The following is a 223,327-nucleotide window of genomic DNA, read 5'->3' on the forward strand; positions in this document are numbered from 1 at the left end:
GCCATCACCACCACCCAGATCGCCGGCCTCACCTCCACCCAGGTCAGCGGCCTCACCACCACCCAGGTCGCCGCGCTCACCACCACCCAGGTCGAGGGCCTCACCTCCACGCAGCTCCGTGGCCTCACCACCAACCAGATGGCGTCGCTGACCACCACACAGATCGGCGCGCTGAACACGACGCAGATCGGCGGGCTGGGCACCACCCAGATCCGCGGGATGGAGACCACCGACCTCGCGGCGCTGACCACCACCCAGGTGGGCGCGCTGACGACGACCCAGCTGGGCGCGCTCACCTCCGCGCAGGTAACGGGGCTCACCACCACCAGCCTCGGCGCGCTGGCGACGACCCAGGTGGTGGGCTTCGGCACCAGCCAGATCCGCGGCCTCACCACCACCCAGGTCACGGCCCTGACCAGCACGTCCATCACCGCGCTGACCACGACCCAGATGCTCGGCTTCACCACCACGCAGCTGGCGGCCCTGACCACGACCCAGATCGCGGGGCTGGAGACGACGGACATCGCCGCCCTGACCAACGCTCAGGTCAGCGGCTTCACCACCACGCAGATCGGCGCGATGACCACCGGCCAGTACAACGCGCTGTTCATGTAGCCAGCGGGATCAGGGCACGATCCGTCCAACCGGACGGATCGCCCCCTCAGGTGCCGCAGAAGGTCGCGAGGACCCGTTCCTCCGCCCTCGGCGGCAGCTGGAACCGCTCCGCCCCGGGCTGGTCCTCATAGGGGCTGGCCAGGACAGCGAGCAGTTCCTCGAAGGGGCGAAGATCCTCGCGCTCCACAGCCGCCACGATCACCGCCTCCATCTGATGGTTGCGCGGGATGAAAGCGGGGTTGGCGCGGTGCATGGCGGCACGGCGCGCCTCGGGCGATTGCGGGTCCGCGTCCAGCCGCGCCCGCCAGCGCGCCAGCCAGGCGTCGAGCGGCGCGGGGTCGGCGAACAGCGCGCGCAGCGCCCCGTCATCACCCAGCGCGCGGAAGGCCAGGGTGAAATCCGCCCCCGCCTCGGCCATCAGGGTGAGAAAATCCTGGGCGAGATCGGCATCGCCCTCCTGCACCGAGGACAACCCGATCTTCCGCGCCAGCCCGCCGAGATAGGCCGCCTGGAAGGCCGGGCCGAAGCCCGTCAGCGCCTGCTTCGCCACCCCCAGCGCCGGCTCCTCCTCCGGCGCCAGCAGCGGCAACAGCGTCTCCGCCAGGCGGGTCAGGTTCCACTGCGCGATGCGCGGCTGGTTGCCATAGGCGTAGCGGGCGCCGTGATCGATGGAGCTGAACACCGCGCCGGGATCATAGGCATCCATGAAGGCGCAGGGGCCGTAGTCGATCGTCTCCCCCGCCACGCTCATATTGTCGGTGTTCATCACGCCATGGATGAACCCCACCAGCAGCCACTGCGCCACCAGCGCCGCCTGCCGCGCCACCACGCCGTCCAGGAAGGCGCGATACGGATTCTCGTCAGTCGCTGCCTCGGGATAGTGCCGCGCAATGGCATGGTCGGCGAGGATGCGGATCCCCTCGATGTCGCCCCGCGCCGCGAAATACTGGAAGGTGCCGACGCGGATGTGGCTGGACGCCACGCGCGTCACGATCGCGCCGGGCAGCGCCGTCTCCCGGAACACATCCTCCCCCGTCGTCACCGCCGCCAGCGCGCGCGTGGTCGGGATGCCGAGCGCATGCATCGCCTCGCTCACCAGGTATTCCCGCAGCACCGGCCCCAGCGCCGCCCGCCCATCGCCGCGGCGGGAGAAGGGCGTCGGCCCCGATCCCTTCAGCTGGATGTCGCGGCGGCGCCCATCCGGCCCCACCACCTCCCCCAGCAGGATCGCGCGCCCATCGCCGAGCTGCGGCGTGAAATGCCCGAACTGGTGGCCCGCATAGGCGGCCGCGAGCGGCGCCGCGCCGTCGGGCACCGCATTCCCCGCCAGCACCGCCACGCCGGCCTCCGATTCCAGCGCGGCGGGGTCCAGCCCCAGTTCCCGCGCCAAGGCGTGGTTCACCCTGATGAGGCGCGGTGCCGCCACCGGCGTCGGGTCCAGCCGCGCATGGAAACGCGCAGGCAGGCGGGCATAGCTGTTGTCGAAGGTGAAGGCGGGGGTCGTGCTCATCCCCGCCACATCGTCCCCCGCGTGCCCCGCGACAAGCCCGCCCGGCTTCCACCCGCGCCGGCCAGGGTCGAGTATGGCGCATGCCCCGCGCCCCCTACCCCCATGCCGCGCTCCGCCGGCTGCTGCACCCCGCCTCCATCGCCATCATCGGCGCCTCCCCGCGGCAAGGCTCCTTCGGCCTGCGCACGCTCCGCAACCTCCGCGGCTTCGGCGGCGCCATCCACCCGGTGAACCCCCGCTACGATTCGATCGAGGGCACCCCCTGCTTCCCCGCCCTCGCCGCCCTGCCATCGGTCCCGGATTGCGCCATCGTCGCGCTGGGTCGCGACCAGGCGGAGGCCACCATCGCGGATTGCATCGCGGCCGGTGTCGGCGGCGTCATCCTCTACGCCTCCGGCTATGCGGAGACGCGCAAGCCCGACCTCATCGCGCAGCAGGCGCGCCTGGCGGCGATGGTGGAGGGCACCGGCACCCGCCTCCTCGGCCCCAACTGCCTGGGCGCCACCAACTACGCCATCGGCGCGCGGATGATGTTCGGCCGCATGCCCGAACCGCGCGTGCCAGGAACCCAAGGCGGGGACGCGGCCGCCATCGGCATCGTCACCCAATCCGGCTCCGTCAGCATGGCGCTCGCCCAGGCGATGGAGCGCGGCGTCACCGTCAGCCACGCCATCCCCGTCGGCAACGCCGCCGATGTCGGCATCGCCGACCTCATCGCCTACCTCGCGGAAGACGAGACCTGCCGCGCCATCGCCGCCGTCTTCGAAGGCGTCGAGCACCCGCGCCAGCTCGCCGAGGCCGCCGCCATCGCCGCCCGCGCCGGCAAGCCCCTCGTCATCCACAAGATGGCCGCGAGCGAGGCGGGGGCGGAGGCCGCGCTCTCCCACACCGGGGCGCTGGCCGGCAACCACGCCGCCTATCGCGCGATCCTCGAGGCCGAGGGCGCGGTGATGGTCGACAGCCTCGACGCCGTCATGGAGACCGCGCGCTTCCTCGCCAAGGCCGGCTCTCCGCGCGGGCGCGGCGCCGGAATCGTCCTCGCCTCCGGCGGCTTCGGCGTCGCGGCGGCGGATGCGGCGGCGGCGCAGGGCGTTCCCCTCCCCCAGCCCGAGGGCACCACCGCCGACATACTCCGCGCCCATGTCCCCGAATTCGGCGCCGCGCGGAATCCCTGCGACGTCACCGCCATGGCGCTGAACGATGGCACCGCCTTCGAGGCCTCGGCCGGGGCCTTCCTGGCCGATCCCGCCTATGCCTGCCTGATGGTCATCTACCCCTATGCCGATGCCTTCGGCGCCACGCGCTTCGAATCCTGGCGCCGCCTCGCCGCCCGCCACGGCAAGCCCATCTGCTGCTACTGGGCGAGCGAATGGCTGGAGGGCGAGGGCGTGCTGCGGCTGGAGGCCGAGCCCGGCATCGCCACCTTCCGCACCCTGCCGCGCCTCTTCGCCGCCATCGCCGCCTGGCTGAAGCGCGACGCGGCGCTTTCCCAGCCCGCCACCATCGCCCCCACCCCAGCCCCGATCCGCGACGCCACCGCCGCCGCGCTCCGCGCATCCCCGGACCGCGTGGTGGCGGAGCGTGCGGCCAAGGCCCTTCTGGCCCCCTACGGCATCCCCGTGGTGCCCGAGCGCCTGGTCCGCACCGCCGCCGAGGCCGCCGCCGCCGCCCGCGACGTCGGCTTCCCCGTCGCGCTGAAGGCCGAAAGCCCCGACATCCCCCACAAGACGGAAGCCGGCGTCATCCGCCTGAACCTCACCGACACCGCCCAGGTCGAGGCCGCCTTCGACGCCGTCATGCACAAGGCCCTCGCCGTCACCACCGCCGACCGCATCGCCGGCATGCTCGTCCAGCCCATGCTGCCCCGCGGGCTGGAGATGCTGATGGGTGCGCGCATCGACCCGACCTTCGGTCCCCTCGTCGCCTTCGGCTTCGGCGGCGTGATGGCGGAGCTGCTGCGCGACACCGCGCTCCTCCCCGCCCCCTTCACCCCAGCCGCGGCCGACTCAGCGCTGCGCCGCCTCAGGGGCGCCGCCCTCCTCGACGGCTTCCGCGGCGCCCCCGCCACCGACGTGACGGCATTGGCGAACATCCTCTCGGACTTCTCCCGCTTCGTCGCCGACCATGCCGATACGATCGAGGAGATCGACGTGAATCCCCTGATCTGCACGGGCGGATCCATCACCGCCGTCGATGCGCTGATCGTCCGGCGCGCCTGACCGTCACGCGGCCGGGACCGCCGGGCGCGCCTCATCCGCCGGCGGCTTTTCTTCCGCCGCCTGCAGGGTGATCGTGATGACCGCGCCCTGCGCATCGTTGCGCGCCTCAATGCTGCCGCCCATCGACCGCACCAGGCCGTAGCAGATGGACAGGCCGAGCCCCGTGCCGCGGTCCGGCCCCTTGGTGGTGACGAAGGGCTCGAACAGCTGCCCCATCACCGCTGCCGGGATGCCGCCGCCGGTATCGGCCACCACCAGCCGCACCATCGCCCCCGCCTCCCCGCCCGCCACCGGCTCGGCGGCAATCCTGATGCGTCGCGCCACGCCCGCCGGCAGCGCGGCCAGCGCGTCGCGCGCGTTCAGCAGCAGGTTGGACAGCACCTGTTCGAGCAGGATCGCCTGTGCCCGCACCACCGGCGGTGGATCGCCCAACGCCACCTCGACGCAGACCGAGGCATTGCGAAGCGTGAAGCGCATGAGTTCCAGCGCCCCCGCCACCGCATCGGCCAGCTTCACCGGGCCCAGCACCTCATCCGCTTCGGCACCCCGCGCGAAGCGCCGCAGCCGGTCGATCAGCGAGGCCGTGCGCTGCGACTGCTCCACGATGGTGTCGAGCCGCCGGTCAGCCTCCGCCCCATCCTGCCGCGCCAGCGCCACCTGCGCGATGTCCGCGGCCAGGGAGATGGCTTGCAGCGGCTGCTTCAGCTCATGCGCCAACCCGGCCGCCATCTCCCCCAGGGAGGCCAGCCTGGCCGCCGACAGGGACTGCGCCCGCGCCTCCCGCATCGCGGTGATATCCAGGGTGTATCCCACGATTTCGACCATACCGTCCGGCCGTTTGCCCAGGACCCGGACCAGCGACTGCATCCAGCGCCACGTCCCATCGGGCTGCAACATGCGCCATTCATAGCTGCCTTGCCCGTCACGCAGCATCTGCGGCAGAAGCTCCCTCAGCTTGGGGTCCCCAGGCTTGGAGTAGGCGCTCATATCGTCCAGCGAGACCAGCTTGGCCGCCGGCCATCCCGTCACCGCCTCAAAGTCCCCGCCGCGATACAGCAGACGCAGCGCACCGCCCGCGTCCACCTCGCGCAGGAAGATAACGGCCGGAAGCCCGCCGAGCAGGCGTTCGATCCCCGCCCGCCCGGTGCTGGCCGCCGCGGCCTCCCCCTCCGCCCGCAATTGCTGCATGCGTTCGATGGCGACCGACAGCGCCATGAAGGGCACCGCGGTGCTCAAGACGACAATCGCCAGCACGGTGAGGATGTCGATGGTGAAGGGCGCCTCCAGGCCCAGCTGCACCAGGCGCAGCACCGGCAGCAGCGCGATGCCGCCGATCACCAGGCTCAGCGTTTTCGCGCTGGGCAGCGACAATTCCCCCGCGACCCGCCACAGCTCCCGCGCCGTCGACGCCAGCAGGACCAGGATGACTGGCCACAGCAGCAGCTGCCGGACCAGGCGATCGTGGAGGAACCACGGCAGCGTGCAGGCCAGCAGCCAGACCACAGCCGGCAGTATCGCGAACCAGACCGGCGTCGGGGCGCCACGCAAGCGTCGCGCGCCCAGCCAGAGCAGGCCGAGCGCCAGCACCTGCGCCCCATTTGCGCCGACCACCGCGACCAACTCGGGCACGGTCCCGCCGCGCGTGGCCTGGAGGAAGCAGGCCAACGCCTGCGCCGCGGAACAACCCAGCCAGGCCCGCCGGCAGGGCAGGTCATGCTCGCGCCGCAGCGTGACATCCGCCAGCACGGTCGCCAGCGCGCCGACCACCGCACTCACCAGAAGGGCCGTGGGGATATCGAGGGTGGGGATCATGCCGCCGAACCTGGGGCCGACGCGCTGCCATGGGAAGCGAGGCGACACCCCGAATCACCGCAATCCCCACAAGTGGCCAAGTCTTCACAATCGCGTGTGAGACGACATCGGCCGGCGACGGGGAAGCGGCCGCGGCCAGTCCTTGCGGAAGACCAGCCCCGGCGCCGCGCTTACATCCCCGCCGCCGCCAGCCCGATCAGCGCCGCCCCCGCGACGCCGAGCATGGTGAAGGTCAGCCCCATGCCCAAGGACCGCCACGTCATCACCTCCGGCTCGCGGGAGATGCCGAAGGCGTGCAGCGCGCGTCCCGCCAGCAGCACCACCCCCAGCACATGCAGCGCCCAGCCCGGCAGGCCATTCGCCTCGCACAGTGCCATCAGCACCAGCGCCAGCGGCGCGTATTCCGCGAAGTTCCCATGCGCCCGCACCGCGCGTTCCACCAGGCGATGCGGCGTGCCCAGCGCCACCCGGTAGGCGTGCCGCTGCTTCACCACCCGCAGCGACAGATAGACGAACCCGAAGGCGATCAGCCCCGCATAGAAGGCCGTGACCGGCAGCATCACGATGTCTCCCTGATATCGGCCCGCTGGCCGCCCGTCATGCGCAGCAGCGCCTCGGCCGTCGTCTCGAACACATGCAGGGGCGAACCCGCCGCGGCCCAGACCCTGTCCAGCGCGAACAGATCATCATCCACCAGCACCACCGGCGGCGACAGATGCGCGATGGGCGCGACGCCGCCGATGGCGAAGCCGGTCACGTCCCGCACCCATCCCCCATCCGCGCGTTTCACGTGAAACCCTGTCGCGGCGGCCACCTTGCCCATGTCCACGCGATTGGCGCCGGATGCGATCACCAGCATCGCCCGCGACCCCGCCCCTTCCCCTGGCCGGAAGATGATGGATTTCGCGATCTGCGCGACATCGCAGCCCACCGCGGCGGCCGCATCCGCCGCACTCCGCGTGCCCTCCGGAAAGGCCTGGATCGTGTCGGCATGCCCCGCCGCCGCCAGCGCCGCCCTCACCCGTTCGACCGATCCGCCCGACATCGCCCCCCCATCCGCTTTGACGCGGGCCACCACCGACCTCGCCACGCCGGCCCGGGACCGCCATATACGCGCCTGCCCGATCCACGGAACCCGATGCGCGAACCCCTCGCCCTCTACATCCACTGGCCCTTCTGCGCCGCCAAGTGCCCTTATTGCGACTTCAACAGCCATGTCCGCGACCGCATCGACCAGGCCGGCTTCGCCGCCGCCCTCCGCCAGGAACTGAAGCGGGAGGCCGATCGCGCCGGCCGCCGCCCGCTGGCCAGCATCTTCTTCGGCGGCGGCACGCCGAGCCTCATGGCCCCCTCCACCGCCGCCGCCCTGATCGAGGACGCGACCCGCCTCTTCGACCCCCTGCCGGACATCGAGATCACGCTGGAGGCCAACCCCACCAGCGTGGAGCTGGCAAAACTGCGGGATTTCCGCGCCGCCGGCATCAACCGCGCCTCCCTCGGCGTGCAGGCCCTGGACCCCGCCGCGCTGGCCTTCCTCGGCCGCAAGCATGACACGCGGGAGGCCATTGCCGCCCTGGAAGCCGCGCGCGAAACCTTCCCGCGCCTCAGCTTTGACCTGATCTATGCCCGCCCCGGCCAGCAGGAAGCCGCCTGGCGCGCGGAGCTCCGCCAAGCCCTTGCCCTGGCCGCCGACCATCTCTCGCTCTACCAGCTCACCATCGAACCCGGCACGCAATTCGCCACCCTGTTCGGCCGCGGCGCCTTCACCCTGCCGGAGGGCGAGGAGGCCGAGCGCCTCTATACCGCCACCGCGGAGGAAGCCGCCGGTTTCGGCCTTCGCGCCTATGAGATCTCCAACTACGCGAAGCCCGGCGCGGAAAGCCGCCACAACCTCGCCTATTGGCGATACGGCGACTACCTCGGCATCGGCGCCGGCGCGCATCAACGCCTGTCCTTCCCCGATGGCACGCTGCGCGCCGCACGCCGCCATCGCGCGCCGGAGGAATGGCTGGCGCGGGTGCGGCGCGACGGCCATGCGGTGGTGGAGGAGGAAGCACTCAGCCCCCGCGACCGCGCCCGCGAAGCGCTTCTCATGGGGCTCCGCCTGCATGAGGGGATCGACCCCGCCCGCATCGAATCCCGCAGCACCCTGCCCTTCGACGATTGCGTGGATCGCCGCGCGCTGGACGGGCTGGCGGAGGAGGGGCTGCTCGAATGGCGGGCAGATGGACGCCTGGCCGCGACGGCGGATGGGTTGTTGAGGCTGGACGCGCTGCTGCCGGTGTTGTTGCGTTAGCGGATGCGATCATCGACGCGACAATCGGCCCGCAGGGGGGCTCCGCCCCCCTGCACCAACGGTCAACGCGGGGGGGCTCTGCCCCCCCGCCCCCCCCGCCAGGGTCCAGCGGGACCCTGGACCGCGGGATTGTTCATTGATGATGGTCCAGGGGGGTCTCCCCCCTGGCATGGGGGGTGCGGGGGGAACAGCGTTCCCCCCGCCTCATCCTAAACCCCCATGCGGACCGCCTTCCTCGGCGCCTACGGCTACGGCAACCTCGGCGACGAGCTCTGCCTGATCGAGGCCCTGCAATCCTTCCCCACCGCCGACGCCCACGCCTTCTCCGTCAACCCCGGCTGGACGCTCCGCTGTGTCCCCGGCCTCGCCGGCTGCTTCCCGGACGGGGAGGCGATGCTGGCCCTGAACCCCGCCCGCATCGTCTTCGGCGGCGGCATGTTCGGCGTGGTCGATGCCTTCCGCTACTGGATGCCCTTCCTGGCCCGCGCGATGCAGGCCGGGGCGGCCATCCACTTCCACAACCTCGGCGTCGCCTGGCTGCTGAAGGACCGAAGCTGGCTCGACGCCACCGCCCACCAGGTCTTCGCCAACCTCGCCAGCCTCTCGGTGCGCGATCCGCTCTCCGCCGAACGCCTGGCGGAAGCGGGGCTGGCCCGCCTGCCGCGCCTGACCTTCTTCCCCGAAACCGGCATCGCCCCCGATCCCGACCTGGCCGAGGCGCTGCTCGGGCCGCGCCGGCCAGGCGCACCGACGCTGCTCGGCCTCTCCATCATCCCCTCCCCCACCATGCGCGCCTGCCTGACGCATGACGCGCCGCGGGTGCGCGCGGTGCTGGCGGAATTCGCCGGCCACGCCGTGGTTCCCATCGTCAGCACCGTCCATATCGACAGCGTGGAGGAGGATGACCTGACCGGCGCCGCCGACTTCATCCGCGAATTCCTGCCAGACGCCCCCATCGCCGCGCCGCTGCTGCTGGACCGGAGCCATTGGCAGGCGGAGATGACGCCGCGGCGCCTGAAGGGGCTGATCGCGCGCTGCGACGTGCTGGTGACGCAACGCAAGCACAACGCCATCCACGCCATCGGCGCGGGGGTGCGCGTCATCGGCCTGCACCCGCTGATCGACAACAGCCTGCGCCGCACCTTCGTGACGCTGGCGAACGACCTGCCGCCAGGGTCGCGTTGCGTGGGGCTGGATGAGGTTCCACCGCCGGAGCCGGCAAGCGAATGAGGGCACTGCCGATACCGGGAAGGCTACGCCTTCCCCACCCCCAAAACCCGGGTTCCAAGGGCCCGCTGGCCCTTGGCGGAGGGTCGAAGGGGGGCGGAGCCCCCTTGCATCGCCGGCTGGCGCAACGCCCCCCCCACGCCGTCTGGAAGTCACCATGACCCAGACCCTCCTGATCGCTGAACGGCCATTCAGGGAACTCCGCTCCCGCGCCATCCTCCTCCCCTTGCCCAAGGCGATCGGGGCGGACAGGCCGGTCCTCGTCGCCACCCAGGCCATCCGCACGCCCCCCGCCTTCACCCCCGTGCCGCCGAAGCCGGATGTGGTCGCGCTCGGCGTCACCCGCGTGATCCTGGCCGGCGTGTTCGAGGATCGCCCCACCCTCAACCGCGCCCTCGCCCTCGCCGCCCGCGCCGTCGCCGCCGGCGCCACGCTGGAGGCGCGCGGCCTCACGCTGGAACGCTCCGCCGCCAGGCGCGACCCGCCCCGGGGGGTGGAGGTGCTGGACCACGCCACGGTGATCGAGGCACGGGACCATCACACCGCCAACACCCTGCTGGTCTGGCGCGTCGCGGCACCGCTGCGCGTCAATTTCTACGCGGAGCGGGAGGGGCCCGCCGACCCCGCGCTGCTGGAGGGCCTGCCCCCCGGCCCGCTGCTCGGCCTGTCCCTGCTCGGCGCGCCGGAGATGCGCGCCACCTGGCGAGCGCGGCTGCCGGAACTGGCGGCCTGGCTGGCGCCGATGCGCGACTGGCCCATCCTGCCCCTGCCCGCCAATGCGGCGGAGGGTGAGGGCGACGACTATGCCGGCAGCATCGCCTTCGCCCAGGCCCTGCTGCCCAATTCCCCCATCCTGCTGCCCCAGCTGGCCGATCCCGTGGAACGGCGACGGCAACTCACCGCCGGCCGGATGCGGGCGCTGGCCGGCCGTTGCGGCGCGGTGATCACCAACCAGGACCTGGTGGCGGCGATCGCCGCCACGGCCGGGGTGCCCGTGGCGGGGATGGTGCTGGGGCGGGACCGGCGGATCGTCGCCTGCATGACCACGCTGGCGAACCAGATGGTCCCGGGCAGCCTGCTGATCTATCCGCCACACCCGGTCTGAGGGGCGTGAATCCGCTGGCACCCTGCCGCTTGTTGCTGGTATGTTCTGACCATCGCCGGCGAAGCCACGCCGCCCGACCACCCCGCGAAAACGGTGCTAAATTCACTAAAACGGGTAAATCGGCTTAGGACTACAGCGGCTTTATTCCGCATCGCGGGACAGTTCGAGTGCCCTGGCATAGACCTGCTTGCGCGGCAGCCCCGTCGCCGCCGCCACCATCGCCGCGGCATCCCGCAGGCTCTGCCCCGCCATGGCGGCGCGAAGCTGGGTGTCGAGGTCCTCGGCCCCCGTCGTCTCCTCCGGCGCCGGCCCGACCACCAGGCAGATCTCGCCGCGTGCCTCCGCGGTCGCGTAGTGGGCGGCGAGGTCGGCCAGCGTGCCGCGCCGCACCTCCTCGAACCGTTTCGTGAGTTCGCGGGCCACGGCGGCGGGGCGGTCGGGGCCGAGCCCCTCGGCCAGCGCGGCCAGCGCCTCGGCCAGCCGATGCGGGGCTTCGTGCAGCACGATGGTGGCGGAAAGCCCGGCGCGCTCCGCCGCCCGGTGCCGGGCGATGGCGGCGGCACGGGGGCCGTCCTTCACGGGCAGGAAGCCCAGGAACACGAATGGGTGTGGCGGCAGGCCGGACAGCGTCAGCGCCACCACCGCCGCGTTGGGCCCGGGAACCGCCGTGACCGGCACGCCCGCCTCGATCGCCGCCCGCACCAGCCGGTAGCCGGGGTCGGAGACCAGCGGCGTGCCGGCGTCGGAGGCCAGGGCCAACTTCTCCCCCCGCGCGATCCTGTCCAGGATTCGGGGAATCATCTCCGCTTCGTTGTAGTCATGCAGTGGCACCAAGGCCGCGGAGACGCCATAACGCTGCAACAGATGGCCTGTTACCCTCGTGTCCTCGCAGAGCACGGCGTCCACCCCGCCCAGCACCGCGAGAGCCCGGGGCGACAGGTCGCCAAGATTGCCGATCGGCGTCGCCACCAGGGAAAGCCCGTCCGGTGCTTCCCGGGCGGCCTCCCGGTTCGTCGCCCGCTCTGGAGGGTCACCGCTTGCCACTTCGTTCCGCCCCTCAGCCGCAAGACCGCCCCGAGGCGGGTGCCCCGGCACCCCGCCGCCTCTTGGGCAGCATCGCCGTCGTCGCCCTTCTGGGCATGGCGGCCTGCGCGCCGCAACCCCCGCGCCCGGCCTTCATCGGCATCGCCCCCCCGATCGGCGGCGCGCCCGTGGTGGCCGCGCCCGTCGGGCCGCAGCGCGCGGCCATGCTGCTGCCGCTGACGGGCCCGCAGGCGCCGCTCGGCCAGGCCATGCTGAATGCCGGCACGATGGCCCTGTTCGATGAGGCGCCGCAGGGCGTGGAGATCGCGCCGCGCGACACCGGCGGCACGCCCCAGGGCGCCGCCGCCGCCGCCCGCGCCGCCATCGCGGACGGCGCCCGCATCATCATCGGCCCGCTGACGAGTGCAGAGGCCGCCGCCGTCGCGGAACCCGCCCGCGCCGCGGGGGTGCCGGTGCTGGCCTTCACCAATGACGCGCAGCGCGCCGGCGGCGGCACCTGGGTGCTCGGCATCACGCCGCAGCAGCAGGTCCGCCGCGTGGTGGCGGCCGCCGCGCAGCAGGGGGCGCAGCGCTTCGCCCTCGGCGCGCCGGACAATGAATTCGGCCGGTCCCTGGCCTCGGCGCTGCGCGGCGCGGTCGCCGAACTCGGCCTGCCCGCGCCCAGCATCGCGCTGCACCCCGCCGCGGCGGAACCGGGCATGGCCGCCTCCGGCGCCCGCGTCTCCGCCGCCCGGGCGGATGCGGTGCTGATCGGGGAGGCCGGCGAACGCGCCCGCCGCTTCGCCGCCACCTGGGTGGCCGAAGCCGGGGAGACGCCGCCCCGCCTGCTCGGCACCTCGCTCTGGCTGCAGGATGGCGCGGTCCGCAACGAACCAGCCCTGGCTGGCGCCTGGTTCGCGGGGCCGGACGGCCGGACCCGCGCGCGGTTCGAGGCCCGCTACCGCGACGCCTTCCGCGAAACGCCGCCCCGCGTCGCCGCCACCGCCTATGACGCGGCGGCGATCGCGGTCCGCGCGTTGCGCCAGGGTGCGTCGCCGGCGCAGGTGACGGCGGTGGAGGGTTTCGCCGGCGCCGATGGCCCGGTGCGGCTGCTGCCGGAAGGCCAGACGCTGCGGGGCCTCGCCCTCTATGCCGTCTCGGCCGGCGCGGATCCGGTGCAGGTCGAACCCGCGCCGCTGCCCGGCGCCCCGGGCAGCTGACGCCGGCCGCCATGCCGCTTTCCACGGGCCGCGTGCTGGCTGCCGCCGGGCTGATCGGCGGCGTGCCGGCCACCGCCCTCGGCTTGCTGATGGCGACCGGATCACTGGCCCCGCTGCCCGGCATGGCGGCGCTCGGGGCGACGGCGGCGGCCTCCCTCATCCTCACCCGCATCTGGCTCGGCAACCTCCGCCAACTGTCGGAGGCGCTCCGCCAGGCGGCGGATGACCATGGCCAGGTGCCGGCGCTGGAAGGCCCGCTGCTGCTGCCCTCCATCGCCGAGATCGGGGAGACGGCGCGCCGCCTGGCCCGCGCCCTCGGCACCCAGGCGGAGCAGCTGGCCCGGCTGCGGCAGGCGGATGCCGCCATCATCGAACGCCTGCCGGACCCGCTGGTCGTGCTGGATGAGGGGGGGCAGCCCCTGCGGGCCAATGGCGCGGCGCGGACGCTGTTCGGCGCGGCCCAGGGCGGCGACCTCTCGGCCCTGCTCCGCCACCCCGCGCTGGCGGAAGCCGTGGCGGCCGCCCGGGCCGATGGCGTGCCCCGCCGGGCCGATATCGCCCTGCCCGTGCCGGTGGCGCGGGAATTGACGGTGCATGCGGTGCCGCTGGAGCCCCCGCTTTCCGATGGCGGGCGCCTGCTGCTGCTGCTGTCGGACCGCACGCGGGACCGGGCGGTGGAACGGATGCGCGCCGATTTCGTCGCCAATGCCAGCCACGAACTCCGCACGCCGCTGGCCAGTGTCATCGGCTTCATCGATACGCTGCGCGGCCCGGCGAAGGATGACCCGGAGGCGCAGGCCCGCTTCCTCGGCATCATGGCGGACCAGGCGGACCGCATGCGGCGCCTGATCGACGACCTGCTCGGCCTGTCGCGGATCGAGATCACGGAACACCAGCCGCCGACCGGCCGGGTGGACCTGGCCGCGCTGGCGGCGGCGGAGGCGGAGGCGATGGGCCCGATCCTGGCCCAGCGGGGTGCGACGGTGGCGCTGGCGCTGGCGCCCGGCACGGTGGCGGCGCCGGCCGATGCCGGCCAGATCGGCCAGGTGCTGCGGAACCTGCTGGAGAATGCGGCGCGCTATGGGCGGGAGGGCGGGACCATCCGCCTGTCCGTCGCGCCGGCGGAGACCGGCGCCACCCGCTGGCCAGGCCGGGCCGGCGTGGTGCTGTCCGTGGCGGATGAGGGCCCGGGCATCGCCCGGCACCACATCCCGCGCCTGACGGAGCGCTTCTACCGCGTCGATCGCGGCCGCGGGCGCAGCATCGGCGGCACGGGTCTTGGCCTCGCCATCGTCAAGCACATCGTCAACCGCCATCGTGGCGTGCTGCTGATCGAGAGCGAGGAAGGGGTCGGGTCCACCTTCCGGGTCTGGCTGCCGGCCGAAAACTAGAGGGATAGCGGTTCGGATGGGACCATCCGAACCACGTCCTGGACCGGAGCCGAGGAGTTGTAGAGGAGGGTCAGCGTTCAGGCGAACGCTGATCGTACTCCGGCGTCGCCTGAACCATGAGTGGCGCCGAAGCGGGGCCTCGGCGTCGGATGGGCCATCTGGCTGCGGCCCGGCCGGGCGCGACCGCCCGGCCTGGGTCCGTGCTACAAGACGAAGTCGCTTTCGCTCAGCCTGCCGTTGCCGTTCACGATGATCTCGATATCGGCGGTGCCATTGCCGTCGAAGTCGAGCTGGACGGTCTTGAAGCCGCTGCCATTGGTGTAGCGGACCTCGGCGTCACCACTCGGCGTGAAGGCCGCGGTGCCCTTGAACGAGCCGCCGTTTGTGATGGTGCTGAAGTCGATCTTGTCGACGCCGCGCTGGAAATCGCGGATGACGTCCGCGTCACCAACGCGCGATTCGCCTGTGGTCAAATAGTAGAAGACGTCAGCGCCGGCGCCGCCGAACAGCACATCCTCGCCGCCACCACCATGCAGCGAATCCGCACCATTGCCACCGAAGATCGTATCGGCGCCGTCGGACGCGTTGGCGGTGCGACTGAAAATGTCGCTGCCGGTGATGACATCGTCGCCATAGACCTTGTCGCTGCCAACGCCGCCCTGCACGGCGTCGCCGTTGTCGCCACCATGCAACACGTCGTTGTCCGCGCCGCCAGTCATGCTGTCCGCGCCGACGCCACCATAGAGCAGGTCGCTGCCGGCACCGCCGTCCATCCCGTCGTTGCCAGCATCGCCGCGCATCGTGTCATTGCCGGCTTCGCCCTCCATGCGGTCGTCGCCGTCGCCACCATCTACGCGGTCATTGTCTGCACCTGCGGAGATCGTATCCGCGCCGGCGCCACCGAACAGCTGGTCATTGCCCGCGCCGCCGGACAGGCGGTCATGGCCGTCTTCGCCGAACAGACGGTCATTGCCTGCACCGCCGTTGAGGACGTCCAACCCGCCCCCGCCACGCAGGGCGTCATCGCCGTCATCGCCGTTCAGCACATCATTGCCGAGGCCGCCGAACAGCTGATCGTTGCCCGAACCGCCGCTCAGAACATCGTCACCGTCGAGACCGAAGATGCGCTCGTCGCCCAGCGTACCGACAATCGTGTTGGCGCCAGCGGTGCCAACCATCCGCCAACTTCCTGACATCGAAACGATCCCTGTTCGTCAATTGCTGCTTCTCGCAATAACTCACTTGTGTACCAAACGTAAACTTTGTTCTTCGTCGTCGAGATTGATGCGCAGCACGGTGTGTGGCGCAGAACACAGGCGCCCCTGATCAACGGGTCGGTTGGCAAGGCTGGACAGACGATCGCGCACAACATGCCGTCACGCTCGACAAACCCACGCTTGCGCCGTCGCCAGAAGCCAGCCCAACACCACCCCGGCGTTAGGGCCTGTGGACCCTTGAATGCAGGGACGCTCGGCGGTGCCTTTCCGCGTCTGACGGAGCGCTTCTACTGCGTGGATCGAGGCCGCGGCCGCAACATCGGTGGCACCGGCCTCGGCCTCGCCATCGTCAAGCACATCGTGAACCGCCACCGCGGCGTGCTGCTGATCGAGAGCGAGGAAGGAGTGGGCTCCACCTTCCGGGTCTGGCTGCCGGCCGAAAGCTAGAGGGATATCGGTTCGGATCGGATCATCCGAACTCATGTCCTGGCCCGGAGCCAGGGAATTCCAGGGCGCGCGCCGCGTTCAGGCGAACGCTGATCCTGCTCTGGCGCCGACGGGACCATGGGTGGCGCCGAAGCGAGGCCTCGGCGCCGTATGGGCCATCTGGCTTAGACCCGGCCGGGCGCGAAGGCCCGGCCGGGATTGGTTCTACAGCAGGAAGTCGCCCGCGCTCAGGCTGCGGTTGCCGTTCACGATGATCTCGATATCGGCGGTGCCATTGCCGTCGAAGTCGAGCTGGACGGTCTTGAAGCCGCTGCCATTGGTGTAGCGGACCTCGGCGTCACCACTCGGCGTGAAGGCTGCGGTGCCCTTGAACGTGCCGCCGTCTGTGATGAAGCTGAAGTCGATCTTGTCGACGCCGCGCTCGAAGTCGCGGATGACGTCCGCGTCACCAACGGACGATTCGCCTGTGATCGCATAGTAGAAGACGTCAGCGCCGGCGCCGCCGAACAGCACATCCTTGCCGCCACCACCATGCAGCGAATCCGCACCATTGCCACCGAAGATCGTATCGGTGCCGTCGGACGCGTTGGCGAGGTTACTGAAAACGTCGCTGCCGGAGATGACATCGTCGCCATCGTCGCCATAGACCTTGTCGCTGCCAACGCCGCCCTGCATGACGTCGCCGTTGTCGCCACCATGCAACACGTCGTTGTCCGCGGCGCCAGTCATGGTGTCCGCGCCGACGCCACCATAGAGCAGGTCGCTGCCGCCACCGCCGTGCATCAAGTCGTTGCCCGCATCGCCGCGCATCGTGTCGTTGCCGGCTTCGCCCTCCATGCGGTCGTTGCCGTCGCCACCATCTGCGCGGTCATTGTCTGCACCTGAGGAGATCGTATCCGCGCCGGCGCCACCGAACAGCTGGTCATTGCCCGCGCCGCCGAACAGGAGGTCATTGCCGTCTTCGCCGAACAGACGGTCATTGCCTGCACCGCCGTTGAGGACGTCGAACCCGTCCCCGCCACGCAGGACGTCATCGCCGTCATCGCCGTTCAGCACATCGTTGCCGAGGCCACCGAACAGCTGATCGTTGCCCGAACCGCCGCTCAGGAAGTCGTCACCGCCGAGACCGAAAATGCGTTCGTCGCCCAGCGCACCGACAATCGTGTTGGCGCCAGCGGTGCCAACGATCCGCAAACTTCCTGACATCGCAACAATCCTTAATGGTTAATGGTCGCTTAACGAAATAACCTGCTTTCGCACCAAACGTAAACTTTGTTCTTCGCTGTCGAGATTGATACGCAGCACGGTGTGTGGCGCAGGACACAGGCGTCCCTGATCAACGGGTCGGTTGGCAATGCTGGACAGGCGATCGCGCGCAGTATGCCGTCACGCTCGACAAACGCGCGCTTGCGCAGTCGCCAGAAGCCGGCCCAACGCCATCCCTGCGTTAGGGCCTGTGGGCACTTGAATGCAGGCGCACTCAGCGGTGTCTTTCCGCGTCTGACGGAGCGCCTCTGCCGCGTTGATCGCGACCGCGGCCGGACGATCGGCGGCACCGGCCTCGGCCTCGTCAAGCATATCGTCAACCGCCCCCGCGGCGTGCTGCTGGTCGAGAACGAGGAAGGGCTCGGGTCCAGCTTCCGGGTCTGGCTGCCGGCGGAGGCATCCGCTGGAAACCAACAAGGAGATCCCGGCGCTGCCGCCGGGCTTCCCCCATCGGTTCGGAGAGGCCGCCGCGATGCGGCGGCCCGCCGTGTCAGACGGAGAAGATGAAGTCGGAAAGCGTCAGCCGCATCCCGCCATTGACGCGGACCTCGAAGTCCACATCCCCGTTGCCCGTCACGTCCACCTGATAGGTCAGGAAGCCGGCGCCGACGTCGAAGCGGACCTGCGGCGTGCCGGGGGAGGTGAAGGCCGCCTCATCGATCAGCGCCAGCCCGAAGGTGAAGTCGGCGATGTGGATCTTGTCCACGCCGCGCTGGAAGTCGCGGATCGTGTCGACGTTGCCGGGCGCCGAATCGGCAATGCCATCGAAGTAGAACACATCCGCGCCGGCACCGCCCAAGAGCTGGTCCGCGCCGTCATCGCCCTGGAGGGTATCGGCACCCGCATCGCCGAACAGCGTGTCGGCGCCGCCCACGCCCGTGACGGTGGCGTTGCCGTCGCCGACGACGAGGTCATTGCCAGCACCACCATACAGCTTGTCGGAGCCGCCCTCGCCGCGAACCGTGTCGTTGCCGGCATCGCCATAGGCCGTGTCGTTGTTCGCGCCGCCGAGGACGCTGTCGAAGCCGTCGCCACCGTAGAGGAGGTCGTTGCCGGAGCCGGCGTTCAGCAGGTCGTTGCCGCCACCGCCGCGAAGCGTGTCTAGGCCCGCGGCGCCCGTGAGGAAGTCATTGCCGTCCTCGCCGTCCATGCGGTCATTGCCATCACCGCCGTTGATGGAGTCGGCGCCGGTGCCGCCGAACATGGCGTCGTTGCCATCGTCGCCGGCCATGGCGTCATTGCCGTCACCGCCGAATAGGCGGTCATCGCCGCCTTCACCGGCAATCACGTCGTCGCCGGCCTCGCCGCGAATGGAGTCGTTGCCGAGGCCGCCGAGCAGGAAGTCGATGCCAAGGCCGCCGAAGATCTGGTCGCTGCCGGCGCCGCCCTGGATGAAGTCGTCGCCGTCGAAGCCGAAGATCTGCTGGGCGAAGCTTGCGCCGCTGAGGGTGTTGGCGCCAGCGGTGCCAATGAGGCGCGGAAGAGTGGCCATGGTTGCGGTTTCCGTTTGTTGCGCTGATGGGCAACCGTATCAAGCGCGCCGACACTTCGCAAATTTTCATTTAATGGCGGCGCTTTTCGCAAAAATCATCCGCATCATTGCGAACAAACATCCGTATCATCCCCCCACTTCGATCCCTGGCGGCGAGCGTGAGGGGCACGCCGCCCCCGGGCGCTGACAAATCCGCTGGACATTTTTGCATACAATAGCCAATACCGATCACGTCGGCTCACGCTTGCGTGATCAACGGCACTGAACCCTTCGCCGCCGGGGCGTTACCGCCTCAGGCCCTTCCAGGTCCGCCTCCCCGTCCACGGAGTTTCGCGTGATCCCTCATCAGCCCCCGCTTCAGCCCCTCTTCCAGTCCTTCTTCCTGGGCGGGTTCGAATGCTCGACCCACCGCAACATGTCCCGCCGGCGGCTCGACATGATCGCCGCCACCCGCCACGACCTGCTGGCGCGGGAGGATTACGCGCAGCTGGCCGAGCATGGCATCCGCGCGGCGCGGGACGGGGTGCGCTGGCATTTGGTCGAGACCTCCCCGGGCCATTACGACTGGTCCGCGGTCCTGCCGCTGATCCGCGCGGCCGAGCAGGCGGGCACGCAGGTGATCTGGGACCTCTGCCACTACGGCTGGCCGGATGACCTCGACGTCTTCTCCCCCGCCTTCGTCGATCGCTTCGCCCGCTACGCCGCCGCCTTCGCCCGGCTGCACCGGGAGGAGACGGGCCGCGCCCCCTTCGTCTGCCCGGTGAACGAGATCAGCTTCCTGGCCTTCGCCGGCGGCGACATGGCGCGCTGTTCCCCGCATGAGACCGGGCGCGGCATGGATTTGAAGCGCAACCTGGCCCGCGCCGCCATCGCCGGCACAAGGGCGGTGCGGGATGCGACGCCGGGCGCGCGCTTCGCCGCCGTCGACCCCGTCATCAACATCGTGCCGCGGGAGGATGCGGAGGCCGAGGAGGTCGCGCGCCACAATGCCAGCCAGTGGCAGTCCTGGGACATGCTATGCGGGCGGGAGGAACCGGGGCTCGGCGGGTCGGAGGACATCCTGGATGTCGTCGGCGTGAACTACTACTGGAACAACCAGTGGCTGCATCACGCGGAACCGCTGAGCGTCTTCGACAGCGCCCGCTTCCGCCCCTTCCGGGACCTGCTGGCCGATACCGCCCGCCGCTACGCGCCGCGCGGCATCTTCGTGGCGGAGACGAGCATCGAGGGCGCGCCCCGCGCCCCCTGGCTGCGCTACGTGGCGGAGGAGACGATGGCGGCCCGCCAGGCCGGGCTGCCGGTGCATGGCGTCTGCCTGTATCCCGTCATCTCCCACATGGGATGGGATGAGGATCGCTACTGCCCGAACGGGCTGTTCGAGCTGACGCCCCGCCATGGACGGCGGGAGGTGCACCGCCCGCTGGCGGCGGAGCTGGCCCGGTTGCAGGCGACGTTCCGGGAGCAGGGGGTGGAGGCCGCGCGCAGCGCGGTCGGCTGATCCGCCGGCAGGGCGATTCCAGGCCGGAATCGCCCCCCTTCGCACTTTCATCGCTTTCTGGTCGAAGCGCGGCCTTGACCCCGGGCCGCGACGTGGCATGTCCCGCGCACCATGGATCTTCCCAGCCCTTCCCTGCCCGTCCCGACCGCCACCGGCGGGCGTCGCCGCGTGGCGGTGGTGCTGTTCAACCTCGGCGGCCCCGACGCGCCGGAGAGCATCCGCCCCTTCCTGGTGAACCTTTTCACCGATCCCGCCATCCTGCGCGTGCCGGGCTTCGTGCGCCCCTGGCTGGGCCGCATCATCGCCTGGCGGCGGACCAAGCCGGCCACCGAGAACTACGCCATCCTCGGCGGCAAGTCGCCCTTGCGCGAACTGACGGAGGAGCAGGCGGCGGCGCTGGAGGTGCTGCTGACCGACCGGGACGGCACGACCGAGACCAAGTGCTTCGTCGCCATGCGCTACTGGCATCCGATGAGCGACGAGACCGCCCGGGCCGTGAAGGAATGGGCGCCGGACGAGGTGCTGCTGCTGCCTCTCTATCCCCAGTTCTCCACCACGACCACGGGCAGCAGCGCCATCGACTGGGCGCGGGCCGCGGCGCGCGCGAAGCTCGACGTGCCGACCACCACGCTCTGCTGCTTCCACTCCCACCCCGGCTTCGCCAAGGCCACCGCGGCGCTGGTGCGCGGCGCCTGGGACAAGGCGCGGGCGGATCTGGACCCCGCCATTCCGCTCCGCGTGCTGTTCAGCGCCCATGGGCTGCCGGAGAGCATCGTGAAGTCGGGCGACCCCTACCAGTGGCAGGTGGAACAGACCGTCGCCTCCGTGATGGCGCATCTGGACCTGCCGGACCTCGACCACGTCGTCTGCTTCCAGTCCCGCGTCACGCCGCAGAAATGGATCGGCCCCTCGACCGAGGATGAGCTGGAACGGGCGGGGCATGACAAGGTGGCGGTGCTGGTGGTGCCGATCGCCTTCACCTCCGAGCATTCGGAGACGCTGGTCGAGCTGGATGTGGAGTACCGGGAGGAGGCCGAGAAGCTCGGCGTCCCCGGCTACTACCGGGCGCCGGCGCAGAATTCGGACCCCGCCTTCATCGCTGCCCTGGCGGATCTGGTCGGACATGCCAGGGGCAGCGGGCGGAACCTGTGTTCCTTCGCCGGCCCCCGGCAATGCCCGAAGCAGCATGGCGATTGCCCCCATGCGACGCTGATCGCTGCGATGCAGCGCGCCCGGGAACGCGCATGACCCGCCCGGGCCCGGGCCTGGCGAAGCGCCCGGCCGCCGTGCTGTTCGATTGCGACGGCGTGCTGGCGGATACCGAGGCGATGCACAACCGCATCATGGCCGAGGAGATCAGCGCGCTGGGCTGGGAGATGACAGCCGAGCAGTGCGAGCGGCATTTCATGGGCCTGTCCTGGGAAGCGATCGTGCCCCGGGTTCAGCAGCGGCTGGGGCCGGATTCGGTGCCGGCGGACTTCATCCAGGGCGTGGTGCGCCGGGTGCTGCACGAACTGCATTCGGAAGTCGTGCCGGTGCCGGGCGTGCTGGCGGCACTGCAGACCATCATCGCCGCGGGGATCCCGGTGGCGGTGGCCAGCAACTCCTCCCGCCCCGAACTCAACACCAAGCTGGCGGGGCTCGGCCTGGCGGAGACCTTCCGCGGCCGGTCCTTCACCTACAACGACGTGCCGAACCCGAAGCCGGCGCCGGACATGTATCGCGCCGCCGCCGCCGCCTGCGGGGTGGACCCGCATGATTGCGTGGTGGTGGAGGACAGCGTGACGGGCGCGCGGGCCGGCCGGGCCGCGGGCTGCCGGGTGCTGGGCTTCGCGCACCCCACGCCGGCCGCCGCCCTGCAGGCCGTGGGGGCCGAGACCTTCACCAGGATGGCGGAACTGCCCGGGCTGCTGGGGCTGGAGCCGGCAGGGTAGGCCTGATGGGGCAGGGCTGACGCCGTCTGCCGAGGGCTGATAGCCTTCGCGCGGGGAGGATCGGCACATGCGGTTCATGAGATTCATCGGCGCGGCGCTGCTGGCGCTGGCAGCCGGCACGGCGGCGGCGCAGGATTTTCCCGCGCGTCCCATCACGCTGATCGTGGGATATCCCCCGGGCGGCAACACGGATCTGATGGCGCGGGCATTGCAGCCGGAACTGTCCCGCGCGCTCGGCCAGACGGTAGTGGTGCAGAATCGCGGCGGCGCGGCGGGCACGATCGGCGCGGCGGAAGCGGCACGGGCCCGGCCGGATGGGCTGACGCTGCTGTTCAGCCCCAACAACCCCATCACGGCCCAGCCCCACCAGGTGGCGCTGAGCTACGGCATGGACAGCTTCCGCTTTCTCTGCCTGGTCTATGACAACCCGCAGGTCGTCGTGCTGGGCCGGCAGGCACCCTTCACGGACCTGGCCGGCATGGTCGCCTTCGGGCGACGGGAGAAGGAGGCGCTGATCTTCGGCTCCCCGGGCCAGGGCAGCACCCAGCACATCCTGACCGCCGCCCTGCTGAAGGCGAACGGGATCGAGGGGCTGCACGTGCCCTTCACCGGCGCCGGGCCGATGGCGCAGGCGGCACTCGGCGGGCAGATCCACATGTTCATCGAAAGCGGCTCCATCCCCGCCGCCACCGGCCTGCCCGTGCTGGGCGTGCTGGCGCGGGAGAGGCTGGCAGGGCTGCCTGGGGTGCCGACGCTGGCGGAGCTCGGCCAGCCCCTGGAAGGCAGCTCCCATGGCGGCATCCTGGCACCGGCCGGCATCCCGGATGCGGCGGCGGCGGTGCTGGAACGCGCCTGCGCCAGCGCGGTGGGGGCCGAGAGCTTCCGGACGGCGGCGGAGCGGCTGAACGCCATCCCGCTGCACCTCAACGGCGCCGCCTTCCGCGAGCGCTTCGCGGCCGAAAGCGCGATGAACGCCACCGTGCTGCGCGACCTGGGCCTGGCGCGAGAGGGAACCCGATGACGATCGACCTGCTGGCGCCAGCCTATCCCTGGATCAAGTCGCTGCACGTCATCTCGGTCATCGCCTGGATGGCGGGGCTGTTCTACCTGCCGCGGCTGTTCATCTACCACATGCAGGTGGCGCCGGAGGATGTGCGATCCCAGACCTTCAAGGTGATGGAGCGCCGGCTGCTCAAGGCCATCATGAATCCGGCGATGATCGCCACCTGGGTGTTCGGCCTTCTGCTGGTGCTGACGCCGGGGGTGGTCGATTGGACAGCCGGGTGGTGGCACCTGAAATTCGCCTCCGTCCTGGCGATGACCTGGTTCCACATGGATCTGGGGCGCGCACGCCGGGCCTTCGAGCGTGACGAGCGGCCGCGAACGGAACGCGGCTGGCGGATGCTGAACGAAGTGCCAACCGTCCTCATGATCATCATCGTGTTCATGGTGATCGCGAAGCCGTTCTGAGTCGCCGCAGCCTCACGTCAGGATTGCCTGCTCACGATCTATTGTATACGAATTAGGCTCCTGCAGGGGGAGGGGCCTTCATGGCGGCGGAGACCGAGTGGGCGCCAGCGGAGGGCGCGCTGCGGGAAACCTGGCGGCTGGCCCGAGGCTGGTATGGCGACGCGCCGCTGGTGGCCTGGGGGCTGACGGCCGCGGCGGTGGCGCTGACGCTGACGCTGCTGCAGATCGCGCTGTCCTACGCCTTCAGCGACTGGCAGCGGAACGCCTTCGACGCGCTGGATCAGCGCGATGCCGCGGCCTTCCAGGGGCAGCTCGGCTGGTTCGTGGCGCTGACGGGGCTCAGCATGGCCGTCGCGGTCGGGCGGCTCTGCGCACGGCAGGTGCTGGGCTTCCTGTGGCGGCGCTGGCTGGTGCTGAAGCTGCAGGGCGCGATGCTGATCAACCACCGGCACTACCGGATGGAGATGGGGGAGGGGGGCGTCGACAATCCCGACCAGCGGATCGGCGAGAACACCCGCTGGGCTACCATCATGACGGTGGACCTGGCGCTGGGGCTGCTGCACAGCGTGGCGCTCTTCGCCTGCTTCGCCGGGCTGCTCTGGCACCTGTCCGGCACGCTGGCGGTGACGATCGGCGGCACCACGATCGGCGTGCCGGGCAGCATGCTCCTCGCCGCAGCGCTCTATTCGGGGCTCGGCGCGCTGGTGGTGTGGCGGGTCGGGCGGGCGATGCCGCGCATCCACCTCGACCGCAACCAGGCGGAAGCCGACCACCGCTTCGCGCTGCTGCGCATCCGGGAACATGCGGAGGGGATCGCGCTGATCCGCGGCGCGGCGGATGAGGAACGCGGCCTGGCCCGTGCCTATGGCCGGGTGGAGGGCGCGATGCTGCGGCTGCTGCGGAGCGAGCGGCAGCTGATGTGGCTGGGTGCGGGCTACATGGCGGTGGCGGGGGTGCTGCCGCTGCTGCTGGGCGCGCCCCGCTTCTTCGCCGGCGCCATCACGCTCGGCGTGCTGATGCAGATGACTCAGGCCTTCGTGGAGGTGACGCGGGCGCTGTCCTGGTTCGTGGAGAACTGGCCGCGGCTGGCCGATTGGCGCGGCCATGTGGTGCGGGTGGTGGAACTGGAACGCGCCTGCGAGGCCGCCGATGGCGCGGCCGGGCAGCCTGGCATCGCCATCGCGCCGGGACCGGCGCTGAGACTCTCCGGCCTCAACCTGGGCACCGCCGGCGGCCGCGCTTTGGTGCTGGACGCCGAGATCACCCTGCGGCCGGGGGAGCGCGTGCTGGTGACCGGGGAGAGCGGCAGCGGGAAATCGACGCTGTTCCGCGCCATCGCCGGCATCTGGCCCTGGGGCCAGGGCCGCATCGCGGTGCCGGATCGCACCGCGACGCTGTTCATGCCGCAGCGCCCCTATTTGCCGCTCGGCAGCCTCCACGCCGCGCTGGCCTATCCGGCCGCGCCGGACACCTTCGGCCAGGCGGACGCTGCGGCGGCGCTGCGCCGCTGCCGGCTGGGAGCGCTGGTGCCGCAGCTCGACCAGGTGGCGCGCTGGGACAGGGTGCTCTCGCTCGGCGAACAGCAGCGCCTGGCCTTCGCACGGCTGCTGCTGCACCGCCCGCGCTGGGTGTTCATGGACGAGGCGACCTCCGCACTCGACGAGGCGAACCAAGCCGCCATGTTCGCGCTGTTCGAGGCGGAGCTGGCCGGCGCGGCGCTGCTGTCGATCGGCCACCGGCCGGGGCTCGACCGTTATCACGATCGCGTGCTGGCGCTGCGGCCAGGCCCCGATGGGGCGCGGCTGGAGCCGGTGGCGGCGGCGGCGAGCCTATGGCCCGTCGAAGCCTTCCGGCGGGGCGGGGCGTGGGATGGCATCTCAGCGGCGGGCCGAAACCCCTTGAATGTGCGGCGTCGCCTTCCATCTGCTGGTTGACGGGGGCGGTTCACCTCCTTAGGGTCGAATCGCCTTCCGGCAATCGGTCGTGCGTTGCCCCCTTCTTCCTGGCGGTTCCCCGGTTCGGGTTCCAGGCGGTCGGTGCGGCGCTGCCGGTCCCTCCCTCCCCAAGCTCCCTGGTCACCGCGACAAAGCCCGAGAACGGGGCGCGCGGCGGGCAAAGGGCACGGTGATGTCGGCCTCGCGGCCACGCTGCCTGCCTGCTCCGCCTCTGCCAGGGGTCGCCTGATCTCCCTTACCGCGGGACGCGTCCGCCCATGCATCTTTCCGAACTGAAGGCCAAGTCACCGGCCGATCTGCTTGGCTTCGCCGAGTCGCTCCAGATCGAGAACGCCTCATCCCTGCGCAAGCAGGACATGATGTTCGCGATCCTGAAGACGCTGGCGGAGAACGAGCAGGCCATCTACGGCGATGGCACGCTGGAGATCCTGCCCGACGGCTTCGGGTTCCTCCGCAGCCCCCAGGCGAACTTCCTGCCGGGGCCGGACGACATCTACGTCTCCCCCGCCCAGGTCCGGCGCTTCGGCCTGCGGACCGGCGATACGGTGGAAGGCCAGATCCGCGCGCCGAAGGATGGGGAGCGGTACTTCGCCCTCCTCAAGGTCGATACGATCAACTTCGAGCCGCCTGAGGCGCTGCGGCACCGCATCAACTTCGACAATCTGACGCCTCTCTACCCGACGCGGCGCCTGAAGATGGAAAACCCGGACGCCGAGGCGGTGGCGAAGGGGCCGACCAAGGACTACACGCACCGCGTCATCGACCTGGTGGCGCCCATCGGCATGGGCCAGCGCGCGCTGATCGTGGCACCACCGCGCACCGGCAAGACGGTGATGCTGCAGAACATCGCCAAATCCATCACCGCCAACCACCCCGACGTCTTCCTCATCGTGCTGCTGATCGATGAGCGGCCGGAGGAAGTGACGGACATGGCCCGCACCGTGCGGGGGGAGGTCGTGGCCTCCACCTTCGACGAGCCGGCGACGCGCCACGTGCAGGTGACGGAGATGGTGCTGGAGAAGGCGAAGCGCCTGGTGGAGCACAAGCGGGATGTCGTCATCCTGCTGGACTCCATCACGCGCCTGGGCCGCGCCTACAACTCCGTTGTGCCGTCCTCCGGCAAGGTGCTGACGGGCGGCGTCGACGCCAACGCCCTGCAGCGGCCGAAACGCTTCTTCGGCGCGGCGCGCAACATCGAGGAAGGCGGTTCGCTGACCATCATCGCCACCGCGCTGATCGATACCGGCAGCCGCATGGACGAGGTGATCTTCGAAGAGTTCAAGGGCACCGGCAACAGCGAGCTCATCCTCGACCGCAAGCTGTCGGACAAGCGGACCTTCCCGGCGATCGACATCACGAAGTCCGGCACCCGCAAGGAAGAACTGCTGGTGGACCGCGGCACACTCTCGAAGATGTGGGTGCTGCGCCGGATCCTGAACCCGATGGGCACGCAGGATTCCATGGAGTTCCTGCTGGACAAGCTGAAGTACAGCAAGACCAACCAGGACTTCTTCGACGCGATGAATACCTGAGGGATCGCAGGCGACGCGGGCTTCCACCCCGTCGCCCCGCCCGCTACCGCGGCAGCGATTGCAGCATGCGCAGGGCCCGCCGCGCCTGGCGGGCCGCGGCATCCTCATCCACCGATTCCAGCGCCCGCAGCGCGTGACCGATGGGCCGCAGGGCGGCGGCGGGACGCGGACCGCCGGCCTCCACGGCGACCAGCACCGCATCGCGTGCAGCCTCCAGCGCCGCAGCCGCCATCAGGGCGCGGCGCATGGGGCGGTTCACGCCCTCGGCCTCGATATCATTGGCGCAGCGCGGGCAGAGCACGGCCACGGCGAAGCGGAGCTGTTCCTCCGCCCGGGTCACCGGGCTGGCGCCGGCAGCGGCCGGGCCTGGCAGCAGGCAGAGCAGGAGCGCGGCCATGCCTGCCGCAAGCCTGCCGGATCGACGCCGCATCCCATTCTCTCCCGCAGGCCAGCCAGGGAGCCGCCGGGCCTGCCGCATGCGGGATGCGGCGGGACCCGGCATGGCGCAATATGCCCGCTGAAGGACACCGAGACACCCATGGACACCATCGCGATTCCCGACACGGCCCGGACAGAGACCCCCGCCGCACGGGTGCTGCGCGCCGCCACCTTCGCCGCCCGCGTGCACGCCACGCATAAGCGAAAGGGCGCATCCGCCGAACCCTATGTGAACCATGTGCTGGAGGTTGCGGCCATCCTGGCCGCGCATGGCGCGCCGGAAGAAGCGATCCTGGCCGGCTTGCTGCACGATACGGTCGAGGACAGCGACAAGGACCCCGAGCCGATCACGCATGAACGCCTGGTGATGGAGTTCGGCGAAGTGGTCGCGGGCGTCGTCGCCGAGGCAACGGATGACAAGACGCTGCCGAAGGAAGTCCGGAAGGCGCTGCAGGTGAAGCACGCCTCGAAGAAGACCGATGCGGCCAAGATGCTGAAGCTGGCGGACAAGATCTCGAATCTCCGCGCCATCGCGGCCAGCCCGCCGGCGGGGTGGGACCATGCCAGGCGGCTGGAATACATCGGCTGGGCCGGGCGGGTGGCGGCCGGGCTGCGGGGGGTGAACCCGGCCCTGGACGCGCTGTTCGATGCGACCTACCGGGACGCCGTGGCAAGGCTGGCCCAGGAAGCGTGAGAGCAGGCATGCGTGTGAGTGAATTTCCCGGCGTCTTCGCCGTCGAACAGGCGACGCTGACGGCGGTGCCGGCGCCGAAGCTGATCTTCGATGGACCCTTCGTGGTGCGCCGCTACCTCGGCGGCACCGGCCGGGCCAATGCAGCCTGCCCGATGGACCCGCGGCCCGATGCGGACCTTGCCACGCGCATCGAGCGGATCGAGGCCTTCTACGCCCGGATGGGCCAGGTCTGCCGCTTCCGCTCCACGCCGCTCGACCCCGAGGGGATGGTGCCGATGCTGGAGGCGCGGGGCTACCGGCGCCATGACGAGAGCCAGGTGATTGCGGGGCCGCTGGCCGGTTTCGCGAAGTCCGATCCCGCGGTCGAGATCCTGTCCGGGCCGGAGGATCGCTGGATGGCGGTGGTAGCGACGGCCGAGCACCAGTCGCCCGCACGGCGGGCAGAGAAGGCAGGCATGGCCGATCTGCTGGCCGTGCCGGCGGCCTGGGTGCTGTTGCATGAGGATGGCGTACCGGCCGCGACGGCCTTCGTGACGGCCGATGGTCCCTTGGCCGGCCTGTTCGACCTCTCGGTCCGTCCGGAGTTCCGGCGCCGCGGCCTCGGCCAACGGGTGATGGCGGCCGCCGGCGCCTGGGCTGCCGCGCAGGGCGCCAGTTGGGCCTATGCCCAGGTCGCCTGCACGAACAAGGCGTCACTCACGCTCAATGCCGGCCTCGGCCTGATCGAGCGCTACCGCTACGTCTATTTCCTGAAGAACTGACGGCGGGGTCCGGGGGCCGCCACGGCCCCCGGCGGGGGTACGGGGGCAGCGCCCCCGTGCATCCCCTTCACGGCAGCAGAACGGTACTGCCCGTCGTCTTCCGCGCTTCCAGCGCCCGATGCGCATCCGCCGCATCCTTCAGCGCGAAGCTCTGGTTCACCCGGATCTTCACCGCGCCCTTGGCGACGACGTCGAACAGCGCCGCCGCATGCGCTTCCAGGTCTTCACGCTTGGACGTGTAGGTCGCGAGTGTGGGGCGCGTCAGGTAGAGCGAGCCCTTGGCCGCGAGGATGCCGATATCGGTGGTCACGGGGCCGGAGGCGTTGCCGTAGGACACCATCATCCCGTAGGGCGCCAGGCAGTCGAGCGAGGTCGTGAAGGTATCGCGGCCGACGCTGTCGAAGACGACGGGCAGCATGGCGCCGCCGGTGATCTCCTTCACCTTGGCGGGCAGGCCTTCGATCCCGACCACCACATGGTCCGCGCCATGGGCCTTGGAGAGTTCGGCCTTCTCTTCCGTGCTGACGCAGCCGATGACGGTGGCGCCGAGATGCTTGGCCCATTGCGTCATGATGAGGCCGACGCCGCCGGCGGCCGCATGGACCAGGATGGTCTGGCCGGGCTGCACCTTGTAGGTGCGGGTCAGCAGGAAGCCCGCGGTCATGCCCTGAAGCATCATGGCGGCGGCCTGGTCGAAGCCGATCGCCTCCGGCACCTTCACGAGGCGGTCGGCCTTGATGGTGCGGGCCTCCGCATAGGCGCCGATCGGGGCGGTGGCGTAGGCCACGCGGTCGCCCGGGGCGACGTTGGTGACGCCCTCGCCGACGGCCTCGACGATGCCGGAGGCTTCCATGCCGATGGTCGCCGGCAGGGCGGGCGCCTTGTAGAGGCCCGTGCGGAAATAGACGTCGATGTAGTTCAGGCCGACGGCCTTGTGGCGGACCAGCGCTTCACCGGCCTTGGGCGCGGGGAGGGGAACTTCCTCCCAGACCATCTTCTCGGGGCCGCCATATTCGTGGACGCGGATGGCATGGTTCATCGGGGGGTGGTCCCTGGAGATGAGGGGAAGAGCTCGGCCTGGGGGCCTTGGGGGGTGGCGGTCGCGCGCCGCTCCAGATCGAGCAGCACGCGCTTGGTGGAGGCCCCGTCACCGCCGGAGTAGCCGCCGAGCCTTCCGGCCGCGGCAACCACGCGATGACAGGGGATGACGATCGGTATCGGGTTGGCGCCATTCGCCTGTCCGACGGCGCGGGCGGAAGAACCAAGTGACTGGGCGAGGTCACCATAGGACCGTGTCTCGCCGGGGGGAATGGCGCGCAGCGCGTCCCAGACCCGACGCTGGAAGGCGGAACCGAAGGGCGCGAGGGGAAGGTCGAAGGCCGTGCGCTTGCCGTCGAAATAGTCCTGCAGCTGGGCGACGGCTTCGACCAGCAGGGGTGTGCGGTCCTGGTCGCGGCCGCGGCCCCAGTCTAGGGCCACGATAGCGCCGTCCTCCTCCGAGAAGGTCACATCGCCAACGGGGGTCAGGCAGGAGAGTTGGGGCATTGCATCCGTCCAGGGCGCGCCATGCGCCACATTCCCGGGTCCCTCGTCAAGCGGGGGTGGGGTCGCTACATCGGTCGAGCCGCCGCCCTTGCCGGGAGTTTGCCTGTGACCGATGCGCCTGTCGCCGCCGCGATGCCGGAGGCCGATCCGCCGCCCTATTTCACTGCCCACGTCTTCATCTGCTGCAACCGCCGGCCGGACGGCCACAAGCGCGGTTCCTGCGCGGCCCAGGGCAGCGAGGCGCTGCGCGACTACATGAAGGTGCGGGCCAAGGAGCTTGGCCTGAAGGGTGTGCGGGTCAACCAGGCCGGCTGCCTCGACCGCTGCGAGTTCGGACCGACGCTGGTGATCTACCCCGAGGGCATCTGGTACGCCCCGAAGACGCGGGAGGATGTGGACGAGATCCTGACGGCGCATCTGCGACAGGGCGGCCGGGTGCGCCGCCTGATGCTGACGGAACATGACGTCGCGCCGAAGGGCTGACACGCCCGTCCTGTTTCACGTGAAACACCCGCCCAGGCCGGACCGGTGCTGACGGATACCATCTTTGCGCGGGCCTCGGGCGCGGGCCAGGCGGCCGTGGCGGTATTGCGGCTCTCCGGCCCGGGGACGGCGGCAGCGGTCGCCCGGCTCGGCGGGACATTGCCGGCGGCGCGCCGGGCAAGCCTTCGCCGCCTGCACGACCCCGATACTGCGGAAGTGCTCGACCAGGCCCTGGTCCTCTGGTTTCCCGGCCCCGGCAGCTACACCGGGGAGGATGCGGCGGAGTTGCATCTGCATGGCGGGAATGCGGTGGTGACAGCAGTGTCGGACGCCTTGTCGCGGCTCGGCTGCCGGCCGGCCGAGCCTGGCGAATTCACGCGGCGCGCTTTCCTGCACGGGCGCATGGACCTGACCCAGGCGGAGGCGATCGCCGACCTCATCGCCGCGGAAACCACGGCGCAGCGGCGCCAGGCACTCCGGCAGGCCGATGGCGCGCTGGCCAGGCTTTATGGCGGCTGGACGGAGCGCCTGACACGCATCCTGGCGCAGCAGGAAGCCGCCATCGAGTTCGAGATGGATGACCTGCCAACCGATGTCGCCGATCGGGCGAGGGAGGCGGCCGCCGCGCTGGCCCGGGAGATCAGCGCCCATCTGGATGACGGGCGGCGCGGGGAAAGGCTGCGGGAGGGCCTGTCCATCGCCATCCTCGGCGCGCCCAACGCCGGCAAGTCATCCCTGCTGAACGCGCTGGCGGGCCGGGATGCGGCCATCGTCTCCCCGATCGCAGGGACGACGCGGGACATCGTGGAATGCCGGATGGTCCTGGGCGGCGTGCCGGCGGTGATCGCCGATACGGCGGGGCTGCGCGCCAGCACCGATGCCATCGAGCAGGAAGGCGTCAGGCGTGCCCTGCGACGGGCGGAGGAAGCCGATATCCTCATCACTGCCTTTGCCGCTGATACAACGCCGGATGCGGAAACCCTGGCGCAGTTCCGGCAGGCGCCCGGCGCGATCATCGTCGCCACGAAATGCGACCTCGCGGCACCGCCAGCCCTCGACGCGCCAGGCCGCGTGATCCCGACCAGTGCGCGGACAGGGGAGGGGCTGGACGCGCTGCGCCAGGCTCTCACGCGGGAGGCGGCGCGTCATGCAGGGCTCGGCGATGCCCCCGCCTTGACGCGGTCACGCCACCGCTCGGCCCTGGCGGAGGCGGTGGAGCAGTTGGGTCTGGCCCGGGCCGCACCCCTGCCGGAACTGGCGGCGGAGGGCTACCGAGCAGCACTGCTGGCGTTGGGCCGCGTGACCGGGCGGGTGGATGTGGAACGGATTCTCGATTCCATCTTCCGCGACTTCTGCATCGGCAAGTAGTGGCCCTATACCCCGCCGCATGATGGCGACAACGACCTATGACGTGGTGGTGGTGGGTGGTGGGCATGCCGGCTGCGAGGCCGCGGCCGCCGCCGCCCGCTGCGGCGCCCGCACCCTTCTGCTCACCCACCGGATCGAGACCGTGGGCGAGATGTCCTGCAACCCCGCCATCGGGGGCATCGGGAAGGGCCATTTGGTGCGGGAGATCGATGCGCTGGATGGGCTGATCGCCCGCGCGGCCGATGCAGCCGCCATCCACGCCAAGGTGCTGAACCGCAGCAAGGGCCCGGCCGTGCGCGGCCCGCGCATCCAGGCGGACCGCAAGCTCTACCGCGCCGCCATGCAGAACCTCCTCGCCGCGATCCCGGGGCTCACGCTGCTGGGCGAGGCCGCCGAGGATCTGGAGCTGGACGGGGCAGGCGCCGTCGCCGCCATCATCACCGCCAGCGGCACCCGCATCCGCTGCGGCGCCGTCGTCATCACGACCGGCACCTTCCTGCGCGGCGAGATCCATCTGGGCGAGCAGCGCTTCCCGGCAGGCCGCGTCGGGGAGGCGCCCTCCATCGGCCTCGCCCGGACGCTGGACCGCCTCGGCCTGCCCCTCGCGCGCCTGAAGACCGGCACGCCGCCGCGGCTCGATGGCCGAACGATCGACTGGGAGGCCCTGGAGCCCCAGCCCGGCGATGACCCGCCGGAGCCGATGTCCTGGCTGACGGACCGGATCACGAACCCGCAGGTGATGTGCCGCATCACCTGGACCGGCGCCGCCACCCATGCGGTGATCCGGGAGAATCTGCATCGCTCCGCCGTCTATTCCGGCCAGATCCAGGGCGTCGGCCCGCGCTACTGCCCTTCCATCGAGGACAAGATCGTCCGCTTCGCGGACCGGGAGCGCCACCAGATCTTCCTGGAGCCGGAGGGGCTGGATGACGACACCGTCTATCCCAACGGCATCTCCACCAGCCTGCCGGAAAGCGTCCAGGCGGCGATCATCGCCTCCATCCCCGGGCTGGAACACGCCCGCATCCTCCGCCCCGGCTACGCGATCGAATACGACCATGTCGACCCGCGCGCCCTGCACCGGACGCTTGAGGTCCGAACCACGCCAGGCCTGTTCCTGGCGGGCCAGATCAACGGCACGACGGGGTATGAGGAGGCGGCGGCACAGGGGCTGATGGCCGGCCTGAACGCCGCCCGACGGGCCGAGGGCGTGGCCCCCGACCGGGTTCTCGGGCGGGGAGAAGCGTATATCGGTGTGCTGGTGGATGACCTGGTGACGCAGGGCGTCACCGAGCCCTACCGGATGCTGACCGCACGTTCGGAGCACCGCCTCAGCCTGCGCGCCGACAATGCCGGGCTGCGCCTGACGGATCGCGGCATCGCCTGGGGCTGTGTCGGCGCCGAACGTGCCGCGCGCCATGCCACCTTCGCCGCCGATGTCGCCGCCGCCCTGGCCCGCGCGGCGGAGGATCTCGCCACCCCCTACGCCCTGGCCGCCGCCGGCATTCCGATCCGCCAGGATGGCCGCCGCCGCACGGTGCTGGAGGTCCTGGCCCTGCCGGACATCACCGCCGCCATGGCCGCCAGCGCCTTCCCCTGGCTCGCCGCCCTGCCGCCCGCCATTGCCATCCAGGTGGAGGCCGAGGCCTTCTACGCCCCCTACCTCCGCAAGCAGGAGGCAGAGCGCCGCCTGCTGGCGCGTGAGGATCGGCTGACCATTCCGGATGGCATCGACTTCAAGGCTATCCCGGGTCTCTCGACGGAGATGCAGCAGCGGTTGCTGCGCGCGCGGCCGGACAGCCTCGGCAGTGCCGGTCGCGTTCCGGGCGTGACGCCTGCCGCCATCGCCGCCCTCGCGGTCCATCTTCGACGGATGGCCGCCCAGGCGGTATAGGGGTGTTTCACGTGAAACAGCCGCCCCCGCCGACCCTGTCGCGCCTTCCCGACTGCGCGCCGCCCGATGCGGCGCAGCAGGCGATGCTCGACGCCTACCTCGACCTGCTGATCCGCTGGAACAGCCGCATCAATCTGGTAGCGGATGCGCCAGCCGAGACGCTGCGCCAGCGCCATATCCGGGATTGCCTGCAACTCGCCGCCCTGGTTCCGCCAGGCGATGGCCCGATGGCCGACCTTGGCGCCGGTGCCGGCCTGCCCGGGCTGGTGCTCGCCATCGCCACCGGCCGGCCGACGCATCTGGTGGAATCGGATCGGCGCAAGGCCGCCTTCCTGACGGAAGCGGCGGCGCGACTCGACCTGAAGCGCGTAAAGGTCCATCCGACCCGTATCGAGGACGCCATCCTGCCGCCGCTCGACCTCATCACCGCGCGTGCCCTGGCGCCGCTGGACCGCCTGCTGCCCCATGCCGCGAGGCTGCTGGCGCCGGGTGGCATCGCCATCTTCCCCAAGGGCCGCACGGCGGACCTTGAACTCGCCGCGACGCGGCCGGCATGGACCTGCCAGGTGGAACGCTTCGCCAGCCAGACCGACCCCGAGGCCACCATCTTCCGCCTGAGCGATATCCGACATGCCAGCCCGGAAGCCTGACCACCGCCCCCGCATCCTGGCCTTCGCCAACCAGAAGGGCGGCGTCGGCAAGACGACGACGGCGATCAACCTCGCCAGCGTCCTCGCCACCGACCACAAGGTGGCGCTGCTGGATCTCGATCCCCAGGGGAATGCCTCGACCGGCCTCGGCATCGGCCGCCAGGATCGGTCCGCCGGCACCTATGCCCTGCTGGTCGAAGGGCGTCCGCTCGGCGAATTACTGCGGCCGACCCCGGTGCGGAACCTGACCATCCTGCCGGCCGACCCCGACCTCGCCGGTGCCGAGATCGAACTCGTGGGGCTGGAGGCGCGGGAGCGCCGCCTCGCGCAGTGCTTCGCCGAGGCGGCGGAGACGCTCGCCACCTACGACTACATCTTCCTGGACTGCCCGCCCTCCCTCGGCCTCATCACCCTCAACGCCCTGGTCGCGGCGGATGGCGTGCTGGTGCCGCTGCAGACGGAATTCTTCGCGCTGGAAGGCATCAGCCAGATCACGCGGACCATCGACCGCGTCCGCCGCGCGCTCAACAGCCGGCTGACGCTGGAGGGTATCGTGCTGACCATGGCGGACCGCCGCAACAACCTCTCGGAACTCGTCGCCAGCGATGTCCGCGGTTTCTTCAAGGACAAGGTGTTCGAGACGGTGATCCCCCGCAATGTCCGCGTCAGCGAGGCCCCTTCCCATGGCCTGCCCGTCCTGCTCTACGATTTCCGCTCCCCCGGCGCGCAGGCCTACGTCAAGCTCGGCGCGGAATTCCTGAAGCGGGAGCGGGCGCGGAGCCGTCCATGAGCAGCACGACACGCAAGCCGACCTCCCGCCTGGGCCGCGGCCTCTCGGCCCTCATCCCCGATGCGCCGATGCCCGCGCCCGGCGAGGCCCTGCGCCAGGTCCCGATCGAGGCGCTGGAGCCAGGCCCCTTCCAGCCCCGCGGCGTGATGGACAGCACCAGCCTGGAGGAACTCGCCACCTCCATCCGGGAACACGGCATCCTCCAGCCGATCCTCGTCCGCCCCAAGCCCAACCATCCCGGCGCCTATGAGATCGTGGGCGGCGAACGCCGCTGGCGTGCGGCGCAGGTGGCACAGCTGCACGAAGTCCCTGTCGTCATCCGCGACCTCGGTGACCGCGAAGCCATGGCCGCCGGGCTGGTGGAGAATTTGCAGCGCCAGGATCTGAACGCGGTTGAGGAGGCAGAGGGCTACAAGCGGCTGGTCGAGGAATTCGGCCTGACGCAGGAAAGCCTCGGCCAATCCGTCGGCAAAAGCCGCAGCCACGTCGCCAATACGCTCCGCCTGCTCGGCCTGCCGCAGCAGGTGCGGGACCTCGTGCGCCAGGGCAGCCTTTCCGCCGGCCATGCCCGCGCGCTGATCGGCGCGCCGGACCCGGTGAAGCTCGCCGCCCAGGTCGTGGTGCGCGGCCTGAATGTCCGCCAGACCGAGGCCCTGGTCGCCGCCCGGCCGCGCCCGCTGGGCCCGCGGGAGAAGGCGGAGGACCGGGAGACGCGCGCGCTGGAGCGGGATCTCACGGAAAAGCTCGGCCTGCAGGTGCTCGTGAAACACCAGGGCAAGGGGGGCGAGGTGACGATCCGCTACAAGGACCTCGACCAGCTCGACGGCATCGTCCGCCTGCTGTCGGGCGGCTGATCCCCTCCGCCGGGCCTCAGCGCCGGTTGAAGCCGGCGGCTTGGCGAGCGATGGCCGCGATCGCGGCGCGGGCGATGGCCAGGTCCGATTCGCGAAAGGCCGTCGTCTTGGTGCGCTTTTCCGCTTCCAGCAGGGCCGCGCCCTGCGCTTCCAGCGCCGCCACCGGCCAGTTGCGCAGCGCCCGGTCGAAGGCAGGCTTGTGACGGAAGAAGACCGGCGGCCGCAGCACGCCGGAATCGCCGCCCGCCACCGCGGCCTCGTGCAGCCGCTGCATGTGCCGCAGCGTGGCGCGCACCACCATCACGGGGTTGGCGCCTTCCGCGAAGGCCGCGTCCAACGCCCGGTCGGCCGCCACGGCATCGCCACCGGTCGCCGCCATCAGGGCCTCGTCCAGATCCATCGCCGCGCCCTCCGCCACACAGGCCATGGCCGCTTCCTCATCGACCTTGCCGCCCTGGCCGACATAGAGCGCCAGCACCTCCACCGCCCGGCGGAGCATCATCCGGTCCTCCCCCAGCCGCCCCGAGAGCCAGGTGACGGCAGCAGGTTCCGCCTGCACGCCCTGCTCCCGCAGCAGCCGGGCGATGGTGCCGGACAGCGCCTCGTCCCTCTCGCGGTAGCAGGGGATGGCGGCGACATCCGGCGCGGCCTCGGCCAGGACCCGCAGCTTGGACCGGGCGGTCAACTCGCCCGCCTCCATCACCACCAGCGCCTCGCCACGGGTCGCCAGCATGTCCTTCAGCGCGTTCGCATGGGCATCCGTCGCGTCCCGCAGGCGGACCACCCTGCGCCCGCCCGTCATCGCCAGCGCGGCGGCCTCACCAGCCAGCACGCCAGCCCGGGCCGCTTCCTCCCGCGTCAGGTCAGCCAGGCGGAAAGGGTCGTCCATGGCGCCGCCGAGCACGCTGCGTACCAGCGACTCGGCCCTTTCCCGCACCAGCCCCGCATCCTCGCCGAACAGCAGCACGGCGCGCATCCCGCCGGGATCGGCCAGCACCGCCTGCGCGCGCCGCGCATCGATCTTCGCCATGCGCCGATCAGCCGGGCATCAGCGGGAGCCCGGCGGCAGCCCCAGCACGCCCGGCGATGCCGGGTCGGACAGCCCCGGCGGCAGGGCGTCACCGGGCGACGCCGGCGGGATGACCGGCATGCTGACCGCCTCCCCGACATGACCTTCCGCACGCCGGCGGAATTCCGCGGCGATGCGCGTCACGATCTGGTCCGCCAGCGTCGCCGCCAGGCGCTGCTCGGCAGCCTCCCGGCTGCTGTCGGCGGCGAAGAATTGGTTGGCCGGGATGTTGTAGGCCTCGATCGACCGTTCCTGGCCGGACATGATGCCTTCGGGCGGCGGGCCCAGGCGCACCAGCACCCAATTCGCCGTCGCGATGTAGCGTACCCGGGTCGCCGCGCCGTCAATCTGCACGCCAACACCCTCGGCCGCCACGCCAGGGCCGACGCGCAGTTCATAGGCTGGCTGCCGCGCGCCACCGATGCCAGTGCCCAGCCGCAGGAGCAGGCCGCGCCGCATCAGCTGGCCGAAGCGCTCACCGATCGGCGCCACCCGGATGGAGAGCAGCTGCTCCCGCACCGAGGGTTCACCCGCCGCGACCGCCGCCGCGCCATTGCTGCCATAGAGCGGCCGGAACCCGCACCCCGCGAGCAGCCCCGCCGCGCCCAGCAGGACGCCACGCCGCGCGAGAAGGGCGGCGTCCTCAGACAACGAAGTTGACGACCCGTCCGGGGACATGGATGCGCTTCCTGACCGGCTTGCCAGCAAAGGCACGCTGCACGTTCTCCTCCGCCTCGGCCAGGGCGAAAATCTCCGCCTCGGAGGCACCGGCCGCGACCTCGATCGTCGCGCGGAGCTTGCCCAGGACCTGCACCGCCAGCGTCACCGTCTCCGCCTTCAGCAGCGCGGGGTCGGCGTCAGGCCAGGGCATCTGCGCCACCAGGCTGTCGCTGCCCGGGTCCAGGAGGCTGAACAATTCCTCCGCCAGATGGGGCATCATGGGCGCGGAGAGGCGTGCCAGCATTTCCAGCGCCTCACGCCGCGCGGCACCCATGCCCTCGGCGCTCGCATGGGCTTCCGCCTCTCCGATCGCGTTGGCGAATTCATGGATACGGGCGACCGCGACGTTGAAGGCGAAGCTCTCCAGCGCCTCCGTCACGGCGGCGATGGTCCGATGCGTGGCCTGGCGCAGCTTGCGGGCGGCCCCCGTGGCCCCCCCTGGCGCCTCCCCCCCCGGCGTGCCGGCAGGCGGCAGGGCGGCCAGGGTGTTGGAGGCAAGCGCGTTGCTGGCCAGGCGGTACAGGCGCTGGGTGAAGCGGAAGGCGCCGGCGACGCCGGATTCCGTCCATTCCATGTCCCGCTCCGGCGGGTTGTCCGCCAGGATGAACCAGCGCGCCGTATCGGCCCCGTATTTCGCGATGATCGCGCCGGGGTCGATGGTGTTGCGCTTGGACTTGGACATCGCCTCGATGCGGCCGATGGTCACGGCCTCATTCGTGCCCTTCACCGTCGCCGTGCGGCTGCCATCGGCGGCGGTGCCGAATTCCACCTCCTCCGGATACAGCCAGCGGCCATCGGCGCCCTTGTAGCTTTCGTGCTGGACCATCCCCTGGGTGAAGAGCCCGGCGAAGGGCTCCGCCACGCCCAGATGCCCCGTGGCCTGCATCGCCCGGGTGAAGAAGCGGCTGTAGAGCAGGTGCAGGATCGCGTGCTCGATGCCGCCGATATACTGGTCCACCGGCAGCCAGGCATTGACCGCCTCCCGCGTCACCGGCGCTTCCGCACCCGGGCTGCAGAAGCGGGCAAAATACCAGGAGCTGTCGACGAAGGTGTCGCAGGTATCGGTCTCCCGCCGCGCCGCCTTGCCGCAGGACGGGCAGTTGACGTGCTTCCAGCTGGGGTGGTGGTCCAGCGGGTTGCCGGGCTTCGAGAAATCGACGTCATCCGGCAGCACGACCGGAAGCTGGTCCTGCGGTACGGGCTGCGCGCCGCAATCGTCGCAATGGATGACCGGGATCGGGCAGCCCCAGTAGCGCTGGCGGGAGACACCCCAATCCCGCAGCCGCCAGTTCACCACGCCATTCCCGGTGCCGAGGCCTTCCAGCCGCTCGATCACCGCCCGCTTGGCCGCCGGCACCGCCAGCCCGTCCAGGAAGTCCGAATTGTAGATGGTGCCGTCATCGGTATAGGCGATGTCGCCGACCGCGAAGCTGGCGGCATCGCCGCCGGCCGGGAGCACCACGGGGGTGACGGAGAGCGCGTATTTCCGGGCGAAATCCAGGTCCCGCTGGTCATGCGCCGGGCAGCCGAAGATGGCGCCGGTGCCGTATTCCATCAGCACGAAATTCGCGATCCAGACCGGGTATTCGCGGCCGTTGAAGGGGTGCTTCACGCGGAAGCCGCTGTCGAAGCCGCGCTTTTCCGCCTGCTCGATCGCCGCTTCGCTGGTGCCCATGCGCCGGCATTCCGCGACGAACTCGGCCGCGGCCGGATTGGCTGCCGCGGCAGCCGCCGCCAGCGGATGTTCCGCCGCGACGGCCAGGAAGGACATGCCGAACAGCGTGTCCGGGCGCGTCGTGAAGACCTCGACCTCCTCGGTCCCCTCCACCGGCGCCGCCAGCTTGAAGCGGACGCGCGCGCCCTCACTGCGGCCGATCCAGTTGGACTGCATCAGCTTCACGCGCTCGGGCCAGCGATCAAGGCCGCCCAGCGCCTCCAGCAGGTCCGGCGCGTATTTCGTGATGCTCAGGAACCACTGGCTGAGCTTCTTCTTCTCGACCAGCGCGCCGGACCGCCAGCCGCGGCCGTCGATCACCTGTTCATTGGCCAGGACGGTATTGTCCACCGGGTCCCAGTTCACCCAGCTTTCCTTGCGCTCGACCAGCCCGGCCTTCCAGAAGTCGAGAAACAGCTTCTGCTGCTGGCCGTAATAGGCGACGTCGCAGGTCGCAAATTCGCGGGACCAGTCCAGCGACAGGCCCATGCGCTTCAGCTCGGCGCGCATGTTGGCGATGTTGGCGTAGGTCCACTGGCCCGGATGGATGCCACGCTCCCGCGCCGCATTCTCCGCCGGCAGGCCGAAGGCGTCCCACCCCATGGGGTGCATCACCAGGTGCCCGCGGGCGCGCTTGTAGCGCGCCACCACGTCGCCCAGCGTGTAGTTCCGCACGTGCCCCATATGGATCTTGCCCGACGGGTACGGGAACATCTCCAGCACGTAGTATTTGCGGGCATCCGCGGGCGGCACGTCGGGCACGGCGAAGACGCCGCGCGAATCCCATTCCGCCTGCCAGCGGGGCTCGGCGGCCGCGAAATCATGGCGCGCGGGGGGTGGCGGGGTGATGTCGTTCATCGTGTTGCGCTGCGTCGGTCTGCTGGGAGCCGCAGGCATAGAACCCCCGCGCCCCGCTGGAAAGGGCGCGGGGCCGGGAAGAGCTGAAGGGAAGGCCAGGGCACCCAGGCCCCGGCCGTTCAGCGGGAGGCGGCGGTCGCCTGGGAACGCAATTCGCGCGCCCGGTTCAGCACCTGGTCCTCAAGCTCGGACGCCGTGCCGGCGGAGACGGGCACATCCACCCAGGCATTGCCGCGCAGTTCCTGGCGGAAGATCGCGATCCGCACGCCGTCGGACCGCAGCTGCCGGCCGAGGATATAGGCCGTGGCGCGGAAGCGTTCGCCGGTGGTGCCGGGGGGCGAATACCAATCGGTGATCAGCACGCCGCCGAAGGGGTCGGCCGAGGCGAGCGGCATGAAGGACAGCGTGTCCAGCGAGGCGCGCCAGAGATAGGCGTTGACGCCGATGCCGCTCTGTTCGCTGGCCCCGCCGCCGCGCTGGCCGCCGCTGTTGCGGTCATTCCCGAAAAGCAGGATGCCGTCCTCACCTGTCAGCCGGCCGCGAACGCGGGATCGCTTGCTGTCGTCATTGTATTCGTCGAGGCCGGGCACGCGCATGTTCTCGGACAGGGTGGAACACCCCGCGAGGACGCTGGCGACGAGGCCGATCGACAAGACTTTCCTGAGCCGCCGCATGATTCCCATCCCGAGCGATCGGGGGCGCCAGGGCGCCCCGGCCTGCTTCCTAGCCGCTTTGTCGCCGGAGGAAAACTGGCCTCCCGGTGCCGGGCTGAAAACGGCACCTGCGTGAAACACTGTGTAAAACAAGATAGGGCGGCGGGTTTCCCCGCCGCCCCCTTTGTCCGGGCCGTCAGCCCTTCCGATCCACGAGGGATCAGAAGGTCAGGCGGGTGCCGATGACGAACACGTCGATGTTGCGGTTCGCACCACCGGGGCCGTTGGAGCCCGCGACGCCACCGGCAATGTTCTTGTCCACGATGTTGGAGTAGTTCGCGAACAGGTCCATGCCGGGCGCCAGGGTGTAGGAGGTGCCGAGGCCCCACACGGTCTGGGTACGGTCGGCGGCGGTGCCGCCGTTGTCACGCTCGGCCTTGGCGTAGAACGCGCCGACCGCGATCGCGCCGGTCACGTAGGTCGCGCCCAGGCCCCAGGTGGTGGAGCCGTCACGGCCAGCGGCCAACGGCGTGCGGGTCGTGCCGCCGTACTTGCCCCAGCGATACATGCCACCGACGGTCAGGCCGAAACCGGTCACATTGAGGCCGGCCTGGTATTCGGTCACGTCCTGGAGGGCGGCGTTGTTCGCCTGCGCGTCGGCGCGGTGGGCGGCGAGGCCCGCCGTCACGCCGATGTTGCCGAAGCTGCCGCGGTAGCGGATGGCGCCCGACAGCTCGTTGCGGATGCTGTCGTTCGGGTTGCGCTGCAGGGTCTGCGTGGCAGCCGTCAGGCCGGACGAGACCGTCCGGTATTCCTCGCCCTCGCGGCCGTTCGGCGCGAAGCTGACGCCGAAGTCGAAGCCGAAGAACTGCGGCGACATGTAGATGATCTTGGTGGCGTCGCTGCCGTCGTTGATGTCGTTCACGAGGTAGCGGTTGCCGTCCGCGGCCAGGGCCACGAACTCGTCCCACTGGCCGGACATGCCGAGCTGGGCGACGGCGCCGGGCAGGGAGACGGCCATCTGGGAGGCCGCGCTGTCCTGGTCGCCGAACTGCAGGGTGCCGAGGGTCGGGGAGGAGATGAAGCCCCAGGCCTCGTCCGTGTCCACGCCCGTGCCGGCAGTCGTCGCGGCCTGCGGGATGAAGTTGTCGATCTGCAGCTCGACCTGCGCGCCGTAGCTGAGGCCGTTCGCGGCCTTGCCGGCGACGATGACGACGATCTCGGCGTCCGTCTTGAAGTCGATCTTGTCGCGGTTGACCGTGCGGGCCGCGCCGGCCGTGCCGGCGGCGACGGTCACGGCGTTGCGGTCGGCGGTGTCATCGACATAGCCGCCGGCGAACTCGAAGTAGCCGCCAACGCGAACCGTCGGGGCCGTCTGCGCCTGGGCAACGTTGCCCAGCAGCGCAGCGCCGACCACTGCGGTGGTGCCCAGCAGAATCTTGCGCATAGTTAAACCTCCTCCTGCACCGGGTGGCCCCCGGCATGCGACGACCCGCCTGCCCCCCTCGGCAGGACGCCGCCCCCAGGATAAAACCCCGGATGGCAGTCAGGCCCGGGCCGACTATGGTCCGGCGCCATCCCGGTCGGCAACGGGCCAGCAACCAAGCTCGCGACTTCCGTGAGACAGTGTGGCGGCGGAGCCACAGCATGTTGCGCGACATTTCGCGGCGCGTGAGCAGCCCCCGGCGCCAGGAGACACCGCCACGGCCCGCTTCCGCGCAGCAATCAGCCGCGCAGCGCGCCGATCGCCGCCAGCCCGGCCACCCGCGCCCGCGCCAGCCGCCCGGCCGTGTGCCGCCCGATGCCCCCCAGCGCAACCGCCGGCACTGGCAGCCGCGACGCCAGCGCCGCCCAGCGCAACGGCCCCAGCGCCGGCGCGCCGGGATGGCTTTCGGTCGGGAAGGCGGGGGAGACGAAGCCGAGATCGGGCCACAGCCGCCGCGCCCGCGCCAGCGCTGGCCTCCCATGCACGGCCACCGACAGCAGCGCCCAGGGCGCGCCCGCGCGCCGCGCCAGCAGGAAGGGCAGCAGCCCCCGCGCCCCCGCCCGGTCCGGCAAATGCAGCCCGGCATGCGCCCGCAATGCCGCCCGGCCATCGCCGCCCACCAGCAGCACGAGGCCCCGCGACCGCGCCAGCCGCGCCAGGCCCCGCAGCACGCCGCGCTTCGCCCCCCGCGCCAGCACGCCCTGCCCGCGCGGCAACCGTGCTGCCGCGGCCCGGGGATCCGGCAGCCGGACAGGGTCCGACAGCAGCCACATCCGCGGCAGGCGCCTGCCCCGCGCGATCGGCGGCTTGAGGCGCCGCGACCAGACCTCTAGCGTCCGCGCCATGTCCGACCCCCTGAACGACCCCGCCCCGATCGCCGCCAACCTGGCGCGGGTGCGCGACAGCATCGCGGAAGCCTGCCTGCGCGCCAACCGCGATCCGGCCTCCGTCACCCTTATCGCCGTCTCCAAGACCAACCCGCAGGCGGCGGTGCTGGCCGCGCTGGCGGCCACGCAGACCGTGTTCGGAGAGAACCGGGTGCAGGAGGCGCAGCAGAAATTTCCGTCATTGCGCGCCGATCACCCCGCGCTCCGCCTCCACCTCATCGGCGCGTTGCAGACCAACAAGGCACGGGATGCCGTGCGCGTCGCCGATGTGATCGAGAGCCTGGACCGACCGAAACTCGCCGCCGCGCTGGCCGAGGCCATGGCGAAGGAAGGCCGCCGCCCCGGTCTTCTGGTGCAGGTCAATATCGGCGACGAACCGCAGAAGGCCGGGATCCCGACCGCGGAGGCCGATGCCTTCATCCGCGCCTGCCTCGACGACCACGGCCTGCCGGTGGAGGGGCTGATGTGCATCCCGCCGGTGGAAGGCGACCCCCGCCCGCATTTCGCCGCGATGCGGGAGATGGCGGCGCGCCACGGCCTCAAGACCCTGTCCATGGGCATGTCCGGCGACTACCAGGCGGCGATCGCGGAAGGCGCCACCCATGTCCGCATCGGCACCGCCATCTTCGGCGCGCGATGATCATAGTGTCGTTTCGCTGTCTTCCAGCCAGGCGGCGCGTGATTTTTGGTCTTCAAATTGTTCCTGGCGCGTGTGACCCTCGTTGCGGAGCCTACGCAATCGGGGGACAGCGTGTCGGGTCGTCGCAGCATCGGTTCGGCCGCGTCCCTGATGGCCTGCGCACCCCGACCGAGCCCGACGATCATGCCCATGCCCGCCTGGGATGGCGATTGGTTGGAATCGACCAGCGCCAGGTCGACCCTGCCCAATATCGGCGTGCAGGTCACCTTCACGGATGGGCTGGCCGGTCGCTACCTTTTCAACGGGCGTGAACTCGCCACAGCAACCCAATCATCGTCTGACTCCGAGGCCGCTATCTTGCTGCCCGGTGTCCGCGGCCGCGCGGTGCTGACTCAAACGGGGCCGAATACGGCGGCCTACACCTATACGGAAGCATCTGGCGCGAATATCCAGGCGGATGTGACTCGGCAGTGAGGCTATCGGCCCGCTTTCTCTCGTTGTCGCGCGACCAGAACCCCCATCGGCGATCCAAAGGCTGCCCCATCATGAATGCACGGTTGCTCGCATGCCTCGCCGGGCTGTCGGCGCTTACCCTGTCCGGCTGCGCCGGGCGAGAGACGGTGCCAAACCCCGGTACGCTCGGGGTCGATTTCGCCTGGGCGGGAATAGCGGCCTGCGAAGCGACCTCACCCGCCCTGCGGATCACCGGTTCGCCGCCGACCACCACGCGTTTCGCGGTGCGCCTCACCGATCTCAACGTGCCGGGCTTCGCTCATGGCGGCGGCGAGGTGCCTCGCGGTACGCCGTCCCCGGCCGGGGACGAAATCCCGCAGGGCGCCTTGACCGATGCTTTTCGCGGCCCTTGCCCGCCCGTTGGCCCGCACCGCTACCGCTTCACCGTGCAGGCCTTGGATGCTCAGAACCGCACCGTTGCTACAGGAGAGGCCATTCGCCCCTTCCCGCCGTGACCCTTGACGTAATGACGCCCGCGCCGGAAGGAAAAGCCCTCATCCAGATCGGCAGTCCGCATCTATGACCCGCGTCTTCTCCGGCATCCAGCCCTCGGGCGTCCCCACCCTCGGCAATTACCTCGGCGCCATCCGCAACTGGGTGCCGATGCAGGACACGCATGAGAGCATCTTCTGCGTCGTCGACCTGCACGCCATCACGGTGTGGCAGGACCCCAAGGAACTGGCGCGGCAGACGCGGGAGATGGCGGCGGCGCTGATCGCCTGCGGGCTCGACCCCAAGCGCTGCACGCTGTTCATCCAGTCCCATGTCCATGCCCACACCCGCCTCGCCTGGATCTTCAACTGCGTGGCGCGGATGGGCTGGCTGAACCGCATGACCCAGTTCAAGGACAAGGCGGGCAAGGACCGGGAAGCGGCGGGAACGGGCCTCTATGTCTATCCGAACCTGATGGCGGCCGACATCCTGACCTACCACGCCACCCTGGTCCCGGTGGGCGATGACCAGCGCCAGCACCTCGAACTCGCCAATGACATCGCCGAGAAGTTCAACCACGACTACGGCGTGGATTTCTTCCCCCGCATCGAGCCGATGATCCAGGGCGTCGCCGCCCGCGTCATGTCGCTGCGCGACGGCACGAAGAAGATGTCGAAGTCGGACCCCTCCGACCAGTCGCGCATCAACCTGACCGACAACCACGACACGATCGCGCTGAAGATCCGCCGCGCCAAGACGGACCCGGAACCGCTGCCCGACCATATGTCGGGCCTGGAGGCGCGGCCGGAGGCCCGCAACCTCGTCGGCATCCTCGCCGCCATCACCGGCACCATGCCGGAGAACGTGCTGCGGGAGCATGGCGGCAAGGGTTTTGGCAGTTTCAAGGAAACGCTGGTGGAGGCGCTGGTGGCCCACCTCACGCCCATCAGCACGGAGATGACGCGCCTGCTGGACGATCCCGGCGCGCTCGATGCGCAGCTTCGCCTCGGCGCCGACCGGGCGGAGGCCATCGCCTCCCCCATTTGCGCCAAGGCGGAGGAAATCGTGGGCTTCCTGCCGCGGCGGTAATCGCCCTCGCTAATCCTGGACGGGGGGCGTGCCCATCGCGGCCGCCTCCCGCCCCTCCGCGATCTTGGCCTCGGCCTCCTCCTCATCCTCCTCATCCGCTTCCGGAATCTCGGCCTCCGCCAGCGCGGCGGGGTCGTGGCAGAGCGTGATGCAGATGGCGAAGTGGTCGGAGCCGTAATGGGGCAGCACCCTCAGCCCCGCGACGCGGAAGCGCGCATCGTGGAAGACATGGTCCAGCGGCCAGCGGGCGAACCAGTGCTCCGCATGGAAGGTGGGGAACAATCCCCGGCCGACGCGCGGGTCGAGCAAGCCGCTCAGCCGCTGGAACAGCCTTGTGGTGTGGGACCAGGCGACGTCGTTGAGATCACCGCAGACGATGGTCGGGCGGGGATTGGCGGCAACCTCCCGCGCCACCAGCAGCAGTTCCGCATCCCGCTCCGCCACGTCATTGCCGATCTGCGGCGGCTCCGGATGCAGGCAATGCAGATCGACCAGCCGGCCGGAGCGCAGCCGGACCCGCGCGAAGATGGAGGGAATGTCCTTCGTCACCCTCTCCCGCACCACCGCATCCCGCAGCCGGAGGCGGGAAAACAGGTGGATGCCGTAGGTGTTCTCCAGCGGATGCAGCACGGCGAAGGGGTGGGTTTCCAGCAGCGGGCGCAGCTGCGCTTCCCACCACCCATTGGTCTCCAGTGTCAGGATCACGTCGGGATCGACGCGGCGGATCAGCGAGAGGAGGTCGCCGGCGCGGCTATTATCCTGCAGCACATTGGCCACCAGGATCGTGATCGATTCCGCGGGGTCCGGCTGCTTCGCGCCCGGCACCTGCCGGCGGTGCAGGATGGTGTAGGGCCAGATGCGGAAGACCTGCCAGGTGAAGCAGGCCAGCGTCGCGATGCGCAGCGCACCCTCCGCACCGCCCCAGGGCAGCACCACGGCCTGGAAGGCCGCCGCCAGGATCAGCCCCGCCGCCAGTTGCAGGCGTGGATAGTCCCATAAGCGGATCCACCACCACGGCCGCTTCGACAGCGGCAGGATGGTCAACCCCACCAGCAGCAGGGACACCGCCCACACCAGCATCGACGGCATGGTCGCCCCGTCTTCCGTCATCGTGATCCATCCATGCCCGTCCCGCGGCCGCGCCGGGATGCGGCGAAACGACGGGCGTGGCGAGCCTCAACAGGCCGGGCGCACGAGAAGTTTCCCGGGGGAGTGGTGGGGTTCCGGGGCATGAAGGGGGAGCGCTGCTCCCCCTTCGACCCCCTCGCCAGGGGCGTGGCGCCCCTGGACCGTCACCGATTGAGGACGGTCCAGGGCCGTCTCGGCCCTGGCGGATGGGGTTTGGGGAAGGCAGCGCCTTCCCCATTGTCACCAGCGAACCCTCGGCTACAGCAGCCGTCCCAGCAGGAACAGCCAGACCGGCAGCGTCAGCAGCGACAGGGCGTGTTCGCTGGTGGTAATCGCCGCCATCAGCGGCGCATCGCCACCCATGGCGCGGGCCATCACATAGCTCGTCGCCGCCGTCGGCAGGGCCATGAACAGCACGGCGATCACCGTCGGCATGGGCCCGATGCCCACGGCCGCGCAGAACATCCACGTCACCGCCGGCATCACCACCAGCTTGAGCATGGCCGTCGCCGCCTGGGTCAGGGGCCGCGCCGAAAGCCCCTGCGGCGTCAGCGCCGCACCCACGCAGAGCAGCCCCAGCGCCACCGAGGCCTGGCCCAGGTTGCGCACCATCGGCCCGATCCCCGGCGGCAGCCCGCCCAGTGCGGACAGTACGAAGCCCACCAGCACCGCGATGATCAGCGGATTGGCGAAGACCTGGCGCAGCAGCCGCCAGGGCCGCACCCGCCCCTCCGCACCCAGGGCAAAGGCGATGGTGGAGATCGCCTGCACCACCGGCACGATCAGCCCCGTCGCCACCGCCGCCAGCGCCAGCCCCGCCTGCCCCCAGACGGCGCCGGCAATCGCGAAGCCCATCAGGTTGTTGAAGCGGATGCCGCCCTGCAGGACGGAGGTCATGGCCGGATGCCCCTCCCCCAGCAGGCGGGAGAGCACAACCGCCGCCACCGTGCCGAAGCCCAGCGCGCCCCAGATCGCCACCGCCATGCCGCCCACCGGCAAATTGCCGAGGTCGACGCCGGACAGAGCGGTCGCCACCAGGCAGGGCAGCAGCACCCAGAAGATCAGCCGCTCCATCCCCGCCCAGACCACATCATTCGGCAGCAGGTAGCGGCGCAGCACGGCGCCCAGCGCCAGCAGCCCGAAGACGGGGACAAAGGCGTTCAGCCACTGGATCATCGGGGCATGGGGGCGCGCATGCCTCTGTTTCCCCGAAGCCTCACCGCCGCGCCAGCGCCACCACGTAGAGGCAGGGCTGCGTGGCGGAGGGGTTTTCGTAGGCACAATCCGCCGGCGGGCCGAGTGCCAGGCAATCCCCGGGCTCCAGCCGGTGCGTCACGCGCCCTTCATGGAACAGCAGCGTGCCTTCCAGCAGCCAGACGCATTGCCCGCGCAGCAGGGTGTAGGATTCCGCGGGGTAGGGCACCCGCGCGCCAGGCGGCAATTCCACCCGCACCAGCTCCGGATCCGCCCCCGGGGGGGAGAGTTGCCGGCGCAGATACCCCGTGCCCGGGTCCCGCCAGCGCGCCTGCTCCGCCGCGCGGGCCACCACGCCGCCAGCCGGCGCCGCCTCCGCCCGCGCCAGCAGCGCCGAGAGCGTCAGGCCGAAGGGGCCGGAGAGGCGCCCGAGCAGCGCCGCCGTCGGGCTCGCCTCCGCCCGTTCCACCTTGCTGATCATGGCGCGGGAGACGCCCGACCGCGCCGCCAGCTCCGCGATCGACCAGCCCCGCGCCTCCCTCTCCAACCGCAGCCGTTCCGCCAGGCGGCGGGCGGCGTCATCGGGTTGCTGCGGTACGGTGAAATCCGGCTGCTGCGCCGCAGCAGGATCGTCTTGCATGGTGGACATGCGTCCATCATAGTTTCTTCCGCCTCCCGGAACCAGCCATGACCAGTGACGCCCCTGCCCCCTTCGATCTCCGACGGCTCGATGCCGCGGGGGCCACGGCCCTGGCGCCGGCGCTGGCCGAGGTGCTGGTGGATTGCGTGGCGGGCGGTGCCTCGGTGAGCTTCATGCATCCGCTGGACCCCGCCCGGGCACTGGCCTTCTGGCAGGGCGTGGCGGCGGGTGTCGCCGCTGGCGACCGCGCCCTGTTCGTGGCGGAGGAGGCGGGCGCGGTCCTCGGCACCGTGCAGCTCCTGCTCGGCATGCCGGAGAACCAGCCGCATCGCGGGGAGATCGCCAAGATGCTGGTCCGCCGCACCGCACGCGGCCGGGGCATCGGCACCGCCCTGATGCGGGCGGCGGAGGCGTTGGCCGTGGAGCAGGGTCGCACCCTGCTGGTGCTGGACACGGCGGAGGGCGGCGAGGGGGAGCGGCTCTACCGCCGGCTCGGCTGGGTCGCCGTCGGCACCATCCCGCGCTACGCCCTGCACCCCGATGGCCGCCCCTGCGGCAGCACCTTCTTCTATCGCGACCTGTCCACGTGACCCTGCTGCCCGGCATCGGCCACAATGGCGGCCCGCCGCTGGAGGAGGAACCGGACCCCGGCGGCGGCCGGCTGTTCCTGTGGAAGCGGGCCCATCGCAAGGCCTGGAAGACGCCGCCGCCCGAGATCGCGCTGCGTCGCCTGGCGCGGGCGGAGGAACTCGGGATTAGCTACCGGGACTACACGCTGGAGATCATGGAGCGCGGCAAGTACCTGTAGGGACTGCCGCGTCGGCCCCCCTCCCGCGGAGCGGTCAGGCGCCCGCCGCGGAGCGGTCAAGCGCCAGCCTGCGCCTCTTCCGTCAGCGGCGCGCCATTGGGGCGCAGCATGGCGCCGCGGGCGATGTCCCGCAGGCAGGCGGCTTCCCCCCGCCGGGCCGTGCCCACGGCCCGCGCCGCGGCATGGGCCACGCGCATGGAGGGCCGCGGCCCATCCTCCCGATAAAGGATCAGGTCCAGGTGGCACTGCGTCGCCTGGTAGTGCCAGATCTCGGCATTGCCCTCGGTGCGCCGCAGCCTTGGCTCGCCCAGCCATTGCGTCACGGCCTCCGGCGGCTGGCCGACCAGCTGGCCCGCCAGCGTCGGCACGCTGCCGGGGGGCGCCGGCCGCGCGACGATGGGCGCCACCGTCGCGGGCTCCGTCCCTTCCCCGCCCGCCGCGGCCGGGCGCGGCGCGATGCCGGCCAAGCTGGCCTGGTGGGTGGCCAGGGCCTCCTGCAGGACCTGCGCGGTATCGGACGGGCCCTGCGCCACGCAGGCCCCGAGAGGCAGCAGCAGGAGGGGAAGAAGGCGTCGCATCGTGGCGGGCATCGGCCGGGGCGGGGGCATGATGCCGCCGCCCCGGGCCAGGGGCCTCAGCCTTCGGCGTAGGCGCGGGGCGCCGGGCCGGGGGGAACCTGGGTGTCGCCCAGCATTTCCATGCGGCCGGAGATCTGGCCACCATCCTCGACCATCAGGCGGCGGCAGCGCGCCACGCCGATGACGCGGCCCGTGCCGCGGATGACCAGCTGGCCGCGCGCGGTCAGCGTGCCGTCGAAGGTGCCGGCGATCTCGGCATCCTCGACCTGGACCTCACCCTTGAAGACGCCGGTCTGGCTGATGGACAGCTCGGTCGCCTGGATCATCTGGCTCTCGACCGTGCCTTCGACGACCAGGCGCTCGGCATCCGCCACCGTGCCCTGCAGGCTGATGCCGCGGCCGACGACCAGCGTGCGGCGATCCGGCCCACCCGGGCGCGGCGTCGGCATGGTCGGGGCGCCGGGCTGGCCGCCCGGCATCCCGCCGCCCATGGAACCACCCATGGAACCACCCATCTGGGGCGGCCGCGGCGGAATCGCCGTGCCGGCGGGCGGCGTCGGGCCACCCGGCATGGACGGGGTGGGGGAGGGGGGCTTCGGCGCGAGGCTCATGGTGGAGGCATCCCTGGAGGGTCGGAACGGAGGTGCGCCCAGATCGGGGTCGCGGGTGGTCGGCACGGTGGCGGGCTGGGGGTCGGATGGTTCCGCGGCCGGCTTCTCGTCGCGGCGGCGGCCAAAGACATTCATGATCGTCCCCCTTCAAGTCCCGGCTTCAATGGCTGCGGCATCGGCCCCGCATCGGGTCACCCCGATCCGGTCGCCGGGCGCTTCCCCGCCATGCCCGTGCGCAGCATCCGGCTAACACGCGGGGGCGCGCGGAGACAACGGCGGCAAGCCGTCGTCCCGCATTTGTCCACAGACTCATCCCCGGGAATCCGTTGGTTTCGAAGACACATCGCTACGGTGCAGGAGATGCGTCATGGCCGCCGTGCCGAGCACTGGCACCAGCAGGTTGAGGACCGGCACCGCCGCCATCGCCGCCAGCGCGCCGCCCAGCGTCCAGATGGCGCCGCGGCGCCGGCGGCGCAGCGCCTCCGCCGCACCGCGATCCATCCGGCGCAGCGCCACGCCCTCGAACAGCCCTTCCCCCAGCCCGATGGCGGCGACGGCCCAGAGGCCGAGGGTGCCGATCATCGGCAGCAGCAGGGACAAGGGCAGCAGGACCAGCGTCAGCCCCGCCATCTTCGCCGCCAGCACCAGGCCAGCCCAGGCCTGGCTGGTGGCGGTGGCGCCGGTCGCGGCGGGCAGGGCGGGGTAGTGCCGCCGCTCCACCGCCGCCGCGACGCCATCCAGGAACAGGCCGGACACCGCCAGCAGCAGGGGCACGAACAGCCACCAGGCCGCGAAGAGCACCAGGACGCCACCGGCCGCTGCGGCGACACCCGCGAACCAGCCGGTGCCCGCCGCGATGTCCCCCAGGGCCCAGGAGGCCAGCGCCCCGATGGCCAGCAACCCCGCCAGCGCGCCCGCCGCCCCCAGCAGTACCGGCTTTCGGAAGGCGGGGTCGAACAACTGGTGAAACGCCAGGACCAGGGCTTTGAGCATGCACCGGGACTAGCGGCGGCGCGCCCCTTCCGGCAACTTCCGGCCACGCTTCCTCCCCTGACGCCTGCGCGAGGTCCCCCGCCCCATGCCCAACGCCCCCCTGCCCACGCTCGACCTCCTCGGCATCGGCAACGCCATCGTCGATGTGCAGGCCCGGGCGGAGGATGCCTTCCTCACCGCCCATGGCATGCCGAAGGGCGGCATGGCGCTGATCGATGCGGCGACCGCCGAGGCGATCTACGCCGCCATGGGCCCGGGCGTCGAAAGCTCCGGCGGCTCCGCCGGCAACACCTGCGCCGTCGCCGCGGCGCTCGGCGCGCGCGTCGGCTACCTCGGCAAGGTGGCGGATGACGGACTTGGAAAAGTCTTCGCCCATGACATCCGCGCCGCCGGCGTCCGCTTCCCCACCGCGCCGCTGGTCGGGGGCGCGCCGACCGCGCGCTGCCTGATCCTCGTCTCGCCCGACGGCCAGCGGACGATGAACACCTTCCTCGGCGCCTGCGTCACCTTCGGGCCCGATGATGTGGATGAGGCCGAAGTGGCCTCCGCCGCCATCACCTACCTCGAGGGCTATCTGTTCGACCCCCCCGCCGCCCAGGAAGCCTTTTTCAAGGCCTCCCGGGCTGCTCACGCAGCCGGTCGGAGGATCGCGCTCACGCTGTCCGACGCCTTCTGCGTCGGCCGCCACCGCGCCGCCTTCCGCGAATTCGTGAAGGAGGAGACCGACATCCTCTTCGCCAATGAGGCCGAGCTGCTCTCCCTGTACGAGACCGAGGATTTCGACGCCGCCCTCGCCCTGCTGCGGCAGGAGGTGGCGCTGGCCGCCGTGACGCGCAGCGAGAAGGGCAGCGTCGTGATCGCGGGCGCCGAGCGCTTCGACATCGCCGCGGTGCCGACCAAGGTCGTGGACACCACCGGCGCGGGCGATGCCTATGCCGCCGGCTTCCTGGCCGGGCTGGCGCACGGCAAGACGCTGCCGGAATGCGGCCGCTGGGGCAGCGTGGCGGCGGCGGAGGCCATCAGCCATTTCGGCGCCCGCCCGCAGGCCGACCTGAAGGCGCTCGTCGCGCAGGGCTGACCGCCGAGGGAACCGGCCGGGCCGGGCCGCGGTTCACCGCGGCGGGGGATGCCCCCGCCGGAGAACCGCCATGCCCGCCCGCCTGCCGATCCTGCTCGCCTTCCTCCTGCTCCTGCCGACGCCGAGCCCGGCGCAGGAGGGTACCGGCGCCGCCGTCACCGCCGGCCGCCCCGCGCCGCCCGCCCTGCCGCACGCGCCATCGCTGGCGGAGAGCATCGACGACCCCGCCACCCTGCTGCGCCTGGCCGGCCAGATCCTCGGCGCCGGCCGGGGCGGGGAGGCGCTGGACCTGCTGGAGCGCGCGGAGGCCCGGTTGCTGACACGGTCCGAACTCGCCAGCCGGGCCGACCGGCCCCGGCAGGGGGGCGCGGTCGGGCAGATCGCCGCGGCCCGCGCCGCGCTGGGGGGCCGGGACCGCCCGGCCGCGATCGCCCATATCGACCAGGCCCTGGCCTGGCTGGAGGGGGAGCCCGTGCCGGCGCCGCTGCCCGAAGTGCCCGCCTTTTCAACGCCCAACGCCGTGGGGCCTATACCCCTGGCGCAACGCCCGGTGCCCCTGCCCGGCATCGCGCCACAGGACATGCCGGTCGGCGGCACCGCCAGCCCGCCGGTGCCGATCGGGCCGGATGCCGAATACCCCCGGGCACCTGCCGGCCCCGGCGACATCCCGCCCAGCTCCTCCAAGACGCCGGGCTGAGGCACCGCCACGCGGCCGAGCCAACGGGACGTGACCAGGACGCAGGGCTGCCGCCCGGTCCCGGGGCGCGGTTCTTGCTCGCTTTTTCCAGCGCGCGCCCTTATGTGTGCGCCGCATCAAGTCAAAGGGCCCGCTTTGCGCCTGTGATGGCCGCCGTCCGGCGGTTCGTCCCGGGGCGCCCGGGGTCGGCCCGAACCGGAAGTCGGACTGCACCCATGGATATCCGCAACGTCGCGATCATCGCCCACGTCGACCACGGCAAGACCACGCTGGTGGACAACCTCCTGAAGCAGGCGGGTGCCTTCCGCACGAACCAGGTGGTGGCCGAACGGGCCATGGACCGCAACGACCTGGAACGCGAACGGGGCATCACCATCCTGGCCAAGTCCACGGCCGTGGAATGGAAGGGCGTCAAGATCAACATCGTGGACACGCCCGGCCACGCCGATTTCGGCGGCGAGGTGGAGCGCATCCTCTCCATGGTCGATGGGGCGGTCGTCCTCGTCGATGCGGCGGAAGGCGTGCTGCCGCAGACCAAGTTCGTGCTGACCAAGGCGCTGGCCCGTGGCATTCGCCCGATGGTCGTCGTCAACAAGGTCGACCGCCAGGATGCGCGCCCGGACGAGGTGCACACCGAGATGTTCGACCTCTTCGCCGCCCTCGGCGCGGATGACGACCAGCTCGACTTCCCCATGCTCTTCGCCTCCGGCCGCCAGGGCTGGGCGGATGAGACGATGGACGGGCCGAAGAAGGACCTCTCGGCCCTGTTCGACCTGATCCTGAAGCACGTCCCCGCGCCGGGCCTCGACGCCTCCCTCCCCTTCGCGATGAACGCGGCGATCCTGGAGGCCGACAACTTCCTCGGCCGCATCCTGACCGGGCGCATCGAGCAGGGCACCGCCCGCCTGAACATGCCGGTGAAGGTGCTGCGCCGCGACGGTTCGGTGGCCGAGACCGGCCGCCTGACCAAGCTGATGACCTTCTCCGGGCTGGAGCGCGTGCCGGTCGACGTCGCCTATGCCGGCGACATCATCGCCATCGCGGGCCTGGCCAACGGCACCATCCCGGACACGATCTGCGACCCCTCCGTCAGCGCGCCGCTGCCGGCCATCCCGGTCGATCCGCCCACCCTCGCCATGACCTTCCGCATCAATGACGGTCCGCTCGGCGGGCGCGAGGGCAAAAAGGTCACCTCCCGCCAGATCCGCGACCGCCTCTTCAAGGAATCGGAGGGCAACGTCGCCATCTCCATCAAGGTCAGCGAGGAAGTGGACGCCTTCGAGGTTGCCGGCCGCGGCGAACTCCAGCTCGGCGTCCTCATCGAGCAGATGCGCCGCGAGGGCTTCGAACTCACCATCGGCCGCCCCCGCGTGCTGATGCGGGAGAACCCGGAGACGGGCGAGAAGGAAGAGCCCTACGAGGAATGCCTGGTCGACGTGGACGAGGAATATTCGGGCGTCGTCGTGCAGAAGCTGTCCCTGCGTAAGGGCCAGATGCAGGACATGCGCCCGTCCGGCGGCGGCAAGCAGCGCCTGACCTTCCTGATCCCGTCGCGCGGCCTGATCGGCTACCACGGCGAATTCCTGACCGACACGCGCGGCACGGGCATCATGAACCGCATCTTTGCCGGATATCAGCCCTGGGCGGGGCCGATCGAGGGGCGCCGTAACGGCTCCCTCATCAGCAATTCCGATGGCGAGGCGATCCAGTACGCGCTGTTCTACCTGCAGGAACGCGGCACGCTGTTCGTGGACCCCGGCGTGAAGGTCTATGTCGGCATGATCCTCGGCGAACACAGCCGGGACAACGACCTTGATGTGAACCCCATCAAGGAGAAGAAACTGACGAATATCCGTGCCGCCGGCAAGGATGAGGCGCTGCTCCTGGTCCCGCCGCGGCGCATGAGCCTGGAGCAGGCCATCGCCTATATCGAGGATGACGAGCTGGTGGAGGTGACGCCGAGCGCGATCCGCCTCCGCAAGCGCTACCTCGACCCCAATGAGCGCAAGAAGCAGTCCCGCCGCGCGGAGAGCGAGGCGGCGTAAGCCGGCCTCCCGACCCGACCGGCAAGGCGAGGATCCCCGCCGGGATCCTCGCCTTTTTCATGGCCGCCGTCCGCCATAGGATTCGCCGAAGCCGGCCATCGAAGCTGGCTCTTGGCCGCGGCAGCCCGCCGCGGCGTAGCGTCCGGCGTGAGGGGGCCCAATCCGCGGGCCCGCCGCAGGAACGACGATCATGACCTGGCTTGCCAGGGCGCGCCGCGCCCGCACCCCCCGCCGACCCACCAGGCCGGCCCATGCCTGCCATCGCTGGTATCCCGATGACGGGGACGATGTGGTGCATGGGGGGCGCGGGATCGATGTCCTCAACCTTCCCTCCCTGACCGCCGCCAGCCTGATCGGCGCGCTGCGCCTGTCCGGCCGGGGTGATCCGCGGCCGGGGCTTTCCATCCTCATCGGCGCCGATGGCGCGATCACCTTCCCGGACGAGGCCGGGCGGGAGGAAGCCGTGAGCGGCACCATCGCCATCGAGGGCCGGCGCCTACACTTTTTCGGGATCCGGCGCATCGAGTTCCGGCCCGAGGCGTGATGGCGCGCAGCGCGGGCCGCGGATGAGGCCCCGTGGTTGACGGATGGGCCCTGCCTCCGCTCCCATCCCGCGCATGGACCCGATCGACGATGCAGCGCTGATGGCGCAGGCCGAGGCCGCGCGCGGCTTCGCCCATGCCCCCTATTCGCGCTTCCGCGTCGGTGCCGCGCTGCTGGCCGATGGCGGCGCGGTGATCCCGGGCTGCAATGTGGAGAATGCCAGCTACGGCGCGACGATCTGCGCGGAGCGGACCGCCGTGGTCGCGGCGGTCGCGGCCGGACATCGGCGCTTCACGGCCATCGCCATCGCCGGGCCCGCCGGCATTGCGCTCGGCCCCTGCGGGATGTGCCGCCAGGTGCTGTCCGAATTCGCCCCGGACGGTTCGCTGCGCGTGCTGACGCGCGATGCCGCGGGCGCCATCCACGCCACGACCATCGCCCAGCTGCTGCCCGCCGCCTTCAGCGCGACGGACCTCGCCAGTTCAACCCGGGACTAGGAAGGCGTGGGGGGGGGCGCCCGCGGCGCACCGCCGGAGGAGGTCCGGTTTGGGGGGGGTGCAGCGCGCCGCGGGCGGCCAGTCCGCAGGGTGGGGGGCACCCGCTGGACCTGGGGAAATCCTACACGGATGGGGGGTATACCCCAAGGATATTCCACCAGCGCGCTGCGCGGGGGAGACGCCTCACCCATGTCCCTGACGCACGACGGCATGAAGGCGCGCTTCATCCAGTGCCGTTTGCGAAACGGCCCGCATCTGCGCCACTATCAACCCAGGCGATGATACGGGACCCGCATGGACACGCGAGACCACGACCAGGCAGGAGGGGACCGGCCCGGTCAGCATGAAGCCCCGAAGGCGCCCCCGGTGGCGGAAAGGCCCCATCGGCTTCGCATCGATGCCCGTGGCCGGGTCCTGCTGCCGCCGCCGCTGCGCGCCGCCACCGGGCTGCTGCCCAACCAGCCGCTGCTGGTGGTGCTGCAGGATGACGAGGTGCATGTCTCCCCGGCCGGGGCGGAGAAGCCGGCCGCCAATATCCGACTGCCGACGCTGGACCGGAAAGGCCGGCTGACACTGCCGGTGCCCATGCGCGGGACGCTCGGCCTGGTGCCGGGTGGCACGGTCCTGATGCAGCCCGTGCCGCCCGGGATGCGGCTGGTGACGCCCGCCCGGCTGCTCGGCCGGCTGCGAGAGGCGCGGGAATCCCTGACGCGGCACCTCGAGCGCAGCTGATCCGCCCCAGGGAAAATGCTTTGGGGACTGGCGGCGCGGCCGCCGACGGGGCGAGAGTGCGCGGATGAACGCCACAGCCTCCCCGCGTCGCGGCCGCTTCTTCAGCGCCCCCCTGTTCCGGGACCGCCGCTTCCTCCTCATGCTCGCGCTCGGCTTCTCGGCCGGGCTGCCGCTGCCGCTCGCCGCCGGGCAGGTGCTGCGGCAATGGTTCACGGAAAGCGGCATGTCGCTGTCCGCCATCGGGCTGACGGCCTTCATCGGCCTCGCCTATGCCAACAAGTTCCTGTGGTCCCCCTTCTTCGACGCGGTGCGCCCGCCGCTGCTGGGGCGGCGGCGGGGCTGGCTCCTCATCCTGCAGCTGGCGCTGATGGCCGCGATCGCCGGGATCGGCCTGACCAACCCGGCCGGGGGGGCGGAGCTGACCGTGGCGATGGCCGTGCTGGTCGCCTTCCTCTCCGCCAGCCAGGACATCGTCATCGATGCCTGGCGGATCGAGATGCTGGGCGAGGATGACGAACGCCAGGCCTATGGGCTGGCCGCCTATGTCTGGGGCTACCGGCTGGCCCTGCTGGCCAGCGGCGCGGGCACGCTGTTCCTGGTCTCCCATATCGGCTGGTCGGGCGCCTACCTCTATGCCGCGGCGCTGATGCTGGTCGGCATCGCCGCGACGCTGGCGGGGCGGGAGGGTGTCGCCGCGCCGGTTGCCGCGATGGGCTGGGGGGAACGGCTGCGGTCCACCGTCATCGAGCCCTTCATCGATTTCATGGGCCGGCGCTACTGGCTGGCCATCCTGGCCTTCATCGCGCTGTTCAAGCTGGGGGAGGCCCTGGCCAGCATCCCGCTGACCGTCTTCTACCGCTCGGAAGGCTTCACCCGGGATGATGTGGCGGCCGTCGGCACCGTCTTCGGCCTGGGGGCGACGCTGGTCGGCGCCCTGGCGGGAAGCTGGCTGGTGGGGCGGATCGGCGTGGGCCGCGCGCTGATCCTGACGGGCGTGACGCAGATGCTGTCGAACCTGATGTACCTGGCCCTGGTCGGCGGCGGGCGGGACATCCCGATGCTGTTCGCGCAGGTGGGGATCGAGAACTTCACCGATGGCCTCGCGGATGCGGCCTTCCTCACCTACCTCTCGGGCCTGGTGAACCGCAGCTTCAGCGCCACGCAATATGCGCTGCTGTCCTCCCTCGCCGCGGTGCCGCTCCGCAGCCTCGGCGCCTCCGCCGGCGCGCTGGCGCAGGCGCTCGGCTGGTCGCAGTTCTTCATCCTGACGACGGTCGCCGCCCTGCCCGCCATGGCGGTGATGCTGTTTCTTCTGTGGCGGCTGCCGCCGCCGGCCCGGCCGAAGAAGATCGTCGCATGAGCGGCCTCTGGCTGACGCCCATCCTGCTGCTGTTCTCCAATGTGGTCATGACCTTCGCCTGGTATGGCCACCTCAAGGCGCCGTCCTGGCCGCTATGGGTGGCGATCCTGGTGAGCTGGGGGATCGCCTTCTTCGAATACTGCCTGGCGGTTCCGGCCAATCGCTGGGGCTACGGCACCTTCACCGGCCAGCAGCTGAAGGTGATGCAGGAGGTGATCACGCTGGCCGTCTTCGCCGTCTTCAGCGTGACCTTCCTGGGGGAGGCGATCCGCTGGAACTTCGTGGCCGCCGGGCTCTGCCTGGTGGCGGCGGTGGTCTTCATCTTCCTGCCCGTCGGCGATTAGGCCGCCAGCACCCCGTGCTGCCGGAGGAACCGCAGCAGCGGCAGCAGCGGCAGGCCGAGGATGGCGCTGTGCTCGCCCTCGATCCGGTTGAAGAGCTGGATGCCCGGGCCCTCCACCCGATAGGCGCCGACGGAGGAGCAGAGGATCTCCCCCTCCAGCGCCAGATAATCCTCGATGAAGGCGTCGGAAACGTCGCGCATGGTCAGCCGCGGGGTGGAGACGTCCTGCCAGATGCGCTCGCCCCCCCGCCAGGCGACCGTCGCCGTCACCAATTCGTGCCGCCGGCCACGGAGGGTGCGCAGGTGCTGGCGCGCGCCGTCCAGCCCCACGGGCTTGTCGAACCACTGGACCTTGCCGTCGATGGTGCAGGTCAGCAGCTGGTCGCCGCCGATCACCAGCGCCTCCGGCCGCCTTGACGCCACGCGCATGGCCTTGGCATCCGCCAGCATCAGGGCGGCCTCGGCGGGCGGGATGCCCTCGGCCTGGGCGGCTTCCTTGATGGCGCCTTCGTCGACCGCGGCGGCGATCGCCTCGAACCGCAGCCCGGCGCCTTCCAGCATGGCGCGGCGGCTGGCGGAGGAGCTGGCCAGGACCAGCGCCGGCGTGTCCGACTGGATCATGCGCCTGCCTTCAGCACGCCGGCGGCGGGGTCCTCCGGCTGGTGGGCCTGCGCGGCGCGGCCGCGGCGGGCGTGCCAGGCTTCCATCAGTTGCAGGACGGTCGCGGCCGTCTCCTCGATGGAGCGGCGGGTCACGTCGATCACCGGCCAGCCATGGGTGGTGCAGAGGCGCCGCGCGGCCTGGATCTCGGCCTTCACCGCCTCATGGTCCACGTAATCCGTCGTGTCGTGGTGCACGCCATGGGCGCCGATCAGCTTCAGGCGGTGGCGCCGGATTTCGATCAACGCATTGGTCTCGATGTGCAGGCCGACCACCGGGCAGGGCGCCGTCTCCAGCTCCGGCGGCAGGGGCGCGCCCGGCACCAGGGGGACATTGGCGGCCTTGATGCCGCGGTTGGCCAGGTAGAAGCAGGTCGGCGTCTTGGACGAGCGGGAGACGCCGACGATGCAGACATCGGCCTCCGCGATGCCGGCCGTGCCCTGGCCGTCATCATGCGCCAGCACGTAGTGCATGGCGTCGATCCGGCGGAAATAATCGGCATCCATCACGTGCTGCGCGCCGCGCTTCTCCCGCGCGCGCTCCCCCAGCGCGTTCTGCAGCAGTTCCATCACCGGCTCGAGCGGCGAGAGGCATTCGAGGCCGAGGCGCCGGCAATGCTCCTCCAGCGCCAGGCGGAGGCTGCGATCCACCAGGGTGAAAAGCACGGGGCCGGGCTCGGACTCGATCCCGTCCAGCACGCGGTCGAGCTGGAGGCGGGAGCGGATGAGGGACCAGCGATGGTGCACCACATGCGGATCGTCGAAGCGGGACAGCGTGGCGCGGGCGATGGAGTTCAGCGTCTCCCCCGTGCTGTCCGAGACCAGGTGCAGGTTCGTCGAGCGGATGGGCATGCGGTTCCGTGCCTGGCCTGGGTGAAGGGGCCTGAGGAGAATAACGGGGACAGCGGGGATGACGGGGAAAACCCCGGCGGGTCAAGCCCGAAGCGGGGGCGAGTGGGGAGAACCGCGCATTCCGCCGCACACGGGGGAAACCCGCCGGGCTTCCGCACGGCACTGGGGATGGTCCGGATTGCCGAACGCTGGCAGGGGCTTGGCCGCCGAAGCTCGCGTGGACAGGGCTGTGGATGAAAGCGGGGCGACCGGTGATCCACACCGCCCACACCCCCTATTACCTACCACTATCATTTAAGGATTCTTTCTTCTTGCCTGGATGGGTCGCCGGAAGCCGCGCCATCGGGCAGGATGCGGGCATGGATCGAGGGAGGCTGGGTTGACGGTTGAGGCGGGAGCGGCGACGGGCGAGAACAAGCCCCTGCTGCGGGCGGTGTCCGGTGAGGCCGTGTGGCCGCCGCCGATGTGGCTGATGCGCCAGGCCGGGCGGTACCTGCCGGAATACCGGGAGGTGCGGGCCAAGGCCGGCGGCTTCATCAACCTCTGCACGACGCCGGAGATGGCGGCGGAAGTCACGCTGCAGCCGATCCGCCGCTACGGCATGGACGGCGCGATCCTGTTCTCCGACATCCTCATGGTGCCCTGGGCCATGGGCCAGGGGCTGCGCTTTGCCGAGGGCGAAGGGCCGGTCCTCGACCCGATCCGCGATGCCGCGGGGGTGGCGGCGCTGGAGCTCGAGAAGGTGCGCGAACGCGCGGCGCCGATCTTCGAGACGGTGCGCCTGACTCGCGCGGCGCTCGACCAGCATGCCAACAAGGTCACCCTCATCGGCTTCGCCGGCAGCCCCTTCACGGTGGCCTGCTACATGGTGGAGGGGCATGGGTCGAAGGATTTCCACACCGCCCGCGGCATGGCCTTCAACGACCCGGCGCTGTTCGGCCGGCTGATCCGCACCCTGGTCGATGCCACCATCGACTACCTGCTGGCTCAGGCGGAAGCGGGGGCCGAGGTGCTGATGCTGTTCGACAGCTGGGCCGGCATGCTGCCCCCCAGCCAGTTCCGCCGCTGGGTCATTGAGCCCACCGCGACGATCGTGCGGGCGCTGAAGAAGCTGCATCCCTCCATCCCCATCATCGGCTTCCCGCGCCTGGCGGGGCCGCTGATCGGCGAATATGCGCAGCGCACGGGGGTGAACACGGTGGCGATGGACACCGCCATGGACCCGCGCTTCGCGGCTGCCACCGTGCCGGCCAATGTCGGCCTGCAGGGCAATCTCGACCCGCTGGCGCTGATCGCCGGCGGCGCGGCGCTGGAGGCGGAGGCGCGGCAGATCCTGGCGGCCATGCGCGGCCGGCCCTTCGTCTTCAACCTGGGCCATGGGATCGAGAAGATCACGCCGACCGAGAACGTCGCCCAGCTCGTCCGGATCGTCCGTTCAGGGGGCTGAGGGCGGCAACAGGACGAAAAGGCGGGCGGGGTCGCGCATCGGCCCCGCTTCCTCGGCCGCCGCATCGCCCCAGCCCGTGAAGAGATCGGCGCGCGCGGCGCCACGGATGGCGCCGCCCGTGTCCTGCGCCACGGCCAGGCGCTCCACACCCCTGCCGGCGATCCAGACGGGCGTCCCGAGCGGCGTCCGCGTGCGATCCACGGCGATCGACCGGCCGGGCGTCAGCGGTGCCCCCAGGGCGCCCAGAGGACCCTTCCCGGGCGCCAGCCCCGCCAGTTCGCGGAAGAAGATGTAGCTGGGGTTGCGGGCCATCAGGGCCGCGGCCTCCCCGGGCGGCGCGGCGCGCAGCCAGTCGCGGATGGCCTGCATGGACATCGCCTCCCGCGCCACCGCCCCGCTCTCGATCAGGAAGCGGCCGATGGCGACATAGGCGTGGCCGTTCTGGGCGGCATAGCCCAGGCGCAGCACGCGGCCATCGGGGAAGGCGACGCGGCCGGAGCCCTGGATGTGCAGGAAGAAAGCGTCCACCGGATCGACCCAGGCGAGTTCCAGCCCCTGCCCGGCCAGCGCGCCGCCGGCGATGGCGGCACGGTCGGGGAAGGGATGCAGCCTGCCATCCCGCACCAGCCCCGCCGTGCGGCGGCCGCGGAGATCCGGGGCGAAGGCGCCGAGATCGGCCTCCACCAGCGCCGGCGGGCGGGCCAGCAGGGGCGTGGAGAGGGCGGGGGTGGGCGTCGGGCTGCCGCGCAGCTCAGGCTCGAAATAGCCGGTCAGCGTGTCCTGCCCGACCGCCCAGGGGGTGAAATGGCGGGTCAGGAAGGCACGGGCGGCACGCTCATCATCCGGCGGCAGGGCGGCGGCGGCAGTGCAGGCAGGGGCGAAATCGCCGGCATCGCGGGCCAGGGGGCCATCGCCGCCCAGCGCGCGGTCCGGCGGCAGCCTGGCCAGGACGGCGCAGCTTTCGCGGAAGGCGGGGATGGACTGGGCGACGCGGTCGGACTGCCAGCCGGGCAGGTCCGTGAAGGGGACGGGGTGCGGCAGGGGTTGGGTGCAGGCGGCGAGCGCCAGTGACAGGGCGACCAGGGAAGGCAGCGCCTTCCCCGGACCCCATCCGCCAGGGGGCAGAGCCCCCTGGACCGTCATCGGTTCAGACGCTGCGCGTCGCAACCAGGCGCCAAGTGGGGTCGGGGTTCTTCAGGTCGCGCTGGAAGGTCCAGACGTCGGTCAGCTCCGTCACCGCTTCCGCCCCGGCGGCGATGCTGCCATCCCGGGCGGTGGTCAGGTTGACCTGGTCGCTGACGAAACGGACCGTGACATCGGCGACGGTACCGCGCAGGTCCGCGGCCTCGAGCGCCATGTCCTGCATCGCGCGAACCTCGCTGCGCTGGGTCTCGCCCTCACCCTCGCGGCGGGTGATCTCACCCTCGAACCCCGCATAGGTGTCGTCGGAGAGCAGCGCGCGGAGCGTCTGGCGATCACCGCGGGCGAAGGCGTCCACGATCATGCGGAAGGCACCCTCCGCCCCCGCGAGGAAGGCGTTGGGCTCGAAGCCCGGATCCACGCCGCGGATGCGCATCAGCACCTGGCCGACGGGGCTGCGCGGATCGGGGACCGAGACGCGGGCCTGGCTGGCGGTGGCGACCGTGGCGGGCGGCAGCTGGGGCTGGTCATTGTCCACCGGCCGGGGGCCACGCGGATCATAGCCCTTGCCGTCTTCCCGTGGCGGCCGTTCGAAGCCCGTGCGGCGGCCCAGCACGCTGCGCAGGCGCAGGACCAGGAAGGCCGCGATCATGGCGAACAGGATCAGATCGACAGGAAAGCCGCCGGACATTGCCAACTCCTCATTCTTCACTCACTTAAGGCCGGCCGGTGCCACCCGCAACGCCCCGTGGCCTGTTTGGCCGCGATTGCGCCGAGGATCGGGCCCCGCTAACGCCGCCAGCCCGCCGAAGACGCCAACCGGGAGCCGCCTGCCCATGATCCTGCTCCGCCACGGCCAGAGCGAATTCAACCTTCATTTCAGCGCGACCCGCCGCGACCCCGGCATCCAGGACCCGCGCCTGACCCCCCTGGGGCACCAGCAGGCGGAACAGGCGGCGGAAGCCCTGGAACGCGAAGGTATCACGCGGATCATTGCCTCCCCCTATACGCGGGCGCTGCAGACGGCCGAGCCGCTGGCGAGGCGGCTCGGCCTGCCGGTGCTGGTCAATTCCCTGGTGCGGGAACGCTACGCCTTCACCTGCGACATCGGCAGCCCCGCCACCGCGCTCAGAGCGGAATGGCCGATGCTCGACCTGTCCCATATCGAGGAGGTGTGGTGGCCGGCGACGGAGGAGCCGGCGGACCAGGTGCTGGCCCGCGCCGCGCTGTTCCGGGGCGAGACGTCCGCCCTGCCGGATTGGCGGACCACGGTGGTGGTGGCGCATTGGGGCTTCATCCTGGCGATGACGGGCCAGAGCGTGGGCAACGGCACCTGGCTGCGCGTGGACCCGACCGAGCCGGCCCTGACCGAGGTCAGCTGGAAGCACCACTGACCCAAGCCGCTGTTTCTGCTGTCCTTTAGGGGTTTTAGACGCTGTATTTTGAGGACGTCTTAATTCCCTTTACGCCAACCCCTTGATATCGCCTGTTTTTCGTCCAGCCACTACAACGGATTTAGCCGGTTATGGGCATTTAGCACCGTTTTTCGGCCTGCCTGCCACCCCCGCCACCGGTCGGAATCCACCCCGCGGCACATCGAACATAGCAAGAACAAATACCCCAACGCCACTCTTTTCCCCTCTCCCGGCGGTCCAGGGTCGCCTTCGACCCTGGCGGGGGTTGCAGGGGGCAGCGCCCCCTGCCGGCCGCCCCCCCCCCGCTGGCCCCATCCCCTCACCCGTGCTAGCCGGGCGGCCACCGCACGAGACGGAATCCCCATGTCCGACCAGACCGCCAATCCGAACGGCACCATGCCGATCCAGCTCAACATCCAGTACACCAAGGACCTGTCCTTCGAGGTGCCGGGCGCGCCGGAGATCTTCGTCTCCCTGAAGGAACAGCCGCGGGTGGACCTCGCGCTCGATGTCCAGGCGCGGCCGGTCGAATCCGGCGGCAATGTCTATGAGGTGTCGCTGCAGATCCGCGCCGATGCGAAGGTGGGGGAGACCCCCTGCTTCATCGCCGAGCTCGCCTATTGCGGCGTCTTCACCATCAATGTGCCGCAGGAACACCTGGAGCCGGTGCTGCTGGTGGAATGCCCGCGCCTGCTCTTCCCCTTCGCCCGCAACATCCTGGCGGATGTGACGCGCGATGGCGGCTTCCCGCCGGTGCTGCTGGCGCCGATCGATTTCGTGGCCCTGTGGCAGAGCCGCCGCGGCCCGAACGCGCAGCAGGACGGCACGGCCTGATCCCGTGCCGGGGCGCGAAGCGGCGCCGGGCCGCGTGGCCCGCCTCGGCCACGCACCGGCACGCTTCCGCGCCGCGCTGACACGGCGGCTGGACGGCGCCGGCTTCTGGCGCGCGCTGGCCACCGCCTTCGGGCTTGGCGCCTTCGCCGCGCTGGCCCTGCCGCCCGTGCATGCGGTGCCGGTGCTGCTGGTGGCCCTGCCCGGCCTGTTCATCATGACGATGGAGGCGCCTTCCGCCCGCCGGGCGGCGCTGGTCGCCTTCGCCTGGGGCTGGGGTTTTCACGTCGCCGGCCTGCACTGGCTGACCAATGCGATCCTGACGGAGGTCGAGCGCTACTGGTGGCTGGTGCCGCTGGCGGTGCCGGGCCTCGCCATCCCGCTGGCGGCCTTCACCGTCATTCCGGCGCTCATCGCCCGATGGGCGGCGCCGGGCTGGCCGCGCATCCTGGCCTTCGCGGCGGCCTGGGTGGCGGCGGAGATGCTGCGGGGCGTGCTGTTCACCGGCTTCCCCTGGAACCTGATCGGCACGGTCTGGGCCTTCGGCGCGCTGCCGATCCAGTCCGCCGCCTGGATCGGCGTGCATGGGCTGGGCCTGGTCACGCTGCTGGTGGTGCTGGCGCCGATGATGGGGGGCCGGGGTGCGGCGGGCGGCCTGGCCGTGATCGCCGCCTTCGCCGCCTTCGGCATGGCCCGCCTGCTGCCGCAGGAGCCTGATCCCGAACCCGTCGCCCTGGTGCTGGTGCAGGGCAATGTGGCGCAGGAGGCGAAGTGGCGGGAGGAAAGCCGCATCCCGATCTTCCAGCGCTACATCGACCTGACGGCCGCCGGCGTGCAGGCGGCGCGGCGCGATGCGCCGGACAGCCGCATCCTGGTGATCTGGCCGGAGACGGCGAGCCCCTATCTGCTGGCGAATGATCCCGGCGCGGCCCGGCTGGCCACCGCCCCCCTGCCCCCCGGTGCCACGCTGCTGGCCGGCTCCGTCCGCGCCGAATTCGCCGCGGATGGGCGGCCGACGCGCGTCTGGAACAGCCTGGTGGCGCTGGATGCCCAGGGCGCTGTGCTGGATGCCTATGACAAGGCGCATCTGGTGCCCTTCGGCGAATACACGCCGCTGCGCGGGCTGCTGCCGATCCGCCTCGTGCTCTCGGCGCTGGATTTTTCCGCGGGCCCCGGCCTCCGGCGCATCAGCCTGCCGGGGCTGCCGAGCTTCGGCGGCCTGATCTGCTACGAGGTGATCTTCCCCGGTGCCGTGACCCCGGCCGAACGCCCGGCCTTCCTGGTGAATGTGACGAATGACGCCTGGTTCGGCGTCTCCGCCGGGCCCTACCAGCATCTGGCCGCGGCGCGGCTGCGCGCGGTGGAGGAGGGCCTGCCCCTGGCGCGGGCGGCGCAGACCGGGATCTCGGCCGTCTTCGATGCGCGGGGGCGGGAGGTGGAGCGGATGGGGCTGGCGGAGACGGGGGTTGTACTGGCGCCCTTGCCCCGGGCGGGAAGCATGACTCCCTTCGCCAGCCTGGGATTGTGGATACCCTTCACTTTTCTCGCATTGGTAGGGTTGTTGTCGGGTATTCTCTCCCGCTGGAAGACTGGTATGGCACGAGTAGCGGGTGACACGTCGTGATGCGCGTAGCAGGCGTGCACTTTAATGAGATTTCTCAAAAGAGTTGACAAAGTCCTACCACGCCGATACCCCTTGGGACGGCCCGGAAACCTGCGTGATGCACGCAGTGATGGGTCCCAACCGGGCCAGGACGGCCCCAGCAAGGGTTGGTAACCTTTCTGGCGCGGAGTTCGGAGTGTTGGCCATGGCGAGTGAAGACGTCGTCGAGCGGGTGGAGCGTGAGCACCGCCCGAGCCCGATCGACGTGCATGTGGGCAGTCGCGTCCGCCTGCGCCGTACGTTGCTGGGCATGAGCCAGGAGAAGCTGGGGGAGGCACTCGGCCTCACCTTCCAGCAGGTCCAGAAGTATGAGCGTGGCGTGAACCGGATCGGCGCGAGCCGCCTGTTCGACCTGTCCCGCGTGCTGGATGTGCCGATCGGGTTCTTCTTCGACGACATGCCGCCGGAGATGGGGGGCGGCCAGTCCAACCGTCGCTTCGGCGGCTTCCAGGAAGTGCAGGACGGCTTCGAGGACGACACGCTTCACCGGCGTGAGACGCTGGAGCTGGTCCGCGCCTACTACCGCATCACCGATCCTTCCGTCCGCAAGCGCGTCTTCGACCTGATCAAGAGCCTGGCGCCGAGCGAGTAGGGGCCTGCCCCTCTCGCCATCCCGCTCGCCCGCCTCCTCGCCAGCCTCCTCGCCCTGGGGGCGTGTTCAACGCAGCTGCGGGTTGTCGAAGACCGGGTTGCGATAGCGCGACAGCGCGGCTGAGAGCGCGCGGGCCAGGTCCCGCTTCTCCTCCGGCGCCAGGAAACCGCCGAGTTCGACGCGGCGGCCCCGCTGCACCAGCAGCAGGCGCGGCGAACCCTCCACCTCCTCCTCCAGCGCCACGCGGGTCCAGTAGGGCTCGAATTCCGTGACACGGCGGCCACCCCGTCCATCGGCGGTGGAGACCAGCAGGCGGCCTTCCGTCAGCCGCACCACCTCCCGCGCCGCCTTGGTCCAGCGACGATGCAGCGTGACCAGGAAGAGGACCAGCAGGACCTCGATCCCCAGGAAGGGCAGCACGGGCCAGGCGCCGAGCAGGGTGAAGAGCACCGCGGGGATGGCGGCACCCAGGCAGGACAGCACGACGAGCCAGCGCATGCCCCGGTCGCTCAGGCTGCGGGGCGGCGTGCTGACGGCCTCGAACAGGATGGGGTCGGAAGCGGCTGACATCACCTTCCAGTATGGGGTAGGGCTGTCGGAACGCCATGGCCCAGACACCCCGTCCCCCCCGTAAAAAACCAGCCGCCCCGGCGACCCCCGCCGGGACGGGCAAGAAGCCCGCGGCGCGCGCGAAAGCCGCGCCCCGGACGCGTCGCGCCAAGGTGATGAAGGCGGACCAGGCCGCCGCCTTCCTCCGGGCACTCGCCGCCGCCAACCCGGCGCCGGAGACGGAGCTGCATTTCCGCGATGCCTATACGCTGCTGGTGGCCGTGGCGCTGTCCGCGCAGACCACCGATGTGGCGGTGAACAAGGCGACGGCGACGCTGTTCGAGGAAGCCGCCACCCCCGCCGCCATGGTGGCGCTGGGGGTGGAGGGCGTGGCGCGGCACATCCGCCGGATCGGCCTGTGGCAGGGCAAGGCGCGCAACGTCGTCGCCCTGTCCCAGCTGCTGCTGGACCGCCATGGCGGCGTGGTGCCGGAAGACCGCAAGGCGCTGGAGGCGCTGCCGGGGGTGGGCCGCAAGACCGCGAATGTCGTGCTCAACGTGGCCTTCGGGCAGGAGACGATGGCGGTGGATACCCACATCTTCCGCCTCGGCAACCGCACCGGCATCGCGCCCGGCAAGACCACGCGGCAGGTGGAGGACGGGCTGGTGAAGCGCTGCCCGCCGGACATGCTGCGGGACGCCCATCACTGGCTGATCCTGCATGGCCGCTACATCTGCAAGGCGCGGATGCCGGAATGCTGGCGCTGCCCGGCGGTGGCGCATTGCAACCACACGGCGAAGGTGCTGGCGCCGCCGGGGCGATAGCCGGCACACGCGCTCGTGCATCCGGCGGGGGCGCCCCCTCCTCCCGATTGCATAGTATACGATCGTTGCGCAGGGATGGGTCATGGCGACGATCACGGGCTTGGCGGGGGCGGACCGGCTGCGGGGCACGCCGGGGGATGACAGGGTGCTGGGGGATCCGGCGGGGACGTTGCCGGGGGATCCGGCGGGAAGGTTGCCGGAGGGCGGCAATCTCATCCTGGCGCTGGGCGGGGATGACATCGTCTTCGCGGGCTATGGGCGCGATACGGTGCAGGGCGGCGCGGGCGATGACACGATCTCCGGCGCCGGCTTCTTCCCCGGGCCGGGCCAGGGGGGCGCCTTCCTGGCGCGGGATGACGGCGCCGACCGGCTGCTGGGCGGGGATGGTGCCGATGCGATCCAGGGCGCCGGCGGCGATGACACGTTGGACGGCGGCGCGGGGCATGACCTGCTGCTGGGGGAATGGGGGGCGGACCGCCTCGCCGGTGGTGATGGCGACGATGTGCTGGTGGGCGGCCTCGGCGCGGACCGGCTGGAGGGCGGCGCCGGCCATGACGCCTTCGTCTTCGGCTTCACCGCCGCGCCGGGGGCCTTCGGGCTGGATGCCGGCCTCGGCGCGGCGCGGGACACGGTGCTGGACTTCGCCCAGGGCCAGGACCGGCTGCGCTTCGAGGGCATCGCGCCGGAGGCCGTGTCCTGGGACATCCGCGCCGGCGGCGTGCTGGTCCGCATCACCGGCTTCGACGGCAGCCAGGGGGAGATCTGGCTGCGCGGCGTGGCCGGCCTGGGGGAGGCCGACGTCTTCTACGCCTGAGCGGCCCTCCGCGCCCCCCTCGGTGGCGGCCGCTACAGCGCCACCAGGCCGCGCGGCAGGGTGGCGCCGGCCAGCGTCTCGGCGCCGGTGTCGGTGATGAGGAGCATGTCCTCCACGATGAAGCCGCCGATGCCATCGAGGTACCAGGGCATCTCGAAGGCCATGACCATGCCGGGTTCCAGCACCACGTCGCTGTCGGCCGCGGTGAAGGGCCATTCCTCCGACCAGATGGAGGCGCCGAGGCCATGGCCGACATGGCCGCGGGCATAGCTGGGGAAGCCGGCGGCGTGGACGGTGCGGATGCAGGTCTCGTGGATCGTCGCCAGTGCCGTGCCGGGGGTGAACAGGGCCCGGCCTGCTTCGAAGGCATCGAGCAGGGGGGCAAAGACCTCCCGCGCCAGGCGGGGGGCGGGGCCGAGGGTGAAGGTGCGGGCGAGGTCGGCGGAATAGCCGCCGACGACGGCGCCGACATCGACCTTGATGACGTCGCCGGGGGACAGCGTGCCGGGGCTGGACCAGGGGGAGGTGCCGAAGCCCACATACTCCCACGCCGTGACCGGGGCGCTGGCGCCGGCGGCGTGTTGCTGCACCAGGTCGAGGAAGTGGCGCCCGAGGGCGGCGCGGGTCGCACCCTCCCGGATCGCGGGGATCAGGGCCTTGAGCGCGGCTTCGGTGATGGCGCCGGCCTGGCGGAGCAGGGCGATTTCCGTCGCGGATTTACGGGACCGGAGGCGGTCGATCAGCGCCGAGGCGTCGATGACCCGCGCCGGGGCGATGGCGGCTTCCAGCGCCGGGAGATCGGCGGCCGGCACGGCCGACAATTCGACACCGAGGCGCGCACCGGCCAGGCGCTGGTCGGCCAGCAGGGCGCGAAGCTGCGCCAGCGCCGCCGCGCGGTCGAAGGTGGCGGGGCGGGCGAAGCCCGGGGGGCGATCCGCGGTGGCGGCGGCGATCAGGTCCGCCGCGCTCGCGCCATCCCGCATCACGGCGCGAAGCGACAGCGCCTCCGGCCAGATGGGGTGGGTGCGGAGCGGCGCGCAGCCGGCGGCCAGGGCGGGACCAGCGAAGAGGTCGCTGGCGACGGCGCCGACGGGCGCTGACGGGTCGGCGGGGATGACAGCCATGGCGGCGCCGAGCCGCCGCCATCCCGCGGCGACGCCGGCGGGGGCGCCGGTGGCCCAGTGGAAGGCTTCGGGCGAGACGATGAGCAGGGCATCGAGCCCCGCCCGCTGCATCATCCCCGCGGCGCGGGCGCGATCGGCATGTCCTGGCATCCGCGCATCGCAGGGTGGGTCTGACAGATTGTCAATCATCCCGCGCGGCCCCTATCGTCGCGTCGATGGGATGGGAGTGACGGGGATGAAGCGGTTCGTGTTGGGCGCCATCGCGGCGCTGATGGCGGGTGGGGCTCAGGCCCAGGGGACGGCACCGACGACGGAGTGGCGGTTCCACAACAGCTACGCGCCGACGCGGATCGAGAGCCAGCACGCGCGGGAACTCGCGGCCGATCTGCGCACGCGGACCAATGGGCGCTTCGTCCTCAATGTGTTCGAGGGCAATGCGATGAACCTGCGGGACGCGGACGCGCTGCGGACCATGCAGGGCGGCACGCCGGAGATCAGCTTCATCTGGCCGCCCTTCCTGGGGCGCGACGATGCGGCGATGTCGTCCATCCTGGTCTTCGGGCTGATCCGCAACGCGCAAGAGCTGAACCGCATCATGCCGGCGCTGCAGCAGAGCCTGAACGAGGGCGTGCGCCGCTGGAACATCGAGCCCGTGGGCTACATGCAATTGGGCCTGCTGGATGCCGCGATCTTCTGCCGCAGCCCGGTGCGGAGCCTGGATGAGCTGCGCCGCGTGAAGCTGCGGGTAGGGTCGCGGGAGCAGGTGGAGACGTTCCGGACGCTCGGCGTCGCCGCGCAGATCGTGCCGCAGCAGGAGCTGTACAGCGCGATGCAGACGGGCGTGGTGGATTGCGCGCTGTATCCGCCGCGCATCGTGCACACGATCAGCCTGCAGGAAGTGGCGAAGCACGCGACGAGCACGGGCTTCGCCTTCCCGCCCACGCCCTACATCATCCTGGCGCATCAGGGCCGGTTCCGCGCGCTGTCGGCGGAGAACCGCACGGCGCTGCAGCAGGCGACGGCCGCGATGGAACAGCGCAGCGCGCGGTTCGAACAGGATGCGGCGGATGACGAGGCAAGCCGCGTGCGGCTGCGCGATGCGGGCGTGACCTTCCACCCGACGTTCTCTGAGGCCGAGCAGCAGGCGATCCGCACCGCGGCGCTGAACACCTGGGACACGCTGATGAAGGAAGCGGGCGGGCAGGGCCCGGCCTGGCGGGCGCGCATCCAGTCCGCGCTGACCGGGAACTGATGAACGCCATCGATCGGGGGCTGCTGCTGGCGACGCGGGCATTGCTCGCGCTGTCGGCGGCGTGCTGCGCGGCGATCCTGGGGCTGGTCGTGGCCGCCGTCGTGATGCGCTACGCCATCGCGGCGCCCTTCCGCTTCACGGAGGAATTGTCCGGCCTTCTGTTGTCCGCGATGGCGTTCCTCGCATTGCCCTTCGCCATGGCGGGGAATGCGAATATCCGGGTGACGCTGGTGACGGACAAGCTGCCGCCGCTGGGCAAGCGCGTCGCCTGGTTCCTGGGCCAGTGCATCATTGTGGCCTTCTGCGCGGTCTTCGCGTGGGAGGGGTGGGCGATCGCGGATTTCACGCTGATGCTGAAGCTGATGAGCGAGCAGTCGCGGCTGCCGCTCGGCCCCTGGGTGCTGCTGATGCCGGTGAGCGTGGGGTTCACGGGGCTGGTCGCGGCCTGGGTCGCGTTGCGGCCGCCGCCGGATGAGAAGGCGGCACATCTGTGATCTGGACCACGCTGCTGGGGATGCTGACGGCGACCGTGCTGTCGGGCGCCGTGCTGGGCGCGGCGCTCGGCCTGACGGGCTTCGCCATCCTGCATTTCTTCGCCGGGGGCTCCACGCGTATCGGCGTGCAGACCGTGTGGAACACGCTGAATGAGTTCACGCTGACCGCCATCCCGCTGTTCATCCTGCTGGGTGAATTGCTGGTGGCCTCGGGCCTGGCGCGGGGCGTGTATCGCGCCATGGCGCCCTTCTTCGGGCGGCTGCCGGGGGGGCTGCTGCATACCAATATCGCGGTGTGCACGATCTTCGGGGCGGTGTCGGGGTCTTCCATGTCGGTCGCCGCGGCGGTCGGGTCCGTGGCGTATCCGGAGTTGAAGTCGCGCGGCTATGACAAGGCGCAGACGGTGGGGACGCTGGCGGCGGGGGGCACGCTCGGGCTGCTGATTCCGCCGTCGCTGTCGCTGCTGATCTATGGGGCGCTGACGGATACCTCGATCGGGCGGCTGTTCATCGCCGGCGTGCTGCCGGGCCTGATGATGGCCGGGCTGTTCATGGCCTGGATCGTCTTCGCCGCGCTGCGCAATCCCGCCATCGCGCCGGAGGAGAAGCGGGTCGCGATCGCGGAGGCGCTGCGCGGATTGCCCGCGGTGCTGCCGCTGCTGGTGCTGATCGTCGCCGTGCTCGGCAGCCTGTTCGCGGGGCTGGCGACGCCGACGGAGGCGGCGGGCGTGGGTGTGGCGGCGGCGGCGATCCTGGGCTTCACCATCGGCGACCTGACGTTGCGCGGCGTGGGCCAGTCGCTGGTCAATACGGTACGGACTTTCGCGGTGATCGCGATGGTGTTCGTGGGTGCGCTGGTGCTGGCGCAGGCGATCAGCCTGCTGGGTTTGCCGCAGCAGATGCTGGCGGTGGTGTCGGAATGGGGCCTGTCCAAGTGGCTGCTGCTGCTGGTCGTGGTCGTGGTCTACCTGATCCTGGGCTGCTTCTTCGATGGCCTGTCGATGATGATCATGACCCTGCCGCTGGTGTTTCCGTTGCTGACCGGCGTGGGGTTCGATCCGGTGTGGCTGGGCGTGGTCGTCACCATCATGATCGAGGTGGGGATGCTGACGCCGCCTGTCGGCATGAATCTGTTCGTGCTGGTCGGCATCACGGGTGGCGAGGTGAAGCTGGGCGAGGCTGCGGTGGCTGCCCTGCCCTATTGGATCGCCTTGCTGCTCGGCGTGTTGATCCTGTGTTTCTTCCCCGGCATCGCGCTGTTCCTGCCTAGTCTGGCATTCGGCTAGAGGCGGGGTCCGGGGGGCGCCACGCCCCCCGGCGGAGCGCCCCCCTTTGAAGATCTGGGCGGAGCCTCGCATCAGTTGCGTCTGCTGAGTCTTTGTCCCGCGACATAACCCCAGGTCATATACGGCCCGATCGTCGTCCCCGTCCCCACGCCGCGCGTTCCCAGCGGATTGGCCGATGACGCGCCCGCCGCGAAGAGCCCCGCGATGACGCTGCCATCCGCCCGCAGGACTTCCGCGTGTTCGTTGGTGCGGGGTCCGCCCTTGGTGCCGAGGATCGATCGGTTGAAGGGCATGGCGAGGAAGGGTGTGCGTTCGATCGCTTCCAGCCCGCCGCGGCGGCGCTTGTCGCCGGAGGCCGCGGCATCGGCGGCGGAGGGGCGGCCGAAATCCCCATCCTTCTGCGCCGCGCAGAAGCCGTTGTAGCGGGCGATGGTTTGGGCGAGTGCCGTCGCGTCGAGCCCTGTTTGTGCCGCGAGGTCGTCGATGGTGTCGGCGCGTTTCAGCCAGGTGGGATCGGCGCGGGCGCCCCAGCGGGCGGGGGGCAGGCGGTCCAGCAGGCGCGTGTCGCTGATGACCCAGCAGGGCAGGTGGACCGGGTTTCCGTCGGCGTCGCGCTCATCCATCGATTCACCGATGTTGAAGCGCAGTTCGTTGGCGAAGCGCCTGGCGTGGCGGTTGACGATGATGGCGTTGGGTTCGGTGTGGAAGGGCACGGGGCGGGCCATGAGGCGCCCGTGCAGCGTCGTCGGCACGGAGGGTGTGAGCGTCGCCTGGTCCATATGCGCGAGCGCCGCGCCGGCGGCTTCCGCCATGCGGTGGCCGTCGCCCGTATTGCCGGCGGGGCTGCCGAGATAGTCGACGGCGCCCGGGAAGTGCTGCGTGAGAAGCTCGCGATCCCATTCGAAGCCGCCTGTGGCGATGACGACACCGCGACGCGCCGTGATCGTGTGGCGGACGCCGCGCTGTTCGACGATGGCGCCGGTGATGGCGCCGGTTTCGTCGCGTGTGAGTTCGACGGCGCGGGCTTCGGTTTCCACCCGCACGCCGGCGTCCAGGCAGCCTCGCAGCAGGCCCGTGACGAGCGCCGTGCCCTTGCCCCGCGTATTGGTCAGGACGCGCCAGAGCAGGCGCGGCCACAGCCGAAAAGCGGTGCGGAAGGGGTGGTGGTAGAGGTCGGTCTCGACCGCCTCGTGATAGGTGAAGAGTTCCGGGATGGTCGATTTCCGGATGCGGAAGGCGAAGCGCCCGGCCTTCCAGCGCGACAGCGGCAAGGGGGAGAGCATGCGGCCGCGCTGCTTCGCGCCGGGCAGGTCGCGCAGCGGGTCGGGTTCCGGCGTCAGCGCGAAGCGCAGCGGCGAGTTCTCTTCCAGGAAGCGCAGCATCCGTGGCGAGGCCTCTACCAGGCGCTGCCACAGCGCATCCTCGGTCTCGGCCCAACCCTCCGGCGCGGCGGCGCGGATATAGGCCAGCGCCTCCTCCGGACTGTCCGCGATGCCGGCGGCGGCGGCGTGGTGGTTGGCGGGGATCCAGGTGCCGGCGCCGGACATGGCGCTGGTGCCGCCGATGCGGTCGGTCTTTTCCAGCACCGTCACGCGCAGCCCGGCGGCCGCGGCGGTCAGCGCCGCCGTCAGCCCGGCGGCACCGGAGCCGAGGATGAGGGCGTCGGTCTCGGGGGTCATTCCGCGCGGATGCCGCCGGCGCGCACCACCTCTCCCCATCGGCGATATTCCTCGGTGAAGAGGGTGGCGAAGGCGGCGGGGTCCCGCGCCGCGCGCGTCAGGCCGAAGCCCGTGATGCGGGCGGCGATGGCGGGGTCGGCCAGGGCTTCCGCCAGCAGGCGGCGCAGGCGGTCCACGCCGGCCGCAGGCACGGCCTTGCTGGCGAAGAGCGCCTGCCAGCCATCGGCCTCCACGTCGCGCACGCCCTGTTCGGCCAGCGTCGGCACATCGGGCAGCGCCTCCAGCCGCGCGGGGCCGAGCACGGCGAGGGCGCGCAGCCTGCCATCGCGGATCAGCGGCAGGGCGGAGGAGAGGGAGGCGAAGGAGAAGCCGATAGTGCCGGCGACGAGGTCCGGCAGCATCTGCCCCTCACCGCGATAGGCGACGGATTCCACGGCCGCGCCGGTGCGGCTGCGGAAGACCTCGATGGCCAGGTGCGACAGCGTGCCATTGCCGCTGTTGCCGGCGTTGAGCGGCCGCGCGCGGGAGGCGGCGACCAGGCCCGGCAAGTCCCGCAGCGGCGACGAAGCGGGCACCACCAGCACGAAGGGCGCGGAGGCGACGAGGCCGACGGGGACGAAATCCGCGGTGACGTCATAGCCCACAGGCTGCGTCGCGAGATGCGGCACGATGGTCATGCTGACGCTGCCGAGCAGCAGCGTATGCGCATCATTGCTGGTGGCGGCGACGCGCGTGCCGATCATGCCGCCGGCGCCGGCATGATTCTCCACGATGCAGGGCTGGCCGAGGCGTGGCGTGAGGAACTCCGCCAGCATGCGCGCCAGGATGTCCGCGGGGCCGCCGGGCGCGAAGGGCACCACCAGCCGCACGGGGCGCGTGGGCCAGGTGGGCTGCGCGATCGCGGGTGTGGCGAGCAGCAGCGCGGGCAAGGCGCGGCGCGTCAGGGTCATCATGGTTTCCTCCTCATGGCAGGTGGGCGCCGGTGGCGCGCAGCGCGGCTTGCAGGGCGGGCACATCGCAGGAGGCAGGCGCGGCGTTGCCGCGTGCGGCCATGGCGGCGGCGATGCCCGCGGCCTGGCCGATGGCCATCACCGTCGGCATCACGCGCGTCGCCGCATGGGCCTTGTGGGTGGCGGAGATCCCGCGCCCCGCCACCAGCGCATTGTCGAAGCCCAGCGGCAGCAGGGATCGCAGCGGGATGGCATAGGCGTGATCCTCGCCGAAGCCCTCGAAGTGCAGGCCAGCGCCCTGGGCGGGGTGGATGTCCATGGGATAGGCGCCCCAGGCGATCCGGTCGGGGAAGGGGGTGGCGGCGCGAAGCTCCTCCTCCGCCAGCACATGAAGGCCATGGATGCGGCGGCTTTCGCGCACGCCGATCTGCGGTGCGAAGGCCACCAGGCGCCCGCCCGCGCAGCCCGGCACGAGGTCCCGCAGGAAGGCGCTGGCGGCGAGGGATTGGCGCCGTCCCTCGACCTCGGCGGCTGAAAGCGCCAGCGGGTCCGTCGCGTCGAAGGCCAGGCGGCCGATGTTGAACCAGGCATCGCGCGTGCCCTCGATGCGGCTGGCGTGGAGGGCGGCGCGGGCGAGCCGGCCTTCGGCCACGCCCTGGCGGGACAAGGCGGCGAGGTCCTGGGGCGAGAGGGCGTTGAAGACGTCGAGGTCGATGGGTCCGAAGCGGAACATCGCGGTGGCGGGCTGCATCGCCTGCCCCGAGTCGAGCGGCAGGAAATCCGCGCCGAGCCGCGCCAGCACATCGAGATCGCCGGAGGCGTCGATGACGATGCGCGGCAGCACGCGCCAGACTCCCGCCTTGGTGAGGAGATCGACGCTTGTGATGGTGCCGCCCATGCGCTGCGCGTCGAGGATGGAGGCATGAAACAGCAGCCGCACGCCGGCTTCCTGCGCCATGCCGTCCAGCACGGGCTTCAGCACTTCCGGATCGTAGCAGACGCGGTCCATGCGGTGGCCGGTGGACATGGTGAAATACGAATGGCCGTCGCTGGCGCCGAGGGCCATGAGGCGCGCGACGATTTCCTCCGCGATGCCGGCCACCACGCGGCGGCCGGATGCGGTTTCCCAGCCCACGAACTGGCCAACGGCGGCGGCGGTGGCGGCGCCGCCGAGGAAGCCCCAGCGTTCCACCAGCAGCACATCGGCCCCCGCACGCGCCGCCGCGATGGCCGCCACGATGCCCGCCATGCCGCCGCCCGCGACCAGCACATCCGCCCTGATTTCCATGGCGCGCAGCCTAGCCCTTCCCGGTGAAGAGCGGCAGCAGGGCGGCCTTCACCACCTTCCCCCCGGCATTGCGTGGCAGGGTTTCGACGAGTGCCCAGCGGCGCGGCACCTTGTAGGCGGCGAGGCGCGTCGCGGCGGCTTCGCGCAACGTTGCGGGCTCGAGGCCGGGGGCGATGACCGCCGCCGCAACCTCCTGCCCGTATTCAACGTCAGAAATTCCGAGCACGGCGGCGTCCTCCACGCCCGGGATGGCGCGCAGCGCTTCCTCCACCTCCCGCGGGTGGATGTTGGCGCCGCCGCGGATGATCATCTCCCCTTCCCGCCCGGTTACGCGCAGCCAGCCGCCGGCATCGATCACGCCGCGGTCGCCCGGGCGGAACCAGCCATCGCGGAAGGCAGGGTCGCCGGGCACGTCATCGGGCACGGAGGGGCCGCGCCAGCGGATGGCACCTTCCTCGCCCGGCGGCAGCGGCGTGCCGGAGGCGTCCACCACCTGGAGCTCGATCCCGAAGCCGGCGCGGCCGACGCTGTCGCCGTGATCGTCCATCTCGCCGGGCGGCAGCACCGTCGCGCCGCCGCCCTCCGTGCTGCCGTAGTAGTCGTGCAGGCGGGGTGAGAGGCGGGCGCGCACGGCCAGGCGCTCCGCCGGCGCCAGGGCGGCGCCGGTCGAGACCAGGCTGCGCAGGCCGGGCCAGCGCGGCGGCGCATCGGGCGGCCAGGTGGACAGGCAGCGGCGGAGCTGCGTCGGCACCAGGAAGGTCGCGGTGGCACCGAAATCGGCGATGGCCTGGTCCAGCGCTGGCGGTTCCCAGGGCGGGCAGAACAGCCGCACCGTGGCGCCAGCCCAGAGCACGGACATGGCGAAGCCGCGGCCGCCGCCGTGATGCAGCGGCGTCGCCACCAGGAAGCGATCGGCGCGATCGAAGCCGAGGCCGACATGATGCCCGATGAAGCGCGCGCGCATGTGGGATTGCCGGATCAGCGGCCCCTTCGGCGTGCCGGTGGTGCCGGAGGACAGCGCCACCACCATCGGCGGATCGTCCTCGTCAGGGCGCGGCGGCGGCGTGGCGGGGGCCTGCGCGACCGTGGCGAGGAAGGCGTCGTCGGCGATGACCTCGCCGGGCAGTCCATCGGCGCAGCGCATCTCCACCAGGCTATGCGTGCAGGGGAAGACGGCGCGCGCGGCGGCACGCTCCGTGGGCGCCCAGCGATGATCCATCGGCAGCACCGCGATGCCGAGCCGCGCGAGGGACCACAGCGCGATGACATGCAGCGGATGATCGCCGAGGCAGAGCGCGAGCCGTGCGCCGGGCGCGACACCACGCGCCATCAGCGCCTGCGCCAGGCGGTTCACCGCGGCATCGAGCGCGGCGTGGTCCAGCGCCACGCCATCCGCCAGCAGCGCGGGATGGGTGGGACGCATGCGGGCGTTCAGGGCTAGTGCGTCGGCGAGCATGGCGGGTTGACAGCCCAGATGGGGCGGCCAGAGTTCCGCCGCACGCGCCACGGGTCAATCGCCGCACGACACGCGCAGCGCCATGGGCGATGACGCCACGACAAGGAATCGGAACGGGATGAGCGACGAGATCTGGGCGATCGATTCCGTGGTGAACATCTGGACGAAGGAAGCCCTGGCCGCGCGGCCGGATCGCACCGCCTTCTTCCGCGGCAAGATCGGCGTGGACCGGGAGACCTTCGAGGGCATCAGCCTGGAGACGATGCTGGCGCGGATGGATGCCGCGAAGATCGAGCGCGCCTTCCTGGTGGCCGCCAAGGTCGGCGTGAAATGGCACCCCGCCTGCTACCACGTGCCCTACGAATTGGTGGCGGCAGCGGTGCGGCAGTATCCCGACCGCTTCTCCGGACTGGCGGGGCTGGACCCGACCGAAGGGATGGATGGCGTGCGGGCGCTGGAGCGCGCGGTGAAGGAGGATGGCTTCATCGGCGCGCATTTCTACCCGCACTGGTTCGAACTGCCGCCGGACCATGCGAAGTGGTATCCCTTCTACGCGAAATGCGTGGAACTCGGCGTGCCGGTGCAGCTGCAGGTCGGGCAGAGCCTGGTCTATGACGCCAGCTATCCCAGGCGCTCCGTCGGCCGGCCGATCTGCCTGGATGCGGTGGCCTGCGATTTCCCGGAGCTGAAGATCATCGGCATCCATGTGGGCATCCCCTGGACGGATGAGATGATCGCGATGGCGTGGAAGCACCAGAACGTCTTCATCGCCGCCGATGCGCACAGCCCGAAATACTGGCCGGAGAGCTTCGTTCGCTACATCGACAGCTACGGGCAGGACAAGGTGATGTTCGGCACCGATTTTCCGGTGCTGCAATTCGAACGCACGCGCGCGGAGGTCGAAGGCTTGAAGCTGCGGCCTGGGCCTTTGCGAAAATTCCTTCGTGACAACGCGCTGCGGATCTACGGGCTGGCGCCATGATGAACATCGCGGATGCGCTGGCGCATCACGTGACCGCGCGGCCGGACCAGGCGGCGCTGGTCGCGGGAGACCGCGTGGTGCTGTACCGGGACCTGGATGGGCTGGTGCGGCGCTGGGCGGCGCATCTGACGGCGCTCGGCCTGCAGCAGGGCGAGGTCGTGGGCATCGCGCTGCGCGACAGCATGGAGCACATGCTGGCGCTGTGGGGGGCCGCGCGGATGGGCGCGGTGGCGCTGCCGCTGGACTGGCGCTGGACCACGGGCGAGCAGCAGGCCGTCGCGCTGCGCTTCCGCGCGCGCCTCGTGCTGGTGGAGCCCGGCGCGGCGCCGCTGGAGGGGCTGCGCTGCGTGCCGGTGGATGAAGGTTTCGCCGCTGCTGTCGAAAGCGCACCGGCCGACCTTCCCTTCCCCACCGGGCGCGATTGCGGCGGGATGCCGCTGCTGATGTCGCTGTCATCCGGCACCACGGGGCGGCCGAAGGGGCCGGTGGTGACGCATGAACAATTCATCCGCCGCTTCTGGACGCATTGGATCGACCTCGGCCTGAACAGCCGCGAGGTCTATGTCTCCGCGACGCCGCTCTATTTCGGCGGCGGGCGGACGTTTCCGATGTCGCTGATGTTCAGCGGCGGCACGGCGGTGCTGTTCCCGCCGCCCTACAAGCCGCAGGAGCTGGCGGCGGAAATCGAGAAGCGCCAGGCCACGTCAGCCTTCCTGGTGCCGACCCTGCTGCGGCGGCTGCTCGACCTGTCCGATGAGGCCGCTGCGCCACTGAGGAAAATGCGGCTGCTGCTGTCATCGGGCGCGCCGCTCCATCCCTGGGAACGCAAGGCGATCCGCGACCGGCTCTGCGCCGGGTTCCATGAGTACTACGCCAGCACGGAAGGTGGCGGGATATCGCTGCTGCGGCCGGAGGATATCGACGGGCATGAGGCGAGCGTCGGCCGTGCCGTCTTCGGCGTGGAGATCGCGATCTTCGACGAGGCGATGAACCGGCTGGGCGCGGGCGAGGTCGGGCGGATCGGCTATCGCGGCCCCGGCGTCGCCAGCGGCTTCTTCGAGGATCCCGAGGCCGACGCGGAAGTCTTCCATGAGGGATGGTTCCTGCCAGGCGACCTCGCCTCGGTCGATGCCTCCGGCTACGTCACGCTGAAGGGCCGGAAGAAGGACATGATCATCAGGGGCGGCGTGAACATCTACCCGCCGGAGATCGAGAGCGTGCTGCTGTCGGACCCGCGCATCGCGGAAGCCGCCGTGGTCGGCTTTCCCTCCGCCAGCATGGGGGAGGAGATCGCGGCCTTCGTCGTGCCGCGGCCGGGGGAGGCGCCCTCCGCCGAGAGCCTGGAGGCGCTCTGCCGCGCGCGGCTCGCCCCCTACAAGGTGCCGAAGCGGATCGAGCTGATTGCCGACCTGCCGCGCAACAGCAGCGGCAAGACGGTGAAGGCGGAGCTGGCGAAGCGCCTCACAGCAGGCTGATGTCGCCAAGCACCGGCATCGCGCCGTGGATCCGCGCCAGCACGATTTCATCCGCGCTGGCGGCGATGCCATCGGCGTCCAGCACCAGGTCGCGGCCCACCAGCGCAATGGTCCAGTCGCCGGGATGGCCATAGCCGAAATGGGCGCGTTCCAGCGCGCCGGGCGCCAGGCCCAGCGTGCCGAGCGGATCCAGGCTTTCGATGTCGAGCAGGATGCGGTCGCCGGCGCCGAAATCGGCGATGCGATGGGTGCCGCCGAAGATGCCGAGCAGGAAGGCATCCGCGCCCGCATCACCCCGCATCGAATCATGGCCCGCACCGCCCAGCAGCGTATCCGCGCCCTCCCCGCCCGCCAGGCTGTCATGCCCATCGCCGCCATCGAGGCTGTCCGCCCCGTCGCGGCCCGCCAGCGTGTCATGCCCATCGCGGCCGCGCAGGATGTTGTCCATCGCATTGCCGGTGATGACGTTGTCGCCCGCATTGCCCGTGCCGCTGGTGGCGGTGCCGAGCAGGACGAGCCGTTCGACATTCGCGGCCAGGGTGTGGCTGATGGTGGCGCGCACCTGGTCGTTGCCGCGGGCGAAGCCTTCCTCGATGACGCTGCCGGGAAGGTTGAGGAGGTAGGTATCGTCCCCCTGCCCGCCCACCAGGGCATCGAAGCCGCCGCGGCCATCGATCATGTCGTTGCCGTCGCCGCCCATCAGCGTCTCCGCCGTCCCGCTGCCGAGGATGGTATCGGCGGCGCCGCTGCCCTCCACGCCTTCGAAGAAGCGGAGCGTGGCGGATTGCCCGGCGCGCGTCACCGTCGCGGCGGCCAGGTCGATGCGCGCGGCGACGGCATCGTCGCGGAGCGAGAAGGTGTCGATGCCGGCACCGGCATCAAAGAGCTCGCCCGCCTCCAGCCCCGCACCCATGACCAGGTCATCGCCACCGCCGCCGCGCAGCGTATCGCGGCCGATGAAGCCATCCAGCGTGTCGGCGCCGTCATTGCCCTCCACCCGGTCATTGCCGATGCCGCCGGACAATGAATCGGCGCCGGAACCGCCGTAGAGCGAGTCATGTCCGGCGCCGCCATCGGCGGTCCAGGTGACGAAGCCCGGCGTGGCCAGCAGCCGGTCCGCCCCGGTGCCGAACAGCACGGTCGCGGCTTCGAAGCCGCGGGCGATGCCGGGGGCGAAGCGGATGACGCCGCTGGCATCCGTGGTGACGGCGGCGGCCGCTTCCGCCGTCAGGTCCAGCAGCAGCGAATCCTCGCCGAAGCCGCCGCGCAGCTCATGCCGGCGCAGCCCCGCGACGGCGACGGCATCGCTGCCGGTTCCGCCCACGAATTCCAGGATCTCCACGCCCGTCACGCTGCCGCCATCGATCAGCGGCGTGGTCGCGGCCGGATCCGTGATGTCGATGTTCCAGCCCAGGAAGGAGGTGGCGCGGTCCAGTACCAGCCGGTCCATGCCCGCACCGCCCACGACCATCGCGGCGGCATCGGCCACCAGCGTGTCATCGCCATCGCCGCCGATCAGCGTATCGGCCAGCACGCCGGGCAGGGTGAAATCGCCGCCACCGATGCCGCCGCCCGTGCCGATGACGCTGAAGGTGGTGACAATGGCGGCACCCCCATTGGCGATCAGGCGATCCGCCTCCGCGCCACCTTCCAGCCGATCGGCCCCCGTGCCGCCGCGCAGCGTATCCGCGCCGGCCTCCCCCAGCAGCGTGTCGGCCGCGGCCGCGCCCTCCATCGAATCGGCGCCACGGCCGCCCAACAGCCGATCGGCCTGGAAGCCGCCGACCAGCGTGTCGTTGAAGATGCCGCCGGTGACATCGACACCCTCCGCCGCACCCGTGCCGATGTAGCGCAGCCTTTCGACATTGGAGATGCGGGAGCCGTCGCTGAGGAAGGTCTCGTTCTCATCCGTCGTGTCGTCCCCGTCATCGGCGTCGAGCGGTGCCATGGCGATGGTGAGCGGCGCGCCGCGCCCGGCCTCGATCCAGAGCGTGTCGTCCCCCGCGCCGCCATCGATCAGGTCGCCGCCCGCGGACCAGATGAGGCGGTCATTCCCGTCCTCCCCGAACAGCGCGTCGCGGCCTTCGCGCCCATCGATCTGGTCGTTGCCCCCGCCGCCATAGAGGCGATCCCCGAAGCCCATCGGGCTGCCGCGCGGGGCGATGGCGGAGGTCGCCGCATCGCCGCCATCGATCACGTCGCTGCCGCCGCCGCCGCGATAGGTCAGGCGTTCGAAGCCCTGGAAGGCGGTCGTGCCCTGCAGGCCGGAGACGTAGGTGAAGTCACTGTTGCCATACCAGCCGGGGACATTGGTCTTGCCGAGGTTGTTGGCGAGGTCGAGCACCAGGCGGTCATCGCCCTCTCCGCCCACCAGCGTATCGGCGGCCTGGCCGCGCAGCGCGAGGATCACGTCGTCCCCGCTGCCGCCATCCACCTGGTCCTTGTCCGCGCCGCCATCCAGCGTATCGGCGCCGCCCGATCCCATCAGCGCGTCGCGATGGATGCCGCCCGTCACCTGGTCTGCCGCCGCGCCGCCGGTCCAGTCGATGCGCTCCACCCCCGTCATGCTGGTGCCGTTGGTCAGCACCTGGCTGGCATTGGCCTTGAAGGTGAACTGCCAGGAAGCCGGTGCGCCGAGCCGGACCGTGGCGGGGGCGGCGATCACCAGCAGGTCGAAGCCATCGCCCCCATCGATCGTGTCGATGCCGGCGGAGGCGATGACATCATTGCCGCCGCCGGCAACCAGCCGGTTGCGCCCGCCGCCGCCGCCCAGGATGTCATCGCCGAGGCCCGTGCGGATGATGTCGTCGCCACTGCCGCCCGCGACGATGTCCTTGCCGGTGGCGAAGATGCCGCTGTCGAATTCCAGCACCTCGAAGTTGCGGGCGATGGTGCCGGTGCCGAAGGACATCTCCGGCGTCAGGGCCAGGATGATGCCCTTGGAGGAGGCGACACCGGGGCCGGTATAGACCAGCGTGTCCCGGCCTTCTCCGCCATCCAGCACATCGGCCTTGTCGGCGCCATTCTCGTCGGCGGCGATGATGGTGTCGGCGCCGGCGCCGCCCTTCACGGTATCGGCGCCGGTGCCGCCAGCCAGAAGGTCATGGCCCGCGCCGCCATCCAGGCTGTCGGCATAGGCGCCGCCGGTCAGCGTATCCGCGCCGAAGCCGGTGGCGATCTCCAGCCGCTCCATGGATTGCAGGACGGTGCCGTCGGGCAGGGTGACGGTGACGCCGGCGGTGATCGCGTGGTCGGCCAGCGATCCGCGGCGGACCAGCACGACCTTGTCGTGCCCCGCACCACCCTGGAGCGTATCCGCGCCACCATCCGACCCGCCGGCATAGAGCGTGTCGTCGCCCGATCCACCGCGGAGCAGGTCGCTGCCGCTGGCGCCGGTCCCGATCTGCCCGCCGGTGATGATGTCGTCGCCGGCCTGGCCATCGATGGTGTCGCGGCCGGCGCCGCCGGCGATGATGTCGTCGCCCGGGATGACGATGCCGGGCGCGTTGTAGCCGGTATAGAATTGGGCCGGCAGGCCGGGGCCGCTGTCGCCATAGATCAGGTCGTTGCCGGGGCCACCGCCCAGCACATCGCCGGCCCCGAAGCCGTGCAGCGTGTCGTTGCCGGTATTGCCGTAGATGTTGTTGAAGACCTTGGAGCCGCCGATGCGGTCATCGCCGGCCTTGGCATCCAGCGCCGTCTGTTCATCCGTCAGCTGGAGCGTGTTGGACCCGTCATCCGCCACCACGTCATTCTGGTAATGCGCGGTGTAGGTGGCCTGCACGCCGGTGATGCTGTCCGCGGTGTCCGGTCCATCCAGCACCACCTTGCGCGAATTCTCGTACAGCCAGATCGGGTCCGCCGCCCAGCCATCGGCGTCGGGGACGAAGAAGTGGATGAGGGGGCCGACGGAGACGTCGAAATCCTTCAGCCGCGTGTTGCGCAGGCCGATCTCCAGCGCCGAGACCTCGAGGTTGGCGGAGACCTCGATGCCGACGCGGGTGCTGTAGGTGCCGTGGCCGGTATAGGTGACGGTGGCATCGACATCGCCCTGGCCCATCGGCGTGTCGATGACGAAGCTGTCGCCCAGCACGCCCTGCGCCTGCTGGCCGAGGCTGGTGTCGAGGCGAAGCTGCACGCCATCGAGGTGGAACTCGACCTCCTGCACCAGGCGGACGAAGACGTTGGTCTCGACATCCAGCACGGTCCAGTAGAGCTGGGTCTTGGGGCCGGCGATGTCGATGGAGCCGGCCAGCACCTTGGCGGTGGGGGAGATGCGCGCCAGGAATTCCGCCATGGAGAAGGTGATGTCGACGAAATCCGGCCCGAAGCCGCTGCGGCTGAGGGAGGGCAGGGCGCCGTCCCCGAAGGTGACGCCGCCATAGGCGTTGACGGCTTCCGGCGCCGTCAGCTTGTTGATGGTGATCGGGAACATCGACAGGTCGAGGTCGAGCGGCTGCCCGCTGGCCGCCGTGAAGATGCGCTTGCGGCCATCGGGGATATCGACCAGGGGGATGTCGACATCGGAGATGATGTCGACCTCGCCGACCCAGAGATCGGCGGAGATGTCGATATCCTTCACGCCCGCCTGGAAGCCGTAGACGAAGTCGGCGACGATGCTGGACGGGAGCTTCGGCGCCACGAAGGGCATGTCGCCGGTGACGAAGGTCAGGGTGGGCGTCAGGACCGGGTTGGCGTTCTGGTACTGCGCCAGCGGCGTGGGGTCCGCGGCATCGGGCGGCGGGATGTAGGGGGCGGCGCGTTCGCCGGTCCATTCGGCGAAGCCGTCGGCATTGTCCTCCACCACATAATCCACGCCGAAGCTGCCGGCGTCCCAGGTCATCGTGACCTCGATGCCGAGCTGGCCATGGGCATAGACCGTGGCGCCGGCATCGATGACGGGGACGGGGATGCCGAAGCTGTCTTCCGTCAGCCGCTGTTCGAAATCGATCCGGGCGACGAGGTCGTCCCAGACCAGGGTGCCGGCGGCCGGGCCATCCAGCGCCAGGGCGTTGATGTCGCGGGTCTGGAGGGTGAGCTGGGTCATGCGTCGGGGCCTTGGCGGCGTCCCGCGGATGCAACCACCCCGGCCGTGGGAAACGATGTTTCAGCGTTTCATCACGGTTTCGTGGGGCTTCACGCCGATCCGGCGTGGGGCGTCAGGGCACGCCGATCGCCAGCCCGTCCCGCTGCGGGTCCGCGCCCCCGGCCAGCACGCTGTCCCAGAGCGAGATGCCGTGGGGGGCGGCGAAGGGGTAGGAATGGGCGTTGCGGCGCACGGTCTCCCCCGCCGCCACCAGGTCACGCTCCACCGCGCGGGGGATGCGGTTGCCGATATCGATGGCGGGGCCGGTGGCGGCGAAGCGCGGAGCCTGCACGGCTTCCTGCATCCCCATGCCGAAATCGAGGACATTCACCAGCACCTGGAGGATGGCGATGCCGATCCAGGCGCCGCCGGGCGCGCCGAGCGTCATCACGGGCTTGCCATCCTGGAAGACGATGGTGGGCGTCATGGAGGAGAAGCGCTTCTTGCCCGGCGCGATGGACCCCGCGCGGCCGGGGCGCGGATCGTACCAGTTCATCGCGCCGTTCAGCATGAAGCCGGTGCCGGGCGGGATGACGCCGGAGGGCACGCCGAGTGTGTGGGTCAGCGAGGCGACCAGGCCTGATCCATCGACGCAGGAGATGGTGGTGGTGTCCTTCGCCGTGGCGGTGACGCGCGCCGGGGCTTCGACCAGGCCATCGCGGATTCGGGCCGCGCAGTCATCGGCGTAGGCGTCGGACAGCAGGCGGTCCAAGGGCGGCGGCTGGGTGGCGGGGTCGCCGATGTGATCCTCCCGGTCCTTCAGCGCGATGCGCATGGCGGCGGAGAGGGTGCGGATGAAGGGCGCGCTGTTGTGGCCCATGGCCACCAGGTCGAAGCGTTCCAGGATGTGCAGCATCTCCGCCACCACGATGCCGCCGGCCGGGGGCGGGGGCAGCGAGATGTCGTAGCCGCGGTAGCGCACGACCAGCGGCGCCGCTTCCGTCACGCGGAAGCCGGCGAGGTCGGCGGCGGAGAGGAGGCCGCCATTCGCCGCCATGTCGTCGAGGATCAGGCGGGAGAGGGCGCCGGTGTAGAAGCTCTCGACCCCATCGGCCGCGATGCCGGCGAGGGTACGGGCCAGGGCCGGGTTGCGGACGGGATCTCCCGGTCGTTTCGGCGTGCCGTCGGGGCGGCAGTAGAGGGCGGCGCCTTCGGCCGTGAAGGCGAGTTTTCTCACATAGTCGAGGCGGCCATAGGCGGCCTCGTTCGCCGTGAACATGGTGTGGACATGGGGGCGGATGATCCAGCCTTCCTCGGCGAAGCCGATGGCGGGGGCGAAGAGGTCGGCCCAGGGGAGTCTGCCGAAGCGGGCATGGGCTTCGGCGAAAAGGCGGAGGATGCCGGGGGTGGTGACGGCGCGGTGGCCGACCTCATTGGCGCGGTCGGCCAGGATGAAGCCGTAGCCATCGGCGCATTCGCGCTGGAAGGCAGTTTCCCACATGGTGGGGGTGCAGGCGCCGGGGCAGGTGGAGAGGCCGTCCAGCACCGTCGTGCGGCCCGTGGCGGGGTCGTGCAGCTGCAGGATGCCGAGGCCGCCGATGCCGGACATCATGGGGTCCACCACGCCTTGCGTCAGCGCGCAGGCGAGCAGCGCGTCGATGGCGTTGCCGCCGGCGGCGAGGATGCTGGCGCCGGCCTCCGCCGCTTCGGGCTGCGGCGCCACGATCATGGCGCTGGGCTTGGGCAGCCGGTTCTTCGGCATGAGGCGATCCTCCCTGGAGAATCGCCATTGTGCCGGCGGGGTCCGGGGGGCGCCACGCCCCCCGGCGGAGCGCGAGGCGGAGCCTCGCTAAATCCGCCGCGCGGCGTGCACCGCGGCTGCCGACCCGTTCCCCACCAGCCACGCCCAGGCGCGGAGCAGCGCCCCGGCCGGGGCCGTGGCGGCGTCCCGTGCCTCGTCGCGGTGGTGGACTTCCTCGGCCTGGCAATGGGCGAGCAGGGCGCGGATCTCGGCGTGGATGCCTTCGGCGTCGAGGCGGTCGATCTGCTGCTGGTAGTGGTGGTCGACGAAGGTCTCCACCGCGTCGATCGTGGCGTAGACGGCGCGCGGGCCGAAGAGGGAGGGCAGCGCGCCGGTCAGCCAGCCGGCGACGCGCCAGATCGGCAGCAGGCGGCTGTGCTGGTGGGCCGGCAGCAGCACGTTCAGCAGGTCGAGGTGCCCCTGTTCGGTGGCCATGTGGCGGCGCGCGAAATCGACCACGCCGGGGTCGCGGCAGACCGCGAGGATGCCGCGATAGATCATCACCGCGCCGGTTTCCCCCGCATGGTCGGACCGGAGTTCGCCGACCAGCCAATCCGGCAGGGGCGGCAGGGTGGAGAGGATCGGCGCCGTATAGGCGGGGGGGCGTCGGTCATGGGTCATGGCGCCGGGGATGTGGGCCGCGACCGGGATGCGGACAAGGGCGGGTTGCGTGGCCGGGCGGGGCGGCGGCAGTGTGCGCGCCATGCCTGATCCCTCTGCCCTGGGGGCGCTGACCAAGCGCCTCGGCCCGCCGCGCATCGCCAGCCTGATCGTGACGATCTGGGGGGATGCGGTGGCGCCGCGGGGCGGGTCGCTGTGGCTAGGGTCGCTGCAGGCGATCCTGGATCGCTTCGGCTGCAATCCCGGCCAGGTGCGGACCGCCATGTCTCGGCTGACGGAGGAAGGGTGGCTGGCGCGCAACCGGGTGGGCCGGAATTCCTTCCATCGCCTGGGGCCGCGCGGGGAGGCCGCCTTCGGCGCCGCGGCGCGCCGCATCTACCGCGCCCGGCCCCCGGCCTGGGACGGGCAGTTCCGGCTGGCGATGACCACCGACCCCGCGGTGGCGGAGGCGCTGGCCGGGCGGCAATTCGGCCAGGCGGGGCCGGGGCTCTGGATCGGCCTGCGGGGGGCGGCGGAGGAATTGCCGGCGGCGGCGACGGTGCTGATGGCGGCGCCGCGCAGCCTGGCGGAAGCGCGGGACCTGGCGGCGCGGGCCTGGCCGCTGGCGGCGATCGCGGCCGCGCATGAGCGCTTCGTCACCGCCTTCGCGCCGCTGGAGGGTGTGGTCCCCGATGCGGCGGAGGCGCTGCCGCTGCGGCTGCTGCTGGTGCATGAATGGCGGCGAATCGCGCTGCGCGACCCCGCGCTGCCGGATGCGCTGCTGCCCGATGGCTGGCCGGGCCGGGATGCCGCGGCGCTGGCCGCGCGGCTCTATGCCGCGCTGGTGCCGGCGGCGGAGGCCTGGCTGGATGAGGCGGGGCGCAATGAGGCCGGGCCCCTGCCGCCGGCGAGCCTCGCGGGGCGGTTCGAGCTCTGACGTGTTACGGTGTTCGTGCTTTACTTGATGGTATCTGTGACATAACATCCCCGGAAAGCGGAGGAGGCGCCGGTGTACACCCAGGCCCTGAACCAGAAGGATGTCGCACCCGCCACGGCTTCGGCGGAGGATCCGGAGCGCCTGGCGCGCTTCGAGGCGCGGGTGGCGGCCGAGGACAAGATCGAGCCGAATGACTGGATGCCGGAGGCGTACCGGCGGACGCTGACGCGGCAGATCAGCCAGCACGCCCATAGCGAGATCGTCGGCATGCTGCCGGAGGGCAACTGGATCACCCGCGCGCCGTCGCTGCGCCGCAAGGCCGCGCTGCTGGCCAAGGTGCAGGATGAGGGCGGGCACGGGTTGTACCTGTATGCCGCCGCGGAGACGCTGGGCACGTCGCGCGAGGCGCTGGTCGAGCAGTTGCTGAGTGGCCGCGCGAAGTATTCGTCGATCTTCAACTACCCGACGCTGACATGGGCCGATATCGGCGCGATCGGCTGGCTGGTGGATGGCGCGGCGATCATGAACCAGATCCCGCTCTGCCGGACGAGCTACGGCCCCTATGCCCGCGCCATGGTGCGCGTGTGCAAGGAGGAGAGTTTTCACCAGCGCCAGGGCTACGAGATCATGCTGACCTTGGCGCGCGGCACGGCGGAACAGAAGGCGATGGCGCAGGATGCGCTGGACCGGTGGTGGTGGCCCGCCTTGATGATGTTCGGCCCGCCGGATGGGGAGAGCGCCCATACCGACCAGTCCATGCGCTGGAAGATCAAGCGATTCACGAATGACGCGCTGCGCCAGCAATTCGTCGATGCGACGGTGCCGCAGGGCCATTTTCTTCAGTTGACCTTCCCCGACCCCGAACTGCGCTTCGACGAGGCGAGCGGGCATTGGCAGTACGGCGCCATCGACTGGGAGGAATTCCGGCAGGTGCTGGCTGGGAACGGGCCGTGCAACCGGGAGAGGCTTGAGGCGCGGCGAAAGGCGCATGCGGAAGGCGCCTGGGTGCGGGAAGCGGCGCTGGCCCATGCGGCGAAGCGCCGCGCGCGCCGGGCCGCCGAGCGCCAGGCGGCGGAGTGAGCGCGATGAGCGAAACCCCCATGCCCATCTGGGAAGTTTTTGTGAGAGCCCGCGCCGGCCTGGCGCATCGCCATGCCGGCAGCGTGCATGCGGCGGATGCGGAAATGGCGCTGCAGGCGGCGCGGGATACCTATACGCGGCGTGGCGAGGGGCTGTCGCTCTGGGTCGTGCCCTCCGCCGCCATCACGGCGAGCGATCCGGCGGATCGGGATTCGCTGTTCGAGCCGACGGCGGACAAGATCTATCGCCATCCCACCTTCTACGAGGTGCCCGACGATGTCGGGCATATGTAGGCCGTGACCAGCATCGCGGTCGCGGCCTCGCCGCTGGTGGAGGCGCTGCTGGCGCGGGCGGATGACGCGCTGGTGCATGCGCATCGCCTGTCCGAATGGTGCGGCCATGCGCCGATGCTGGAGGAAGATCTGGCGCTGGCGAATGTCGCGCTGGATCTGCTCGGCCAGGCGCGATCGCTGTATCAGTATGCGGCGGAGGTGGAGGGCGCGGGACATGGCGAGGATGACCTCGCCTATCGCCGCGACGCGCCGCAATTCCGCAACGCGCTGATCTTCGAACTGCCGCGCGGCGATTTCGCGGAGACCATCGCCCGCCTTTTCTTCTCCAGCGCCGTGATGCTGCCCTGGTGGCAGGCGGCGATGACCTCCCCCGATGCACGCATCGCCGCCATTGCGGCGAAGGCCGAGAAGGAGATCACCTACCATCTGCGCCATGCCGGGGAATGGATGATCCGGCTCGGCGACGGGACGGATGAGAGCCATGCCCGCATGGCGGCGGCGGTGGCGAAGCTGTGGCCCTATACCGGCGAACTCTTCGCGGCGGAGCATGAGACCATCGCCGCGCTGCTGCCCGATGCCGCGGCGCTGCGCCCGGCCTTCGAGGCGACGGTCGCGCGCGTCTTCGCCGAGGCGGGGCTGGAACGCCCGCGCGCTGGCTGGATGCAGAAGGGCGGGCGCCGCGGCGTGCATACCGAGCATCTCGGCCACATGCTCGCCGTGATGCAGCATCTGCAGCGCGCCTATCCCGGGGCGGTGTGGTGAGCGTCGTCACGCTCGACCTGGCGCGCATCCGCGCGGTCGCGGGCGCGGTGGTGGATCCGGAGATTCCCGTGCTGACCATCGCCGATCTCGGCGTGCTGCGCGATGTGCGCGTCAGCGACGGCGCGGTCGAGGTCGATATCACGCCGACCTATTCGGGCTGTCCCGCGATGAACGTGATTGCCTTCGAGGTCGAGGCGGCGCTCGCCGCGGCGGGTTTTCCCGGGGCGCGCGTGCGGCTGGTGCTCTCCCCGGCCTGGACGACGGATTGGATGACGCAGGCGGGTCGGGATGCGCTGCGCGGCTATGGCATCGCGCCGCCGGCCGCCCGCGCCGGGCGCCGCGCGCTGTTCGGCGCCGATGACGACACCCCCTGCCCGCGCTGTGGCAGCCTGGCCACGGAAAAGCTCTCGGAATTCGGCAGCACGGCCTGCAAGGCGCTGTGGCGCTGCACTGCCTGCCGCGAGCCCTTCGACCAGTTCAAATGCCTGTAGCGAGGCGCCGATGAACGCCGTGTCCGCCCGCTTCCATCCGCTGCGCGTGGTCGATGTTTCCCGTGAAACAAACGATGCCGTCGCCATCACGCTGCAGCCGCCGCCGCAGGCCGATTTCCGCTTCACGCCGGGGCAGTACCTGACCTTCCGGCGCGTGGTGGACGGCGTCGAGCAGCGGCGCAGCTATTCCATCTGTTCGGGCCTTGATGACGGGACCTTGCGCGTCGGCATCAAGCGTGTCGCGGGCGGCGTCTTCTCCGGCTGGGCCGTCGATCACCTGAGGCCCGGTGAGGTGCTGGAGGCGATGGCGCCGGAAGGCCGCTTCGGGCTGATGCCGGATGCGGCGGCGGCCCCGCGGACCGTGCTTGGGATCGCCGGTGGCAGCGGGATCACGCCGATCCTCTCCATCGCCGCCAGCCTGCTGGCGCGCGAACCCCGCGCGCGCTTCGTGCTGCTCTATGGCAACCGCGACGCCGCCGGGATCATGTTTCGTGAATCGCTGGAACGGCTGAAAGACCGGTACCTGTCGCGTCTCGTCATCACGCATGTGCTGAGCCGGGAGAAGCATGAGCTGAGTGCGCTGCATGGGCGCCTCGACGCCGCGCGCATCACGGCGCTGCTGCCGGGGCTGGTGCGGGTCGGCGCCATCGACGCCGCCTTCCTCTGCGGGCCGGAGGGCATGGCCGAGGGCGCACGCTTGGCGCTGGAAGGGCTCGGCCTGGACCCCGCGCGCATCCAGGAGGAACGCTTCGCGCCGGCCGCCGGCAGCCCGCCCCGCGCGCTTCCCGTGGCGGCCGCGGAAGCCCCGCCGGCGGCGGTCGCGACCATCACGGTGGATGGCGTGACGCGGGACGTGCCGATGGCATCAGGAGAATCGGTGCTGGAAGCCGGGCTGCGCGCGGGGCTGGACCTGCCCTGGTCCTGCCGCGGCGGCATGTGCTGCACCTGCCGCGCCAAGGTGACGGAAGGCGCGGTCGCGATGGCGACCAACTACTCCCTCCAGCCCTGGGAGACGGAGGCCGGCTTCGTGCTGACCTGCCAGTCCCGGCCGACCGGCGCCACCGTCGCGGTCGATTACGACGCCAGCTAGGCACCGCCCTTGGCGAGCAATCCGAGAAAGAGCCGCACCCGCGCGGGGCGGAAGCGTGCGGGGGGCAGCAGGGCGATGACGCCACCCTCCGGCAGCACCCAGCCCGGCAGCGGCGCCACCAGGCGGCCGGCGGCCAGATCCTCCGCCACCGCGTAGTCCGGCAGCACGGCATAGCCCGTGCCGGCCAGCACCAGGGCGCGCACGGCCGGGGTGGTGTCCACCGTCGCCACGGCGCGGGTTTCCACCGGCACGGCCTCCGCCGTGCCATCCCGGCGGAAGCGCCAGCGGCAGGGGTCCTTGAGGCGCGCATGGGCGATCCAGGGCAGGCCCGCCAGCGCGGCCGGGCTTTCCAGCCCCGCGCGCCCGGGCGTGCAGACCAGCAGCTGGCGAAAACTGCCGAGGCGGCGCGTGGCGTAGCTGCCCGGTTCCTCCCGCAGCCAGCCCGTGCGGATGGCCAGGTCCAGCCGTTCCGCCATCAGATCATGCACCGCATCGGCCAGGCGGAGCTCCACCGGGCAGGCCGGATGCGCCGCGATGAAGCGCGCGACGGCCGGGGCGATGACGGCCGTGCCGTAGTCCAGCGGTGCGGCGATGCGGAGCGTGCCCGCGGGCCCGGCGCCCTCCGCCACCTCCGCCAGGGCGGCCACGGCCTCCGCCAGCGCGGGCGCGCAGCGGGCATGCAGCGCGGCGCCGGCCTCGGTCGGTGACAGGCGGCGGGAGGTGCGGGTGATGAGGGTGGTGCGCAGCTCCTGCTCCAGCCGCGCCACTTGCTGGGAGACGAGCGACTTCGTCACGCCGAGGCGCGCGGCGGCGGCGGTGAAGGACCCTGCCTCCAGCGTCGCGGCGAAGAAGGCCAGGCGGTCGAGCGAGGGGAGCATGGAGCCGATTGTCCAGTTATGCTGGACAGTGTGTCAAGAACGTCAGTCTCGATGGACGATCCACCGGGCGTCATGGTGCCGCCAGGCCCGATGCGGGCCCCGAATGGAGACCGACCATGACCATGACCCGGAGAAGCCTGATGACCGCCGTCGCGGCCGGCGCTGCCTTCCCTACCCTGGCCGCCACGCCCCTGTCCTGGCAGGTGCTGCAGGGCGCGCCGACCAGCTTCGGCAAGACCTCCGTCCTGCTGACGGGCCAGCGCGATGCGGTGCTGGTGGATGGGATGTTCACCCTGGCGGAAGGGCGGATGGCGGTGGAGGCGATCCGCGCTTCCGGCAAGCGCCTCACCACCGTCTTCGTCAGCCATGGCGACCCGGACTACTATTTCTCGCTGGAGGTGGTGCGGGCGGCCTTCCCGGCGGCGCGCTTCGTCGCCACCGCCAGCACCGTCGCCCACATCAATGCAACGATGGCGAAGAAGCTGGAGGTCTGGGGCCCGCGGATGGGCGAGAACGCGCCGCGCAGCCCCTTCGTGCCGGAGGTACTGACGGGCAGCACGCTGGTGCTGGAGGATGAGGTGCTGGAGGTGGTGACGCCGGAGCCGGCGCTGCCGGATCGCGGCTACCTCTGGTCGCCCTCGCTCGGCGCGATGTTCGGCGGCGTGCTGGCCTTTGCCGGGCTGCATGCCTGGACGGCGGATACGGCGACGCCGGCGTCCCGCCTGGCCTGGCGGCGGGCGCTGGCGACGATCGAGGCGCGCAACCCGCGGATCGTGGTGGCGGGGCATGGGGTGGCGGGGGCGGCGACGGATGCGTCTTCCCTGCGGGCCACGCGGGACTATCTGGAGGCGTTCGAGGCCGAGTTCGCCGCGGCGGCGGATGGCGCGGCGCTGATCGCGGCGATGAAGCGGCGCTTCCCGGGGCTGGGGCTGGAGATCGCGCTGGAGATCGGGGCGAAGGTGGCGAAGGGGGAGATGAGCTGGTGAGGGCAGAGGGTTGCTGAAGCCGGGCCCGGCCCGCTTCGGCACCGGCCTTCGGCGGGCGGCGGGGCCACCCCTCCCCCGCCACAGCCTCACGCCGCGCGCAGCGTGCCCAGGAAGTCGCTGACCTCCTTCTCCAGCGCCCCGCCCTGGTCGGAGACATCCCCGGCCGCCTGGCGCACGCCGGCTGCCACGCCATCGGCCTCGACGGCGCACGCCTCCACGGCGGTGACGCCCTGGTTGGCCAGGCCCGTGCCTTCCGCCGCGCGCTGGATGTTGTCGGAGATGCTGCGGGTTGCGGCGCTCTGTTGTTCCACGGCGCCGGCGATGCTGGCGGCGATCTCGTCGATCCGCGCCGTGGTGCCGGCGATGGCCCGCACGGCTGCCACGACGCCGGCTGTCGCGCCGGTCATTTCGGTGATCTGGCGGCCGATATCCTCGGTGGCCGTGGCGGTCTGGGTGGCCAGGGCCTTAACCTCCCCGGCCACGACGGCGAAGCCCTTGCCGGCGTCGCCGGCGCGCGCGGCCTCGATCGTCGCATTCAGGGCCAGAAGGTTGGTCTGCTTGGCGATGTCGCTGATGAGGGAGACGACGTTTCCGATGCGGCTGGCGTTCTCCGCCAGGGCGGTCACGGCCGCGTCGGTGCGCTGGACCTCGGCCACCGCTTCCGCCGTGGCGGCGGTGGAATGGCGGACCTGGCGGGCGATTTCTTGGATGGAGGCGGAGAGTTCCTCGGTGGCCGCGGCCACCGTGCTGACGGCGTCGGTGGCGGTGCTGGTCCCGCGCGCGGCGGCGCCTGTTTCCGCCCTGACCTTGCGGGATGCGTCGGCCATCGTGGTGGCGTGGCCGTCGAGGCGCCTGGTGGCGCTGGCGACGCTGGCGATGGTGGCACCGACGCTGGCCTCGAAGCGATCGGCCAGGCTGAGAAGGGTGGCACGGCGATCGGCCTCCGCCTGCTGCTTGGCCTCTTCGCGCTCCTGGCGAAGGCGCTCGGCCTCCATCATGCCCTGGCGGAAGACCTCGAGCGCGCTTGCCATCTCACCGATCTCGTCGCGGCGGCCGGTGCCGGGGATGGTGATGCCGGTGCTGCCGTTGGCGAGAAGGCCCATGGAACGCGTGATGTCCTTCACCGGTCGGCCGATGCCGCGGTTCATCAGCCAGGCGACGAGAATGGCGAGGATGAGGGCGCCAATCGCCATCATCAGCGTCCGCAGGTTGGCCTCGGCGATGGCGGCGTTGAAGCTGGTGCGGTCCAGCGCCAGGGCGTAGACGCCGAAGGCCGTGCCCGAGAAATCCCGCACCGGTGCCAGGGCCACCATGTAGTCCGTGCCGCCGAGTTGCAGCGGCTGCATCGTCGGCTGGCCACCCAGAACGGCGCGCAGCGTCGTCACATCGAAGGCGGGTGCCAGGGCGAAGGTGGAGGCGAAGGTCTCGAACCCCCCGTCCCGGGCGATGTAGAAGGCGATGGGGGCGCTGGTGCTGCGGGTGAAGGATTCGAAGAAGGGCGCGCCGAAGGACAGGCCGACTTCGACCGAGCCGAGATGCACACCCTGGCGGGCCACCGGCACGACCCCGCGGATGCCGAGGCCGTCCAGCCCGTTCTCCAGCCCGGCCAAGGGCGCCCGGGTGCGGTTCACCTCCACGACGGTGCGACGGAAGCCGGAGAGGTCGTCCCCGAAGCGATCCGGGCGATGGACGCGCAGGAAGGAGGTGGCGGGCGCGGTGTGGAACTGCAGCTGCGTCACGCCATGGTCGCGGCGCAGCGCGGCAAGGCCGGGTACGGTGATGCGGGCCAGCGCGTCGCGATCCCCGGCGGCGAAGGCGTCCTGGATGGCGGTGTTGCCGGCCATCATTTCCGCCATCGACCGCGCGCGCTGGGATTCGCTGGCGATGCGGTCACCCAGGAATTCCTGCAGGGCGTGCAACTCCCGGTCCGCCGCGTCGCGGACCAGGGCATCGCTGAGCTGGAGGTTGCTGAACGTCATGACCCCGATGGCGATGCCGGCGGTTCCGGTCAGCGCCAGCACCAGTCGCATGCCGATACGACCGAAGCGGAACCTGCCCTGACCGCCACCTTCGCGGAGGGTATTCGACGCCATGGGAGTAATCCTTGCCGAGCCTGGCAAGGTGTACGGGGTGCCGGGATAAGGCGGGGTTAAAGCCCCCCGGAAGGGCGCCTTCCGGCGCCCTTCTCAGGGCCTCACACCCGCATCGGCATCAGCACATAGAGCGCTTCCGGCTTGGCGCTGTCCGTCACGATCGTCGGCGCGGAGCCGTCGGAGAAGCGGAACTCCACCGTATCCGCGATCTGGTCGGTGATGTCGTTGAGGTAGCGGGCCTGGAAGCCGATCTCGATCGGCGCGTGCTCGTAGCTCACCACATCGCCATCCAGCTCCTCCTGCGCCTGGCCGAGTTCGGCGCTGGCGGCGGAGAGCAGAAGGTGGTTGCGATCGACGCTGAGCTTCACAGGGCGCGAGCGTTCGCTGCTGATGCCGGCGACGCGGCCCACGGCCTCCGCGAAGGCCTTCTTCGTCACCTTCAGGATCTTGTCGTTGCCGCGCGGGATCACGCGTTCGTATTCCGGGAAGGTGCCGTCGATCAGCTTGGAGGTCAGCTGCACGGGGCCGAGGGTGAAGCGGATCTTGGTATCGGACAGCGCAATGGCGATCTCGTCCTGCACTTCCTCGGCCAGCTTGCGCAATTCGTTGACCGTCTTGCGGGGGATGATGACGCCCGGCATCTCCGACGCGCCATCGGGCAGGGGCTCCTCGACACGGGCCAGGCGGTGGCCATCGGTCGCGACCGCGCGCAGGACCTTCGCGCCGCCGGCTTCCGTCGCGTGGAAGTAGATGCCGTTGAGGTAGTAGCGCGTCTCCTCCGTGCTGATCGCGAAGCGGGTGCGGTCGATCAGTTCGCGGAGCTGCCCGGCGGGAAGGGCGAAGCGGTGGGGCAGCTTGCCCTCGGTCATCGAGGGGAAATCCTCGACCGGCAGGACGGCGAGCTTGGCGTCGAAGCGGCCGGCGCGGAGCGTCAGCTGGCTGTCGCCGCCGGGGTGGTCGAGTTCGATCTTCGCGGCCTCGGGCAGCTTGCGGACCAGCTCGAACAGGGTGGCGGCGGGGGCCGTGGTGCGGCCGGTGCGGGTGACGGTGACGCCCGGCACCTCCTCCACCACCGCGATCTCCATGTCCGTCGCCGTCAGGCGCAGGCCGCCATCGCGGGCTTCCAGCAGGACATTCGCCAGGATGGGGATGGTGTTGCGCCGCTCCACCACGCTCTGCACATGCGCGAGCGCCTTGAGCAGCACTGCCCTGTCCACCGTGAACTTCATGGCACCCGATATCCCGACATTCTGAAGCGGCCCCGGGGCGGAGCCGCCCCCGGACCCCATGGCCCCCGACAACGGACCCTACATAACAGGCCGGAATCGCTTGTTGAAGGCGGGGTTTTCCCCTGATTCCGGCACTACCCCCGGAACGACGGCGCGCGGGCGAGCAGGCAGGTCAATTGAAACATGACCTGGGCGCCGATCTGGGCGGTGGCGGTCGATCCGTCATACTGGGGCGCGACCTCCACCACATCGCCCCCCACGATATCCAGCCCGGCCAGGCCGCGGAGCAGTTCCAGCACCTGGAGGGGGGCGAGGCCGCCCACTTCCGGCGTGCCGGTGCCCGGCGCGAAGCCGGGATCGACGGCGTCGATGTCGAAGGAGACGTAGATGGGGCCGGTCGCCACCTGGCGCGCGCGGGCGATGACGGCGGGGATGCCCATCGCCGCCACCTCATGCATCGGGATCAGCGTCATCCCGCTGGCGGTGGAGAATTCCCAGAGATAGCCGGCGCCGCCGCGGATGCCGATCTGGATCGTGCGGTCGGGGTCCAGCACGCCTTCCAGCACGGCCTGGCGGAAGGGGCCGCCATGGTGGAAGCGGGTGCCCTCATACTCGCCGCCGGTGTCGGCATGGGCGTCGATATGGACCATGCCCAAAGGGCGGTCGCGGCCCAGCGCCTTCAGGATGGGAAGGCTGATGGAATGGTCGCCCCCGGCCGAGACCAGGCGGATGCCGGCGGCGTGGAGTTGCGCCACATGCGCCTCGATGTCGGCGTGGCAGGTTTCCAGGGAGAAGCGGGACGCCATGGGGACATCGCCGATATCGGCGACGCGCGCTTCCGTCATCGGCGCCATGTGCAGCGCGGGTTCATAGGGGCCGATGCGTTCCACCGCCCGGATGGCCCGCGGGCCGAGGCGCGATCCCGCGCGGTTGGTGACGCCGAGGTCCATCGGCACGCCGAGCAGCCCGATCTCCGGCGGGTTCGCGAGGGGATCGGCTTCGAGGCGCGCGCCGCAAAAAGTGGCAATGCCGGCGAAGGGCCAGCTGCGGCGGTCGCCCTGGAACTGGCTGTCGATGATGCGGCGGAAGAGGGGGTCCTCCGTCTCGCCCTGGCCGGAGGCCCCTTCGGCGAAGCGAGCCTTCAGCCTTGCCAGCCTGTCCTGATCCATGCGCGTCACCCCGTGCGAAGCGGCCATCATGCGCGCGGGAAAGCGCCCGGTCAGGGGGGTGACCGGGCGCCACGCTCACGTTCCGATCGGAATGGTCGGGCGAGCCGGCAGGGGAACCGGACTTCGTCCACCGGCAAGGTCGAGGCCGGCAGGGAAAGGTTAGCCCGGGCGCCAGCCGCCTTGCAAAAGGCGATTGCATGTCCGACCGGAAAAATCGGGCAAGCCGAAGGTGGGTCGCGCGGACGTGAACCGGCCGCTCCGCGGCGGGCCGCGATCAGGCTGCTGCGCGCTGCGCGACCTGGCTTGCCGGGCGGCGTCCGGCGGCCCAGTCGCCGCAGGCGGCGCCGAAAGCCTCGAAGATCGTGCGGCTCAGCGCATCATGCTCCCAGTCATATTCCGGGTGCCATTGCACGCCCATGGCGAAGCCCGGGGCATCGGCGACGCGCACGGCCTCCACCGTGCCATCCGGCGCCCAGGCTTCCGCCACCAGGCGGGGGGCGAGGCGGCAGATGCCCTGGTTGTGCAGCGAATTGACGGGCACCGCTTCCGGCCGGAAGCGCTGGCCCGAAGCCGTCCAGATCTTCCCGAGCTGGCTGTCGGCGGACAGGCGCACGGCGTGCGCCTTGCCGGTGCGGACTTTCGGCAGTTTCTGGTCCGACGGCGTCGAATGGTCGAGGCGGCCGGGCAGGTCCTGGATCCGCTGGTCGAGCGACCCGCCCAGCGCCACGTTCAGCTCCTGGAAGCCGCGGCAGATCGCCAGCACGGGCAGGCCGGCCGCGATGGCGGCGCGGATCAGCGGCAGGGTGGTGCTGTCCCGCTGCGGGTCCTCCGGCGTGCCTTCGGCATGGGCGGGGCCCTGGTAGTGGTCGGGATGCACATTGGACCGGCTTCCCGTCAGCATCAGCCCATCGAGGCGGGGCAGGATGTCCGGTACCAGCGCCTCCCCCGCCGCGGGCAGCAGGACGGGGACGCCGCCGATCGGGCCGAGCGTGACCCGGATGTAGCTGTCGGACGCCGCATGGTTGGGCGTGGCGAAGATGCCGAACGCCTTCACGCAGCAGGAAATGCCAATCATCGCGCGCATGCGGCGAATGTCCTGCCTGGGTATGGCAGGATCAAGACAGGTTTTCGGTTAATCGCGCGCTGACTGCGCATGGCTGGGCCTTGTTGCCGCTTTGCCGCGCAGGGAATGCCCGCGCGGGGCGCCACAGGGGCACGCAATCCGGTTGCGTCGGGCGCGGGGGGCCGCAGAATGGCATCCTCATTCCAGGAGATCGGGGCATGGTCGGACGTCGGGGACTCATCGCGGGCGCGGCTGGGTTGGGGATGGCGGGGCTGGCGCGGGGCGCGGCGGCGCAGGCCGCCTGGCCGGACCGGCCGCTGCGCTGGATCGTCGGCTACCCGCCGGGCGGGGCCTCCGACGCCTTCGCGCGGCTGATCGCGGCGCAGATGGGCCCGCGGCTCGGCCAGAATGTGGTGGTGGAGAACCGGCCCGGCGGCGGTGCGGTGCTGGCCAGCGAGATCGTCGCCCGCGCACCCGCCGATGGCTACACCTGGATGCATGTCGATAACGGCATCCTGACCTACAACCCCGCCCTCTATGCCCGCCTGCCCTACGACCCGGACCGGGATTTCACCGGCGTGGGCTTCATCGGGCGGTTTCCGCTGTTCATCGTGGTGCGGCCGAACGACCCGGTGCGGGATTTCGCCGGGCTGCTGGCGGCATCCCGCACGCGGGCGCCGACCTACGGGACGCCGGCCGTGGCGTCGCCGCACCATTTGGCGATGGAACTTGTGAAGCGGCGCACCGGGCTGGCGGCGGAGCATGTGCCCTATCGCGGCGGCCCCGCCGCCATGCAGGATCTGCTGGCGGGCAATGTGGACGTGGTGGTGATCGACACCGCCACCGGCACGCCCTTCATCCGCGATGGCCGCGTCCGCGCGCTCTGCGTGATGAGCGAGGCGCGCAGCGCGCTGTTCCCGGATGTGCCGACGCTGCGCGACCTGGGCCATGACGCGGTCGCCTATGGCTGGCAGGGGATGAGCGTGCCCACCGGCACGCCCACCCCCGTGATCGCCCGCCTGGCGGAGGAGATGATCCGGGCCATGACGTCGCCCGAGCTGGCGCGGCGGCTGGCCGACCTCGGCATCGAATACCAGCCCTGGACGCCGGCGCAGTTCAACGCCTTCGTGGCGCAGGAGAACGCGATCTGGCGGCCGCTGATCCGCGACCTCGGCATCCGCCTGGATAGCTGAAGCCAGCAGCCCGTTGCCCCCGGCGGGTTTCGGGGGCAGAGGAAGCGGCTATGGACAGACAGGGCATGGCGGGGCCGCTCCGCCGGGTGATGGCGCTCCTCGCGCGCGGGCGGCAGGGGGTGCGGCAGGGCGTGGCGGACATCGCCAGCCGCGCGACCGCGCCGTCGGTGGAGGCGCGGCACGCGGCCTGGAACACCAAGGTGCTGGGCTCCGCCTATGCGCGGCAGCTCTATGCCAGCGGGGTCGCCGGGCCGGGGGTGCAGCTGCAATCCTTCCCGGTGCAGGTGCGCCTTACCTCCGGCCTCTGCCGGCAGGCGGATATCGAGCAGCCCTGGCTGCACTACTGGTGCTCCCGCCTCGGCATGCTGCCGATCTATCACCGCAAGGTGTGGGAGGATTGCTTCGTCGCCCAGGCGCTGTGGGAGGCGGGGATGCTCAACAACCGCCGCCGCGCCCTGGGCTTCGCGGTGGGGCGGGAGATGCTGCCCGCCTTCTTCGCCGCCCATGGGGTGGAGGTGCTGGCCACCGACCTCGGCCAGCAGGAGCAGACGGCGAAGGGCTGGCAGCAGACCGGGCAGCATGCGAGCGAGCTGGAGCACCTGTTCTGGCCGACGCTGGTGGAGCGCGAGGTCTTCGACCAGCGCGTGACCTTCCAGCCCGCCGACATGCGGCGCATCCCCGATGCGCTGGCCGATGGCAGCCGGGATTTCGTCTGGTCCGTCTGTTCCTTCGAACATCTGGGCAGCATCCAGGCGGGGCTCGATTTCGTGGTGCGCGCCATGGATTGCCTGCGGCCCGGCGGCATCGCGGTGCATACCACCGAGTTCAACATGGCGGCCGAAGGCCCGACGCTGGATGGCGGCAGCACCGTGCTGTTCCAGCGCCGCCATATCGAGGCGCTGGGCGAGCGCCTGGCCGAGGCGGGGCATGAGCTGCTGCCGGTGGATTTCCACCCCGGCCGGGGCGTGCTGGACCAGTTCGTGGACCTGCCGCCCTTCTCGGAGGAGGGCGGCGCGCTGCCCGTGGCGGATACGCCGCATCTCCGCCTGGCGATGGGGGAGCATGTCGCGACCTCGATCGGGCTGATCATCCGCAAGGCGCGGTAGGGCGCGCGGGAATACTGCGGATTTAGCCGATTTAGCCGTTTTTGGCCCGTTCAGCACCGTCCTCGCGGGGCCTCCGCCGCCCGGGGACTTCCGGATGCGCAGGGCTTCCCCGCCCGCCATGCGGCGCCTGCTTGGAGCGAGGGCGGACATGGATCGGGCGGCGATCGCCGGAACATAGACCGAACACGCCCGGGTTCGCCAGCGGAAACACCCGCGCCGCTAACACGCGATTCATCCGCGCCGGCCATGATGCGCCCCAGGCGGCCCCGATGCCGCCCCGCCAGGAGGGCGCACCCGATATCCAGCGGGGAGCCCCGCCATGCCCAGCGCCTTCCTCCTTCCCTTCCGTGCCCGCACCCCGGTGCGCGACTTCCTGCGCAACCTGAAGCGCTGGCTGACCTACAAGCCGCACCGCGCCTATATGCGCGGGCGCTGAGGCACCCCTATCCTCCATCCCCGTGACGGGGACGGGGACCAGGCGCCTTGCATGACGTGATCGTGGTGGGGGGCGGGTCCGCGGGCGCCACCCTGGCCGCCAGGCTTTCGGAAAACCCCGCCCGCCGCGTGCTGCTGCTGGAAGCGGGGCGGGACTGGCGGGCGGCGGAAGCACCCGCCGCGCTGCGCAGCCCCAACATCATCCCCTTCATGCACCACCCCGCCCACCAGGCCGCCTGGCAATGGCCGGGGCTGATGACGCGCCGCACGGCGGCGCAGGAACCTCGCTTCTACTGGCGCGGCCGGGCCCTCGGCGGGTCCTCCACCGTCAATGCCCAGATCGCCATCCGCGGCGTGCCCGCCGCCTTCGACGCCTGGGCGGAGGCGGGGTGCGAGGGATGGTCGGCGGCCAGCGTGATGCCCCTGTTCGACCGGATCGAGGATGACGCGCAGTTCGGCGTGCCGGGATGCCGGCAGGGCGGCCCGCTGCCGGTGTGGCGGATGCCGGAGGATCGCTGGGGCGCGGTGGACCGCGCGCTGCGCGACGCCGCGCTGGCGGCGGGGCATCCCTGGAAGGCGGACCTCAACGCGCCGGAGGGGGAGGGCATCTCCTGCAACCCCATCAATTTGCGCGACGGGCAGCGCGTGACCACCAATGACGGCTACCTGGAACCCGCCCGCGGCCGGCCGAACCTCGACATCCGCGGCGATGCGCTGGTGGATCGCGTGCTGTTCGACGGCCGCCGCGCCCGCGGCGTGCGGGTGCGCTTCGGGGACGGGGCGTGGGAGGAGGTGGCGGCGCGGGAAGTCGTGCTTTGCGCCGGCGCCATCCATTCGCCAGGGCTGCTCATGCGCAGCGGGATCGGGAAGGCGGGCGATTTGCGGGCGCTGGGGATCGAGGTGCTGCACGACCAGCCCTCGGTCGGTGCGCATTTCATGGACCACCCGATCCTGCGCGCCAGCCTGGCGCTGAAGCCCGCGCATCGCGCGACGGGGGCGGATGCGCGCCACACCAATTGCTGCGTCACCTATTCCAGCGGGATGGGCGGCGAGCGGGACATGATCCTGATCGCCTACAACCATCGCGGCCTGTCGGAGGATGCCGGCCCCGCGCCGAGCGGCGGGATCAGCCCCGCGCCGAGCGGCGGGATCAGCCCGGCGCCGAACGGGGGGATCGGTGTGGCGCTGTATGACGCGCTGTCACGCGGCTCCGTCCGGCTTGTGTCCCCGGACCCCGAGGCGCAGCCGGTGGTGGAGGAGAACATGCTGGACCATCCGCTGGACCGCGCCCGGATGCGCGACGGGGTGCGGCGGCTGGCCAGGCTCTGCGCGATGGATCCGGTGGCGGGGATCGCGGATTCCATCACCTTCGGGGAGACGCGGCTGGGGATGGCGGAGGCCGCCGCGCTGCCCGACGCGGCACTGGACGCGCTGATGCTGGCGGAGGCAGGGGACATCCAGCACGCCGCCGGCACCTGCCGGATGACGGCGCATGAGGACCCGCGCGGCGTGGTGGATCCGGACCTCAAGGTGCGGGGGGTGGAGGGGCTGCGGGTGGCCGATGCCTCCATCATGCCCGCGGATTGCCGGGCGAATTTGCACTTCACCTGCGTGATGATCGGGGAGATGGCGACACGCCGGATGGCGGCGGGATGATGGACAGGGGCGTGGCGATCTGGGACATCGATACGACGGCAGCGGCGCCGTGCAACGGCTTGCCCCCGCATCGCCGGGCCGTGGCGCCCGCCCCTGGATGCTGGACCCGATGACCTTGTCGAAGGAAGACGCCCCGCCCCTGGCGTCGGATGAGATCCTGGAAGCAAGCCGCGCCCTGCTGCGCGATGGCAGGCGCGACGAGGCGCTGGACCTGCTGGAGGAGGGCTGCCGCCGCTTTCCCGGCGCGATGGCCGATGGCGTGCCCGTCTTCGGCCAGGCCTTCGTGCAGGCGGTGCTGGAGGCCTGGGAGGCCGGCCCGCAGATCACCCGGCGGCGCCTGGCGCTGCAGGCCAGGCTGGTCGGCCTGATCGACGGGCATCCCGCCCTGGTGCTGCCGCGCTTCCAGTGGCTGGACTACATCCTGCGGACGAGCCGCCCGTTCGGCCCCGTGGTGCGGACCCATCTGTGGAACCGCGCGGTGGTCGATCCGGCGGTGCCCTTCCCGCAGCTGCTGCGGCTGGTGTCCTTCGCCTTCCATGCCCGGGCGACGGAGACGCTGCGCCTGGCGGTGCCCCGGCTGCGCCAGCTTCTGGCCCGGCGGCTGGCGCGCCATGGCGCGGAGGACGTGCCGGCCTGGTGCCAGGCGGGGGACATCCACCTGCTGGCGGATGAGCCCGTCGAGGCGGAGGCCTGCTACCGCACCGCGCTCGACCAGGATCCGGCCTGCGCCCGGGCGGTGGTCGGGCTGGCTTGCGCGGCGCTCGCGCGCGATGCGACGGAACTGGCCTGCACGCTGGCCGAGCGCGCGGCGGACATGCTGCGAGAGGCCGGGGAGGCCGAGGCGGCCGCGGCGATCGATGGGGCGGTCCTGCTCTGGTCACGCCGCATGGCGGTGGCGCCGCCGGCGAGCCTGGAGGTCGTGTTCTTCTGCCACGTCTCGGGCAAGCTGAACCGGAATGCGCATCTGGGCGCGCCGGGGCTCGGCCTGCTGGAGGGTGCCGTGCGGTCGCTGCGGCAGGCGATGCCCCTGCCCGACGGCGTGCCGATGACGGTGTTCTACGACCATCGCGACACCGCCATGAACCGCGCCTTCCTGGCCAATCTGATGCGGTTCTGCGAGGAGGAGGGCCTCGGCCTCGTCATCAATACCGAGCACGGGCTGCGCCGGCAGTGGCTGCATGCCTTCGGCCGGGGTGACGCGGATGTCGTCATGGTGGTGGAGCAGGATCACGACTTCATCCCGCCCTGCCCGTCGCCGGCGGAGATCCTGGACCTCTTCGCCCGCCGGCCCGACCTCAACCAGCTGCGCCTGAACCGCCGGGCGAATATCGCCACGGGCTTCGATGCGCTGCTGGTGCAGGGCGCGCGGGACAGGGCGGATGGGGTGACGTTCACGGCGCGCTTTTCCAACACGCCGCAATTCCTGCGCCGCGACTTCTATGCCGGCCTGGTGCTGCCCCGCATCGACCACGATATCGGCAATGACGGGCGCAACCAGGGGGCCGGCGGGGTGGAGGACAACATCAACCCCTGGCTCCGGCGGCTGGAGGGGGTGATCGGCGTCGTCGCGCCGATGCGCCTGGCGGGGCTGGCGATCTGGGGCCATCCGGGCGATCCGGCCCGCTGCGCGCATATGGGGGTGTGATCAGGCCACCAGGTGCCTGACCGGCAGGCCCAGCGCTTCCGCCACCAGGGTCCGGTGGCAGCGCCGGTGGTCGGCTTCGAGGCATAGAAGGCAGACCGCCTCCCGCCCCGCCTGGTCGCGCAGATCGGCGAGTGCAGCCTGGGCTTCCGTGCCCGCCAGCGTCGTGGCGAAGATGCGCTTCATGTCGTCCGGCCGGCCTTCCCGCACGGCCTGGCGCCCTGCGGCGGGGGTGCCGAGGGCGCGGAGGTGGCGGTAGCCGATGCCGACCTCCTCCAGGGAAGCGGAGAGCGCCCGCTTGGCGAAGCCGGGGCGCCGGCTGTTGGCCAGCGCCCGGACATCGACCAGCGTCTTCACCCCGGCGCCCGTCAGCGCCGCCAGCAGGCGGGCGGGTGTCGTCTCCTCATAGCCGATGGTGAAGATGGTCATCTACATGCCCTCAAGCGCCGGGCGGCCCCTCCGGGGCCTTGGCTCGCCGCATAAGCGGCGGGCCGCATTCCGGGACCCCGTGCACGTTGCTTCGCAACGTGCACGGGGTCCCGTCGCGGCCTCGGCCGGCTTCGCCGGCCGCAGGTCACTCAATGATGCCGTTGGCATCACTTCGGCAGGGCGGCGTGGGCGGCGAGGCAGGCGATGTCCAGGATCTGGTTCACCCCCGCCTCCATCCCCACGATCTGCACCGGCGCGGAGAGGCCCATCAGCAGCGGGCCGATGGTCTGCGCGGAGGTCAGGCGCGGCGCGGCCTTGGTCAGGATATGCGCGGCATGCAGGCCGGGCATCACCAGCACATTGGCCGGGCCGGTCAGGCGGCAGAAGGGGTAGAGCTTGGCGCGGAGGTCGGGGTCCAGCGCCACATCGGCCGCCATCTCCCCGTCATATTCGAAATCGACCTCCCGCTGGTCCAGCAGCTTCACGGCATCGCGGACGTTGCCGGGGATGCTGCCCTTGGGGTCGCCGAAGGTGGAGAAGGACAGGAAGGCCACGCGCGGTTCCTGGCCGATGCGGCGCGCGGCCGCCGCGGCGCGGATCGCGATTTCCGCGAGCGTCGCGGCATCCGGGCGTTCATGGATGGCGGTATCCGCCACCAGCACGGTGCCCGACCGGCGCGCCAGCATCAGCGTCAGGCCGAACAGCACCGTGCCCGGCGCCGGATCGATCGCCAGCCGCACGCCTTCCAGCGCCGCGGCGTAGCTGCGGGTCACGCCGGTCACCATCGCATCGGCATCGCCATTGGCCACCATGCAGGCGGCGAAGACGTTGCGGTCCAGGTTGACCAGGCGCTGGCAGTCGCGCAGCAGGAAGCCTTCGCGCTGCCGCTTGGCGTAGAGCCAGTCGGCATAGGCGCCGTTCTTTTCCGACACGCGGGCGTTCTGGATCTCGATCCCGGCGCCGAGCGGGATGCCGAGCGCGGCGACGGTCGCGTTCACCCGATCCTCCCGCCCCACCAGCACCGGCGTGCCGTAGCCGGCATTGCGGAAGGCGATGGCGGCGCGGATGACCTTCTCCTCCTCCCCTTCCGCGAAGACCACGCGGCGGGGATGGGCGCGGACATTCTCCGCGATCGCCTCGATCGCGCCGGCCGTGGCATCGAGCCGGCCGGCGAGGTCGCGGGCGTAGCGGGCGAGGTCGGTGATCGGCTTGCGCGCGACGCCGCTTTCCATCGCCGCCTTGGCGACGGCGGGGGAGACGCGGGAGATCAGGCGCGGGTCGAAGGCGTTGGGGATGATGTAGTCCGGGCCGAAGCGGAGCGATGCACCACCCCTTGGGCCCGCACCGGCGCCGGCCACTTCCTCCGGCACATCCTCCCGCGCCAGCATGGCCAGGGCCTCGGCCGCGGCAACCTTCATGGCGTCATTGATGGTGGAGGCGCGGACATCGAGGGCGCCGCGGAAGATGAAGGGGAAGCCGAGGACGTTGTTGACCTGGTTCGGGTAGTCGGAACGCCCCGTCGCCACGATGCAGTCGGGGCGGACGGCGCGGGCCTCATCCGGCGTGATCTCGGGATCCGGGTTCGCCATGGCGAAGATGACGGGGTTGGGGGCCATGCTGCGGACCATGGCGGGGGTGACGGCGCCCTTCACGGACAGGCCCATGAAGCAGTCGGCACCCTCCATCGCCTGGGCCAGCGTCCGTGCCGTGGTCTCGACGGCATGGGCCGATTTCCACTGGTTCATGCCCTCCGTCCGGCCGCGATAGATCACGCCCTTGGTGTCGGCCAGGATCACATGCTGCGGGCGGATGCCCATGGCCTTGACCAGTTCCGCGCAGGCGACGGCGGCGGCGCCGGCGCCGTTGATGACGAGCTTGACCGTCTTCAGGTCGCGCCCCGTCAGGTGGCAGGCATTGATGAGGCCCGCGGCGGCGACGATCGCCGTCCCATGCTGGTCGTCATGGAAGACGGGGATGTCCATCAGCTCCCGCAGCCGCTGCTCGATCACGAAGCATTCGGGGGCCTTGATGTCCTCCAGGTTGATGCCGCCGAAGCTGGGGCCGAGGTAGCGGACCGCGTTGACGAAGGCGTCCACATCCTCCGTGTTCACACACAGATCCATGCTGTCGACATCGGCGAAGCGCTTGAACAGCGCGGCCTTGCCCTCCATCACCGGCTTGGAGGCCAGCGCGCCGAGATTGCCGAGGCCCAGCACGGCGGTGCCGTTGCTGATGACGGCCACGAAATTGCCCTTCGAGGTGTAGTCATAGGCCAGCGAGGGGTCGCGATGGATTTCGAGGCAGGGCGCCGCCACGCCCGGGCTGTAGGCCAGCGAGAGGTCGCGCGCGGTGATCAGCGGCTTGGTGAGGCGGATCTCCAGCTTGCCGGGCCGGCCCTCGGCATGCATGGCGAGCGCTTCCTCGCTGGTCACGCGGGCGGTGCGTGTATCCGCGACGGCCTCGACGGAATTCTTGCGCGCGTCGTCCATGGTGTCTGTTTTCCCCCAACCCACTGACCGATGGTTATGCGTCCGAACCCCGCCCCGCGAAAGCCGGTCGCTTCGCGTTTGCGAGGGGCTTAGCAGCGCGAAGGGCGGCGCCTGCCGCGCTTCGCGTCACGCCTGGCGCGCTTCGCGACAGCATGGCGCCGTTCGTCGCATCGGCGTGGCGGCGGCGGCGGCGCGGGGCCTATCGCGGGCCATGCGCCCCGATCCCGGGGCGGGATGGAGAAAGCCCATGAGACGGACCCTGGCCGCCATCGCGCTGCGATGCCTCGCCGCCCTCGCCTTCGCCACGCCGGCCGCGGCCCAGACCGGTTTTTCGCGGATCGAGGCCGGGGGGATGCCGGTGACGCTGGTCTACCCGACCGCCGAACGCGCCACGCCGCACAGCTTCGGGCCCTTCACCATCACCGTGGCCCCCGCGGCGGAACCGCTGCCGGGCATGCGCCGCCTGGTGGTGATGTCCCACGGCACGGCCAGCAACGCGCTGGCGGAGCATGACCTGGCGGCGCGGCTGGCGGCGGCGGGCTTCGTCGTGGCGCAGCCCCAGCACCGCGGCGACAATGCGGAAGACAGCAGCGCCGCGGGGCCGGAGAGCTTCCGGCGCCGACCGGGGGAGGTCTCCGCCGTGATCGATGCGCTGGCGGCGCACCCGGCCTGGGGGAAGCGGCTGCTGCTGGACCGGGTCGGCGTGCATGGCACCTCCGCCGGCGCGATCACGGCGCTGGCGCTGGTGGGGGCGGAGTGGCGGATGCTGGACCTGGTGCGGCATTGCCAGGCGGCGGGGGATCGCGACCTGGCCTTCTGCTACAATGATGCGCGGACGGAGGAGGCGCGGGCCGCGCGGCGGGCGCGCTTCGAGGCGGCGCGGGGCGTGCCGGACGCGCTGCTGGGGGCGGACATCCGGGCCAGCCATGGCGGGCGGGACGGGCGGATCAGCGTGGCGACCGTCGCCATCCCCGCCGCGGCGATCTTCGCGGCAGACAGCCTGGCGGGCATCACGGTGCCGGTCGGCGTGGTGACGGCGGAGCGGGACGGCATGAACCCCAACGCCTTCCACGCCGACCACCTGCTGCGGAGTTGCGGGACCTGCACGGCGCTGGCGGTGATGCGGGGCGCCGGGCATATGGATTTCATGTCCCCCTGGCCCCCCAGCGTCGCGCAGGCCGTCGCCGCCCGCATGGCCGTGGGCGCGGCGCCGGAGCCGGGCTTCGACCCCGCGGAGCGCGTGGCCGCGCAGGGCGCCATCGTGGCGCATTTCCAGCGGTACCTGGCGCCATGAGCGAGGGGTGGCTGCCGGCGGGGGCGGCGCGGGCGCTGCTGCGGCGGCTGGCGCTGGTGCTGGCGGCCACCCCGGTGATCGCCCTGGCCTGGTCCTGGCTGCGCGGGCCGGGCGCGGCCTTCGACGTGGTGCTGGCCCATACGCTGGGCATCAGCCTGCTGAGCTGGGCGGGGACGGATGCCGGGCGGTATCTGCTGCGCGGCGTGCTGCGGGCGGGGCCGCCGCATTACTGGCCCGGCCCCGCCCGGGCCGCGCTGCTGATGGGCCTCGTCCTGCCGCTGGCGCTGCTGGGCGGCACGGTGATCGGCAACCTCTATGCCGGCGTGCCGGTGCTGCGCCTGCCCGGGGCGCCGGGGGTGGCGACCTGGCTCGGCTTCTGCCTGGCGCTCAGCCTGGGCTTCACCGCGCTGTTCCTCGGCAAGGCAAGGCGGGAACGGCGGGAACGCGAGGCGCGGGAGGCGCATCTGGCCGCCCTCCAGGCGCAGCTGGAGCCGCATATGCTGTTCAACACGCTGGCGAACCTGCGCGCGCTGATCGAGATCGACCCGCCCCGCGCCATCGCCATGCTGGACCGGCTGAACGCCTTCCTGCGCGCGACGCTGGGCGGCAGCCTGGCGGCGCGGCATCCGCTGGGCGAGGAGGTCGCGCGGATCGAGGATTTTTTCGGGTTGATGCGCGTGCGGATGGGGGGGCGGCTGATGGTCTCCATCGAGGTGCCCGACGCACTGCGCGGCGTGATGGTGCCGGCGCTGATCCTGCAGCCGCTGGTGGAGAACGCGATCCGGCACGGGATCGAGCCCCTGCCGGAGGGGGGCGCCATCACGCTGCGCGCGGCGCGCGACGGCGACACGCTGGTGCTCACGCTGGGCGATACCGGGGCGGGGCTGCCGGAGGGCGGCGCGATGCGGCCGGGCGGCTTCGGGCTGGCGCAGCTTCGCCAGCGCCTTGCCACCCTGCATGGGCGGCGGGCCGGCCTCGAAGTCTCCCCCGCGCCCGGGGGCGGCACCCTCGCGACGCTCCGCCTGCCCCTGGAGGATGCATGACCACCGCCCTGATCGCGGAGGATGAGCCGCTGCTGGCGGCGGCGCTGGCAAGCGCGCTGGGCCGGGCCTGGCCGGGCCTCGCGCTGCTGCCCGCGGTGGGGGATGGGCGGGCGGCGCTGGATTTGGCGCTGGCGGCGAAGCCGGATGCCTGTTTCCTCGATATCCGGATGCCGGGGATGGACGGGCTGGAGGCGGCACGCGCCATGGCGGAGGATTGGCCGGAGGGCGCGCCCTTCCCGCTGCTGGTCTTCGTCACCGCGCATGACGAATTCGCGCTGAGGGCCTTCGAGGCGCAGGCCGTGGACTACCTGCTGAAGCCCGTGCAGCCCGCGCGGCTGGCCGCCTGCATCGCCCGGCTGCAACGCCGGCTGGCCGAGCGCGCCGACCCCGCCGCGGCACTGGCGCAGGCGGTGGCGCGGCTGGGCGCCCTGTCCCTGCCCGCCCCGGCGGCGGAACCCCTGGTGGTGATCCGCGCCCAGCTGGGGGAGGCGGTCCACCTGGTGCCGGTGGAGGAGGTGATCTACTTCGACGCCGCCGACAAATACCTGCGCGTCGTCACCGCCAGCCGCGAATTCCTGATCCGCCTGTCGCTGCGGGAGCTGCTGCCGCGGCTCGACCCCGCGCGCTTCTGGCAGATCCATCGCGGCACCGTGGTGCAGGCAAGCCACATCGCCCTGGCGCGGCGCGACGAGACCGGGCGCGTGACGCTGACCCTGCGCGGCCGGGCGGAGACGCTGACCGCCAGCCGGCTGCACGCGCATCTGTTCCGGGGGATGTAGGGCCCCGGGCGGCGCCTTCAGCCGGCGCCTTCCGGCTTGTCCTTCGCGGCCCCCTTCGCGCCGATCTGCACGGGGCTGCCCTTGGCCGGCCTGCCGCCGGCATCGCGCGCCGCATTCACCGCCGCGATCTCATGCGTATAGCCCTTGCCGGGATCGATGCCCTTCTCGGCCGGGTCTTCCTGGTCCCGCGTCACGTCATGCGGGCCGACGCTTTTCGGGCGCGCGGTCCTGGTCTCCAAATCGTATTTTCCGGTGAAGGAGGTGCGGTCCTTCTCGCTGTCGCTCGCCATGGCGTGGTCCTTCCTGTCTCGTCGTGGCACCAACGCGGCGGCGACGCGAAGGATCACCTCCCCCATGCTGCGGCTGATCGGCCAGGCCACCTCCATCAATGTGCGCAAGGTCCTCTGGACCTGCGCCGAGATCGGCATCCCCGTGGCGCGGGAGGATCGGGGGGAGGAGGCGGCGCTGCGCGCCCTGAACCCCAATGGCCTGGTGCCGGTGATCGAGGATGAGGAAGGCGTGTTGTGGGAAAGCAACACGATCTGCCGCTACCTCGCCGCGAAACATGGGCGCGCCGACTTGCTGCCCGTGGCGCCGCGGGCGCGGGCGCAGGTGGAGCGCTGGATGGATTGGCAGGCGACGGACCTGAACGCGTCCTGGCGCGGCGCCTTCATGGGCCTGGTGCGCCGCCACCCCGACCACGCCGATGCTGGCCGCATCGCCGCCAGCGCGCGCGCCTGGAACGAACTGACGAAAATCCTGGATGGGCAGCTGGCCCGCACCGGGGCCTATGTGGCGGGCGATACCTTCACCCTGGCGGACATCGTCATCGGCCTGTCGGTGAACCGCTGGATGATGACGCCGATCGAGCGGCCCGACCTGCCCGCGGTGGCGGCCTATGTCGCAAGGCTGATGGCCCGGCCTGGATTCCGGGCGCACGGCGCCAATGGGGTGGCGTGACCGTCAGACGACCCTGACGCCGCTATCCACCGGCACATCCGGCGCGCCCAGCGCGACCAGCAGCGCGGCGCGGAGCGCGGCCAGCTTCCGCTCATTCTCCACCTTCAGGCCGAAGACGTCCTTCACATAGAAGACGTCGACGGCGCGGACGCCATAGGTGGTGATGTGGGCGGAGGCGATCTGCAGGCCCTGGCCGCTGATCGCCGCGGTGACGGCATGCAGCAGGCCCGGCCGGTCTCGGCCATTCACCTCGATCACCGTGTGGGTGTTGCTGGCGTGGTTGTCGAGCACGACGCGCGGCGGGATGGTGACGGCGCGCAGCCGCGCGGGTTCGCGGCGGAGCTTCGCGATCTCCTGGTCCAGCCGCAGGCGGCCGGAGAGCGACTGCTCGATCAGCACGGACAGCCGCGCCAGGCGATGCGGCGCGTCGAACGCCCCGCCCGCCGCGTCCTGCACCCAGAAGGTGTCGAGCGCCATGCCGTTGGTCATGGTGTGGATGCGCGCATCGACGATGCTGGCACCGGCCACGGCCAGCGCGCCGGCGATGCGACTGAACAGGCCGGGATGGTCGGAGCAGTAGACCGTCACCTCGGTGACCGATCGCGCCTCGATCACCCGGGTGCGGACGGTCAGCGGCGCCTGGTCGGCTTCCGCGTCGCGGATCATCTCCGCATGGCGGGCATGGGTGTCGGGGTCGAAGGACAGCCAGTAGCCGGGGTAGCCGAGGCCGAGGAACCGGTCGAGGTCCGGCTTGGCCATCGTCTCCAGCAGCCCGGCCGCCGCGGCGCGGGCCCGGGCCACGCGGGTGTCGCGTTCCGGCACGGAAAGCCCGCCGGCCAGCACTTCCGCGACGCGCCAGTAGAGTTCGCGCAGCAGGGTCGCCTTCCAGCCGTTCCAGACCTTGGGCCCCACCGCGCGCATGTCGGCCACCGTGAGGACCAGCAGCAGGCGCAGCCGTTCCGGCGATTGCACCGTCTCCGCGATGTCGAGGATGGTCTTGGGATCGTCGATGTCGCGCTTGAAGGCGGTGGCGCTGATCAGCAGGTGATTGAGCACGAGCCAGGAGACGGTCTCCGTCTCCTCCGGCGACAGGCCAAGGCGGGGACAGAGTTCGAGCGCGACCTGCGCGCCGAGTTCGCTGTGGTCCCCGCCCCGTCCCTTGGCGATGTCGTGCAGCATGACGGCGACATAGAGCGCGCGGCGGGACTGCACCTGGCCGATGAGTTCGGAGGCGACGGGCGCGATCTCGTTCAGCTCGTTGCGTTCGAGCGCGGAGAGGACGCCGATCGCCTCGATCGTGTGCTCCTCCACGGTGAAGACATGGTAGGTGTCGAACTGCATCAGGCCGACGATGCGCGCCCAGTCCGGCATGAAGCGGGACAGGAAGCCGACCTCGTTCAGCACGCGCATCCAGCGCGGCGAATCCTTGCCCGTCAGCAGGTCGAGGAACAGGGCATTGGCGGTGGGATCGTCACGCAGCGTGACGGCGTAGCGCGCATTGCGGATCAGCGCGCGATGCGCGAGCGGATGGATCTCCAGCCCCCGGTCGCGCGCGGCGCGCACCAGGCGGAGCATGATGGCGGGGTCTTCCGCCACCTGGCGATCGGGGGCGAAGAGCACCTTGCCATCGGCCAGCGCCATGCCGGCATGGGACAGCGCGGCATCGCCGGCCGGCACCACGGCGGGCGGGCCGAGTGCCGCGCGTTCGATCGCGGGTTCCAGCAGGCGCGTCAGGCGCACCACGTCCCTGGCTGTCAGGAACAGGTGTTTCATGAAACGCTCGACGCCGTCCTGCACGCCGTGGCGGGTGTAGCCCATGCGGGCGCCGACCACGGGCTGCAGGTCGAAGGTCAAACGCTCTTCCGCCCGTCCCGTCACGTAGTGGAGGTGGAAGCGGACCGTCCACAGGAAATTCCAGGCGCGGCGGATGCTGCGCGCTTCCTGCGGCGTCAGCAGCCCGCCGCCGGGGCTGTCGGGGCCGACGAGTTCGGGCATGCGCTGCACGCCGAAGGCATGGCGTGCCAGCCAGTAGAGGGTCTGGAGGTCGCGCAGCCCGCCGCGGCCTTCCTTGACATGGGGCTCCACCAGGAAGGGGCTTTCGCCGTAGCGCGCATGGCGCGTCGTGCGTTCGGCGCGCTTGGCGGCCAGGAAGGGGGCCAGGCCGCTGGCCTTGCGGGCGGCGGCGAAGGTGTCCTGGAAGCGGTCATGCACCGCGCGATTGCCGGCGAGGTAGCGGGCATCGATCAGCGCCGTCTGGATGGTGACGTCGCCGCGCGCATCCTCGATGCATTCGCTGATGGTCCGCGTGGCGTGGCCGACCTTCAGGCCGAGGTCCCACAGCAGGTACAGCAGGAATTCCACCGCGCGGCGCCCCTGCGGGCCGAGCGGCGCGTCCGACAGGAACAGCAGGTCGATGTCGGAATAGGGCGCCAGCACGCCGCGGCCGTAGCCGCCGGTCGCGATGAGGGAGAAAGTTTCTTCCGATGGCGCTCCGGCTTCCTGGGGCGGGACCTGTGCCAGCGTGTAGGTATGGATGGCGCCGACGATCCCGTCCGTCAGCGCGGCCAGCCAGCGCGCGGCGCCCAATCCGGAGAGGTCATGCGCTTCGAAGGCGCGCTGCACGCGGCCCTGGACGCGACCGAGCTGCCGGCGCAGCAGGCCGAGCGCGATGTCGCGGGCGACGGGCCGGCCATCATCGACGAGCCCCGCGATCAGGTCCGGCAGGACCTCCGGTGGCTCGCTGGTGGGCAGCACGGAAGCGGCCGCCGATGAGGGCGGTTGGCCGAGGCTGACTGTCATCTGTGTCACACTACCGTGTCACCTGGCGCTGCAACAGGGTTCTCTTGCTGCGCTGCGTCAACTTCCGCCGAGAGCGCCTTCAACCGATAGAGCGCTTCCTGCGCTTCCCGCGGCGACAACGCGTCCAGATCCATCGCCGCGAGTGCGGCTTCAATCGGGGAGAGTTTCCGCGCAGGCGCGGACACGCGTTGCGCGAAGAGGGGCAGTTCCTCCGCCAGCGCATCGGGGCCGCCGCCGCGCGCGCGGGCTTCGAGGGCGGAGAGCACCTGGTTCGCGCGCGCCAGCACGGGGCGCGGCACGCCGGCCAGGCGCGCGACATGCACGCCCCAGCTGCGTTCGGAGGCACCGGGGCCGACGAGATGCTGGAACACCACCTCCCCCCGCCATTCCCGCACCTTCATGGATGCCAGCGCCACATCGGGCAGCCGCCCGGCCAGCGCGGTGAGTTCGTGGAAATGCGTGGCGAAGATGGCCCGGCAGCGGATGCGGTCATGCAGCGCCTCCAGCACCGCCCAGGCGATGGCCAGCCCATCCCAGGTCGCGGTCCCACGCCCCACTTCATCCAACACAACCAGTGAACGGGCTGTTGCCTGGTTCAGGATGGCCGCGGTTTCCGCCATCTCCACCATGAAGGTCGATCGCCCGCCGGCGATGTCGTCCCCGCCGCCGACGCGGCTGAACAGGCGGTCCACCAGCCCGATGCGGGCGGCTTGCGCGGGGACGAACAGCCCGGCCTGGGCGAGGACCACCATCAGCGCGTTCTGCCGCAGCCAGGTGGATTTGCCCGCCATGTTGGGGCCGGTCAGCAGGCAGAGGCGCCGGCCGGGGGAGAGGTCGCAATCATTCGGCACGAAGGCCGCGCCGCGGGCGCGCTTCTGCATCGCCTCCACCACCGGGTGGCGGCCGGCCAGGATGGCGAATTCCGCGCGCTCCGTCAGTTCGGGCCGGCACCAGCCGCCCTCCGCGGCCAGCGTCGCGCTGGCGGCATGGACATCGATATCCGCCAGCGCCCGCGCGGCCCGCGCGATGGCGTCGCCCTCGGCCAGCACCAGGCGCTTGAGGTGGGCGATGCAGGCGCGTTCGCGCGCCGCCGCGCGGTCCCCGGCCTCCGCCACCTTGCGGTCGAGCTCGGCGAGCGCGGGGCAGGTGAAGCGGACGGCATTCGCCATGGTCTGGCGATGGATGGGCGAGAGCGGCTGGCCAGCGGGCACGGGGGAGGCGCGGAGCAGCTTCTCGGCCGGTGCGGCCGGCACCTCCGCCAGGAAGCCGAATTGCTGGTGGTGGCGGATCTTCACGGCCGCGATGCCCCAGGCCTGCGCCAGATCCTGCTGCAACGCCGCAATCGCATCCCGCCCGCCATCGCGGAGCCGCCGCAGCGCATCCAGTTCCCCGTCGAAGCCCGGGGCGATGACGCCGCCATCCTCCAGCCGCGCCGGCATTTTCGCCAGATTCAGCGCGCGGGAGAGTTCGGCTTCCAGTGACGGGTCCACGGCCAGCGCCGCCGCGGCTTCCGCCATCAGGGCGGGTGCGGGCAGTGCGGCGGAGAGGATGGCGTCGCGGAGGGAGGCCGCGATGCGCAGCCCCGCCAGCAGCGCGGCCAGGTCCCGCGGCGCGAAGCGGTCCAGCGCCAGGCGGGCCAAGGCGCGGGCCATGTCGGGGGCGCCCTTCAGGCTGGCGCGGATCGCGCCCCGCGTCGCCTCCGCCCCCAGCAGGAAGGAGACGGCATCGTGGCGGGCGGAGACGGAGGCGGCCTCCGCCAGGGGCGCCGCGAGGCGGCCGGCCAGTTCGCGCGCGCCGGCGGCGGTCAGCGTGGCGTTCACCGCGCCGAACAGCGTCGCCTGGTCCCCGCCGCGCTGGTCGCGCAGGATCTCCAGGCTGCGGCGCGTGGCGGCATCCAGCGCCAGCGTGCCGGCCGCACCCGCCTGGGGGCGCGGCGGGTCGAGGCGCGGCAGGGCGCCGGCCTGCGTCTCCCGCACATAGGAAAGGGCCTGGGCGGCGGCGGCGAGCTCGGCTTCGGTGAAGATGCCGAAGCCTTCGAGCGTCGCGACGCCGAAGGCCTCCCGCAGCAGCCGGGCGGGGTCGCGCGGCTTCACGCGGTGGGCGATGCGGCCGGGCAGGCGATGGAGGAGGTCGGGCAGTTCCGCGAGATCCCGCTCCGCCACCGCCTCCACCGGCTCCAGCCGGGCGAGCAGGGCGCCGAGATCGGCCTTGGGCAGGGCCATCGTCTCGAACCCCCCGGTCGAGACATCGAGCCAGGCGCAGGCGAAGGCACCGTCGGTTTCCGCCAGCGCCAGCAGCCAGGCGGGGCGGGTGGCGTCCAGCAGCCCGTCCTCCGTCACGGTGGAGGGGGTGACGACGCGCACGACCTCCCGCCGGATGGTGCTGGCGCGGCGCGCCTTGGCCTGTTCGGGCGTTTCCATCTGGTCGCAGACGGCGACGCGGAAGCCGGCGCGGATCAGCCGGGCGAGGTAGGCTTCCCAGGCATGGACGGGCACGCCCGCCATGGGCACGGGCTGGCCGCGATGCTCGCCCCGATGGGCCACGGCGATGTCCAGCACCGGGGCGGCGCGTTCGGCATCATTGAAGAAGAGCTCGAAGAAATCGCCCATCCGGAAGAACACCAGCGCATCCGGGTGCTGGGCCTTGGCGGCGAACCATTGGGCGAGGGCGGGCGTCGCGCCCTCCGCGGGGGGAATGCTATCCGTCACCAGGGCGATGCTACAGCAGGCCGTGCCGGGGCGGAACCGCATGGCTTGCGGGGCGCGGACAGCGCGCCGTAGCCTGTCCGCCACAGCGGCCGGTCAGCGCCGCGGGGTCGGGGAGTTTCCATCATGCGTCGTCGGGACCTTTTCGCCGCGGGGGCGGCCCTTGCGGTCGCCGCGCCGGCAGTCGCGCAGAACAGCCGCGCCACCACGCTGCGCATGGCGCCGCAGGCCAATCTCAGCGTGCTGGACCCGGTCTTCACCACCGCGACGGTCACCGGCAACCACGGCTTCTATGTCTTCGACACCCTCTATGGCGTGGACGCGCAGCTTCGACCCACGCCGCAGATGGCCGAGGGGCATGAGGTCTCCGCCGACGGGCTGACCTGGCGGATCCGGCTGCGGGAGGGGCTTCGCTTCCATGATGGCGAACCCGTGCGCGCGGTGGACTGCATCGCCTCCATCCGCCGCTGGTGCGCGCGGGAGCCTTTCGGGCAGCTGCTGGCGCGCGTCGCGGAGGAATGGATCGCGGCCGATGACCGCACCATGGTCATCCGCCTGCGCCGCCCCTTCCCGCTGATGCTGGACGCGCTGGCGAAGCCCGACGCCGCCAGCCCCTTCATCATGCCGGCCCGCCTGGCGGCGACCGATCCCTCCCGCGCCGTGACGGAGATGGTGGGGTCCGGCCCCTACCGCTTCATCGCCAGCGAGTTCAATTCCGGCAGCCGCGTGGTCTATGAGAAGTTCGACGGCTATGTGCCGCGGCAGGAGGCGCCGACCTGGACCTCCGGCGCCAAGGTCGCGCATTTCCGGCGGATCGAGTGGCATATCCTGCCCGACCCCGCGACGGCGGCGGCGGCCTTGCAGGCGGGCGAGATCGACTGGTGGGAACGGCCGCATCCCGATCTGCAACAGCTGCTCGCCCGGTCCCGCGACATCAGGCGGGAGGTGACGGACCCCACGGGCCGCATGGCGGTGCTGCGGATGAACAACCTCCAGCCGCCCTTCGACGATGTGCGGGTGCGGCGCGCCGTGCGGCTTTCCGTCGCGCAGGACGAATACATGCGGGCGTCGCGCGGCGACGATACGCGGGACTGGTCGGTGGGCCGCAGCCTCTGGCCGCGCCACACCCCCTATTTTGAGGATCTGGGCGCGGAGGTCATGCCGGGCGACCTTGACCGGGCACGGGCGGCGCTGCGGGAAGCGGGCTATGCGGGGCAGAAGGTCGTGGTGATCAACCCGACCGACTTCCCGGATATCGGGCCGCTCGGCCAGGTGACGGCGGACCGGCTGAAGCGGGCGGGGATGAATGTGGAGCTGTCGGAGAGCGACTGGGGGACGGTGGTGCAGCGCCGCGCCAATCGCGAACCCACGGATCGCGGCGGCTGGTCGATCCTGCACACGACGGGCGGTGCCTCCGCCTGGGCGAACCCTGCGACGTCCTTCCTGGTGCGCGGGCAGGGGGCGAATGGGTGGTTCGGGTGGTGGAAGTCCGACCGGGCGGAGGAACTGGCCGAGGCCTGGCTGAACGCGCCGGATGAGGGGCGGCAGCGGGCGCTGGCCTCCGAACTCGGCCGCCATGCGCTGGATGAGGCGGCCTTCGTGCCGCTCGGCCAGTTCGTGATTCGCACGGCCTTCCGGCGGGACATCACCGGCATCCTGCCGGGGTCGTCGCCCTATCCCTGGAATGTCCGCCGGGGGTAGCGCTTAGCCCAGCAGGCGGCCGATCACCCGGGCGGTGTAGTCCACCACCGGGATGATGCGGCCGTAATTGATCCGGGTCGGGCCGATGACGCCGATGGCGCCCACGATCTTCTCCTGGCCGTTGCGGAAGGGGGCGACGACCATGGAGAGGCCGGCACTGTCGAACAGGCCGCTCTCCGCGCCGATGAAGATCTGCACGCCCTCCCCCCGCTGGGCGAGGTCGAGCAGGCGCAGCATCGTCTCCTGCGCCTCCAGCCGTTCGAACAGCGCCTGGATTTCCGTCACGCGCTGCACATGGTCCAGGTTCTGCAGCAGCTTGGCCTGGCCGCGGAGGATGAGGCTGCCGCCGCTGCCGCCGGACCAGGTGCCGAGCCCGGCCTCGATCACCTGGTGGGTCAGGGCATCAAGGGCGGTGCGGTTGGCGGCGATCTCCTCCGCCACCGTGCCGCGGGTCTCATCCAGGGTGCGGCCGGAGAGGCGGGCGTTGAGGTAGTTGCTGGCCTGTTGCAGGGCGGAGGGGGGGAGGCCGGCCGGAACCTCGATGACCCGGTTCTCCACCTGGCCATCGGCGGTGACCAGCACCACCAGGGCACGGCCGGCGCCGAGGGCCACGAATTCGATGTGGCGGACCGGGGCCTCCCGCTTCGGGGCCACGACCAGGCCGGCGGCGCCGGCGAGGCCGGAGAGCATCTGGCCGGCTTCGCCCAGCGTTTCCTGGAGGGATCGGCCGCCGGAGGCGCAGCGCGCGGCGATGGCGTCCCGCTCCTCCTCCGCCAGGGCGCCGAATTGCAGCAGGCCATCGACGAAGAGGCGGAGGCCCCGCTCCGTCGGCAGGCGGCCGGCGGAGGTGTGGGGGGCGAAGAGCAGGCCCGCGTCTTCGAGGTCCGCCATCACGTTGCGGATGGTGGCGGGCGACAGGGCGTGGGGCAGGCGGCGGGAGAGGGTGCGGGAGCCGACGGGCTCTCCGGTCTGGACGTAGATCTCCACCAATTCGCGCAGGATCGCGGCGCTGCGATCGTCCAGGTTGGGCGGCAGGGGGATGGTCGGCGTCATGTTGGGGGCCCCCGACGGACGCGGCGGCCTGGTGATTGGACCCATGGGTCAGTGTCCCGGACCGTTTATTGAGGGGAAACGCTAGGGGCGGGTGGCGTGGCCGGTCAACCACGCGTGTGGATTCGGCGCCGTTGTAACGCGGGGTGACGGCGCCCTGGAATCGCCGCTACCGGCAAGGTTTCGACACAGAGGCGCCACGCCAGGGTTACCGGCATCGGGTCATGTGGGGTCCGGACAGGGACAAGGGGAGACCCCGATGCAGGCGAAACAGGGGGCCACGCTGTGGCCGGCGCTGCTGACCCAATGGCTGGGTGGCGGGATTCGGGCATGACGGCGGTGTTCGCGGCGGCGTCGCTGATGCTGGCGGGCGGTGCGGGGATGATGACGTCCCTGATGCTGTCGCCGGTGGGGGGCGCCTTCCGGCTGGCGGCGCTGGTGATGGTCTCGGCCCTGGCGGTGGGGGTGGGGCTGCTGCTGATCGCGGGGCCGCCGGAGGGGGATGAGTTCCTGCTGACCTTGGGGGCGGTTCGCGCGCTGGTCGGTTGACCGAGGGCGCCGGCGGGGGGCAGGGGTGGGGCCATGCGTGGTGTCCTGGTCCTGCTGGCCCTGCTGGTGCCGTGTTCGGTGAGGGCGGAGGGCGCGTGGACCGCCTGCCGCCAGGCGATCGCGGCGGCGGAGCGGGGGAGCGGCGTGCCGCCGGGGCTGCTGCTGGCGATCGCACAGGTGGAAAGCGGGCGGGCGGCGCCGGGGGGTGGGGTGGCGCCCTGGCCGTTCGCGATCAATGCCGAGGGGGTCGGGCGGTTTCCGGAGACGCGGGACGCCGCGGTCGCGATGGTGGAGGGGCTGCGGGCGCGCGGCGTGACCAGCATCGATGTGGGCTGCATGCAGGTGAACCTGTTCCACCACCCGGATGCCTTCCCGGGGGTGGAGGCGGGGTTCGATCCGGCTTTGAACGTTGGCTATGCCGTGCGCTTCCTGCGGGATCTGCGCGCGCGGACGGGCAATTGGGCGGAGGCGGTGGCGGGGTATCACTCCGGCGAGGCGGGGCGGGGGATGGCGTACCACGCGCGGGTGACGGTGACGCGGGTGGCGGGGGGCGTGGCGCTGTCGGCGCCGGGGGCGCTGCGGGGATTGTGCGCACCGGGGCTGCGGGCGGCGATGCTGGTGGCGCCGAATGGGCGGCCGCGGGTGGTGTGCCGGGGTTAGGGGAGGGAGGCGAGGCGGGTGAGGAGGCGGTCGCGGAGGGTGGTGGCGTGGGCGATATAATAGTCGGCGCCGGCGCGATCGTATTCCTGCAGCGCAGCCGTGACTCGGTCCAGGGCCGACTGCCAGTACTGCCGCGGCGCAACTCGCGTGCCGAGAGTCTCTTCGGCGATTCCGATGTTCTCCGTTGTCATGGCCCACTCCAGAGGCACGCGGTCGCGGCGGCATTCCTCCAACGCGAGCCGAAACGCGGCGATGGCCTCCTCCAGTCGGGCTGTCCCGCTCCCCCGCTCCCCAAGCGTTAGCAAGGCGTTGCCGAGGTTGTGCTGCGTGGTAGCCCAGCGGAGTGGGACGCGGTCGCGGCGGCGTTCCTCCAGGGCGAAGCGATAGGCGGCGACGGCCTCCTCCAGCCGGGCCGTGCCGCTTTCTCGCTCCCCGAGCGTCGCCAAGACAGTGCCGAGGCTGCTCTGCGTGTCAGCCCAATGCAACGGCACGCGATCCCGGCGGTGTTCCTCCAGAGCGAGGCTATGGGCGGCAAGGGCCTCCTCCAGTCGGGTCGTGTCGCCGTGCCGCTCCCCGAGCGTCGCCAAGGCATCGCCAAGGTTGGTTTGCGTCATAGCCCAGTCGAGCGGCACGCGGTCGCGGCTACATTCCTCCAGGGCCAGGCGATAGGCGGCGACGGCCTCCTCCAGCTGACTCGGATCGCTCCACCAATCCCCGAGCGTCGCCAAGGCGCTGCCGAGGTTGTTCTGCGTGGTGGCCCAGTACAGTGGAACGCGGTCACGGCGGCGTTCGTCCAGGGCGAGGCGATAGGCGCTGATGGCCTCCTCCAGCCGGGCCGTGCTGCCATCCCGCCTGCCGAGAGTCACCAAGGCATTGCCGAGGTTGTTCTGCGCTGTGGCCCAGTCAAGCGGGACGCGGTCGCGGGGGGCGAGGGCGAGGACTTCGCGATAACGGGCGATAGCCTCGTTCAGCGCAGCATTGTCGCCATATTCCCCCCCGTGATCTCTTAGTGCGTCGGCTGAAGAGAGCAGCCACTGCCAAGCCTCGCGTGGATCGAAGGCGACCAGGGCTGATGCTTCCTGGTACAGCGCCGCGGCTTCCCGGTAGCGCAACCCGGCCTTCTCGACCGCCGCCTGCGCGGCCTTGGTTTCCGCGAGGCTCGTGCGGCGCGTGCGGCGCTCGGCTTCGATCTCCGCGGCGTGCGCTTCCAGCCGCGTCAGCGCCTTCTCTTCCTCCGCGGCCATGGCGGCCAGGGCCTGGCGGGCATCGTCCAGGCGGCCGGCGGCGTGGGCGGCGCGGGCCTTCTCGCGAAGGGCCTCCGCGCGGGGGGAGAGGTTGCGGGAGGTGGAGAGGGCGTCGATGCGTTCGCCGGCCTCGCGCCAGTCCCGCGCGATGGCGAAGAGGGTGGTGGGGAATTGTTCGGGCGGGATTTGGCGGCCGACCATGGTTTCGAGGAAGCCGGCGACCAGCGCCAGCGTGCCCTGCTGCTCCGCCCGGACGCGGGCGAGGTCGCTGACCAGGGCGCGCTTCTCGCTCTCGGACATCGAGAGGTCGCGGGTCAGGCGATCCACCAGCAGGCGCAATTCGCGCAACTCGGCCTGGATGGCCTCAATAGTCGCACGCATCGCCGCGGTATCACCCGCCAGCGCGGCGATGGCCTGGCCGATGGCGGTCGTGTCTTCCCGCAGCGCGGCGAGGCGGGAGATATCGAAGGCGGTCTTGACGCGGGGCTTGTCCTTCAGGGCTTCGCGGAGCAGCGCGCGGAGGATGTCGCGCCAGGCGGGGGTGCCCTCGGCCTCGCCGAAGAATCGGGCGCGGAAATCGGGTGGGGCTTCGCCGGCGCCGGCGACGAGTTCGTCCCAGGCGGCGGTTTCCACGGTGGTGATGCGGGAAAGGGCGGCCTCGGTGGGGTTGCCGCTGCGGAGCAGGGCGTCGAGGGCGCGTTCCATCTCCGCCACCAGCGGTGCGTTCTCCACCACCGTCATGCGGGGGCAGAGGCCGATCTGGTCCCGCAGCCAGGCATGGGCGGCGGCGATGAAGGGGGGTGGGGTGGCGGCGCGGGTGCCGAAGCGGTCGGCTTCGTCCCAGCCCTGGTAGTCGCGAAGGAGGTAGAGGTTGGTGCTGAGCTGGATCAGGCGGAGGGTGCGTTCCAGATCGTGGTTCGGGGGGATTCGCCGGTGTAGCCGCGGAGGCGGGCGCCGACTTCTTCCATCACCTCGGAGGCGCGCTTGCCGAAGAGGGCGCCCAGCACGTTGTCGGCGACGCTGGCCGCTTCCTTCGCCGCCTCGATCCCCAAAGCGCCGACAATGGTCGAGATGATCGCCAACCGAATCCCCCTTCCCGCCCAACGCTACCTTTCCGGCTCCGATCTGTCCCTCTCGTCTGGCGGAAATCCGAAAAAAGGAGGGGGCACGGGGGAGTTCACTCCCCCGCCTTCCTGCTTCGTGTTACCCCCCGCCGCATGATCGATTTCCCCGCCGGCTTCAAAGCCCCCTTCGTCCGTCCCTCCGGCCGTGTGGCCGATGCCATGCGGGAGGTCACGCTCACCCCGGGCCAGGCCCGGCATGCGGAGGGGTCCTGCCTCATCCGGTTCGGGGTCACGGAGGTGCTCTGCACCGCCAGTGTCGAGAGCAAGGTGCCGCCTTTCCTGCGGAACACTGGCCAGGGCTGGGTGACGGCGGAGTATGGGATGCTGCCGCGCGCCACCCATACGCGCGGCGATCGTGAGGCCGCGCGGGGCAAGCAGTCCGGGCGGACGCAGGAGATCCAGCGGCTGATCGGGCGCAGCCTTCGCGCCGTGACGGACCTCAAGGCGATGGGGGAGATGTCGATCACGGTGGACTGCGATGTGCTGACCGCCGATGGCGGCACGCGCTGCGCCAGCATCACCGGCGCCTGGGTGGCGCTGCATCTCGCCTTCCAGCACTGCATGAAGATGAATGTGCTGAAGACCAATCCGCTGCGCGACCAGGTGGCCGCGATTTCCTGCGGCATCTGGAACGGCACGCCGGTGCTCGACCTCGATTATGCCGAGGACAGCAAGGCGGAGACGGATGGCAATTTCATCATGACGGGCTCTGGCGGGATCGTGGAGGTCCAGGCGACGGCGGAGGGGGCGCCGTTCTCCGAGAATGAGCTGCTCGCGCTGCTCGGCCTGGCGCGGGCGGGGACGGCGAAGCTGTTCGAGTTGCAGAAGGTGGCGATCCGGGGATGACGCACCGGTTGCTCACCGGGCCGAAGCTGGTGCTCGCCACGCACAACAAGGGCAAGGTGCGGGAGGTGGCGGCGCTGCTCGCGCCCTGGGGGTTCGAGGTCGTGGCGGCGGGGGAACTGGGGCTGCCGGAGCCGGCGGAAACGGAAGAAGATTTCCTCGGCAATGCGCGGATCAAGGCGCTGGCGGCGGCGGTGGCTTCCGGCCTGCCGGCGCTGGCGGATGACAGCGGGTTCTCCGTGGCGGCGCTGGATGGCGCGCCGGGGGTGCGGACGGCGGATTGGGCGGAGACGCCGGCCGGGCGCGACTACGCCATGGCGATGGGCAAGGTGGAGAAGCTGGCCCGCCACGCGGCGGATCGGGGGGCCTGGTTCTCCTGCGCGCTCGTCCTTGCCTGGCCGGATGGGCATACCGAGGGGTTCCTGGGCGAGGCGCATGGCGCCTGGGTCTGGCCGCCGCGGGGGGCGAATGGCTTCGGCTATGACCCGATGTTCGTGCCGAAGGGCGGGGCCGAGACCTTCGGGGAGATGACGCCGGAGGCGAAGCACGCGATCAGCCACCGGGCGGACGCTTTTCGCCAGTTGTCCGCGGCCTGCCTCCCCCCACGATGATCCGCCGCGCGGCCCTGCTGCTGGCCTTGCTGCTGCCGATCGCGGCAGCGGCCGAGGAAGCGGGGGTGCTGCGGACGGAAGCGGGGGTGGTGGCGCGGGATGGCGCGGCCACCGGCGCCATGGTGTGGCTGCATCCGCATTACACGGAGGGGCCTCCGCCCGAGGCGCCCGCCTTCATGGCCAGGCTCGCGGCGCGGGGCTGGGATCTCTGGCGCCATGACCGGCCGCCGGGCGGGCCGGTGCCGCCGGCCTCCCCCCTGACCAGCTGGGTCGATCCACTGGCGGAGGGGACGGCCGCGCTGCGGGCGCGGGGCTATGCCCGGGTGGTGCTGGTGGGGGAAAGCCGGGGGGCCTTCCTGGCGCTGGCGGCGCTCCGCGTGCCGGGGCTGGCGGATGCGGTGGCGCTGGCGGCGCCGGCGGCGCATGGGCGGAGGCCCGAACGGCGGGCGCAGGCGCTGGCGGATTTCGCGGCGGCGCTCGATCGCGCCAGCCCGGATTCCGTGCGGCGGATCGCGCTGCTGCTGTTCGAGGATGATGGCTGGGACCCCGATCCCGCGGCGCGGGCGGCGCTGTTCCGGGCGGCGGTGGCGCGCCTCGGCTGGGATGCGCTGCTGGTTGATCGGCCGCCGGCGCCGACCGGGCATGGGGGCGTGCAGGAGCCCGATTTCGACGCGATCTTCGGCAGGTGCCTCGCGGATTTCCTGGAAGGCCGTCCCGCCGCCTGCCCCTGATGCGGGTGGGCGCCCCCCTTCCAACGGGCGGCGCGGCGTGCGACGGGAACGGCAACCCGAAGCGGAGCGCTTTGCCATGACCCGCAGCCTCAAGGTCGCGGTCCAGATGGACCCGATCTCCTCCATCAATATCGACGGCGACAGCACCTTCGCCCTGATGCTCGAAGCCCAGTCCCGCGGCCACGCCCTGTGGCACTACCATGTGCGGGATTTGGCGCTGAACGGCGGGCGGGTGATCGCCCGCGCGCAGCCCGTCACCGTCCAGCGCGTGAAGGGCAACCACTTCACCCTGAGGGTGGAGGAGGAGCTGGACCTCGGCCAGGTGGACGTGGTGCTGATGCGCCAGGACCCGCCCTTCGACATGGCCTACATCACGGCCACGCATATCCTGGAACACATCCACCCGAAGACGCTGGTGGTGAATGATCCGGCCAGCGTGCGGAACGCGCCGGAGAAGCTGTTCGTCACCCATTTCCCGGAACTGATGCCGGAAACGCTGGTGACGGCCGACATCCGGCAGATCCGGAAATTCCGGGAGAAGCACGGCGACATCATCATCAAGCCGCTGTTCGGCAATGGCGGCGCCGGGGTGTTCCACCTGCGCCCCGACGACCCCAACATGAACGCGCTGGTGGAGATGTTCACGGAACGGTCGCGGGAGCCGCTGATGATCCAGCGCTACGTCCCCGCCGTCCGCTTCGGCGACAAGCGCATCATCCTGGTGGACGGCATCGCCATGGGTGCGATCAACCGCGTGCCCGCGGCCGGCGAGGCACGGTCCAACATGCATGTCGGCGGCCGGCCGGAACCGACGACGCTGACGGACCGGGAGCGCGAGATCTGCGCCGCGATCGGCCCGGCGCTGCGGGAACGCGGGCTGATCTTCGTCGGCATCGACGTGATCGGGGACTACCTGACGGAGATCAACGTGACCTCCCCCACCGGGCTGCAGGAACTGGCGCGGTTCGACGGGGTGCATCTGGAGCGCGCGATCTGGGACGCGATCGAGGCGAAGGTCTCGCGATAGACGCAAGGGGGCTCCGCCCCCTGCAACCGGTGTTGTCCGCAAGGGGGCTTCGCCCCCCTGCAACCAGTGTTGTCCGCAAGGGGGCTTCGCCCCCCTGCAACCCCCGGCCAGGGTCCAGCGGGACCCTGGACCGCGGGATTTTTCGATTGATGAAGGGCCGGGGCCGGTTCGGCCGTGGCCCGGGGGGAGTCAGGCTACCGCGGATGCCCGTCCCGCATCAGCGCCGGCAGCTGCGCGAGGTCCAGCCCCTCCAGCAGATCGTCGCCCACCAGGGCGCTGCCCCACAGCGCCTCCAGCACCGCCACCGCGGCGGCGGTCAGCGGCATCGCCACGCCCCGCGCCTCCGCCAGGCGCAGCCACAGCGCCAGGCCATAGGTGACGCTCTCCGCCAGGTGGGTGGCGTCCAGCCCCAGCGGGCCGGGCGCCGGGCCCTGGGCGGCCAGCGCCGCGGCCATCCGGGCGAGCGGCGCTTCCTCCAGCCCATGGGCGCGGGACAGGGCGGTGGGCAGGGGCGTGAGCGCATGGCCGAGCGTGTGGGCGAGGTGCAGGCGCTCCGCATCCAGCCGGTCCGCCAGGCGGCAGATGGCGGGCGTCATGCGCCCATGCATGTCCCAGGGCTCCGCACCCTCGATCCGCGTGGCATTGCCGATGGCCAGCGCCGCCTGCAGCACGGCCTCATGATTCGCCAGCGCCGCGCCGATGGCGTCGGGGAGCGGGCGGAAGGACAGGCCGAACAGGTCGGCGGCGAGCTGCGCGAGGCCGGGGGCCGCGGCGGCCGGGACGGCGGCGATCTCCACCCCCTCCCGCAGCGCGACGATGCGGACGGTGTCGGGCGATTCGCGCACGGCCAGCAGGGGGGGCGTCGCCATGGCGCCGATGGGCGCCTGCCGGCCGAGGCTGGCCAGCAGCCGGTCCAGCAGCAGGGGGGCGAGGGAGTGGCTCGGCGCCAGCAGCACCGGCACGCCGTCATGCAGCATGGGGGCCACGCGCCACAGGACGGGGCCCAGCGCGTGCGGCGGGACGGAGACCAGCACCGCCTCCGCCTGCCACAGCGCGCGGGACACATCGACGGCGACATCGACGCGGGCGGTGCCGGCGATGATGCCCTCCACCCGCAAGGTCGCGCCGATGCCATGGGTGCCGCCGCCGCGGGGCGACCAGAGCGCGACGGAATGGCCGCGGCTGACGGCGATGGCCGCCGCCGCCGGCCCCACGGCCCCCGCCCCGAGCACGGCCAGGCGCATGAGCCCGCCTACTCCAGGGAGATCGAGAGCGGCGCCGCGACGCGGGTCCAGCGGTCCAGATCCTCCCGCAGCAGCCGGCCGAATTCCGCCGGGCCGCTGCCATTGGCGGTGGAGCCCAGCGCGGGCAGGCGGGATTTCACCAGATCCGTGTCCAGCGCCTTGGCGAATTCGGCGCGCCAGCGCTCGATGATCGGCGCGGGGGTCGCGGCCGGGGCGGCGATGCCGGTCCAGATGGAGGCCTCGAACCCTGCCAGCCCGCCCTCGATCAAGGTCGGCACATCGGGGGTGGGGGGGAAGCGTTCGCGGGAGGAGACACCGAGCACCTTCATCTGCGCGCCGGAGACGGCGAGGACGGAGGCGACGGAGATGAACATCAGCCCGATCCGCCCGGCGGCGAGGTCGTTGAAGGCGGCCGCCGCGCCGCGATAGGGGATGTGCTCGACATTCAGCCCCTCCCGCGCCTTCAGGTCTTCCATGATCAGGTGGGTGTTGGTGCCGATGCCGGTGGAGCCGTAGGGCACGGGCTGCCGGGCGGCCTTGCAGTAGGCGATGAGTTCGCGGGTGTTGTTGACCGGCAGGCTGGGCGCGGTGGCCAGCGCCACGGGGCTGTCGGAGAGGTGGATGATGGGGGCGAAGTCGTTGACCGGATCATAGGCCAGGCGGCGGCCGACGGCCTTGGCGATGGTGAGCTGCCCGGCGGTGGCCAGCAGCAGCGTCAGCCCATCCGGCGCCGCGCGGGCGGTTTCCTGCGCGCCGATGATGCCGCCGGCGCCGGCACGGTTCTCGATCACCATGTTCTGGCCGACGCTCTGCGACACGGCCTGGGCGAAGAGGCGGCCGAGCACGTCCTGGCTGCCGCCCGGGGCGAAGGGGACGATCAGGCGCACGGGCCGGTCGGGCGACCAGGCGCCCTGGGCGCGGGCATGCGTCGCCAGGATGGGCGCGGCGAGGGTGGCGCCCAGCAGGGTGCGGCGGGCAAGGCGATGCGGCATGGAGACGGCCTCTTCGCGGGTTCGATTCATGCCCCACCCTGCCGTGCCGGGGCGCGCCGCACAACGCACTCCCGTGCGCGTCGCACAACGCACTCCCGTGCGCGTCGCACAACGCACTCCCGTCCGCGTCGCACAACGCACTCCCGTGCGCTTCGCACAACGCGCAACCTGCGCGGGATGATTTGTTTCCCGACAAAGGGTCCGGGGGCGGTCTTCTCCTGCCGTCCTCTCTCCGCCGCCGCGCCTGAAACCGATCGTCACGCGATGGTCGCGCGGCTTTCATTGCCATGTCGCGGATCGCCGCGTTAATGCGGGCCATGGAAGCCACCGCCCGCCTGACCGCTTCCGACGCGCTGCGGCCCCGCAGCCTGCTCCGGAAGTCCCCGATCCAGTTCTCCTCCGCCGATCCGGAAGGATTGTGGGGGGATGTGCTGGGATTCCGCCGGTTGGGGGGGCGGTTCCGCGCCTCCCGCCGCCTGGTGTCGATCCTGGCCTGGACGCTGATCGCCATCCCCATCCAGGCGCTGCTGCTGGCGCTGCCGGGGCGGGCGAATGTCGCCTTCGGGCAGGTCTATTTCCGCGTGCTGTGCTGGCTGATCGGCCTGAAGATCCGGGTGGTGGGGGAGGCGACGCGCCAGGCGCCGGTGCTCTTCGTGTCCAACCATTCCTCCTGGCTCGATGTGCTGGCGCTGGGCACGACGCTGGATGCGGCCTTCGTCGCCAAGTCGGAAGTGGGGCAATGGCCGCTGATCCGCACCGTGGCGCGGCTGGGGCGGACGCTCTTCGTCAGCCGCACCCGGACGGCCACGAAGGGAGAGGCCGGCGTGATCCGCGAACGCATGGGCCAGGGGGAGAGCGTGATCCTGTTCCCCGAGGGCACGACCAGCGATGGCGGCCGGGTGCTGCCCTTCCGCAGCGCCTTCCTGTCCGTCGCCGACCATGCGCGGCAGGTGCAGCCGGTCTCCGTGGTGTTCGACCGCCTGGGCGGGCTGCCGGCCTGCCGGCGCGACCGGCCGCTTTTCGCGTGGTACGGGGATACCGACATCTTCACCCATTTCTGGCGCCTGGCGCGCCACCCTGGCGGGCGGGCCACGGTCGTGCTGCATGAACCCGTGGACCCCGCGGACTACCCGGACCGCAAGGCGCTGGCGGCCGCGTGTTCGGAAGTGATCGCCCGCGCCTGCGCCACCATGCGGCAGAACCGGCCCGTGGTGCCGCTGCGCGCCCCCCTGCCCCGCATTCCCGCTTGACCCGGCGCGGCGGCGTCCCGCAGCCTGCCGGCATGGCGATGAACCCTTCGGCCGTGCGGCCGTCGCACGGGGTCGCTTGACCCGGGCGCGGCACCTGCGCACATCCCCCGCTTCCCCCCGCCGTTTTCCCGGCGGGGCGGCGGAGTGTTTTCACCGGTGAACGCCCCCAGCCCCCCTTCGACCATCACCGGCGATACGCCGGCGCGGCCCCTCAAGCGGCTCTTCATCCGCACCTGGGGCTGCCAGATGAATGTCTATGACAGCGCCCGCATGGCGGATGTGCTGGCCCCCCTCGGCTATGCGCCGGCGGAGGCGCCGGAAGACGCCGACATGGTGGTGCTCAACACCTGCCATATCCGGGAGAAGGCGTCGGAGAAGCTGTTCTCCGAACTCGGCCGTTTGCGCGTCCTGAAGCAGGCGAAGGAACAGGGTGGGGATCGCATGATCCTCGCCGTCGCCGGCTGCGTCGCGCAGGCGGAAGGGGCGGAGATCACCGCCCGCGCCCCTTACGTGGACCTCGTGCTCGGCCCGCAGACCTATCATCGCCTGCCGGAGATGGTGGCCCGTGCCACACGGGCGGCGGGCGCCGTGATCGAGACCGATTTCCCGGCCGAGGAAAAATTCGACTTCCTGCCGGACAGCACGACGCCGCAGGGCGTGACGGCCTTCCTGACCATCCAGGAGGGCTGCGACAAGTTCTGTTCCTTCTGCGTCGTCCCCTATACGCGGGGGTCCGAGTATTCGCGCAGCGCGGCGACCGTGATCGCGGAGGCCCGGCGCCTCGCGGCGCAGGGGAGCCGGGAGATCGCCCTCCTCGGCCAGAACGTGAATGCCTGGCACGGGGAAGGCCTGGACGGGAAGACCTGGAACCTGGCGCGGCTGCTGCGGGAACTGGCCGATATCGAGGGCGTGGCCCGGCTGCGCTACACCACCAGCCATCCGCGGGACATGGATGACGAGTTGATCGCGGCGCATGGGGATATCCCGGCGCTGATGCCCTTCCTGCATCTGCCCGTGCAGTCGGGGTCGGACCGCATCCTCCAGGCCATGAACCGCGGCCACAAGGCGGATGACTACCGGCGGATCGCGGAGAAGCTGCGCGCGGCGCGGCCGGACATCGCGCTGTCCTCCGACTTCATCGCGGGCCATCCCGGGGAGAACGAGGCGGACCACCAGGCGACGATGGCGCTGATCCGCGATGTCGGCTTCGCGCTGGCCTATTCGTTCAAATACTCGTCCCGCCCCGGCACGCCGGCCGCCGGCGCCACGATGCAGGTGCCGGAGGCGGAAAAGGACCGCCGGCTGCAGGAAATCCAGGCGCTGCTGCGGGAACAGCAGGACGGGTTCAATCGTTCCTGCGTGGGGCGGCGCTGCGATGTGCTGGTCACGGGGCCAGGTCGCCACCCCGGCCAGCTCGCGGGACGGTCGCCCTGGCTCCAGCCCGTGCATTTCGTGGGCGCGGGCCAGCAGCCCGGGGATGTGATCGCGGTGGACGTTGCCGCGGCACTCCCCAATTCACTCGCCGTGCATCCTCTTGAGCGGCCCGCGGGGAACGGACCGCCCGAGACCAGCCCCCAACCCCCCTGTCAGGAGAAGGCCGCCGCTTGAACACCCCGCCCGCCGCGCTTTCGACCCCCCCCTTCGGCCTTCCTGCTGGTCGGGTCGCCGAACCCGTGGCGCGACAGCGCCTCGCCTCCGCCGACCAGCCCGCCCAGCGCGTGGTCACGATGCAGTTCGACGACAACGCGCTGGTCCCGCTCCTCTACGGGGAGCATGACCGCAACCTGGCGCGGATCGAGGTCCGGCTGGGAATCAGGTTGAACAGCCGGGGGAACCGGCTGACCGTGACCGGCACGCCGGAACGGACGGAAGTGGCGGAAGCGGCACTCGGCAGCCTCTGGCGACAATTGCAGAAGGGCGAGGCGGTGGGATCGGCGGAGGTGGAGGCAGCGATGCGGATGGCTGAGGGCGTGCAGGAAGCTGACCCGCGCCTGCCGCTGCAGGACATCCCCGCGATCCGGACGCGCAAGGGCGCCATCGCGCCGCGCACCCCGGCCCAGGCCGCCTATATCGACATGCTGGCCCGCAACGACATGGTCTTCGGCATCGGCCCGGCGGGCACGGGCAAGACCTACCTCGCGGTCGCGCAGGGGGTGGCGCTGCTTCAGGCGGGCCGCGTCGACCGCATCGTGCTGTCCCGGCCGGCGGTGGAGGCGGGCGAGAGGCTCGGCTTCCTGCCGGGCGACATGAAGGAGAAGGTCGATCCCTATCTTCGCCCGCTTTACGACGCGCTGCATGACATGATGCCGGCGGAGCAGGTGAAGCGGCGGATCGAGGCGGGGGAGATCGAGGTCGCGCCGCTGGCCTTCATGCGCGGCCGGACGCTGGCCCATTGCTACGCCATCCTGGACGAGGCGCAGAACACCACGCCGGCCCAGATGAAGATGTTCCTGACGCGCATGGGGCATGGGAGCCGGATGGTGGTCACCGGCGACCCGACCCAGATCGACCTGCCGCCGGGGCAGAAATCCGGGTTGAACGAGGCGCTGGCGATTCTTGATGGGGTTGATGGCATCGCGGTGGCGCGATTTGCGGAACGGGATGTGGTAAGGCATCCCCTCGTGGCACGGATCGTCGCGGCCTATGGGCGCCTGGATGAGGCTGCCCAGAGGGGCCGGGGGCAGAAGGAGAAGGATGGAACCGTTAAGTAGACCGCCCGGCGCGGCAGGGAATTCTTCCCGTAGCGCTGGGGTCAGGGATGGGGCGATGGACATCACCATCGTCCTGGCGGCGCCGGGATGGCGCGCCGCGGTGAAACGGCCTGAGGCACTCGCCAGGCAGGCCGCTGAGGCAGCCTTGCGCGAATCCGGGGCGGCCGGCGCCATCACGGTGCTGCTGGCGGATGACGCCACGGTGCGGCGCCTGAACAGCGACCACCGCGCGAAAGCCAAGCCCACCAATGTCTTGTCCTTCCCCGGCGGCATGCCCGGGCACCTCGGCGACATCGCCCTGGCACTCGGCGTGGTGCGGCGGGAGGCGCGGCAGAACGGCCGCCGGCCGGCGGACCACCTCGCCCACCTCGTCGCCCATGGCGCCCTGCACCTGGCGGGGCATGACCATCTGGAAGCCGGCGAGGCCAGGCGGATGGAACAGGCGGAGGCGCGCGTGATGCGCCGCCTCGGTCGGCCCAACCCGTGGAAGGAAGGCTCCGCCGCCACGCGGAGGTCCGCGCCATGAGCGGGGGCAACGGCCAATCCGCCCATGACCGGCGGAACAGCTTCTTCGGACGCCTGCAGACCCTGCTCGGACGGCGGGAGAATGAAAGCGTCCGCGACCGGGTCGAGGAATTGCTGGAGAGCCGGGAGGAGGAGCGCGCCAACCGCGCGGCGGAGCATGACGGCAGCGGGCTCGACCTGAACGAACGCCTGCTGCTGTCCAACGTGCTGCTGCTGCGGGACAAGACGGCCTATGACGTCATGGTGCCGCGCGCCGACATCCTGGCGATGCCGGAGGATCTGACCCTCGACCAGGCGATCCGGCTGATCCAGCGGGAAGGCCACAGCCGCTTCCCGGTCTATCGCCAGAACCTCGATGACATCGCGGGGATGGTGCACATCAAGGACGTCTTCGCCGCCGTGGGGCGGGACCCCGCCACCTTCTCCCTGAAGGCGATCCTGCGGCGGCCGCTCTTCGTGGTGCCGACCATGCCGGTGCTGGACCTGCTGCTGCAGATGCGCGCGGCGCGGATCCACATGGCGCTGGTGGTGGACGAATACGGCGGCATCGACGGGCTGGTGACGATCGAGGATCTGGTCGAGACCATCGTCGGCGACATCGCGGACGAACATGACGAAGTCACGCCCGTGACCATGCAGGACCGGCCCGACGGGACGGTGGAGCTGGACGCGCGCACGACCGTGGAAGCCTTCGAGGCCAAGTTCGGCAGCGTGCTGACGGAGGAGGAACGCAACTCCGACATCGATACGGTCGGCGGGCTGGTCTTCACCCTGGCAGGGCGCGTGCCGGCGCGCGGCGAGTTGATCTCCCACCCCTCCGGCCTCGAATTCCGGGTGCTGGACGCGGACCCGCGGCGGATACGCAGGCTGCGGGTGCGGATGCCGGGGACGGAGCCGGCGAAGCAGGCGGCGGAGTAGGTCGCTCGGGGTGGCTTGCAGGGGGGCGCTGCCCCCCCGCACCCCCCACCAAGGGCCAGCGGGCCCTTGGAACCCATGAGATACAGCGACGAAGGGGGAGGGGGCCGTAGTGCCCCCTCCCCCTTCGTCGTCATGCCCGCGGTCCAGGGTCCCGTTGGACCCTGGCATGGGGGTCCGGGGGAACAGCGTTCCCCCGGAATCACCCGCGCACCATCCCCGCCTCCGCTCCGACCGCCTCGCTCCCCGGGAACGCCGCCGCGACCGCCGAGGCTGGCAGGCGCAGGTGGTCGCGCAGCAGGCCCTTCGCGATCGCGCGCAGGTCGCGGGTGGGCTGGACGTCGCGGTTCTCGAACAGCTTGCCCTGGCCGAGGCCCGGCCAATCGGCCAGCACGCGGCCGCCCTGGATGGCGCCGCCGGCCAGGAAGGCCGCGCCCGCGGTGCCGTGGTCCGTGCCAGCGTTGCCGTTGACGCGCGCGGTGCGGCCGAATTCGGTGATGCAGAGCACGGCGGTGCGCGCCCAGGCGGGGCCGAGTTCGGCCTTGAGCGCGGCCAGGCCGCCATCGAGCTGCCGGAGCGCGGGCAGCATCCGGTCGGCCTGGGCGGCATGGGTGTCCCAGCCGCCGATTTCGAGGGCGGCGACGCGCGGGCCCTCCGCCGCCGCCAGCAGGCGGCCGGCGGCGCCGGCCAGGCGGAGGAAGCCGCCCTGGTTGGTGGGCAGGGGCGCGCCCATGGACAGGGCCTCGCTGGCAAAGCCGCGGCCGCGCAGGCCCTCCGCCACGCCGGGGCCGAGCAGCGGGTCGTCATGCAGCAGCTCCGCCATGCGGAGATACAGCATGGCGTCGGGCCGCGCGGGGCGGGGCGGCGCCCACATGCCGACGGGCTGCGGGCCGCGCAGGATCAGCGGCAGGTCGATGCCGAGCGCCAGGCCGCGGCGGGCCCTGCCTTCCGTCAGGGCGGCGGCGGCCAGAGCGCGGTTGAGCCAGCCGGAGGTGAGGCGCTGGTCGCTGCCGCCTTCCAGCAGGTCCTGGCCATCGAAATGGCTGCGGGTGCGGTAGGGGCCGGCGACGGCGTGGATGGGCAGCAGCGCGCCTTCGCCATACATCGCGTGCATCGCGGCCAAGGCGGGGTGCAGGCCGAAGAAGCCGCCGAGGTCGAGCACCCCGCCCTCGGCCCCCGGTCCTGGCAGGGCGAGGGCGCCGCGCAGGCCGGCGTAGTCGGCATCGCCATAGGGGACCAGGGCGTGCAGCCCATCCATGGCGCCGCGCAGCAGGATGACGACCAGGCGGGATTCGCCGGGGGTGGGATCGGCCAGCGCCAGGCGGGCCTGGCCGAGGGTCGCGACGGCGCCGAGGCCCAGCAGGAAGCCGCGGCGGCCGAGCCGGGGGAGGTGGGTCATCGGCGCTGCATCTCCGGGCTGGCGAAGAGAAGGGCGATGGCATCCCGCGCGCCGCCGGCGGTGGTGACGGCGCGGCGCGTGGCGGGGCCGGCGAGCGGGCCGAGCGTCGCCTCCAGCAGCGCGCGGGGATCCTGGCGGGCGAAGCGGCCGGCGATGTCGAAGGCGAGGTCGAGGCGCTGCATCACGCCCTCCGGCCCCGCCCAGCCCTGCGCCGTGTCGGGCCATCCATTCGGCTGCGGCGCGTTCCAGAGCGGCTGCGCCAGCGCGGCCATGCCGGACATGACCGGGCGCGGGTCCGTGGTGCCGCCGGCGCGGTGGACGGCCAGCACCCACTCCATCGGGCTTCGCAGTTTCGTCAGTGCCGGATCGGCGGCCTGCGGCAGGCGTGGCAGGGCGCGGGCGGCGGCGCCCAGGTCTCCGTCCGTGTCCCGCAGCACTGTCTCGATCGTTGCCACGGCGTCGGGTGGCGGGTCGTCGGCGATGAAGTGGCGGACCAGCCTGAAGGCGATGTGGCGGAGCGTGGCGGGATGGGCGGCCAGGAAGCGCAGCGCTTCCTCATAGGCGCCCGGCCCTTCCTCGAACCGCTTGCCCATCACCGTCTTGGGGCCGGGTTCGTGGTTGGCGGGGCGGAAGATCGTGCCGAAGGGCTCCCGCATCCGCTCCACCCCCCAGCCCGTCATCAGCCGGGCGAATTCCGTGACATCGGCCTGGGTGTAGCCGGCGGCGGGCGACAGGCTGTGGAGTTCCAGGATCTCCCGCGCCAGGTTCTCGTTCAGGCCCCGGCCGCTGCGCCGGCCGAACGGGCTGCTCGGGCCGACCGAGGCGACTTGGTCCAGGTAGTAGAGCATGGCGGGGGACATCGAGACCGCTACCAGCAGGTCGGCGAAGCGGCCGGTGATGCGCGGGCGAACCACGTCCCTCAGGAAGCCCGCATAGGCGGTGGTGACGCCGAAGCCGCCGCGCTCCGCCACCGTGAAGTGGTTCAGCCAGAACATCACGAGGCGTTCGCGGAAGGGCTCCTCCGCCGAGAGGAGGTGCCTCGTCCAGGCCTCCTGCTCCGCGCGGAACAGGCGGGTGACGGGGCTCGGTTGGCCGGCGGGGGGCGGGGATGCGTCATGCTCCCGCCAGGCGGCGTAGCCTTCCGCCAGCGCGAAGGCCGTGTCGCGGCCCTCCGGCGGGGGGATGGGGGGGCCGGCGCCGATGGTCTGGGCATCGAGCCAGGCGAGGGGATCGGCGGGCAGGGCCGCGCGGGGCCCGAGACCGAACCGGTGGACGGCGAGCTGGGGCGAGATGCTCATGCGCGAAGGCTGGGCGCGAAGAATGGCGGAATCTTGGGTTACGAACCGTATCGGTCCCGGCAAGCTGTTGATCTCGCTCGGGACCGACTACACGAATGGGTGAATAATCCACATGCCTTGTGTGGTCAGGGGCGGGCCGGACGGCCGCGCCGTTCAGGCCGCGGCGGCGGGGCAGGAGCCTGGCGCCCCCATCGCCGGCAGCCCGAGCAGCGTGCCGAGCGGGGCGATCCTGGCGCGCGGGCCAAGCTCCGCCAGCAGCCGGTCGAGGAACCGCCAGGCGGCCTCGTCATGGTCGAGGTGATGGGTCAGCAGGCCGATCGGCGCATCCCACCGGCCTTCGCGCCGCCCTTCGCGCAGCAGGCGGACAAGGTGCAGGGTGACGGATGCCTCGCCCTGGAAGCGTGGCGGGCCATCCCTGTCCAGCAGGTCGAGATGGACATCGAGGCGCGGTAGCGGCGCCACGGCGGCGTCCTGCCCGCCATGGCCGGACAGCCCCGCGAAACCCGCCTGCGCCGCCGCCGCGGCAAGGGCCGGCGTCAGGCGGTTCCAGGCGGGCACGAAGACGGGGAGGCGGTTCGGCAGCCCCTCCAGGGCGGCGGCCGCGCGGCCGATCTCGCTGGCCAGCATGCCGAGGCCGATCACCCGCGGGACCTCGGAGGGCGCCTCCCCCGGGCCGGCGATGTTGCGGTGGGTGATGCCGTGCTGCGCCACGGTCACCAGCGGGCAGGCCGCCAGCAGGGCGGCCAGGGCGGACGACGTGGGCGCGCCGGCGGCGGGCGGCGTGACCGCCAGGGTCAGCGGCACGGCGTGGCGATGCGACAGGGCGAGGAGCCGCCGGAGCGCCGGCGTATCCGCCTGCGTGCCATCGTCACGCCACCACAGCAGCGGCAGGCGGCCCCGGCGCCGCCAGAGGGCCAGCTCCAGCCGAAGGAGAATCCGGGACAGGGGCAAGCGGAACCTCGGGGGGAGGGAGAGGGGGAGAAGGGAATGCTCCCACCCTACCCGCGCCAGCTTTCACCCCGCTTACGGCCGCCGTGGCGGCTGTCTTCAATCCGCCGTCCCGGCTTGGGCCAGCCGCTGGTCGTCATTGGCGGAGGCGGGCGGCACCACCGTCTGGACCCGCGCGAAGGTCGCCAGAGCCTGCCCCACCACCTGGTCCATGTTGTAGTAGCGGTAGGTCGCGAGCCGTCCGACGAACCAGGTGTCCCGCTCCGCATCCGCCAGCGCCTCGTAGCGCTTGTAGAGCGCGGCGTTCTCCGGGCGGGGGATGGGGTAGTAGGGGTCGCCCTCCGCGGACGGGAATTCGTAGGTCACGCTGGTCTTCGGATGCTGCTGGCCGGTGATCCACTTGTATTCGGAGACGCGGGTGAAGGGCGTCTCCTCCGCCGGGTGGTTCACCGTGCCGGTCGGCAGCGCCCATTCGCGGTCCAGCGTCTCATGCCGGAAATTCAGGCTGCGGTAGGGAAGCTTGCCGTAGCGGAAGCCGAAATACTCATCGACCGGACCCGTCCAGATGATGCGGCGGAAGCTGAAGCGCTTGCGCGCTTCCGCGAAATCCATGCCGGTGCGCACCGTGATGCCGGGCTGGTCCAGCATGCGCGCGAACATCGCGGTGTAGCCATCCCGCGGCATCGCCTGGAACCTGTCGGTGAAGTAGCGGTCATCGGTGTTGGTGCGCGTCGGCACGCGCGCGGTGACCGACTTGTCCAGCTCGCCGGGGTCGAGCGCCCATTGCTTGCGCGTGTAGCCGCGGAAGAAGAGTTCGTAGAGTTCGCGGCCCACCTTGGCCACCACCACATCCTCGCTCGTGCGGATCTGGTCCGGCGTCTCCGCCCGCGCCGCCATCCATCCCTCCACCTCGGCCTCCGTCAGCGACAGGCCGTAGAGGGTGTTGATGGTGTCGAGGTTGATCGGCATCGGCACCTGCACGGGCTGGCCGGTGGTCGGGCTGATGACCTGCGCGAGGACGCGGTGTTCGTAGTTGCGCCAGGCCGTGAACTTCGAGAGATGGCCGAACACCGCTTCGCTGTTGGTGTGGAAGATGTGCGGGCCGTAGCGGTGGATCAGCACGCCCGCCTCGTCGAGATGGTCATAGGCATTGCCGGCGATGTGCGGCCGCTTGTCGATGACGAGCACCTTGTCGCCGCGCTGCGTCGCCAGGCGTTCGGCCAGGACGGAGCCGGCAAAGCCGGCCCCCACGATGAGCCAATCAAACATGCGCCGCCCCCGCTGCCCGGATGGTCTGGAAGGCACGTCCGGCACCCGCGCGCGCCACCGACATCTGCGGCGCCGCGATGTCGCCGATCAGCCCGGCCATGCGGCCCCAGGTGATGTCCCAGGAATTGCGGGCGAGCTGCGCATCGACGCGGGTGAGCCAGGGCCCACGATCCCGCGCCAGCATCATCTCCACCTTCGCGGCCATCGCGGCGGCATCCTCCGCGATCTCCACCAGGCCGGCATCGGCATAGTCGCGCACCACGTCCACGACGGGGGTGGAGACGACGGGCAGGCCGGCGGCGAGGAATTCGGGCGTCTTGGTCGGGCTGATGAAGCGTGTGCTCTCATTCAGCGCGAAGGGCATGAAGCCGACATCCCAATGCGCGAGATGCGCGGGCAGGTCGGCATAGCCGCGGCCACCGAGCCAGTGGATGTTGGCGGCGCGGGGCAGGGCCGCTTCGTCGATCTTCACGACGGGCCCGACCATGACGAAGGACCAGTTCGGGCGCAGCGCCGCGAGCGTCGCGACCAGGTCGATATCCATCCGTTCGTCGATGACGCCGAAGAAGCCGAGGCGCGGATGCGGCAGGCCGCGCATCGCTTCCGGCTCCGCCGGGCCAAGGCGCGCCTGGCCGAAATGGGCGGTATCGATGGAGGAGGGGAAGCAGTGGACGCGGGCGTGCCGGCCGCGCTTCGCCTCATAGAGGCTTCGGCCGCCAGTGAAGACCAGGTCCGCGCGGGCGATCAGGCGGCGCTCCATCTCCAGCATCGCCGGCGGCGCGCCGCGGAAGGCGGAGAGTTCGTCCATGCAGTCATAGACGGTGACGTCGGGATGCAGGTGCCCCGCGAAGGCCAGCGCCATCGGCGTGTAGAACCAGGCGACCAGCTTGCGGCCGGCGCGGGCGGCGAGAAGCCCGTCCATCAGGTCCCGCTGCGCGCTGACGGCGGCATCGGGCGTGGTGCCATGCGGCAGGATGGGCTGCGCGACGGTGACGCCGCCGGGACGGGGGGAGAGGTCGAGCCGCGGGGCGGGCACGTCCTGGTGGAGCGGTTCCTCCAGGAAGATCACCTCATGCGTCCGGGCCGCGCGCGTCATCAGGTGCTGCGGGCGCTGGAAGACGAAATCCCAGCGCAGGTGGGAGAGGCAGAGCAGCACGGGACGTGCGTGTACGGCACAAGGCGGGGCCTCGTTCATCCTGATCTCCTATGGTCAGGGGGCGGATGGACGGGCACACGGCAGCCTGCCGCGCGGCGTGATCGCCGCTGCCCTGGACCATCCGGACGTCCTGGATGCCCGTCAGAACGCGGGATGCTGCGCTGCGGTTCCGGCGGGGATTCCGGACTCGTGAGCGGCGGCGGCGGGAACGCGCGGGCCAGGCGACCGGCACGGTTCGGCACCGCTGCGCGAACGCATCGCGTGAAATCCGCTCAAGGCGCGCATCCCGGCCGGTGCGGCCCGCGTTCTTCCGACCGTCCCCGAAGCGGGCCCCGGGGGGCCGGCGGCGGATGGGCCAGCCGGGGAAACCGGCGGTCCCGAACGAGAGAGATGGGAGAACGGCATCATGGCCGGCAACAACCAGGGCAACAGCAATCCCGGCAATTTCGCGAATGACCGGGAGAAGGCGGCCGAGGCCGGGCGCACCGGCGGCCAGCACCAGGGGCGGGAGAACAACCCCGGCAATTTCGCGAACGACCCGGAGAAGGCCGCGCGCGCCGGCCAGGTCGGCGGCAGCCACCAGGGGAAGGACAACAACCCCGGCAACTTCGCCAATGACCGGGAAAAGGCCAGCGAGGCCGGCCGCATGGGCGGCCAGCACAGCCAGGGCGGTGGCGGGTCCCAGGGGAATTCCGATGGAAACCCGGGCAACTTCGCCCAGGACCGGGAGAAGGCCAGCGAGGCCGGCCGCAAGGACGGGCAGAGCAGCGGCGGCGGCAACCGCCGCTGAGTGACGGTGGGAGCCGCCGGCGTGATCCGGCGGCTCCTGCTTCGTCAGAAGCGGAACTGCACCCCCGCGAAGACGCTGCGGCCGAAGCCGGGCTCGAACAGCGCGCTGTTCGCAGCCGCCACCGTCGCCACGCTGGTGCTGGAAATGTAGCGCGTGTCGCCGAGGTTCCGGGCCTCCGCGAAGGCGGTGACGCCATGGCCGAAATCCCAGCCGCCGCGGATGCCGAACAGGGCGTAGCTGCTGGTCTTCAGCGTATTGGCGTTGTCCGCGTAGAAGGCCTGCGGCACCCAGTCCAGGTGCGGCGCCACCCAGCCACCGGCGGGATGGGCGTAGCGGAGCTCGGCGCGCAGCAGGTGCCGCGGCGCGCCGGGCAATTCGTTGTCGCCATAGCTGCGGTCGCCGTCGAAGCGGAAATCGCTGAAGGTGTAGGCGCCGCGCAGCCGCAGCGTGTCACCGACCGCGATCGAATCCCGCGCCGCCAGCCAGTCCGCCCCGGCCTCGATCCCCTGGTGGATGGTGCGGTCGACATTCTGCGCCAGCGACGTGCCCGCCGTGGGGCCGGCGAGGAGCTGGATCTCGTCCTTGATCCAGGAGCGGTAGAGCGTGACCTCGTAGCTGAGGTCGCCCTGCCGGCCGCGCGTGCCGATTTCCGCCGTCACGGCGCGCTGCGCGTCGAGGCGGGAGAAGCCGCCGACGGCGACCAGCGGCGTGAGATCCGACAGCGTCGGCGGCTCCGTGCTCCAGGTGAGGTTGGCGAAAAGCTGCGCCTGGTCCGTCACGTCCCACAGCGCACCGAAGCGCGGGTTCAGCCACTGCCAGTGGCCGCTGCCGCTGTCGTCGCGGAAGGGGTCGGCTGATGTGACGGCTTCCGTCAGGAAGCGGTCGCGCGATGAGCGATAGGCCTCCCCGGCCTGCAGGCCGGTGATGATCGCAACATCGGGGCGCACCCGCAGCGTGCTTTCGGCATACAGGTCGTTGGTGCGCGCGCGGTCGAGGGAGGAGGCGGTGCGCGCGCCGGCGCGGCCGCCGATGTTCAGGTATCGGTTGCTGTCGGTGACGCCGATCGCGGCATTGGCGCCGACCACCAGACGGTGGTCCATGCCGCCCACCACGCCATCCAGCGTGGCGCGGGCATAGGCGCCGACATCGTCGTTGCGCTGGTCGATATACTGGAAGATCGGGTGGTCCAGTTCACGCCGCACCAGGCTGATGCCGGCTTCCAGCAGCACGCCCTCCATCGGCCGGACCGCGGTGCGGCTGCCGAGGCGGAGGCTTTCGATGTTGCGCTGGTAGTCGCCGGCCAGGTTGGCGCTGGCGGCGGTGCGTGGCGACCGCAGCGCCTGGTCGCGCGTCACGGCCCCGGGGATCTGCTGCCAGATGTTGTTGTAGGTGACGTAGAAGCGCGTCTCCGCATTGTCGGACCAGCGATAGCCGACATTGCCGTTGACGCGCTGGCTGCGGCCGGCGCTGTGGTCGCGGAAGCCTTCCTGGCTGAGGGTGGAATAGGCGATGAAGGCATCCGCCTGGCCGGCCGTGGCGCCATAGCTCAGCAGGCCGCGGGCGAAGCCGTGGCTGCCGGCTTCCAGGCGGACCGTGCCGCCGGGGTTGCTCTGTGCGGTCTGGGACACGCCGTTGAGCGCGCCGCCCAGCGTGTTGGCGCCGAGCGCGAAGGCGTTGCCGCCGCGGAAGACCTCCAGCCGCTGCAGAAGCTGCGCATCCAGTTCCTGGAAATCGCCGCTGCCATCGGCCTGGTTGATCGGCATGCCATCCAGCGTCAGGCGCACGCCGCGCAGGTGGAAGTTGCGGGCCAAGCCGGAGCCGCGGATCGAAAGGCGCGAATCCTCGCCCCATTTCGGCTGGGCGAAGACCCCGGGGGTGAGGTCCAGCATCTCCCGCAGCGTGGTCGAGCCGGGGCGGTCGAGGAAACGCTCCGCCGGCACGATGGAGACGTTGCCGGGGATGCGGCGGGCTTCCTCCGTCGCCTGTTCGTTGGACGGCGTCGCGGCGGCGGCCGGGATGGGCGGCGCGGTGACGGTGATGGAGATGCCCGGGGTGGCTTCCTGGGCGAAGGCGAGGGTGGGCGCGAGCAGCGCCGTGCCGGCCAGCAGCCGGCAACGCGTGATGAGACGCATGATGATTCCGTTCCTGTCCTGATAGGTGCGCGAAGGCGCGGCGCGGTGCCGCGCGGACCGTCAGGAGAGGGGGGGAGCCTGGGCGCCGAGCGGCGGCCCGCGGATGGGCGGGCGCGGCGCGGTGGATTGGGGGAGGGCGTCCGCCTGCGCCACGCGCACCCAATGGGGCGTGGGCAGCAGCGGCGGGTCGAGCGCCGCGACCGCGGGCACGGCGTGGCAGGCGGGGCAGAAGCCGGGGCCGTGTTCCGCCGGGTCATGCGCCGGCAGGGGCAGGACCTGGCCATCGGCGCCGATGGCAACGCGCTTCAGGCCATCCGGCCCGCAGATCTCCATCACCAGCGCCGCATGCCCGGCGCCACGCGCCAGGCACAGCGAGGGCGCCAGCACCGTCTGCAGCAGCAGGACGGCGCCGAGCAGCGGCCCGAAGCGACGGAGAAAGCGGCGGATCAGGTCGCGACCTCGATCAGCACGGGGACGTGGTCGGACGCCTTCTCCCAACCCCGCGCATCCTTCAGCACGGTGTGGCTGCGAAGGCCGCCGGCGAGGTCGGGGGAGACCCAGACATGGTCGAGCCGCCGCCCGCGATCCGAGGCCCGCCAATCCGCGGCGCGATAGGACCACCATGTGTAGAGCTTCTGGTCCGCCGGCACGAAGTGGCGGAGCGCGTCATGCCAGTCGCCGGCCGCCATCATCGCGGTCAGGGCCTGGGTTTCCACCGGCGTGTGGCTGACGACGTCCAGAAGCTGCTTGTGCGACCAGACATCGTGTTCCAGGGGGGCGATGTTGAGGTCGCCGACCAGCACGGCGCGCTTGAATCCGCCGGCGGCCTTGCGTTGCGCGGACCAGGCGGTGGCCTCCGCCACGAAATCCAGCTTGTGCGCGAACTTGATGTTCTTCTCGCGGTCGGGGATGTCGCCGCCGGCCGGGATGTAGAAGTCGTGCAATTCGACGGGGCCGCCGGGGGCGTCGATCTCCACGGCGAGGTGGCGGCAATCACCCTTCCCGCACCAGTCGGGATCGGCGCCGTCGCGCGTCGTGAAGGCCAGCTTCGAGAGGATGGCGACGCCGTTGTAGCCCTTCATCCCGCGCACCGCGCGATGCGCGAAGCCGAGGGCTTCGACGCCGTCATGCGGGAAGTGTTCGTCGGGGCACTTCGTCTCCTGCAGGCAGATCACATCGGGGCTGAGCGCCGCGACGAGATCCGCCAGCAGGGGCAGGCGGAGGCGGACGGAATTGATGTTCCAGGTGACGATGCGCAGCGGCCGCGCCGCCTGGATCACCGCCGGGGAGGCTGGCGCTTCCCCCTTTTTCCGTCCTGCCGTCATAGCTCGACGCCTCGCTTCACAGGTGCCAGGGCGGCCCGCCGCACTTCAGGCGGGCCGAGGCGCCGAACGGCGCCCGCGGCCTATGCCGCGAAGCCAAGCCGGGCGGATGCCCGGCGCCCGGCGTCTGAGGGGCATGGATGCGCTTGCATCCATGCCATGAAAATCAAACGATCTTGGTCTTGACCGTGCCGACACCCTCGACGAAGCCTTCGAGGACATCGCCGCGGACCACGGCCGCCACGCCTTCCGGCGTGCCCGTCATGATCAGGTCGCCCGGTTCCAGCCGCACCAGGCCGGAGAGGTTCGCGATGACTTCCGGCACGGACCAGATCAGCTTGGAGAGATCGGAGGTCTGCGTGACCTTGCCGTTCACGCGCAGCTCGATCTTGCCCTTGGAGGGATCGATGCCGGCGGCCGGAACCAGCAGGCCCATCGGCGCGGACTGGTCGAAGCCCTTGCCCATGTCCCACGGGCGGCCGGTCTTCTTCGCCTCGTTCTGGATGTCGCGGCGGGTCATGTCGAGGCCGGAGCAATAGCCCCAGACATGCTTCAGCGCGTCCTCGATCTTGATGTCCACGCCGCCGGTGCCGATGGCGACCACGAGTTCCATCTCATGGTGCAGGGACTTGGTGACGGAGGGGTAGGGCATGTCGGCGTCGTTGATGACAACGGCGTCGGAGGGCTTGGTGAAGTAGAAGGGGGGCTCCCGCGTCGGGTCGGAACCCATCTCGATCGCGTGCTCGGCGTAGTTGCGGCCGACGCAGAAGATGCGGCGCACCGGGAACAGGCCGCCGCCCTTGACGGGCAGGGCCGCCTGGGCGGGCGGGGGAACGACGTAGTCGGCCATGGACGATCCTTGCGATTGGGGCCTGGCGGCCTGGGACGAATGGCCGGGACCATAGCCCCGCCGGCCCTGCGCGCAAGATCATCACGGGGCGCGGCCGATCCCCGATTGCAGGCCGTGGGGCAGCGCCGCCAGGTCGATCGCGTCCAGGATCGGGTTGGCGCGCAGGTCCCGGCCCCACAGCGCCTCCAGCGCCGTGACCACGGCGGCAGTCACGGGCATGGGCGTGTCGCCGGCGAGGGCCAGGTAGAAGGAGAGGCCGAAGGGCACGTCCTCCGTCACGTAGCGGGTCGCCATGGTCTTCGGGCCCAGCACGTCGGGGCGCCTGGCGGCGATGGCGGCGGCGGTTTCCGCCAGCGGCGCGGGGGGCACGCCGTTGGCGCGCTGGAGGAAGCTCGCCAGGCTGTCGAGGCGATGGCCGAAGCGGGCGGCGAGCGTGTCCCGCTCCGCGCCCATCGCCTCCATCATCCGGCAGGCGGCGGGCGTCATCATGGCGTATTGGGACCAGGGCTCGGCCCGTTCCATCCGCGTGACGTTGGTCAGCGCCATGACGGCATGGGCGATGGGGTTCAGGTTCAGCAGGCTGGCGTGCAGCGCATCGGGCGAGGGCGGGCAGGCATGGCCGAACAGGTCCTGGGCCAGCGCCGCCATTGCCGGGCCGGCGGCGGCGGGGATGGCCGCGACCTCCACCGCGCTGCGCAGCATCGCGACCTTGACCCGCCCGGGCGCCAGGCGGCGGGCGCCGCCGGGGGTGGTGGCCATGGCGCCGATGGGGGCGCGGCCCGGGTCCGCGCCGCGGGCGGCGAGCATGGCGTCGAGCGCCAGCGGCGCCAGGCTGGCGGCGGGGGCGATCAGCAAGGGCACGTTCGCGGGCAGCGCGGCGGCGACGCGGGGCAGGACATCAGCGAAGGCATAGGCGGGCACGGCGAGGAAGGCGGCATCGGCGCCGGCGAAGGCTTCCTCCAGGCTGGTGGTGGTGGGCAGGGGGAAGGCGCCCTCGATCAGGCCCTCCGCCTGGAGGGTGCCGTCGATGCCCGCGATGCCGGCGCCGGAGGGGGACCAGAGGATGGCGCTGTGCCCGCGGGAGACGGCGAGGACGGCAGCGGCCGGGCCGATCGCCCCGGCCCCCAGGACAGCGAGGCGCATGAACAAAGATCCTTCAGAGGAGGCGGAGGCAGGCGGCGCCGAGGGTGATGGCGAGTGCCCCGGCGATGCGCGTCGGGCCCGGGCGTTCCCCCAATAGCAGCGCCGCCAGCGCGACGCCGAACAGGATGGAGGATTCGCGCAGCGCCGCCACCGCCGCGATGGGCGCCTGCGTCATGGCCCAGAGCGCCAGGGCGTAGGAGCCGAGCGTCGCCACCCCCGCGCCCAGCCCGATGCGCCAGCGCCGGCGGACATGGCCCGCCAGCGCCGCCGGGCGCTGCCAGGCGACCAGGCCGACGAAGAGCAGCGCCGTCAGCAGGAAGACCCAGAAGGTGTAGGACACCGCATGGCCGGAAGCCCGGGCACCCGTGCCATCCACCAGCGTGTAGAGCGCGATGACCAGCGCATTGGCCAGCGCGAAGCCGATGGTGGGGAGGTCCGGCTTCGCGCCCTTCTTCCAGGCCATGGCCAGCACGCCGCCGCAGATCAGCACGACGCCGAGCCATCCGGCCGTGCCCAGCGCCTCCCCCAGCACCGATCCGCTCAGCAGCGCCACCAGCAGCGGCGCGGTGCCGCGCATCAGCGGGTAGGCCAGGCTCATCTCCCCGCTGCCATAGGCGGCGGCGACCAGCCAGAAATACAGCAGGTGGATGACGCCGGAGGCGATCAGGAAGGGCCAGGCCTCGGCCTGGGGCAGCGGCAGGAAGGGCAGCGCCACGGCCGCCAGGGTGGCGGAGCCCAGCACCACCAGCGCGGTGTCCAGCAGCTTGTCGCCGCCCGACTTCACCAGCGCGTTCCATCCGGCATGAAGGGCAGCGCCGAGCAGGACCAGCAGCATGACCGAGGTGGACAAGAACGCGCCTTCGCCGTGTCACGGGACTGTCATGAAAGCCCCTGGCGGGCGTCCCGTCTATCGGCCGGCCGCGCGGCGGAGGCGGGGTTTCTCGGACGGGGCTTCCCGGTCCAGCAAGGCGTGCATGGCGGCCACTGTCTGCGGGGTAAGGCGGTGGATGGTGTCGGCAAGGCGGTTGGCCAGCGCCGTCGCCTCCGGCGTCAGGCCGCCGGTGTCCAGCGTGACCTTGGGGTGGGAGAGTTTTGCGAGTTCCGACAGTTCCTCGGCCTCGTCCCAGATCAGGCCGAAGAACTCGTTCACCTGGTGGACCAGGCCGGCGGAGGGGCGGCCGCGATGGCCGTGCTCCAGCGCGGAGAGATAGGCGGAGGAGACCTGCAGCGCGGCGGCCATGTCCTTGAGGGTGACGCGGCGGGCGCGGCGGAGCGCGCGGAGGCGGGCGCCGAAGGGGGTCATGGCCCGCAGGGGGGCGCCGCCCCCCTGCACCGACCTAGCCCGCAGGGGGGCGCCGCCCCCCTGCACCCCCGGCCAGGGGCGAACCGCCCCTGGACCGTCATCAATGGCCTGGGTTCCAAGGGCCCGCTGGCCCTTGGCATGGGGGGTGTGGGGGGAACGGCGTTCCCCCCACCTGGCCTGGAAAGCAGCGTTACCACCCCTTCGCCCGATGCACCCGCCGCAGCAGCAGGTTCACCGCCCCCGCATTCGTGGGATGCGGATGCGCCGCCCCCAGCACCAGCGGGCGGAGGTCCGGCGCGTTCAGCCAGTGCGGCAATTCGCGCTTGAGGATACCCCCCTCCGGCTGCGGCCCCTTCCCCGTCACCACGGTCACGGTGCGGATGCCGTCCGCCGCCGCGTCATGGATGAAGGCGCGCAGCGCCGCATGCGCCTCCTGCACCCGTCGCCCATGCAAATCGAGCGTGCGTTCGGCGCGCATGTCGCCGCGCCGCAGCGCCGTCCAGCGCTTGCGGTCGAGCCCGCCCGGCGCCTCCCCCACCCGGATCTCGGGGATGGCGGGGCGCCCGGCCGGCTTGGGCGCGGGCTTCACCAGGATGGGCTCCGCCGGCGGCACCGGCGGCGGCGCGGGCGGCGCTTCCGGCGCGGCGGGGCGCGCGCGGCCGAACAGCGGCGTGATCTCCGCCGTATAGGCGTGCCACAGCGCGAGGTCGGTGCCGCTCAGCCCCTTGGGTCGCGCGCGTCGGATCACGGCGGGGATCAGCCCCCGGGCGCGGCGGGGCTGGCCAGGCCGGGGGCTGCTTCGTCCTCCAGCAGCAGCACATGCAGGCGGCGGGGGCCGTGGGCGCCGAGTTCCAGCGTCTGCTCGATATCCGCGCTGCGGGAGGGGCCGGTGACGAACATCAGGTTGCGCGGCATGAAGCCGCCGGTCAGCGGGTCCTTCCGCTCCGCCCGCAGCCGGTCCCAGGCTTCCTCATAGGCGCCGACGATGGCCGAGGCGCGGAGCACGACGATCTCCGTCTCCGGCAGCAGGTTGAGCGTGGCGGGGCGGACGGGGTCGGAGGGGAAGAGGATCGTTCCCGTTTCCGCCACGCCCGCCCAGCCATGCTGGAGGGAGACGACATCGCCATCCCGGGCGCGCCGCGCCTCCCGCTCGATCATCGGGCGGGCGGACCAGTCGATGGCGGCGAGTTCGGGGTGGGGGGCGACCACCAGGCGGGCGGGCAGGTTCTGGGCGGCGAGGAAATCCGCCACCGCGGCCGGGATCGCGGCCAGATCCGGCACCCGTTCGACCGTGCCGAATTCCTTCTCCACATTGCGGATGAAAAGCGCGATCTGCTCCGGCCGCGGCAGGCGGGACCGCGCCGGGATCAGGTGGCGCGGGTGGGTCGCCAGGCGCCCTTCCAGCATGGCGCGCTGGTCTGTGGGCAGGGGCCCGCGCTTCAGGCCGCGGCGGATGGCGCCGAGGATGGCTTCCTTGCTCATTGGCCCTGGTCCCGCGCGGCGGCGGCCTGCTCGGCCTCCATGGCGTCACGCACCGCCTGTTCCAGCACCGCCAGGGACCGTTCGATCCGGTCGAGGTCCTGGTTCAGCCTTGCGGCCGGGGTGTCGGCATCGATGGCGGCGTAGATCTCGGCCAGCGTGCCGGTCGGGCGCTGCGGCACGCGGGCGGGCTGGTTCTGCGGAAAGCGGTATCCGTGCACGCGCTCTGCCTCATGGTCGCTCATCGGCGGGCTTCCTTCTGCCGGGCCTGGTAGCGGGCCATGAAGGTGCCTCCCGGTTCGGGCGCCGGCAGGTCACGCCCCTCCGTCCATCCGCCGGCGAAGGGCAGCCAGCGGAAGGCGCCCTTGCCGCGGCTCAGAGCCGACAGCGCGCGGATGCCGAGGCGGGTTGCGAGCCGGTAGGCGGAAGGCCGCCGCGCGAACCAGGCCCAGAGGGCGAGGTTGGAGCGGATGCCCTGGGGGGAGAGGTGGCGTTCGAATTCCCGTTCGCGCCAGTGGCGCATCAGCTTGGGCAGCGGGATCTTCACGGGGCAGACGCTTTCGCATTTGCCGCAGAAGGTGCTGGCGTTGGGCAGGTGCCCGGCCTTGTCGACGCCGACCAGGGTTGGCGTCAGCACGCTGCCCATCGGGCCCGGATAGACCCACCCATAGGCATGGCCGCCGACCGCGCCATAGACGGGGCAGTGGTTCATGCAGGCGGCGCAGCGGATGCAGCGCAGCATCTCCTGGAAGTCGGTCCCCATCATGTTGGACCGGCCATTGTCGATGAGCACCACATGATACTCTTCCGGCCCGTCCAGGTCTTCGGGCCGGCGCACGCCGGTGGAGAAGGTGGTGTAGACGGAGAAATCCTGGCCGGTGGCGGAGCGCGCCAGAAGGCGGAGGAGGGAGGTGCAGTCCTCCAGCGTCGGCACGACCTTCTCGATGCTGGCGAGGACGATGTGCACGCGCGGCAGCGTCTGCGTCAGGTCGCCATTGCCTTCATTGGTGACGATGACGCTGCTGCCGGTCTCCGCGATCAGGAAGTTGGCGCCGGTGATGCCGACATCCGCCGCCAGGAATTTCTGGCGGAGGCGGGTGCGCGCTTCCGCCAGGATATCGCGGCGTTCGTTGAACACCCGGTCCTTGGGAAGATCCGTGTGGGACAGGCGAAACTGAGCCTCCCAATCCTCCCGGTTCAAATGGAAGGCGGGGGCGATGATGTGGCTGGGGTGTTCGTGGCGAAGCTGGATGATGTACTCGCCGAGGTCGGTCTCGACCGGCTGGATGCCATGGGCCTCCAGATGGTCGTTCACGCCGATCTCCTCGGAGATCATGGACTTGCCCTTGGTGACCGTCCGCGCACCGGCCTTGCGGCAGATGTCGAGCACGGCGGCGCGGGCATCGGCGGCGGTGGAGCACCAATGGACCTGGCCGCCCGCGCGCTCGACATTGGCGGCATAGGTCTCGAGGTAGAAATCGAGATTGGCGAGGGTGTGGTTCTTGATGTCGCGGCCGGTGTCGCGAAGCGTCTCGAACTCCGGCAGGGCGGCGACGGCGGCGGCGCGGCGCTGGAGGAAGGCGCCCTTGGCCTTGCCGAGGGCCTTCTGGAGGCCGGCATCTTCGAGCGCCGCGGCGGCGTTGCGCTTGAAGGCGGGGGAGGTGACCTGGACCATGGGAACTCCTGTCGGGCCCAATCTAGCGCGTCGGGGCGGATTGGTCAGGGGCTTGGCGGTGGGGCCGCCTCTCGCCCATGTGCCTTTTCTGCAACACATAGGCGGTATACCATGCCCGCCAATGAGTGAGATCAGTAACGATACGGCAATGAGGTTGTTGCAGCCTCACCCTGCCGATAAGTTGGAGGCATGGCCGTTGTCCTCAGCTACACGACGGGCGCCGCGTTGACCTACACGCCAGCGCCAGCCCCCCCGCAGGATGCCTCCCCGGAAGCGGTGGCTGCATCGAACGTCTTCGCGACCGCGGCAGGGCTGGAACTCGAGGAAGGATTGGCGCGCGGCACGCCCTATCCGACGGTCGAAGGCGGGCGCGTCGTCTGGGTACACCCTGACGGATCACGCCGCCTTTCGGCCAACCAGGCATCCCCCCGGGCCTGACCAGCACCCGTGGCTGCCGAAGGCTGGCTCTGGATCGTCGCGGGACCCAACGGTTCCGGCAAGTCCACGCTGGCGCGCAGCGGGGCCCTGCAGGCGTGGCACCCCTCGATACCCTCCGTTGCCCAATCGCCGGACGACATCGCCAGGCTGCTGCCGCCAGTCGTCCCGGGGGCTTCCGCCTTCGCCTATGTCCGGGCAGCGCAGACTCTGTCCGACTCCCTTGTGGAGGAAGCGGTGCATGCGGGCCGCACGATCCTGGTCGAGACCGTGGGCAGTTCACCGAAATTCTTCGCCCTCATCGACCTGGCGCGAAAGATCGGGCGCCGCTTCGGGATCATCTACGTCACCGTCGAACTCGCTGACCTGAATGTCGCGCGGGTCGCGCATCGCGTGGCCCTCGGCGGCCATGATGTGCCGAGCGAACGTGTCCTCGCGCGCCGTGATGCGTCCTATGCCAATTTCCCGGAATTCGCAGGCCGGGCCGATGCAGGACTCGTCATCGACAATTCGCTGACCGACCGCGCCACGCACCGGCCGCAACCGCGGATACTGGCGGAGAAGCGCGAGGACGGTGCGTGGCGCGTCGTCGATGGCAGCGTGGCACCAAGGCTGACGCACTGGATCGCCGCCCAAGGGTGACATGCCAGGGGTGACAAGCCGGGGGAGAGGCGCGCTACCGCGCCTCCCCGATCGGCGCGACATCGCCGGTGACGCCTGCCAGCACTTCCGCCACGTGCCGGACCTTCACCGCCGATCCTTCGCGCTTCAGCTTGCCCGCCATGTTCAGCAGGCAGCCGAGGTCGCCGGCCAGCAGCGTGTCCGCGCCCGTCGCCGCCACGTCCTTCGCCTTGTCGCCGACCATGCGGTTGGAGATGTCGGGATACTTCACGCAGAAGGTGCCGCCGAAGCCGCAGCAGATTTCCGGCTCTGCCATTTCCTTCAGGGCCAGGCCTTCGACCGTGGAGAGCAGCGCGCGGGGCTGGGCCTTCACGCCGAGTTCGCGGAGCCCCGAGCAGCTGTCGTGATAGGTGGCGATGCCGTCATAGCGCGCCGTGACGGATGTCAGGCCGAGCACGTCGGTCAGGAAGGATGTCAGCTCATGCGTCTTGGCGCCCAGCGCCTCCGCCTTGCCGCGATAGAACGGGTCATCGGCGAAGAGCGAGGGGTAATGGTGCGCGATCTGGCCGGCGCAGGAGCCGGAGGGCGCGACGGTGTAGTCATAGGGAAAAAAGGCATCGACCACGGCACGGGCCAGGTCGGTGGCGGTGGCGCGGTCCCCGCTGTTGTAGGCGGGCTGGCCGCAGCAGGTCTGGGTGTCCGGCACCACGACCTCGCAGCCCGCCTCCTCCAGCAGCTTCAGCGCGGCGAAGCCGACACTGGGGCGGTACAGGTCCACCAGGCAGGTGACGAAGAGCGCGACGCGGGGGCGGGGCGGGGTCATGCCCGCAATGTAGGACAACCCCCCGCGATGCGGGAGGGTCAGGTTTCGGCCTGTGCCCCGCTGGTGGGCGCCGGTTCCGCGAAGGGCGGCTTCAGCCAGAGGGGATCGCCCTTGCCCAGGCGCTTCGTCACGAATTCGGCATGGGCGGCGGCCTCGGCCTCGGTGGGCGCGACCAGGACGGGGCGGCGGGCGACGGGGGCCGCGATCACCACGCCGGGCATCACGGGCTTGGTGGTCACGGCCGCCAGCTCGAACCCCGGCTGCTTGCCACCCATGAGTTCGAGATAGACTTCCGCCAGCAGCTTCACGTCCAGCAGGGCGTTGTGGCTGGTGCGCATGGAGTTATCGACGCCGAGGCGCCGGCACAGCGCATCCAGGCTGTTCGGCAGGCCGGGGTAGCGGCGCTTGGCGATCTCCAGGCTGTCCACCATCCGCGCGCGATCGAGCTTCTTGTGCCCGGCGCGGACCAGTTCGGCGTCGAGGAAGCCGAAATCGAAGCGGGCGTTGTGGGCGATGACCTCGCTGTCGCCGAGGAAATCGAGCATCGACTGCGCGATGTCGCGGAACAGCGGCTTGCCGCGCAGCATCTCCGCCGTGAAGCCGTGGACCTTCGTGGCTTCCTCGGGGATGTCGCGCTCGGGATCGACCAGCACGTGGAAGGTCTGGCCGGTGGGCATGAAGTTGTAGATCTCGATGGCCGCGACCTCGATCACCCGGTCGCCGGTGGCGGGGTCGAGGCCGGTGGTCTCGGTGTCGAGCACGATCTGGCGCATGGGAACCTCGAAGAAAGCGCCCCTCCCCTCTCCCAACCCTCTCCCCCCCAGGGGGGAGAGGGCTTTTCGAATCAGGGTCGGCGCAGGCGGCGGACGATCACCTTGATCTGGCGCTGGGCGGCGTGGCGGGACAGGCCCGTCCTTACCACATGATCGGCGCGGCAGCGCTTCTCGGCATCCGGCATCTGTCGGGCGAGGATGGCGGCGAGGCGTTCCGGCGTCATGCCACCACGGGCCAGGACGCGCGCGCGCTGCGTGGCGGCGGGGGCGGAGACGACGATGACCGCATCGACCCGCCCCTCCCCCTTCGTCTCGAACAGTAGGGGCACGTCGAGCACCGCCAGGCCTTCGCCCCGGCGGCGGCAGGCGGCGAGGAAGGCGCGCTCCGCCCGGCGGACCAGGGGATGGACGATGCGTTCCAGCACGCGCAGCGCGGCGGGATCGCCAAGGACGCGGTTTCGCAGCGCCTCCCGGTCCACGCGCCCGTCACGGGTGGTGCCGGGGAAGGCGGCCTCGATGGGGCGCACGGCGGCACCGCCCCGGGCTTGCAGGCGATGGACGGCGGCATCGGCATCGAAGACCGGCACGCGCAGGCGCCGGAAGGCCCGGGCGGCGGTGGACTTGCCCATGCCGATGCTGCCCGTGAGGCCCAGGACCTTCATGCGCCAGGCACCTTCATCGGCGCGGGATGTCGTGCGCCACGTAGTCCCGCAGCGCCTGGTCCACCTTCGGCTCCACGCCGAACCATTCCCGGAAGCCGGGCCGCGCCTGGTGCAGCAGCATCCCCAGGCCATCCACCCCGCGCAGGCCCCGCGCGCGGGCGGCGGCCAGCAGGGGGGTTTCGAGCGGGACATAGACCATGTCGGCCACCACCGCCGTGGCGGGCAGGGGCGCGAGGTCGATCTCCAGCGGCGGCTCCCCCACCATGCCGAGCGACGTGCCGTTCACCAGCAGGCTCGCTGCCTCCAGCGGCGCCGCGGTCGCGACCTCCACCGGCCCGCCGAGGTCGCGGGCCAGCGCCTCCGCCCGCGCGGGGGTGCGGTTGACGAGGATCAGGCGCGGGCAGCCGGCATCGAGCAGCGCGGCCGCCACCGCCCGCACCGCGCCCCCGGCGCCGAGGATCACGGCCGGGCCATCGGCCGCCGCCCAGCCCGGCGCCTGTTCCCGGATGGATTCGAGAAAACCGTAGCCATCGGTGCTGGTGCCGTGGATGCGGCCATCGGCATCGAAGACCAGCGTGTTCACCGATCCCGCCCGCTTCGCCACCTGGTCCACCACGTCGCACAGCGCATAGGCCGCTTCCTTGTGGGGGATGGTGACATTGGCGCCGGCGAAGCCGAGATCGGCCAGGGCGCGCACCGCCGTGGCGAACCGCTCCGGCCGCACGGGCAGGGGCAGGTAGGCGCCATCGATGCCATGCCTGGCCAGCCACCAGCCATGCAGGCGGGGTGACCGGGAATGCGCGACGGGCCAGCCCAGCACGCCCGCCTTGCGGGCCTTACCGGAGAGGGTCGGAGAAGGGCTCGTTTCCATGATGATGCCAGTGAAGCATCGCGCCGGGCGGGGTCAATGGCACCGCCATGATGTTTGCTGATTGCCGTTTTCGAAAATCGATTATACAGAATAGGGCTATGGCCGAACCCCTCTCCACCCCCGCCTATGCCCGCCTGCGGGACCGCCTCCGCGCCGATATCCTGGGCGGCGCCTGGCAGCCCGGCACGCACCGCACGCTGGGCGCGCTGGCGGCGGAGCACGGCGTCTCCATGTCCCCGGTGCGGGAGGCGCTGCTGGCGCTGGAGGGGGAGGGGCTGGTCGAGATCCGCCAGCATCGCGGCGCCGTGGTGCCGGTGCTGGACGCCAGGCTCTTCGCCGATCTCTACGACCTCCGCGGTGCCCTGCAGTCCCTGCTGGCCCGCCGCGCGGCGGAACGGGCGACCCCGGCGCAGCTGGCCGCCATGGCGGTGCATGAGGCCGCCTATGCCGAGGCAGCCGCGAAGGGCGACGCCGCCGCGGCGCTGGCGGCGAATGAGGCCTTCCACGATGCGCTGGAGGCTTCGGCGGACAACCCGCAGGCCACCGCGCTCTACAAGGCGCGGAGCGCCTTCGTGAATGCGGTGCGGCTGCGCCTCGGCTTCGGGCAGGCGCGCATGGCGGAAGCCGCCGCGCAGCACCGCGCCATCCTGGCCGCCATCGCGGCCCGCGAACCGGAGGCCGCCGCCGCCGCGGCCTTCGCCCATGCCATGGCGGCCAAGCGCGACCTGATCGCGCGGTTGGAGGACGGAAAAGCATGACAACGGGACTCACCCGCCGCACCGCGCTGGCCGCGGCGCTGGCCGTGCCGGGCATCGCCCACGCGCAATCCTGGCCGGACCGGCCGCTGCGCCTTGTGGTGGGCTTCGCGCCGGGCGGCGCGGCGGACCTCGTCGCCCGGCTGGCGGCGGCGGAGATGGGCCGCGCGCTGCGGCAGAATGTGGTGGTGGAGAACCGGCCCGGGGCCTCGGGCAATATCGCGACGCAGGCGGTGGTGCAGGCGCCGGCGGATGGGATGACCCTGGCGCTGGCGGGCCTTCAGCTCGTCACCAATCCCGGGCTGATCCCGCAGCTCGGCTACGATCCGGGGCGGGACCTGGCGATGGTGGGGCAGCTGACGGCGCTGCCCGTCGTCGTCATGGCCAGCACGCGGTCCGGCATCACCAGCATCGAGGACGCGGTCGCCCGCGCCCGCGGCCCGGGTGTCACGATCGGCACCGCGGGGGTCGGCACTTCCTCCCACCTCGGCGCCGAGCTTCTGTTCCGGACCATCGGTGGGCGGTTCGAGGCGGTGCAGTATCGCGGCGGCGCGCCCGCCTTCCAGGCGCTGATGACGGGCGATACGGAGATGATGTTCGACCTGGTCGCGAGCTACCAGGCGCCGGCGGTAGCGGAGGGCCGCATCCGCATGCTGGGCGTGATGCAGCAGGACCGCACGGCGGGGCTGCCGGAAGTGCGGTCCTTCGGGGAGGCCGGGCTGCCGCCGGCGGCGATGATGCGGTCCTGGCAGGGGATCTGCGTGAAGGCCGGCGCGCCCCCCGCCATCATCGCGGCGCTGCACGCCGCGACCCAGGCCGCCGTCCGCTCGCCCGATTTCCAGGCGCGGCTGAAGGCGCTGGCGATCGAGCCGGTGGAAAGCGCCGATCCCGCCGCCTTCGACGGGCTGTATCGCGCGGAACTCACGCGCTGGACGACGCTGATCCGCGAAGCCGGGATCACCGTGCAATGAGCGCCGCCATCAAGGGCCCCCGCATCACGGGCATCCGCACCTTCCTGATGCAGGCGGGGCCGCTCGGCGTCTCTGGCTGGGCGGCCGATGTGCGGAACTCCATCACCACCGGCACGCGCAACTGGCTGTTCGTGAAGGTGGAGACGGAGGACGGCATCACCGGCATCGGGGAGGGCAGTGGCTGGCCCCGTGTGGTGGAGGCCGCGGTGCGCGACCTTTCCTCCGTTGTCATCGGGCAGGACGCCTTTGCCATCGAACTCATGACCCAGCGCATGCAGGTCGCGATGATGGGGCATGGGATGTCGGGCGTGGTCGGGCAGGGCGCGATCGGCGCCATCGACATGGCGCTGTGGGACATCAAGGGGAAGGCACTCGGCGTCCCGGTCTGGCAGCTGCTGGGCGGAAGGCTGCGGGACCGTATCCGCGCCTATGCCCATGCCAGCACGCCGGACCAGGCGCGGGCCGCCGTCGCCAAGGGATTTCGCGCGCTGAAGACCGGCGGCGTGAAGAATCCGGTGGAGAAGGCGACGGCGATCCGGGAGGCCGTGGGCGACGACATCGACATCATGATCGACGCGCATGGCCCGCCCTGGCTGACGGCGCCGGATGCCATCGGCATCTGCCACGCGCTGGCGCCGCTGGCGCCGCTGTTCGTGGAGGAACCGCTGGCGCCGGAGGATATGGAGGGCTACCGGCGGCTGCGCGCATCCACCGACGTGCCCCTCGCTTCCGGCGAACGCCATGGCGGCTTTCAGGGCATCGCGACGCTGCTGCATGAGGGGCTGGTCGATGTCGTGCAGCCCGATGCCGGGCGCTGCGGCGGCATCACGGGGCTGCGCAAGATCGCGATCCATGCGGAGAGCCGCTTCGCCACCCTTGCGCCGCATGCGGGGTCGCTCGGTCCCGTCGCGGAATATGCAGCGCTGCATGTGCTGGCGGCCGTCCCCAATGCGCTGATCCTGGAGAAGATGGACCCGGATTGGGACGGCCGCGCGCGCTGCGTCACCGCCACGCCGGAATTGCGGGACGGGCACCTGATGATCCCGGAAGCGCCGGGCCTCGGCATCGATATCGACGAGGAATTCGTGGCGCTGCACCCGAGTATCCGCAATGTCGGCCTGCCCGCCGGCGGCTGGCCGGAAGGCACGGAGGCCGCGACGCTCTACGCCCAGCCGCGCCACCCGCGCGCGCCGGCCTTCCGGGGGAAGCGTTGATCGCTTGACCGTTCCGCCCCGCCGGGCGGAGGCTTGCCCGCGGACCCGCCGCCACAGGCGGGCCGTCGGAGGAAATGTCATGCGCCCCATGCTTCGCCTGGCTGTCGCGGCCGGGATGATGGCCGGCCTTGCCGTGCCGGTGAGTGCCGCCGAACTGCCAAGGGCCACGCGGGCGGAGGAGGTGGGGCTGTCCGGCGAACGCCTCTCTCGCCTCGGCGAATGGCTGGAAGGGGAGGTGCGCCGCGGCTTCATCCCCGGCGCCGTCATCGTCATCGGCCGCAAGGGCCGCATCGCGCAGGAGGTGACGGCCGGGTTCCGGGACCGGGAGGCGCAGGCGCCGATGCGCGCCGACAGCATCTTCCGCATCGCCTCCATGACCAAGCCGATCGTGTCGCTGGCGGTGATGATGCTGGCGGAGGAGGGGCGGCTTTCCATCGCCTATCCCATCGGCAATTACCTGCCGGAGTGGCGGGAGACGCCGCGCGTGGCGGAAGTGCGGGACGGGCAGATGGCGCTGGTGCCGGCGCGCCGGCCGATCACCATCCAGGATTTGCTGCGGCATACCTCGGGGCTCGCGGATTCCTCGCCGGGCGATCATCCGGTGCTCGCGGCCTATCGCGCTTCCGGCGCGCGGGAGCGCGGCCTCAGCATGGAGGAAATGAGCCGGCGCATCGCCGCGCTGCCGCTAATGCACCAGCCCGGCACGACCTGGGAGTATTCCTGGTCCACCGACATCCTCGGCCGGCTGGTGGAGGTCGTCAGCGGGCAGGACCTGGACAGCTTCGTGCGCAGCCGTATCACCGGGCCGCTCGGCATGGTCGATACGGGCTTCGTGGCGCCGCAGGCGGCGGCAGACCGGCTGGCGCAGCCGCAGGTGGATCCGGCGACGGGGCAGCGGCCTTCGATGCCCAATCCGCTGCAGCGGCCGGGCTGGTTTTCCGGCGCGGGGGGCATGGTCTCCACCGCGCGGGATTATGCGCGCTTCTCCCAGTTCCTGCTGAACAAGGGGGAGCTGGAGGGCACGCGCCTCGTCTCCCGCACCACCATCGACCTGATGATGTCGGACCATCTGCCGCCGGGCACGCAGACGCGGCGCGTGGTGGAGGGGCGTTTCGGGCCGCTGGCGCCGACGCCGGAGATGGGCCAGGGCTTCGGGCTGGGCTTCGCCGTGCGCAATACGGTGGGCCACAACCCGCTGCCGGGCAGCCCGGGCGATGCCTATTGGGGCGGGGCCTATGGCACCTATTTCTGGGTCGATCCGAAGGAGGAGATGTTCGTGGTGCTGATGATGCAGAGCACCACGGCGCGGCTGCCCTTCCGCTTCCAGCTGCGGGCCCTCGCCTATCAGGCGCTGCAATAGATCCTACCAGGCGCTGAACTGAACAGGCCGGCAGTGGGGGAACCCCGGCCCGTGCCGCGATTTACGTCGCGGCACGGGCAGGAGCGCCGCCATGGGTTTCATCTGGACCATCATCATCGGGTTGATCGCAGGTGCGATCGCCAAGTTCGTCATGCCGGGGCGTGATCCCGGCGGCATCATCGTGACGATCCTGCTGGGCATCGTTGGTGCGCTGGTGGCGACCTGGCTCGGCCAGGCCATCGGCTGGTATCGCGCGGGCGAGGGCGCTGGCCTGATCGGCGCCGTCGTCGGCGCCATCATCGTCCTCATCATCTATCGCATGGTCGCCCGCCGCGACAGCGTGACCCGCAGCTGAGGACGGTCCAGGGCCGTCACGGCCCTGGTGGATGGGGTATGGGGAAGGCAACGCCTTCCCCATGCACCTCAGAGGTTGGTGATCCCCGCACGCTTCACCGCATCCGCCCAGAAGGCGATATTCTCCTCCACGAAGCGCGTCGTCGCCGCCGGGTCCATGATCTGCGGCTCGAACCCGATTTCCCTGAATCGCGCGACGAGTTCCGGTTGCGACAGTGCATCCGCCATGGCGCGGCTGAGTCGTGCCGTTGCGTCCGCCGGCATGCCTGCGGGCCCGGCGATGCCGAACCAGTTCTCCACGATCACGCGCGGCAGGCCGGATTCCACGAAGGTGGGGATATCCGGCATGGTCGGCAGGCGCGTGCGGGCGGAGATGGCCAGCGCGCGCAGCGTGCCGGCGCGGATATGGGGGGCGGCGCTGGGCAGGCTGTCGCACATGGCCGGCACTTCGTTCGCCAGCACCGCCTGCAGCGCGGGCCCGGCGCCGCGATAGGGGACGTGGACGATATCGACGCCCGCTTCCAGCTTGATGAGTTCGCCCATCAGGTGGTTCGACGACCCGTTGCCGGAGGTCGCGTAGTTCACCGCGCCCGGCCGGCGCTTCGCTTCCGCGATGAAGCCTGCCAGGTCGCGCGCCGTGAAGCTGGGATGCACGACCAGCACGGAATGGAACAGGCCGAGCATGCCGACATGGGTGAAGTCGCGCAGCGCGTCGTAGCCGGGGTTGGCGACGACGGCGGGGACGATGCCGTGCGATCCGACGCCGGAGACGACGAGGGAGTAGCCATCCGCCGCCATCCGCGCCACGGCCTGGGAGCCGACGCCGCCGGAGGCGCCGCCGCGGTTTTCCACCACCACGGTCTGGCCCAGCACGGATTGCAGCCGTTCCGCCGCGAGGCGCCCGACGACATCGGTGGAGCCGCCGGGCGGGAAGGGCACGACGAGGCGGATGGTGCGGTTGGGATAGGCGCCTTGCGCCATTGCCAGCCCTGGTGTGGCGAGGGCCGCGGCGATTGCCGCGCGGCGGGTGATCTTCATGCGGTTCTCTCTCCGGGTTTCAGCGGCGGCGGATGATCAGTTCCTTGACGAACTGGTCTCCATGGATGGCGGTGACGTCGATCTCATCGGCCAGGTAGACGATGCGGCCTTCCAGCGTCTCCGGCAGCTTCGCGGCGGAGGGGCTGTGCGTGGCGATGATGTGCAGCACGGGCAGCGGCACGCCGTGCTGGGCGGCCAGGCGCGCGGCTTCGAAGGCGTGCGGCATGGCGCGGCCGATCGGCGTCTTCTCCACCCCGCCGCCGGGCTTCGGCTGATACTCCACGAGCTTCGAGGCATCCTGCAGCAGGCAGGCGGCGATCAGTACGTCCCGGTCGATCTGCGTGCCGTGGAAGCGCTGCAACACATCGGCGATGGCCAGCGCGAGGGCGGTGACGCTGCGGGTATGGGGCACGTTGGGATAGGCGATCTCGCCGGATGTCGGCACCGATGCCAGATCGTCAAAGGATGATTGCGCCCAGAGGTCGCGCCACACCGCGCGCACCTTCTCGGCCAGCGAGGCATCGCTGATCTGCGCGACTTCGGGGAAGTAGGTGTCGAGATCGAGCATCGGGCGCGGCGTGTTCGTCATGCGCCGAGGCTAGGCGCGTATCGCAGGATTGGACAAGGTGCGTTGCCCGCCCTCGCGACGCGGCGCATGATTCCCGACACGCCCCCAAGAGACCGCGCATGAATCCCGAGGACCGCTTCCCCAATTTGCCGCTGCCGATGCGGCCGCGGCTCCAATGGCCGGATGGCAAGCGCGTCGCGCTCTGGGTCGTGCCGAATGTGGAGCACTACGAATTCCTGCCGCCGGTCGGCGCACGGCGCGATCCCTGGCCGCGCACGCCGCATCCCGACATCCAGGGCTATGGCACGCGGGACTACGGCAATCGCGTGGGCTTCTGGCGGATGGCGGAGATGATGGACCGGCTGAAGATCCGCTGCACCGTCAGCCTCGGCGTCGCGGCCTTCGAGCATTATCCGGAGGTGATGCGCGGCTGCCTCGACCGGGGCTGGGACGTGATGTGCCATGGCATCTACAACACGCGCTATCTGTGGGACGTGCCGGAGGAGGAGGAGCGCGCCTATATCCGCGATTGCGTCGAGAGCTATGCGCGCGTCACCGGCGGCGGCAGCATGGCGGGGTGGCTGAGCCCGGCGCTGTCGCACACGCTGAACACGCCGGACCTCGTGGCGGAGGCGGGCTTCCGCTACTTCTGCGACGTGGTGCATGACGAACAGCCCTGGCCGATCCGCACCCGTGGTGGACAGACCATGATCTCCCTGCCCTACACCGTCGACCTCAACGACGCCGTCACGAACCGCGCGGGGTGGGAGGCACCGGATTACTGCCGCATGGTGCGCGATGCCTTCACGCGGCTCTACGTGGATGGGGAGACGCAGGGGCGCGTGATGTGCCTGGCGGTGCATCCCTACAACATGGGCCAGCCGCATCGCGCGCGGCACCTGGAGGAAACGCTGGCCTGGATCATGGGGCATGAGGGCGTGTGGCAGGCCACCGGCGCGGAGATCGCGGATTGGTACCTGGCGCACCACCATCCGCGCGTCATGGCCGCGCTGGAGGGCCGCTGACATGGCCGGTCTGCGCCAGCCGGGGATGGACCACGATCTCTATCCCTACGCGCCACTGCCGGGACGTGGCGCGCTGCGCTGGCCGGGTGATGCGGGGCTTGCCTTCGCGCCTGTGCTGTATCTCGAACACTGGGAGTTGCTGAACACGCCAGGGACGAAGCGCGTGGCGCGGGCGCAGGGGCCGTGGGGCAACCTTTCCCCGGATTGGCGCAGCTTCACCTACCGGGACTACGGCAACCGCATCGGCATCTGGCGGGTGCTGGAGGCGCTGTCGGCGCGCGGGCTGCGCGCGACGGTGGCGTTGGGCAGCGCGGCGGCGGAACGCCACCCCGCGGTGGTGGAGGCGATCGTGGCGGCGGGGCATGAGGTGGCGGCGCATCCCAGCCACGCCACGCGCCTGCACGCCAGCCACATGAGCGAGGATGAGGAACGCGCCGCCATCGCCGCCGCCATCGCCAGCGTGGAACGCAGCACCGGCACGCGGCCGCGCGGCTGGATCGCGCAGGATTTTTCGGAATCGGCCCACACGCCGCGGCTGGTGGCGGAGGCAGGGCTGGAATGGCTGGCGGATTGGCCGAATGACGAACAGCCCTACCTGCTGAACACCACGCCCGGCATCGTCTCCATCCCCGTGATGGCGGAGCTGGATGATGCGCAGATGATGTGGGCGAAGCTGATCCCGGGCTGGGAATGGCCGCCGCTGGTCGGCGAGGCCGCGGCGCGGTTGACGGCGGATGCGGCGGGCGGCGCGGGGCGGTGCCTGCTGCTCGGCCTGCATCCCTGGCTGGTCGGCCAGCCCCACCGCATCGGGCACCTGGAACAGGCGCTGGATGCGGTGCTGGCGACGAAGCCCTGGTGCGCGACGCTGTCGGAGATCGCGGCCGCGGCGAAGCCTCAGATCAGCCCAGGCTGAGCGTCGGGATCAGCGCGCGATAGATCTCCCGGTCGCGCCGCAGCGCGGCGGCGAAGAGGTCCGGCGGCAGGAAGGCGGGGTTGACGCGGGCGCGCGTGGCGAATTCGCGGAATTCGGGGCTGGCGATGGCCACGCGCACCGCCTCCACCCAGGCAGCGGCCACAGCATCCGGCAGGCCGCGCGGGGCGAAAAGGCCGATATCGACGCTCTGCACCAGGTCGACGCCGCTTTCCCGCAGCGTCGGCACATCGGCGGCCAGCGGATTCCGCGTTTCGCCGAACTGCACCAGCGCGCGCAGCCGGCCATCGGCGACGGCGGGCAGGATGGCGACGGGCAGGCCGATGACGAAATCGGCGTGGCCGCCGAGCACCGCCGTCATCGCCGGCGCCAGGCCCTGGAAGGGCGCGTGCAGCAGCTTCACGCCGGCGGTGCGGGCCATCGCCTCCCCCGCCAAATGAACGGCGGTGCCGGCGCCGGAACTCGCGAAGACCACGCGTTCCGGATTGGCGCGGGCATGGGCCAGCATCTGCGCGAAGCTGGCATAGGGCGCATCGGGACGCGCGGCGAGGATATGGGTGTTCGCCGTCACGCGGCAGAGCGGCACCAGATCCTCGAACGCATAATTCGGGTTGGGCAGCAGGGGCAGCACGGTGGCGACGGCGCCGGCGGCATAGAGCAGCGTGCGGCCATCGGGCCGGGCCGTCACCACGGCACGCGCGCCGATGGCGCCGCCGGCGCCCGCGCGGTTGTCGACCACCACGGCATGGCCGAGCGCGCCGCGCAGCAGCGGCGCGAGGGCGCGCACCTCCTGGTCCGTCACCCCCGGGGCATAGGGAACCACCACCGTGGCGTTGCCGTCGATCGGCTGCGCCACGGCGTTGCGCGCGGCAGCAGCCATCATTGCCAGAACCAGTGCACTGCGCCTGCGCATCATCATCGTTTCCTCCGCGGGACTTTCGCCGCGGATGCAGGATGCTACGCTGCCGCAGGCCCGGCAATCAGGACATCCCGCGATGAAGAAGACGGCACGCATGCGCCAGTTGCTGGCGGGGGAGGAGGTCGTCGTCTCCCCAGGGGTCTATGACGGCTACAGCCTGCGGCTGGCGCAGCGCGCGGGGTTCCACACCGCGAGCACGAGCGGCGCGGGCATCGCGAATGCCAGGCTCGGCGTTCAGGACACCGGGATGATGTCGCTGCACGAGAATGTCGATGCCTGCCGCGCCATGGCGGCATCGGTCGATATCCCGCTGATGGCGGATGCCGACACCGGCTACGGCAATGCCGTGACCGTCTTCGGCGTGGTGCGGATGTTCGAGGATGCGGGGGTCGTCGGCATCAATATCGAGGACCAGGAATTCCCCAAGCGCTGCGGCCACATGAAGGGGAAGGAACTGATCCACCCGAGGGAGATGGCGAAGAAGATCGAGGCCGCGGTGAAGGGAAGGCGCGACCCTGACTTCATCATCAATGCCCGCACCGACGGCATCGCGGTGGAGGGGATCGAGGGCGCGGTGGAGCGCGCGAAAATCTACGCGGCCGCCGGCGCCGACATGATCTTCCCCGATACCGTGCGCGGCGAGGATGACATCAAGCGCCTGGTCGATGCGGTGGACATCCCCATCAGCATCAATATCGGCTTCGGCATCCGCAGCCGCCCGACCACGCCGCTGATCCCGGTGAAGCGGCTGAAGGAACTGGGCGTGAAGCGCGTCAGCGTGCCGCGGATGCTGCCGGCCGCGGCGCTGAAGGCCATGGAGAACGCGCTGGCGCTGCTGCGCCACACGCTGGAGACGGGGGAGGTGGTGGACCGGCCGGACCTGCTCTTCTCCATCGACGACATCAAGACGCTGATGGATTACGAGACGCTGGAACGGCTGGAGGAGGAGCTGCTGCTGCCCGAGCAGCTCTTCCGCAAATACCAGGCGGAGAAGGCGCGGATCTGAGTCAGCCGGCCTGGTAGGCCAGGATGGCGGCGGCCAGATCCTCGCCCGCCCAGCCGACCGATTTGAAGACGGTGACGTCATCGGGGCGGGTGCGGCCGGGATGGACGCCGCGGGTCAGGGCTTCGAGGTCGGCGACGACGGAGGCCTCCGTGATCGCGCCCTCCGCGATCGCCCGCACGACGTCACCGGCCTCCGCCAGCACGCCGGCGCGGGTATCCGCGACAACAGTGGCGCGGGCCAGCAGGGCGCCGTCGCTTTCGCGCATCGTCGGGCGGAAGGCGCCGACCAGATCCACATGCGTGCCGGGGGAGATGTCGGCGCCGCGGACCAGCGGCGCGTCGGAGAGGGTGGCGCAGGAGATGATGTCGAAGCCCCGCGGGTCCGGGCTAGCGGCGGCGCGGGCGGGCAGGCCGTGGTGGGCCAGGCGGCGGGACAGGGCCTCGGCCTGGTCGGGCTTGCGGGCCCAGATCGCCACCTCCTCGATCGGGAAGCGGTCGCACCATGCCTCCGCCAGGGTGGTGGCGACGCGGCCGGCGCCCATCACGAGGAGGCGGCGGCTGTCGGGCCGCGCCAGGTAGCGGCCGGCCAGGGTGCTGGCGGCGGCGGTGCGGCGATCCGTCAGCTCCCCCCCATCCAGCATGGCCAGCGGCTGGCCGGTGGCACCGTCCGACAGCAGGTAGACGGCCTGGACGGCGGGCAGGCCGCGGGCGCCATTGCCGGGCAGGACATGGACGATCTTGACGCCCGTGAAGCCCCCGGCTGATGCCGGGCCCGTCCAGGCGGGCATGAGGAGGAGCATCCCCTCCGCTTCGTCACCCGGCTGGGGCAGCGGGTGGCGGTGGCGCAGCGGCGCGGCGCAGCCCTGGCGGAACATCGCCTCCAGCGCCTGTTCCAGCGCGCCCCAGGGCAGGGCGGCGCGAAGCTGTTCCGCGGTGACGATGCGCATGGAGGACAACCTTCTGCCGGGTGGGCTGGGGGGCAGGGACCTGTCGCATCCCGCCCGCGGGGCGCCAAGGGGGGGCGCCAAGGGAGGCGGGCGCGGCGTTTGAACGCGGCGTTTGACAGGGGCTTGCGGCATGCGTAGGGGCGTGGGCCGGGGGGCATGCCGCGAGATGCGCGTTGATCCGGGGCTACGGCTGGCGCAGCATCCCGGGAACGGGGATGGCCGGCGGTGCCCGCGATCGGCACGCGACGTGGTGGCACCACGCGGTTGAAACAGCCCGGGCCTGAAGGGGCGGGGCATGAGGGAGATGACGGTATGAAGGCGCTTCGCCTTTCTGTGACGCGCGCCCTGGGAGGCGTCGCCCTGGCGGCATCCCTGGCGGCACCGCTGGCCGCGCAGCAGGCGCCAGCGGCCGGTACGGCGACGACGCTGGACGCGATCCGCGCCCGCGGCAGCCTGATCTGCGGCGTGAACACCGGCCTGGCCGGCTTCGCCCAGCCGGACAGCCAGGGCGTGTGGCGCGGCTTCGACGTGGATTACTGCCGCGCCGTCGCCGCCGCGCTCTGGAACGACGCGAGCCGGGTCCGCTACGTGCCGACCACGGCGCAGAACCGCTTCACTGCGCTGCAATCCGGCGAAGTGGACATGCTGTCCCGCAACACGACCTGGACGCTGTCCCGCGACACCTCGCTGGGCTTCGACTTCACCGGCATCAATTTCTATGACGGCCAGGGCTTCATGGTGAAGGCCTCCGCCGGCGTGCGGACGGCCCGGGACCTGAACGGCGCCACCATCTGCGTGCAGCCCGGCACGACCACCGAACAGAACCTGACGGACTGGGCGCGCGCCAACCGCATCCAGTTCACCCCGGTGGTGATCGAACAGCTGAATGACGTGGTGCAGGCCTATGTCTCCGGCCGCTGCGACGCCTACACGACCGACGTGTCCGGCCTTGCCTCCACCCGTTCCGCCCAGGCGCGGCCGCAGGAACACGTGATCCTGCCGGACGTCATCAGCAAGGAGCCGCTTGGCCCGCTGGTCCGCCATGGCGACCAGCGCTTCGCCGACCTGCTGCGCTGGATCCACTACGGCCTGATCGGTGCCGAGGAATTGGGCATCACCGCCGCCAACGTGGCGCAGGCCGCCGCGTCCGACCAGCGGCCGGAAGTCCAGCGCATGCTGGGCCGCACGGGTGACCTCGGCCGGATGCTGACGGTGGACAATGCCTGGCTGCTCAACGTGATCCGCACGGTCGGCAATTACGGCGAGGTGTTCGAGCGCAACCTGGTGCCGATCGGCCTGCAGCGCGGCCCGAACGCGCTCTGGACCAATGGCGGGCTGCAGTACTCGCCCCCGTTCCGGTGAGGTGAAAGGGGGGGCGCCGGCGGATCGCCGCCGGCGCCCCCTGCCCGCCGGACCTGCCCGTGGCCGATGAAGCCGGCCCCACTCTTGCATGGACCGGCCTGCCGCCCGACTCAGCGGATGATCATCACGCCGTGCCTGATTGCCTGAAGCGGGGCCAACCCCGCCGGGCCACTCCACCAGGGAAGCCTCATGTCCTCATCCACCGCCGATCCGCGCCTGGCCTCCGCCGGTCCGCCGCGCCGCCCGATCCGCCTGTCCTGGTCGGATGAAAGGCTGCGCGCCATCGTCTGGCAGATCCTCGTCGTCGGCATCGTCGGCTCCATCGTCTGGTGGCTCTGGTCCAACACCGTGCACAATCTGGAGGTGCGGCGGATCGCGACCGGCTTCGGCTTCCTGCAGCGGGAGGCGGGGCTGCCGATCGGCGAATCGCTGATCGACTACGACCCGACCCACAGCTACCTGCGCGCCCTGACCGTCGGTGTGCTGAACACGCTGAAGGTGGCGGTGGTGGGCGTCATCCTCGCCACCATCCTCGGCACGCTGATCGGCATCGCCAAGCTGTCGAAGAACTGGCTCGTCTCCAAGCTCGCCAGCTTCTACATCGAGGTCATCCGCGACCTGCCGCTGCTGCTGCAGCTGCTGTTCTGGTACACCATCCTCCAGGGCCTTCCCGGGCCGCGCCAGGCGCTGAACCCGGTGGATGGCGTGTTCCTGTCCAACCGCGGCATGAAGCTGCCCTGGATCGAATGGCTGCCGGCGCATAACTGGGCGCTGCTGGCGATGGTGGCGGGTGCCGTCGGCACCTGGGCCTATGCGCGCGCCATGCGGGCGAAGCAGTATGCGGATGGCCAGCCGCGCAAGATCTGGCCGGCGGGCCTGGCGCTGATGGTCGGCCTGCCACTGGTGGTCTGGGCGGCGCATGGCGCGCCCTTCACGCCGGACATCCCCGCGCTGCGCGGCTTCAACTTCCGCGGCGGCATCTCCATCAGCCCGGAATACTTCGCCCTCCTGCTCGGCCTTGTGACCTACACCGCCGGCTTCATCGCGGAAATCGTCCGCGCCGGCATCCAGGCGGTGAACCAGGGGCAGTGGGAAGCGGCCGAGGCGCTGGGCATGCGCCGGGCGGAGATCCTGAAGCGGATCGTGCTGCCGCAGGCGCTGCGCGTGATCGTGCCGCCGATGACGTCCCAGTACCTGAACCTGACGAAGAACAGCTCCCTGGCCGTGGCCATCGGCTACCAGGACATCGTCAGCATCGCGAACACGACGCTGAACCAGACGGGCCAGGCGATCGAGGGCATCGCCATCATCATGCTGGTCTACCTCAGTATCAGCCTGTCGATCTCGCTGTTCATGAACTGGTACAACGCGCGCATCGCGCTGGTGGAGCGCTGAGCCATGAGCGACATCACCGCCAACACGGCCGTGCCGCACCAGGCCGGCGCCGAACGCCGGCAGCCGCCCGTCGCCACCACGGGCATTGTCGCCTGGGCGCGGATGAACCTGTTCTCCTCCTGGATCAACACCGCCGTCACCCTGGCGCTCGGCTACCTGGTGGTGCGCTGGACGATCGGCTTCGTGGACTGGGCCTTCCTGAACGCCATCTGGTCCGTGCCCGTCGTGAACGGGCAGGCGCAGACCCAGGCGTGCCGGGAGATCAAGGGGGTTGGCGCCTGCTGGGCGGTGGTGACGGAAAAGCACCGCTTCATCCTGTTCGGCACCTACCCCTATGAGGAACACTGGCGGCCGCTGCTGGTCTGCGTGCTGTTCGTCGCGCTCTACATCGTCTCCGCCCTGCGGCGCTTCTGGAACTGGCGGCTGATCCCGATCTGGGTCGGCACGCTGACCGCGATCGGCATCCTGATGTGGGGCGGCGTCTTCGGCCTGACCTATGTCCCGCAGGAACGCTGGGGCGGGCTGCCCATCACGCTGATCCTGTCCACCTTCGGGCTCGCCTTCGCCTTCCCGCTGGCGGTGCTGGTGGCGCTCGGCCGGCGGTCGAAGCTGCCGGCGATCAAGACGCTTTGCGTGCTGTATGTGGAACTCATCCGCGGCGTGCCGCTGATCAGCCTGCTGTTCATGGCCAGCGTGATGTTTCCGCTGTTCCTGCCGGAAGGCATGAACATCGACAAGCTGCTGCGCGCGCAGGTCGCCATCACGCTCTTCGCCGGCGCCTACCTGGCGGAAGTGGTGCGCGCCGGCCTCCAGACCCTGCCGCGGGGGCAGTATGAGGCGGCGGATGCGCTCGGCCTCTCCTACTGGCAGAAGACGGGCTTCATCATCCTGCCGCAGGCGCTGCGGCTGGTGATCCCGCCGCTGGTGAACACCTTCATCGGTTTCTTCAAGGATACGTCGCTGGTGCTGATCATCGGCATCTTCGACCTGCTGACGGCGGGCAAGACCGCGATCGTGGAGCCCGCCTGGCAGGGCTTCGGGATCGAGGTCTACATCACCATCGGCCTCATCTACCTGGTGTTCTGCTTCGCCATGTCGAAGTACAGCCAGGATCTGGAACGCGAACTCAACCGGCACCGGCGGCGGTAGCGGCGGCCCGCGGGGCAACCCGAGGCCGCACCACCACGCCGACCAAGCCGGAAGCCGGAAGACAGGGAAAGACACAATGAGCGAGACCATCGAGACCGAGGCCCAGATCGCCTCCGCCATGCGGACGGATGCGCCGCCGGCGATCGTGCTGGAAGGCGTCAACAAGTGGTTCGGCGCGCTGCACGTGCTGCGGGACGTCAACCTCTCCGTCGCCACCGGCGAACGGGTGGTGGTCTGCGGGCCGTCCGGGTCCGGCAAATCCACGCTGATCCGCTGCATCAACCGGCTGGAGACGCACCAGGAAGGCAAGATCCTGGTGGACGGGATCGAGCTGTCGGACGACCTCCGATCCCTCGACGCCATCCGGCGCGAGGTCGGCATGGTGTTTCAATCGTTCAACCTGTTCCCGCATTTGACGATCCTGGAAAACTGCACCCTGGCGCCGATCTGGGTGCGCCGGATGCCGAAGAAGGAGGCCGAGGAGCTGGCGATGGAATACCTGACCCGGGTGCGCATCCCGGAGCAGGCCAAGAAGTATCCGGGCCAGCTTTCCGGCGGCCAGCAGCAGCGCGTCGCCATCGCGCGCGCGCTGTGCATGAAGCCGAAGATCATGCTGTTCGACGAGCCGACCTCGGCGCTCGACCCCGAGATGATCAAGGAAGTGCTGGACACCATGGTGATGCTGGCCTCCACCGGCATGACCATGATCTGCGTGACGCATGAAATGGGCTTCGCCCGCCAGGTGGCCGACCGCGTGGTGTTCATGGACCGCGGCGAGATCGTGGAGAGCGGGGAGCCGGAGAGCCTGTTCAGCGACCCGAAGACGGACCGCCTGAAGCTGTTCCTGAGCCAGATCCTCCGGGGCCATTGACCGGGAAGGGGGGCGGCGCGAGCCCGCCGGTGGCGGCGCGCTTGCGTCCCCCCCGCCCGCGGGCCTATGCCTCGCGGCGTTCCGCCTCTGGAGCGCACCCTTGAGCCATTCCCCCGCGGCCGAACGTCCCGTGACGCTGGCCGCCCTGATCGGCGTGCTGGGCATCGTCTATGGCGACATCGGCACCAGCCCTCTCTACGCCCTGCGTGCCGCCTTGCTGCACTTCTCCGCCGACGGAATCGAGCGGTGGGAGATCCTTGGCATCCTCAGCCTGATCTTCTGGTCCCTGATCCTCACGGTGACGGTGAAATACGTCATCTTCGTATTGCGGGCGGACAACCGGGGGGAGGGCGGGATCCTGGCGCTGATGGCGCTGGCGCAGCGCCATGCGCGCACGCCGCGCGGCCGCTGGATGGTCGCGGTGCTCGGCATCATCGGGGCCAGCCTGTTCTTCGGCGATGGCATCATCACGCCGGCCATCTCCGTCCTCTCGGCGGTGGAGGGCCTCAAGGTCATCTCGCCGCATTTCGAGGAAGCGGTGGTGCCGATCGCGCTCGGCATCCTCATCGCGCTGTTCCTGGTGCAGTGGCGGGGCACCGCCACCATGGGCAAGGTCTTCGGGCCGATCTGCGCGCTGTGGTTCGGGACCATCGGGCTGCTCGGGCTGATCGAGGTGATCAAGGAGCCGGAAGTGCTGGCGGCGCTGTCGCCGCACCACGCCATCACCTTCTGCGGCTACTACAAGCTGGCCGCCTTCATCGCCTTCGGCTCCGTCGTGCTGGCGGTGACGGGGGCCGAGGCGCTGTATGCCGATATGGGCCATTTCGGCCGCAAGCCGATCCAGCTGGCCTGGGTGGCCTTCGTGCTGCCCGCGCTGGCGCTGAACTATTTCGGCCAGGGCGCGCTGCTGCTGTCCGAGCCGGAATCGATCGAGAATCCCTTCTTCCTGCTGGCCCCGGACTGGCTGCGCCTGCCGCTGGTGATCCTGGCGACGGCGGCGACCATCATCGCCAGCCAGGCGATGATCTCCGGCGCCTTCTCCATCGCGCGGCAATGCGTCCAGCTCGGCTTCGTGCCGCGGCTCGAGGTGCGCCACACCAGCGACACGGAGCAGGGCCAGATCTACATGCCCCAGGTGAACATGATGCTGCTGATCGGCGTCATCATCCTGGTGCTGGAATTCAAGAACAGCGACAGCCTGGCGGCGGCCTACGGGCTGGCGGTGACGGGCACCTTCCTGGCCACCTCCTGCCTGGCGATGCTCGTGTTCCGGCGGGCCTATGGCTGGCCGCTGATGCTGGTCATCGCGGTCTTCGGGCCGCTGCTGCTGCTCGACCTCGCCTACTTCATCTCCACCGCGCTGAAGATTCCCGAAGGCGGCTATGTGCCGCTGCTGCTGGGCATCGCGACCTTCACCCTGATGCTGACCTGGCGGCAGGGGCGGGACCTGCTCTTCGCCCGCTTCCGGCAGGACAGCCTGCCGCTGAAATCCTTCATCGCCCGCCTGCCGCAATCCCGCACCATCCGGGTGCCGGGGATCGCGGTGTTCATGACGGGGCAGGCGGACCTGGTGCCCGGGGCGCTGCTGCACAACCTGAAGCACAACAAGGTGCTGCATGAGCGGGTGCTGTTCGTCACCGTGATCAACGAGGACATCCCCCGCGTCGAGCAGCGGCGGGAGGTGACGGAACTGGCCCCCGACATCCACCGCGTGATCCTGCGCTACGGCTTCCAGGAAAGCCCCCACATCCCGCGGGAGCTGGAGGCGCTGCGCGACATCGGCATCGCGTTCGAGCCGATGCAGGCCAGCTATTTCCTGGGGCGGGAGACGGTGGTGGCGGCGGCGGTGCCGAAGATGCCGCGCTGGCGCCAGTGGATCTTCACCCTGCTGTCCCGCAACGCGGTGCCGGCTACGGAATTCTTCCGCATCCCGTCCGACCGCGTGGTCGAACTCGGGGTGCGGGTGGCGATCTGATCGGCTTGCGCGCGCCGAACCTTGGGGCGGCGCGCGCGTTCGGTTCGGCTCGGACACGTCCAGGGAAGGGGATGCGGTGACGGCCGCCAAGCTCATCGAGGTCACGCTGGCGATGGCCTGGAGCCCGGGCATGGCGCCCGGCGAGGAACCCGCGCGCATCGTCTTCCGCATCGCGATCGACGGGCAGGGGCAGCCCGATGCCGCCGCCTGGCTGGCGGACCCCGACCCCTGGCCCGCGCGCTACGAGGCGCCCGGAAAGCCGCCCCTGGGCGGCGACGTGACGCATGACGAGGATGGCTGGTCGCTGCGCTTCTTCGCGGAGTCCACGGCGCCGCCTGATGCCCCCATGCATCGCATCCGCCACCTCGGCATGCCGCGGCCGGGCGAGGTGCTGACGATCCGCGAGCCCAGCGGGGCGGAAGCGGCGTGGCGCGTGGTGGGGATCGGCTAACCCCCTCCCCCAAACGAAAAAGACGCCCGCCATGCCGGCGGGCGTCTTCATCGAACTGGTGGAGCCAAGGGGAGTCGAACCCCTGACCTCTTGAATGCCATTCAAGCGCTCTACCAACTGAGCTATGGCCCCGCACCGTGGCGAGGCGCGCCCTATAGCGGCGCCTGGAAGCCTGCGCAAGCCTCCCCGAACCCCCTTTCCGTATCGCCCCGCGCCGCATAGTTATGGACCATCACGAGCCGCCGTTCTCGGCGGCCGCGGGCGGGAGAGCGCGATGCGAAAGATCCATCCTGATGCGAAGGCGGCGCTGGCCGGCCTGCTGAAGGACGACATGACCATCATGTCGGGCGGCTTCGGCATTTCCGGCATCCCGTCCCTGCTGATCGAGGCGATCCGGGAAAGCGGCGTGAAGGGCCTGACCGTCATCTCCAACAATGCGGGGATCGACGATGCGGGGCTCGGCCTGCTGCTGCACACGCGCCAGATCCGCAAGATGATCAGCAGCTATGTCGGTGAGAACGCGACCTTCGCGAAGCAGTACCTTGCCGGTGAGCTGGAGATCGAGTTCAACCCGCAGGGCACGCTGGCGGAACGCATCCGCGCCGGCGGCGCCGGCATCCCCGCCTTCTTCACCAAGACCGGCTACGGCACCGCCGTGGCGGAGGGGAAGGAGACGCGGGAATTCGACGGCGAGCATTACGTGATGGAGCGCGGGCTTTTCGCCGATCTCGCCATCATCCACGCCTACAAGGGCGACCATGAGGGCAACCTCGTTTATCGGAAGACCGCGCGGAACTTCAACCCGATCATGGCCAGCGCCGCGCGCGTGACGGTGGCGCAGGTGGAACACCTGGTGAGGCCCGGGGAGATCGACCCGGACCACATCCACACCCCCGGCATCTTCGTGAAGCGCCTGGTGCTGTGCCCGCCCGATTTCGAGAAGCGCATCGAACAGCGCACCGTCCGCAAGCGCGCGGCCGCCGCCGCCGCTGGCGCTGAATCCCAGGCCTGAGGAGCACCACGACATGCCCTGGACCCGCGACCAGATGGCCGCGCGCGCCGCGCGCGAGCTGCAGGACGGCTTCTACGTCAACCTCGGCATCGGCATCCCGACGCTGGTGGCGAACCACGTGCCGGATGGCATGACGGTGCAGCTGCAATCGGAAAACGGCATGCTGGGCCTTGGCCCCTTCCCCTATGAGGGGGAGGAGGATCCGGACCTCATCAATGCCGGCAAGCAGACCATCACCGCCCTGCCGACCAGCAGCTTCTTCGACAGCGCGCAGAGCTTCGGGATGATCCGCGGCGGGCATATCGACCTGTCCATCCTGGGCGCTCTCCAGGTCGCGCAGAATGGCGACCTGGCGAACTGGATGATCCCCGGGAAGATGGTGAAGGGGATGGGCGGCGCGATGGACCTGGTCGCCGGCGTGAAGAAGGTGATCGTGCTGATGGAGCACACCGCCGGTTCTTCCGCGAAGCTTCTCAAGGCCTGCAATCTGCCGCTGACGGGCCGCCGCGTGGTGGATCTGGTGGTGACGGATCTCGGCGTCTTCGCCATCGACAAGAAGGGCGATGGCGCGATGCGGCTGCTGGAAACGGCGCCGGGCGTGAGCGCGGAGGAGATCCGCGCCAAGACCGAGGCCGACTACATCACGGCCTGACGTCTGGACGGGGTGGGCTTCGGCCCGCCCCTATTGCAGCTGAGGCTGCTGGCGGCGCTGGTAGCGCAGGCGGTCTTCCTCGAGGATCCGGCGCAGGCGGTCGAGTTCCCGCTCCCGCTCCGCCAGCGAACGCTCGGCGTCATTGCCGGTGCTGGCCGGCAGGGCGGCGGGCTGGGGCGCGGTGTCGCGGAACACGGGTTCCTGGGCGGCAGGCGGCGCCGGGGCGCGGGCGCGGCGGACGGTGCTGCTGCCGGTGCGGCGCGCGGGCGTCGCGGTGGCGGGCACGGGCGGCGGGGGCACCCAGTCCAGGATCGGGATCGGGCCGCGCGGCGCGGCGGATGTGGCGGCCACGCCGGGTGCCGTCGGCGTGAAGCGCGGCTGGACCGGCATGCGCTGGCGGAAGCTGTCGAATTCCTGTGCGGTGGAGCTCATCAGGTCCCGGCCCGGGCCGCTGTCATTCCAATGCTGGGCAGCGGCCGGCTGGGCCAGGAGCAGGCCGATCGGCAGGACGAGAAGGGTGACGTGGCGCATCGGCCAGGATTCCGGATCGAACGGTGGGTTCACCGGAAGATGAACGCCCGCGCCGCGCCGCACAAGCATCGGCGTGCGGCGGAACGGTGCGCCCGCGTCAGCGGAGCAGCAGAAAAACCAGCATGAGGCTGCCGAGCGCGATGCGGTACCAGCCGAAGGGCGTGAAGCCGATGCGGCCGATGACGCCCATCACCCAGCGCACCACCACCAGCGCCACGATGAAGGCGGTCACGAAGCCCACGCCGATCTGCGCGAGGCCCTCCAACTCCAGCTCCGCCCGCGCCTTGAACAGGCTGTAGGCGGTGGCGGCGACCATGGTGGGGATGGCGAGGATGAAGGAGAATTCGGCCGCCACCTTGCGGTCCACCCCGATCAGCAGCGCGGTGATGATGGTGGCGCCGGACCGCGAGGTGCCCGGGATCATCGCCAGCGCCTGGCCGAAGCCGATGATCAGCGCCGCCAGCGGCCCGATCTGCGGCACGGAATGGATGGTGGGGGTGTGGCGCAGCCGCTCGATCAGGATGATGGCGATGCCACCCACGATCAGCGCGAAGCAGACGACCCAGGGGCTGAACAGCAGCCGCGTGATGGTGCCGTGGAGCGTGGCGCCGATGGCGGCGGCCGGCAGGAAGGCCAGCAGCAGGTTGATGGCGTAGAAACGCTCCGGCCCCGGGCGCCAGGCCTTGGTGACCAGCGACATCAGCGTGGGCCAGAAGACCACCACCACGGCCAGGATGGCGCCGAGCTGGATGACGATCTCGAAGGTCTTGCCCGGCGGGCCCTGGAAGCCCAGCAGCTCCCCCAGCAGGATCAGGTGCCCGGTGGAGGAGATGGGCAGGAATTCGGTGATGCCCTCCACGATGCCCATGAGAAAGGCGGAGAACAGGGTGGCGGCATCCATGGGCGCGGGGCACTCCGGGCGGGGCGGGCCGTGCAATACAGGGCGCGGCGGCCGCTGGCTATTCCATCTGGAGGCGGCCGAGCAGGCCAAGGTTGCCGCGTTCCGCCCGCAGCAGCAGCAATTCGCCGTGCGACGCCTCGATCCCCGTCACCGCCAGGATGTTGGCGCGATGGGTGATGAGGATGACGGCGCCCGCCCCCTGGCGGCGGGCGCGTTCCAGGCTGATGACGTGCTGGCGAAGCTGTTCGCCGCGGGTGGCGGTCCCCGCCCTGTCCCAGGGGTCGAGCGTGGCATCGGGGATGACGGGGCCGAGGTCGAGCAGCAGCGCCGTCTCCCAGGCCGAGCATTGATGGGAGGTCAGCAGCGTGACGGGGGGCAGCCCGGCTTCGCGCAGCGCGGCGCCCCAGCGGCGCATCTCCTCCCGCCCCATATCCGTCAGCACGGCGGAGGGTTCGCAGCCCGGGACGGGGGGCGCCGTGCCGGGTGGGGCGGGGATGGCGCCGCCATGGCGCATCAGTGCCAGGCCGCTGTCACGCAGCAGGGCGGGTTCATGATCGGCCCGCGCCGGCTTCACGCCGAGCAGGGCCAGTATCAGCAGCAGGCGACCGACGATCCGCATGGGGCATCCCCATCAAGGCGGTTCGGCCCGGGGGTAGTGTGATGGGTAGTCCGGGGGGATCCGGGCCGGGATCCCCCCTTGGCCAGCGCGCGGTGGCGCGTCAGCGCACCGTCTGGGCGGCGCTGAAGGCGAAGTTATCGTAGCTGTTCTCGGCGATCCGGAACCACTGGAACTGCTCGGTCCGGAAGCGATTGTAGCTTTCCATGATGCGGGCGAAGCGGGCGTTCTGGCGGCCGATATCGGCCACCATCTCCTCATTCGCGCGCCAGGCGGCTTCCAGGATGGGGCGCGGCCAGAAGCGCAGCTGGGCGCCGGCGGCGACCAGGCGGCGCAGCGCCTGCGGGTTCAGGTGGTCATAGCGGGCGACCATGTCCGAATCCGCCTCGGCGCAGGCGACGTCGAGCGCGTGCTTGTAGAGGTCCGGCAGCGCCGCATAGGCGCGCTGGTTGGAGATGAAGTGCAGGCGGGCGCCCGGCTCCCAGAAGCCCGGGGCGTAGTAGAAGCGGGCCACGCGGACGTAGTTGGCGCGTTCATCGTCATGCGGGCCGACGAATTCGGCGGCATCGATCACGCCGCGCTCCAGCGACGGGTAGATGTCGGCCGGGGCGATCAGGGTGGGCGCGGCGCCGAGGCGGGTGAAGAGCTGGCCGGCCAGGCCCGTGATGCGGAACTTGAGGCCGCGGAGCTGGTCGACCGAGGTGATCTCGTTCCGGAACCAGCCGCCCATCTGCGCGCCGGTGTCGCCCGCCGTGATGCCGTGGATGTTGTATTCGCGGAACAGCTCCGCGGCCAACTCGTTGCCGCCGCCATGGCGGAACCAGGCGGTCATCTGCCGCGTGTTCAGGCCGAAGCACATGGCGGTGAAGGGGGCGAAGCCGGGTTCCTTGCCCAGGTAGTAGTAGGCGGCGGTGTGACCGGCCTCGATCGTGCCGGCCTGGACGGCGTCCAGCACCTGCAGGCCGCCCACGATCTCACCGGCCGGGAAGGGCTGGATGCGGAACTTGCCTTCCGTGAGCTGCGCGACGCGGGCGCAGATGCGGTCGAAGGTGCCGTAGAGCACGTCGAAGACGCGGGGGAAGGAGGAGGCGGCCCGCCAGCGGACCTCCGGCAGGGCCTGGGCCAAGGCGGGGGTGGCGATGGCGGCGGCGGGAATGGCGGCGGCGGCGGCGCCCACCATGGAACGGCGATTCATCGTGATTTGTCCTCCCTCAGGCTGGGCGCGGATGCGGTGATCCGCCACTGGCGCAGACGCTTAATGCATCCCCGGCCCGGCGGAAATAGGCGCCTTTCGCCCCCGATCGTTCACAGGACGAATCCAGCCAGCACCACCCCCGCGACGATCATCTGCAGCAGGTTGGCGGCGACGGAGAGCTTGTGCGCGCGGTCGAAGGCGCGGCCGGCATCGGCATCGCCGGCCTTGGCGGCGTCGGAGAGCAGGTTGATGCGCGGCATCAGCACCTGGCGCAGCCAGAAGGCGAGGCCGGCGATGGCGGCCATCATCCCCGCATCGGGCTTGGACAGCGGAAACAGCGCCACGCAGGCGGCCGCCGATGTCGCGAGCACCCAGAGATAGTAGGGCGGGAAGACGGCCCGGACGAAGCGGCTGGCCATCTCCGCCGGCAGGGCCTTGAAGATCATCGGCGCGATGAGGGCGGCGAAGAAGGCCATGCCGCCGAACAGCAGCGCGGTGGCGAAGAGGGCGAGGGTGGCGAGGATGGTCACGGGCGGCTCCGATGTTCAGCCCCGCATGTCGCGACGATGCCGCGCCTGGCAAGGCGCCTCGCCCGCCTCCCGCGCTGGGCGTGGCGCCCGTCAGTGCCCGCGGACGACCTTCGCCACCGGGGCCCCGCGGCCGCCAAGCCGGCGGATCCCGCCGCCGCCGAACAGCAGGGCGGCGCCGAGGATGAGGAAGCCCGCGCTCCAGAGCAGGACATCGCGCAGGCTGGGGCCGGTGAGGTGCGGGCCGGCGGGGGCGATGAGGCCGAGGAAGATCGCCATCAGCATCCCGAAGGTGCCGCAGCCCAGCGCGACGAGGGCAAGGGCATGGGCGAGCGTGCTGAACAGGGCGGCGGCGCGGGACCGCGTGGTGAGGCTGTTCTCATGCGCCTGACGGCCCACGAGGTAGAGAAAGATTGCCGCGATGACGAGCCAGATCCACATGCGGGGCGGTATCCCTTGACGGGCGGATCATGCGGCGGCGGGGCGCCGCGGGCAAGAAGCCGGGCCCGCCCCCTGGAGGGGACGGGCCCGCCGGGCACTCAGTAGCGGTACTGGTCGGCCTTGAAGGGGCCGCTTTCGGCGACGCCGATATAGGACGCCTGCTGCGCCGTCATCTTGGTCAGCGTCGCGCCGACCTTGGCGAGGTGCAGCATGGCCACCTTCTCGTCCAGGTGCTTCGGCAGGACGTAGACCTTCTTCTCGTACTTGCCGGGGTTGGTCCACAGCTCGATCTGCGCCAGCGTCTGGTTGGTGAAGGACGCGGACATGACGAAGCTGGGGTGGCCCGTGGCGTTGCCGAGGTTCACCAGGCGGCCTTCGGACAGCAGGATGATGCGCTTGCCCGTGGGGAACTCGATCTCGTCCACCTGGGGCTTCACATTGTCCCACTTGTAGTTGCGCAGCGCAGCGACCTGGATCTCGCTGTCGAAGTGGCCGATGTTGCAGACGATGGCGCGGTGCTTCATGGCGCGCATGTGGTCGGCGGTGATGACGTCCACATTGCCCGTGGCGGTGACGAAGATGTCGGCCTGCGGCGCGGCCTGCTCCATCGTCACGACCTCATAGCCCTCCATCGCCGCCTGCAGCGCGCAGATCGGATCGACCTCGGAGACCATGACGCGGCAGCCGGCGTTGCGGAGGCTGGCGGCGGAGCCCTTGCCCACGTCGCCGAAGCCCGCGACCATCGCGACCTTGCCGGCCATCATCACGTCCGTGCCGCGGCGGATGGCGTCCACCAGCGATTCACGGCAGCCATAGAGGTTGTCGAACTTCGACTTGGTGACGCTGTCATTCACGTTGATGGCGGGGAAGAGCAGCTTGCCTTCCTTCGCCATGTTGTAGAGGCGGTGGACGCCCGTCGTCGTCTCCTCCGACACGCCGACGATGTTCTTCGCCAGCTCCGCGAACCAGCCCGGCTTGGTCTTCAGGCACTTCTTGATCAGCGCGAAGAAGACTTCCTCTTCCTCATTCGTCGGCTTCTCCAGGAACGCCACGTCGCCCTGCTCGGCGCGCAGCCCGTAATGCACCAGCAGCGTCATGTCGCCGCCATCGTCCAGCAGAACGTTCGGCGTGCCGCCATCGGCCCATTCGAGGGTCTTCTGCACATAGTCCCAGTATTCCGGCAGCGTCTCACCCTTCACGGCGAAGACGGGCGTGCCGGTCGCGGCGATGGCGGCCGCGGCGTGGTCCTGCGTGGAGAAGATGTTGCAGGAGGACCAGCGCACATCGGCGCCGAGTTCCTTCAGCGTCTCGATCAGCACGGCGGTCTGGATGGTCATGTGCAGGCAGCCGGCGATGCGGGCGCCCTTCAGCACCTTGCCGGGGCCGTATTCCGCGCGCGTCGCCATCAGGCCGGGCATCTCATCCTCGGCCATCGAGATTTCCTTCCGGCCCCAGCCGGCGAGGGAGATGTCCTTGATGATGTAGTCGGCGGCTTCGGGCATGGGCTTCTCTTCTCGCAACGCGGGTTGTGGGCCGCCGGGTAGCATGCAACGGCCGGGAAGGCCAGATGTACCTACCAGATATAAGGATATCTTTATGCCGGGAGGTAACCTGCGGGGCGTGACGCCGGCGTCGGGCTGCGCCTATCCTTCGCGTCAGGCAGGCCGCAAGGGCCGCCGGACCCTGGGAGGGACATGCCATGATCGGTTTCCGGAAGGGCCTCCGCGGCCTGGTGGTGGGCGGGCTCGCGGTGCTGGCCGCGCTGCCGGCGCTGGCGCAGCAGGCGCCCGCGCGCCCGGCGGTGACGCGGGTGGAGGCGCCGGCCTCGGCCATCTTCATCGGCAACAGCTTCTTCTACTACAACAACGGCATTACCAATCACCTGACGGGCTTCATCCGGGGTGGGGAGCCGATGGGGCCGTTCCGGTCCACGCTGGTCGGCATCGGCGGGTCCAACATGCAGTGGCATGACGTGGCCAGCTATTTTCGCCCCGATGCGGTGGCGAGCTATGGCTTCGATGCCCGCAACAACATCGTCTTCCGCCCGCCGGGCAAGCTGTTCGACCTGGCGATCATGATGGATTGCAGCCTGTGTCCGGTGCATCCGCAGTTGTCGCCGGTGTTCGAGGATTATGCCCGGCGCCACAGTGCGACGGTGCGCGGCCAGGGTGCGGAGCCGGTGTTCTTCATGTCCTGGGCCTACAAGGACAAGCCGGAGATGATGGCCGGTCTCGCCGCCGCCTATACGGCCGTGGGCAATGCCAACAACGCGCTGGTCATCCCGGCGGGGTTGGCGTTCGAGCGTTCGATCGCGCAGCGTCCGGCGCTGGACCTCTATGTGTCCGACCTGCGGCATCCGAGCCTGGCCGGCACCTATCTGGCCGCCGCCACGACCTATGCCGCCGTTTTCGGCCGCAATCCCGAGGGCAACCGCTACACGGCCGGCCTGGATGCCGACACCGCTGCCCATCTGCAGCGCGTCGCCTGGGAGACGGTCCGCGCGTATCTCGGCACTCAGCGCGCATCGGCCAACTGATGACGGTCCAGGCCCGTCTCGGGCCTGGCATAGGGGGTATCGGGGGAAACAGCATTTCCCCCGGGCCACTGGTTACGCGTCCTTCGTCCAGGCCACCCGTTCCAGATAGGTCTTCAGGAAGGTCTTCACCCGCGGTTCGCCGCCACCGCCAAACACCTCCCCGGGAGGCGCGGCTTGCACCACCACCCCGTGGTCCAGGAACACGACCCGGGTGGAGAGGCTGGCGACGAAGCCCATCTCGTGGCTGACCACCAGCATGGTGACGCCGGAGGCCGCGAGCGTCCGGATCACGTCCAGCACTTCCGTCGTCAGTTCGGGGTCGAGCGCCGCGGTCGGTTCGTCGAACAGCAGCACGCGCGGTTCCATGGCCAGCGTGCGTGCGATGGCGACGCGCTGCTGCTGCCCGCCCGACAGTGCCGCCGGCTTGCGGGCGCCGAGCGCCCCGAGCCCGACTTTCGTGAGTGCCGCTTCCGCCTTGGCATCGGCGTCCTTCGCGGGCATGCCGCGGACGACTTTCAGGGCTAGGGCGACGTTGTCCCGCGCCGTGAGGTGGGGCCAGAGGTTGAACTGCTGGAACACCATGCCGATGGCGCCGTCGCCGGGCTTCGCCGTGCGGCCTTCCACCAGCACGTCGCCGCCGGAGATCGGATCGAGCCCCGCGATGCAGCGGAGGAGGGAGGATTTGCCGGAGCCGCTCGGCCCGATGACGCCGATCGCCTCCCCCGGCATCACGTCCAGGCTGATGCGGCGCAGGATTTCCACGTCGCCGACGCGGCGTTCGAGGGCGCGGACCTGAAGGACGGGATTCATCACGCGGCCATCCGGCGTTCGATGCGGCGTTCCAGGCCGCGCGCGGCCCAGGATGTCGCCTCCGTCAGGGCCCAATAGACCAGGGCCAGCACCAGCGTCGTCTCGGCAAAGGCGAAGGTGGCGGATCCGACGCCCTGCACGCGGAAGGTCAGCTCCGGCACCGTGATGATGGACAGCACGGCGGTTTCCTTGATGAGGATGACGGCGAGGTTGACGAGCGACGGCAGCACGGCCAGCGCCATCACCGGCAGCATGATGCGCAGCACGGTCTGCGGGCGGGACAGGCCCAGCATGCGCGCGGCTTCCAGCTGGCCCTTCGGCACCGCCATGAAGCCGGCGCGGAAGACCTCCGAGAAATAGGCGGCGCCATAGGCGGAGAGCGCGACCAGGCCGGCCACCACCGGCGAGAGGTCGATGCCGATGAAGGGGCCGCCGAAATACAGCAGGAAGCACTGGACCAGGAAGGGCGTGCCGCGCACCGCCTCCACCAGGGCGGCCAGCGGCCAGGTGAGGGCGAGCGGCGCGAAGAAGCGCACCGCGCCGATCAGGAAGCCCGCGACGATGCCGATGGCGACGCCGCCGAGCCAGAGCGCCAGCGTCATCGGCAGGCCCTGCGCCGCGGCGATCAGGCTGTCATTCAGCGCCTGGATCATGCGGGTCTTCCGCGTGCGAACATCATCAGCAGCAGGTTCATCGCCAGGTAGATCGCCCCGCACAGCGCATAGGCCGGCAGCGGTTCGAAGGTGGAGGAGGCGATGGCCTGGGCACTCCGCGTCAACTCCAGGATGCCGACGACGGAGATGAGCGACGACGCCTTCACGATCAGGATCGCTTCGTTGATGACCGCCGGGCGCATGGCCTGCAGCGCGATGGGCAGGCGGATGCGGAGCAGGATCTGCCGCGGCGTCAGGCCGAGCAGCCGCGCGGCCTCCAGCCCCCCCTTCTGCACCAGCGCGAAGCCGCCGCGGATGATCTCCGCCATATAGGCCGCGCAGCAGAGGCCGAGCGTCGCCGTCGCGGCGAACCAGGCGGGCAGGTCGATGCCGAGGAAGGGCAGCGCGTAATAGGCCAGCATCAGCTGGATCAGCAGCGGCACGCCGCGGAAGAAGCTGACATAGGTGAGCGCCCAGGCGCGCCGGGCTTCGCACCCCACGGCGATGGGCACGCCAAGGACCAGGCCGAGGGCGATGCCCACGGCCGAGATCCAGACGGTGTTCCCCGCCGCCCAGAGCATGGGCGGCAGGGCTTCGGCGATGAAGTCCAACGTCTAGGCGTTGGCTTCGACGACGCGCGCGGGCACTTCGAAGGACTGGCCGAACCATTTGGTCTGCAGCGCGGCCAGGCGCCCATCGGTGCGCATGGCGTCGATCACGCCATCGATCGCGTCCAGCAGCGGCGCGGTGTCGGCATCCTTCCGGCCGAGATAGCCGAAATAGACCTTGGCGCCGAAGGGCGGGTTCACCACGGCGAAGACGTTGCGGCGCTGCTGCGCGACATAGGCGATGTTGGGCAGGGAATTCGCCACGGCCACGATGCGGCCGGCGGCGAGGTCCGCATAGGTCTCGCTGAAGGATTGGTATTCGCGGATCTGGACGTTGAGGTTGTTGGCCGCGATGAAGTTCTGCAGCTGCGTCAGCTGCGCCGTTGCCTGCGCGGAGCCCACGATCTTGCCGTTGATGTCCTCCGGCTTCTGGATGCTGGAATCGTTGGCGCGCTTCAGCAGGGCGACGGTGGCGTCCGCGATGGGGGCGGTGAAGCGATAGCGCTCCATCCGCGCGCGGGTGATGGTGGCGGGGCCGGCGACCAGGTCGAAGCGCCCGGCCTCGAGGCCCGGCAGCACGCCCGGCCAGGGCAGGTCCTGGAAGCGGATGCGCAGGTTCAGCGCGCGGCCGACTTCGGCGAAAAGCTCGCTGTTCATGCCGACCTGGCGGCCACCCTCGGTGAAATCGAAGGGGGCGAAGTGCAGTTCGGTCGCGATCATCAGCTCGCCCGCGCGGCGCGCCTTCTCCAGATTGTTCGCGTGGGCGAAGCGGGGCGCCAGCATGGGCGCGAAGAGGGCCGCAGCCGCGGTCAGCCCCGCCTGGCGGCGGGTCGGGGTGAAGGCAGTCATCATCGTCTCCTGGGCCGTTGGGCCTCGTGTGAATTCGGTCCGGGCCGTGCCGGCGTCTTCCCCGTTCGTCTGATCGCCGCCCCGTCTGCGCGGGGCTGTTGACATGACAGGTCATGACCGTAGGGTCGCCTTCCCTGCGTATCAAGCCCAACCGTGGCGGGAGCTTGCACCATGACGCACCAGCTTGGAAACAACAGCCTGCCGGTCATCGACCTCACGCCACTGGACAGCCCCGGGGGGGAGGCGGCGGTGGCGGCTTCCATCAACGCCGCCTGCACGGGGCCGGGCTTCTTCTATGTGCGGAACCACGGGGTGGATGAGGCGGTGATCGCCACCGCCATGGCCGCCGCGCGCCGCTTCTTCCTGCTGCCGCAGGAGGTCAAGGCGCGCACCAAGGCCAATCTGATCCATCGCGGCTGGCACGCCGCCGGTGGCGCGGTGATGGAGGGTGCCAAGAAGCCCGACCTGAAGGAGTTCTTCTCCATCGGGCTCGACCTGCCGGCGGACCATCCCACGGTACTGGCCGGGGAGAAGCTGCGCGGCCCCAACAACTGGCCGGCGGAGGTGCCGGAACTGGCGCCGGCGATGGAAGCCTATTTCGCCGCGATCGGCGCCTGCGGGGCGAAGCTGCTGCGCGCCGTGGCGCTGAGCCTCGGGCTGGATCGCGACTTCTTCGCGCCCCACTACAAGACCCCGCTCCAGCGCACCCAGGCGATCTTCTACCCGCCCCAGGCGCCGGACGACACGGATGGCTTCGGCGTGGCGCCGCACACGGATTTCGGCTGCATCACCCTGCTCTGGCAGGATGACAGCGGAGGGCTGGAGGTCCGGGAACGCCAGACCGGCGCCTGGATTCCCGCCCCGCCCCTGCCCGGCACGCTGGTGGTGAATGTGGGCGACCTGCTGGGCCGCTGGAGCAATGACCGCTTCGCCAGCACGCCGCACCGCGTGGTGAACCGCAGCGGGCATGAACGCATGTCCGTCGCCACCTTCTACGACCCGGATTTCTCGGCGCCCGTCGATCCGCGCGCGCTGGGCGCGACCGACCCGCACTACCCGCCGACGACCTGCGGGGAGCATATCCTCGGCCGCTTCGCCCAGGCCTTCGCCTACCGCAAGCAGGGATGACCCCTCCGCAGCCGCGCTACGCCGCGGTCAAGGACCATGTCCGGCGGCGCATCCTGAGTGGCGAATGGCCGCCGGATACGAAGATCCCGTCGGAGAACGCGCTGGGGCCGGAACTCGGCGTCAGCCGCATCACGGTGAACCGCGCCTTCGCGGAACTGGCGCAGGAAGGGCTGCTGCGGAAGGTGCAGGGCGTGGGCACCTTCGTCGCCCGCGCCCGGCCGCGCTTCGGGCTGATGACCATCCAGGACATCGCGGAGGAGATCACGGCCCGCGGCATGGCCTGGAGCTGCCGCGTGCTGCGCCTCGGCGTGACGCCCGCCCCGGCGGAAGCTGCCGCCGCACTGGTGATGGCGCCCGGCGCGCCCGTGCCCCACAGCGCCATCCTGCACCTCGGCGACGGGGCGCCGATCCAGCGGGAGGAACGCTGGCTGAGGCCGGGCTACGCGCCGGGATACCTGGAGCGGGATTACCGGGCGGAGACGACCTTCGCGCATCTGGTCCGCGCCGGAAACGCGACGGCGATGGAGCAGTCCATCACTGCCATCCTGCCCGACGCCGCGCTGGCCCGGCTGCTCGCGGTGGCGCGGGACCAGCCCTGTCTGGTGATCCAGCGCACCACCTTCACGGACGGACAGGCGATGACTTTCTCCCGCCTCGTGCAGCCGGCGAACCGGTTCGAGATTGCGGGAAGGGCGACACTGTAGCGGCAGGGGGCGCTGCCGCCAGATTATCCCATTGATGATGGTCCAGGGGGCTCTGCCCCCCAAATCTTCCACAGGGGGCGGATGGGGTTCGGGGAAGGCAGCGCCTTCCCCGGGAATCACTTGAGCCCGAAACCCAAGGCGGTCAGCGCATCCTTCATCCGGTCGCGGCCGGACAGCGCCGCCGCCGTGCCGACGCGGCTGATCATGCGCTGCGTCCAGTCCTGCTTCCCCATGCCGACAGCCTGGGAGAAATCGCCGAGCGCCTTGTCATAGCCCGCGATCGCCGCGCCTTCGTCGGTGATCCCATACTGCTCCCGGTGCAGGACCAGGGATTGAGGCAGGCGCGGCTTCACCGCGCCCGGCACGGCGGGGTCCGGATGGCCGACGGCCAGGCCGAAGGCGGCGAAGGCGTTGGGGGGCAGGTTCAGCTCCGCCGCCACCTTCTCCGGATGATGGCGCAGCGCGCCGACATAGACGGTGCCAAGCCCGAGGCTCTCCGCCGCCACCACGCAGTTCTGCGCGGCCAGCGCGGCATCGACCAGCGCGACCATGAAGCTCTCGAGGTAGTCGAGACCCTCGAGCTTGCGCTGATGCGCCTCCCCCAGCCGGGTCAGGCGCGAGAGATCCGCGACCCAGCAGAGGAACAGCGGTGCCTGGCGGATGAAGCGCTGGCTGTTGGACAGGTCCGCAAGGCGACCCTTCCGGTCGGGGTCCTCCACCGCGACCACGGACCAGGCCTGGAGGTTGGAGGAAGTCGGCGCGGATTGCGCGGCGGCGACCAGCGTCTCCAGCACCCCCGGCGCGAGCGCATCGGGCAGATAGGCGCGGACGGAGCGGTGGCCGAGCATCGCCTCCAGCACCGCATTCACCGGCGGCTCCACCGCCGGGGCGGCGCCGCCATAGCGGGACTGGAAATCGGCGGGGAGGGGAGAGGGCTGCTGGTCCATGGAAGGCTCCTGTGTTGCGCACAGGTATCCATGGGGAGGGGGCGGAGGGCTACCCCCCTTGGCGGCAGGAAGGGGGAGCGCTGCTCCCCCTTCGACCCTCTCGCCAGGGCCGTGACGGCCCTGGACCATCCTCAGTCAGCCGACGCGGTTGTCGACGAGTTCCTGCACCACGGCGGGGTCCGCCAGGGTGGAGGTATCACCCAGCGCATCCGTCTCATTCGCCGCGATCTTGCGAAGGATGCGGCGCATGATCTTGCCCGACCGCGTCTTGGGCAGGCCCGGGGCCCATTGGATGGCATCGGGGCTGGCGATGGGGCCGATCTCCTTCCGCACCCAGGCGACAAGCTCCTTGCGAAGCGCCTCGGTCGGCTCCTCGCCGGCCTTCAGCGTGACATAGGCGTAGATGCCCTGGCCCTTGATCTCATGCGGCATGCCGACGACGGCGGCCTCCGCCACCTTGGGATGGGCGACCAGCGCGCTTTCGATCTCCGCCGTGCCCATGCGGTGTCCGGCGACGTTGATGACGTCATCCACGCGGCCGGTGATCCAGTAATAGCCATCGGCATCGCGGCGGGCGCCGTCGCCGGTGAAATAGGTGCCCTTGAAGGTGGAGAAATAGGTCTGCTGGAAGCGCTCATGGTCGCCATAGACCGTGCGCATCTGGCCGGGCCAGCTGTCCGTGAGCACCAGGTTGCCCTCGGTGGCGCCTTCCAGGACGTTGCCGTCATTGTCCACCAGCGCGGGCTTCACGCCGGGCAGGGGCAGGGTGGCGGAGCCGGGCTTCTGGGCGATGGCGCCGGGCAGGGGGCTGATCAGGATGCCGCCGGTTTCCGTCTGCCACCAGGTGTCCACGATCGGGCAGCGTTCGTCGCCGACATTGCGGTAGTACCAGAGCCAGGCCTCGGGATTGATGGGCTCGCCGACCGAACCCAGGATGCGGAGCGACTTGCGGCTGGTCTTCTTCACCGGCGCCTCGCCATCCCGCATCAGGGCGCGGATCGCGGTGGGGGCGGTGTAGAAGATGTTGACCTGGTGCTTGTCGATCACCTCCCAGAACCGCGACACGGTCGGGTAGTTGGGCACGCCCTCGAACATCAGCGTGGTCGCGCCATTCGCGAGGGGGCCGTAGACGATGTAGGTGTGGCCCGTGACCCAGCCGACATCGGCGGTGCACCAGTAGATCTCGCCATCGCGGTAGTCGAAGACGTTCTGGTGCGTGAAGGACGCCCAGACCAGGTAGCCGCCCGTCGTGTGCAGCACGCCCTTCGGCTTGCCCGTCGATCCGCTGGTGTAGAGGATGAACAGCGGGTCCTCCGCGCCCATCGGCTCCGGCGTCGCGGTCTTCGGCTGGCTGTCGCAGGCGTCATGCCACCAATGGTCGCGGCCTTCCTGCATGGCGACGGTGCCGCCGGTGTTCTTGGCGACGATGACGTGGCGGATGGAGGGGCAGGTCTTCAGCGCCTCATCGGCGTTGACCTTCAGCGGCACCTTGCGGCCGCCGCGGCGGCCCTCATCGGCCGTGATCAGCAGGACGCAATCGCTGTCCTGGATGCGGGAGGACAGGCTGTCGGGGGAGAAGCCGCCGAAGACGATGGAGTGCACCGCGCCGATGCGGGCGCAGGCCAGCATGGCGACGGCGGCTTCGACGATCATCGGCAGGTAGATGCAGACGCGGTCGCCCTTCTTCACGCCCAGGCCGCGCATGGCATTGGCCAGCTGGCAGACGCGGGCGTGCAGGTCCTTGTAGGTGACCTTGGCGTCGGCGTTGGGGTCATCCCCCTCCCAGATGATCGCCACCTGGTCGCCGCGGGTGGCCAGATGCCGATCCAGGCAGGATTCCGTGACGTTGAGGACCCCATCCTCGAACCACTTGATGGAGACCTTGCCGGAGGTCCCGCCGAAATCGACGTTCTTGATGATGCTGGGGGGCTTCATCCAGGCGACGCGCTTGGATTCCCCCGCCCAGAAGGCATCGGGGCTGGCCGAGGCCGCTTCGTACATCGCCTTGTATGTCGCGGCGTCCACATGGGCGCGGGCGGCGATCTCGGGCTTCACGGCGATCAATGCGTCAGACATGGGCGTCCCCAACCTTTATCCGGCCTTGCGGCGGGTTCGTAGGTCCCGAATGGGCCATGGGCCTTGATATGCGTCAACCGGTCCCGCGATGCAGCGTGAATCGGTAACGCTTGGGACGGAAAAAGAGAAAACCGCCGCCCCCGGATGGGGACGGCGGCCGAGTTGGGGAGAGAGAGGGAAGCGGTAGCCAGGCTCAGTTCGTCGCGCGGGGCGCCTGGGGCACTGCCGGGGTGGCCGGCTGAGCCTGCTGGCCCTGCGTGGCGGGGCGCGCCGCCGGGGCGGTGGCCTGGGCGCTGCCGCCGGGGTTGGCCGGCGTCGCCGCCTGGGTCGGGCGCTGCGTCGGCGCCGCGGGCGCCGTCACGGCGGGGCGGGTCGTCGCCACGGGGGCGGTGGAGGTCACGGTACCGCTGGAGCCCTGGGCGAAGGCCGGGACCGCACCGATCAGGAGCAGCGTGGCGGCGAGGGGCAGGCGGGAGAGGGAGCGCATCGGAGGCAGTCCTTTGGGCCTTGGGTTTGCGCCGTGGTGTCTGGCGCAAGACAGAGAATGGACATGCCCCGTGTCGGGCCTTGGGCGCCGCCAAGGTGTTTTCAGGTCAGGCGCGGCGGCCGCGTGGCGATGGCGGCGGAACGGTGGCGAGGGCCGGGATGCCGAACAGGCGCGGGTCCCAGTCCAGCGGCTCCGCCGGGCCGGCGATGATCCGCGCGCCATCGGGATGGGCGGGGTTGATGACGATGTTGGCCTCCCGCGGCACCAGGGCGGAGGGCACGCGCATCAGCGCGGTGCGCCCTGCTGCAAGCCAGGCGGCGCCAGCGGCCACGGCCTCCGGGCTGCCGGGGCTTCGCCAGCCGAGCGGCGGCGCGGCGCAGAGATCCTCGATGGCCAGGTCGTCCGGCACCGCTGCCTCCACCAGCAAGGTGCCACCGAGGTTCCGGCGCTGCGCCAGGCGTTCCAGCATGGCGAGCGACAGGGTCGCGGCGGCGTAGATCACCGGCCGGCCCGGCGGGTTCCAACGCCCGCCATGCAAGGCGGCGCCCAGCCCATCCCAGACCGGGTGCTGCGCGGTGCCGAGGCGATAGACACGCACCGAGGCTAGGCCGGCAGCCCGTATTCGATGTTGACCAGCAGGCGTTCCACCTGCCGCGCGCCGAGGTCCGTTGCCGCGACCTCGATCGGCGGGCGGTTGCCGAGCAGGGGGTGCGGTTCCGTCAGCCAGGCCTGGGCCTCGCCCGTTTCGCCCAGCGCCTGGGTGGCCAGCGCCGCGATGCGGGCCAGGCGTTCGGCACGTTCGCTCGCGGCGGCGGAAAGCCGGGGGCTGCGCTTGAGCGTGGCGGGGGAGGCGACCAGCGCCTCCACCCGGCGGCGGAGGGTGGAGCCCTTGTCGCCACCCGGCACCACGGCGGTGGCGAGCGCGCGCACCACGCCACGGGGAAAGCCCTGCTCCACCGCCGCCGTCAATTCGCCAAGCGACCGGAGGTCGGCCCGCAGCGTGCGCGTGCCGCCCAGCGCGGCGGCGACCTTGGCGACCTCGACGGGATACATGGCGGGCAAGGCTCCGGGATCAGGTGAGCCCATCATAGGGGGTCAGTTGGACCGGCGGCTACAGCCCCGCCTCCGCCGGCACGATCACCTGTCCCTCCGCGTCGATCCTCACCGGCACGGCTTCCAGGCTTTCCCCGTAGCAGGGGCCGGAGAAGCATTCGCCATCCTCGATCCGGAAGCGGGCGCCATGGGCGGAGCAGACGATGTGGGCGCGCTTCGCGTCCAGGAAGCGGTTCGGCGCGGGGTCCAGCGGCAGGCCGACATGCGGGCAGGAATTGACATAGACCAGCACGGAGGCGCCCCGGCGGATGGCGAAGAGCCCCGTGAAGGCGCCCGGCGCCGGCGCGAAGCCGCGGCTTTCGCCATCCGGGATGTCCTCCACCCGGCACAGCACCCGTTCACTGGCGGAAACCTCGCTCACGCCTTGATCCCGCCCAGCTTGCACAGCGCCTTCCAGTGTTCCGGCGCGATCGGCATGACGGAAAGGCGGGACATGCGGACCAGCGCGATCTCGGCCAGCGTCGGGTCCGCCTTGATGGTGGCCAGCGTCACGGGCGTTTTCAGCGGCATCAGCGCCTTCATGTCCACGCAGACCCAGTCGCCCTTGGGATCGTCGGGCTGCACCGTGGGGTCGGGATAGGCTTCGCGCGCCACCTCCACCACGCCCACGATCTCCTTCCCGATATTGGAATGGTAGAAGAAGGCACGGTCGCCGGTCTTCATGGCCTTGAGGTTGGCCTTGGCCATGTGGTTGCGCACGCCGGTCCAGGGCTCGATCCCGTTGGCGACCTGCTGGTCCCAGGAGAAGGCGTCGGGCTCCGACTTCACGAGCCAGTAGGACCGGCTGCTCATCAGGCGGCGACCCCGTCCTTGAAGACGGTGCGGAAGGGGCGGATGACCGTGCTTTCGAACAGCCCGGCCTTGGCGTAGGGGTCGCCGGCGGCGAAGGCCTCCGCCGCCGCGCGGTCCGCCACATCCACCACCAGCAGGCTGCCGCAGGGCTTGCCCTCGGCATCCAGCACCGGGCCGACCAGGACGAAGCTGGCGGCGTGCTGCTTCAAATAGTCCACATGGGCGGGACGGGTTTCCATCCGCAGCGCCAGGGACGCCGGCTTGTCGGTGCAGGAAATGGCGAAAAGCATGGGCGGAGGGTTCCTTCGGACCGCGTCGGTCACGAAAGGGACGTAACGCCCCTGCGGCCCGGCTTCAATCCGGCGCCAACCACCCCTAGTCTATGGGCGTGGACGCCAGACCCCTTTCGCCGCCCGCGGGATCAAACCCCCCGGGCGAGCCCCGTATGAACCCCCCCGCGACCGCGGGCGGGGCACGGTCGCTGCATCGCTTCGCCAATCCCGGCCGATTCCTGCGGATGACGGATGCGCTGATGCCCTGGCTCTGGGCCTCCGCCATCCTGGTGACCGGCATCGGCGCCGCCTGGGCGCTGTTCTTCTCCCCGCCCGATTGGCAGCAGGGGGAGACGGTGCGGATCATGCACGTCCATGTCCCGATGGCCTGGCTGGCGATGGGCGGCTACACGGGGCTTGGCGTATTGTCGATCATGTCGCTGATCTGGCGGCACCCGCTGGCGGACCTGACCGCGCGCGAATTGTCGCCGGTGGGCGCGGCCGTCACGGCGCTCTGCCTGGCCACCGGCAGCCTCTGGGGCAAGCCGATGTGGGGCACCTGGTGGGTCTGGGATGCGCGGCTGACCAGCGTGCTGGTGCTGTTCTTCCTCTGGCTCGGCCATGCCGCGCTGGTCCGTGCCTTCGATGACATGGAACGCGGCGCCCGGGCAGGCGCCATCCTGGCGCTGGTCGGGCTGGTGAATGTGCCGATCGTGAAATTCTCCGTCGACTGGTGGAACACGCTGCACCAGCCGGCCTCCGTCACCCGGATCGATGCGCCGGGGATGCATGTGGACCTGCTCTATCCGCTGCTGGTCAATGCGCTGGGCTTCACGCTGCTCTTCGCCGCGGTGGTGCTGGCGCGCACCCGCAGCGCCGTCATGGAACGCCGCGTGAGGGCATTGCAGACCGCGCGGGCGCGGCGGGCGGAGGGCACGGCATGACCACGCATTGGATCCACGTCACCGCTTCCTGGGGCCTGACGCTCGCGACCTTCGGCGGCCTCGCCATCGCCGCCATGCTGCGCAGCCGCGCGGCGGCGGCCACCCTGAAACGCCTTGACCCGCGCGGCGATGGCCGCGGGAGGGATGCATGATGACGCGCAAGAAGCGCCGGATGTGGATCCTGCTGCTGTGTGCGCTCGGCCTCGGCAGCGCCACGGCGCTGACGCTGACGGCCTTCCAGGACAATCTGGTCTTCTTCCGCTCGCCGTCGGATGTCATGGCGCAGCAGCCGGGCCCGGACCGCGCCTTCCGCCTCGGCGGCCTGGTGGAGGCCGGCAGCGTGGAGCGCGATGCCGCGGTGTCCGGCCAGCGGCCCACGGTGCGCTTCCGCGTGACGGATGGGGCGCATGTCATCCAGGTTGCCTACCAGGGCGTGCTGCCCGACCTGTTCCGCGAAGGCCAGGGCGTGGTGACGATGGGCCGCATGGTCGATGGCACCTTCCGCGCGAGCGAGGTGCTGGCCCGGCATGACGAGACCTACATGCCGCCCGAGGTCGCCGATGCGCTGAAGCGGTCCGGCCACTGGAACCCCGCCCAGGGCGCCGCGCCCCCGCCCGCCACCTGGAACACCCTGGACCCCGCGCGGCCCGCCGCGCCGGGGAGGACCGGATCATGATCGCCGAACTCGGCCATTTCGCCCTCGCCCTCGCCCTGGTGCTGGCGCTGGCGCAGGCGCTGCTGCCGCTGATCGGCGCGCATGTGCGCGACGGGCGGATGATGGCCTCCGCCGCGCCGCTGGCGGTCGGGCAGTGCCTGGCGCTGATCGCGTCCTTCGCCTGCCTCGTCTACGTCTACGTCATCAACGACACGACGGTGCTGAACGTCGTGCAGAACAGCCATTCCCTGAAGCCGCTGCTCTACAAGATCACCGGCACCTGGGGGAACCACGAGGGTTCGCTGCTGCTCTGGGTCAACATCCTCGGCCTCTGCGGTGCCGCCGTGTCCGGCTTCGGGCGCGAATTGCCGACGGCGCTGCGGGCGCGGGTGCTGGGCGTGCTGGGGCTGATCTCCGTCGGCTTCCTGATGTTCACCATCAAGACGTCCAACCCCTTCGACCGGATGTGGCCGCCGCCGCCGGATGGCCAGGGGCTGAACCCGGTGCTGCAGGATATCGGGCTCGCGATGCATCCGCCGCTGCTCTACGTCGGCTATGTCGGCTATGCCGTGACCTTCGCCTTTGCGATTGCCGCCCTGATCGAGGGGCGCGTCGACGCCGCCTGGGGGCGCTGGGTGCGGCCCTGGTCGCTGGCGGCCTGGTCCTTCCTGACGCTCGGCATCGCGCTCGGGTCCTGGTGGGCCTATTACGAACTCGGCTGGGGCGGCTACTGGTTCTGGGACCCGGTCGAGAATGCGTCGCTGCTGCCCTGGCTGATCGGCACCGCCCTGCTGCATTCCGCCATCGTGGTGGAGAAGCGGGACGCGCTGAAGACCTGGACCATCCTGCTGGCGATCATCGCCTTCGCCATGTCGCTGCTCGGCACCTTCCTGGTGCGGTCGGGCGTGCTGAACAGCGTGCATTCCTTCGCCAATGATCCGGAGCGCGGGCTGTTCATCCTCGCGCTGCTGATGGTCTATGTCATCGGTGCCTTCCTGCTGTTTGCCTTCCGCGCCTCCGCCATGATCCCCACGGGGATCTTCGCGCCGGTGTCGCGGGAAGGCGCGATCGTGCTGAACAATCTGCTGGTCTGCTCGATCACCGCGGTGGTGTTCGTCGGCACGCTATGGCCGATGTTCGCCGATGCGCTGTTCGGCATGAAGGTCTCCGTCGGGCCGCCCTTCTTCAATGCCGCCAGCTTCCCGCTGGTGGTGCCGCTGCTGCTGGCCATGGCGGCGGGGCCGCTGATGCCGTGGAAGCGCGCGCAGCTCTTCTCCGTGGTCATGCGGCTGTGGTGGTGCGCGGTGATCGGCTTTGCCGCCTTCTTCCTGGCCCTGCTGCTGAGCGGGCAGAAGGTGATGCCGGCCGTGGGCTTCGCCTTCGCGGCCTGGGTCGTCGGCGCCGCCATCGCCGACATCGCGGATCGCACCGCGCTGTTCCGCACCAACCTGGGCAATTCCTGGAACCGCGCGAAGGGCCTGCCCCGCGCGGCCTGGGGGGCGGCCATCGCCCATGCCGGCGTCGGCATCTGCGCCGCCGGCATCGCGGGCATGGGGCTCGCGCAGGAACGCATGGTGGCGCTGGCGCCGGGCGAATCCACCACGCTCGCCGGCTATGAATGGCGGCTGGAAGGCGTGCGCGACGTGGAGGGTCCGAACTGGACCGCGCGGCGCGCCACCATCTCCCTCCTCAAGGACGGCGCCGTGGTGCATGTCATGGAACCGTCCCGCCGCTGGTTCCCCATCGCGCGGCAGAACACGACGGAAGTCGCCATCCGCACCAACCTGATCGCCGACCTCTACGCGGTGATCGGGGAGGAGGAGGCCGGCACGGGCAAGGCGGTGATCCGCCTGCACTACAACCTGCTGGCGCCCTGGATCTGGCTCGGCGCCGCCATCATGGCGTTGGGTGGCGGATTGTCGCTGGCCGACCGCCGGATCCGCGTCTCCGCCCCCAACCGCGCCACCGCGCGCATGGTGCCGGCCGAATGACGCCGACGACGAGGCGCCTGCTGCTGCTGGCCCCCTTCGCCGCCGCCGCGGCCGGGGGGGTGGGCTTCTACGCCGCGCTCGATCGGCAGCGCCGGGGCGTCTACAACCCGCGTGGAGTGCCCTCCGCCCTCATCGGCCAGCACGCGCCGGACTTCACGCTGCCGGCGCTGGAGGAAAGCGGGGTGGAGGGTTTCGGCGCCGCCGACCTCCGCACCTTCACGCGCCCGCTGCTGGTGAATTTCTGGGCCAGCTGGTGCGTGCCCTGCATCATCGAGCATCCGCAGCTGATGAAGCTGTCGCGCGAAGGCGTGCCGGTGCTGGGCATCGCCTACAAGGACAAGCCGTCGGACAGCCTCCAGTTCATCCGCCGCCACGGCAATCCGTTCCGGCGGCTGGCCAGGGACGAACCGGGCCGCGTCGCGATCGACTGGGGCCTGTATGGCGTGCCGGAGACCTATCTGCTGGACCGCCAGGGCATCATCCGCTGGCGCTATGCCGGCCCCATCACGGATGAGGTGCTGGCCCAGGACCTCCGGCCGCTGCTGCAGCGGTACGCGGCATGAAGAGGTTCCTCCTCGCCCTCGCGCTGCTGGCGCCGCTGGCGGCGCCGGCGATCCTGGTCCCGGGCGTGGCCCACGCCACGACCAACCCCGCCGACATGCTGCCGGATGCGGCGCTGGAACAGCGCGCGCGCGCGCTGGGGCGCGAGATCCGCTGCATGGTCTGCCAGAACCAGTCGATCGAGGACAGCGAGGTGGCGCTGGCGCGCGACCTGCGGCTGGTGGTCCGCGAACGCATCACCGCGGGCTACACCGATGCGCAGGTGCGGGACTTCCTGCATGCGCGCTACGGCGACTTCGTCCTGCTGCGGCCGCCCTTCACCTGGTCCACCGCGGCGCTCTGGGCCACGCCCGTGGTGGCGCTGCTGATCGGCTTCTCCCTCATCCTCCTCTCCCGCCGCCGTTCCGCGCAGCCCGCGCCGCCGGCGCCGCTGACGGAGGAGGAAAAGCGCCGCCTGGCCGCGCTGGATGCTGAAACAAGGGACGGGACGCGCGCGTGACTCTCTGGCTGCTGCTTGGTGCCGTGGCGCTGCTCGCGCTCGCGCCCCTGATCGTCACCCTCCTGCGCCCGGGTCGGGCGCGTGGCCGGGCGGAGGCCGACCTGGCGCTCTACCGTGCGCAACTCGCCGAGCTGGACCGGGAGAGGGAGTCCGGGCGGCTCGATGCCGCGCAGCACCAGGCGGCGACGCTGGAAGTGCAGCGCCGCATCCTGGCCGCGCCGAAGGAGGATGCGCCCGAATTCGGCACCCGCCACACCAGCGCCGTGCTGGCCGCCATGGTGTTCCTGGTGCCCGCCGCCGCGCTCGGCCTCTACCTCGTGCGCGGGGTGCCGGATATGCCCGCCGCCCCCTTCGTGGAACGCCAGCGCCTGGCGGAGGAGGAGAACGCGATGCTGGATACGCTGCGTGGGCGCCTCGCCATGCTCGATCCCTCCAGCGACGCGGCGCGGCAGGGGCAGATCCTGCTCGGCAATGCGGAACGGTCCCGCGGGCGGCTGGAGGAAGCGGCACGCGCCTATCGCACCGCCCTCGATGCGCGGTTCGACGGCCCGCTGGCCGCCGACCTGGCGGAGCTTGAGATCGAGCGCGGCGAACACGCCGCCGCCGCCGCGCTGATCGCCCGCGCGCTCGGCTCCTCCCCCCGCGAACCGCGACTGCGCTTCCTGGCCGGGCTGGCGGAGGCGCGCGCCGGGCGGGCCGACAATGCGCGCCGCACCTGGCAGGCGCTGCTGGCGGATGCGCCGCCGGAGGCGCCCTGGCGGCCGGTGGTGGAACGCCAATTGCAGGCACTGCCCTGAGGCTTTCGCGGCGCTACACTCCCGGCAAAGGGAGAGAGCGCCATGCGGAAATTCCTCAACGACCCCCGCGCCACGGTGCGGGAGATGCTGGAAGGCCTGGCGGATCTCTCGCCCGGCCTGGCGCTGCTGGCGGAGGAGGGTGTCATCCTCCGCGCCGCGCTGCCGCCCTTCGCGGAGCGGCGGGAGGTCGCGGTGATCTCGGGCGGCGGCGCCGGGCATGAACCCGCCCATGCCGGCTATGTCGGCCCCGGCCTGCTGCATGCGGCGGTGGCCGGCGATGTCTTCACCAGCCCGCCCGTGGATGCCGTGCTGGCCGCCATCCGCGCCGTCGCGGGCCCGCCTGGCGCGCTGCTCATCGTCAAGAACTACACCGGGGACCGGCTGAATTTCGGCCTCGCCGCCGAATTGGCGCGGGCGGAGGGCATCGCCTGCGAGGTCGCGGTGGTGGCGGATGACGTCGCGCTGGCCGGCACGGTGGAGCCCGCGCGCCGCCGCGGCATCGCCGGCACCGTCCTGGTCCACAAGGTCGCCGGCGCCGCCGCCGCCGCCGGGCTGGGGCTGGAAGCGGTCGCGGCCGAAGCGCGCGCGGCGGCGGCGGCGCTGGGCAGCATGGGCGTGGCACTCGGCGCCTGCACCGTCCCCGCCGCCGGGCGCCCGGGCTTCGACCTGCCGGAGGGCGAGATGGAACTCGGCCTCGGCATCCATGGGGAGGCGGGGGTGGCGCGCCTGCCCCTCGCCCCCGCGCGGGACATCGCGGCGACGCTGGTCGACCGCATCCTGGCGGAGATGGCGTGGCCGCCGGGCAGGCCCGTGGCGCTGCTGGTCAACGGGCTCGGCAGCACGCCGCCCATGGAACTGGCCCTGATGGCGCGGGAGGCGCTGGCCGCGCTGCGCGCCCGCGGCGTGACGGTGGCGCGCGCCTGGTGCGGCACCATGCTCTCGGCGCTGGAGATGCCGGGATGCTCCTTCTCGATCCTCACGCTGGATGATGGGCTGCTGGCGCGGCTGGATGCGCCGGCCAGCGCGCCGGCCTGGCCGGGCGGCGGCATGATCCCGGCGGCGCGCGCGACCATCGCCCCGGCCGAGGCGCCGCCCCACCCCTTCACCGGCACGGCCGATGCCGCGATCCGTGATGCGGTGCTGGCGGTGGCGACGGCGCTGGAAGGGGCGGAGGCGCGGCTGACGGCGCTGGATGCGGCGACGGGGGATGGCGACCTCGGCCTGTCGCTGGCGCGCGGTGCGGCGGCGTTGCGCGCCCTGCCCGATGGCGCCTTCGCGGATGCGCCCACGGTCCTGACGGCGATGGCCGCGGCGCTGCGCCGCGCCATCGCCGGATCATCCGGCCCCTTCTACGCCACCGCGCTGCTGCGCGCCGCCCGTGCATTGCCCGCACAGCCTGCCCCCGCCGATTGGGCGGCGGCGCTGGAGGCGGCGGTGGAGGCCATCAGCGGACTCGGTGGCGCGCGGCCCGGGGACCGGACGATGCTGGATGCGCTGCACCCCGCGGCGCTGGCCTTCCGGGCGGCCCTTCCCGGCGGGGGCGCCGCCGCGCTGGCGGCAGCGGCGCGGGCGGCGGAGGCGGGTGCCGCTGCCACGGCCGCGATGCGCCCGCGCCTCGGCCGGGCCAGCTACCTCGGTGACCGCGCGCTCGGCCACACCGATGCGGGGGCGGCGGCGATCGCCGCCTGGATGGCCGCATTGGAGGAAGGCGTGAGCAGGCGGTAGAGCCGGACCAGCCGCGCCGCTTCCCCCGCCCAGCCGAAGCGGGTCAGCGCGGCATCCCGCCCGCGCCGCCCCATGGCGTTGCGCACCGCCGGGTCCGACAGCGCCTGGATCGCGGTCGCCACCGCGGTGGCATCGGCGGTGTCCACGGTCAGCCCGCAATCGGCGCTGCGGACGATGGCGGCAACTTCCTCCGCCAGCCCGGGCACGATCACGGGCAGGCCGGCCAGCATGCAGTCGAACAGCTTGTGGGGCAGGGCCAGGCGGTGGTTCTCCACCCCCGGCTGGAACAGCACCAGACCGATATCGGCCTCCGCCGCCAGGGCCAGCGCCTCCTCCCTCGGCATCCAGTCCAGGTATTCCACCTGCGCCGCCAGGCCGAGCGCCAGGCTGCGTTCGCGGAAGGCGGCCTCGCTGCCATCGGTGAAGCGGCCGATCAGGCGCAGCCGGGTGCCGGGCGGCAGCAGGGCCAGCGCATCCAGCATGATGAAGGCGCCGCGCGCGCGGGTCAGCGCACCCAGGTGCAGCAGCGTGAGCGGCCCCGCGCGGTGCCGGCGCGGCGTGACGGGCACGGGGGTGGCGTAGTTGCGCACGGGCGTGCAGCGCGCCAGGCCGCCCAGCCATCCCTCCAGCCCATCCTTCGCCACGACCACCGCATCGGCGCGGGATGCCAGCAGCCGGCAGGCGGTGGCGACCAGCGCCCGGCCGAAGGGTCGCAGCATCCGCGGCAGCACGGGGTCGAGGCGGGAGGGGTAGTGTTCGTGCACGTCCAGCACCACCCGCGCCCCGCAGCGCCGCGCCGCCAGCAGCGCCGCCGCCCAACTGTCCGGTTCATGCGCATGGATCACCGCTGGGCGCAGCGCCGCGGCGCGCCGGGCCAGCGCCGGGATGCCGCGCAGGCGCGCCCACCAGCCGGGCCCGGGCCGGGGATAGGTCTGCAGCGCCACCCCATGCAGCAGCCTGGTCGCACCGTCCGGGCCCGGCGCCAGGTGGCGCACCGGAAAGCCCGCCGCGGCCAGCGCCGCGCCTTCCTTGGCGACGATCCGCACATCATCCGGCGGATGGGCGGCGGACAGCATCAGGATGGCGGGCGGGGTCACGGGGCCAGGGCCGCGCGGATGGCCGAGAGGGGGGCATGGCCGGCCGCCGCTTCCACCGTCGCCACCAGGCGCGCGGCGATCTGGCGGCTGTCGAAATGGCGTTCCGCCAGGGCGCGGGCGGCGCGGGCCATCACGCGGCGGCGGGCCGGGTCATCCGCCATGGCGAGCAGCGCCGCCGCCAGCCCGGCGCCATCGCCGGGCGGCACGGTCAGGCCGCAGCCGCCTTCCGCCAGCAGGCGCTGGGCGCGGCCCGGCACATTCGTCACCACCGGCAGCCCCGCCGCCAGGCATTCCGCCAGCTTGTTGGGGGCCGTCCATTCCGCGAATTCGGGCACCGGCGCCAGGCAGAGCAGCCCGACATCCGCCCCGGCCAGCAGCCCGGCCAGGCGGCGCTTCGGCATGGGGTCCAGGAAGGACACGGGCAGGTCCTCCGCCGCCGCGCGGGCCACCAGCGCCGGCTTTTCCGCCCCATCGCCCACCAGCAGGATACGGATGCCGGTGGCGCGCAGCAGTGCCGCGGCATCGAGCAGCACGCCGAGCCCGTTGGCGCGGCCATGGGCGCCGGCATAGACCGCGATCATCTCCCCCTCCCGCGCCTCCGCGGGGCGCCAGGGCCGGGCATCGGGGCCGAACAGGGCGAGGTCCGCGCCCTGCGGCAGCACGCGCAGCCGGTCCGGGTCCGTGCCGCGGGCCAGGGCGGTGCGGGCCATGCCCTCCGTCAGCGCGACGACGATGGCGGCCCGGCGGCAGGCGGCGTCCGCCAGGCGGCCGATCGCGCCCAGTATTGCGCCCGGGACGCCGCCGCTGCCCGTGCTTGCCCCGCCGCCGGGGCCGGGGCGCGACAGGGCGGCCGGCAGTTCGGGCCAGGGGTCGCGGATCTCGAACAGGAAGGGCGTGCCGCGCAGCCTTCGGGCCAGCAGCGCGGGGATCGCGACGGTGGGCGGGGTGGAGGAGGCGATGACAAGGTCCCAGCTCTGGCCGAGCGAAAGGCGGGACGCCGCCAGCGCGTAGCGCAGGAAGACCATGCTGCGGCGCGCGAGGGATTGGGCATTGCCATAGGGCAGGTCGAATTCCACCACCTCGAACCCCGCCACCGGGCCGCGGCGGGCGCCGCGGCGGAAGGGGCCGTCCAGCCCGGTGGCGGCGCCGGCATAGCGGCCGCAGGCCAGCGTCACCGCGTGCCCCGCCGCGGCCAGGGCGGCGGCGTGGTTGTAGGCGCGCGTCGCCGTCGCGCCGTCCGGCGTCGAGAAATGCTGGTGCAGGTACAGGATGCGGAGCGCCATCGCCGTCGGTGCCATTGCCGTCAGTTGCGGGCGCAGGACCGGATCAGGTCGATCACCCGGGCCTGGTCGGCATCCGACATCCCGGTGCCCGATGGCAGGCAGAGCCCGCGTTCGAACAGCGCGGCGGCGGTGGCGCCACCGGCCTGGGGCGCATCCCGGAAGGCGGGCTGCAGGTGCAGCGGCTTCCAGGCCGGGCGGCTTTCGATGCCCGCGGCCTGCAGCACCCGGCGCACCACCTCCCGGTCCGCGCCGAAGGGGGCGGGGTCTATCAGCAGCACGGTCAGCCAGCGATTGGCGCGGCCCCAGGCGGGTTCGGCGATGAAGCCGGTGCCCGGCAGATCCGCCAGCCCCGCCACGTAGCGCGCGAAGACATCGCGCCGCCGCGCGACGCGCGCCGGCAGCGCCGAAAGCTGCGCCAGCCCGACCGCGGCCAGGACGGAGGAAAGGCCGTAGGTATAGCCAGTGGTCTCATGCTCGTAATGCGGCCAGGCTTCCTTGGCCTGGCCCGCCAGCTGCCGCGCCCGCGCCAGCAGCGCCGCATCGTCGCCGGCCAGCGCGCCGCCGCCGCCCGCGGTGACGATCTTGTTGCCGTTGAAGGAATAGGCCGCCAGCCTGGCGCCGCGCCCGGCATGGCGCCCGCCGCGCTGCGTGGCGCCCATGGCGGCGGCGCTGTCGCACATCACCGGCACGCCCCAGCGGTCGCAGGCCGCGACGATGGCATCGAGGTCGCAGCACTGGCCATAGAGATCGACCGGCACCACCACGCGCGGCAGCCGCCCGCGCCGCGCCGCCTTCGACAATTCCTCCGCCAGCAGGCCGGGGTCCATGGTCCAGCCGGTCTCCACCACATCGAGGAAGCGGGGGATCGCGCCCATCTGCACCGCCGGCGCCACGCTGGCGACGAAGGTCATGGCCGGCGCCCAGACCTCATCCCCCGGCGCGACGCCCAGCACCCGGTAGCCCAGATGCAGCGCGGCCGTGCCGGACGCGGTGGCGAGCACCGACTGCATCCCGGTGGTCGTGGCCAGCGCATCCTCGAACGCCGCGGGGGTGGGTCCGGCGGGGGCCAGCCACCCGGCCTCCATCGTCTCCCGCACCCGGTCGAGTTCCCCGCCCGCGAGATGCGGGGGAGACAGCAGAAGGGGTGGCGCGGGCGGCCGGGCGGGGAAGGGCAGGATCGCGCCGGCGTGAGCGGGCTGGGGCGTGGCCATGCGAACCCATAAGTTGAAAATCAACGACTCGGTATCACATCCTGATTGATCCGTTAACGATTAGGCAAGCGCTGTCTGCATCAGCCCGAGCAATTGCAGCCGGAGCCATCGGCGCTCCACCCGGCTTGCGCGGCTCCGCCGCGGTGGGGGGCTTGCGCGGCTCCGCCGCGGTGGGGGGCTTGCGCGGCTCCGCCGCGGTGGGGGGCTTGCGCGGCTCCGCCGCGGTGGGGGGCTCGCGCGGCTCCGCCGCGGTGGGGAGCTCGCGCGGCGCCGCCGTGACGGGGGGACAGCCGAGGGCCGGCATCGTCGCATGGCCGGGCGCGGTGGCGCCCTGGCCGAGCAGCCAGACGCCCAGGCTCCGCAGGGCCAGCGCCAGGTCGGTGGAAAGCCGCGCGGGGGCCTCCGCATAGGCGGCGTCCAGTTCCAGCCGCCGCTCCCAGGGCACCGCGTTCCGCCCCGCCGCCACGCCGGGGCCCAGCAGCCCGGGCCGGACGCGCAGCCGCAGCGCCTGGCGGGGCGAATAGAGGGGAAGGTAGTCCAGCGGCAGCGGGCGCGGGCCGACCAGGCTCATCTCCCCCCGCAGCATGTTCAGCAATTGCGGCAGTTCATCGAGGCCGCTGGCGCGCAGCCGGCGGCCGAAGCCATCCAGCCTTTCGGCATCCGGGCCCTCGCCCAGGGCCATTGACCGGAACTTCAGCAGCCGGAAGGGCGCGCCGCCCATCCCGGCGCGGGTCTGGGTGAACAGCACGGGGCTGCCGAGGCGCAGCCGCACGGCCAGCGCGACCAACCCGATCAGCGGCGACAGCACCACCAGCAGCAGCGCCGCCACCGCCACGTCCAGCGCCCGCTTGCCGAACCGCTCATGCATCCGCCGTCTCCAGCGCCCCAGCCTTCAGAGCCCGGGCGGACAGGCCGAGGCTGAGCGCGAGGCCGAGCGCGAACCAGGCCATGCGGTTGCCGAGGTCGGTGGACACCATGATGGTCATCGCCACCGGGAGCACCATGGCGGCCATGCGGGCCAACCGGGCCGGGGGCACGGCCGGGGCCAGGCGCAGCATGGCGAAGGCCGCGCCGCCGAAGGTGCCGAGCCAGAGCAGCAGGCCCGGCAAGCCGCCCTCCGCCAGCGCCTCCAGCATGTGGTTGTGGGGGTAGAGGCCGCGCCGTTCCCCGTGCCCGGCCGCGATGGTGAAGCCCCCGGTGCCGAGCCCGAGGGGCGCGGCCTGCCCCGCCCAGTCCAGCGCCGCGGTCCAGAGGCCGCGCCGCGCATCGAGCCCGGCGGCATCGCCGGTCAGCCGTTCCAGCGTCCGCAGCCCCTCCGCATGGTCGGGATGCAGCAGCAGCCAGAGCAGGCCGGCGAGCCCGGCGGCCGCCACCATCGCGGCCCAGGCCAGGGCCCGCGCGCGGGGCAGGCGGATCGCCGGGGCCAGCGCCACGCCCAGCAGCAGCGCGACCAGCGCGGTGCGCCCACCCGGCAGCAGCGCCGCCGCCGCCAGCGCCAGGATCAGCGCCGCCCAGCCGGCGCGGCGGGGCCAGGAGGGGGCCTCCACCAGCTTCACGGCCGCCAGCGCCGCCGCCGTCGCCATGGCGAGGCCGGCCAGCTGGTATTGCAGGCGCTGCGCTTCGGGATCCAGCAGCGCGCCCAGGCCCCAGCCTCCCAACACCCCCCAGGCGACGATGGCGGCCAGCAGGGCGCCGATGGCGATGGTGGTGGCGGACAAAGCGCGGCGCGAAGCCGGTTCCGCCCCCACCAGCATCCCCGCGGCCAGCATCAGCGGCGCGGCGATCGTCGCTTCCGGCAGCTTGGCCGAGAGCACGGCGGAGGACGGGCTCCAGGCCCCCGCCACCACCAGCCAGGTCCAGAACAGGCCCGCCGCCGCCAGCGGCAGCGCAAGGGCCCGGTCCACCCGCCAGGCCCGCGACACCGCCAGCAGCGCCAGCGCCGGCAGCAGCAGCGCCAGGCTGGCCAGGGTCAGGTCCACCGGCAGGCCGGCCAGCGGCGGCGCCGTCTTCAGCGCGCCCGCCATCTGCAGGATGGCGGCGAGGCTGCCGGCCGCCAGCGCGACGGGTGCCAAGGGGGCGGGGGCCAAGGGGGCGGAGGCTGTCATTCCGCCGGCTCCGCGCGCAGCCCGCGGGGGGCCGGCCGCGCGCGGGGCGGGGCCTGCCGCAGCAGGACGCCGGCCCCCACCAGCCCCACCGCCGCCATCGGCGCCATCACCAGCAGCAGCAGCAGCAGCAGCGGCCGGTTGGGGAGGGAGGGGCGGATCTCCACCATCGGCGCGGAGACGAGGCGCGCGGCCACGGCCTCATCCGCCGCCACCACCACGGCGGCGCGCTGGTTCAGCGCCAGCAACTCATACAGCGACTGCCGGATGTAGAGGTCGGGCTCCCGCGCCAGCCGGGCCTCCAGCGCGGCGACGCGGCGGCGGGCCAGTGCCTCCAGGTCCGCGCGGACCTTGGCCTCGGCGAAGGCGTGCAGGCGGGCCAGCGCATCCAGCGCGAAATCCCGGTCCTCATGCGGCAGCGCCAGGGACCAGGTCAGGGCGCCCAGCGTCTGGGTCAGCGCCAGGTTGCGCTCCAGCCAGTTGCGCGCATCGTCCAGGTCGGCCTCGATCCGCAGGTCCAGCGCCGCCCGCACCGCGCCGCCGGGCCCGGAAGCGCGGTGCCCGGTCAGCAGCGCCAGCAGGGGCGTGTCCCGCGCCAGCATGGCGGCGGCTTCCGGCGATCGCAGCGCGCCGAGATAGATGGCGAAGTTGCCGGTCGGCCTGGTGTCCAGCAGGCCGGAGACGGTGGAGGCCGAGGAGAGCAGGGTGGAGGTGGCGATGCCCGTCGTCTCGGCCGGCGCCACCATCGCTTCCGCCACGTATTGCCGCGGCCACTGGATGATGGTGGTGCCGCCCGCGCCCAGGATCAGCGCGGCCAGCAGCACGACGCGCCAGCGCAGCGCGATGATGTGGCGGATCAGCCGGTCAAGCGGCATCGGGCGCGCCCTCCTCCGGCCCGGTCGGCGGCAGCGTCACCGCCGTGACGATGCGGGAAACCGGCGCGGCGGCGGTCACGACCAGCACCGGCACGGGGGACAAGGTCCCGTAGGCGGGGCTTTCCCAGCCCTCCGCCAGGCGCAGGGACAGGGGGGCGTCGGCGGTGATGCGGAGGATGGCGGCGGGGCCGCTCACCCCATCGGCGGCCAGGCGCCAGGGCCCCGGCGCCAGCCGCCAGTGCAGCGCCACCCCCCGGAACGGACCGGCGAGGCGATCCTCCGCCATCCAGCACCGCGCCCCCGCCCGGATGCGGCGTTCATGGCGGTTGCCCCTGGAATCGCGGCGCCAGGCGCCATCGGGCAGGGGGCCGAGGCGCGGCCAGCGCGCCAGCAGGAAGCGACCCGCCCGGGGCAGCGGATCCTCCCCATCGAAGACCGGCGCGTTGTGGGCCGCGGCACCGGCGATGGCGTCCCACCAGCCGGGCGAGGGCGGATTGTAGGAGCCGGTCCCGCCATCGCGCAGCACCGTGGCGCTGCCATCCCGCAGGATGAGATGCAGCAGGTCGGACTGCGCGGGACGGAAGCGCAGCGGCCCGGTGCGCAGCAGGGCGGTGGCGCCCCCCATGTCCCACCCCATGCTGCCGGCGGCCGCCCAGCGCGCGGGGCGATCCAGGCGCGCGGCTGGGCAGGGCAGGCCGAGCCAGGCGCAGCCGGCATCCGGGTCCGCCCCGGCCGAGGCATCGGCGAAGAGCCGCGCGGCGCGCTCCACGCTGCCGCGCGCATCCGCCGGGCCGTGCAGGCCGAGGTCCGCGAGCGCGGACCCGTCCTCCACCCCCAGAGCAGGCCCGGTGCCATCTTCCGCCACCACGCGGTGCAGCCAGGTCGCCAGCGCGGCGGCGCGGGCCGCGAGCGGTGCGGGGAAGGCGGGGGCGCCGTGGCGCCGGCGCAGCCATTCCGCGACGGAGAGCGTATCCAGCGCCAGCCGCGCATAGCCCGCCGAGACCTGCGCGAAGCCGCCATCGGGCGCCACCAGCCGCGCCATCGCGGCCGACAGGCGCCGCGCCGACCGCGCCGCGCCGCGCCCATCGCCCAGCAGCAGCGCGCAGGCGAAGGCGCCGGCGGGCTCCGAGATCGCATGATTGTTGTCCTGCGCCGCGGCATAGGCGGGGGTCGCGGCGATTCGCCGGGCGAGGAGGCCGAGCAGCGCCCGCGCCCCCGCCGGCGGGTCCCGATCCGCGTCGAGCAGGGCGAGAATGAGGGACAGCATCAGTGCCCGCAGCGCCGCTTCCTGCCCGCAGGCCCAGGCCGGGCCGCGGAAGGCGGGGTTGGCGGCGGCCCAGCCGCGCAGCAGGGCCTCCGCCCGCGCCAAATGGCCGCCGCCGGGGTCGATCCGCGCCGCCTGCCCCAGAAGCAGCGCATCCGCGAAGCGATGCCGTTCCCAGACAGGGCGCACATCGCCGGGGCGGAACAGGTCCATGCCGATGGCGGGGGCGGCAGCGTCGAAGGGGCCGTGCCAGTCCGGCGTCTCCGGCAGGGTCGCCGCCGCCCGCAGCAGCCGCCCCGCCGCCCCCGCCGGCAGCGCCGGCGCGGGCGGCGCGGTTCGCGGCAGAATCGTGCCCGCGATCGCCGCCGGGTTGCGCAGGCGCGCGGCCGGAACCCCCAACGCCATCGCCGCGCGATGCCACAGGAACAGGCCGACCGGCCGCGGGCCGAGCCGCCAGGCGGCATCCAGGCGCAGCAAGGCCCTCACCCGGCGGTCCGGGGCGGGGCTGGCGGGCGACGCAACCCGGGCGTCCAGAACCGGGTGAGAGGGGGCTTGGTTCGGCATGAATGGAATGTTTATGCTACACAGGGTCGTAAATCATGCCATCGCAATTAACGCCTGAGTTGAGACTTGTCTCAGCCGTCCTGGCCGGGCTGCTGGCCTGGATGCCGGTCGCCCGGGCCCAGCCAGCCGGCCCGCCGGCGATTTCATCCTCACCCGGTTCCGCCACCGGGCCCGCGGTAGGCTCTGCCCTGTCGCCGCCGCCCCTGCCCTCCCTGCTGCCCGGCGGCCTGCCCCTGCCGAGCCTGCCGGCCGGCACGCAGCAGGAGATCATGCAGCGGATCCTGGACGCGGCCGGCGGCCGACCCCCGCCGGGCCCGCTGCCCGCCCCCGCGGCGCCCACGCCGTCCTCCCCCTTTCCCGCCATGCCGGCCATGCCGGGGGTGGCCCCCGCGGCATCGCTGGGGGAGCCCTTGTCCCATACGGAGGCCTTCTTCGCGGAACGGCTGGGCCTGGCGCTGCGGCAGTTCGGCTATGACAGCTTCCGCAGCGGCCCGGGCGGCGCGGGCGTGCTCGGCGCCCTGCCGGACGACTACATCATCGGCCGGGACGATGAGCTGGTGCTGGCCCTGCGGGGCCGCACGCGGTCCACGCTGAACCTGCGCGTGCTGCGGGACGGCACGCTGGTAACGCCCGACCTGCCGCCGATTCCCGCCGCCGGCCGCACGCTGCGCGACCTGCGCGCGGACCTGGAAGCGCGGATCGCCCGCGACATGCCGGGGACGGAGGCCTACCTGGCGATCGGCCAGGTCCGGCAGATCGCGATCTTCGTGGGGGGCGAGGTGCAGCGACCCGGGATGCAGGCGCTGACGGCGCTGTCCTCCGTGCTCGATGCGCTCCAGCAGGCCGGGGGCGTGCGCAAGACAGGCTCGCTCCGCGGCATCCGGGTGGAGGGGCCGCGTGGCAGCCGGGTGGTCGACCTCTATGCCGTCATCGCCGGCGAACGCGGCAGCGTCGATCTGTCGCTGCGCGAAGGGGAACGGATCGTGGTGCCGCCGCTGGGCGGCGTGGTGGCCTTGGCCGGGGAGGTGACGCGGCCCGGCATCTACGAACTGCCCGCCGGCAGCGCGGGCGTGCCGCTCTCCGCCGCGCTGCGCCTGGCCGGCGATCCGCTGCGCCCGGCGGGCAACCGCTTCCTGTCGCAGGGCACGGATGGCGGCGGGCGGCGGAGCTTCACGGAGCTTCGCCCGCAGGACCTGGTGCGGCGGGGCGACAGCGTACTGGTGCAGCCCGGCGCCGATGTGATTGCCAACCAGCTGCGCCTCGCCGGCCATGTCACCGCGCCGGTGACGCGCGCGATCGGGCGCGGCGGCGTCTCGCTCAACGGGCTGCTGTCCGACCCGCGACTGGTGCGGCCCGATCCCTATCCGCGGCTGGCCGTGATCCTGCGGCTGGATGCGCAGACGCGGGTGCGCCAGTTCGTGCCCTTCGACCTGTCCCGCACGCTCCAGGGCCAGGGCAACCTGCCGCTGGCGGAGGGTGATGAGGTGATCGTGCTGGGCAACAGCGACATCGCCTGGCTGGCCAGCCCGCCCGTGCAGCGCGCCTTGCGCGGTGAGGCACCGCCCGATGACAGCTGCCCGGCGCTGACGCAGCTTGCCATCGCCGCCCGCAGCGCGCCCGCGCGCTTCGCCCATGCCCGCGGCGCCGGCTTCCCCGATATCGGCGCGCCGGGCTGCCCGCAGGTCTTCCGGGACTATCCGCCGCTGCTCGCCTTCCTGCTGGATACCGCCGTGCTGCTGGCGGGCGAGGTCCGGCAGCCCGGCCTGTTTCCGATCCAGGACAATACGGGGCTGGACGCGCTGCTGGCCGCGGCCGGGGGCGTGACGGATGGGGCGGACCTCTCCGCCATCGAACTGGCGCGGGAGCCGGTCGAGCAGGCCGGGACCATCCCGCTGTCGCGCACCCTGCTCGATCTGCGCAGCCGTAACTTCCGCGCCGTCCGACTTTCCCCGCGCGACGTCATCCGCGTGCCGCGCAGCTTCACGGACCGGGAGACGGGGCCGGTGACCCTGGCCGGGGAGGCGGTGCGCCCCGGCGTCTACGACATCCGCCGCGGCGAACGCCTGTCCGAACTCCTGGCCCGCGCCGGCGGGCTGACGGGGCAGGCCTACGCCTACGGCACGGTCTTCACGCGGGACAGCGTGCGGCTGCGCCAGCAGGAAGGCTTCGCGCGCACGGCACGCGACCTCGAGACCTCGCTCATCCAGGTCGCCGCCGGCCAGGCGGTGGCGGGCGGGCGCGGGCAGAATGTCGATGTCGGCAACGCCATCAGCGCCGGGCGGGAACTGGCCAATGCGCTGCGCCAGGCTCAGGCGGCGGGACGCATGGTGGTGGAAGCGAACCCCGTGCTGCTGGCGGCACGGCCGGAACTCGACGTGCTGCTGGAACCGGGGGACCTGATCGTCATCCCCAAGCGACCGAACGAGGTCACCGTCGTCGGCGCCGTGCTGAACCCGGGCAGCCTGCAATTCCAGTCGGGCTGGCGGGCCAGCGACTACCTCCGAGCCGCCGGCGGGCCGCAACGCTTCGCCGATACCTCCCGCGCCTTCGTGGTCTTCCCCAACGGCCAATCGGCCCCCGCGGGGCTTTCCGGCTGGCAGGCGGGCGGGCCGCCCGTGCCGCCCGGCAGCCTGGTCGTCGTGCCGCAGGACCCGTCGCCCTTCGAGACCTGGGGCTTCATCCGCGACCTCACCCAGGTGCTGAGCCAGGTCACGATCTCCTCGGCCGCGCTCGCGGTGATCGCGCGAGAGATGCGCTGAGGGCGTGGCGCGGGTGGAAGACAGGGGGGCGTTGCCCCCCTGGACCCCCCACCAGGAGGCAGCGGCCTCCTGGACCACATGCTGTTCAACGCCGGAAGGGAGGGGGGCCGAAGTGCCCCCCTCCCTTCCGGCGTTGAAAACCGATGACGGGGTCCGGGGGGCGTCACGCCCCCCGGCCGGGGGTCCAGGGGGCAGAGCCCCCTGGCTGCTAGCCCTCGTAGCGCTCCTCATCGCGCCCGCGCCGACCCGCGCCGCGGATGAGGTGCCCGGGACCGGGTCCAACTATGGCGGCGTGGGGTTGCTGGAGATGCGCAATGCGCGCTTCCGGCCTGATGGGGTGCTGGAGGCGGGGACGGCGCTGCGCCACCAGCGGCGCTTCCATTTCCTGTCCTTCCAGGCCCTGCCCTGGCTGGAGACGACGTTCCGCCTGACCGAGCGGCTGGATGGCACGACGGGTGCGGGGATGACCAATGACCGCGCCTTCGATGTGAAGGTCAGGCTATGGGAGGAGACCGACTGGCGGCCGGCGCTGGCGGTGGGGTTGCAGGACTTCATCGGCACGGGGCTCTATTCCGGCGAGTATGTCGTGGCCTCCAAGCGCTTCGGCCCGCTGGATGCGACGGTTGGGCTGGGCTGGGGCCGGCTGGGCACCGCGGCGGATGGGCAGAACCCGCTGGCGGCCTTGTCCCCGCGGTTCGAGGCGCGGCCGCGCGATGTGGACCAGGGCGGGTCGATCAACACCTTCCAGTTCTTCCGCGGCGCGAATGCCGCGCTGTTCGGCGGGCTGGAGTATTCGCTGCCGCCGGTCTGGAGCCCCTGGGGCGAGGTCGATGGCTTGCGCGCGAAGGTCGAGCTTTCCGGCGATGCGCTGCGGGATGAGCGGGGCGGCTGGCCGGCGCGGAGCACGGGGTTGCGGGGGGAAGCCGCCAGCCGGGTGAATTACGGCCTGCAATGGTCGAATGGCTGGCTGGATGCCGGGGTGCAGTTCGTGCACGGCACGGACCTGCTGCTGCGGCTGTCCGCGCGGCTCGACCCCGATCGCGTGCCGAAGGTGGAGCGCCCGCCGCCGCCGGCGATGGGCGCACGGCCGGAGGCCCCGGCGGCGGATCCGGAGGCGGCTGTCGCAGCGGCGCTGCGCGCCATCGGCTTCCGCCCCGTGCGCATCCGGATCGAGGGCCAGGTCGCGCGCATCGCGGTGGCGGGCGGGCGGCAGCGGACGCTGGCGCGGGCGGCCGGGCGGATGCTGCGGGCCGCGCAGCCGCATCTGCCGCCGGGGGTGGAGCGCATCGTCTTCTCCTGGCGCCAGGCGGGGGTGGAGGTGGCGCGGCTGACCTTGCCGCGTTCGGCCATGGAGGCCGCGGCGCGGGGCGATGGCAGCGCGGAGGAGGTTTTCTACGCCAGCCGGCTGGAAGCCGCGGGCGCCGATGATTTCGGGTTGATCGATGGCGGGCGCGGCTTTTCCTGGGGGTTGGAGCCGCGATTCTCGACCCTGTTCGGCGATCCGTCCCGGACCCTCCGCTGGCAGGCGCAGGCGGTGGTGGGGGCGCGGGCGGAATTCGGGCATGGCCTGGCCGTCGCGGGCAGTCTGTCGCAGGCGCTGGCGGGCAATCTCGGCAATGCGCCGGCCTCCGACAGCCGACTGCCCGGGGTGAGGAGCGAGGCGGCGCGGTATGCCCGCGAAGGGGAGACGGCGATGCCAGCGCTGTATGGAGAGCGCATCTGGGGGCTCGGGCCGGATGTCTTCGCCCGCGTGACGGGCGGCTATCTGGAGCCGATGTTCGCGGGCGTTTCCGCCGAAGTGCTGTGGCGGCCGCATGGCCGGGCCTGGGGGGTGGGCGTGGATGTCGCGCAGGTGGCGCAGCGGGACTACGACCAGCGCTTCGGCCTGCAGGGCTACAACGTCACCACCGGGCATGTGTCGGTCTACGGGGATTTGCCCTGGTTCGGGATGTATGGCGTGGCGCGGGCGGGGCGGTACCTCGCGGGGGATTGGGGCGCGACGGTCGAGGTCGGGCGCCGCTTCCGCAGCGGGATCGAGGTCGGCGGCTTCGCGACACTGACGGATGTGCCCTTCAAGACCTTCGGCGAGGGCAGCTTCGACCGGGGGATCTATGTGCGCGTGCCGCTCGACCTGTTCGGGATCGAGACGCGGACGGTGGCGCCGCTGACGATCCGCGGCGTGACGCGGGATGGCGGGGCGCGGCTGGGGGTGGACAACCCGCTGTGGGAGGTGACGCGGGAGGGGCGGGCGCGGGGGTTCGAGGAGGGGTTCGGGGGGTTCATGCGGTGACTTCATCGCTAGAAAATAACTAATTTAATGCGAAAAAAAGTTCGGCGCAGAGTAGATTAAAGCGTACCACATAAGACTCACAGAGCAATCGCGCATTCCGAAACGTCAAAGTGGCTTTTGGATAACGGTCAAGGCGATGTGATAACTACTTACGTGCTGAATTTTAGATGCGTCGTAAGATTTCGCTGCGTGCGACTACCTGATCGGCGCGAACCGCCCAACCTAAGTCAACTCCGCCCCACGACTCGATGCCAACAACCCGAGTTCCGTCTGAATTTAGGATCGGCGCGCCTCCTGCTCCCGGTCCAAGCTGACAACCGTGAGCAAACTGACTTTGGCTTACGCTAAAGACCCTACATCTCGTGTCCCGGGCGAGCATTTGATCGGGTGAATTCAAGAATGCAATTGCACCCAAAGGTTGTTCAAGTAAGGGTGGTGCGTCGGATAAGGTTAGCCATCCGCCATCTACCATGCTCACGGTGTCCATTTGAAGAACGGTTATCCCTATATTTTCAGAGGATGTGCCTAATGTTCCAGGCAGCATAATTGTTTCTCGAGGTGGCAGTTTGATCGGGATGCCTGCTCTGATTGACCCGTCTGCTGCAATAGGGAAAAATTCTATACGCCTTTCGCTAGTTTGATCTCTTCCCAAGCAGTACGAAGCAGTGATAACGAGATCGGCAGCTACACGGAATGCTGTGCAATTCACGTTGCGCGTTCCCGAAGCGCCGAATGCCATCGGTATCTCAAGCCTTCCAACCGCTAACGTAGACGGACGCAGTGGGTCGAATGCTGGAAGTGTTCTGGTGGGTTGCAAGCCAATCGTCGTGGAAGGCGATGGAAGCGACGGACCTTGGCCCGGAGCGCGTTCCGCGAGGAAACGCCGAATGGCGTCTAGGCGCTCCGAATTCTCAATTAGGCCGGATTCAGCTAAAAAGCGAAGGTTTGCTGCCGCCCTATCGGCGTCTCCAGTCTTGATCATTTCTAAGATGCGAGATGCCTCGGCTCTCGTATTTTCAAGCGCTTCGCTCTGTCGTCCGTTCATGAAGGCAACAACAGCGTTACCAACCGCAGCTATTGCGGCAACTAAAATTGCAACAATTAATGGACTTGCCCACCGGGAGCGCTTAGCATCTTCTATTTTGAACAAAAAATCTTGCTCCGATAGCGATTGCGCCCGTTCGCTTATCGCAAGTTCTCTCCTCTTAAATTCCTGTTCGCTGAGCCATTTTTCTCGTTCAAATTTATTAGCTGAATCTTCTATGGCGGCCATTTGTGCCCCCTCCCTTCAGCGTCATCCAAGATGGATGGTGCGGCAAATGGTTTGCAAAAAGCAAGAGCTAGCTGTCATCGCCAGTGTTCTGTTTTACGTCGCTCGACACAACGCAGAACGTTGTCTGAGCGCCCTGACAGAGCTGCGAAGCATTCACCACAGGTTGACCACATTGTCGCCATCCCTGCGTGCATGCAAGTCACCGTTGCATACGAATTTCGCTTCGCCTACAGAACTCGCTTTGCTACCTGATGCCTAATTTTTCGCATGCGCGACGAACACTTTCGTAGCCATCGGCCGCGAGCATGACTGGTCTTGGCAATTAATCGCCGGAAACTTACGAGTTGGGCACTGATGCCTTGCTAAATCTAACCTCCTCCGGCGTACTAGCGATGCCGCGCGCCCGCAGCCAGGCCGAGATGCGCGGATCGGCGCTCCACACACAGAGCGGCACCGCCAGCACCATCCCGAGCGTGAAGGGCAGCGCGATCAGCAGCGCTGCCACGGACACGCTGGCGAAGCAGGCCGTCAGCACCACGCCGACCACCGTGTGCCGCCACAGCAGCCGCGCCGCATCGCCCCAGCCGATCCCGCGATCCGCGCGGTTCTGCGGCGCCCAGCCCGTGCGCGCGCCGAAGGGCAGGGTCAGCAGGAAGATCGCCTTGTTCAGCGTCGACAGCGGCTCGAACAACTGCATGAAGACGAATTCCGCCACCGCGCCGCGGGCGAAGGCGCAGCGGCCGCCATAGGTGGCGGCGACATCGCGCTGGACCAGCGCCTGCGCGTAGCCCGACAGCTTGGGCGAGAAGTAGCAGAGCGCATGGGCGAAGACCGCCAGCGCCAGCGCGCCCATCGGCGTACCGGCGCCGCCGCCGGTGATCGCATTCCCCGCCGCCAGCAGCAGGATCGCGGCGTAGAGCGGCGCGCCCAAAAACAGAAGGATGGCCTGCACCAGTTGCAGCCGCCCGAGCGCCGTCATGCCCTTCAGGCCGAACAGCCGAAAATACTGCATGTTGCCCGCGCCCCAGCGTTCGTCGCGGCGCATGAATTCCGGCATCGCCGGGGGGTTGGCCTCCATGCTGCCATCCTCCGCCGGCAGGCAGCGCACGGCCCAGCCCGCGGCCTGCAGGCGCACGCTTTCCACCATGTCGTGGCTCAGGATGCGGCTGCCATCGGGCAGGGGTTCGAGCTTCGCGTGGTCCCGGAACGGCGCCACGCGGATGATGGCGTTGTGGCCCCAATAGGGGCCGGAATCCAACTGCCACCAGGCCTGCCCCGTGGCCCAGCTGCGCATCCCCGCGCGCATCCCGAACTGGAACAGCCGGGGAAAGGCGGCGGTGGCGGGGCGGCCGACGATCAGCTGCTGCACGATGGCGAGCTTCGGCTCGGCCTCCATGATGGCGACGAGGCGTAGCACCGCCGCCGGCGTCATGACGCTGTCGGCGTCCAGCGTGATGAAGAATTTCTCCAGCGTGACGTGGGACTCAAGAAAGTCCATCACGTTGCCGGCCTTGTAGCCGGTGTTGTCGCTGCGGCGGCGGTAGTGGACGCGGCCGGGATGGGCGGCGGCGAAGGCGGCGATGGCGGCTTCCTCCGCCGCGGCAATGACGGGGTCCTGCGTGTCCGACAGCAGCCACAGCCGGAAGCGGTCGGCGGCGCCGGCCTCGGTCAGGCCATCCAGCAGCGTGCCGAGCGGCGGCAGCACGGCCTCCATCGCCTCGTTGCGGATGCAGACGGCGATGGCGGTGACGGAATCCGGCCGGCCGATGCGGGCGCGGGCCAGCGCGGGCAGCACGGCGGCGGGCGGGTCCCGCGTGCTGAGCAGCAGGGCGAGCCCGACGATCGAATTGGCGGCCGACAGCGCCGTCCAGGGCGTGGTCAGCGCGACGGCCAGCAGGATCAGCGCCTCCCACCCATTGAGCGGCGCCAGCGCCCGCCAGGTGAGCCAGAACAGCAGCACGGCGATGGCGGCGACCAGCGCGGCGAAGGCGGCGCGGCGCGGCAGGGGATTCTCGTTCGTCACGCGCCATCCATCATCCGGGATGATGGCGCCCTTACGGCATGAGGGGGATGCCCGCCAGCGCCAGCACGAAGGCCGCGACCGACAGCGCCAGCCAGCCGAGCGCCGCCAGCATCACGCCTGCGGCACCCGGCGCCGCCAGCAGCGCGAAGGCGGGAACGACCTGCATCGCATGGGTGCCGAGGAAATGCGCGATGCGCAGGTCCCCGCCATCCCGCGACCAGAAGAAGGGCGGCCAGGATGCGGCGTCCGACAGCGTCCCGCCGATGACGGGGCCGCCCTGCGCGCCGATGGCGAAGCCCGTGACGCCGCCCATCACCCCCGCCACCACCAGGCCGAGCCCGACCGCCATCCGCCAGGGCCGCGCCTGCGCCGCATCGCCGCGCCACAACACCAGCAGGCCAAGCACCGCCGCCAGCAGCACCAGCGCCAGCGCCGCAGCCCCCATGACGGAGAACATGAAGGCCCCCAGCGGATCGCTCGCGAAATGGCTGCGCAGGCCGAGCGCGGCGCGGAGCGTGATCCAGCCCTGCTCGAACAGCCCCGCCGCCACCGTCCCCCACAGCACCAGCCGCGCGATCCGACCCTCCCGCGCCGCCGGCGCCAGCACCCCCCAGGCCCAGGCGAGGGTCCAGAACCAGACGGCGAGCGAGGCCGCGAATTTCGCTGGCTTGGTCCAGACGGAGACGCCGTTGATGCTTCGCCCATCCACCAGCATTGCCGCAAGGCAGGCCGCGAGCAGCGCCGCCATCGCCCAGCCCAGCCGCGCCAGCACCGGCTGGCGGCGGTCGAGCTCCCGCAGGATCGCGTTCATGCCACCCTCCCCAAGCGGGTCCCCTTGGCCGCGCGGAGGCCGAGGAACAGCAGCAGCCCGACCGGCCCCGCCAGGAAGGTCGGCGGCAGGCAGAGGCGGACCAGCCAGGGGTTCACCCCCTCCGCCGCGCCACGCCGGCAGATCCAGGCGCCGATGAAGAGATCGAAGGCGAGGTAATGCACCCAGCCCGCCAGCAGGACGCCGGGGTTGCGGAACAGCGCGGCCACGCCGGCGAGGGAGGAGAACCCGCCCTCCGCCCCCGGCGCATGGGTCACCAGCAGCACCAGGTAGAGCGCCGCCAGCAGCGCCGGCAAAGCGAGGCCGGCGAACCACCAGGTCACGGCCCGGTGGCGCGGCGCCACCAGCAGCGCGAGCCAGCCTGCCATGGCGACAAGATTCGCCGAGGAGAAGACGGTTTCCATGTCCCGGGGCCTCAACTGTCCATCGGTCAGTTTGTGCCAATGTGGTCTGACCATTGTCAAGTTTGAATCGCGGCGGCAGGATCGGCGCATGACCGTCACCCCCAAGCCCCGCGGCCGGCACCATCACGGGGACCTCCGCCGCGCCCTGCTGGATGCGGTGGCGGAGATCGTGCTGGAGGCGGGGCCGGAGGCGGTGAGCCTGCGCGAATGCGCGCGCCGCGCCGGTGTCTCCCATTCCGCCGCCGCGCCGCATTTCGGCGACAAGCGCGGGTTGCTGACGGCGTTTGCGATCGAGAAGTCGGATCGGCTCGCCCGCAGCATGGAGGCGGCGGTGGCCGCCCTGCCGCCGGGTGCCGATGGCCGCGCCCGCCTGGCCGCGACCGGGCGGGGCTACCTGGCCTTCGCGCGGGAGAATCCGGCGCATTTCCGCCTGATGTTCCGCACCGACCTGATCGACACGACCAATGCCGAATGGCGCGCTGCCGCGACAAGCGCCTGGACGCCACTGGCCACCGCCATGGCAGCCGCCGCGCCGGGCGCGGAGGGACGGGCGCTGCGCGCACGCCTGGCGATCGCCTGGTCCGCCGTGCATGGCTTCTGCACGCTCCGGCTGGAAGTGCCGGGGGCGGACCTCTGGGCGGGTGAGGATCGCGCGGCGGAGGTGGCGGAGGACATGATCGCGCTGCTGGTGGAAGCATGCGCCGCGCCGGCCTGAGGCGCCTCAGAACCCCGTCAGCAGCAGGCCCAGCGCCCGGGTGATGTCATCGTGGTGCGGGGCGAGGTTGGCGACCGGGTGGCCGAGTTCGCGCCGCGGCACGGCGGCCAGGTATTGCGGGAAGAGCAGGTGTGGCTCGCCCTCGACCTCGATGGCTGGGTTCAGGCCGCGTGAGGGTTTTGGCGCCGTCGCCGCCGGCAGTAGCGGGACCACGACGCGGGTCGACAACTGGTCATGCAACTCGTGCTGCACATCGAGCAGATAGCCCGTGGCGGCGCGATGGAGATCGAATTGCGCCACGCCGTCAGAACATCCGGTATTTCGCCAGCGGCAGGCCGTTGCGTTCCACCCATTCGTTCTGCGCGTCCATCGCCGCCCGGTTCTCCGCCTGCCAGCGGCGGATCTTCTCGGCCCGCAGGGCCTGGGCTTCCGTGACGCCGGGGATGGGGGGGAACAGGTCCGGCCGCAGGCGCTCACGCGGCACGCCGGTCGCGGCCTCCACCGCCGCCACGCGTTCCGCCGGCACCTTTCCGCTGCGCTGCCAGCGGAGGATGGAAGGGTGGGAAAGGCCGAGGCGCTCGGCCAGCCGCATAACGCCGCCGGCGGCGGCGATGGCTTCCGTAATGGGGGATGGGGTCGCTGCCATCCCCGATCCGTAGCCGAAGGCTACGGATCGCTCCAGCGGAAAGGCTGGGGTCCAAGGCCAATCAGACCCGAGGCGCCCGGCAGATGATGGGGTTTGGACCCTATGCCGCCATGCGCCGCACCCAGGCGCCGTAGAGCCGCGGCCCCACCAGCGCCGCCACCGCCACCAGCAGGATCGCCAGGCTGATCGGCCGCGTCACGAAGACCGACCAGTCGCCCTGGCTGATCGTCATGGCCTGGCGCAGCGCCTGTTCGGCCATCGGCCCCAGGATCATGCCGATGACCACCGGCGCCACCGGGAAGTCGAAGCGGCGCATGAACATCGCGATGATGCCGATGCCGTACAGCAGCACGAGGTCCACGACGGAATTGCTGATGCCGTAGGTGCCGATGGTCGCGAAGACCAGGATGCCGGCATAGAGCTGCGGCTGCGGGATCTTCAGGATCCGCGCCCAGAGCCCGACCAGCGGCAGGTTCAGCACCACCAGCATGACATTGGCGATGAAGAGGCTGGCGATCAGCGTCCAGACCAGTTCGGCCTGCGACGTGAACAGCATCGGCCCCGGCTGGATGCCATAGGATTGGAAGGCGGAGAGCATGATGGCGGCGGTGGCGCTGGTGGGCAGGCCCAGCGTCAGCATCGGCACCAGGATGCCGGCGGCGGCGGCGTTGTTCGCGGCCTCCGGCCCGGCCACGCCCTCGATCGCGCCGGTGGTGCCGAATTCCTTGGCATGCTCCGGC

The 223,327-nt window shown here is 71.2% G+C and carries 216 protein-coding genes, 1 tRNA gene and 1 pseudogene (1 of these 218 cut by a window edge); 109 read left to right on the plus strand and 109 right to left on the minus strand.

Annotated elements, in window-relative coordinates; translation table 11 throughout:
- A partial coding sequence (locus BM041_RS31225; RefSeq protein WP_456303957.1) for a hypothetical protein occupies nt 1–615 on the plus strand: 615 nt, incomplete at its 5' end.
- A 46-nt stretch (nt 616–661) separates the two neighbouring features.
- On the opposite strand, the gene BM041_RS10225 is transcribed toward BM041_RS31225, so the two are convergent.
- Complete coding sequence (locus BM041_RS10225) at nt 662–2,125, minus strand: protein adenylyltransferase SelO (protein WP_092959056.1); 1,464 nt, start codon at nt 2,123–2,125, stop codon at nt 662–664.
- Nucleotides 2,126–2,205: 80 nt separating this feature from the next.
- On the opposite strand from BM041_RS10225, the gene BM041_RS10230 reads away from it, so the two are divergent.
- Nucleotides 2,206–4,344, plus strand: coding sequence for an acetate--CoA ligase family protein (locus tag BM041_RS10230; RefSeq protein ID WP_092959058.1), 2,139 nt, complete (start codon nt 2,206–2,208; stop codon nt 4,342–4,344).
- Between the two features lie 3 nt (nt 4,345–4,347).
- Here BM041_RS10230 and BM041_RS10235 read toward each other — a convergent pair whose 3' ends face one another.
- The 3 genes from BM041_RS10235 to BM041_RS10245 form a co-directional block, all read right to left on the minus strand.
- A complete protein-coding gene (locus tag BM041_RS10235) occupies nt 4,348–6,156 on the minus strand; it encodes an ATP-binding protein (protein WP_092959060.1) in 1,809 nt (602 codons plus the stop codon).
- Nucleotides 6,157–6,326: 170 nt separating this feature from the next.
- On the minus strand, nt 6,327–6,716 hold the full coding sequence (locus BM041_RS10240) for an MAPEG family protein (RefSeq protein WP_217648676.1): 390 nt from the start codon (nt 6,714–6,716) through the stop codon (nt 6,327–6,329).
- Nucleotides 6,716–7,201 carry a YbaK/EbsC family protein gene (locus tag BM041_RS10245; protein ID WP_092959064.1) on the minus strand — a complete coding sequence of 162 codons (486 nt, stop codon included), beginning with the start codon at nt 7,199–7,201 and terminating at the stop codon, nt 6,716–6,718. The genes BM041_RS10240 and BM041_RS10245 overlap by 1 nt, the downstream gene beginning before the upstream one ends.
- A 93-nt stretch (nt 7,202–7,294) precedes the next feature.
- Here BM041_RS10245 and hemW point away from each other — a divergent pair, with 93 nt between their 5' ends.
- The 3 genes from hemW (at nt 7,295) to BM041_RS10260 (ending at nt 10,784) form a co-directional block, all read left to right on the plus strand.
- Complete coding sequence (hemW, locus tag BM041_RS10250) at nt 7,295–8,452, plus strand: radical SAM family heme chaperone HemW (protein WP_092959066.1); 1,158 nt, start codon at nt 7,295–7,297, stop codon at nt 8,450–8,452.
- Nucleotides 8,453–8,671: 219 nt separating this feature from the next.
- Nucleotides 8,672–9,682: a polysaccharide pyruvyl transferase family protein gene (locus BM041_RS10255; protein ID WP_092959068.1), complete on the plus strand. Its 1,011-nt coding sequence runs from the start codon at nt 8,672–8,674 to the stop codon at nt 9,680–9,682.
- 154 nt (nt 9,683–9,836) lie between these two features.
- Complete coding sequence (locus tag BM041_RS10260; protein WP_092959070.1) at nt 9,837–10,784, plus strand: hypothetical protein; 948 nt, start codon at nt 9,837–9,839, stop codon at nt 10,782–10,784.
- A 141-nt stretch (nt 10,785–10,925) separates the two neighbouring features.
- Here BM041_RS10260 and rsmI read toward each other — a convergent pair whose 3' ends face one another.
- Nucleotides 10,926–11,828: a 16S rRNA (cytidine(1402)-2'-O)-methyltransferase gene (rsmI, locus tag BM041_RS10265; RefSeq protein WP_092959072.1), complete on the minus strand. Its 903-nt coding sequence runs from the start codon at nt 11,826–11,828 to the stop codon at nt 10,926–10,928.
- Nucleotides 11,829–11,890: 62 nt separating this feature from the next.
- Here rsmI and BM041_RS10270 point away from each other — a divergent pair, with 62 nt between their 5' ends.
- Nucleotides 11,891–13,027 (plus strand): penicillin-binding protein activator, encoded by a 1,137-nt coding sequence (locus BM041_RS10270; protein ID WP_092959074.1) that lies wholly within the window; start codon nt 11,891–11,893, stop codon nt 13,025–13,027.
- An 11-nt stretch (nt 13,028–13,038) separates the two neighbouring features.
- On the plus strand, nt 13,039–14,418 hold the full coding sequence (locus tag BM041_RS31790) for an ATP-binding protein (RefSeq protein WP_092959076.1): 1,380 nt from the start codon (nt 13,039–13,041) through the stop codon (nt 14,416–14,418).
- Between the two features lie 203 nt (nt 14,419–14,621).
- Here the strand turns inward: BM041_RS31790 and BM041_RS10280 are convergent, their stop codons facing one another.
- Nucleotides 14,622–15,596, minus strand: a complete 975-nt coding sequence (locus BM041_RS10280; RefSeq protein ID WP_175533857.1) for a calcium-binding protein — start codon at nt 15,594–15,596, stop codon at nt 14,622–14,624.
- A gap of 306 nt (nt 15,597–15,902) precedes the next feature.
- On the opposite strand from BM041_RS10280, the pseudogene BM041_RS29930 reads away from it, so the two are divergent.
- Nucleotides 15,903–16,082: pseudogene (locus BM041_RS29930) on the plus strand (ATP-binding protein); the annotation flags it as partial.
- A 204-nt stretch (nt 16,083–16,286) separates the two neighbouring features.
- Here the strand turns inward: BM041_RS29930 and BM041_RS31795 are convergent.
- Both BM041_RS31795 and BM041_RS10295 read right to left on the minus strand, forming a co-directional pair.
- A complete protein-coding gene (locus BM041_RS31795) occupies nt 16,287–17,288 on the minus strand; it encodes a calcium-binding protein (RefSeq protein ID WP_092959080.1) in 1,002 nt (333 codons plus the stop codon).
- A 550-nt stretch (nt 17,289–17,838) separates the two neighbouring features.
- On the minus strand, nt 17,839–18,840 hold the full coding sequence (locus tag BM041_RS10295; RefSeq protein ID WP_092959082.1) for a calcium-binding protein: 1,002 nt from the start codon (nt 18,838–18,840) through the stop codon (nt 17,839–17,841).
- A gap of 334 nt (nt 18,841–19,174) precedes the next feature.
- On the opposite strand from BM041_RS10295, the gene BM041_RS10300 reads away from it, so the two are divergent.
- From BM041_RS10300 to rho, 7 genes are all read left to right on the plus strand, one after another.
- Nucleotides 19,175–20,338, plus strand: a complete 1,164-nt coding sequence (locus BM041_RS10300) for a beta-glucosidase (protein WP_217648677.1) — start codon at nt 19,175–19,177, stop codon at nt 20,336–20,338.
- A gap of 111 nt (nt 20,339–20,449) precedes the next feature.
- Nucleotides 20,450–21,586 (plus strand): ferrochelatase, encoded by a 1,137-nt coding sequence (gene hemH / locus BM041_RS10305; protein ID WP_092959084.1) that lies wholly within the window; start codon nt 20,450–20,452, stop codon nt 21,584–21,586.
- Nucleotides 21,583–22,272 (plus strand): HAD family hydrolase, encoded by a 690-nt coding sequence (locus BM041_RS10310; protein WP_092959086.1) that lies wholly within the window; start codon nt 21,583–21,585, stop codon nt 22,270–22,272. Before hemH ends, BM041_RS10310 begins: the two co-directional genes overlap by 4 nt.
- A 67-nt stretch (nt 22,273–22,339) precedes the next feature.
- Complete coding sequence (locus BM041_RS10315) at nt 22,340–23,293, plus strand: tripartite tricarboxylate transporter substrate binding protein (protein ID WP_092959088.1); 954 nt, start codon at nt 22,340–22,342, stop codon at nt 23,291–23,293.
- A complete protein-coding gene (gene hemJ / locus BM041_RS10320; RefSeq protein ID WP_092959090.1) occupies nt 23,290–23,742 on the plus strand; it encodes a protoporphyrinogen oxidase HemJ in 453 nt (150 codons plus the stop codon). The genes BM041_RS10315 and hemJ overlap by 4 nt, the downstream gene beginning before the upstream one ends.
- An 80-nt stretch (nt 23,743–23,822) precedes the next feature.
- Nucleotides 23,823–25,676, plus strand: a complete 1,854-nt coding sequence (locus BM041_RS10325; RefSeq protein ID WP_092959092.1) for an ABC transporter ATP-binding protein/permease — start codon at nt 23,823–23,825, stop codon at nt 25,674–25,676.
- A 278-nt stretch (nt 25,677–25,954) separates the two neighbouring features.
- Complete coding sequence (rho, locus tag BM041_RS10330; RefSeq protein WP_092959094.1) at nt 25,955–27,229, plus strand: transcription termination factor Rho; 1,275 nt, start codon at nt 25,955–25,957, stop codon at nt 27,227–27,229.
- A 43-nt stretch (nt 27,230–27,272) separates the two neighbouring features.
- Here the strand turns inward: rho and BM041_RS10335 are convergent, their stop codons facing one another.
- Nucleotides 27,273–27,626 carry a hypothetical protein gene (locus BM041_RS10335; protein WP_092959096.1) on the minus strand — a complete coding sequence of 118 codons (354 nt, stop codon included), beginning with the start codon at nt 27,624–27,626 and terminating at the stop codon, nt 27,273–27,275.
- Between the two features lie 141 nt (nt 27,627–27,767).
- On the opposite strand from BM041_RS10335, the gene BM041_RS10340 reads away from it, so the two are divergent.
- Together BM041_RS10340 and BM041_RS10345 are read left to right on the plus strand one after the other, a co-directional pair.
- A complete protein-coding gene (locus BM041_RS10340) occupies nt 27,768–28,361 on the plus strand; it encodes an HD domain-containing protein (RefSeq protein ID WP_092959098.1) in 594 nt (197 codons plus the stop codon).
- 14 nt (nt 28,362–28,375) lie between these two features.
- Nucleotides 28,376–29,122 carry a GNAT family N-acetyltransferase gene (locus BM041_RS10345; protein WP_245762020.1) on the plus strand — a complete coding sequence of 249 codons (747 nt, stop codon included), beginning with the start codon at nt 28,376–28,378 and terminating at the stop codon, nt 29,120–29,122.
- 67 nt (nt 29,123–29,189) lie between these two features.
- Here BM041_RS10345 and BM041_RS10350 read toward each other — a convergent pair whose 3' ends face one another.
- Entirely contained in the window at nt 29,190–30,161 is a 972-nt protein-coding gene (locus BM041_RS10350; RefSeq protein ID WP_092959102.1) for a quinone oxidoreductase family protein, read from the minus strand.
- On the minus strand, nt 30,158–30,667 hold the full coding sequence (locus BM041_RS10355; protein WP_092959104.1) for a methylated-DNA--[protein]-cysteine S-methyltransferase: 510 nt from the start codon (nt 30,665–30,667) through the stop codon (nt 30,158–30,160). Before BM041_RS10355 ends, BM041_RS10350 begins: the two co-directional genes overlap by 4 nt.
- A gap of 105 nt (nt 30,668–30,772) precedes the next feature.
- Between BM041_RS10355 and BM041_RS10360 the strand changes: the two genes are divergently transcribed.
- From BM041_RS10360 to BM041_RS10385, 6 genes are read left to right on the plus strand one after another with little or no spacing between them, the layout of a single operon-like run.
- Entirely contained in the window at nt 30,773–31,150 is a 378-nt protein-coding gene (locus BM041_RS10360; protein ID WP_456303958.1) for a (2Fe-2S) ferredoxin domain-containing protein, read from the plus strand.
- 48 nt (nt 31,151–31,198) lie between these two features.
- The gene (gene mnmE / locus BM041_RS10365) at nt 31,199–32,518 is read left to right on the plus strand and encodes a tRNA uridine-5-carboxymethylaminomethyl(34) synthesis GTPase MnmE (RefSeq protein ID WP_092959786.1); all 1,320 of its coding nucleotides are present in this window, start codon (nt 31,199–31,201) and stop codon (nt 32,516–32,518) included.
- 19 nt (nt 32,519–32,537) lie between these two features.
- Nucleotides 32,538–34,412, plus strand: a complete 1,875-nt coding sequence (gene mnmG / locus BM041_RS10370; protein WP_456303959.1) for a tRNA uridine-5-carboxymethylaminomethyl(34) synthesis enzyme MnmG — start codon at nt 32,538–32,540, stop codon at nt 34,410–34,412.
- A gap of 11 nt (nt 34,413–34,423) precedes the next feature.
- Nucleotides 34,424–35,062 (plus strand): 16S rRNA (guanine(527)-N(7))-methyltransferase RsmG, encoded by a 639-nt coding sequence (rsmG, locus tag BM041_RS10375; protein ID WP_245762021.1) that lies wholly within the window; start codon nt 34,424–34,426, stop codon nt 35,060–35,062.
- On the plus strand, nt 35,043–35,852 hold the full coding sequence (locus BM041_RS10380) for a ParA family protein (protein ID WP_092959106.1): 810 nt from the start codon (nt 35,043–35,045) through the stop codon (nt 35,850–35,852). The genes rsmG and BM041_RS10380 overlap by 20 nt, the downstream gene beginning before the upstream one ends.
- Complete coding sequence (locus BM041_RS10385) at nt 35,849–36,706, plus strand: ParB/RepB/Spo0J family partition protein (protein ID WP_092959108.1); 858 nt, start codon at nt 35,849–35,851, stop codon at nt 36,704–36,706. Before BM041_RS10380 ends, BM041_RS10385 begins: the two co-directional genes overlap by 4 nt.
- 16 nt (nt 36,707–36,722) lie before the next feature.
- Here BM041_RS10385 and holA read toward each other — a convergent pair whose 3' ends face one another.
- From holA to BM041_RS10415, 6 genes are all read right to left on the minus strand, one after another.
- Complete coding sequence (gene holA / locus BM041_RS10390) at nt 36,723–37,736, minus strand: DNA polymerase III subunit delta (RefSeq protein ID WP_092959110.1); 1,014 nt, start codon at nt 37,734–37,736, stop codon at nt 36,723–36,725.
- A gap of 18 nt (nt 37,737–37,754) precedes the next feature.
- Nucleotides 37,755–38,426: an LPS assembly lipoprotein LptE gene (lptE, locus tag BM041_RS10395; RefSeq protein ID WP_175533859.1), complete on the minus strand. Its 672-nt coding sequence runs from the start codon at nt 38,424–38,426 to the stop codon at nt 37,755–37,757.
- Nucleotides 38,419–41,067: a leucine--tRNA ligase gene (gene leuS / locus BM041_RS10400; RefSeq protein ID WP_092959114.1), complete on the minus strand. Its 2,649-nt coding sequence runs from the start codon at nt 41,065–41,067 to the stop codon at nt 38,419–38,421. Before leuS ends, lptE begins: the two co-directional genes overlap by 8 nt.
- Nucleotides 41,068–41,186: 119 nt before the next feature.
- The gene (locus tag BM041_RS10405; RefSeq protein ID WP_245762022.1) at nt 41,187–41,720 is read right to left on the minus strand and encodes a DUF3576 domain-containing protein; all 534 of its coding nucleotides are present in this window, start codon (nt 41,718–41,720) and stop codon (nt 41,187–41,189) included.
- Between the two features lie 220 nt (nt 41,721–41,940).
- Nucleotides 41,941–43,167, minus strand: coding sequence for a porin (locus BM041_RS10410; protein ID WP_092959118.1), 1,227 nt, complete (start codon nt 43,165–43,167; stop codon nt 41,941–41,943).
- A 278-nt stretch (nt 43,168–43,445) separates the two neighbouring features.
- On the minus strand, nt 43,446–44,051 hold the full coding sequence (locus BM041_RS10415; RefSeq protein WP_092959120.1) for a thiamine phosphate synthase: 606 nt from the start codon (nt 44,049–44,051) through the stop codon (nt 43,446–43,448).
- On the opposite strand from BM041_RS10415, the gene BM041_RS10420 reads away from it, so the two are divergent.
- The 4 genes from BM041_RS10420 to trpS all read left to right on the plus strand — a co-directional run bounded on the left by BM041_RS10420 (nt 44,050) and on the right by trpS (nt 46,767).
- Nucleotides 44,050–44,733, plus strand: coding sequence for a YggS family pyridoxal phosphate-dependent enzyme (locus BM041_RS10420; protein ID WP_092959122.1), 684 nt, complete (start codon nt 44,050–44,052; stop codon nt 44,731–44,733). The genes BM041_RS10415 and BM041_RS10420 overlap by 2 nt on opposite strands.
- A gap of 189 nt (nt 44,734–44,922) precedes the next feature.
- Nucleotides 44,923–45,207: a hypothetical protein gene (locus tag BM041_RS10425; RefSeq protein WP_092959124.1), complete on the plus strand. Its 285-nt coding sequence runs from the start codon at nt 44,923–44,925 to the stop codon at nt 45,205–45,207.
- A gap of 71 nt (nt 45,208–45,278) precedes the next feature.
- Nucleotides 45,279–45,701: a YbhB/YbcL family Raf kinase inhibitor-like protein gene (locus tag BM041_RS10430; protein WP_092959126.1), complete on the plus strand. Its 423-nt coding sequence runs from the start codon at nt 45,279–45,281 to the stop codon at nt 45,699–45,701.
- Nucleotides 45,702–45,765: 64 nt separating this feature from the next.
- Entirely contained in the window at nt 45,766–46,767 is a 1,002-nt protein-coding gene (gene trpS, locus BM041_RS10435) for a tryptophan--tRNA ligase (protein ID WP_092959128.1), read from the plus strand.
- Between the two features lie 9 nt (nt 46,768–46,776).
- Here trpS and BM041_RS10440 read toward each other — a convergent pair whose 3' ends face one another.
- From BM041_RS10440 to BM041_RS10450, 3 genes are all read right to left on the minus strand, one after another.
- Entirely contained in the window at nt 46,777–47,877 is a 1,101-nt protein-coding gene (locus tag BM041_RS10440) for an endonuclease/exonuclease/phosphatase family protein (RefSeq protein WP_217648678.1), read from the minus strand.
- A 276-nt stretch (nt 47,878–48,153) separates the two neighbouring features.
- Nucleotides 48,154–49,071, minus strand: a complete 918-nt coding sequence (locus BM041_RS10445; RefSeq protein WP_092959130.1) for an AEC family transporter — start codon at nt 49,069–49,071, stop codon at nt 48,154–48,156.
- A 40-nt stretch (nt 49,072–49,111) separates the two neighbouring features.
- Complete coding sequence (locus BM041_RS10450) at nt 49,112–49,738, minus strand: helix-turn-helix domain-containing protein (protein WP_245762023.1); 627 nt, start codon at nt 49,736–49,738, stop codon at nt 49,112–49,114.
- 38 nt (nt 49,739–49,776) lie between these two features.
- Here BM041_RS10450 and BM041_RS10455 point away from each other — a divergent pair, with 38 nt between their 5' ends.
- Nucleotides 49,777–50,319 (plus strand): GNAT family N-acetyltransferase, encoded by a 543-nt coding sequence (locus BM041_RS10455; protein ID WP_092959132.1) that lies wholly within the window; start codon nt 49,777–49,779, stop codon nt 50,317–50,319.
- Nucleotides 50,316–50,537 (plus strand): hypothetical protein, encoded by a 222-nt coding sequence (locus BM041_RS10460; protein WP_092959134.1) that lies wholly within the window; start codon nt 50,316–50,318, stop codon nt 50,535–50,537. Before BM041_RS10455 ends, BM041_RS10460 begins: the two co-directional genes overlap by 4 nt.
- Before the next feature lie 56 nt (nt 50,538–50,593).
- On the opposite strand, the gene BM041_RS10465 is transcribed toward BM041_RS10460, so the two are convergent.
- From BM041_RS10465 to BM041_RS10475, 3 genes are all read right to left on the minus strand, one after another.
- Nucleotides 50,594–51,115: a hypothetical protein gene (locus BM041_RS10465; RefSeq protein ID WP_092959796.1), complete on the minus strand. Its 522-nt coding sequence runs from the start codon at nt 51,113–51,115 to the stop codon at nt 50,594–50,596.
- Between the two features lie 56 nt (nt 51,116–51,171).
- Entirely contained in the window at nt 51,172–51,861 is a 690-nt protein-coding gene (locus tag BM041_RS10470; protein WP_175533860.1) for a bactofilin family protein, read from the minus strand.
- A 174-nt stretch (nt 51,862–52,035) separates the two neighbouring features.
- Nucleotides 52,036–52,719, minus strand: coding sequence for an EI24 domain-containing protein (locus tag BM041_RS10475; RefSeq protein WP_092959136.1), 684 nt, complete (start codon nt 52,717–52,719; stop codon nt 52,036–52,038).
- An 85-nt stretch (nt 52,720–52,804) separates the two neighbouring features.
- Between BM041_RS10475 and BM041_RS10480 the strand changes: the two genes are divergently transcribed.
- The 8 genes from BM041_RS10480 to BM041_RS10515 all read left to right on the plus strand — a co-directional run bounded on the left by BM041_RS10480 (nt 52,805) and on the right by BM041_RS10515 (nt 60,015).
- A complete protein-coding gene (locus BM041_RS10480) occupies nt 52,805–53,797 on the plus strand; it encodes an adenosine kinase (RefSeq protein ID WP_092959138.1) in 993 nt (330 codons plus the stop codon).
- Between the two features lie 70 nt (nt 53,798–53,867).
- Nucleotides 53,868–54,494, plus strand: a complete 627-nt coding sequence (locus tag BM041_RS30525; RefSeq protein ID WP_175533861.1) for a hypothetical protein — start codon at nt 53,868–53,870, stop codon at nt 54,492–54,494.
- Nucleotides 54,495–54,709: 215 nt separating this feature from the next.
- A complete protein-coding gene (typA, locus tag BM041_RS10490) occupies nt 54,710–56,539 on the plus strand; it encodes a translational GTPase TypA (RefSeq protein WP_092959142.1) in 1,830 nt (609 codons plus the stop codon).
- 190 nt (nt 56,540–56,729) lie between these two features.
- Complete coding sequence (locus BM041_RS10495; protein ID WP_092959144.1) at nt 56,730–57,083, plus strand: hypothetical protein; 354 nt, start codon at nt 56,730–56,732, stop codon at nt 57,081–57,083.
- Between the two features lie 73 nt (nt 57,084–57,156).
- On the plus strand, nt 57,157–57,579 hold the full coding sequence (locus BM041_RS10500) for a cytidine deaminase (protein WP_092959146.1): 423 nt from the start codon (nt 57,157–57,159) through the stop codon (nt 57,577–57,579).
- Between the two features lie 294 nt (nt 57,580–57,873).
- Nucleotides 57,874–58,311 carry a hypothetical protein gene (locus tag BM041_RS10505; RefSeq protein WP_139226019.1) on the plus strand — a complete coding sequence of 146 codons (438 nt, stop codon included), beginning with the start codon at nt 57,874–57,876 and terminating at the stop codon, nt 58,309–58,311.
- A gap of 64 nt (nt 58,312–58,375) precedes the next feature.
- Nucleotides 58,376–59,671 (plus strand): AmpG family muropeptide MFS transporter, encoded by a 1,296-nt coding sequence (locus BM041_RS10510; protein WP_139226020.1) that lies wholly within the window; start codon nt 58,376–58,378, stop codon nt 59,669–59,671.
- Complete coding sequence (locus BM041_RS10515) at nt 59,668–60,015, plus strand: DMT family protein (RefSeq protein ID WP_092959150.1); 348 nt, start codon at nt 59,668–59,670, stop codon at nt 60,013–60,015. Before BM041_RS10510 ends, BM041_RS10515 begins: the two co-directional genes overlap by 4 nt.
- Here the strand turns inward: BM041_RS10515 and BM041_RS10520 are convergent.
- Entirely contained in the window at nt 60,012–60,635 is a 624-nt protein-coding gene (locus tag BM041_RS10520; protein WP_092959152.1) for a Maf family protein, read from the minus strand. The two genes, BM041_RS10515 and BM041_RS10520, sit on opposite strands and share 4 nt — an antisense overlap.
- Complete coding sequence (locus BM041_RS10525) at nt 60,632–61,525, minus strand: pyruvate, water dikinase regulatory protein (RefSeq protein ID WP_092959154.1); 894 nt, start codon at nt 61,523–61,525, stop codon at nt 60,632–60,634. The genes BM041_RS10520 and BM041_RS10525 overlap by 4 nt, the downstream gene beginning before the upstream one ends.
- 379 nt (nt 61,526–61,904) lie before the next feature.
- Between BM041_RS10525 and hemE the strand changes: the two genes are divergently transcribed.
- Complete coding sequence (hemE, locus tag BM041_RS10530) at nt 61,905–62,972, plus strand: uroporphyrinogen decarboxylase (protein ID WP_281244532.1); 1,068 nt, start codon at nt 61,905–61,907, stop codon at nt 62,970–62,972.
- On the opposite strand, the gene mltA is transcribed toward hemE, so the two are convergent.
- Both mltA and BM041_RS10540 read right to left on the minus strand, forming a co-directional pair.
- Nucleotides 62,961–64,115: a murein transglycosylase A gene (gene mltA / locus BM041_RS10535; protein ID WP_092959158.1), complete on the minus strand. Its 1,155-nt coding sequence runs from the start codon at nt 64,113–64,115 to the stop codon at nt 62,961–62,963. The two genes, hemE and mltA, sit on opposite strands and share 12 nt — an antisense overlap.
- Nucleotides 64,116–64,119: 4 nt before the next feature.
- Nucleotides 64,120–64,803, minus strand: a complete 684-nt coding sequence (locus tag BM041_RS10540; RefSeq protein WP_092959160.1) for a Tim44/TimA family putative adaptor protein — start codon at nt 64,801–64,803, stop codon at nt 64,120–64,122.
- Nucleotides 64,804–64,948: 145 nt separating this feature from the next.
- Here BM041_RS10540 and BM041_RS10545 point away from each other — a divergent pair, with 145 nt between their 5' ends.
- From BM041_RS10545 to BM041_RS10560, 4 genes are all read left to right on the plus strand, one after another.
- Nucleotides 64,949–65,506 carry a histidine phosphatase family protein gene (locus tag BM041_RS10545; protein ID WP_092959162.1) on the plus strand — a complete coding sequence of 186 codons (558 nt, stop codon included), beginning with the start codon at nt 64,949–64,951 and terminating at the stop codon, nt 65,504–65,506.
- Between the two features lie 384 nt (nt 65,507–65,890).
- Nucleotides 65,891–66,361 (plus strand): protein-export chaperone SecB, encoded by a 471-nt coding sequence (gene secB, locus BM041_RS10550; protein WP_092959164.1) that lies wholly within the window; start codon nt 65,891–65,893, stop codon nt 66,359–66,361.
- A 4-nt stretch (nt 66,362–66,365) separates the two neighbouring features.
- Nucleotides 66,366–67,982, plus strand: coding sequence for an apolipoprotein N-acyltransferase (gene lnt, locus BM041_RS10555; RefSeq protein ID WP_245762024.1), 1,617 nt, complete (start codon nt 66,366–66,368; stop codon nt 67,980–67,982).
- 184 nt (nt 67,983–68,166) lie between these two features.
- Nucleotides 68,167–68,613 carry a helix-turn-helix domain-containing protein gene (locus BM041_RS10560; RefSeq protein ID WP_092959168.1) on the plus strand — a complete coding sequence of 149 codons (447 nt, stop codon included), beginning with the start codon at nt 68,167–68,169 and terminating at the stop codon, nt 68,611–68,613.
- A 66-nt stretch (nt 68,614–68,679) separates the two neighbouring features.
- Here BM041_RS10560 and BM041_RS10565 read toward each other — a convergent pair whose 3' ends face one another.
- Nucleotides 68,680–69,183 (minus strand): DUF2244 domain-containing protein, encoded by a 504-nt coding sequence (locus tag BM041_RS10565; RefSeq protein ID WP_092959170.1) that lies wholly within the window; start codon nt 69,181–69,183, stop codon nt 68,680–68,682.
- Between the two features lie 155 nt (nt 69,184–69,338).
- On the opposite strand from BM041_RS10565, the gene nth reads away from it, so the two are divergent.
- Complete coding sequence (gene nth / locus BM041_RS10570; RefSeq protein ID WP_092959172.1) at nt 69,339–69,986, plus strand: endonuclease III; 648 nt, start codon at nt 69,339–69,341, stop codon at nt 69,984–69,986.
- 82 nt (nt 69,987–70,068) lie between these two features.
- The gene (locus BM041_RS10575) at nt 70,069–70,800 is read left to right on the plus strand and encodes a calcium-binding protein (protein WP_092959174.1); all 732 of its coding nucleotides are present in this window, start codon (nt 70,069–70,071) and stop codon (nt 70,798–70,800) included.
- 32 nt (nt 70,801–70,832) lie between these two features.
- On the opposite strand, the gene BM041_RS10580 is transcribed toward BM041_RS10575, so the two are convergent.
- Nucleotides 70,833–72,074 carry a M24 family metallopeptidase gene (locus tag BM041_RS10580; protein ID WP_175533862.1) on the minus strand — a complete coding sequence of 414 codons (1,242 nt, stop codon included), beginning with the start codon at nt 72,072–72,074 and terminating at the stop codon, nt 70,833–70,835.
- Nucleotides 72,075–72,159: 85 nt separating this feature from the next.
- Here BM041_RS10580 and BM041_RS10585 point away from each other — a divergent pair, with 85 nt between their 5' ends.
- Genes BM041_RS10585 through BM041_RS10595 form a run of 3 tightly spaced genes read left to right on the plus strand, consistent with a single transcriptional unit; the run spans nt 72,160 to nt 74,956 of the window.
- Nucleotides 72,160–73,176: a TRAP transporter substrate-binding protein gene (locus BM041_RS10585; protein ID WP_175533863.1), complete on the plus strand. Its 1,017-nt coding sequence runs from the start codon at nt 72,160–72,162 to the stop codon at nt 73,174–73,176.
- Nucleotides 73,176–73,670 (plus strand): TRAP transporter small permease, encoded by a 495-nt coding sequence (locus BM041_RS10590; RefSeq protein ID WP_092959178.1) that lies wholly within the window; start codon nt 73,176–73,178, stop codon nt 73,668–73,670. Before BM041_RS10585 ends, BM041_RS10590 begins: the two co-directional genes overlap by 1 nt.
- A complete protein-coding gene (locus BM041_RS10595) occupies nt 73,667–74,956 on the plus strand; it encodes a TRAP transporter large permease (protein ID WP_217648679.1) in 1,290 nt (429 codons plus the stop codon). Before BM041_RS10590 ends, BM041_RS10595 begins: the two co-directional genes overlap by 4 nt.
- A 71-nt stretch (nt 74,957–75,027) precedes the next feature.
- On the opposite strand, the gene BM041_RS10600 is transcribed toward BM041_RS10595, so the two are convergent.
- Genes BM041_RS10600 through BM041_RS10615 form a run of 4 tightly spaced genes read right to left on the minus strand, consistent with a single transcriptional unit; the run spans nt 75,028 to nt 80,296 of the window.
- A complete protein-coding gene (locus tag BM041_RS10600; protein WP_092959179.1) occupies nt 75,028–76,635 on the minus strand; it encodes an FAD-dependent oxidoreductase in 1,608 nt (535 codons plus the stop codon).
- Nucleotides 76,632–77,588, minus strand: coding sequence for a Bug family tripartite tricarboxylate transporter substrate binding protein (locus BM041_RS10605; RefSeq protein ID WP_175533864.1), 957 nt, complete (start codon nt 77,586–77,588; stop codon nt 76,632–76,634). The genes BM041_RS10600 and BM041_RS10605 overlap by 4 nt, the downstream gene beginning before the upstream one ends.
- 10 nt (nt 77,589–77,598) lie before the next feature.
- Nucleotides 77,599–78,873 carry an FAD-dependent oxidoreductase gene (locus BM041_RS10610; RefSeq protein ID WP_092959183.1) on the minus strand — a complete coding sequence of 425 codons (1,275 nt, stop codon included), beginning with the start codon at nt 78,871–78,873 and terminating at the stop codon, nt 77,599–77,601.
- 10 nt (nt 78,874–78,883) lie between these two features.
- Nucleotides 78,884–80,296, minus strand: coding sequence for a class I adenylate-forming enzyme family protein (locus tag BM041_RS10615; protein ID WP_175533865.1), 1,413 nt, complete (start codon nt 80,294–80,296; stop codon nt 78,884–78,886).
- A 151-nt stretch (nt 80,297–80,447) separates the two neighbouring features.
- On the opposite strand from BM041_RS10615, the gene BM041_RS10620 reads away from it, so the two are divergent.
- Both BM041_RS10620 and BM041_RS10625 read left to right on the plus strand, forming a co-directional pair.
- On the plus strand, nt 80,448–81,311 hold the full coding sequence (locus tag BM041_RS10620) for an amidohydrolase family protein (protein ID WP_175533866.1): 864 nt from the start codon (nt 80,448–80,450) through the stop codon (nt 81,309–81,311).
- Complete coding sequence (locus tag BM041_RS10625; RefSeq protein ID WP_092959189.1) at nt 81,308–82,786, plus strand: class I adenylate-forming enzyme family protein; 1,479 nt, start codon at nt 81,308–81,310, stop codon at nt 82,784–82,786. The genes BM041_RS10620 and BM041_RS10625 overlap by 4 nt, the downstream gene beginning before the upstream one ends.
- On the opposite strand, the gene BM041_RS10630 is transcribed toward BM041_RS10625, so the two are convergent.
- From BM041_RS10630 to BM041_RS10640, 3 genes are all read right to left on the minus strand, one after another.
- Nucleotides 82,773–87,833, minus strand: coding sequence for a calcium-binding protein (locus BM041_RS10630; protein WP_092959191.1), 5,061 nt, complete (start codon nt 87,831–87,833; stop codon nt 82,773–82,775). The two genes, BM041_RS10625 and BM041_RS10630, sit on opposite strands and share 14 nt — an antisense overlap.
- A 112-nt stretch (nt 87,834–87,945) precedes the next feature.
- The gene (locus BM041_RS10635) at nt 87,946–89,574 is read right to left on the minus strand and encodes a gamma-glutamyltransferase family protein (protein ID WP_217648680.1); all 1,629 of its coding nucleotides are present in this window, start codon (nt 89,572–89,574) and stop codon (nt 87,946–87,948) included.
- A gap of 87 nt (nt 89,575–89,661) precedes the next feature.
- Nucleotides 89,662–90,318 carry a demethoxyubiquinone hydroxylase family protein gene (locus BM041_RS10640; RefSeq protein WP_245762025.1) on the minus strand — a complete coding sequence of 219 codons (657 nt, stop codon included), beginning with the start codon at nt 90,316–90,318 and terminating at the stop codon, nt 89,662–89,664.
- Here BM041_RS10640 and BM041_RS10645 point away from each other — a divergent pair.
- The 6 genes from BM041_RS10645 to BM041_RS10670 all read left to right on the plus strand — a co-directional run bounded on the left by BM041_RS10645 (nt 90,317) and on the right by BM041_RS10670 (nt 94,866).
- On the plus strand, nt 90,317–91,150 hold the full coding sequence (locus tag BM041_RS10645) for a PaaX family transcriptional regulator (protein WP_175533867.1): 834 nt from the start codon (nt 90,317–90,319) through the stop codon (nt 91,148–91,150). The two genes, BM041_RS10640 and BM041_RS10645, sit on opposite strands and share 2 nt — an antisense overlap.
- Nucleotides 91,151–91,222: 72 nt before the next feature.
- On the plus strand, nt 91,223–92,230 hold the full coding sequence (gene paaA, locus BM041_RS10650; RefSeq protein WP_092959195.1) for a 1,2-phenylacetyl-CoA epoxidase subunit PaaA: 1,008 nt from the start codon (nt 91,223–91,225) through the stop codon (nt 92,228–92,230).
- Nucleotides 92,231–92,235: 5 nt separating this feature from the next.
- The gene (paaB, locus tag BM041_RS10655; protein WP_092959197.1) at nt 92,236–92,523 is read left to right on the plus strand and encodes a 1,2-phenylacetyl-CoA epoxidase subunit PaaB; all 288 of its coding nucleotides are present in this window, start codon (nt 92,236–92,238) and stop codon (nt 92,521–92,523) included.
- 3 nt (nt 92,524–92,526) lie between these two features.
- Entirely contained in the window at nt 92,527–93,285 is a 759-nt protein-coding gene (gene paaC, locus BM041_RS10660; protein ID WP_092959199.1) for a 1,2-phenylacetyl-CoA epoxidase subunit PaaC, read from the plus strand.
- The gene (paaD, locus tag BM041_RS10665) at nt 93,282–93,776 is read left to right on the plus strand and encodes a 1,2-phenylacetyl-CoA epoxidase subunit PaaD (RefSeq protein ID WP_217648681.1); all 495 of its coding nucleotides are present in this window, start codon (nt 93,282–93,284) and stop codon (nt 93,774–93,776) included. Before paaC ends, paaD begins: the two co-directional genes overlap by 4 nt.
- 10 nt (nt 93,777–93,786) lie before the next feature.
- Nucleotides 93,787–94,866: a 2Fe-2S iron-sulfur cluster-binding protein gene (locus BM041_RS10670; protein WP_092959202.1), complete on the plus strand. Its 1,080-nt coding sequence runs from the start codon at nt 93,787–93,789 to the stop codon at nt 94,864–94,866.
- On the opposite strand, the gene BM041_RS10675 is transcribed toward BM041_RS10670, so the two are convergent.
- A complete protein-coding gene (locus BM041_RS10675) occupies nt 94,863–95,744 on the minus strand; it encodes a LysR family transcriptional regulator (RefSeq protein WP_092959204.1) in 882 nt (293 codons plus the stop codon). The two genes, BM041_RS10670 and BM041_RS10675, sit on opposite strands and share 4 nt — an antisense overlap.
- A gap of 140 nt (nt 95,745–95,884) precedes the next feature.
- Between BM041_RS10675 and BM041_RS10680 the strand changes: the two genes are divergently transcribed.
- Nucleotides 95,885–96,730 (plus strand): MBL fold metallo-hydrolase, encoded by an 846-nt coding sequence (locus BM041_RS10680; protein WP_217648682.1) that lies wholly within the window; start codon nt 95,885–95,887, stop codon nt 96,728–96,730.
- 86 nt (nt 96,731–96,816) lie between these two features.
- On the opposite strand, the gene BM041_RS10685 is transcribed toward BM041_RS10680, so the two are convergent.
- The 4 genes from BM041_RS10685 to BM041_RS10700 form a co-directional block, all read right to left on the minus strand.
- Nucleotides 96,817–98,823: a methyl-accepting chemotaxis protein gene (locus tag BM041_RS10685; protein ID WP_092959208.1), complete on the minus strand. Its 2,007-nt coding sequence runs from the start codon at nt 98,821–98,823 to the stop codon at nt 96,817–96,819.
- Between the two features lie 101 nt (nt 98,824–98,924).
- Nucleotides 98,925–100,052, minus strand: coding sequence for a DNA polymerase III subunit beta (gene dnaN, locus BM041_RS10690; protein WP_092959210.1), 1,128 nt, complete (start codon nt 100,050–100,052; stop codon nt 98,925–98,927).
- Between the two features lie 134 nt (nt 100,053–100,186).
- Nucleotides 100,187–101,251, minus strand: a complete 1,065-nt coding sequence (gene speB / locus BM041_RS10695; RefSeq protein WP_245762026.1) for an agmatinase — start codon at nt 101,249–101,251, stop codon at nt 100,187–100,189.
- Between the two features lie 244 nt (nt 101,252–101,495).
- On the minus strand, nt 101,496–102,305 hold the full coding sequence (locus BM041_RS10700) for a gamma-glutamyl-gamma-aminobutyrate hydrolase family protein (protein ID WP_092959214.1): 810 nt from the start codon (nt 102,303–102,305) through the stop codon (nt 101,496–101,498).
- Nucleotides 102,306–102,502: 197 nt separating this feature from the next.
- On the opposite strand from BM041_RS10700, the gene BM041_RS10705 reads away from it, so the two are divergent.
- The 4 genes from BM041_RS10705 to BM041_RS10720 all read left to right on the plus strand — a co-directional run bounded on the left by BM041_RS10705 (nt 102,503) and on the right by BM041_RS10720 (nt 108,319).
- Nucleotides 102,503–103,477, plus strand: a complete 975-nt coding sequence (locus tag BM041_RS10705) for a Bug family tripartite tricarboxylate transporter substrate binding protein (RefSeq protein ID WP_092959216.1) — start codon at nt 102,503–102,505, stop codon at nt 103,475–103,477.
- 50 nt (nt 103,478–103,527) lie between these two features.
- Nucleotides 103,528–104,583 (plus strand): SAM-dependent methyltransferase, encoded by a 1,056-nt coding sequence (locus tag BM041_RS10710; protein ID WP_245762027.1) that lies wholly within the window; start codon nt 103,528–103,530, stop codon nt 104,581–104,583.
- Nucleotides 104,584–105,075: 492 nt separating this feature from the next.
- Nucleotides 105,076–106,674: a GMC family oxidoreductase gene (locus BM041_RS10715; RefSeq protein WP_245762052.1), complete on the plus strand. Its 1,599-nt coding sequence runs from the start codon at nt 105,076–105,078 to the stop codon at nt 106,672–106,674.
- A gap of 49 nt (nt 106,675–106,723) precedes the next feature.
- Nucleotides 106,724–108,319: a tetratricopeptide repeat protein gene (locus BM041_RS10720; RefSeq protein ID WP_139226021.1), complete on the plus strand. Its 1,596-nt coding sequence runs from the start codon at nt 106,724–106,726 to the stop codon at nt 108,317–108,319.
- Here BM041_RS10720 and BM041_RS10725 read toward each other — a convergent pair whose 3' ends face one another.
- Together BM041_RS10725 and BM041_RS10730 are read right to left on the minus strand one after the other, a co-directional pair.
- On the minus strand, nt 108,320–108,745 hold the full coding sequence (locus BM041_RS10725; protein ID WP_092959221.1) for a DUF488 domain-containing protein: 426 nt from the start codon (nt 108,743–108,745) through the stop codon (nt 108,320–108,322).
- A gap of 167 nt (nt 108,746–108,912) precedes the next feature.
- Nucleotides 108,913–111,234, minus strand: coding sequence for an NADP-dependent malic enzyme (locus BM041_RS10730; RefSeq protein ID WP_092959223.1), 2,322 nt, complete (start codon nt 111,232–111,234; stop codon nt 108,913–108,915).
- A 247-nt stretch (nt 111,235–111,481) separates the two neighbouring features.
- Between BM041_RS10730 and BM041_RS10735 the strand changes: the two genes are divergently transcribed.
- Genes BM041_RS10735 through BM041_RS10745 form a run of 3 tightly spaced genes read left to right on the plus strand, consistent with a single transcriptional unit; the run spans nt 111,482 to nt 114,350 of the window.
- Nucleotides 111,482–112,528: an alpha/beta hydrolase family protein gene (locus BM041_RS10735; protein WP_092959225.1), complete on the plus strand. Its 1,047-nt coding sequence runs from the start codon at nt 111,482–111,484 to the stop codon at nt 112,526–112,528.
- On the plus strand, nt 112,525–113,571 hold the full coding sequence (locus tag BM041_RS10740) for a sensor histidine kinase (RefSeq protein WP_092959227.1): 1,047 nt from the start codon (nt 112,525–112,527) through the stop codon (nt 113,569–113,571). Before BM041_RS10735 ends, BM041_RS10740 begins: the two co-directional genes overlap by 4 nt.
- Complete coding sequence (locus BM041_RS10745; protein WP_092959229.1) at nt 113,568–114,350, plus strand: LytR/AlgR family response regulator transcription factor; 783 nt, start codon at nt 113,568–113,570, stop codon at nt 114,348–114,350. The genes BM041_RS10740 and BM041_RS10745 overlap by 4 nt, the downstream gene beginning before the upstream one ends.
- A 17-nt stretch (nt 114,351–114,367) precedes the next feature.
- On the opposite strand, the gene BM041_RS10750 is transcribed toward BM041_RS10745, so the two are convergent.
- Nucleotides 114,368–114,640 (minus strand): hypothetical protein, encoded by a 273-nt coding sequence (locus BM041_RS10750; protein WP_092959231.1) that lies wholly within the window; start codon nt 114,638–114,640, stop codon nt 114,368–114,370.
- Here BM041_RS10750 and BM041_RS10755 point away from each other — a divergent pair.
- Complete coding sequence (locus BM041_RS10755) at nt 114,639–115,310, plus strand: glutathione S-transferase family protein (protein WP_217648683.1); 672 nt, start codon at nt 114,639–114,641, stop codon at nt 115,308–115,310. The two genes, BM041_RS10750 and BM041_RS10755, sit on opposite strands and share 2 nt — an antisense overlap.
- A gap of 3 nt (nt 115,311–115,313) precedes the next feature.
- Here the strand turns inward: BM041_RS10755 and BM041_RS10760 are convergent, their stop codons facing one another.
- A complete protein-coding gene (locus tag BM041_RS10760) occupies nt 115,314–118,109 on the minus strand; it encodes a [protein-PII] uridylyltransferase (RefSeq protein WP_092959235.1) in 2,796 nt (931 codons plus the stop codon).
- 5 nt (nt 118,110–118,114) lie between these two features.
- Nucleotides 118,115–120,859, minus strand: a complete 2,745-nt coding sequence (gene mutS / locus BM041_RS10765; protein ID WP_092959237.1) for a DNA mismatch repair protein MutS — start codon at nt 120,857–120,859, stop codon at nt 118,115–118,117.
- 81 nt (nt 120,860–120,940) lie between these two features.
- On the opposite strand from mutS, the gene BM041_RS10770 reads away from it, so the two are divergent.
- A complete protein-coding gene (locus BM041_RS10770; RefSeq protein ID WP_092959239.1) occupies nt 120,941–122,515 on the plus strand; it encodes an ABC transporter substrate-binding protein in 1,575 nt (524 codons plus the stop codon).
- 3 nt (nt 122,516–122,518) lie between these two features.
- Here BM041_RS10770 and hrcA read toward each other — a convergent pair whose 3' ends face one another.
- Nucleotides 122,519–123,568 carry a heat-inducible transcriptional repressor HrcA gene (gene hrcA, locus BM041_RS10775; protein WP_245762028.1) on the minus strand — a complete coding sequence of 350 codons (1,050 nt, stop codon included), beginning with the start codon at nt 123,566–123,568 and terminating at the stop codon, nt 122,519–122,521.
- Nucleotides 123,569–123,895: 327 nt separating this feature from the next.
- Between hrcA and BM041_RS10780 the strand changes: the two genes are divergently transcribed.
- The gene (locus BM041_RS10780) at nt 123,896–124,114 is read left to right on the plus strand and encodes a hypothetical protein (protein WP_092959243.1); all 219 of its coding nucleotides are present in this window, start codon (nt 123,896–123,898) and stop codon (nt 124,112–124,114) included.
- A gap of 33 nt (nt 124,115–124,147) precedes the next feature.
- Nucleotides 124,148–124,774, plus strand: a complete 627-nt coding sequence (locus tag BM041_RS10785) for a lytic transglycosylase domain-containing protein (RefSeq protein WP_092959245.1) — start codon at nt 124,148–124,150, stop codon at nt 124,772–124,774.
- Here the strand turns inward: BM041_RS10785 and BM041_RS10790 are convergent.
- Entirely contained in the window at nt 124,771–126,759 is a 1,989-nt protein-coding gene (locus BM041_RS10790; protein ID WP_092959247.1) for a tetratricopeptide repeat protein, read from the minus strand. The genes BM041_RS10785 and BM041_RS10790 overlap by 4 nt on opposite strands.
- Before the next feature lie 146 nt (nt 126,760–126,905).
- Entirely contained in the window at nt 126,906–127,100 is a 195-nt protein-coding gene (locus tag BM041_RS10795) for a hypothetical protein (protein ID WP_092959249.1), read from the minus strand.
- A gap of 135 nt (nt 127,101–127,235) precedes the next feature.
- Here BM041_RS10795 and rph point away from each other — a divergent pair, with 135 nt between their 5' ends.
- The 4 genes from rph (at nt 127,236) to gshB (ending at nt 130,354) form a co-directional block, all read left to right on the plus strand.
- Entirely contained in the window at nt 127,236–127,988 is a 753-nt protein-coding gene (rph, locus tag BM041_RS10800) for a ribonuclease PH (protein ID WP_092959251.1), read from the plus strand.
- Nucleotides 127,985–128,596, plus strand: coding sequence for a non-canonical purine NTP pyrophosphatase (locus tag BM041_RS10805; RefSeq protein WP_092959253.1), 612 nt, complete (start codon nt 127,985–127,987; stop codon nt 128,594–128,596). The genes rph and BM041_RS10805 overlap by 4 nt, the downstream gene beginning before the upstream one ends.
- Entirely contained in the window at nt 128,593–129,327 is a 735-nt protein-coding gene (locus BM041_RS10810; RefSeq protein WP_092959255.1) for an alpha/beta fold hydrolase, read from the plus strand. The genes BM041_RS10805 and BM041_RS10810 overlap by 4 nt, the downstream gene beginning before the upstream one ends.
- 76 nt (nt 129,328–129,403) lie before the next feature.
- Nucleotides 129,404–130,354, plus strand: a complete 951-nt coding sequence (gene gshB / locus BM041_RS10815) for a glutathione synthase (protein ID WP_092959257.1) — start codon at nt 129,404–129,406, stop codon at nt 130,352–130,354.
- Between the two features lie 194 nt (nt 130,355–130,548).
- Here the strand turns inward: gshB and BM041_RS10820 are convergent, their stop codons facing one another.
- Together BM041_RS10820 and BM041_RS10825 are read right to left on the minus strand one after the other, a co-directional pair.
- Complete coding sequence (locus BM041_RS10820) at nt 130,549–131,598, minus strand: NAD/NADP octopine/nopaline dehydrogenase family protein (protein ID WP_092959259.1); 1,050 nt, start codon at nt 131,596–131,598, stop codon at nt 130,549–130,551.
- A gap of 8 nt (nt 131,599–131,606) precedes the next feature.
- On the minus strand, nt 131,607–132,620 hold the full coding sequence (locus tag BM041_RS10825) for a Bug family tripartite tricarboxylate transporter substrate binding protein (protein ID WP_092959261.1): 1,014 nt from the start codon (nt 132,618–132,620) through the stop codon (nt 131,607–131,609).
- A gap of 287 nt (nt 132,621–132,907) precedes the next feature.
- Between BM041_RS10825 and BM041_RS10830 the strand changes: the two genes are divergently transcribed.
- The 5 genes from BM041_RS10830 (at nt 132,908) to BM041_RS10850 (ending at nt 137,994) form a co-directional block, all read left to right on the plus strand.
- Nucleotides 132,908–133,840, plus strand: coding sequence for a lysophospholipid acyltransferase family protein (locus BM041_RS10830; protein ID WP_092959811.1), 933 nt, complete (start codon nt 132,908–132,910; stop codon nt 133,838–133,840).
- 156 nt (nt 133,841–133,996) lie between these two features.
- Nucleotides 133,997–135,448, plus strand: coding sequence for a tRNA (N6-isopentenyl adenosine(37)-C2)-methylthiotransferase MiaB (gene miaB, locus BM041_RS10835; protein ID WP_408735400.1), 1,452 nt, complete (start codon nt 133,997–133,999; stop codon nt 135,446–135,448).
- Between the two features lie 119 nt (nt 135,449–135,567).
- Nucleotides 135,568–136,551 (plus strand): PhoH family protein, encoded by a 984-nt coding sequence (locus BM041_RS10840; protein WP_092959815.1) that lies wholly within the window; start codon nt 135,568–135,570, stop codon nt 136,549–136,551.
- Between the two features lie 55 nt (nt 136,552–136,606).
- Complete coding sequence (gene ybeY / locus BM041_RS10845) at nt 136,607–137,077, plus strand: rRNA maturation RNase YbeY (protein WP_245762029.1); 471 nt, start codon at nt 136,607–136,609, stop codon at nt 137,075–137,077.
- On the plus strand, nt 137,074–137,994 hold the full coding sequence (locus BM041_RS10850) for a hemolysin family protein (RefSeq protein ID WP_092959265.1): 921 nt from the start codon (nt 137,074–137,076) through the stop codon (nt 137,992–137,994). The genes ybeY and BM041_RS10850 overlap by 4 nt, the downstream gene beginning before the upstream one ends.
- Before the next feature lie 199 nt (nt 137,995–138,193).
- Here BM041_RS10850 and BM041_RS10855 read toward each other — a convergent pair whose 3' ends face one another.
- The 5 genes from BM041_RS10855 to BM041_RS10875 form a co-directional block, all read right to left on the minus strand.
- Entirely contained in the window at nt 138,194–139,390 is a 1,197-nt protein-coding gene (locus BM041_RS10855) for a DUF1501 domain-containing protein (RefSeq protein WP_092959267.1), read from the minus strand.
- On the minus strand, nt 139,387–140,688 hold the full coding sequence (locus tag BM041_RS10860) for a DUF1800 domain-containing protein (protein WP_092959269.1): 1,302 nt from the start codon (nt 140,686–140,688) through the stop codon (nt 139,387–139,389). Before BM041_RS10860 ends, BM041_RS10855 begins: the two co-directional genes overlap by 4 nt.
- 153 nt (nt 140,689–140,841) lie before the next feature.
- Nucleotides 140,842–141,639 (minus strand): polysaccharide deacetylase family protein, encoded by a 798-nt coding sequence (locus BM041_RS30530; protein ID WP_092959271.1) that lies wholly within the window; start codon nt 141,637–141,639, stop codon nt 140,842–140,844.
- A 96-nt stretch (nt 141,640–141,735) separates the two neighbouring features.
- Complete coding sequence (gene glf, locus BM041_RS10870) at nt 141,736–142,905, minus strand: UDP-galactopyranose mutase (protein WP_092959273.1); 1,170 nt, start codon at nt 142,903–142,905, stop codon at nt 141,736–141,738.
- The gene (locus tag BM041_RS10875) at nt 142,898–144,100 is read right to left on the minus strand and encodes a glycosyltransferase family 1 protein (protein WP_092959275.1); all 1,203 of its coding nucleotides are present in this window, start codon (nt 144,098–144,100) and stop codon (nt 142,898–142,900) included. Before BM041_RS10875 ends, glf begins: the two co-directional genes overlap by 8 nt.
- A gap of 367 nt (nt 144,101–144,467) precedes the next feature.
- Between BM041_RS10875 and BM041_RS10880 the strand changes: the two genes are divergently transcribed.
- Nucleotides 144,468–144,851 carry a con-10 family general stress protein gene (locus BM041_RS10880; protein ID WP_092959277.1) on the plus strand — a complete coding sequence of 128 codons (384 nt, stop codon included), beginning with the start codon at nt 144,468–144,470 and terminating at the stop codon, nt 144,849–144,851.
- Between the two features lie 44 nt (nt 144,852–144,895).
- Here BM041_RS10880 and BM041_RS10885 read toward each other — a convergent pair whose 3' ends face one another.
- The 11 genes from BM041_RS10885 to BM041_RS10935 form a co-directional block, all read right to left on the minus strand.
- On the minus strand, nt 144,896–146,983 hold the full coding sequence (locus tag BM041_RS10885) for a TonB-dependent receptor family protein (RefSeq protein WP_092959278.1): 2,088 nt from the start codon (nt 146,981–146,983) through the stop codon (nt 144,896–144,898).
- Nucleotides 146,984–147,043: 60 nt separating this feature from the next.
- Nucleotides 147,044–147,481 (minus strand): DUF2946 family protein, encoded by a 438-nt coding sequence (locus BM041_RS10890; RefSeq protein WP_139226023.1) that lies wholly within the window; start codon nt 147,479–147,481, stop codon nt 147,044–147,046.
- Entirely contained in the window at nt 147,430–148,308 is an 879-nt protein-coding gene (locus tag BM041_RS10895; protein WP_092959282.1) for an exodeoxyribonuclease III, read from the minus strand. The genes BM041_RS10890 and BM041_RS10895 overlap by 52 nt, the downstream gene beginning before the upstream one ends.
- Nucleotides 148,309–148,471: 163 nt before the next feature.
- The gene (locus BM041_RS10900; protein ID WP_092959284.1) at nt 148,472–149,155 is read right to left on the minus strand and encodes a fumarylacetoacetate hydrolase family protein; all 684 of its coding nucleotides are present in this window, start codon (nt 149,153–149,155) and stop codon (nt 148,472–148,474) included.
- An 81-nt stretch (nt 149,156–149,236) separates the two neighbouring features.
- Complete coding sequence (locus BM041_RS10905; protein WP_092959286.1) at nt 149,237–150,298, minus strand: NAD/NADP-dependent octopine/nopaline dehydrogenase family protein; 1,062 nt, start codon at nt 150,296–150,298, stop codon at nt 149,237–149,239.
- Between the two features lie 13 nt (nt 150,299–150,311).
- On the minus strand, nt 150,312–151,148 hold the full coding sequence (locus tag BM041_RS10910) for an EamA family transporter (RefSeq protein WP_092959288.1): 837 nt from the start codon (nt 151,146–151,148) through the stop codon (nt 150,312–150,314).
- Between the two features lie 57 nt (nt 151,149–151,205).
- Nucleotides 151,206–151,601: a helix-turn-helix domain-containing protein gene (locus BM041_RS10915; protein WP_092959290.1), complete on the minus strand. Its 396-nt coding sequence runs from the start codon at nt 151,599–151,601 to the stop codon at nt 151,206–151,208.
- A gap of 190 nt (nt 151,602–151,791) precedes the next feature.
- Nucleotides 151,792–152,349 carry a Smr/MutS family protein gene (locus BM041_RS10920; protein ID WP_245762030.1) on the minus strand — a complete coding sequence of 186 codons (558 nt, stop codon included), beginning with the start codon at nt 152,347–152,349 and terminating at the stop codon, nt 151,792–151,794.
- An 8-nt stretch (nt 152,350–152,357) separates the two neighbouring features.
- Nucleotides 152,358–153,083, minus strand: coding sequence for a LutC/YkgG family protein (locus BM041_RS10925; RefSeq protein WP_092959292.1), 726 nt, complete (start codon nt 153,081–153,083; stop codon nt 152,358–152,360).
- A complete protein-coding gene (locus BM041_RS10930; RefSeq protein ID WP_092959294.1) occupies nt 153,080–153,325 on the minus strand; it encodes a hypothetical protein in 246 nt (81 codons plus the stop codon). Before BM041_RS10930 ends, BM041_RS10925 begins: the two co-directional genes overlap by 4 nt.
- Entirely contained in the window at nt 153,322–154,755 is a 1,434-nt protein-coding gene (locus BM041_RS10935; RefSeq protein WP_092959296.1) for a LutB/LldF family L-lactate oxidation iron-sulfur protein, read from the minus strand. The genes BM041_RS10930 and BM041_RS10935 overlap by 4 nt, the downstream gene beginning before the upstream one ends.
- Nucleotides 154,756–154,944: 189 nt before the next feature.
- Here BM041_RS10935 and BM041_RS29950 point away from each other — a divergent pair, with 189 nt between their 5' ends.
- Nucleotides 154,945–155,193 carry a hypothetical protein gene (locus tag BM041_RS29950; protein ID WP_139226024.1) on the plus strand — a complete coding sequence of 83 codons (249 nt, stop codon included), beginning with the start codon at nt 154,945–154,947 and terminating at the stop codon, nt 155,191–155,193.
- Nucleotides 155,194–155,202: 9 nt separating this feature from the next.
- Nucleotides 155,203–155,832: an AAA family ATPase gene (locus BM041_RS10940; RefSeq protein ID WP_092959298.1), complete on the plus strand. Its 630-nt coding sequence runs from the start codon at nt 155,203–155,205 to the stop codon at nt 155,830–155,832.
- 34 nt (nt 155,833–155,866) lie between these two features.
- Here the strand turns inward: BM041_RS10940 and BM041_RS10945 are convergent, their stop codons facing one another.
- The 4 genes from BM041_RS10945 to BM041_RS10960 all read right to left on the minus strand — a co-directional run bounded on the left by BM041_RS10945 (nt 155,867) and on the right by BM041_RS10960 (nt 158,940).
- A complete protein-coding gene (locus tag BM041_RS10945; RefSeq protein ID WP_092959818.1) occupies nt 155,867–156,634 on the minus strand; it encodes a (Fe-S)-binding protein in 768 nt (255 codons plus the stop codon).
- Between the two features lie 38 nt (nt 156,635–156,672).
- The gene (gene dnaQ / locus BM041_RS10950; RefSeq protein WP_092959300.1) at nt 156,673–157,407 is read right to left on the minus strand and encodes a DNA polymerase III subunit epsilon; all 735 of its coding nucleotides are present in this window, start codon (nt 157,405–157,407) and stop codon (nt 156,673–156,675) included.
- A 71-nt stretch (nt 157,408–157,478) separates the two neighbouring features.
- Nucleotides 157,479–158,069, minus strand: a complete 591-nt coding sequence (gene coaE, locus BM041_RS10955; protein WP_092959302.1) for a dephospho-CoA kinase — start codon at nt 158,067–158,069, stop codon at nt 157,479–157,481.
- A gap of 13 nt (nt 158,070–158,082) precedes the next feature.
- A complete protein-coding gene (locus tag BM041_RS10960; protein ID WP_092959304.1) occupies nt 158,083–158,940 on the minus strand; it encodes a shikimate dehydrogenase in 858 nt (285 codons plus the stop codon).
- A 98-nt stretch (nt 158,941–159,038) separates the two neighbouring features.
- On the opposite strand from BM041_RS10960, the gene BM041_RS10965 reads away from it, so the two are divergent.
- From BM041_RS10965 to BM041_RS10985, 5 genes are all read left to right on the plus strand, one after another.
- Nucleotides 159,039–159,698, plus strand: a complete 660-nt coding sequence (locus BM041_RS10965; RefSeq protein ID WP_175533868.1) for a GntR family transcriptional regulator — start codon at nt 159,039–159,041, stop codon at nt 159,696–159,698.
- A complete protein-coding gene (locus BM041_RS10970; protein WP_092959308.1) occupies nt 159,695–160,666 on the plus strand; it encodes a Bug family tripartite tricarboxylate transporter substrate binding protein in 972 nt (323 codons plus the stop codon). Before BM041_RS10965 ends, BM041_RS10970 begins: the two co-directional genes overlap by 4 nt.
- Nucleotides 160,663–161,880: a mandelate racemase/muconate lactonizing enzyme family protein gene (locus BM041_RS10975; protein ID WP_092959310.1), complete on the plus strand. Its 1,218-nt coding sequence runs from the start codon at nt 160,663–160,665 to the stop codon at nt 161,878–161,880. The genes BM041_RS10970 and BM041_RS10975 overlap by 4 nt, the downstream gene beginning before the upstream one ends.
- Nucleotides 161,881–161,959: 79 nt before the next feature.
- Entirely contained in the window at nt 161,960–163,240 is a 1,281-nt protein-coding gene (locus BM041_RS10980) for a serine hydrolase domain-containing protein (protein ID WP_217648684.1), read from the plus strand.
- A 91-nt stretch (nt 163,241–163,331) separates the two neighbouring features.
- Entirely contained in the window at nt 163,332–163,595 is a 264-nt protein-coding gene (locus tag BM041_RS10985; RefSeq protein ID WP_092959312.1) for a GlsB/YeaQ/YmgE family stress response membrane protein, read from the plus strand.
- A 68-nt stretch (nt 163,596–163,663) separates the two neighbouring features.
- Here BM041_RS10985 and BM041_RS10990 read toward each other — a convergent pair whose 3' ends face one another.
- Together BM041_RS10990 and BM041_RS10995 are read right to left on the minus strand one after the other, a co-directional pair.
- Nucleotides 163,664–164,632, minus strand: coding sequence for a Bug family tripartite tricarboxylate transporter substrate binding protein (locus BM041_RS10990; protein ID WP_092959314.1), 969 nt, complete (start codon nt 164,630–164,632; stop codon nt 163,664–163,666).
- A gap of 19 nt (nt 164,633–164,651) precedes the next feature.
- Nucleotides 164,652–165,221: an HD domain-containing protein gene (locus BM041_RS10995; RefSeq protein WP_092959316.1), complete on the minus strand. Its 570-nt coding sequence runs from the start codon at nt 165,219–165,221 to the stop codon at nt 164,652–164,654.
- A 98-nt stretch (nt 165,222–165,319) separates the two neighbouring features.
- On the opposite strand from BM041_RS10995, the gene BM041_RS11000 reads away from it, so the two are divergent.
- Both BM041_RS11000 and BM041_RS11005 read left to right on the plus strand, forming a co-directional pair.
- A complete protein-coding gene (locus tag BM041_RS11000; protein ID WP_092959318.1) occupies nt 165,320–166,225 on the plus strand; it encodes a polysaccharide deacetylase family protein in 906 nt (301 codons plus the stop codon).
- Between the two features lies 1 nt (nt 166,226).
- Nucleotides 166,227–167,138: a polysaccharide deacetylase family protein gene (locus BM041_RS11005; RefSeq protein ID WP_175533869.1), complete on the plus strand. Its 912-nt coding sequence runs from the start codon at nt 166,227–166,229 to the stop codon at nt 167,136–167,138.
- On the opposite strand, the gene BM041_RS11010 is transcribed toward BM041_RS11005, so the two are convergent.
- Nucleotides 167,125–168,039, minus strand: coding sequence for a tripartite tricarboxylate transporter substrate binding protein (locus BM041_RS11010; protein ID WP_175533870.1), 915 nt, complete (start codon nt 168,037–168,039; stop codon nt 167,125–167,127). The genes BM041_RS11005 and BM041_RS11010 overlap by 14 nt on opposite strands.
- Nucleotides 168,040–168,151: 112 nt before the next feature.
- On the opposite strand from BM041_RS11010, the gene BM041_RS11015 reads away from it, so the two are divergent.
- Nucleotides 168,152–169,081, plus strand: a complete 930-nt coding sequence (locus BM041_RS11015) for an isocitrate lyase/PEP mutase family protein (protein WP_092959822.1) — start codon at nt 168,152–168,154, stop codon at nt 169,079–169,081.
- Between the two features lies 1 nt (nt 169,082).
- Here BM041_RS11015 and lhpI read toward each other — a convergent pair whose 3' ends face one another.
- Nucleotides 169,083–170,027 (minus strand): bifunctional Delta(1)-pyrroline-2-carboxylate/Delta(1)-piperideine-2-carboxylate reductase, encoded by a 945-nt coding sequence (gene lhpI / locus BM041_RS11020; protein ID WP_092959323.1) that lies wholly within the window; start codon nt 170,025–170,027, stop codon nt 169,083–169,085.
- 312 nt (nt 170,028–170,339) lie between these two features.
- Here lhpI and BM041_RS11025 point away from each other — a divergent pair, with 312 nt between their 5' ends.
- The 6 genes from BM041_RS11025 (at nt 170,340) to BM041_RS11050 (ending at nt 177,230) form a co-directional block, all read left to right on the plus strand.
- Nucleotides 170,340–171,389: an amino acid ABC transporter substrate-binding protein gene (locus BM041_RS11025; RefSeq protein WP_092959325.1), complete on the plus strand. Its 1,050-nt coding sequence runs from the start codon at nt 170,340–170,342 to the stop codon at nt 171,387–171,389.
- Between the two features lie 189 nt (nt 171,390–171,578).
- A complete protein-coding gene (locus BM041_RS11030; protein WP_092959326.1) occupies nt 171,579–172,784 on the plus strand; it encodes an amino acid ABC transporter permease in 1,206 nt (401 codons plus the stop codon).
- Between the two features lie 3 nt (nt 172,785–172,787).
- Entirely contained in the window at nt 172,788–173,933 is a 1,146-nt protein-coding gene (locus BM041_RS11035; protein WP_092959328.1) for an amino acid ABC transporter permease, read from the plus strand.
- A gap of 76 nt (nt 173,934–174,009) precedes the next feature.
- Complete coding sequence (locus BM041_RS11040) at nt 174,010–174,804, plus strand: amino acid ABC transporter ATP-binding protein (protein WP_408735401.1); 795 nt, start codon at nt 174,010–174,012, stop codon at nt 174,802–174,804.
- Nucleotides 174,805–174,904: 100 nt separating this feature from the next.
- Nucleotides 174,905–176,779, plus strand: a complete 1,875-nt coding sequence (locus tag BM041_RS11045; RefSeq protein ID WP_245762031.1) for a potassium transporter Kup — start codon at nt 174,905–174,907, stop codon at nt 176,777–176,779.
- A gap of 76 nt (nt 176,780–176,855) precedes the next feature.
- Nucleotides 176,856–177,230, plus strand: coding sequence for a hypothetical protein (locus BM041_RS11050; protein WP_092959330.1), 375 nt, complete (start codon nt 176,856–176,858; stop codon nt 177,228–177,230).
- Between the two features lie 56 nt (nt 177,231–177,286).
- Here BM041_RS11050 and BM041_RS11055 read toward each other — a convergent pair.
- A tRNA-Ala gene (locus BM041_RS11055) sits at nt 177,287–177,362 on the minus strand.
- 142 nt (nt 177,363–177,504) lie between these two features.
- Here BM041_RS11055 and BM041_RS11060 point away from each other — a divergent pair.
- Together BM041_RS11060 and BM041_RS11065 are read left to right on the plus strand one after the other, a co-directional pair.
- Nucleotides 177,505–178,242: a CoA transferase subunit A gene (locus tag BM041_RS11060; protein ID WP_092959332.1), complete on the plus strand. Its 738-nt coding sequence runs from the start codon at nt 177,505–177,507 to the stop codon at nt 178,240–178,242.
- Between the two features lie 13 nt (nt 178,243–178,255).
- On the plus strand, nt 178,256–178,894 hold the full coding sequence (locus BM041_RS11065; protein WP_092959334.1) for a CoA transferase subunit B: 639 nt from the start codon (nt 178,256–178,258) through the stop codon (nt 178,892–178,894).
- A 30-nt stretch (nt 178,895–178,924) separates the two neighbouring features.
- On the opposite strand, the gene BM041_RS11070 is transcribed toward BM041_RS11065, so the two are convergent.
- The 7 genes from BM041_RS11070 to ahcY form a co-directional block, all read right to left on the minus strand.
- Nucleotides 178,925–179,425, minus strand: a complete 501-nt coding sequence (locus BM041_RS11070; protein WP_092959336.1) for a hypothetical protein — start codon at nt 179,423–179,425, stop codon at nt 178,925–178,927.
- Nucleotides 179,426–179,522: 97 nt separating this feature from the next.
- Nucleotides 179,523–180,326: an undecaprenyl-diphosphate phosphatase gene (locus BM041_RS11075; protein ID WP_092959338.1), complete on the minus strand. Its 804-nt coding sequence runs from the start codon at nt 180,324–180,326 to the stop codon at nt 179,523–179,525.
- Between the two features lie 58 nt (nt 180,327–180,384).
- Nucleotides 180,385–180,945 (minus strand): histidine phosphatase family protein, encoded by a 561-nt coding sequence (locus BM041_RS11080; RefSeq protein ID WP_092959340.1) that lies wholly within the window; start codon nt 180,943–180,945, stop codon nt 180,385–180,387.
- Between the two features lie 100 nt (nt 180,946–181,045).
- A complete protein-coding gene (locus tag BM041_RS11085) occupies nt 181,046–182,137 on the minus strand; it encodes a TRAP transporter substrate-binding protein (RefSeq protein ID WP_092959342.1) in 1,092 nt (363 codons plus the stop codon).
- A 110-nt stretch (nt 182,138–182,247) separates the two neighbouring features.
- Complete coding sequence (locus tag BM041_RS11090; protein WP_092959344.1) at nt 182,248–182,667, minus strand: DUF4149 domain-containing protein; 420 nt, start codon at nt 182,665–182,667, stop codon at nt 182,248–182,250.
- A gap of 90 nt (nt 182,668–182,757) precedes the next feature.
- Nucleotides 182,758–183,105 carry a hypothetical protein gene (locus tag BM041_RS11095; RefSeq protein WP_092959346.1) on the minus strand — a complete coding sequence of 116 codons (348 nt, stop codon included), beginning with the start codon at nt 183,103–183,105 and terminating at the stop codon, nt 182,758–182,760.
- 98 nt (nt 183,106–183,203) lie between these two features.
- Nucleotides 183,204–184,607, minus strand: a complete 1,404-nt coding sequence (gene ahcY / locus BM041_RS11100) for an adenosylhomocysteinase (protein WP_092959348.1) — start codon at nt 184,605–184,607, stop codon at nt 183,204–183,206.
- Nucleotides 184,608–184,804: 197 nt separating this feature from the next.
- Here ahcY and BM041_RS11105 point away from each other — a divergent pair, with 197 nt between their 5' ends.
- Nucleotides 184,805–185,641 (plus strand): hypothetical protein, encoded by an 837-nt coding sequence (locus BM041_RS11105; protein ID WP_092959350.1) that lies wholly within the window; start codon nt 184,805–184,807, stop codon nt 185,639–185,641.
- A 72-nt stretch (nt 185,642–185,713) separates the two neighbouring features.
- Here BM041_RS11105 and BM041_RS11110 read toward each other — a convergent pair whose 3' ends face one another.
- The 4 genes from BM041_RS11110 to BM041_RS11125 are packed head-to-tail and all read right to left on the minus strand — an operon-like array spanning nt 185,714 to nt 188,561.
- Nucleotides 185,714–186,451 carry an amino acid ABC transporter ATP-binding protein gene (locus tag BM041_RS11110; RefSeq protein WP_092959352.1) on the minus strand — a complete coding sequence of 246 codons (738 nt, stop codon included), beginning with the start codon at nt 186,449–186,451 and terminating at the stop codon, nt 185,714–185,716.
- Nucleotides 186,451–187,104, minus strand: a complete 654-nt coding sequence (locus BM041_RS11115; protein ID WP_092959354.1) for an amino acid ABC transporter permease — start codon at nt 187,102–187,104, stop codon at nt 186,451–186,453. The genes BM041_RS11110 and BM041_RS11115 overlap by 1 nt, the downstream gene beginning before the upstream one ends.
- On the minus strand, nt 187,101–187,715 hold the full coding sequence (locus BM041_RS11120; RefSeq protein ID WP_217648685.1) for an amino acid ABC transporter permease: 615 nt from the start codon (nt 187,713–187,715) through the stop codon (nt 187,101–187,103). The genes BM041_RS11115 and BM041_RS11120 overlap by 4 nt, the downstream gene beginning before the upstream one ends.
- Before the next feature lie 3 nt (nt 187,716–187,718).
- Complete coding sequence (locus BM041_RS11125; protein ID WP_245762032.1) at nt 187,719–188,561, minus strand: transporter substrate-binding domain-containing protein; 843 nt, start codon at nt 188,559–188,561, stop codon at nt 187,719–187,721.
- 171 nt (nt 188,562–188,732) lie between these two features.
- Between BM041_RS11125 and BM041_RS11130 the strand changes: the two genes are divergently transcribed.
- Together BM041_RS11130 and BM041_RS11135 are read left to right on the plus strand one after the other, a co-directional pair.
- Nucleotides 188,733–189,689, plus strand: a complete 957-nt coding sequence (locus tag BM041_RS11130) for an isopenicillin N synthase family dioxygenase (protein WP_092959356.1) — start codon at nt 188,733–188,735, stop codon at nt 189,687–189,689.
- The gene (locus BM041_RS11135; RefSeq protein WP_092959358.1) at nt 189,686–190,393 is read left to right on the plus strand and encodes a UTRA domain-containing protein; all 708 of its coding nucleotides are present in this window, start codon (nt 189,686–189,688) and stop codon (nt 190,391–190,393) included. The genes BM041_RS11130 and BM041_RS11135 overlap by 4 nt, the downstream gene beginning before the upstream one ends.
- 116 nt (nt 190,394–190,509) lie before the next feature.
- Here the strand turns inward: BM041_RS11135 and BM041_RS11140 are convergent, their stop codons facing one another.
- From BM041_RS11140 to BM041_RS11175, 8 genes are all read right to left on the minus strand, one after another.
- Nucleotides 190,510–191,340: an NADPH-dependent oxidoreductase gene (locus BM041_RS11140; protein WP_092959360.1), complete on the minus strand. Its 831-nt coding sequence runs from the start codon at nt 191,338–191,340 to the stop codon at nt 190,510–190,512.
- A 135-nt stretch (nt 191,341–191,475) separates the two neighbouring features.
- Nucleotides 191,476–193,416, minus strand: a complete 1,941-nt coding sequence (gene acs / locus BM041_RS11145; RefSeq protein WP_092959362.1) for an acetate--CoA ligase — start codon at nt 193,414–193,416, stop codon at nt 191,476–191,478.
- 193 nt (nt 193,417–193,609) lie between these two features.
- On the minus strand, nt 193,610–193,903 hold the full coding sequence (locus BM041_RS11150) for a superantigen-like protein SSL4 (RefSeq protein WP_092959364.1): 294 nt from the start codon (nt 193,901–193,903) through the stop codon (nt 193,610–193,612).
- A gap of 106 nt (nt 193,904–194,009) precedes the next feature.
- Entirely contained in the window at nt 194,010–194,501 is a 492-nt protein-coding gene (locus BM041_RS11155; RefSeq protein WP_092959366.1) for an RES family NAD+ phosphorylase, read from the minus strand.
- 5 nt (nt 194,502–194,506) lie between these two features.
- A complete protein-coding gene (locus tag BM041_RS11160) occupies nt 194,507–194,956 on the minus strand; it encodes an antitoxin Xre/MbcA/ParS toxin-binding domain-containing protein (RefSeq protein WP_175533872.1) in 450 nt (149 codons plus the stop codon).
- 58 nt (nt 194,957–195,014) lie between these two features.
- Nucleotides 195,015–195,377 (minus strand): Rieske (2Fe-2S) protein, encoded by a 363-nt coding sequence (locus BM041_RS11165; protein ID WP_092959370.1) that lies wholly within the window; start codon nt 195,375–195,377, stop codon nt 195,015–195,017.
- Entirely contained in the window at nt 195,374–195,808 is a 435-nt protein-coding gene (locus tag BM041_RS11170; RefSeq protein WP_092959372.1) for an EVE domain-containing protein, read from the minus strand. Before BM041_RS11170 ends, BM041_RS11165 begins: the two co-directional genes overlap by 4 nt.
- Nucleotides 195,808–196,098, minus strand: a complete 291-nt coding sequence (locus BM041_RS11175) for a YciI family protein (RefSeq protein WP_092959374.1) — start codon at nt 196,096–196,098, stop codon at nt 195,808–195,810. The genes BM041_RS11170 and BM041_RS11175 overlap by 1 nt, the downstream gene beginning before the upstream one ends.
- A gap of 155 nt (nt 196,099–196,253) precedes the next feature.
- Here BM041_RS11175 and BM041_RS11180 point away from each other — a divergent pair, with 155 nt between their 5' ends.
- From BM041_RS11180 to BM041_RS11210, 8 genes are read left to right on the plus strand one after another with little or no spacing between them, the layout of a single operon-like run.
- On the plus strand, nt 196,254–197,024 hold the full coding sequence (locus tag BM041_RS11180) for a heme ABC transporter permease (RefSeq protein ID WP_092959376.1): 771 nt from the start codon (nt 196,254–196,256) through the stop codon (nt 197,022–197,024).
- Nucleotides 197,021–197,176: a heme exporter protein CcmD gene (gene ccmD / locus BM041_RS29955; protein WP_139226025.1), complete on the plus strand. Its 156-nt coding sequence runs from the start codon at nt 197,021–197,023 to the stop codon at nt 197,174–197,176. Before BM041_RS11180 ends, ccmD begins: the two co-directional genes overlap by 4 nt.
- Entirely contained in the window at nt 197,176–197,700 is a 525-nt protein-coding gene (gene ccmE, locus BM041_RS11185) for a cytochrome c maturation protein CcmE (protein WP_092959378.1), read from the plus strand. The genes ccmD and ccmE overlap by 1 nt, the downstream gene beginning before the upstream one ends.
- Nucleotides 197,697–199,670: a heme lyase CcmF/NrfE family subunit gene (locus BM041_RS11190; protein WP_092959380.1), complete on the plus strand. Its 1,974-nt coding sequence runs from the start codon at nt 197,697–197,699 to the stop codon at nt 199,668–199,670. Before ccmE ends, BM041_RS11190 begins: the two co-directional genes overlap by 4 nt.
- Complete coding sequence (locus tag BM041_RS11195) at nt 199,667–200,233, plus strand: DsbE family thiol:disulfide interchange protein (protein ID WP_092959382.1); 567 nt, start codon at nt 199,667–199,669, stop codon at nt 200,231–200,233. The genes BM041_RS11190 and BM041_RS11195 overlap by 4 nt, the downstream gene beginning before the upstream one ends.
- The gene (locus tag BM041_RS11200) at nt 200,230–200,730 is read left to right on the plus strand and encodes a cytochrome c-type biogenesis protein (RefSeq protein WP_092959384.1); all 501 of its coding nucleotides are present in this window, start codon (nt 200,230–200,232) and stop codon (nt 200,728–200,730) included. Before BM041_RS11195 ends, BM041_RS11200 begins: the two co-directional genes overlap by 4 nt.
- Complete coding sequence (ccmI, locus tag BM041_RS11205) at nt 200,727–201,527, plus strand: c-type cytochrome biogenesis protein CcmI (protein ID WP_092959386.1); 801 nt, start codon at nt 200,727–200,729, stop codon at nt 201,525–201,527. Before BM041_RS11200 ends, ccmI begins: the two co-directional genes overlap by 4 nt.
- Nucleotides 201,528–201,569: 42 nt before the next feature.
- On the plus strand, nt 201,570–203,252 hold the full coding sequence (locus BM041_RS11210; RefSeq protein ID WP_092959388.1) for a dihydroxyacetone kinase family protein: 1,683 nt from the start codon (nt 201,570–201,572) through the stop codon (nt 203,250–203,252).
- On the opposite strand, the gene BM041_RS11215 is transcribed toward BM041_RS11210, so the two are convergent.
- The 7 genes from BM041_RS11215 to BM041_RS11245 are packed head-to-tail and all read right to left on the minus strand — an operon-like array spanning nt 203,156 to nt 211,570.
- On the minus strand, nt 203,156–204,349 hold the full coding sequence (locus BM041_RS11215; protein ID WP_092959390.1) for a glycosyltransferase: 1,194 nt from the start codon (nt 204,347–204,349) through the stop codon (nt 203,156–203,158). The two genes, BM041_RS11210 and BM041_RS11215, sit on opposite strands and share 97 nt — an antisense overlap.
- Nucleotides 204,346–205,647, minus strand: coding sequence for a glycosyltransferase family 4 protein (locus BM041_RS11220; RefSeq protein ID WP_245762033.1), 1,302 nt, complete (start codon nt 205,645–205,647; stop codon nt 204,346–204,348). The genes BM041_RS11215 and BM041_RS11220 overlap by 4 nt, the downstream gene beginning before the upstream one ends.
- A 5-nt stretch (nt 205,648–205,652) precedes the next feature.
- Nucleotides 205,653–206,843, minus strand: a complete 1,191-nt coding sequence (locus BM041_RS11225) for a DegT/DnrJ/EryC1/StrS family aminotransferase (RefSeq protein WP_092959392.1) — start codon at nt 206,841–206,843, stop codon at nt 205,653–205,655.
- 34 nt (nt 206,844–206,877) lie between these two features.
- Nucleotides 206,878–207,711, minus strand: a complete 834-nt coding sequence (locus BM041_RS11230; protein ID WP_092959394.1) for a sugar transferase — start codon at nt 207,709–207,711, stop codon at nt 206,878–206,880.
- The gene (locus BM041_RS31800; RefSeq protein ID WP_092959396.1) at nt 207,704–208,948 is read right to left on the minus strand and encodes an O-antigen ligase family protein; all 1,245 of its coding nucleotides are present in this window, start codon (nt 208,946–208,948) and stop codon (nt 207,704–207,706) included. The genes BM041_RS11230 and BM041_RS31800 overlap by 8 nt, the downstream gene beginning before the upstream one ends.
- Nucleotides 208,945–209,820, minus strand: a complete 876-nt coding sequence (locus BM041_RS11240; RefSeq protein WP_092959398.1) for a hypothetical protein — start codon at nt 209,818–209,820, stop codon at nt 208,945–208,947. The genes BM041_RS31800 and BM041_RS11240 overlap by 4 nt, the downstream gene beginning before the upstream one ends.
- Complete coding sequence (locus tag BM041_RS11245; protein ID WP_245762034.1) at nt 209,810–211,570, minus strand: heparinase II/III domain-containing protein; 1,761 nt, start codon at nt 211,568–211,570, stop codon at nt 209,810–209,812. The genes BM041_RS11240 and BM041_RS11245 overlap by 11 nt, the downstream gene beginning before the upstream one ends.
- 113 nt (nt 211,571–211,683) lie before the next feature.
- Here BM041_RS11245 and BM041_RS11250 point away from each other — a divergent pair, with 113 nt between their 5' ends.
- A complete protein-coding gene (locus BM041_RS11250; RefSeq protein WP_092959402.1) occupies nt 211,684–214,407 on the plus strand; it encodes an SLBB domain-containing protein in 2,724 nt (907 codons plus the stop codon).
- Nucleotides 214,408–214,669: 262 nt separating this feature from the next.
- Nucleotides 214,670–216,697: a YjbH domain-containing protein gene (locus BM041_RS11255; protein WP_245762035.1), complete on the plus strand. Its 2,028-nt coding sequence runs from the start codon at nt 214,670–214,672 to the stop codon at nt 216,695–216,697.
- Between the two features lie 163 nt (nt 216,698–216,860).
- On the opposite strand, the gene BM041_RS29960 is transcribed toward BM041_RS11255, so the two are convergent.
- From BM041_RS29960 to BM041_RS11270, 4 genes are all read right to left on the minus strand, one after another.
- Nucleotides 216,861–217,970, minus strand: a complete 1,110-nt coding sequence (locus tag BM041_RS29960; RefSeq protein ID WP_139226026.1) for a trypsin-like serine peptidase — start codon at nt 217,968–217,970, stop codon at nt 216,861–216,863.
- Between the two features lie 337 nt (nt 217,971–218,307).
- The gene (gene mdoH, locus BM041_RS11260) at nt 218,308–219,993 is read right to left on the minus strand and encodes a glucans biosynthesis glucosyltransferase MdoH (RefSeq protein ID WP_175533873.1); all 1,686 of its coding nucleotides are present in this window, start codon (nt 219,991–219,993) and stop codon (nt 218,308–218,310) included.
- A 31-nt stretch (nt 219,994–220,024) separates the two neighbouring features.
- Nucleotides 220,025–220,804 (minus strand): hypothetical protein, encoded by a 780-nt coding sequence (locus tag BM041_RS11265; protein WP_092959406.1) that lies wholly within the window; start codon nt 220,802–220,804, stop codon nt 220,025–220,027.
- Entirely contained in the window at nt 220,801–221,316 is a 516-nt protein-coding gene (locus tag BM041_RS11270; protein ID WP_342713788.1) for an ABA4-like family protein, read from the minus strand. Before BM041_RS11270 ends, BM041_RS11265 begins: the two co-directional genes overlap by 4 nt.
- Between BM041_RS11270 and BM041_RS11275 the strand changes: the two genes are divergently transcribed.
- Nucleotides 221,315–221,941 carry a TetR/AcrR family transcriptional regulator gene (locus BM041_RS11275; protein ID WP_092959410.1) on the plus strand — a complete coding sequence of 209 codons (627 nt, stop codon included), beginning with the start codon at nt 221,315–221,317 and terminating at the stop codon, nt 221,939–221,941. The genes BM041_RS11270 and BM041_RS11275 overlap by 2 nt on opposite strands.
- Before the next feature lie 6 nt (nt 221,942–221,947).
- Here BM041_RS11275 and BM041_RS11280 read toward each other — a convergent pair whose 3' ends face one another.
- The 3 genes from BM041_RS11280 to BM041_RS11290 all read right to left on the minus strand — a co-directional run.
- A complete protein-coding gene (locus BM041_RS11280; RefSeq protein ID WP_092959412.1) occupies nt 221,948–222,241 on the minus strand; it encodes a CcdB family protein in 294 nt (97 codons plus the stop codon).
- Nucleotides 222,242–222,245: 4 nt separating this feature from the next.
- Nucleotides 222,246–222,587 carry a YdaS family helix-turn-helix protein gene (locus BM041_RS30940; RefSeq protein ID WP_217648688.1) on the minus strand — a complete coding sequence of 114 codons (342 nt, stop codon included), beginning with the start codon at nt 222,585–222,587 and terminating at the stop codon, nt 222,246–222,248.
- Between the two features lie 100 nt (nt 222,588–222,687).
- A protein-coding gene (locus BM041_RS11290; protein WP_092959414.1) for a tripartite tricarboxylate transporter permease crosses the window boundary here: on the minus strand, nt 222,688–223,327 show its final stretch. Its footprint extends 860 nt past the window's final position; only the last 640 of its 1,500 coding nucleotides appear in the window; the start codon falls outside the window, past its right edge; the stop codon is at nt 222,688–222,690.

It is taken from the genome of Falsiroseomonas stagni DSM 19981 (genome assembly GCF_900114315.1).
Classification (GTDB): domain Bacteria; phylum Pseudomonadota; class Alphaproteobacteria; order Acetobacterales; family Acetobacteraceae; genus Falsiroseomonas; species Falsiroseomonas stagni.

Bases quoted from the DNA above. Each gene is read 5' to 3' on its own strand.
- BM041_RS10225 (WP_092959056.1), bottom strand. From the start codon at position 2,125: ATGAGCACGACCCCCGCCTTCACCTTCGACAACAGCTATGCCCGCCTG.
- BM041_RS10230 (WP_092959058.1), top strand. From the start codon at position 2,206: ATGCCCCGCGCCCCCTACCCCCATGCCGCGCTCCGCCGGCTGCTGCAC.
- BM041_RS10235 (WP_092959060.1), bottom strand. From the start codon at position 6,156: ATGATCCCCACCCTCGATATCCCCACGGCCCTTCTGGTGAGTGCGGTG.
- BM041_RS10240 (WP_217648676.1), bottom strand. From the start codon at position 6,716: ATGCTGCCGGTCACGGCCTTCTATGCGGGGCTGATCGCCTTCGGGTTC.
- BM041_RS10245 (WP_092959064.1), bottom strand. From the start codon at position 7,201: ATGTCGGGCGGATCGGTCGAACGGGTGAGGGCGGCGCTGGCGGCGGCG.
- hemW (WP_092959066.1), top strand. From the start codon at position 7,295: ATGCGCGAACCCCTCGCCCTCTACATCCACTGGCCCTTCTGCGCCGCC.
- BM041_RS10255 (WP_092959068.1), top strand. From the start codon at position 8,672: ATGCGGACCGCCTTCCTCGGCGCCTACGGCTACGGCAACCTCGGCGAC.
- BM041_RS10260 (WP_092959070.1), top strand. From the start codon at position 9,837: ATGACCCAGACCCTCCTGATCGCTGAACGGCCATTCAGGGAACTCCGC.
- BM041_RS31790 (WP_092959076.1), top strand. From the start codon at position 13,039: ATGCCGCTTTCCACGGGCCGCGTGCTGGCTGCCGCCGGGCTGATCGGC.
- BM041_RS10280 (WP_175533857.1), bottom strand. From the start codon at position 15,596: ATGGTTGGCACCGCTGGCGCCAACACGATTGTCGGTACGCTGGGCGAC.
- BM041_RS31795 (WP_092959080.1), bottom strand. From the start codon at position 17,288: ATGTCAGGAAGTTTGCGGATCGTTGGCACCGCTGGCGCCAACACGATT.
- BM041_RS10295 (WP_092959082.1), bottom strand. From the start codon at position 18,840: ATGGCCACTCTTCCGCGCCTCATTGGCACCGCTGGCGCCAACACCCTC.
- hemH (WP_092959084.1), top strand. From the start codon at position 20,450: ATGGATCTTCCCAGCCCTTCCCTGCCCGTCCCGACCGCCACCGGCGGG.
- BM041_RS10310 (WP_092959086.1), top strand. From the start codon at position 21,583: ATGACCCGCCCGGGCCCGGGCCTGGCGAAGCGCCCGGCCGCCGTGCTG.
- BM041_RS10315 (WP_092959088.1), top strand. From the start codon at position 22,340: ATGCGGTTCATGAGATTCATCGGCGCGGCGCTGCTGGCGCTGGCAGCC.
- hemJ (WP_092959090.1), top strand. From the start codon at position 23,290: ATGACGATCGACCTGCTGGCGCCAGCCTATCCCTGGATCAAGTCGCTG.
- BM041_RS10325 (WP_092959092.1), top strand. From the start codon at position 23,823: ATGGCGGCGGAGACCGAGTGGGCGCCAGCGGAGGGCGCGCTGCGGGAA.
- rho (WP_092959094.1), top strand. From the start codon at position 25,955: ATGCATCTTTCCGAACTGAAGGCCAAGTCACCGGCCGATCTGCTTGGC.
- BM041_RS10335 (WP_092959096.1), bottom strand. From the start codon at position 27,626: ATGGCCGCGCTCCTGCTCTGCCTGCTGCCAGGCCCGGCCGCTGCCGGC.
- BM041_RS10340 (WP_092959098.1), top strand. From the start codon at position 27,768: ATGGACACCATCGCGATTCCCGACACGGCCCGGACAGAGACCCCCGCC.
- BM041_RS10350 (WP_092959102.1), bottom strand. From the start codon at position 30,161: ATGAACCATGCCATCCGCGTCCACGAATATGGCGGCCCCGAGAAGATG.
- BM041_RS10355 (WP_092959104.1), bottom strand. From the start codon at position 30,667: ATGCCCCAACTCTCCTGCCTGACCCCCGTTGGCGATGTGACCTTCTCG.
- mnmG (WP_456303959.1), top strand. From the start codon at position 32,538: ATGATGGCGACAACGACCTATGACGTGGTGGTGGTGGGTGGTGGGCAT.
- BM041_RS10380 (WP_092959106.1), top strand. From the start codon at position 35,043: ATGCCAGCCCGGAAGCCTGACCACCGCCCCCGCATCCTGGCCTTCGCC.
- BM041_RS10385 (WP_092959108.1), top strand. From the start codon at position 35,849: ATGAGCAGCACGACACGCAAGCCGACCTCCCGCCTGGGCCGCGGCCTC.
- holA (WP_092959110.1), bottom strand. From the start codon at position 37,736: ATGGCGAAGATCGATGCGCGGCGCGCGCAGGCGGTGCTGGCCGATCCC.
- leuS (WP_092959114.1), bottom strand. From the start codon at position 41,067: ATGAACGACATCACCCCGCCACCCCCCGCGCGCCATGATTTCGCGGCC.
- BM041_RS10410 (WP_092959118.1), bottom strand. From the start codon at position 43,167: ATGCGCAAGATTCTGCTGGGCACCACCGCAGTGGTCGGCGCTGCGCTG.
- BM041_RS10420 (WP_092959122.1), top strand. From the start codon at position 44,050: ATGTCCGACCCCCTGAACGACCCCGCCCCGATCGCCGCCAACCTGGCG.
- BM041_RS10415 (WP_092959120.1), bottom strand. From the start codon at position 44,051: ATGGCGCGGACGCTAGAGGTCTGGTCGCGGCGCCTCAAGCCGCCGATC.
- BM041_RS10425 (WP_092959124.1), top strand. From the start codon at position 44,923: ATGCCCGCCTGGGATGGCGATTGGTTGGAATCGACCAGCGCCAGGTCG.
- BM041_RS10430 (WP_092959126.1), top strand. From the start codon at position 45,279: ATGAATGCACGGTTGCTCGCATGCCTCGCCGGGCTGTCGGCGCTTACC.
- trpS (WP_092959128.1), top strand. From the start codon at position 45,766: ATGACCCGCGTCTTCTCCGGCATCCAGCCCTCGGGCGTCCCCACCCTC.
- BM041_RS10440 (WP_217648678.1), bottom strand. From the start codon at position 47,877: ATGACGGAAGACGGGGCGACCATGCCGTCGATGCTGGTGTGGGCGGTG.
- BM041_RS10445 (WP_092959130.1), bottom strand. From the start codon at position 49,071: ATGATCCAGTGGCTGAACGCCTTTGTCCCCGTCTTCGGGCTGCTGGCG.
- BM041_RS10450 (WP_245762023.1), bottom strand. From the start codon at position 49,738: ATGTCCACCATGCAAGACGATCCTGCTGCGGCGCAGCAGCCGGATTTC.
- BM041_RS10455 (WP_092959132.1), top strand. From the start codon at position 49,777: ATGACCAGTGACGCCCCTGCCCCCTTCGATCTCCGACGGCTCGATGCC.
- BM041_RS10465 (WP_092959796.1), bottom strand. From the start codon at position 51,115: ATGCGACGCCTTCTTCCCCTCCTGCTGCTGCCTCTCGGGGCCTGCGTG.
- BM041_RS10470 (WP_175533860.1), bottom strand. From the start codon at position 51,861: ATGAATGTCTTTGGCCGCCGCCGCGACGAGAAGCCGGCCGCGGAACCA.
- BM041_RS10475 (WP_092959136.1), bottom strand. From the start codon at position 52,719: ATGCTCAAAGCCCTGGTCCTGGCGTTTCACCAGTTGTTCGACCCCGCC.
- BM041_RS10480 (WP_092959138.1), top strand. From the start codon at position 52,805: ATGCCCAACGCCCCCCTGCCCACGCTCGACCTCCTCGGCATCGGCAAC.
- BM041_RS30525 (WP_175533861.1), top strand. From the start codon at position 53,868: ATGCCCGCCCGCCTGCCGATCCTGCTCGCCTTCCTCCTGCTCCTGCCG.
- typA (WP_092959142.1), top strand. From the start codon at position 54,710: ATGGATATCCGCAACGTCGCGATCATCGCCCACGTCGACCACGGCAAG.
- BM041_RS10495 (WP_092959144.1), top strand. From the start codon at position 56,730: ATGACCTGGCTTGCCAGGGCGCGCCGCGCCCGCACCCCCCGCCGACCC.
- BM041_RS10500 (WP_092959146.1), top strand. From the start codon at position 57,157: ATGGACCCGATCGACGATGCAGCGCTGATGGCGCAGGCCGAGGCCGCG.
- BM041_RS10505 (WP_139226019.1), top strand. From the start codon at position 57,874: ATGGACACGCGAGACCACGACCAGGCAGGAGGGGACCGGCCCGGTCAG.
- BM041_RS10510 (WP_139226020.1), top strand. From the start codon at position 58,376: ATGAACGCCACAGCCTCCCCGCGTCGCGGCCGCTTCTTCAGCGCCCCC.
- BM041_RS10515 (WP_092959150.1), top strand. From the start codon at position 59,668: ATGAGCGGCCTCTGGCTGACGCCCATCCTGCTGCTGTTCTCCAATGTG.
- BM041_RS10520 (WP_092959152.1), bottom strand. From the start codon at position 60,635: ATGATCCAGTCGGACACGCCGGCGCTGGTCCTGGCCAGCTCCTCCGCC.
- BM041_RS10525 (WP_092959154.1), bottom strand. From the start codon at position 61,525: ATGCCCATCCGCTCGACGAACCTGCACCTGGTCTCGGACAGCACGGGG.
- mltA (WP_092959158.1), bottom strand. From the start codon at position 64,115: ATGACGGTCCAGGGGGCTCTGCCCCCTGGCGGATGGGGTCCGGGGAAG.
- BM041_RS10540 (WP_092959160.1), bottom strand. From the start codon at position 64,803: ATGTCCGGCGGCTTTCCTGTCGATCTGATCCTGTTCGCCATGATCGCG.
- BM041_RS10545 (WP_092959162.1), top strand. From the start codon at position 64,949: ATGATCCTGCTCCGCCACGGCCAGAGCGAATTCAACCTTCATTTCAGC.
- secB (WP_092959164.1), top strand. From the start codon at position 65,891: ATGTCCGACCAGACCGCCAATCCGAACGGCACCATGCCGATCCAGCTC.
- BM041_RS10560 (WP_092959168.1), top strand. From the start codon at position 68,167: ATGGCGAGTGAAGACGTCGTCGAGCGGGTGGAGCGTGAGCACCGCCCG.
- BM041_RS10565 (WP_092959170.1), bottom strand. From the start codon at position 69,183: ATGTCAGCCGCTTCCGACCCCATCCTGTTCGAGGCCGTCAGCACGCCG.
- nth (WP_092959172.1), top strand. From the start codon at position 69,339: ATGAAGGCGGACCAGGCCGCCGCCTTCCTCCGGGCACTCGCCGCCGCC.
- BM041_RS10575 (WP_092959174.1), top strand. From the start codon at position 70,069: ATGGCGACGATCACGGGCTTGGCGGGGGCGGACCGGCTGCGGGGCACG.
- BM041_RS10580 (WP_175533862.1), bottom strand. From the start codon at position 72,074: ATGCCAGGACATGCCGATCGCGCCCGCGCCGCGGGGATGATGCAGCGG.
- BM041_RS10585 (WP_175533863.1), top strand. From the start codon at position 72,160: ATGAAGCGGTTCGTGTTGGGCGCCATCGCGGCGCTGATGGCGGGTGGG.
- BM041_RS10590 (WP_092959178.1), top strand. From the start codon at position 73,176: ATGAACGCCATCGATCGGGGGCTGCTGCTGGCGACGCGGGCATTGCTC.
- BM041_RS10600 (WP_092959179.1), bottom strand. From the start codon at position 76,635: ATGACCCCCGAGACCGACGCCCTCATCCTCGGCTCCGGTGCCGCCGGG.
- BM041_RS10605 (WP_175533864.1), bottom strand. From the start codon at position 77,588: ATGATGACCCTGACGCGCCGCGCCTTGCCCGCGCTGCTGCTCGCCACA.
- BM041_RS10610 (WP_092959183.1), bottom strand. From the start codon at position 78,873: ATGGAAATCAGGGCGGATGTGCTGGTCGCGGGCGGCGGCATGGCGGGC.
- BM041_RS10615 (WP_175533865.1), bottom strand. From the start codon at position 80,296: ATGCGTCCCACCCATCCCGCGCTGCTGGCGGATGGCGTGGCGCTGGAC.
- BM041_RS10620 (WP_175533866.1), top strand. From the start codon at position 80,448: ATGAGCGACGAGATCTGGGCGATCGATTCCGTGGTGAACATCTGGACG.
- BM041_RS10625 (WP_092959189.1), top strand. From the start codon at position 81,308: ATGATGAACATCGCGGATGCGCTGGCGCATCACGTGACCGCGCGGCCG.
- BM041_RS10630 (WP_092959191.1), bottom strand. From the start codon at position 87,833: ATGACCCAGCTCACCCTCCAGACCCGCGACATCAACGCCCTGGCGCTG.
- BM041_RS10635 (WP_217648680.1), bottom strand. From the start codon at position 89,574: ATGCCGAAGAACCGGCTGCCCAAGCCCAGCGCCATGATCGTGGCGCCG.
- BM041_RS10645 (WP_175533867.1), top strand. From the start codon at position 90,317: ATGCCTGATCCCTCTGCCCTGGGGGCGCTGACCAAGCGCCTCGGCCCG.
- BM041_RS10640 (WP_245762025.1), bottom strand. From the start codon at position 90,318: ATGGCGCGCACACTGCCGCCGCCCCGCCCGGCCACGCAACCCGCCCTT.
- paaB (WP_092959197.1), top strand. From the start codon at position 92,236: ATGAGCGAAACCCCCATGCCCATCTGGGAAGTTTTTGTGAGAGCCCGC.
- BM041_RS10670 (WP_092959202.1), top strand. From the start codon at position 93,787: ATGAACGCCGTGTCCGCCCGCTTCCATCCGCTGCGCGTGGTCGATGTT.
- BM041_RS10675 (WP_092959204.1), bottom strand. From the start codon at position 95,744: ATGCTCCCCTCGCTCGACCGCCTGGCCTTCTTCGCCGCGACGCTGGAG.
- BM041_RS10680 (WP_217648682.1), top strand. From the start codon at position 95,885: ATGACCGCCGTCGCGGCCGGCGCTGCCTTCCCTACCCTGGCCGCCACG.
- BM041_RS10685 (WP_092959208.1), bottom strand. From the start codon at position 98,823: ATGGCGTCGAATACCCTCCGCGAAGGTGGCGGTCAGGGCAGGTTCCGC.
- dnaN (WP_092959210.1), bottom strand. From the start codon at position 100,052: ATGAAGTTCACGGTGGACAGGGCAGTGCTGCTCAAGGCGCTCGCGCAT.
- speB (WP_245762026.1), bottom strand. From the start codon at position 101,251: ATGATGGCCGCTTCGCACGGGGTGACGCGCATGGATCAGGACAGGCTG.
- BM041_RS10700 (WP_092959214.1), bottom strand. From the start codon at position 102,305: ATGCGCGCGATGATTGGCATTTCCTGCTGCGTGAAGGCGTTCGGCATC.
- BM041_RS10705 (WP_092959216.1), top strand. From the start codon at position 102,503: ATGGTCGGACGTCGGGGACTCATCGCGGGCGCGGCTGGGTTGGGGATG.
- BM041_RS10710 (WP_245762027.1), top strand. From the start codon at position 103,528: ATGGACAGACAGGGCATGGCGGGGCCGCTCCGCCGGGTGATGGCGCTC.
- BM041_RS10725 (WP_092959221.1), bottom strand. From the start codon at position 108,745: ATGACCATCTTCACCATCGGCTATGAGGAGACGACACCCGCCCGCCTG.
- BM041_RS10730 (WP_092959223.1), bottom strand. From the start codon at position 111,234: ATGGACGACGCGCGCAAGAATTCCGTCGAGGCCGTCGCGGATACACGC.
- BM041_RS10735 (WP_092959225.1), top strand. From the start codon at position 111,482: ATGAGACGGACCCTGGCCGCCATCGCGCTGCGATGCCTCGCCGCCCTC.
- BM041_RS10740 (WP_092959227.1), top strand. From the start codon at position 112,525: ATGAGCGAGGGGTGGCTGCCGGCGGGGGCGGCGCGGGCGCTGCTGCGG.
- BM041_RS10745 (WP_092959229.1), top strand. From the start codon at position 113,568: ATGACCACCGCCCTGATCGCGGAGGATGAGCCGCTGCTGGCGGCGGCG.
- BM041_RS10755 (WP_217648683.1), top strand. From the start codon at position 114,639: ATGGCGTGGTCCTTCCTGTCTCGTCGTGGCACCAACGCGGCGGCGACG.
- BM041_RS10750 (WP_092959231.1), bottom strand. From the start codon at position 114,640: ATGGCGAGCGACAGCGAGAAGGACCGCACCTCCTTCACCGGAAAATAC.
- BM041_RS10760 (WP_092959235.1), bottom strand. From the start codon at position 118,109: ATGACAGTCAGCCTCGGCCAACCGCCCTCATCGGCGGCCGCTTCCGTG.
- mutS (WP_092959237.1), bottom strand. From the start codon at position 120,859: ATGCGGTTCCGCCCCGGCACGGCCTGCTGTAGCATCGCCCTGGTGACG.
- BM041_RS10770 (WP_092959239.1), top strand. From the start codon at position 120,941: ATGCGTCGTCGGGACCTTTTCGCCGCGGGGGCGGCCCTTGCGGTCGCC.
- hrcA (WP_245762028.1), bottom strand. From the start codon at position 123,568: ATGACGCCGACCATCCCCCTGCCGCCCAACCTGGACGATCGCAGCGCC.
- BM041_RS10780 (WP_092959243.1), top strand. From the start codon at position 123,896: ATGACGGCGGTGTTCGCGGCGGCGTCGCTGATGCTGGCGGGCGGTGCG.
- BM041_RS10785 (WP_092959245.1), top strand. From the start codon at position 124,148: ATGCGTGGTGTCCTGGTCCTGCTGGCCCTGCTGGTGCCGTGTTCGGTG.
- BM041_RS10790 (WP_092959247.1), bottom strand. From the start codon at position 126,759: ATGACGGTGGTGGAGAACGCACCGCTGGTGGCGGAGATGGAACGCGCC.
- rph (WP_092959251.1), top strand. From the start codon at position 127,236: ATGATCGATTTCCCCGCCGGCTTCAAAGCCCCCTTCGTCCGTCCCTCC.
- BM041_RS10805 (WP_092959253.1), top strand. From the start codon at position 127,985: ATGACGCACCGGTTGCTCACCGGGCCGAAGCTGGTGCTCGCCACGCAC.
- BM041_RS10810 (WP_092959255.1), top strand. From the start codon at position 128,593: ATGATCCGCCGCGCGGCCCTGCTGCTGGCCTTGCTGCTGCCGATCGCG.
- gshB (WP_092959257.1), top strand. From the start codon at position 129,404: ATGACCCGCAGCCTCAAGGTCGCGGTCCAGATGGACCCGATCTCCTCC.
- BM041_RS10820 (WP_092959259.1), bottom strand. From the start codon at position 131,598: ATGCGCCTGGCCGTGCTCGGGGCGGGGGCCGTGGGGCCGGCGGCGGCG.
- BM041_RS10825 (WP_092959261.1), bottom strand. From the start codon at position 132,620: ATGAATCGAACCCGCGAAGAGGCCGTCTCCATGCCGCATCGCCTTGCC.
- BM041_RS10830 (WP_092959811.1), top strand. From the start codon at position 132,908: ATGGAAGCCACCGCCCGCCTGACCGCTTCCGACGCGCTGCGGCCCCGC.
- BM041_RS10840 (WP_092959815.1), top strand. From the start codon at position 135,568: ATGCAGTTCGACGACAACGCGCTGGTCCCGCTCCTCTACGGGGAGCAT.
- ybeY (WP_245762029.1), top strand. From the start codon at position 136,607: ATGGACATCACCATCGTCCTGGCGGCGCCGGGATGGCGCGCCGCGGTG.
- BM041_RS10850 (WP_092959265.1), top strand. From the start codon at position 137,074: ATGAGCGGGGGCAACGGCCAATCCGCCCATGACCGGCGGAACAGCTTC.
- BM041_RS10855 (WP_092959267.1), bottom strand. From the start codon at position 139,390: ATGACCCACCTCCCCCGGCTCGGCCGCCGCGGCTTCCTGCTGGGCCTC.
- BM041_RS10860 (WP_092959269.1), bottom strand. From the start codon at position 140,688: ATGAGCATCTCGCCCCAGCTCGCCGTCCACCGGTTCGGTCTCGGGCCC.
- glf (WP_092959273.1), bottom strand. From the start codon at position 142,905: ATGTTTGATTGGCTCATCGTGGGGGCCGGCTTTGCCGGCTCCGTCCTG.
- BM041_RS10875 (WP_092959275.1), bottom strand. From the start codon at position 144,100: ATGAACGAGGCCCCGCCTTGTGCCGTACACGCACGTCCCGTGCTGCTC.
- BM041_RS10880 (WP_092959277.1), top strand. From the start codon at position 144,468: ATGGCCGGCAACAACCAGGGCAACAGCAATCCCGGCAATTTCGCGAAT.
- BM041_RS10885 (WP_092959278.1), bottom strand. From the start codon at position 146,983: ATGCGTCTCATCACGCGTTGCCGGCTGCTGGCCGGCACGGCGCTGCTC.
- BM041_RS10895 (WP_092959282.1), bottom strand. From the start codon at position 148,308: ATGACGGCAGGACGGAAAAAGGGGGAAGCGCCAGCCTCCCCGGCGGTG.
- BM041_RS10900 (WP_092959284.1), bottom strand. From the start codon at position 149,155: ATGGCCGACTACGTCGTTCCCCCGCCCGCCCAGGCGGCCCTGCCCGTC.
- BM041_RS10905 (WP_092959286.1), bottom strand. From the start codon at position 150,298: ATGCGCCTCGCTGTCCTGGGGGCCGGGGCGATCGGCCCGGCCGCTGCC.
- BM041_RS10915 (WP_092959290.1), bottom strand. From the start codon at position 151,601: ATGACCCCCTTCGGCGCCCGCCTCCGCGCGCTCCGCCGCGCCCGCCGC.
- BM041_RS10925 (WP_092959292.1), bottom strand. From the start codon at position 153,083: ATGAGCAAGGAAGCCATCCTCGGCGCCATCCGCCGCGGCCTGAAGCGC.
- BM041_RS10930 (WP_092959294.1), bottom strand. From the start codon at position 153,325: ATGAGCGACCATGAGGCAGAGCGCGTGCACGGATACCGCTTTCCGCAG.
- BM041_RS10935 (WP_092959296.1), bottom strand. From the start codon at position 154,755: ATGGTCCAGGTCACCTCCCCCGCCTTCAAGCGCAACGCCGCCGCGGCG.
- BM041_RS29950 (WP_139226024.1), top strand. From the start codon at position 154,945: ATGGCCGTTGTCCTCAGCTACACGACGGGCGCCGCGTTGACCTACACG.
- BM041_RS10945 (WP_092959818.1), bottom strand. From the start codon at position 156,634: ATGACCCCGCCCCGCCCCCGCGTCGCGCTCTTCGTCACCTGCCTGGTG.
- dnaQ (WP_092959300.1), bottom strand. From the start codon at position 157,407: ATGCGCCAGATCGTGCTCGACACCGAGACCACCGGCCTCGACCCCGCC.
- coaE (WP_092959302.1), bottom strand. From the start codon at position 158,069: ATGAAGGTCCTGGGCCTCACGGGCAGCATCGGCATGGGCAAGTCCACC.
- BM041_RS10960 (WP_092959304.1), bottom strand. From the start codon at position 158,940: ATGGAAACGAGCCCTTCTCCGACCCTCTCCGGTAAGGCCCGCAAGGCG.
- BM041_RS10965 (WP_175533868.1), top strand. From the start codon at position 159,039: ATGGCCGAACCCCTCTCCACCCCCGCCTATGCCCGCCTGCGGGACCGC.
- BM041_RS10970 (WP_092959308.1), top strand. From the start codon at position 159,695: ATGACAACGGGACTCACCCGCCGCACCGCGCTGGCCGCGGCGCTGGCC.
- BM041_RS10975 (WP_092959310.1), top strand. From the start codon at position 160,663: ATGAGCGCCGCCATCAAGGGCCCCCGCATCACGGGCATCCGCACCTTC.
- BM041_RS10980 (WP_217648684.1), top strand. From the start codon at position 161,960: ATGCGCCCCATGCTTCGCCTGGCTGTCGCGGCCGGGATGATGGCCGGC.
- BM041_RS10985 (WP_092959312.1), top strand. From the start codon at position 163,332: ATGGGTTTCATCTGGACCATCATCATCGGGTTGATCGCAGGTGCGATC.
- BM041_RS10990 (WP_092959314.1), bottom strand. From the start codon at position 164,632: ATGAAGATCACCCGCCGCGCGGCAATCGCCGCGGCCCTCGCCACACCA.
- BM041_RS10995 (WP_092959316.1), bottom strand. From the start codon at position 165,221: ATGACGAACACGCCGCGCCCGATGCTCGATCTCGACACCTACTTCCCC.
- BM041_RS11000 (WP_092959318.1), top strand. From the start codon at position 165,320: ATGAATCCCGAGGACCGCTTCCCCAATTTGCCGCTGCCGATGCGGCCG.
- BM041_RS11005 (WP_175533869.1), top strand. From the start codon at position 166,227: ATGGCCGGTCTGCGCCAGCCGGGGATGGACCACGATCTCTATCCCTAC.
- BM041_RS11010 (WP_175533870.1), bottom strand. From the start codon at position 168,039: ATGATGGCTGCTGCCGCGCGCAACGCCGTGGCGCAGCCGATCGACGGC.
- BM041_RS11015 (WP_092959822.1), top strand. From the start codon at position 168,152: ATGAAGAAGACGGCACGCATGCGCCAGTTGCTGGCGGGGGAGGAGGTC.
- lhpI (WP_092959323.1), bottom strand. From the start codon at position 170,027: ATGCGCATCGTCACCGCGGAACAGCTTCGCGCCGCCCTGCCCTGGGGC.
- BM041_RS11025 (WP_092959325.1), top strand. From the start codon at position 170,340: ATGAAGGCGCTTCGCCTTTCTGTGACGCGCGCCCTGGGAGGCGTCGCC.
- BM041_RS11030 (WP_092959326.1), top strand. From the start codon at position 171,579: ATGTCCTCATCCACCGCCGATCCGCGCCTGGCCTCCGCCGGTCCGCCG.
- BM041_RS11035 (WP_092959328.1), top strand. From the start codon at position 172,788: ATGAGCGACATCACCGCCAACACGGCCGTGCCGCACCAGGCCGGCGCC.
- BM041_RS11040 (WP_408735401.1), top strand. From the start codon at position 174,010: ATGAGCGAGACCATCGAGACCGAGGCCCAGATCGCCTCCGCCATGCGG.
- BM041_RS11060 (WP_092959332.1), top strand. From the start codon at position 177,505: ATGCGAAAGATCCATCCTGATGCGAAGGCGGCGCTGGCCGGCCTGCTG.
- BM041_RS11065 (WP_092959334.1), top strand. From the start codon at position 178,256: ATGCCCTGGACCCGCGACCAGATGGCCGCGCGCGCCGCGCGCGAGCTG.
- BM041_RS11070 (WP_092959336.1), bottom strand. From the start codon at position 179,425: ATGCGCCACGTCACCCTTCTCGTCCTGCCGATCGGCCTGCTCCTGGCC.
- BM041_RS11075 (WP_092959338.1), bottom strand. From the start codon at position 180,326: ATGGATGCCGCCACCCTGTTCTCCGCCTTTCTCATGGGCATCGTGGAG.
- BM041_RS11080 (WP_092959340.1), bottom strand. From the start codon at position 180,945: ATGCGGATCGTCGGTCGCCTGCTGCTGATACTGGCCCTGCTCGGCGTG.
- BM041_RS11085 (WP_092959342.1), bottom strand. From the start codon at position 182,137: ATGAATCGCCGTTCCATGGTGGGCGCCGCCGCCGCCGCCATTCCCGCC.
- BM041_RS11095 (WP_092959346.1), bottom strand. From the start codon at position 183,105: ATGTGGATCTGGCTCGTCATCGCGGCAATCTTTCTCTACCTCGTGGGC.
- ahcY (WP_092959348.1), bottom strand. From the start codon at position 184,607: ATGCCCGAAGCCGCCGACTACATCATCAAGGACATCTCCCTCGCCGGC.
- BM041_RS11105 (WP_092959350.1), top strand. From the start codon at position 184,805: ATGATCGGTTTCCGGAAGGGCCTCCGCGGCCTGGTGGTGGGCGGGCTC.
- BM041_RS11110 (WP_092959352.1), bottom strand. From the start codon at position 186,451: ATGAATCCCGTCCTTCAGGTCCGCGCCCTCGAACGCCGCGTCGGCGAC.
- BM041_RS11115 (WP_092959354.1), bottom strand. From the start codon at position 187,104: ATGATCCAGGCGCTGAATGACAGCCTGATCGCCGCGGCGCAGGGCCTG.
- BM041_RS11125 (WP_245762032.1), bottom strand. From the start codon at position 188,561: ATGACTGCCTTCACCCCGACCCGCCGCCAGGCGGGGCTGACCGCGGCT.
- BM041_RS11130 (WP_092959356.1), top strand. From the start codon at position 188,733: ATGACGCACCAGCTTGGAAACAACAGCCTGCCGGTCATCGACCTCACG.
- BM041_RS11135 (WP_092959358.1), top strand. From the start codon at position 189,686: ATGACCCCTCCGCAGCCGCGCTACGCCGCGGTCAAGGACCATGTCCGG.
- BM041_RS11140 (WP_092959360.1), bottom strand. From the start codon at position 191,340: ATGGACCAGCAGCCCTCTCCCCTCCCCGCCGATTTCCAGTCCCGCTAT.
- acs (WP_092959362.1), bottom strand. From the start codon at position 193,416: ATGTCTGACGCATTGATCGCCGTGAAGCCCGAGATCGCCGCCCGCGCC.
- BM041_RS11150 (WP_092959364.1), bottom strand. From the start codon at position 193,903: ATGCGCTCCCTCTCCCGCCTGCCCCTCGCCGCCACGCTGCTCCTGATC.
- BM041_RS11160 (WP_175533872.1), bottom strand. From the start codon at position 194,956: ATGTATCCCGTCGAGGTCGCCAAGGTCGCCGCCGCGCTGGGCGGCACG.
- BM041_RS11170 (WP_092959372.1), bottom strand. From the start codon at position 195,808: ATGAGCAGCCGGTCCTACTGGCTCGTGAAGTCGGAGCCCGACGCCTTC.
- BM041_RS11175 (WP_092959374.1), bottom strand. From the start codon at position 196,098: ATGCTTTTCGCCATTTCCTGCACCGACAAGCCGGCGTCCCTGGCGCTG.
- BM041_RS11180 (WP_092959376.1), top strand. From the start codon at position 196,254: ATGAACCCCCCCGCGACCGCGGGCGGGGCACGGTCGCTGCATCGCTTC.
- ccmD (WP_139226025.1), top strand. From the start codon at position 197,021: ATGACCACGCATTGGATCCACGTCACCGCTTCCTGGGGCCTGACGCTC.
- ccmE (WP_092959378.1), top strand. From the start codon at position 197,176: ATGACGCGCAAGAAGCGCCGGATGTGGATCCTGCTGCTGTGTGCGCTC.
- BM041_RS11190 (WP_092959380.1), top strand. From the start codon at position 197,697: ATGATCGCCGAACTCGGCCATTTCGCCCTCGCCCTCGCCCTGGTGCTG.
- BM041_RS11195 (WP_092959382.1), top strand. From the start codon at position 199,667: ATGACGCCGACGACGAGGCGCCTGCTGCTGCTGGCCCCCTTCGCCGCC.
- BM041_RS11200 (WP_092959384.1), top strand. From the start codon at position 200,230: ATGAAGAGGTTCCTCCTCGCCCTCGCGCTGCTGGCGCCGCTGGCGGCG.
- BM041_RS11210 (WP_092959388.1), top strand. From the start codon at position 201,570: ATGCGGAAATTCCTCAACGACCCCCGCGCCACGGTGCGGGAGATGCTG.
- BM041_RS11220 (WP_245762033.1), bottom strand. From the start codon at position 205,647: ATGGCACCGACGGCGATGGCGCTCCGCATCCTGTACCTGCACCAGCAT.
- BM041_RS11225 (WP_092959392.1), bottom strand. From the start codon at position 206,843: ATGGCCACGCCCCAGCCCGCTCACGCCGGCGCGATCCTGCCCTTCCCC.
- BM041_RS11230 (WP_092959394.1), bottom strand. From the start codon at position 207,711: ATGCATGAGCGGTTCGGCAAGCGGGCGCTGGACGTGGCGGTGGCGGCG.
- BM041_RS31800 (WP_092959396.1), bottom strand. From the start codon at position 208,948: ATGACAGCCTCCGCCCCCTTGGCCCCCGCCCCCTTGGCACCCGTCGCG.
- BM041_RS11240 (WP_092959398.1), bottom strand. From the start codon at position 209,820: ATGCCGCTTGACCGGCTGATCCGCCACATCATCGCGCTGCGCTGGCGC.
- BM041_RS11250 (WP_092959402.1), top strand. From the start codon at position 211,684: ATGCCATCGCAATTAACGCCTGAGTTGAGACTTGTCTCAGCCGTCCTG.
- BM041_RS29960 (WP_139226026.1), bottom strand. From the start codon at position 217,970: ATGGCCGCCATAGAAGATTCAGCTAATAAATTTGAACGAGAAAAATGG.
- BM041_RS11265 (WP_092959406.1), bottom strand. From the start codon at position 220,804: ATGAACGCGATCCTGCGGGAGCTCGACCGCCGCCAGCCGGTGCTGGCG.
- BM041_RS11275 (WP_092959410.1), top strand. From the start codon at position 221,315: ATGACCGTCACCCCCAAGCCCCGCGGCCGGCACCATCACGGGGACCTC.
- BM041_RS11270 (WP_342713788.1), bottom strand. From the start codon at position 221,316: ATGCGCCGATCCTGCCGCCGCGATTCAAACTTGACAATGGTCAGACCA.
- BM041_RS30940 (WP_217648688.1), bottom strand. From the start codon at position 222,587: ATGGCAGCGACCCCATCCCCCATTACGGAAGCCATCGCCGCCGCCGGC.